General features: G+C 54.0%; 199 protein-coding genes, 3 tRNA genes, 3 rRNA genes, 9 pseudogenes and 1 riboswitch (2 of these 215 only partly in view). Of the genes and pseudogenes, 110 read left to right on the forward strand and 104 right to left on the reverse strand.

The window, feature by feature from the left end:
- Nucleotides 1–144, forward strand: the 3' end of a protein-coding gene (locus HC231_RS00240; protein WP_208229201.1) for a 5'-nucleotidase, lipoprotein e(P4) family. 687 nt of this gene lie to the left of the window's left edge; 144 of the gene's 831 nt are visible here — the last part of the coding sequence; its start codon lies off the left edge, out of view; the stop codon is at nt 142–144.
- 27 nt (nt 145–171) lie between these two features.
- Here the strand turns inward: HC231_RS00240 and HC231_RS24105 are convergent, their stop codons facing one another.
- Nucleotides 172–297: a hypothetical protein gene (locus HC231_RS24105; RefSeq protein ID WP_281397369.1), complete on the reverse strand. Its 126-nt coding sequence runs from the start codon at nt 295–297 to the stop codon at nt 172–174.
- A 332-nt stretch (nt 298–629) separates the two neighbouring features.
- On the opposite strand from HC231_RS24105, the gene HC231_RS00245 reads away from it, so the two are divergent.
- The 4 genes from HC231_RS00245 to HC231_RS00260 all read left to right on the forward strand — a co-directional run bounded on the left by HC231_RS00245 (nt 630) and on the right by HC231_RS00260 (nt 4713).
- A complete protein-coding gene (locus HC231_RS00245) occupies nt 630–1469 on the forward strand; it encodes an ABC transporter ATP-binding protein (protein WP_208229202.1) in 840 nt (279 codons plus the stop codon).
- Nucleotides 1459–2340, forward strand: coding sequence for an ABC transporter permease (locus HC231_RS00250; protein ID WP_208229203.1), 882 nt, complete (start codon nt 1459–1461; stop codon nt 2338–2340). Before HC231_RS00245 ends, HC231_RS00250 begins: the two co-directional genes overlap by 11 nt.
- Nucleotides 2340–3446 (forward strand): ABC transporter permease, encoded by a 1107-nt coding sequence (locus HC231_RS00255; RefSeq protein ID WP_208229204.1) that lies wholly within the window; start codon nt 2340–2342, stop codon nt 3444–3446. Before HC231_RS00250 ends, HC231_RS00255 begins: the two co-directional genes overlap by 1 nt.
- Before the next feature lie 253 nt (nt 3447–3699).
- The gene (locus tag HC231_RS00260; protein ID WP_208229205.1) at nt 3700–4713 is read left to right on the forward strand and encodes an ABC transporter substrate-binding protein; all 1014 of its coding nucleotides are present in this window, start codon (nt 3700–3702) and stop codon (nt 4711–4713) included.
- A 158-nt stretch (nt 4714–4871) separates the two neighbouring features.
- Here the strand turns inward: HC231_RS00260 and HC231_RS00265 are convergent, their stop codons facing one another.
- Nucleotides 4872–5459, reverse strand: coding sequence for a TetR/AcrR family transcriptional regulator (locus tag HC231_RS00265; protein WP_208229206.1), 588 nt, complete (start codon nt 5457–5459; stop codon nt 4872–4874).
- Nucleotides 5460–5554: 95 nt separating this feature from the next.
- On the opposite strand from HC231_RS00265, the gene HC231_RS00270 reads away from it, so the two are divergent.
- The 6 genes from HC231_RS00270 (at nt 5555) to HC231_RS00295 (ending at nt 13793) form a co-directional block, all read left to right on the forward strand.
- On the forward strand, nt 5555–6421 hold the full coding sequence (locus HC231_RS00270; RefSeq protein ID WP_208229207.1) for a nuclear transport factor 2 family protein: 867 nt from the start codon (nt 5555–5557) through the stop codon (nt 6419–6421).
- Nucleotides 6422–6655: 234 nt separating this feature from the next.
- A complete protein-coding gene (locus HC231_RS00275; protein ID WP_208229208.1) occupies nt 6656–7312 on the forward strand; it encodes a TetR/AcrR family transcriptional regulator in 657 nt (218 codons plus the stop codon).
- A 794-nt stretch (nt 7313–8106) separates the two neighbouring features.
- The gene (locus HC231_RS00280) at nt 8107–9525 is read left to right on the forward strand and encodes an NAD(P)-dependent oxidoreductase (RefSeq protein ID WP_208229209.1); all 1419 of its coding nucleotides are present in this window, start codon (nt 8107–8109) and stop codon (nt 9523–9525) included.
- Nucleotides 9518–10831, forward strand: a complete 1314-nt coding sequence (gene preA / locus HC231_RS00285; RefSeq protein WP_208229210.1) for an NAD-dependent dihydropyrimidine dehydrogenase subunit PreA — start codon at nt 9518–9520, stop codon at nt 10829–10831. The genes HC231_RS00280 and preA overlap by 8 nt, the downstream gene beginning before the upstream one ends.
- Nucleotides 10832–10991: 160 nt before the next feature.
- Nucleotides 10992–12446: a dihydropyrimidinase gene (gene hydA, locus HC231_RS00290; RefSeq protein ID WP_246494639.1), complete on the forward strand. Its 1455-nt coding sequence runs from the start codon at nt 10992–10994 to the stop codon at nt 12444–12446.
- A 57-nt stretch (nt 12447–12503) separates the two neighbouring features.
- Nucleotides 12504–13793: a Zn-dependent hydrolase gene (locus tag HC231_RS00295; RefSeq protein WP_208229211.1), complete on the forward strand. Its 1290-nt coding sequence runs from the start codon at nt 12504–12506 to the stop codon at nt 13791–13793.
- A gap of 115 nt (nt 13794–13908) precedes the next feature.
- On the opposite strand, the gene HC231_RS00300 is transcribed toward HC231_RS00295, so the two are convergent.
- Genes HC231_RS00300 through argG (HC231_RS00320) form a run of 5 tightly spaced genes read right to left on the reverse strand, consistent with a single transcriptional unit; the run spans nt 13909 to nt 18588 of the window.
- Entirely contained in the window at nt 13909–14559 is a 651-nt protein-coding gene (locus HC231_RS00300; protein ID WP_208229212.1) for a LysE/ArgO family amino acid transporter, read from the reverse strand.
- Nucleotides 14560–15279: a B3/B4 domain-containing protein gene (locus HC231_RS00305; RefSeq protein ID WP_208229213.1), complete on the reverse strand. Its 720-nt coding sequence runs from the start codon at nt 15277–15279 to the stop codon at nt 14560–14562.
- Nucleotides 15266–16750, reverse strand: a complete 1485-nt coding sequence (gene argH, locus HC231_RS00310) for an argininosuccinate lyase (protein ID WP_208229214.1) — start codon at nt 16748–16750, stop codon at nt 15266–15268. The genes HC231_RS00305 and argH (HC231_RS00310) overlap by 14 nt, the downstream gene beginning before the upstream one ends.
- Complete coding sequence (locus HC231_RS00315) at nt 16747–17343, reverse strand: formyltransferase family protein (RefSeq protein WP_208229215.1); 597 nt, start codon at nt 17341–17343, stop codon at nt 16747–16749. The genes argH (HC231_RS00310) and HC231_RS00315 overlap by 4 nt, the downstream gene beginning before the upstream one ends.
- 9 nt (nt 17344–17352) lie before the next feature.
- Nucleotides 17353–18588 (reverse strand): argininosuccinate synthase, encoded by a 1236-nt coding sequence (gene argG / locus HC231_RS00320; protein WP_208229216.1) that lies wholly within the window; start codon nt 18586–18588, stop codon nt 17353–17355.
- A gap of 251 nt (nt 18589–18839) precedes the next feature.
- On the opposite strand from argG (HC231_RS00320), the gene HC231_RS00325 reads away from it, so the two are divergent.
- Complete coding sequence (locus HC231_RS00325; protein ID WP_208229217.1) at nt 18840–19712, forward strand: LysR family transcriptional regulator ArgP; 873 nt, start codon at nt 18840–18842, stop codon at nt 19710–19712.
- Nucleotides 19713–19772: 60 nt separating this feature from the next.
- On the opposite strand, the gene HC231_RS00330 is transcribed toward HC231_RS00325, so the two are convergent.
- The gene (locus tag HC231_RS00330) at nt 19773–21029 is read right to left on the reverse strand and encodes a valine--pyruvate transaminase (protein ID WP_208229218.1); all 1257 of its coding nucleotides are present in this window, start codon (nt 21027–21029) and stop codon (nt 19773–19775) included.
- Nucleotides 21030–21448: 419 nt separating this feature from the next.
- On the opposite strand from HC231_RS00330, the gene HC231_RS00335 reads away from it, so the two are divergent.
- Nucleotides 21449–22657: an aldose 1-epimerase family protein gene (locus HC231_RS00335; protein ID WP_208229219.1), complete on the forward strand. Its 1209-nt coding sequence runs from the start codon at nt 21449–21451 to the stop codon at nt 22655–22657.
- Nucleotides 22658–22845: 188 nt separating this feature from the next.
- Complete coding sequence (locus HC231_RS00340) at nt 22846–23904, forward strand: LacI family DNA-binding transcriptional regulator (protein WP_246494642.1); 1059 nt, start codon at nt 22846–22848, stop codon at nt 23902–23904.
- A 165-nt stretch (nt 23905–24069) separates the two neighbouring features.
- On the opposite strand, the gene HC231_RS00345 is transcribed toward HC231_RS00340, so the two are convergent.
- The 9 genes from HC231_RS00345 to HC231_RS00385 form a co-directional block, all read right to left on the reverse strand.
- Nucleotides 24070–24657 carry a TetR/AcrR family transcriptional regulator gene (locus HC231_RS00345; RefSeq protein ID WP_208229221.1) on the reverse strand — a complete coding sequence of 196 codons (588 nt, stop codon included), beginning with the start codon at nt 24655–24657 and terminating at the stop codon, nt 24070–24072.
- A 116-nt stretch (nt 24658–24773) separates the two neighbouring features.
- Nucleotides 24774–24920, reverse strand: a complete 147-nt coding sequence (locus HC231_RS00350) for a hypothetical protein (protein ID WP_208229222.1) — start codon at nt 24918–24920, stop codon at nt 24774–24776.
- A 77-nt stretch (nt 24921–24997) separates the two neighbouring features.
- A complete protein-coding gene (locus tag HC231_RS00355; protein WP_208229223.1) occupies nt 24998–26284 on the reverse strand; it encodes an MFS transporter in 1287 nt (428 codons plus the stop codon).
- 460 nt (nt 26285–26744) lie between these two features.
- A complete protein-coding gene (locus HC231_RS00360; RefSeq protein WP_208229224.1) occupies nt 26745–29240 on the reverse strand; it encodes a hypothetical protein in 2496 nt (831 codons plus the stop codon).
- A gap of 102 nt (nt 29241–29342) precedes the next feature.
- Entirely contained in the window at nt 29343–30431 is a 1089-nt protein-coding gene (gene bglB / locus HC231_RS00365) for a beta-galactosidase BglB (protein WP_208229225.1), read from the reverse strand.
- Nucleotides 30432–30878: 447 nt separating this feature from the next.
- Complete coding sequence (ghrB, locus tag HC231_RS00370) at nt 30879–31838, reverse strand: glyoxylate/hydroxypyruvate reductase GhrB (RefSeq protein WP_208229226.1); 960 nt, start codon at nt 31836–31838, stop codon at nt 30879–30881.
- Nucleotides 31839–31976: 138 nt separating this feature from the next.
- Nucleotides 31977–33011 carry an ADP-ribosylglycohydrolase family protein gene (locus HC231_RS00375; protein ID WP_208229227.1) on the reverse strand — a complete coding sequence of 345 codons (1035 nt, stop codon included), beginning with the start codon at nt 33009–33011 and terminating at the stop codon, nt 31977–31979.
- A gap of 209 nt (nt 33012–33220) precedes the next feature.
- A complete protein-coding gene (locus HC231_RS00380) occupies nt 33221–33697 on the reverse strand; it encodes an N-acetyltransferase (protein WP_208229228.1) in 477 nt (158 codons plus the stop codon).
- Nucleotides 33694–34257: a DNA-3-methyladenine glycosylase I gene (locus tag HC231_RS00385; protein ID WP_208229229.1), complete on the reverse strand. Its 564-nt coding sequence runs from the start codon at nt 34255–34257 to the stop codon at nt 33694–33696. The genes HC231_RS00380 and HC231_RS00385 overlap by 4 nt, the downstream gene beginning before the upstream one ends.
- Nucleotides 34258–34481: 224 nt before the next feature.
- Between HC231_RS00385 and HC231_RS00390 the strand changes: the two genes are divergently transcribed.
- From HC231_RS00390 to HC231_RS00445, 12 genes are all read left to right on the forward strand, one after another.
- On the forward strand, nt 34482–35288 hold the full coding sequence (locus HC231_RS00390) for a sulfite exporter TauE/SafE family protein (RefSeq protein WP_208229230.1): 807 nt from the start codon (nt 34482–34484) through the stop codon (nt 35286–35288).
- A 289-nt stretch (nt 35289–35577) separates the two neighbouring features.
- Nucleotides 35578–36615 (forward strand): hypothetical protein, encoded by a 1038-nt coding sequence (locus HC231_RS00395; RefSeq protein WP_208229231.1) that lies wholly within the window; start codon nt 35578–35580, stop codon nt 36613–36615.
- Nucleotides 36616–36627: 12 nt separating this feature from the next.
- Nucleotides 36628–37038, forward strand: a complete 411-nt coding sequence (locus HC231_RS00400; RefSeq protein WP_208229232.1) for a hypothetical protein — start codon at nt 36628–36630, stop codon at nt 37036–37038.
- Between the two features lie 290 nt (nt 37039–37328).
- The gene (locus HC231_RS00405) at nt 37329–37739 is read left to right on the forward strand and encodes a hypothetical protein (protein ID WP_208229233.1); all 411 of its coding nucleotides are present in this window, start codon (nt 37329–37331) and stop codon (nt 37737–37739) included.
- 383 nt (nt 37740–38122) lie between these two features.
- A complete protein-coding gene (gene glyQ / locus HC231_RS00410) occupies nt 38123–39052 on the forward strand; it encodes a glycine--tRNA ligase subunit alpha (RefSeq protein WP_208229234.1) in 930 nt (309 codons plus the stop codon).
- Between the two features lie 9 nt (nt 39053–39061).
- Nucleotides 39062–41131 (forward strand): glycine--tRNA ligase subunit beta, encoded by a 2070-nt coding sequence (gene glyS, locus HC231_RS00415; protein ID WP_208229235.1) that lies wholly within the window; start codon nt 39062–39064, stop codon nt 41129–41131.
- A gap of 876 nt (nt 41132–42007) precedes the next feature.
- Nucleotides 42008–43153: an iron-containing alcohol dehydrogenase gene (locus HC231_RS00420; RefSeq protein ID WP_208229236.1), complete on the forward strand. Its 1146-nt coding sequence runs from the start codon at nt 42008–42010 to the stop codon at nt 43151–43153.
- A 258-nt stretch (nt 43154–43411) separates the two neighbouring features.
- Nucleotides 43412–44128, forward strand: a complete 717-nt coding sequence (locus HC231_RS00425) for a DUF3053 domain-containing protein (protein ID WP_208229237.1) — start codon at nt 43412–43414, stop codon at nt 44126–44128.
- A gap of 356 nt (nt 44129–44484) precedes the next feature.
- Entirely contained in the window at nt 44485–46401 is a 1917-nt protein-coding gene (locus tag HC231_RS00430; protein WP_208229238.1) for a PTS mannitol transporter subunit IICBA, read from the forward strand.
- 65 nt (nt 46402–46466) lie between these two features.
- On the forward strand, nt 46467–47615 hold the full coding sequence (locus tag HC231_RS00435) for a mannitol-1-phosphate 5-dehydrogenase (protein WP_208231172.1): 1149 nt from the start codon (nt 46467–46469) through the stop codon (nt 47613–47615).
- 161 nt (nt 47616–47776) lie between these two features.
- Nucleotides 47777–48307, forward strand: coding sequence for an MltR family transcriptional regulator (locus HC231_RS00440; RefSeq protein ID WP_208229239.1), 531 nt, complete (start codon nt 47777–47779; stop codon nt 48305–48307).
- 108 nt (nt 48308–48415) lie between these two features.
- Entirely contained in the window at nt 48416–48778 is a 363-nt protein-coding gene (locus tag HC231_RS00445) for a YibL family ribosome-associated protein (RefSeq protein ID WP_208229240.1), read from the forward strand.
- Nucleotides 48779–49034: 256 nt separating this feature from the next.
- On the opposite strand, the gene HC231_RS00450 is transcribed toward HC231_RS00445, so the two are convergent.
- Both HC231_RS00450 and HC231_RS24270 read right to left on the reverse strand, forming a co-directional pair.
- Nucleotides 49035–50933 (reverse strand): methyl-accepting chemotaxis protein, encoded by a 1899-nt coding sequence (locus HC231_RS00450; RefSeq protein ID WP_208229241.1) that lies wholly within the window; start codon nt 50931–50933, stop codon nt 49035–49037.
- 254 nt (nt 50934–51187) lie between these two features.
- A pseudogene (locus HC231_RS24270) lies at nt 51188–51488 on the reverse strand (hypothetical protein); the annotation flags it as partial.
- A 25-nt stretch (nt 51489–51513) separates the two neighbouring features.
- Here HC231_RS24270 and HC231_RS24275 point away from each other — a divergent pair.
- Together HC231_RS24275 and HC231_RS00460 are read left to right on the forward strand one after the other, a co-directional pair.
- Nucleotides 51514–51645: pseudogene (locus HC231_RS24275) on the forward strand (STM2901 family protein); the annotation flags it as partial.
- A complete protein-coding gene (locus HC231_RS00460) occupies nt 51645–51959 on the forward strand; it encodes a DUF1493 family protein (protein WP_208229242.1) in 315 nt (104 codons plus the stop codon). The pseudogene HC231_RS24275 and the gene HC231_RS00460, both read left to right, overlap by 1 nt.
- A 233-nt stretch (nt 51960–52192) precedes the next feature.
- Here HC231_RS00460 and sodA read toward each other — a convergent pair whose 3' ends face one another.
- Together sodA and fdhD are read right to left on the reverse strand one after the other, a co-directional pair.
- Nucleotides 52193–52819 (reverse strand): superoxide dismutase [Mn], encoded by a 627-nt coding sequence (gene sodA / locus HC231_RS00465; protein WP_208229243.1) that lies wholly within the window; start codon nt 52817–52819, stop codon nt 52193–52195.
- A 285-nt stretch (nt 52820–53104) separates the two neighbouring features.
- Nucleotides 53105–53923 (reverse strand): formate dehydrogenase accessory sulfurtransferase FdhD, encoded by an 819-nt coding sequence (gene fdhD / locus HC231_RS00470; RefSeq protein ID WP_208229244.1) that lies wholly within the window; start codon nt 53921–53923, stop codon nt 53105–53107.
- Between the two features lie 325 nt (nt 53924–54248).
- Between fdhD and exaC the strand changes: the two genes are divergently transcribed.
- Both exaC and HC231_RS00480 read left to right on the forward strand, forming a co-directional pair.
- Entirely contained in the window at nt 54249–55784 is a 1536-nt protein-coding gene (exaC, locus tag HC231_RS00475; RefSeq protein ID WP_208229245.1) for an acetaldehyde dehydrogenase ExaC, read from the forward strand.
- A 201-nt stretch (nt 55785–55985) separates the two neighbouring features.
- Nucleotides 55986–56978 (forward strand): acyltransferase, encoded by a 993-nt coding sequence (locus HC231_RS00480; RefSeq protein ID WP_208229246.1) that lies wholly within the window; start codon nt 55986–55988, stop codon nt 56976–56978.
- 20 nt (nt 56979–56998) lie between these two features.
- On the opposite strand, the gene HC231_RS00485 is transcribed toward HC231_RS00480, so the two are convergent.
- The 3 genes from HC231_RS00485 to HC231_RS00495 all read right to left on the reverse strand — a co-directional run bounded on the left by HC231_RS00485 (nt 56999) and on the right by HC231_RS00495 (nt 59248).
- A complete protein-coding gene (locus HC231_RS00485; protein WP_208229247.1) occupies nt 56999–57928 on the reverse strand; it encodes a GlxA family transcriptional regulator in 930 nt (309 codons plus the stop codon).
- Between the two features lie 3 nt (nt 57929–57931).
- Nucleotides 57932–58477, reverse strand: coding sequence for an isochorismatase family protein (locus HC231_RS00490; protein ID WP_208229248.1), 546 nt, complete (start codon nt 58475–58477; stop codon nt 57932–57934).
- A 195-nt stretch (nt 58478–58672) separates the two neighbouring features.
- A complete protein-coding gene (locus HC231_RS00495; protein ID WP_208229249.1) occupies nt 58673–59248 on the reverse strand; it encodes a DJ-1/PfpI family protein in 576 nt (191 codons plus the stop codon).
- 403 nt (nt 59249–59651) lie between these two features.
- Between HC231_RS00495 and argG (HC231_RS00500) the strand changes: the two genes are divergently transcribed.
- Nucleotides 59652–60995, forward strand: a complete 1344-nt coding sequence (gene argG / locus HC231_RS00500; protein WP_208229250.1) for an argininosuccinate synthase — start codon at nt 59652–59654, stop codon at nt 60993–60995.
- Between the two features lie 120 nt (nt 60996–61115).
- On the opposite strand, the gene HC231_RS00505 is transcribed toward argG (HC231_RS00500), so the two are convergent.
- From HC231_RS00505 to HC231_RS00530, 6 genes are all read right to left on the reverse strand, one after another.
- On the reverse strand, nt 61116–61655 hold the full coding sequence (locus HC231_RS00505; protein ID WP_208229251.1) for a GNAT family N-acetyltransferase: 540 nt from the start codon (nt 61653–61655) through the stop codon (nt 61116–61118).
- 117 nt (nt 61656–61772) lie between these two features.
- Nucleotides 61773–63260, reverse strand: coding sequence for an amidase (locus tag HC231_RS00510; RefSeq protein WP_208229252.1), 1488 nt, complete (start codon nt 63258–63260; stop codon nt 61773–61775).
- A gap of 251 nt (nt 63261–63511) precedes the next feature.
- Nucleotides 63512–65149 (reverse strand): dipeptide ABC transporter ATP-binding protein, encoded by a 1638-nt coding sequence (locus HC231_RS00515; RefSeq protein ID WP_208229253.1) that lies wholly within the window; start codon nt 65147–65149, stop codon nt 63512–63514.
- A gap of 11 nt (nt 65150–65160) precedes the next feature.
- The gene (locus HC231_RS00520; RefSeq protein WP_246494646.1) at nt 65161–66036 is read right to left on the reverse strand and encodes an ABC transporter permease; all 876 of its coding nucleotides are present in this window, start codon (nt 66034–66036) and stop codon (nt 65161–65163) included.
- The gene (locus HC231_RS00525; protein WP_208229254.1) at nt 66033–66977 is read right to left on the reverse strand and encodes an ABC transporter permease; all 945 of its coding nucleotides are present in this window, start codon (nt 66975–66977) and stop codon (nt 66033–66035) included. The genes HC231_RS00520 and HC231_RS00525 overlap by 4 nt, the downstream gene beginning before the upstream one ends.
- 57 nt (nt 66978–67034) lie before the next feature.
- Nucleotides 67035–68657 (reverse strand): ABC transporter substrate-binding protein, encoded by a 1623-nt coding sequence (locus tag HC231_RS00530; RefSeq protein ID WP_208229255.1) that lies wholly within the window; start codon nt 68655–68657, stop codon nt 67035–67037.
- 664 nt (nt 68658–69321) lie between these two features.
- Between HC231_RS00530 and HC231_RS00535 the strand changes: the two genes are divergently transcribed.
- Entirely contained in the window at nt 69322–70221 is a 900-nt protein-coding gene (locus HC231_RS00535; protein WP_208229256.1) for a LysR family transcriptional regulator, read from the forward strand.
- A gap of 19 nt (nt 70222–70240) precedes the next feature.
- Here HC231_RS00535 and HC231_RS00540 read toward each other — a convergent pair whose 3' ends face one another.
- The 9 genes from HC231_RS00540 to HC231_RS00580 are packed head-to-tail and all read right to left on the reverse strand — an operon-like array spanning nt 70241 to nt 79445.
- Nucleotides 70241–71074, reverse strand: a complete 834-nt coding sequence (locus HC231_RS00540; protein WP_208229257.1) for an IclR family transcriptional regulator — start codon at nt 71072–71074, stop codon at nt 70241–70243.
- 47 nt (nt 71075–71121) lie between these two features.
- Complete coding sequence (locus HC231_RS00545; protein ID WP_208229258.1) at nt 71122–72321, reverse strand: aminotransferase class V-fold PLP-dependent enzyme; 1200 nt, start codon at nt 72319–72321, stop codon at nt 71122–71124.
- 27 nt (nt 72322–72348) lie between these two features.
- Nucleotides 72349–72834 carry a RidA family protein gene (locus HC231_RS00550; RefSeq protein ID WP_208229259.1) on the reverse strand — a complete coding sequence of 162 codons (486 nt, stop codon included), beginning with the start codon at nt 72832–72834 and terminating at the stop codon, nt 72349–72351.
- The gene (locus HC231_RS00555) at nt 72831–73844 is read right to left on the reverse strand and encodes an ABC transporter ATP-binding protein (RefSeq protein WP_208229260.1); all 1014 of its coding nucleotides are present in this window, start codon (nt 73842–73844) and stop codon (nt 72831–72833) included. The genes HC231_RS00550 and HC231_RS00555 overlap by 4 nt, the downstream gene beginning before the upstream one ends.
- Nucleotides 73841–74854, reverse strand: a complete 1014-nt coding sequence (locus tag HC231_RS00560; protein WP_246494649.1) for an ABC transporter ATP-binding protein — start codon at nt 74852–74854, stop codon at nt 73841–73843. The genes HC231_RS00555 and HC231_RS00560 overlap by 4 nt, the downstream gene beginning before the upstream one ends.
- Nucleotides 74851–76062: an amidohydrolase/deacetylase family metallohydrolase gene (locus tag HC231_RS00565; RefSeq protein WP_208229262.1), complete on the reverse strand. Its 1212-nt coding sequence runs from the start codon at nt 76060–76062 to the stop codon at nt 74851–74853. The genes HC231_RS00560 and HC231_RS00565 overlap by 4 nt, the downstream gene beginning before the upstream one ends.
- Nucleotides 76062–76928 (reverse strand): ABC transporter permease, encoded by an 867-nt coding sequence (locus HC231_RS00570; protein WP_208229263.1) that lies wholly within the window; start codon nt 76926–76928, stop codon nt 76062–76064. Before HC231_RS00570 ends, HC231_RS00565 begins: the two co-directional genes overlap by 1 nt.
- Complete coding sequence (locus HC231_RS00575) at nt 76925–77869, reverse strand: ABC transporter permease (RefSeq protein ID WP_208229264.1); 945 nt, start codon at nt 77867–77869, stop codon at nt 76925–76927. The genes HC231_RS00570 and HC231_RS00575 overlap by 4 nt, the downstream gene beginning before the upstream one ends.
- A 40-nt stretch (nt 77870–77909) precedes the next feature.
- Nucleotides 77910–79445, reverse strand: a complete 1536-nt coding sequence (locus HC231_RS00580) for an ABC transporter substrate-binding protein (protein ID WP_208229265.1) — start codon at nt 79443–79445, stop codon at nt 77910–77912.
- 676 nt (nt 79446–80121) lie between these two features.
- Between HC231_RS00580 and HC231_RS00585 the strand changes: the two genes are divergently transcribed.
- A complete protein-coding gene (locus HC231_RS00585; protein WP_208229266.1) occupies nt 80122–81666 on the forward strand; it encodes an ABC transporter substrate-binding protein in 1545 nt (514 codons plus the stop codon).
- Between the two features lie 31 nt (nt 81667–81697).
- Nucleotides 81698–83032 carry a GH1 family beta-glucosidase gene (locus HC231_RS00590; protein ID WP_208229267.1) on the forward strand — a complete coding sequence of 445 codons (1335 nt, stop codon included), beginning with the start codon at nt 81698–81700 and terminating at the stop codon, nt 83030–83032.
- A gap of 34 nt (nt 83033–83066) precedes the next feature.
- Here HC231_RS00590 and HC231_RS00595 read toward each other — a convergent pair whose 3' ends face one another.
- The 5 genes from HC231_RS00595 to HC231_RS00615 form a co-directional block, all read right to left on the reverse strand.
- Entirely contained in the window at nt 83067–83816 is a 750-nt protein-coding gene (locus HC231_RS00595; RefSeq protein WP_246494651.1) for an amino acid ABC transporter ATP-binding protein, read from the reverse strand.
- A gap of 76 nt (nt 83817–83892) precedes the next feature.
- Nucleotides 83893–85410, reverse strand: coding sequence for an argininosuccinate lyase (gene argH / locus HC231_RS00600; RefSeq protein WP_208229268.1), 1518 nt, complete (start codon nt 85408–85410; stop codon nt 83893–83895).
- Between the two features lie 16 nt (nt 85411–85426).
- Nucleotides 85427–86098, reverse strand: a complete 672-nt coding sequence (locus HC231_RS00605; protein WP_208229269.1) for an amino acid ABC transporter permease — start codon at nt 86096–86098, stop codon at nt 85427–85429.
- Nucleotides 86098–86757: an amino acid ABC transporter permease gene (locus HC231_RS00610; protein WP_208229270.1), complete on the reverse strand. Its 660-nt coding sequence runs from the start codon at nt 86755–86757 to the stop codon at nt 86098–86100. The genes HC231_RS00605 and HC231_RS00610 overlap by 1 nt, the downstream gene beginning before the upstream one ends.
- A gap of 32 nt (nt 86758–86789) precedes the next feature.
- Nucleotides 86790–87626: a transporter substrate-binding domain-containing protein gene (locus HC231_RS00615; protein WP_208229271.1), complete on the reverse strand. Its 837-nt coding sequence runs from the start codon at nt 87624–87626 to the stop codon at nt 86790–86792.
- A gap of 258 nt (nt 87627–87884) precedes the next feature.
- Here HC231_RS00615 and HC231_RS00620 point away from each other — a divergent pair, with 258 nt between their 5' ends.
- Together HC231_RS00620 and HC231_RS00625 are read left to right on the forward strand one after the other, a co-directional pair.
- The gene (locus HC231_RS00620; protein WP_208229272.1) at nt 87885–88814 is read left to right on the forward strand and encodes a LysR substrate-binding domain-containing protein; all 930 of its coding nucleotides are present in this window, start codon (nt 87885–87887) and stop codon (nt 88812–88814) included.
- 111 nt (nt 88815–88925) lie between these two features.
- A riboswitch (FMN riboswitch) is annotated at nt 88926–89077 on the forward strand.
- A 69-nt stretch (nt 89078–89146) separates the two neighbouring features.
- The gene (locus HC231_RS00625) at nt 89147–89875 is read left to right on the forward strand and encodes a class I SAM-dependent methyltransferase (protein WP_208229273.1); all 729 of its coding nucleotides are present in this window, start codon (nt 89147–89149) and stop codon (nt 89873–89875) included.
- Nucleotides 89876–89988: 113 nt separating this feature from the next.
- On the opposite strand, the gene HC231_RS00630 is transcribed toward HC231_RS00625, so the two are convergent.
- Nucleotides 89989–90858, reverse strand: a complete 870-nt coding sequence (locus HC231_RS00630; protein ID WP_208229274.1) for a LysR family transcriptional regulator — start codon at nt 90856–90858, stop codon at nt 89989–89991.
- A gap of 109 nt (nt 90859–90967) precedes the next feature.
- Here HC231_RS00630 and HC231_RS00635 point away from each other — a divergent pair, with 109 nt between their 5' ends.
- Nucleotides 90968–92326: an MFS transporter gene (locus HC231_RS00635; protein ID WP_208229275.1), complete on the forward strand. Its 1359-nt coding sequence runs from the start codon at nt 90968–90970 to the stop codon at nt 92324–92326.
- Between the two features lie 91 nt (nt 92327–92417).
- Here HC231_RS00635 and HC231_RS00640 read toward each other — a convergent pair whose 3' ends face one another.
- Nucleotides 92418–93152, reverse strand: a complete 735-nt coding sequence (locus HC231_RS00640) for a GntR family transcriptional regulator (protein WP_208229276.1) — start codon at nt 93150–93152, stop codon at nt 92418–92420.
- 245 nt (nt 93153–93397) lie between these two features.
- Here HC231_RS00640 and HC231_RS00645 point away from each other — a divergent pair, with 245 nt between their 5' ends.
- The 4 genes from HC231_RS00645 to HC231_RS00660 all read left to right on the forward strand — a co-directional run bounded on the left by HC231_RS00645 (nt 93398) and on the right by HC231_RS00660 (nt 97794).
- Nucleotides 93398–94750, forward strand: coding sequence for a class-II fumarase/aspartase family protein (locus HC231_RS00645; RefSeq protein WP_208229277.1), 1353 nt, complete (start codon nt 93398–93400; stop codon nt 94748–94750).
- A gap of 40 nt (nt 94751–94790) precedes the next feature.
- Nucleotides 94791–96212, forward strand: coding sequence for a DASS family sodium-coupled anion symporter (locus HC231_RS00650; RefSeq protein ID WP_208229278.1), 1422 nt, complete (start codon nt 94791–94793; stop codon nt 96210–96212).
- 516 nt (nt 96213–96728) lie between these two features.
- On the forward strand, nt 96729–97268 hold the full coding sequence (locus tag HC231_RS00655) for a DUF2058 domain-containing protein (RefSeq protein ID WP_208229279.1): 540 nt from the start codon (nt 96729–96731) through the stop codon (nt 97266–97268).
- A gap of 61 nt (nt 97269–97329) precedes the next feature.
- On the forward strand, nt 97330–97794 hold the full coding sequence (locus tag HC231_RS00660) for a hypothetical protein (protein ID WP_208229280.1): 465 nt from the start codon (nt 97330–97332) through the stop codon (nt 97792–97794).
- Nucleotides 97795–98106: 312 nt separating this feature from the next.
- On the opposite strand, the gene HC231_RS00665 is transcribed toward HC231_RS00660, so the two are convergent.
- The 3 genes and pseudogenes from HC231_RS00665 to HC231_RS00675 all read right to left on the reverse strand — a co-directional run.
- Nucleotides 98107–98793, reverse strand: coding sequence for a hypothetical protein (locus HC231_RS00665; RefSeq protein ID WP_208229281.1), 687 nt, complete (start codon nt 98791–98793; stop codon nt 98107–98109).
- Nucleotides 98794–99216: 423 nt separating this feature from the next.
- Nucleotides 99217–99642 carry a putative T6SS immunity periplasmic lipoprotein gene (locus HC231_RS00670; RefSeq protein WP_208229282.1) on the reverse strand — a complete coding sequence of 142 codons (426 nt, stop codon included), beginning with the start codon at nt 99640–99642 and terminating at the stop codon, nt 99217–99219.
- A 358-nt stretch (nt 99643–100000) separates the two neighbouring features.
- A pseudogene (locus tag HC231_RS00675) lies at nt 100001–100371 on the reverse strand (transposase); the annotation flags it as partial.
- A 512-nt stretch (nt 100372–100883) separates the two neighbouring features.
- On the opposite strand from HC231_RS00675, the gene HC231_RS00680 reads away from it, so the two are divergent.
- Both HC231_RS00680 and HC231_RS00685 read left to right on the forward strand, forming a co-directional pair.
- Nucleotides 100884–101582 (forward strand): hypothetical protein, encoded by a 699-nt coding sequence (locus HC231_RS00680; RefSeq protein WP_208229283.1) that lies wholly within the window; start codon nt 100884–100886, stop codon nt 101580–101582.
- Nucleotides 101583–101584: 2 nt separating this feature from the next.
- On the forward strand, nt 101585–102010 hold the full coding sequence (locus HC231_RS00685) for a hypothetical protein (RefSeq protein WP_208229284.1): 426 nt from the start codon (nt 101585–101587) through the stop codon (nt 102008–102010).
- A gap of 444 nt (nt 102011–102454) precedes the next feature.
- On the opposite strand, the gene HC231_RS00690 is transcribed toward HC231_RS00685, so the two are convergent.
- Nucleotides 102455–102733, reverse strand: a complete 279-nt coding sequence (locus HC231_RS00690; protein WP_208229285.1) for a hypothetical protein — start codon at nt 102731–102733, stop codon at nt 102455–102457.
- A 697-nt stretch (nt 102734–103430) separates the two neighbouring features.
- Here HC231_RS00690 and HC231_RS00695 point away from each other — a divergent pair.
- Nucleotides 103431–103606 (forward strand): annotated as a pseudogene (locus HC231_RS00695) (IS481 family transposase); the annotation flags it as partial.
- A 160-nt stretch (nt 103607–103766) separates the two neighbouring features.
- Here the strand turns inward: HC231_RS00695 and HC231_RS00700 are convergent.
- Together HC231_RS00700 and HC231_RS00705 are read right to left on the reverse strand one after the other, a co-directional pair.
- Nucleotides 103767–104291: an RloB domain-containing protein gene (locus HC231_RS00700; protein ID WP_208229286.1), complete on the reverse strand. Its 525-nt coding sequence runs from the start codon at nt 104289–104291 to the stop codon at nt 103767–103769.
- 11 nt (nt 104292–104302) lie between these two features.
- Nucleotides 104303–105526 (reverse strand): AAA family ATPase, encoded by a 1224-nt coding sequence (locus HC231_RS00705; RefSeq protein WP_208229287.1) that lies wholly within the window; start codon nt 105524–105526, stop codon nt 104303–104305.
- A 237-nt stretch (nt 105527–105763) separates the two neighbouring features.
- On the opposite strand from HC231_RS00705, the pseudogene HC231_RS00710 reads away from it, so the two are divergent.
- A pseudogene (locus tag HC231_RS00710) lies at nt 105764–105873 on the forward strand (SOS response-associated peptidase); the annotation flags it as partial.
- Nucleotides 105874–106940: 1067 nt separating this feature from the next.
- Nucleotides 106941–107042, forward strand: a pseudogene (locus HC231_RS23805) (integrase domain-containing protein); the annotation flags it as partial.
- A gap of 285 nt (nt 107043–107327) precedes the next feature.
- Here the strand turns inward: HC231_RS23805 and HC231_RS00715 are convergent.
- Nucleotides 107328–107591, reverse strand: coding sequence for a helix-turn-helix domain-containing protein (locus HC231_RS00715; protein ID WP_208229288.1), 264 nt, complete (start codon nt 107589–107591; stop codon nt 107328–107330).
- A gap of 121 nt (nt 107592–107712) precedes the next feature.
- Between HC231_RS00715 and HC231_RS00720 the strand changes: the two genes are divergently transcribed.
- Both HC231_RS00720 and HC231_RS00725 read left to right on the forward strand, forming a co-directional pair.
- Nucleotides 107713–107976 (forward strand): helix-turn-helix domain-containing protein, encoded by a 264-nt coding sequence (locus HC231_RS00720; protein ID WP_208229289.1) that lies wholly within the window; start codon nt 107713–107715, stop codon nt 107974–107976.
- Nucleotides 107977–108105: 129 nt separating this feature from the next.
- On the forward strand, nt 108106–108357 hold the full coding sequence (locus HC231_RS00725; protein WP_034918379.1) for a helix-turn-helix transcriptional regulator: 252 nt from the start codon (nt 108106–108108) through the stop codon (nt 108355–108357).
- Here the strand turns inward: HC231_RS00725 and HC231_RS00730 are convergent.
- From HC231_RS00730 to HC231_RS00745, 4 genes are all read right to left on the reverse strand, one after another.
- The gene (locus tag HC231_RS00730) at nt 108339–109535 is read right to left on the reverse strand and encodes a tyrosine-type recombinase/integrase (RefSeq protein WP_208229290.1); all 1197 of its coding nucleotides are present in this window, start codon (nt 109533–109535) and stop codon (nt 108339–108341) included. The two genes, HC231_RS00725 and HC231_RS00730, sit on opposite strands and share 19 nt — an antisense overlap.
- Before the next feature lie 322 nt (nt 109536–109857).
- A complete protein-coding gene (locus tag HC231_RS00735) occupies nt 109858–110721 on the reverse strand; it encodes a YicC/YloC family endoribonuclease (RefSeq protein ID WP_208229291.1) in 864 nt (287 codons plus the stop codon).
- A 117-nt stretch (nt 110722–110838) separates the two neighbouring features.
- Nucleotides 110839–111747: a LysR family transcriptional regulator gene (locus HC231_RS00740; protein WP_208229292.1), complete on the reverse strand. Its 909-nt coding sequence runs from the start codon at nt 111745–111747 to the stop codon at nt 110839–110841.
- Between the two features lie 128 nt (nt 111748–111875).
- Nucleotides 111876–112952 carry a dipeptidase gene (locus tag HC231_RS00745; RefSeq protein ID WP_208229293.1) on the reverse strand — a complete coding sequence of 359 codons (1077 nt, stop codon included), beginning with the start codon at nt 112950–112952 and terminating at the stop codon, nt 111876–111878.
- Nucleotides 112953–113159: 207 nt separating this feature from the next.
- On the opposite strand from HC231_RS00745, the gene HC231_RS00750 reads away from it, so the two are divergent.
- From HC231_RS00750 to HC231_RS00775, 6 genes are read left to right on the forward strand one after another with little or no spacing between them, the layout of a single operon-like run.
- Complete coding sequence (locus HC231_RS00750) at nt 113160–114755, forward strand: ABC transporter substrate-binding protein (protein ID WP_208229294.1); 1596 nt, start codon at nt 113160–113162, stop codon at nt 114753–114755.
- Nucleotides 114755–115765: an ABC transporter permease gene (locus HC231_RS00755; protein WP_208229295.1), complete on the forward strand. Its 1011-nt coding sequence runs from the start codon at nt 114755–114757 to the stop codon at nt 115763–115765. The genes HC231_RS00750 and HC231_RS00755 overlap by 1 nt, the downstream gene beginning before the upstream one ends.
- Nucleotides 115762–116664, forward strand: coding sequence for an ABC transporter permease (locus HC231_RS00760; RefSeq protein ID WP_208229296.1), 903 nt, complete (start codon nt 115762–115764; stop codon nt 116662–116664). Before HC231_RS00755 ends, HC231_RS00760 begins: the two co-directional genes overlap by 4 nt.
- Nucleotides 116665–117492: an ABC transporter ATP-binding protein gene (locus HC231_RS00765; protein ID WP_208229297.1), complete on the forward strand. Its 828-nt coding sequence runs from the start codon at nt 116665–116667 to the stop codon at nt 117490–117492.
- Nucleotides 117492–118232, forward strand: a complete 741-nt coding sequence (locus tag HC231_RS00770) for an ABC transporter ATP-binding protein (protein ID WP_208229298.1) — start codon at nt 117492–117494, stop codon at nt 118230–118232. The genes HC231_RS00765 and HC231_RS00770 overlap by 1 nt, the downstream gene beginning before the upstream one ends.
- A complete protein-coding gene (locus HC231_RS00775) occupies nt 118229–119737 on the forward strand; it encodes a serine hydrolase domain-containing protein (protein ID WP_208231175.1) in 1509 nt (502 codons plus the stop codon). The genes HC231_RS00770 and HC231_RS00775 overlap by 4 nt, the downstream gene beginning before the upstream one ends.
- Nucleotides 119738–120310: 573 nt before the next feature.
- Here the strand turns inward: HC231_RS00775 and HC231_RS00780 are convergent.
- From HC231_RS00780 to HC231_RS00820, 9 genes are read right to left on the reverse strand one after another with little or no spacing between them, the layout of a single operon-like run.
- Nucleotides 120311–121261: an isoaspartyl peptidase/L-asparaginase family protein gene (locus tag HC231_RS00780; RefSeq protein WP_208229299.1), complete on the reverse strand. Its 951-nt coding sequence runs from the start codon at nt 121259–121261 to the stop codon at nt 120311–120313.
- 57 nt (nt 121262–121318) lie between these two features.
- Nucleotides 121319–122140 carry a M55 family metallopeptidase gene (locus HC231_RS00785; protein WP_208229300.1) on the reverse strand — a complete coding sequence of 274 codons (822 nt, stop codon included), beginning with the start codon at nt 122138–122140 and terminating at the stop codon, nt 121319–121321.
- 10 nt (nt 122141–122150) lie between these two features.
- Nucleotides 122151–123209 (reverse strand): DmpA family aminopeptidase, encoded by a 1059-nt coding sequence (locus HC231_RS00790; protein WP_208229301.1) that lies wholly within the window; start codon nt 123207–123209, stop codon nt 122151–122153.
- A gap of 9 nt (nt 123210–123218) precedes the next feature.
- On the reverse strand, nt 123219–124118 hold the full coding sequence (locus HC231_RS00795) for an ABC transporter permease subunit (protein ID WP_208229302.1): 900 nt from the start codon (nt 124116–124118) through the stop codon (nt 123219–123221).
- 8 nt (nt 124119–124126) lie between these two features.
- Nucleotides 124127–125047 (reverse strand): ABC transporter permease, encoded by a 921-nt coding sequence (locus HC231_RS00800; RefSeq protein WP_208229303.1) that lies wholly within the window; start codon nt 125045–125047, stop codon nt 124127–124129.
- A gap of 19 nt (nt 125048–125066) precedes the next feature.
- Entirely contained in the window at nt 125067–126608 is a 1542-nt protein-coding gene (locus tag HC231_RS00805; RefSeq protein ID WP_208229304.1) for a glutathione ABC transporter substrate-binding protein, read from the reverse strand.
- A gap of 40 nt (nt 126609–126648) precedes the next feature.
- Nucleotides 126649–128538 (reverse strand): ABC transporter ATP-binding protein, encoded by a 1890-nt coding sequence (locus HC231_RS00810; protein ID WP_208229305.1) that lies wholly within the window; start codon nt 128536–128538, stop codon nt 126649–126651.
- 20 nt (nt 128539–128558) lie between these two features.
- Nucleotides 128559–129524 (reverse strand): N-acetyl-D-Glu racemase DgcA, encoded by a 966-nt coding sequence (dgcA, locus tag HC231_RS00815; RefSeq protein ID WP_208229306.1) that lies wholly within the window; start codon nt 129522–129524, stop codon nt 128559–128561.
- 2 nt (nt 129525–129526) lie between these two features.
- Nucleotides 129527–129685 carry a hypothetical protein gene (locus tag HC231_RS00820; protein WP_208229307.1) on the reverse strand — a complete coding sequence of 53 codons (159 nt, stop codon included), beginning with the start codon at nt 129683–129685 and terminating at the stop codon, nt 129527–129529.
- A gap of 210 nt (nt 129686–129895) precedes the next feature.
- Here HC231_RS00820 and rph point away from each other — a divergent pair.
- Together rph and pyrE are read left to right on the forward strand one after the other, a co-directional pair.
- Nucleotides 129896–130611 (forward strand): annotated as a pseudogene (gene rph / locus HC231_RS00825) (ribonuclease PH).
- 144 nt (nt 130612–130755) lie between these two features.
- Entirely contained in the window at nt 130756–131397 is a 642-nt protein-coding gene (gene pyrE / locus HC231_RS00830) for an orotate phosphoribosyltransferase (RefSeq protein WP_208229308.1), read from the forward strand.
- Between the two features lie 256 nt (nt 131398–131653).
- Here the strand turns inward: pyrE and slmA are convergent, their stop codons facing one another.
- The 3 genes from slmA to coaBC all read right to left on the reverse strand — a co-directional run bounded on the left by slmA (nt 131654) and on the right by coaBC (nt 134071).
- Nucleotides 131654–132250 carry a nucleoid occlusion factor SlmA gene (gene slmA, locus HC231_RS00835; protein ID WP_208229309.1) on the reverse strand — a complete coding sequence of 199 codons (597 nt, stop codon included), beginning with the start codon at nt 132248–132250 and terminating at the stop codon, nt 131654–131656.
- A gap of 119 nt (nt 132251–132369) precedes the next feature.
- Nucleotides 132370–132828: a dUTP diphosphatase gene (gene dut / locus HC231_RS00840; RefSeq protein WP_208229310.1), complete on the reverse strand. Its 459-nt coding sequence runs from the start codon at nt 132826–132828 to the stop codon at nt 132370–132372.
- Nucleotides 132806–134071: a bifunctional phosphopantothenoylcysteine decarboxylase/phosphopantothenate--cysteine ligase CoaBC gene (gene coaBC, locus HC231_RS00845; protein WP_208231176.1), complete on the reverse strand. Its 1266-nt coding sequence runs from the start codon at nt 134069–134071 to the stop codon at nt 132806–132808. The genes dut and coaBC overlap by 23 nt, the downstream gene beginning before the upstream one ends.
- Nucleotides 134072–134257: 186 nt before the next feature.
- On the opposite strand from coaBC, the gene radC reads away from it, so the two are divergent.
- From radC to HC231_RS00870, 5 genes are all read left to right on the forward strand, one after another.
- Nucleotides 134258–134923 carry a RadC family protein gene (gene radC / locus HC231_RS00850; RefSeq protein WP_208229311.1) on the forward strand — a complete coding sequence of 222 codons (666 nt, stop codon included), beginning with the start codon at nt 134258–134260 and terminating at the stop codon, nt 134921–134923.
- A gap of 237 nt (nt 134924–135160) precedes the next feature.
- On the forward strand, nt 135161–135397 hold the full coding sequence (gene rpmB / locus HC231_RS00855; protein ID WP_208229312.1) for a 50S ribosomal protein L28: 237 nt from the start codon (nt 135161–135163) through the stop codon (nt 135395–135397).
- An 11-nt stretch (nt 135398–135408) separates the two neighbouring features.
- On the forward strand, nt 135409–135576 hold the full coding sequence (gene rpmG, locus HC231_RS00860) for a 50S ribosomal protein L33 (protein ID WP_004392084.1): 168 nt from the start codon (nt 135409–135411) through the stop codon (nt 135574–135576).
- A gap of 255 nt (nt 135577–135831) precedes the next feature.
- Nucleotides 135832–136641, forward strand: a complete 810-nt coding sequence (gene mutM / locus HC231_RS00865) for a bifunctional DNA-formamidopyrimidine glycosylase/DNA-(apurinic or apyrimidinic site) lyase (protein WP_208229313.1) — start codon at nt 135832–135834, stop codon at nt 136639–136641.
- Between the two features lie 102 nt (nt 136642–136743).
- Nucleotides 136744–137727, forward strand: coding sequence for a glycosyltransferase family 9 protein (locus HC231_RS00870; protein ID WP_208229314.1), 984 nt, complete (start codon nt 136744–136746; stop codon nt 137725–137727).
- A gap of 157 nt (nt 137728–137884) precedes the next feature.
- Here the strand turns inward: HC231_RS00870 and HC231_RS00875 are convergent, their stop codons facing one another.
- The 18 genes from HC231_RS00875 to envC form a co-directional block, all read right to left on the reverse strand.
- Nucleotides 137885–138361, reverse strand: coding sequence for an RES family NAD+ phosphorylase (locus HC231_RS00875; RefSeq protein WP_208229315.1), 477 nt, complete (start codon nt 138359–138361; stop codon nt 137885–137887).
- Nucleotides 138361–138816: a type II RES/Xre toxin-antitoxin system antitoxin gene (parS, locus tag HC231_RS00880; RefSeq protein ID WP_208229316.1), complete on the reverse strand. Its 456-nt coding sequence runs from the start codon at nt 138814–138816 to the stop codon at nt 138361–138363. The genes HC231_RS00875 and parS overlap by 1 nt, the downstream gene beginning before the upstream one ends.
- Before the next feature lie 199 nt (nt 138817–139015).
- Nucleotides 139016–139495 carry a pantetheine-phosphate adenylyltransferase gene (gene coaD, locus HC231_RS00885; protein WP_048637014.1) on the reverse strand — a complete coding sequence of 160 codons (480 nt, stop codon included), beginning with the start codon at nt 139493–139495 and terminating at the stop codon, nt 139016–139018.
- A gap of 37 nt (nt 139496–139532) precedes the next feature.
- Nucleotides 139533–140810 (reverse strand): lipid IV(A) 3-deoxy-D-manno-octulosonic acid transferase, encoded by a 1278-nt coding sequence (waaA, locus tag HC231_RS00890; protein ID WP_208229317.1) that lies wholly within the window; start codon nt 140808–140810, stop codon nt 139533–139535.
- 156 nt (nt 140811–140966) lie between these two features.
- Nucleotides 140967–141665 carry a glycosyltransferase family 2 protein gene (locus HC231_RS00895; protein ID WP_208229318.1) on the reverse strand — a complete coding sequence of 233 codons (699 nt, stop codon included), beginning with the start codon at nt 141663–141665 and terminating at the stop codon, nt 140967–140969.
- A 91-nt stretch (nt 141666–141756) separates the two neighbouring features.
- The gene (locus HC231_RS00900) at nt 141757–142689 is read right to left on the reverse strand and encodes a glycosyltransferase family protein (RefSeq protein WP_208229319.1); all 933 of its coding nucleotides are present in this window, start codon (nt 142687–142689) and stop codon (nt 141757–141759) included.
- Nucleotides 142690–142711: 22 nt separating this feature from the next.
- On the reverse strand, nt 142712–143713 hold the full coding sequence (locus tag HC231_RS00905; RefSeq protein WP_208229320.1) for a glycosyltransferase family 8 protein: 1002 nt from the start codon (nt 143711–143713) through the stop codon (nt 142712–142714).
- Between the two features lie 16 nt (nt 143714–143729).
- The gene (gene waaO / locus HC231_RS00910) at nt 143730–144752 is read right to left on the reverse strand and encodes a lipopolysaccharide 3-alpha-galactosyltransferase (protein ID WP_208229321.1); all 1023 of its coding nucleotides are present in this window, start codon (nt 144750–144752) and stop codon (nt 143730–143732) included.
- 18 nt (nt 144753–144770) lie between these two features.
- Nucleotides 144771–145865 (reverse strand): lipopolysaccharide 1,6-galactosyltransferase, encoded by a 1095-nt coding sequence (gene waaB / locus HC231_RS00915; protein ID WP_208229322.1) that lies wholly within the window; start codon nt 145863–145865, stop codon nt 144771–144773.
- Nucleotides 145866–145885: 20 nt separating this feature from the next.
- Nucleotides 145886–146686: a lipopolysaccharide core heptose(I) kinase RfaP gene (gene rfaP / locus HC231_RS00920; RefSeq protein WP_208229323.1), complete on the reverse strand. Its 801-nt coding sequence runs from the start codon at nt 146684–146686 to the stop codon at nt 145886–145888.
- Nucleotides 146683–147804, reverse strand: coding sequence for a glycosyltransferase family 4 protein (locus tag HC231_RS00925; RefSeq protein ID WP_208229324.1), 1122 nt, complete (start codon nt 147802–147804; stop codon nt 146683–146685). Before HC231_RS00925 ends, rfaP begins: the two co-directional genes overlap by 4 nt.
- Complete coding sequence (gene rfaQ / locus HC231_RS00930) at nt 147801–148832, reverse strand: lipopolysaccharide core heptosyltransferase RfaQ (RefSeq protein ID WP_246494780.1); 1032 nt, start codon at nt 148830–148832, stop codon at nt 147801–147803. The genes HC231_RS00925 and rfaQ overlap by 4 nt, the downstream gene beginning before the upstream one ends.
- Nucleotides 148833–148905: 73 nt before the next feature.
- Complete coding sequence (locus HC231_RS00935) at nt 148906–149916, reverse strand: O-antigen ligase family protein (protein WP_246494656.1); 1011 nt, start codon at nt 149914–149916, stop codon at nt 148906–148908.
- A gap of 689 nt (nt 149917–150605) precedes the next feature.
- Nucleotides 150606–151592 (reverse strand): lipopolysaccharide heptosyltransferase RfaC, encoded by a 987-nt coding sequence (rfaC, locus tag HC231_RS00940; protein WP_208229327.1) that lies wholly within the window; start codon nt 151590–151592, stop codon nt 150606–150608.
- A complete protein-coding gene (gene rfaF / locus HC231_RS00945; RefSeq protein WP_208229328.1) occupies nt 151589–152641 on the reverse strand; it encodes an ADP-heptose--LPS heptosyltransferase RfaF in 1053 nt (350 codons plus the stop codon). Before rfaF ends, rfaC begins: the two co-directional genes overlap by 4 nt.
- A gap of 146 nt (nt 152642–152787) precedes the next feature.
- Nucleotides 152788–153720 carry an ADP-glyceromanno-heptose 6-epimerase gene (rfaD, locus tag HC231_RS00950; RefSeq protein WP_208229329.1) on the reverse strand — a complete coding sequence of 311 codons (933 nt, stop codon included), beginning with the start codon at nt 153718–153720 and terminating at the stop codon, nt 152788–152790.
- A gap of 154 nt (nt 153721–153874) precedes the next feature.
- Complete coding sequence (locus HC231_RS00955; protein WP_208229330.1) at nt 153875–154840, reverse strand: divergent polysaccharide deacetylase family protein; 966 nt, start codon at nt 154838–154840, stop codon at nt 153875–153877.
- Nucleotides 154841–154842: 2 nt separating this feature from the next.
- On the reverse strand, nt 154843–156144 hold the full coding sequence (envC, locus tag HC231_RS00960) for a murein hydrolase activator EnvC (protein WP_208229331.1): 1302 nt from the start codon (nt 156142–156144) through the stop codon (nt 154843–154845).
- Between the two features lie 427 nt (nt 156145–156571).
- On the opposite strand from envC, the gene HC231_RS00965 reads away from it, so the two are divergent.
- The 6 genes from HC231_RS00965 (at nt 156572) to HC231_RS00990 (ending at nt 162150) form a co-directional block, all read left to right on the forward strand.
- Nucleotides 156572–157003, forward strand: coding sequence for a rhodanese-like domain-containing protein (locus HC231_RS00965; protein ID WP_208229332.1), 432 nt, complete (start codon nt 156572–156574; stop codon nt 157001–157003).
- A gap of 164 nt (nt 157004–157167) precedes the next feature.
- Nucleotides 157168–157632 carry a protein-export chaperone SecB gene (gene secB / locus HC231_RS00970; protein ID WP_208229333.1) on the forward strand — a complete coding sequence of 155 codons (465 nt, stop codon included), beginning with the start codon at nt 157168–157170 and terminating at the stop codon, nt 157630–157632.
- On the forward strand, nt 157632–158651 hold the full coding sequence (gene gpsA / locus HC231_RS00975; protein ID WP_208229334.1) for an NAD(P)H-dependent glycerol-3-phosphate dehydrogenase: 1020 nt from the start codon (nt 157632–157634) through the stop codon (nt 158649–158651). Before secB ends, gpsA begins: the two co-directional genes overlap by 1 nt.
- Nucleotides 158652–158942: 291 nt before the next feature.
- Nucleotides 158943–159764: a serine O-acetyltransferase gene (cysE, locus tag HC231_RS00980; protein WP_208229335.1), complete on the forward strand. Its 822-nt coding sequence runs from the start codon at nt 158943–158945 to the stop codon at nt 159762–159764.
- Between the two features lie 564 nt (nt 159765–160328).
- Nucleotides 160329–160955 (forward strand): lipid IV(A) palmitoyltransferase PagP, encoded by a 627-nt coding sequence (pagP, locus tag HC231_RS00985; protein ID WP_208229336.1) that lies wholly within the window; start codon nt 160329–160331, stop codon nt 160953–160955.
- A gap of 295 nt (nt 160956–161250) precedes the next feature.
- Nucleotides 161251–162150, forward strand: coding sequence for a carboxylate/amino acid/amine transporter (locus tag HC231_RS00990; RefSeq protein WP_208229337.1), 900 nt, complete (start codon nt 161251–161253; stop codon nt 162148–162150).
- Here the strand turns inward: HC231_RS00990 and metR are convergent.
- The gene (gene metR / locus HC231_RS00995) at nt 162056–162991 is read right to left on the reverse strand and encodes an HTH-type transcriptional regulator MetR (RefSeq protein WP_208229338.1); all 936 of its coding nucleotides are present in this window, start codon (nt 162989–162991) and stop codon (nt 162056–162058) included. The two genes, HC231_RS00990 and metR, sit on opposite strands and share 95 nt — an antisense overlap.
- Nucleotides 162992–163094: 103 nt before the next feature.
- Between metR and metE the strand changes: the two genes are divergently transcribed.
- The gene (metE, locus tag HC231_RS01000; protein WP_208229339.1) at nt 163095–165359 is read left to right on the forward strand and encodes a 5-methyltetrahydropteroyltriglutamate--homocysteine S-methyltransferase; all 2265 of its coding nucleotides are present in this window, start codon (nt 163095–163097) and stop codon (nt 165357–165359) included.
- A 41-nt stretch (nt 165360–165400) separates the two neighbouring features.
- Here the strand turns inward: metE and HC231_RS01005 are convergent, their stop codons facing one another.
- Nucleotides 165401–166228, reverse strand: a complete 828-nt coding sequence (locus HC231_RS01005) for a dienelactone hydrolase family protein (RefSeq protein ID WP_208229340.1) — start codon at nt 166226–166228, stop codon at nt 165401–165403.
- Nucleotides 166229–166636: 408 nt separating this feature from the next.
- On the opposite strand from HC231_RS01005, the gene udp reads away from it, so the two are divergent.
- Nucleotides 166637–167407: a uridine phosphorylase gene (gene udp, locus HC231_RS01010; RefSeq protein WP_208229341.1), complete on the forward strand. Its 771-nt coding sequence runs from the start codon at nt 166637–166639 to the stop codon at nt 167405–167407.
- 103 nt (nt 167408–167510) lie between these two features.
- On the forward strand, nt 167511–168293 hold the full coding sequence (locus HC231_RS01015; protein WP_208229342.1) for a tyrosine-protein phosphatase: 783 nt from the start codon (nt 167511–167513) through the stop codon (nt 168291–168293).
- Between the two features lie 85 nt (nt 168294–168378).
- On the opposite strand, the gene ppc is transcribed toward HC231_RS01015, so the two are convergent.
- Both ppc and argE read right to left on the reverse strand, forming a co-directional pair.
- Nucleotides 168379–171018, reverse strand: coding sequence for a phosphoenolpyruvate carboxylase (gene ppc / locus HC231_RS01020; protein ID WP_208229343.1), 2640 nt, complete (start codon nt 171016–171018; stop codon nt 168379–168381).
- Nucleotides 171019–171273: 255 nt separating this feature from the next.
- Nucleotides 171274–172425: an acetylornithine deacetylase gene (argE, locus tag HC231_RS01025; RefSeq protein WP_208229344.1), complete on the reverse strand. Its 1152-nt coding sequence runs from the start codon at nt 172423–172425 to the stop codon at nt 171274–171276.
- Nucleotides 172426–172627: 202 nt separating this feature from the next.
- Between argE and HC231_RS01030 the strand changes: the two are divergent.
- The 11 genes and pseudogenes from HC231_RS01030 to tatD all read left to right on the forward strand — a co-directional run.
- Nucleotides 172628–172816: pseudogene (locus tag HC231_RS01030) on the forward strand (N-acetyl-gamma-glutamyl-phosphate reductase); the annotation flags it as partial.
- 51 nt (nt 172817–172867) lie between these two features.
- Entirely contained in the window at nt 172868–173641 is a 774-nt protein-coding gene (gene argB / locus HC231_RS01035; protein WP_208229345.1) for an acetylglutamate kinase, read from the forward strand.
- A 243-nt stretch (nt 173642–173884) separates the two neighbouring features.
- Nucleotides 173885–175258 carry an argininosuccinate lyase gene (argH, locus tag HC231_RS01040; protein WP_208229346.1) on the forward strand — a complete coding sequence of 458 codons (1374 nt, stop codon included), beginning with the start codon at nt 173885–173887 and terminating at the stop codon, nt 175256–175258.
- Between the two features lie 277 nt (nt 175259–175535).
- Nucleotides 175536–177074: a DNA recombination protein RmuC gene (rmuC, locus tag HC231_RS01045; protein ID WP_208229347.1), complete on the forward strand. Its 1539-nt coding sequence runs from the start codon at nt 175536–175538 to the stop codon at nt 177072–177074.
- Nucleotides 177075–177213: 139 nt separating this feature from the next.
- Nucleotides 177214–177969 carry a bifunctional demethylmenaquinone methyltransferase/2-methoxy-6-polyprenyl-1,4-benzoquinol methylase UbiE gene (gene ubiE, locus HC231_RS01050; RefSeq protein ID WP_208229348.1) on the forward strand — a complete coding sequence of 252 codons (756 nt, stop codon included), beginning with the start codon at nt 177214–177216 and terminating at the stop codon, nt 177967–177969.
- 12 nt (nt 177970–177981) lie between these two features.
- Nucleotides 177982–178590: a ubiquinone biosynthesis protein UbiJ gene (gene ubiJ, locus HC231_RS01055; RefSeq protein WP_208229349.1), complete on the forward strand. Its 609-nt coding sequence runs from the start codon at nt 177982–177984 to the stop codon at nt 178588–178590.
- Nucleotides 178587–180227 (forward strand): ubiquinone biosynthesis regulatory protein kinase UbiB, encoded by a 1641-nt coding sequence (ubiB, locus tag HC231_RS01060; RefSeq protein WP_208229350.1) that lies wholly within the window; start codon nt 178587–178589, stop codon nt 180225–180227. The genes ubiJ and ubiB overlap by 4 nt, the downstream gene beginning before the upstream one ends.
- A gap of 81 nt (nt 180228–180308) precedes the next feature.
- The gene (gene tatA / locus HC231_RS01065; protein WP_208229351.1) at nt 180309–180566 is read left to right on the forward strand and encodes a Sec-independent protein translocase subunit TatA; all 258 of its coding nucleotides are present in this window, start codon (nt 180309–180311) and stop codon (nt 180564–180566) included.
- A 3-nt stretch (nt 180567–180569) separates the two neighbouring features.
- Nucleotides 180570–181109: a Sec-independent protein translocase protein TatB gene (tatB, locus tag HC231_RS01070; RefSeq protein WP_208229352.1), complete on the forward strand. Its 540-nt coding sequence runs from the start codon at nt 180570–180572 to the stop codon at nt 181107–181109.
- Between the two features lie 3 nt (nt 181110–181112).
- Complete coding sequence (tatC, locus tag HC231_RS01075) at nt 181113–181868, forward strand: Sec-independent protein translocase subunit TatC (protein WP_208229354.1); 756 nt, start codon at nt 181113–181115, stop codon at nt 181866–181868.
- A gap of 22 nt (nt 181869–181890) precedes the next feature.
- Nucleotides 181891–182673: a 3'-5' ssDNA/RNA exonuclease TatD gene (gene tatD, locus HC231_RS01080; RefSeq protein WP_208229355.1), complete on the forward strand. Its 783-nt coding sequence runs from the start codon at nt 181891–181893 to the stop codon at nt 182671–182673.
- A gap of 120 nt (nt 182674–182793) precedes the next feature.
- On the opposite strand, the gene rfaH is transcribed toward tatD, so the two are convergent.
- Nucleotides 182794–183282, reverse strand: a complete 489-nt coding sequence (gene rfaH / locus HC231_RS01085; RefSeq protein ID WP_208229356.1) for a transcription/translation regulatory transformer protein RfaH — start codon at nt 183280–183282, stop codon at nt 182794–182796.
- A gap of 271 nt (nt 183283–183553) precedes the next feature.
- Between rfaH and ubiD the strand changes: the two genes are divergently transcribed.
- Together ubiD and fre are read left to right on the forward strand one after the other, a co-directional pair.
- Nucleotides 183554–185050 (forward strand): 4-hydroxy-3-polyprenylbenzoate decarboxylase, encoded by a 1497-nt coding sequence (ubiD, locus tag HC231_RS01090; protein WP_208229357.1) that lies wholly within the window; start codon nt 183554–183556, stop codon nt 185048–185050.
- 53 nt (nt 185051–185103) lie between these two features.
- A complete protein-coding gene (gene fre, locus HC231_RS01095; RefSeq protein WP_208229358.1) occupies nt 185104–185805 on the forward strand; it encodes an NAD(P)H-flavin reductase in 702 nt (233 codons plus the stop codon).
- A gap of 17 nt (nt 185806–185822) precedes the next feature.
- Here fre and HC231_RS01100 read toward each other — a convergent pair whose 3' ends face one another.
- The 3 genes and pseudogenes from HC231_RS01100 to fadB all read right to left on the reverse strand — a co-directional run bounded on the left by HC231_RS01100 (nt 185823) and on the right by fadB (nt 189452).
- On the reverse strand, nt 185823–186002 hold the full coding sequence (locus HC231_RS01100; protein ID WP_208229359.1) for a hypothetical protein: 180 nt from the start codon (nt 186000–186002) through the stop codon (nt 185823–185825).
- A gap of 87 nt (nt 186003–186089) precedes the next feature.
- Nucleotides 186090–187253, reverse strand: coding sequence for an acetyl-CoA C-acyltransferase FadA (gene fadA, locus HC231_RS01105; RefSeq protein ID WP_208229360.1), 1164 nt, complete (start codon nt 187251–187253; stop codon nt 186090–186092).
- Between the two features lie 10 nt (nt 187254–187263).
- Nucleotides 187264–189452 (reverse strand): annotated as a pseudogene (fadB, locus tag HC231_RS01110) (fatty acid oxidation complex subunit alpha FadB).
- A 185-nt stretch (nt 189453–189637) separates the two neighbouring features.
- Between fadB and pepQ the strand changes: the two are divergent.
- The 10 genes from pepQ (at nt 189638) to HC231_RS01160 (ending at nt 199543) form a co-directional block, all read left to right on the forward strand.
- Nucleotides 189638–190969 (forward strand): Xaa-Pro dipeptidase, encoded by a 1332-nt coding sequence (pepQ, locus tag HC231_RS01115; protein ID WP_208229361.1) that lies wholly within the window; start codon nt 189638–189640, stop codon nt 190967–190969.
- Entirely contained in the window at nt 190969–191583 is a 615-nt protein-coding gene (locus HC231_RS01120; RefSeq protein ID WP_208229362.1) for an IMPACT family protein, read from the forward strand. Before pepQ ends, HC231_RS01120 begins: the two co-directional genes overlap by 1 nt.
- A 41-nt stretch (nt 191584–191624) precedes the next feature.
- Complete coding sequence (gene trkH, locus HC231_RS01125) at nt 191625–193076, forward strand: Trk system potassium transporter TrkH (protein WP_208229363.1); 1452 nt, start codon at nt 191625–191627, stop codon at nt 193074–193076.
- Between the two features lie 18 nt (nt 193077–193094).
- Nucleotides 193095–193634 carry a menaquinone-dependent protoporphyrinogen IX dehydrogenase gene (gene hemG, locus HC231_RS01130; RefSeq protein ID WP_208229364.1) on the forward strand — a complete coding sequence of 180 codons (540 nt, stop codon included), beginning with the start codon at nt 193095–193097 and terminating at the stop codon, nt 193632–193634.
- A 382-nt stretch (nt 193635–194016) separates the two neighbouring features.
- Nucleotides 194017–195558 (forward strand): 16S ribosomal RNA (locus HC231_RS01135).
- Nucleotides 195559–195732: 174 nt separating this feature from the next.
- Nucleotides 195733–195808, forward strand: a tRNA-Glu gene (locus HC231_RS01140).
- A gap of 249 nt (nt 195809–196057) precedes the next feature.
- A 23S ribosomal RNA gene (locus HC231_RS01145) occupies nt 196058–198966 on the forward strand.
- Between the two features lie 184 nt (nt 198967–199150).
- Nucleotides 199151–199266, forward strand: a 5S ribosomal RNA gene (gene rrf, locus HC231_RS01150).
- Together the 16S, 23S and 5S rRNA genes with 3 tRNA genes alongside form the textbook arrangement of a ribosomal RNA operon.
- A gap of 116 nt (nt 199267–199382) precedes the next feature.
- A tRNA-Asp gene (locus HC231_RS01155) sits at nt 199383–199459 on the forward strand.
- 8 nt (nt 199460–199467) lie between these two features.
- Nucleotides 199468–199543: transfer RNA gene (locus HC231_RS01160), tRNA-Trp, on the forward strand.
- A gap of 743 nt (nt 199544–200286) precedes the next feature.
- Here the strand turns inward: HC231_RS01160 and hdfR are convergent.
- A complete protein-coding gene (gene hdfR, locus HC231_RS01165; RefSeq protein WP_208229365.1) occupies nt 200287–201114 on the reverse strand; it encodes an HTH-type transcriptional regulator HdfR in 828 nt (275 codons plus the stop codon).
- 119 nt (nt 201115–201233) lie between these two features.
- Here hdfR and HC231_RS01170 point away from each other — a divergent pair, with 119 nt between their 5' ends.
- The gene (locus HC231_RS01170) at nt 201234–201572 is read left to right on the forward strand and encodes a MaoP family protein (protein ID WP_208229366.1); all 339 of its coding nucleotides are present in this window, start codon (nt 201234–201236) and stop codon (nt 201570–201572) included.
- A gap of 199 nt (nt 201573–201771) precedes the next feature.
- Here the strand turns inward: HC231_RS01170 and HC231_RS01175 are convergent, their stop codons facing one another.
- Nucleotides 201772–203298: a YifB family Mg chelatase-like AAA ATPase gene (locus HC231_RS01175; protein WP_208229367.1), complete on the reverse strand. Its 1527-nt coding sequence runs from the start codon at nt 203296–203298 to the stop codon at nt 201772–201774.
- Between the two features lie 516 nt (nt 203299–203814).
- Here HC231_RS01175 and ilvL point away from each other — a divergent pair.
- The 7 genes from ilvL (at nt 203815) to HC231_RS01210 (ending at nt 211256) form a co-directional block, all read left to right on the forward strand.
- Nucleotides 203815–203913: an ilv operon leader peptide gene (gene ilvL, locus HC231_RS01180; protein WP_071778504.1), complete on the forward strand. Its 99-nt coding sequence runs from the start codon at nt 203815–203817 to the stop codon at nt 203911–203913.
- A 141-nt stretch (nt 203914–204054) separates the two neighbouring features.
- The gene (ilvG, locus tag HC231_RS01185) at nt 204055–205701 is read left to right on the forward strand and encodes an acetolactate synthase 2 catalytic subunit (protein ID WP_208229368.1); all 1647 of its coding nucleotides are present in this window, start codon (nt 204055–204057) and stop codon (nt 205699–205701) included.
- 17 nt (nt 205702–205718) lie between these two features.
- The gene (ilvM, locus tag HC231_RS01190) at nt 205719–205982 is read left to right on the forward strand and encodes an acetolactate synthase 2 small subunit (RefSeq protein WP_208229369.1); all 264 of its coding nucleotides are present in this window, start codon (nt 205719–205721) and stop codon (nt 205980–205982) included.
- Between the two features lie 24 nt (nt 205983–206006).
- A complete protein-coding gene (locus HC231_RS01195; RefSeq protein WP_208229370.1) occupies nt 206007–206933 on the forward strand; it encodes a branched-chain amino acid transaminase in 927 nt (308 codons plus the stop codon).
- Between the two features lie 80 nt (nt 206934–207013).
- Nucleotides 207014–208864: a dihydroxy-acid dehydratase gene (gene ilvD, locus HC231_RS01200; protein WP_208229371.1), complete on the forward strand. Its 1851-nt coding sequence runs from the start codon at nt 207014–207016 to the stop codon at nt 208862–208864.
- Nucleotides 208865–208866: 2 nt separating this feature from the next.
- Nucleotides 208867–210411 (forward strand): threonine ammonia-lyase, biosynthetic, encoded by a 1545-nt coding sequence (gene ilvA / locus HC231_RS01205; protein WP_208229372.1) that lies wholly within the window; start codon nt 208867–208869, stop codon nt 210409–210411.
- A 98-nt stretch (nt 210412–210509) separates the two neighbouring features.
- Entirely contained in the window at nt 210510–211256 is a 747-nt protein-coding gene (locus HC231_RS01210; RefSeq protein WP_208229373.1) for a DUF2461 domain-containing protein, read from the forward strand.
- Nucleotides 211257–211330: 74 nt separating this feature from the next.
- Here the strand turns inward: HC231_RS01210 and HC231_RS01215 are convergent, their stop codons facing one another.
- Both HC231_RS01215 and ilvY read right to left on the reverse strand, forming a co-directional pair.
- Nucleotides 211331–211789, reverse strand: coding sequence for a thermonuclease family protein (locus HC231_RS01215; protein ID WP_208229374.1), 459 nt, complete (start codon nt 211787–211789; stop codon nt 211331–211333).
- 71 nt (nt 211790–211860) lie between these two features.
- Nucleotides 211861–212751: an HTH-type transcriptional activator IlvY gene (ilvY, locus tag HC231_RS01220; RefSeq protein WP_208229375.1), complete on the reverse strand. Its 891-nt coding sequence runs from the start codon at nt 212749–212751 to the stop codon at nt 211861–211863.
- A 166-nt stretch (nt 212752–212917) separates the two neighbouring features.
- Here ilvY and ilvC point away from each other — a divergent pair, with 166 nt between their 5' ends.
- Nucleotides 212918–214396: a ketol-acid reductoisomerase gene (gene ilvC / locus HC231_RS01225; RefSeq protein ID WP_208229376.1), complete on the forward strand. Its 1479-nt coding sequence runs from the start codon at nt 212918–212920 to the stop codon at nt 214394–214396.
- A 206-nt stretch (nt 214397–214602) separates the two neighbouring features.
- Here the strand turns inward: ilvC and putP are convergent, their stop codons facing one another.
- Nucleotides 214603–216087 (reverse strand): sodium/proline symporter PutP, encoded by a 1485-nt coding sequence (gene putP, locus HC231_RS01230; protein ID WP_208229377.1) that lies wholly within the window; start codon nt 216085–216087, stop codon nt 214603–214605.
- On the opposite strand from putP, the gene HC231_RS01235 reads away from it, so the two are divergent.
- Nucleotides 216068–216340, forward strand: coding sequence for a hypothetical protein (locus HC231_RS01235; protein WP_208229378.1), 273 nt, complete (start codon nt 216068–216070; stop codon nt 216338–216340). The two genes, putP and HC231_RS01235, sit on opposite strands and share 20 nt — an antisense overlap.
- Before the next feature lie 142 nt (nt 216341–216482).
- On the opposite strand, the gene ppiC is transcribed toward HC231_RS01235, so the two are convergent.
- Nucleotides 216483–216764: a peptidylprolyl isomerase PpiC gene (ppiC, locus tag HC231_RS01240; protein ID WP_208229379.1), complete on the reverse strand. Its 282-nt coding sequence runs from the start codon at nt 216762–216764 to the stop codon at nt 216483–216485.
- Between the two features lie 217 nt (nt 216765–216981).
- On the opposite strand from ppiC, the gene rep reads away from it, so the two are divergent.
- On the forward strand, nt 216982–219009 hold the full coding sequence (gene rep, locus HC231_RS01245; protein WP_208229380.1) for a DNA helicase Rep: 2028 nt from the start codon (nt 216982–216984) through the stop codon (nt 219007–219009).
- A gap of 42 nt (nt 219010–219051) precedes the next feature.
- Here rep and HC231_RS01250 read toward each other — a convergent pair whose 3' ends face one another.
- The 3 genes from HC231_RS01250 to rhlB form a co-directional block, all read right to left on the reverse strand.
- The gene (locus HC231_RS01250; RefSeq protein WP_208229381.1) at nt 219052–220869 is read right to left on the reverse strand and encodes a glycosyl hydrolase family 28 protein; all 1818 of its coding nucleotides are present in this window, start codon (nt 220867–220869) and stop codon (nt 219052–219054) included.
- Between the two features lie 204 nt (nt 220870–221073).
- Nucleotides 221074–222570 carry an exopolyphosphatase gene (ppx, locus tag HC231_RS01255; protein ID WP_208229382.1) on the reverse strand — a complete coding sequence of 499 codons (1497 nt, stop codon included), beginning with the start codon at nt 222568–222570 and terminating at the stop codon, nt 221074–221076.
- A 6-nt stretch (nt 222571–222576) separates the two neighbouring features.
- Nucleotides 222577–223866 carry an ATP-dependent RNA helicase RhlB gene (gene rhlB / locus HC231_RS01260; RefSeq protein ID WP_208229383.1) on the reverse strand — a complete coding sequence of 430 codons (1290 nt, stop codon included), beginning with the start codon at nt 223864–223866 and terminating at the stop codon, nt 222577–222579.
- 119 nt (nt 223867–223985) lie between these two features.
- Here rhlB and trxA point away from each other — a divergent pair, with 119 nt between their 5' ends.
- The 6 genes from trxA to wecC form a co-directional block, all read left to right on the forward strand.
- On the forward strand, nt 223986–224312 hold the full coding sequence (trxA, locus tag HC231_RS01265) for a thioredoxin TrxA (RefSeq protein WP_208229384.1): 327 nt from the start codon (nt 223986–223988) through the stop codon (nt 224310–224312).
- Nucleotides 224313–224726: 414 nt separating this feature from the next.
- On the forward strand, nt 224727–225986 hold the full coding sequence (gene rho, locus HC231_RS01270; RefSeq protein ID WP_208229385.1) for a transcription termination factor Rho: 1260 nt from the start codon (nt 224727–224729) through the stop codon (nt 225984–225986).
- A gap of 317 nt (nt 225987–226303) precedes the next feature.
- The gene (gene wecA, locus HC231_RS01275; protein ID WP_208229386.1) at nt 226304–227374 is read left to right on the forward strand and encodes a UDP-N-acetylglucosamine--undecaprenyl-phosphate N-acetylglucosaminephosphotransferase; all 1071 of its coding nucleotides are present in this window, start codon (nt 226304–226306) and stop codon (nt 227372–227374) included.
- Nucleotides 227375–227404: 30 nt separating this feature from the next.
- Nucleotides 227405–228463: an ECA polysaccharide chain length modulation protein gene (gene wzzE / locus HC231_RS01280; protein WP_208229387.1), complete on the forward strand. Its 1059-nt coding sequence runs from the start codon at nt 227405–227407 to the stop codon at nt 228461–228463.
- Between the two features lie 58 nt (nt 228464–228521).
- A complete protein-coding gene (wecB, locus tag HC231_RS01285; protein WP_208229388.1) occupies nt 228522–229664 on the forward strand; it encodes a non-hydrolyzing UDP-N-acetylglucosamine 2-epimerase in 1143 nt (380 codons plus the stop codon).
- A protein-coding gene (gene wecC, locus HC231_RS01290; RefSeq protein ID WP_208229389.1) for a UDP-N-acetyl-D-mannosamine dehydrogenase crosses the window boundary here: on the forward strand, nt 229661–230686 show its 5' portion. Its footprint extends 237 nt past the window's final position; only the first 1026 of its 1263 coding nucleotides appear in the window; its start codon is at nt 229661–229663; its stop codon lies beyond the right edge, outside the window. The genes wecB and wecC overlap by 4 nt, the downstream gene beginning before the upstream one ends.

Raw genomic sequence — 230686 nt, forward strand, 5'->3', positions numbered from 1 at the left:
AAATTCGGCACCGAATTTGTCGTGCTGCCCAACCCGCTTTATGGCGACTGGGAAAGCGCCCTGGCGCCGGATTACAACAAGCTGACGCCGCAGCAAAAATTGCAGGTACGCCAGCAGGCGGTTCATGCCTGGAGCGGCCGGTAAGCGCGATTCCCTAAAGGCGGATTATCCCTATGCATTCGTCGCCCGCGCCTGCTCCGAGCCGCAGCGCGGACGCGGACGCCAATGCAGACGCGGTCCGTAGGGCGCGCCGGTTTGCCGGAACAGAAAAATCCGCCTGACTATAGTTTTCGTCATGGCAATACCGGCGGCGTTCGCCCAATAAATATTCCCGCAGTCATCTTCACTTCTTCTTTTCCCCTCATCGCAGCGAAAACGGCCGAAGAAAGGTGTGCGCCGCTCAGCGCTTATTAAAAACAAAATATACGTTTTATGTATGGATATTGCTCCAAATCGAGGCAAAAAGCCGGGAGTTTGCACCAAGCGTGTTTTTCTTTGCTGCGAGCGAAAGCGTAATTCCCCTGTTATCCGTAGGGTTGGTGGAAAAGTAAACGTTGGCATGGAAATGGCATCAGTTTAGACAGAAACCTAACCAAACAGTCAGAAACCGCCAATATGGGATAACCGGTATGAGCCAACCAATGTATCTAGATGAGCCATCACTCATAACGACGACATCGGCCCGGAACACGGCCAGACCGGCAATCGTCGTACGCGACGCCAATGTGATTTACCCGGCCGCCGATAGGCCGGTACATGCGCTGAAAGATATTAATCTGACTATTCGTCAGGGAGAGTTTGTTTCCTTTATCGGGCCTTCCGGCTGCGGTAAAACCACGCTGTTGCGGGTTATCGCCGATCTGGAGCCGATCACCTCCGGCGAAGTGTGGGTCAATGACATGACGCCGTCGGAAGCCCGGCAGGCGCGCGCCTATGGATACGTTTTCCAGGCGCCGGTTTTGCTGCCGTGGCGTACCGTGCTGGCCAACGTCATGCTGCCCTTGCAGATTCAGGGCGTATTGCCGGCCCGATGCGAAGAAATAGCCCGTGAACAGCTGTCGCGGGTTGGTCTGAGCGGGTTCGAGAAAAAATACCCGTGGCAGCTTTCCGGTGGTATGCAGCAGCGCGCCTCCATCGCGCGGGCGCTGGGATTCGAACCTAAAATTCTGATGATGGACGAGCCTTTCGGCGCGCTGGATGAGCTAACCCGCGATAATCTGAACCAGCAGTTGCAGCAGCTGTGGTACAACGAGCAGCGCACGATGGCGTTCGTTACGCACTCCATTTCCGAAGCGGTCTATCTGTCTACCCGCATCGTCATTATGTCGCCCCGTCCCGGCCGCATCGTCAAAATCATCGACTCTCCCTTACCCCAGGCGCGGGATCTCTCCATGCGCGACTCGCCGGCGTTTATTCATCTGGCTCAGGAAGTGCGTGAAGCGCTAATCGAGGGTCATCATGAACATTGACGCTTTACGTTACCGGTTTTTTCCCGTTGCGGTGATTATCGCCGCGGCCGTGGCGTTCTGGTATCTGCTGGCCATCGGGCTGAATGCGCAGGGGGCGATTGAGCGCACCCTCTCTACAACCGAGGGCTGGGGCTGGCGCGAACTGGTGGATGTCACGCTGAATATGTCGCGGCCGGTGCTGCCCGCGCCGCACCAGATTGTGGCCGATATTTGGGCCAGCCTGACGAAATGGCCGGTCACTTCGCCGCGAAACCTGCTGTTGCACACCTGGGTGACGGCCAGCGCCGCGCTGACCGGGTTCGTCATGGGCGTGGCGCTGGGGCTGGCGCTGGCTATCTGCATTGTGCATTCCCGCACGCTGGATAAGGCTCTGCTGCCGTGGATTGTGGCGTCGCAGACGGTGCCGGTGCTGGCGATTGCGCCGATTGTGCTGATTATTCTGGGCAGCCTGGGGATCACCGGCCTGCTGCCCAAAGCCACGATCGCCATGTATCTCTGCTTCTTTCCGGTCACCATCGCCACCGTGCAAGGACTGCGTTCGCCGCAGAAAATGGAAATGGAGCTGGTGCACACTTATGCCGCCAGCCGAATCGATACCTTCTGGATGGTTCGGCTGCCATCCGCCCTGCCTTATCTGTTTCCGGCATTCCGGGTGGCGATCGCCAGCGGTTTGGTCGGCACCATGGTGGCGGAGCTGCCGACGGGGGCGCAGGCCGGTCTGGGCGCGCGCTTGCTGACCGGCTCTTATTACGGCAACACCATTCAGATTTGGTCCGCCCTGGTGATGGCTTCGCTGCTGGGGCTGTTTCTGACCGCGTTGGTCAGCCTGACGGAATACGCCGTTATGTCGCGCCGTAAGGGAGGTCAGTGATGCATAGATATGTTACCGGCGGTTTTGGCCTTGTCGTCGCGTTGATGGCGACGCTGATGGGACTGGTGCAGCGGCTCCCCGGCGGCGCGGCGGAAAGCGGCGTGATGCCGGTTCTGATTATCGAACTGTTGCTGCTGCTGTGCGCGGCGCTGCTGGCGCTGTATCCCTCTGCGTCGCCCTGGTTTCCGGCTGGAGCGATCGCGCTGACTGTCGCGGCGGCGGGAATGCTGATCCGGCCCGCCGCGATGGCGCATCCCGATGCCGCGTACTGGTTGGCGGTATCGGCATTGGCGCTGCTGGCGTGTCATAGCGTGCAGCGCCTGGCGAACGGCGGCGGTAAAAATCTGCCGCCCGGCGCGGTTGCCGCGTTATTCGGCGCCTGGGTGCTGTATTTCTGGCAGTTGCTGGTCACGGTGTTTGCGGTGCCCCAGGTATTGCTGCCGGCGCCGATTGATATTGTCCGGGCGCTGTATGACAACGCCGGGCTGCTGACGGGCGATTTTGTGCAAACGGTGCTGAAGTCGGTGCTGGTGGGCTATGCGCTGGGCAGCGGCATGGGGATCGTGGTGGGAATTCTGATCGATCGGCTGCCGTTCCTGCAGCGCGGCCTGCTGCCTCTGGCTAACCTGACCAGCACCATTCCGCTGGTGGGCGTGGCCCCGATTGCGGTGATGTGGTTTGGCTTTGACTGGCCGTCCAAGGCGGCGGTCATTGTGCTGGTTACCTTCTTTCCCGCTCTGGTCAGCACGCTGGCCGGGCTACAGGCCTCCGGCAAGCTGGAGCGAGAGTTGATGTATTGCTATGCCGCCACGCCGCGCACCACCCTGAGAGTGCTGCGTTTACCGGCGGCGCTGCCCTTTATTTTCGGCGCGCTTAAGGTCAATGCCACGCTGGCGATGATCAGTGCGATTGTCGCCGAGTATTTCGGCTCCCCCACGGCGGGGCTGGGTTTTCGTATCTCGACCGAGGCGGCCCGTATGCATATGTCCACCGTGTGGGCGGCGATCGTGGTCGCTTCCGTGGTGGGATCGCTGTTTTATGCGCTGTTGGTCTGGCTGGAAAGGAAGGTCAATTTCTGGCATCCCTCAGTGCGCGGCGAGTCGTAAGCAGTGAGCAATCATCGTTGTTATCAGACAGCCCGGCTGTCGAAAGGATCGTTGTTAAAAACTAATGTCGTTTACTTAAGCCTGATATTAGGGGAAACACGGCGATGAGGTTCCCGCAGGGATGCCTCTCGCCGTGGTCGCCCCGGGTATCTCGATCTTTAAATGAACAGCATTGGTTATTAAGAAATTTATTTAAAAAACATGGTGTTGTTAAGCAAAATGGTGTGTTCCACCCTAACCCGAGGATACTCATATGAGAGATCGTTCCGCCTTTCGCAAATGCCTTATCGCGGCCGCCGCTACGCTGGCATTGTCATTGACCGCCAGCGTTCATGCCGCCGAGAAAGTCACGCTTCAGCTTAAATGGTTGCCTCAGGCTCAGTTTGCCGGTTACTACGTGGCGCAGGCCAAAGGCTATTACAAAGATGCCGGGCTGGATGTCACCATCAAACCGGGTGGAACCGATATCTCTCCGGTACAGGTTATTGCCGGAAAATCGGCGGATGTGATTGTCAACTGGATGCCCGATGCGCTGGCGGCGCGCGAGTCCGGGGTGCCGCTGGTGAATATCGCGCAGATATTCGATCGTTCGGGCATGATGCTGACCTGCCGAAAATCCACCGGGATTAAGACCCCGGCGGACCTGAAAGGAAAAACGCTGGGCGTTTGGTTCGGCGGCAACGAGTACCCGTTCTTCAACTGGATGCACAAGCTGGGTTACAAACCGGATACCGACATCAAAGTGCTGAAACAGGGTTTTAACGTCGATCCGCTGTTGCAGAATCAGGCCGCCTGCATTTCCACTATGAACTACAACGAATACTGGCAGCTGATTGACGCCGGCATGAAGGCGGACGATCTGATTTCGTTCCCGTATGAAGACCAGGGCGTTTCCACTCTGGAAGACGGACTGTACGTACTGGAATCCAGCCTGCAGGATCCGGCTTTTGTGGCGAAAATGGCGAAGTTCCTGCAAGCGAGCTATAAGGGCTGGAACGAAGCGGTCAATAATCCGGCCGAAGCCGCGGAGATTGTGGTTAACGAAGATTCGTCCGGCTCCGCGACGCTGGAAGTACAGCAGCGGCAGATGGAAAACGTCGCCAAACTGATTACCAACGCCAATACGCCGAAAATCGGTTATCTGGATCCCGCCGCCTATCGCCGTACCGTGGACGTTTTGCTGAGCGGCGGCGGCGAGTCGGTGATTAAAAAAGACCCTGGCGATAGCGCCATGACCCACGTCGTCTGGGAGGCGGCGGCGAAGTAACGCCGTTCGATGTGGCTGCCGGGTGTTCCATAAACCGCCGTGTTGTGGGGCGTTGTCTGATGGAACAGGCGCTCCGGCGGCCGGATTCATTAACCGCGCCGGCTTCCGCTCCTCAGGCATGTGAGGGAGATGATCGCCAGCGGCCCATGTTTTCCGCATTACTTCAATGCCGCCATCGACGTTTCCACAATGCCGAGTAGCGTCTCGCGCCCGGCGCCATCCTGCGCCTGGAGCGAAATGCCCTGCATGATCGTGGCGAAGTAAGTGGCGAGGCGGTCGGCGTCGGTATCGGTTGGCAGTTCGCCATCGGCAATCCCGCGCTCCAGCCGCTGTCGGATCAGGCGTACGGTGCTGCGCCGCAGTTCACGCATGTGATCGCGCAGGGGCGCGTTCTGCGCCTGGCAGTTGAACAGGCCCAGGCTGACCATGCAGCCGCCGGAGGACGGGCTGGCCAGCGCGATGTCCAGGCTCGCAAGCAGCATGCCCTTGATTGCCTCGCGGACGCTTTGCGTCTCCGCCAGCGCCTGCATGCTGCCGGCGCCTGCCGTGGTGAGGTAGAGATCGACCGCTTCCCGGTACAGGGCTTCCTTGGAACCGAAGGCGGCGTAGAAACTGGGCGGGTTGATGCCGATCGCCTCCATCAGGTCGGCAAGCTGGGTGGCCTCAAAGCCTTTGGCCCAAAAGACTTTCATCGCGCGCTCAAGCGCGGCATCACGGTCAAAGCTGCGGGGGCGTCCTCGGGCCATGCGGTCTCCTATCTGTATTTTGGATTACATAATTCTTGACGATGCTCGTGTTCATGCAAATACTGTAATACAGTTTACATAAATGGAGCAAGCCCATGCCTGATTACGTTGTTGATACCCGCATCGAGACCGTACGTGACTACTTTCGCAAGGTTGATGCGAAGGATCCTGCTCTGCTGGATCTCTTCACCGAGGATGTCGAGTTCTTCTTCCCCAAGTTCGGCGCGGCCTGCGGCAAGGCCGCGCTGCAACGCTTCGCCGAGCGCATCGCCAGGGACGCGGCAAAGCTGACCCATGATATCGACGGGCTGCTCTTTACCGTGGATGGCGACCGCATCGTCGTGGAGGGCCGGGAATGGGGCGTGACTGCGGACGGGCGATCCTGGCCCGATGGCGAAATTTCGCAGGGACGCTTCGCCAACATCTTCGAGTTCGACGGGCCGTTGATCAAACGGACCTTCATCTACGTCGATCCCGATTTCACCAGCGAGGACCGCCGGCGAGTGGCTTTGTATCGCGGCGAGGCGCTTGCCGCAACGCCGCGTGACATTGCCTCGCGCTACTTCGAGCGGGTCGCGGCGTTCTGGGCGAAGCCGGATGATCCCCAGGCATTGGCGGCGATCCTTGAACTGTTCGCCGACGAGGTGGACTGGGACATTCCGGGCAACCTGGAGGCAGTGCCTTGGATCGGCCCGCGCCGAGATCGCGAGGCGGTAGGGGCGTTCTATCGTGAACTGACCGCGCGCCTGGCGCCGGAGCGGTTCGAGGTACAACGGATCCTGGCCGATGACGACACCGCCGTGGCGCTGGGCGAATTGGCTTCGCGGGTGCACGCCACCGGCGGATTGATCGAAACGCCCTTTGCCTTCGTGCTGACGGTCCGGGACGGCAGGATCGTCCGCTACCGCATGTTGGAGGACAGCCATGCCGTCGCGGTCGCGGCATTGGGGCAGAGCGCCTGAAGGGGCTTGCGCGGGTAAAACCTCGCGCCTTCAGCCGTTCGAGCGGCATCCGTGCCGGGGCAGGTTGTTTCGCCGCGGCAAACATCGGTATTCTTTGGTGATGTGGGTGAGCGGTTATGTTATTACTAATCGGGGTTCTGGTGCGGCGTTCGTCCGCTTGGACGTTGGACGACTATTCCACAACCCCGATCTTTAACCGGCCGATTTTGATACAAATAGTAGGACAGGAAATTGATGTTGAAACACATGTCGACTGACGAATCGTCAAAGGGCCGCATCCGGCTTGATAACGAGGCGGTGATCCTGCTGGCTGCGGAGCATGTGTTTGCCCGTTTTGGCTTTAAGGGCGCCACCATGGCGCTAATCGCCGAAGAGGCGAATCTGCCGAAACCAAATCTTCATTACTATTTCGGCAACAAGCAGAACCTGTATCTGCGCGTGCTGGGCGATATTCTGCATGACTGGCTGTCGCCGCTGGAGCATTTTCAACCCCAGGCCGATCCGCGCACCGTCATCGAACAGTATGTGCGGCAAAAAATGGTATTAACCTTCAAACGCCCTTACGCCTCTAAGCTGTTCGCCAACGAGCTGCTGCAAGGCGCGCCGATAGTGCATGAAATACTGAAAACCCAGCTTCATGATCTGGTCGCCAGCAAGGCCGCCGTCGTTGATAGCTGGATAGAGCAGGGATTGCTGTTGCCGCTGGACAGTAAACACTTCTTTTTTTCCATCTGGGCCATCACGCAAACCTATGCCGATTTTGATATCCAGATTGCCGCCGTGCTCGGCGAAGAGGCCAACTCGTCAGATATGCAGCAGCGGGCAATCAATCATGTTCTAACCAGCGTGTTTAGAATGTGCGGATTGGATAGGGATGGCGTCGCGGCATAACGGCTGATTGGGCAAAGATCCTGCGGCCTCAAACCAGATATGGAAGGAAGAGTGGTAATGGCGGCACTTTTTCCAAACGGCAAAAGCTGTTGGATTTGCCAGAGAGCCTATGGCTAACATTCCGACTGAATTTTCAGAGCGGGTTGATGCTGTCGCTGCAAATGTCAGAAAGCAACTGCCTATTGATTTTCCTACCCGCATCAGTGATTCGATCCTGGGAGGGCTGCAAGCCCGATCAAAACGACGGACAAGCGGATTGGACTAATATCCCAACCGCCGGCGTTTGTATTAAGGACGACGGTTTCTGTCCGGTGGCGGTCGAATTGCCTTCATATTTCTATTTCCGCTCTTAATAAACCGTTTTTATTGTCGCTATTTTTATCCGCTTGCCGCTCCACCAGCACATCCCTCAGTACAAGCCAGCGTTTACATTCCTTTTGGCGAAGACGACTCCCCCAAACAGCACAAAAATAGAGCAGCTTGCGCGATGTATGGCCGGGTTTGCACCGTAACTGGTCAAAATTTGTTCTTATGGCTCAGGGGTATATGTTGTTAATTGATTGTTTTTTACTTGATTTTTTTATTTTTATGAAAATGGCACATAAATCGCATGGTTAGTTCGGAAAACTTAACCATTTGGTCAAGATTGTTTGAAAGGTGTGGCGCCGCCGGACTTTTCCTTCATTCGACGTTAGCGGGAGAACCACTATGAGCCATCGAAAGCAAGGCGATACGGGCGGGCGGTTGAGCGGTTTTCGTGACCCGGAAGTTAACCAGCCAGAGGAGTGTGCCGAATGAAAACTTCATCACCGATCGGCGTTGATGCGCCGGGTATTAAGTCCGGGCGTTTGAGCGCGGCGGAATACGCCGATAACTTTAGCGACAGCGTGGCGCCGCTCACCAATATTCAGGCGGTGATCGAGGCGGAACGTTGCTACTACTGTTACGACGCGCCCTGCACCCGTTCATGCCCGGCGGATATTAATGTGCCGAGCTTTATCCATCGTATCGCCCAGCAAAACGTGCGCGGCGCGGCGCAAGCCATTCTGAGTGAAAACGTATTGGGCGGCATGTGCGCCAGAGTATGTCCTACCGAAACCCTGTGCGAACAGTCCTGCGTACGTCATCAGCAGGACGGCAAACCGGTAAAAATCGGCCGGCTGCAACGTTATGCCACCGACGCTTATCTCTCCAACCCTGGACAACCGCTGTTTACCCGCGCGACGTCAACCGGCAAAAAAGTGGCGGTGGTGGGAGCCGGTCCGGCGGGGTTAACGGCGGCGCATCGTCTGGCGCAGTGCGGACATCATGTGGTGGTGTTTGACGCCAGAGAGAAGCCGGGCGGCCTGAATGAATACGGTCTGGCGGCTTACAAAACAACCGACGATTTCGCCCAGCGGGAAATCGCCTGGCTGCTGTCGATTGGCGGCATCGAGCTACGCCTTAACCAGCGTCTGGGACGGGATATCAGTCTGGATATGCTGCGCGCGGACTATGACGCCGTTTTCCTCGCGATGGGGCTGGGCGGCGTCAATGCGCTGGGCATTGAAGAAGAATCGCTGCGGGGCGTGCGTGAGGCGGTTGATTTTATCGCCGAATTACGTCAGGCGTCCCATCCCGGCGAGGTGGCGATCGGCCGCAACGTGGTGGTGATCGGCGGCGGCATGACGGCCGTTGACGCCGCGGTTCAGGCTAAAAAACTGGGCGCGCGTGAAGTCACCATGGTGTATCGCCGTGGTGAGGCGGATATGAAGGCCTCGCCGCATGAACGGGAGTGGGCGAAGGCCAACGGCGTCGCCATTCGCCACTGGGCGGCTCCCCAGGCTATGCATGGTGAGAATAATCGCGTCACCGGCGTGTCGTTTATGGTGATGCAATGGCAGTCGGGGGCGCTGGCCGCAACCGGGGAAACCTTCACCTTAGCGGCCGATATGGTGCTTAAGGCCATTGGGCAGGCCTATGACGCCGGCCCGACGGAGAGCGCCGTTACCCTGAAAGACGGCCGTATCGCTACCGATGAGGAAGGCCGCACTTCGCTGCCCGGCGTCTGGGCCGGGGGCGATTGCTGCGCCGATGGCCTGGACTTAACGGTGGATGCGGTGCGGCAAGGCAAAGCGGCGGCGGCGTCGATAGACGCGGCGCTGCGCCCTTTTGCCGGCCATCCGGTTAACCATAAACCTTCAACCACCGATCGGGAGTACTCACATGGCTGATATCAGCAGTAACTTTTTAGGTATCAAAAGCCCGAACCCGTTTTGGCTGGCTTCCGCCCCGCCTACGGATAAGGAATACAACGTGGTGCGGGCATTTGAGGCGGGCTGGGGCGGCGTGGTGTGGAAAACGCTGGGCCAGGATCCGCACGTGGTCAACGTCAACGGGCCGCGTTACGGCACGCTGCGCACCAGCGACCGCCGCATTATCGGTTTGAACAATATCGAGTTGATTACCGACCGTTCGCTGGAAACCAATCTGGAAGAGATTGCCCGCGTGAAGCGCAACTGGCCTGACCGGGCGATGATTGTCTCGATTATGGTGCCCTGCGAAGAAGATGCCTGGAAAAGCATTCTGCCGCTGGTGGAACAGACCGGCGCGGACGGCATCGAGCTGAACTTCGGCTGTCCGCACGGCATGAGCGAACGCGGCATGGGCGCCGCGGTGGGGCAGGTGCCGGAATATATCGAAATGGTCACCCGCTGGTGCAAGCAGTATTGCAGCCTGCCGGTGATCGTCAAACTGACGCCGAATATCACGGATATCCGCTACCCGGCGCGTGCGGCGTTGCAGGGCGGCGCCGACGCCGTCTCGTTGATTAACACCATTAACTCGGTGATAGGCGTGGATCTGGACCAGATGGTCATGACGCCCAATACCGGCGGCAAAGGATCGCACGGCGGTTACTGCGGCCCGGCGGTGAAACCGATCGCCCTGAACATGGTGGCGGAAATCGCCCGCGATGAGCAAACGCGCGGGTTACCCATCTCCGGCATCGGCGGCGTGTCCACCTGGCGCGACGCCGCCGAGTTTATCTCCCTGGGTTGCGGCACGGTGCAGGTGTGCACCGCCGTGATGGTGCACGGTTTTCAGATTGTGAGCGACATGATAAGCGGCTTGACCAACTTTATGGACGAGCGGGGTTACCGCACGCTGGAGGATTTCCGCGGCCGCGCTATCGGTTCCGTCAGCGACTGGCGCTACCTGAATCTGAATCACATCGATAAAGCGGTCATCGATCAGGAGAAGTGCATCAAATGCGGGCGCTGCCATCTGGCCTGTGAGGATACCTCGCATCAGGCGATCACCAGCATGAAAGACGGCGAACGCCATTATGAAGTGAAGGAAGAGGAGTGCGTGGGCTGCAACCTGTGCGTATCCATTTGCCCGGTGGAAGACTGTATCTCTATGCGCAGCCTGCAACCGGGCGAGGTGGATTTGCGCACCGGGAAAACCGTGAGCGGCGAGTACGCCAACTGGACGACGCATCCGAATAACCCGATGGCGACTACGGCGGGTACGGTCTGAGCAAGCCCGCCCCACCCCGATCCTCCCCTTCGCAGGGTAGGGAGCGAGTTAACGCCTCCCCCTGGCAAGGGGGAGGTAGGGAGGGGGTGATTGGAACGGGTCATTAACGGCAAAGCGCCTAATTTTATTCGCAGCCAGAACCAGCAATAACGAGGGGAAAATGATGAGCCATAACCTGTTAATCAAAGGCGGTACGGTCGTCAATGCCGATCGGGAATTTCGCGCCGACGTACTCTGTGCAGACGGCGTTATCGTGGCGGTGGGCGAGGATGCCGCCCGAAGCGCGCCGGCGGGAACGGAAGAGATCGACGCTGGCGGCATGTATGTGATGCCGGGCGGCATCGATCCGCATACCCATATGAATTTCCCTTTTATGGGAACGGTCACGGTGGACGATTTTTACAGCGGGACGGCGGCGGGGCTGGCGGGCGGCACCACCACCATCATCGATTTCGTCATCCCCAATCCGCGGCAGCCGCTGATGGAAGCCTACCGCGAATGGCGCGGCTGGGCGGAGAAAGCGGCGTCCGACTACAGCTTCCATGTCGCCATCACCTGGTGGGATGACAGCGTACACCTGGATATGGGCACGCTGGTGAACGAAGAGGGCGTTAACAGCTTCAAGCACTTTATGGCCTATAAGAACGCTATTATGTGCGACGACGAAACGCTGATGAACAGTTTCCGCCGCGCTTTGGAGCTGGGCGCGATGCCGACCGTTCACGCCGAAAACGGCGAAATGGTCTTTCTGTTGCAGCAGGAGATGATGAAGCGCGGCATTACCGGGCCGGAGGGGCATCCGCTGTCGCGTCCGCCGGAAGTGGAAGGGGAAGCGGCCAGCCGCGCCATCTCCATCGCCAACGTGCTGGGCGTGCCGATTTATGTGGTGCACGTTTCCTGTCAGGAGTCGGCCGAGGCCATCGCTCGCGCCCGATCGCGCGGCCAGCGGGTTTACGGCGAAGTGCTGGCCGGTCATCTGGTGGTGGACGACAGCGTGTACCGCGATGCGGATTTCGCCAAGGCCGCCGCGCACGTCATGAGCCCGCCGTTCCGTCCTAAAGCGCATCAGGAGGCGTTGTGGCGCGGGTTGCAGTCCGGCCAGTTGCACACCACCGCCACCGATCACTGTACCTTTTGCGCCAGTCAGAAAGCCGCCGGCGACGGCGACTTCACCAAAATTCCCAACGGTTGCGGCGGCGTGGAGGAGCGTCTGGCGGTGATTTGGGACGCCGGCGTCAATACCGGACGTCTTACGCCCAGCGAATTCGTGGCGATTACCTCCGCCAATACCGCCCGTCTGTTCAATATCTACCCGCGCAAAGGGCGGGTTGCGGTAGGAGCCGACGCCGATCTGGTGGTCTGGGATCCCAACGGCAGCAAAACCCTGTCGGCCAAAACCCATCATTCCAGAAACGATTTCAACGTCTTTGAAGGCCGCACGGTGCGCGGAATACCGCGATATACGGTCAGCCAGGGGACGCTGGTGTGGGCCGACGGCGATCTGCGCGCGCAGGAAGGCGCGGGCCGTTATATCAAACGCCCCGCCTTTACCGCGGATTTTAGCGCCAATGCCCTGCGCGAGCGCCTGCGGGCGCCCACGGCGGTGCAGCGTTGAACCAAACATCGTTGCGAGCAAGAAGGTAACTTCACTCCACCCATGAGGAAATCTGTTATGAATAGCGAAGCGTTATCCACAACGAAAAATAAAATTGATATTACCGATCTGCGGATTGACGGCGATCGTCTATGGCAATCGCTGATGGATTTGGCGGTGATTGGCGCTACGCCGAAAGGCGGCGTATGCCGGCTGACGCTGACTGACCTGGATCGTCAGGGACGCGATCTGGTGGTTAGTTGGGGGAAGGCCGCCGGGTTATCGGTTGAGATCGACAAAATCGGCAACGTATTTATGTGCCGCCCCGGCCGTAATAATGACCTGCCGCCGATCGTGGCGGGCAGCCACATCGATACCCAGCCGACCGGCGGCAAGTTCGACGGTAACTTCGGCGTACTGTCGGCGTTGGAAGTGATCCGCACGCTGAACGACAACCACATCGAAACCGAAGCGCCGGTGGAAATGGTGTTCTGGACCAATGAAGAAGGGTCGCGCTTTGTGCCGGTGATGATGGGCTCCGGGGTGTTTGCCGGCATCTTCCCGATAGAACTCGCCTATGCCGCGCAGGACGTGGACGGTAAAACGGTGAAGGATGAGCTGGAGAAAATCGGCTATGCCGGGCCGAAAACGCCGGGCGATCATCCGATTGGCGCCTATTTTGAAGCGCATATCGAGCAAGGGCCGATTCTGGAAGATAAGAACATCGAAATCGGCGTGGTGCAGGCCGTATTGGGCATTCGCTGGTATGACTGCGTCGTCACCGGCATGGAGTCTCACGCCGGGCCGACGCCGATGGCGCTGCGTAAAGATGCGCTGCAGGTTTCCACCCGCATCATGCAGGAGGTGATTGCGATCGCCGACCGCTTTGCGCCGCACGGCCGCGGTACGGTAGGCATGGTGCAGGTGCACCCCAACAGCCGCAACGTGGTGTCGGGCAGCGTGAAGTTTTCTATCGATTTCCGTAATCTTACCGATGCGCTGGTGGATGAGATGGATGCGGCGCTGAAAACCTATCTCGCCGAACTGGGCGCGGAAACCGGGCTGGATATTCAGTTGACGCAGGTTTCCCAATATCCCGCCGCGCCGTTCCATGCGGACTGTAAGGATGCGGTGCGCCGGGCGGCCAATGCGCTGGGTTATTCGAACATGGATATCGTTTCCGGCGCCGGACACGACGCCGTTTATGTGGCGGATCTGGCGCCGACCGGGATGATTTTTATCCCGTGTAAAGACGGCATCAGCCATAACGAAATCGAGTATTCCTCGCCCGAACAGGTGACGGCCGGCGCGAACGTGTTGCTGCATGCGGTGATGGAAACCGCCGGCGTCGTGGGGCGGGGGGCGTAATTTCCGTCACGGGGCCGGGCGCGTTGCGGCATTATCGTATGGAAATCGGGCCGCTTTGGGATGAATGCCGATCCTGGCGCGATCGGCATTTGCGGGCGCCCGGCGCGCCGGACGTTTAAGGCATGGCGTTGAGGCGGCTCAGCCCGTACGCAATCACGAACATGGCGACGGCCACAACGAAGTCCAGCCCGCGAACCATGAGCGGATTAGCGAAAAAGCGCGAAACGCGGTAGGCCGCGTACCCTGTGGCGTAAAACCAGATATATGAGGCGGCGCTGGCGCCGATAATAAAACTGAGTCTGGTTTCCTCAGACTGGCGGGAGCCGATGTTGCCGAGAATAAAAAACGTGTCGAGATAAACGTGCGGGTTTAGCAGCGAAAACGCCAGCGCCGGGATCGCGACGCTGCGCTGTTTCAGATAGCGGGCTTTCTCTGACTGGCTGACATCGGATAAGACGGCTTCCCAACCTTTGGGGTGCTTGGAGAAAGCATTCATCAGAGAGAGCAGCCCGTAATAAAGCAAAAACAATACGCCAATCCATTTTGCGATGACCACCAAACCGGGCACCACCGTCATCAGCGCCGACATGGAGAAGGTTCCCAGGATAATGAGCGCGCAGTCACAGCTTGCCGCGATAGTCGCGGCAAGAAAAACGTTTTTATTTTGCAGGCCCGTTTTAATGATGTAGATATTTTGCGCGCCGATCGCAACAATCAAACTGAGTCCGAGCATAAAGGCTCTGGCGGTATGCAATAGGTCTATCACTTAACCTTCCTTGGCCGATATCGTATAGACGGTGAACTCACCGCCGCAGTTTCTGACAATGCGCCGGCACAGAGCGTTAAGCGCATGAATACGGTATGCGGCGGATGTCGCCGCGTTTCCCTGAACAACGATGAGAACGTTTTTCGTGGCGGGCGACACTTTCGCCAGATCGCTGTCTCTTGAATCAAGCCAGGCCAGCACCTTCTCGGCGTCGGCGTAGACGTAATCCGCTTTCGCCGTCGCCTTGTTTCCGCCGCCTATCGGGATAAACGCCTCTCCCCCAGGGGAGAAGCGAAAACAGATATCGCCTTTGATCATATCCATATCATGTACGCCGAAAGACAGGTAGTGCTCCAGCGCGGCGAGGTTGTAGATGTCGACCAGCGTATTGATATGGTGAAACCGTCCTTTCCGTTTGACGATACCGATCAACGCCTCCGCGCTGGGGGGGAATTTTTTATTACTCCTTCCCCGCTGGTGAATCATCTCCCGGTAGCTTTGCAGAATCGAGTTATCCCGGATGGCCTCATCCGGGGTGTTGCAGATTCTGCGCGCCGCGGCTTCGCAACTCTGCGCGATATCGGGAAGCAGGGGTTGCGTGTTGTCGATGTTATACAGTTCGGCCGCCGCCACCTCGTCGACGCCGATGGCGCCGAATGTAGAGGGAAGGTGGATATTGCAGCGGCGACCGCCGGATAAGATTTTTTTAGATGTCGGCATATTTTCGAGCATGGTTCAACGTATCCTGTTCGGCTTGTTTGATTCGTTTCTCCGTTTTCTCCAGCGCCTGTTCATGGGCGATAAGTTCGGAGCGAAACTGGTCGACCATTTGGCGCACGTTGTCAGGCCCGGTTGAACCGTCGCTGCGCTGCCGCCTGATGACATGCGAGGGGGAGACGTATTCAAGCATTTCTTGTTCATCAACCAGAATGCCCTGCGTTTCAAAGAAACGGCGGACCATTTCCGTGTTACGCAGATCGGTGCGGGCGTTTATCAGCGCTTTGGTCAGCATACCGGTAATCCGATGGGCCTCGCGGAAAGGGAAGCCTTTTTGACTGACGAGAAAGTTCGCCAGTTCGGTGACGGTCGAAAAGTTTTGCCAGCACAATTCTTCCGCTCTGTCCGAGTGATAAACACAGTTTTCAACGTGGTGGTGAAGGATGCTGGTGGTTTCTTTAATCGCATCGATAGCTCCCCACATCATGGGTTTATCTTCCTGAAGATCGCAGTTGTAGCCGAGCGTGACCCCTTTAACCATGGTCAGTAGTTGCATCAAGGTGCCGTATACGCGGCCGACTTTGCCTTTCACCAGCTCGGCGACCACCGGGTTTTTTTTCTGTGGCATGATGGAACTGCCGGTCGCGAATGAATCATCCACGCTAAGTAAACGGAATTCGTTGCTGCTCCAGATGACGATCTCTTCCGCCAGACGGGAGTAGTTGCCCATCAGCAGGGCGAATGCCGAGGCTGACTGAAGAATGAAATCACGGCTGCTGGTGGCATCAAGGCTATGCAGAAGAGGGCGGTTGAAGCCGAGCATTGCCGTCGTCATATGGCGATCGATCGGAAATGACGTGCCGGATAACGCGCAGGCGCCGAGCGGGTTTAAGTTCGTGACGTTCAGCGCCTGGTTTAGCCGCTCCAGATCGCGTAAAAACATGCTGGCATAGCAGCTATACCAGAACCCCAGGCTGATAGGCTGCGCCGGCTGGAGATGGGTATATCCCAGCGCGGATTGGTCGGCGTTTTTTTCCGACAGATCGAGCAGCGAGGAGACAAACGCGCACAGTGTTTTCTGCAACTGCAACAGTTCCGAACGCAAATACATACGGGTATCCAGAACAACCTGGTCGTTGCGCGAACGGGCGCTGTGCATCTGACCGCCGTATTCCAGCCCTATTTTTTGTATGACCAACTGCTCGATATTTAAATGAACGTCTTCATATTCTGGATTTAATTTCAACTCGCCGCGCTGGTGCTGTTCATATAAACCCAACAGCGCGCCAAGGATTTTGCCTGCGGTTTCCGCGGTGACGATCCGGCATTCCTTCAGCATTGAAACATGCGCCATGCTGCCGAGGATGTCGAAAGGCAGCAGCCGTTCGTCAATCACCGTGGTATAGGTGTATTGCAGCACTTCGCCAGTAATATCTTTACTAAAACAGCCGCCCCAAAGTTTCTCGCTCATCATTTTTCTCCTGTTTTGACGTGCTCCGCCGGCTTGCGGGACCGCGAGAGGTAACTCTTGAGTTTTTTATCGGTAAATAGCCGATCGCCCCAGCCTATCGGCGCGCGGGGAAGCGGTTCGTCATGATAGATTTTTATACAAATATCATAGAGTAACGTCAGGGAATGCACGGCGGTGCGGTAGCGCAGCATCTCAGGGGTTTCCGTCGGGGAGAGACGAAATTCCGCGGTTTGGATGATCTGCCCGTGATCGATGTATTTATCCATGTAATGACAGGTTGCGCCAAAGCAGGCGTCATGATTGTCAATCGCATAATGATACCCGCCGAGCCCGCGGTACTTGGGCGAGGAGGGGTGGAAATTGATGGCGCCTTTGCCGGCATGGCTCAGGACGTGTTCCGGCAGTATCAGATCGGATTTGAAAGAGATAATCCAGTCGCCCCGCCAGGTAGACACCTCCGGTCTTTTTTCCATACCGCTTTCCCAAAATACATGGGTAACCCGGCTAAAAAGCGAAGAAATAAATTCGCAGGCGGCCTCTGACCAGAAAGAGCAATCACCGATAAAAAGTACGTCGCAGCTTTTCTTTTTGTCCATGTTGATCTTCTATTCCTTAATCTGTCCGGCCAGTGCGCTGATCCGGGTATTCAACGTCAAAATATTCAGTAACCCCTCTGAATCCCGGTGGTCGAAGCTGCCTTCGTCTTCCATTGAGCCGTCTTTGCTGTACAGGCTATGTTTGACATCGCGGGTAGAAACGTAAGACAAATTGCCTTTATAGAGGGTGAAGGTGACTTCGCCGCTGATCAGCGCCGTGACTTGCCGCATTGCCGTGCGTGCCATGCGGGAGCCCAGATCGATCCAGTAGCCCTGATAGAGTTGCGTGCCGAGATAGTCGGCGGTGTTGCGGTAAAAGGTTAGCGCGCGCTTATCAAGAACCTGCTGTAACAGTTGCTGATAGGCGTAGGCGAGAATCGTCATCGCCGGGGCTTCGTACACGCCGCGCGATTTCACGCCGACGAAGCGGTTCTCCACCAGATTTTCGGCGATGCCGACGCCGTGCATGCCGCCGATGGTGTTGAGTATTTCGAAAAGATTCACCAGAGACAGGGCTTGACCGTTCAATTTTACCGGCCTGCCCTCCAGGAAGGTCAGACTCAGTTCCTCCGGCTGCGAGACGGCGTCGTACGGCCAATTGCCTAATCCCGGCTCCACGAATTCCATACGGCTCTCAAGACTCTCCAACGCGCCGCCCTCGTGGGTCAAACCGAGCAGATTGGCGTCGGTGGAGTAGGGTTTGTCCGCCGTGGCTTTGATAGGGATTTCATGACGTTGACAGTAGTCGATCATTTCCCGCCGTCCTTTGAAGGTCTGGAGGAAAGCGGCGTCACGCCAGGCGGCGTAGAACTGCATGGTTGGGTCAAGCATGGAGGCGATGACCTGGAATCGCACCTGATCGTTGCCGCGGCCTGTGGCGCCGTGACTGAAGATGGTAATGTTGCGTTCCTTGAGCTGCGGCAACAGCCCTTTAATGATCACCTGCCGTCCGGCGCCGGTGAGATTCCAGTAATTTCCTTCGTATTTCGCGCCGGTTTGGATAACTTCCAGACCTATTTCCGCCATTGGCCGCCTGAGGTCGACGGCGATGAACTCCTTCGCGCCGGACGCCAGCATCCTTTCTCCGATTTGGCCGAAATCATCCTCGTCCGGTTGTCCCAAATCCGCCGTTAGGCACACGACGTTTACCCCCTGACTGGCGAGCCAATGCGTGATCGTACAGCTATCCAGACCGCCGGAAGCGGCAAACGCCACCGTTTTACCCTTAAGTTCATTTATGTTCATGCTTTCACCTAATCTCCATATGATGTTGAGTCATTAACTGAACTTGTTTTTTTGACGCGATTGCTAATCTATAAAATATTTATTATTCAAAGATTTATTTATTTACTGGTTATCCTAAAGGCCGAAATTTGAAAGAGATTAATGAACTTGTGTTACACGAACAAGTCTGTTAAGAAACATTACGGTATGTTTAATTTTTCTTAAGCTAAAGGGCGCTTGTGAAGATAGACGTTCGTAAAACGGAAGCTTTAATGGCGGTGATTGAAACCGGCGGCTTTGAACTCGCGGCGAAGAGGCTCAACCTGACTACCTCGGCGATATCGCAGCGTATTAAAGCGTTGGAAAGCGCGATCGGCGCGCCGTTGGTGATTCGCGGCAAGCCTTGCGTCTCCACGGAGGAAGGGGCGAAGCTGATTCAATATCTGCGCAGGCAGAAATTCCTTTACGATGAATTTGAATCCGAGCTTTTTGGCACGGAGAATACCAAGGTCAAAATGCGCATCGCCATTAATCAGGATTCGCTGGACACCTGGTTTTTGCCCGCGGTTCAGCCCGTTGTGCTCAAGAAAAATATTTTACTGGATATCGTCGTAGACGATCAGGACTATACGCTGAGAGCGCTGGCGGAAGGCAACGTGGTTGCGGCCATCTCTTCCATTGCAAAGCCGATGCGCGGCTGCAGCGTGGTGCCGCTCGGCTCGATCCGTTATCGTCTTCTGTGCAGCCCCGATTTCCATCAACGCTGGTTTGCAAACGGCGTTACCCGCGACGCGTTGCAGCAGGCGCCGCTGCTCATTTTCGGTAATAAAGACAAACTACAGTCGGATTTTCTAAATCGGGTGTTTTCCGTTAATCAGGAAGCGTGCCGTTACCACTGCGTGCCCTCGACCGAGGCGTTTTATATCGCCGTACGGCGCGGTATCGGCTACGGCATGATTTCGGAGTTGCAGTATGCCGACAATCTGGCGACGGGGGCGCTGGTGGATATCTCGCCGGGGTTTTACAGCGATATCGAACTGTATTGGCACCATTGGCAGGCGCAATCCCCCAGCATTAACTGGCTCACCCGCTGCCTGACGGCGGAAGCCTGCCGATTTCTGGCGCGATCCCCCGTTACCAGTTGACCGCCGGCAGCCGATGTCCAGCGCGGATTTTTGACCTGCGCGCGAACGGCGCGGCGGGCGCTACAGCCCGCTTTCCTGTAACGCCTTGGTGACTTCTTGCGCCAGAATATCGATGCCGCGCTCAAGGCTTTGCGGATCCGGCACGTAGTTCATGCGTAGGCACTGATGCGCGTGCGGCCACTCCTGTTCCAGACCGGGGAAGAAATAGTGGCCCGGCACCATCAACACTCCGCGTTTTTTCAGCCGCTGATACAGCACTTCGGTGGTGATGGGGAGATCCTTAAACCATAACCACAGGAAAATCGCTCCCTCCGGCTTGTGGATAAGGCACTGTTCCTCCGACAGGTAGCGGCGGATCAGCGCGATGGTATCTGTGACCCGCTGCTGGTAGAAGGGGCGGATCACGTCATTGGACAGCCGCAGCAGATCGCCGCGCCGGATCATCTCATGCGCTATCGCCGGCCCCACCGCGCCCGGCGACAGGCTGATGATGCCGTTCATGTTGCCGACCGCGGAAATGACCTTTTCATCGGCAATAACAATGCCGCAGCGCGAGCCGGGGAGCCCCAGCTTGGACAGGCTCATGCACAGAATGATATTGGGGTTCCACAACGGCGTGGCTTCGCTAAAGATAATACCGGGGAAGGGAACGCCGTAAGCATTATCAATCAGCAACGGCACATTGTGCTGTTGCGCCAGAATGTCCAGCCGCATCAATTCTTCGTCGGTCAGTACGTTGCCGGTCGGGTTGGTCGGCCGGGACGCGCAAATCAGTCCGATATCATCGGTGATCGACAGGTGATCAAAGTCGACATGGTATTTGAATTGTCCTTCGGGCAGCAGTTCAATCTGCGGCCGAACGGACACAAACATGTTTTCATCCAGCCCCGAATCTTCGTAGCCTATATATTCCGGCGCCAGAGGAAACAACACCTTACGCTTGCTGCCATTGGCGTAGCGCCCGGCAAACAGGTTGAATAAGTAGAAAAACGCGCTCTGACTGCCATTTGTCAGTGCAATATTCTGTGGTCCAATTTGCCAGCCTAATTCATCGCGCAGCAGATCGGCCAGCGCGTTAAGCAGCGCGTTTTTTCCCAGAGGGCCATCGTAATTGCATAAGGCTTCAGTTAATTTTCCCTGTTCCAGCATTTCCTGACAGAGTTGTTGAAAATAGGTATCCATCGCGGGAATGTGCGCCGGATTACCGCCTCCCAACATGATTGCTCCCGGTGTGCGGAGCCCCTCGTTCATGTCATCCATTAGCTGCGTGATGCCTGCATGACGGGTGAATTTGTTGCCGAAAAGAGAGAAGTTCATAGTTTGTCGATTACTGGTCATACATAAATAGACGGCCACCATAGCGCTTGCGTTACCATGACGCAATGTGGCGAGAAATCAAACCAGCAAGGTATTGTCCTGCATTAATATAATTTTGCGGAACAACCTGCTAAAGAAGCAGTATACCCTATCCGGCATGATTGGCCGCGTTATCGTTATATCCTCATGCTGAAATTGACCGCAATCGTGCTGAATCGATGTCAGCAATAACCGATCTGCAAGCCATTATTTTGCAAAAAACATTAATATTTTTAACGTTATTGTGATCTGTGTGGAAAATATTTAGTGGAAAAAGTCTATTTCCGGGACTGGTGATTTGTATCACATTCTAAAGCGTTGCTGATTTGTAGCCTTGAATACGCATTAGCTAAATCAATTCAGCAAAAAGGAAGAATGAAATGAAAAAATTACTGGCTATCGGTGTTTCATTAGCCTTGATTTCCTGGCAATCATCCGCGCAGACGTTTGTGCTGACGGACGCTGAAAGCAGCGTGGAGAAAGGGAATTGGCAAATTAGCAGCGATGCGATGAAGATTAAGGATCAGCACTTCAGCATTGAACAAAGCGTACTGCACGGCGGGCGTCAGGAAGGCAGCAAAATCATTACTATCACCAGTCAAAACGGATTAAAAATCGTACTGAGTCCGAGCCGCGGCATGGATCTGCTGCACGTCACCGGTAAAGATATCCGTTTGGGCTGGCATTCGCCGGTCGATGAGGTCGTAAACCCGAATACCATCAACCTGGAAAGCCGCGGAGGAGTGGGCTGGCTGGAAGGTTTCAATGAAATGATGGTGCGCTGCGGCTACGAATGGACCGGCCACCCGGTGGTGGATAACGGCATGATTTATACCCTGCACGGTCGCGCCGGCAATACGCCCGCGTCGAAGGTGGTGGTCGACGTCAGCGAAAAAGCCCCCTATCAGATTACCGTGCGCGGTCTGCTGAAAGAGAACAGCTTCAAAAAATCGAACCTGGAAACCTGGACGGAGCTGCGCTACATCCCCGGCAGCGAATCGTTCACCGTTCATGACGTGTTGACCAATAAATCCGATTATGTACGCGATTATCAGATCATTTATCACAGCAACTTCAGCACGCCGATTCTGGAACAGGGCGCGCGCTTTGTCGCGCCGGTGAAAGAGATCTCTCCGTTTAACGATTACGCTAAAGCGGGCCTGAAAGAGTGGCAGACTTACCAGGGGCCGACAAAAGACTTTGATGAAATGGTCTTTAACCTGACGCCATATGCCGATGCGCAGGGCAAAACGCTGGCCGCGTTGTTCAATCGCGCGGGCGATAAAGGGGTATCGATCGAGTTTGATACTCGCCAACTGCCGGTGTTGACGCTGTGGAAAAATACCGATACTGAAAAACAGGGATACGTTACCGGTATTGAACCGGGCACCAGCTACGCCTATCCGGTGACCATCGAGCGCGAGCAAGGCCGGGTAAAACAGCTACAGCCTGGGCAGAGCACGGCGTTTGAACTGACCTATAGTCTGCTGAGCAGCGCCGATTCGGTGCAGAAAACGGAACAACGGGTGAAAGCGATTCAGGGAGAGAATCAAACCACGCTGACGGAAAAACCTATCGCGGTTGAATAATCGCCGAATGCCGCAGCGGCATTCCGATACCGCTTTGCCTGTTTTCGGGCAAGGCGGTTTTTTTCATTTGCGTCTGTCTGTCTTCGCATTATATGACAATAAATGAACATTCCCTTTCCTGAGCAAGGGAGTCAGGTTAGCATTCGAAGAACGTCGTTCCGTGCTTAATCTTTATTTATCCGATGATTATGAAAAAGAGACCCGCTTCAGCTGCAACCGATAACAATTCCAAAAGCGATGCGCCCTACCGCCGCGTGCGCCTTGAAGATATCGCGACAAGATGCGGCACTTCGCTGAGCACGGTTTCGCGCGCGCTGTCCGGCGATAAAGGGGTCAGCCCGGAACTGAGAAGCAAGATTCAGGAGATGGCGCGCGCGGTGCGCTACACGCCGGCGCAGGAAATCAGCGGCAGCAAAATCGTTCTGGCGGCTTCCCAGGTGGCGATGCTTGATTATCACCGCTATCAGTTTAGCTGGTATGTGCTGCAAGGGCTGAAAGAGCGCGCGAAAATGCTCGATATCGAGATTGTTACCCATCCTTTATCGGAAGCGGGGGCGTCTCAACTGGCGGCGTTAATGGCGGACCCTTCGATTGGCGGCCTGTTGGCGTTAACGGTGGACGATCTGGAGATCCTGAATACCGTTGTCAGCCTGAATAAACCGGCGGTGCTGGTGAATAGCGACGATCCGCTGATGCGCTTGTCCAGCGTACTGCCTTGTAACCGCTCAGCCATGCGGCTTGCCGCCGATTATCTGGTGCAGCAGGGGCATCGCAATATCGTCTTTCTTACGCACCCAGGGCGCAGAACCATCGAGCAGCGCTTAGAAGGATGGCGTGACGCTATGTCGTACCATCATTTGCCGTGCGATGCCGCCAGGGTGATTACCGTGTCCGATTGGTTGCCGGAGCTGGCCGAGCAGGCGGTGATGGATTATATGCGGCGTCATAAAACCTCGTTCAGCGCGATTTTATGCGCCAATGATAGCCTGGCGATTGGCGCGATCGGCGCGTTGAATAAGCTGGGGGTTAAGGTTCCTGAGGATATTTCCGTTATCGGGATGGACGATCTGCCGCAGGCGGAGTTTACTCAGCCGGAACTGACGACGGTGCATTTACCGGTTCAGGAGATCGGCGTGATCGCGCTGGAGCTATTGCAGGATATGATCGCCGGAACCGTACAGATCCCCCGCCGGGTCGAGCTGGCCTGCTCGCTGATTGAACGCCGGTCGGTAATGGCAAGACGCTAGATCTGAATATTATCTTATTGAAAATACGAATTATTTTTTATTGCCTAACGTTGACGCCGGGATTTGATAGCGCTGAGCTCCCGCCCGCCGGTTTATTTTCTCTATCAGGCATTGGCCAAAAAGTGTTCGGCTAGTCCGCCTTCCCGCCGCGCCGATCGGGCGGCGTCAAGGCGCGTTCGCCAGACGGCGGGCCGCCTCCACAACAGAGGCTCGGCGTCTGGCATGCTCATCCGGGCTTTCCGGGCCCGCGAACATGCGCGCCATCTGCGGAACCGCTGACCACCAGGCGGCAAGAGACAGAATCAGAAACGCCAGATGATCGGCGGCCAGCGTGTTGGTCAGTTTCCCTTCTTTTTGTCCGACGGCAACGGCCTGGATTTTGTAGCCGTAGTATTCCCGCCGTTGCTCTTCATCCGGCACTTTGTCCTCGAACGTCAAGCCTTCCCAACGCATGAGGCGGCTTAGTTCAGGGTGCTCAAGGTGATAGTCATAGGCTCGGCCGGCATATTCGCCGATGTCTTCGGCGGCAAAGGAGGCGACAGGCATCGCTTTCGCCATCTTTGCCAGCTCGCTGCGCAGGACGGCTGAGAATAGCGATCGTTTGTCGCCAAAGTAGTTGTAGACGCGCTCTTTGTTCACCCCGGCGGATTTGGCGATCCGTTCGACGGTGGTGCCGTCCGGCCCCTGTTTGGCGAACTCGATCACGGCTGCTGCAAGAATTTTGCGTTTCGTTCCTTCCGTATCCCAGGCCATCGTTTTCTCTTTTCTACCGATCGGTTGTGTTTACCCATAAAAAGTATACTAAAATAAACTCCAACGTTTTGGTTGTATTTGAGATTGTGATGAAATCAGCCGGTCTATTCAAAGCATTACCCGCGGAAGATCCCGAATCCTTGATCGATCGCGATCTCGCGGAGCCGATCGCCGGGCCGGACGATCTTCTGGTTCGGGTTGCGCTCGCGCCCGTTAATCCCCGCCCAGACCCTCCCCTGCGCAGGGGAGTTTTGATTAGTCATCTCCTCCCCCTGGCAAGGGGGCGGGTGGGGGTCACTAATGGCAATATTTCGAACTTTGTCGCCGGTTCGATATGGCGCTAGTCGAATTTGGCGCGATCCATTTTCGGCACCAGCAGCAGATACATTACACACCAGGCCAGCAGATACGCCACCGAACCAATCGCGAATAATCCCCAGTAGTTGCCGGACTGTTCCAGCACCGCGCCGATAATCGTTGAGAACACCACGCTGCCGACCATGCCGAAGGTGCTGCCGATACCGACAACCGAACCGACCGCCGCGTTCGGAAACAGATCGGACACGCTGGTCAGCAAATTGGCGGACCATCCCTGATGCGCCGCGGCGGCAAGCCCGACGATGGCGACGGCGGCCCATAGGCTCTCCACCTGTGTCGCGGCGATGATCGGGATAACGGCGCAGGCGCAAATCAACATGGTTATTTTGCGCGCGTTGGCGGCGCTGACCCCTTTTCTCATCAACATGCCGGGAAGCCATCCCGCCCCCAGACTCCCGACTATCGCGAACAGATAAATCGCAATGAGCGGCAGCCCCAGACCGGCCATATTGATATCGCGCGTTTCGTTCAGCCATTTAGGCAGCCAGAACAGGAAGAACCACCAGATCGGGTCGGTCAGCATTTTTCCCAGCGCGAACGCCCAGAGCTGTCGATATCCCAGCAGCTTTGACCACTTAATCGAACTGGCGGCGACCACCTCTTCCTTATCCTGACGGATCCAGGCCTGCTCCTGCGCGTTGGCCTTGTCCTCAGGTTTGCCGAAATATAAAAACCAGGGGATAAGCCAGATGAAACCGATGCCGCCGAGGATCAGGAAAGCCCCCTGCCAGCCGTAATGAATCGCCACCCAGGGAATAATGGCCGGAGAAATGACTACCGCGACGTTAACCGCAACGCCCAGAATGCCGGTCGCCAGCGTGCGTTCCTGCTTGGGATGCCAGGCGGAAATGGCTTTCATCGCGGCGGGGAAGTTCGCCGACTCCCCCAGCCCCAGCAGTACGCGCATAACGGCGAAACCCGCCACCGAACCAACGGCGGCGTGTAACATGGCGGCGCCGCTCCAGATAATCATGGCCGCGGCATAGCTGATTTTGGTGCCGATCTTGTCGATAATCCGGCCGCAGACCAGCGTGCCGATGCCATAGGCGATGGTAAATGCATTAACCAGCCAGCTATATTCTATCTGTGACCAGCCGATCTCTTTTTGCAGCAACGGAGCCAATAAACCGAGAACCTGTCTGTCCATGTAATTGACCGTCGTGGCGAATACCAGCATCGAACAGATAAACCAACGATAATTTCCCTTAGGTGCCGGACCGTTTATTTCTATATTATTTTTTGTTTCCATAAAATTCTCCTTATTGCTTGGGTACAAGCGGAGTATGAAAAAGCATTAAACGTTCGCTTTTGCGATGCGCAGGGCGAAGAACATCCCCCGAAATAAAAGTTCTTATTTCGAGAAGTTCGTCTTAAGTAAATTACTTTTTAATTTTGTGCGTTTTTATGCACAGTCATTAAATAAACGGGCGTTAATTATTATTGATTATTTTCATAATAATCTCCTGGCTGCAATCTCTGGTGAGATATACCTTCATCTTTCAAGTTACAGGCGCGTCGGCTGCGTTTAATGACTCGGCCCATGCCGCTGTAAGCCGCGTTGAAACCCGCCTGGAGCAGATTTGTCACCCGCATCGCCTACCTGAGTAAGCTCATCGGAATTCACTCCCTTGCCGCCTTCCTGTAACGCGAAATTTATTGGGTATAAGCAGTAAAAATGAATTATGAGTAATTAATCTTTACAGTTAAGTTTATTTTAATTCTTCGCTTTCACCCTGAATCGTCCAGGTTTGCGGATCGATAATTCGGTTTTCGGCCTGAACGCGTCCGTCGGCAAAGAAAATAACCTGACCATAAAGCGGATCGTTTATTAATAAATCGCCGTTATCTTTTTCACTGACGGATAACGAATGGAAATTACGGGTGAAATCGCTAAGCTGCGTTATTGCGCTATCGTCGCACAGGCGAATGACCCAGCGGTGTTGACGGCCCGTTAGCCGGACTTCGCAATTTTTCGTTGGCCCTTGCGTCACCAACTCGAACGCTTTATTACCGAGCAGCAAAGCCATTCCATTTCCGCCGCGTACCGCAATTCGGTTATCCGCTATTTCAACCTGATCAAAGTTTTCCAGCGGCAGCCAGGCGTGGGAAAAATCCGGCTGGCCGTCATGGATATTGAAATCCAGCACGGCAAGACCACGGTACTGTTGAACGCGGGGCAATGTTCCGCACCCGCCCCAGTAGGAGGGACGGCCGAATCCCGCCTGTATGGTTTCCCCCGGATGGTTGATCCAGATTTGCGCCTCTGGGCTATCGCCCAGTCGCAGATGCAGCGGCGACTCCTGATATCCCCATTCTCCCCAGCGATAGTTGGCGATGGAGCCCATGGCGATATGGCGGGTTTTGTAGTGATACAGTTTGGCGATGCGGTTCGCGCCCTGGGCAAAGCGCCATTCCAGCGCGCGATCGCCCTGATAGACCGCGATTTCCTGTAATGCCGGAGCAACGCTGATGCGCCGATCCCGCAGCAATAACGCCAACTGGGGCAGAACATGGAAGCGGCAGCCATAACCGCCTTTCCCCCACAGCAGCCGGGCGATGGCGGAAAGCTCCAGCGAGCGTCCGGCGCGTAACGTATGTTCGTAGGAGCGGCCTTGCGAGGCGGTAAGAATCCCCTGATGAGATGAACGGGCGATCTGTTCGATTAATCGTTCAATGGCGTGACGGGCGCGTTTTACGATAACCGGGTTATCCGCCAGCGCGGCCAGTGCGGTCAGCCCTTTCAGATCGATGGGGAAATAGGGGGCGGAGTTCCATTCGGCCATTTCATATTGTTCAAAATGATCGAGCCATGCGCTGATGCGCTGCTCTCCGGCCCGCGCTTGTTCCGCGCCGCTGCGGCCAGACCTGACGAATGTCGCATGCGGGAAGAAGCTGCCGGCGATATAAGCGGCGGTATGGAAAAGCAGGGCATGGTTTTCCGAGAAGTACCACTGAACGTCATTGCCCGGTTCATCCATCCAGTAGCGGAAATTCAAAATGGCGTCATCAATGCTCTGGCGGGTCGCGGGGTCGATCTCCTCAGCATACTTGATGCGGCACCACAGCAGGGGAACCAGCGTAAAGTCGGCGCAGTCGTGACAATCAACGACGGAAGGCAGCACCGCTTTCAGCATTGCGTCCGTTTCCCGGCCTGAAAGTCCGCATGCCAGGCGCGCCAGCGCTTTTACGCTGCTCATTTCGCCGGATTCCGCGACCGTCGTCAGCGCCTCTTCGATGCGTTCAGCCAGCGTGGCGGGCACCGCTTGTTGTTGATCCGCATGCCATATTTCCACGCCAATATTACGGCTTGCGCTGAATTCGCCGGATTGCAGGGTAATAATGAAGTTTCTGAAGTCCGCCGGAATTTGCCCGGTTTTCGCCAGCGTAAGGCGGCGTTCGCCTTTTTTGATCGCCGTTTCCAGCACGACCGGCTCATCAAGAGAAATGAAATCGCCGATGACCTTACACTTAACCTGTAAATCTTCTATCGCCGCCTCGGCGAACTCAATGGCGATATCACCGGAAAAGTAAGCGGAGCGGCTAAACGCCATGCCTTCAAGCATGTTTTCTATTTTTTCCACCCGTTCCGGCGCGATAGGGACGGGCAGCGCGACGGAGGCGCCGGCGCCGGACAGATAATCCAGTTGGAAAAAGAAACGAATATCGCGTTCGGCAAGATCGTCGAAATAGATGACGACTTCATTCAGCCCTTTATTTAATGGCACGGCGACATCGATACTGTTCTCAAGGTTGCGCTGATAGCGGGCGTTCCAGGCCGCTTCTTTGCCGTTGGCGAAGAGTATCGCGCCGCCGCAGGTGGTTAGCCGGAATAGCGCTTCGCCATGTTGATCGGCCTGAATAAAGGTTCTCGCCCATGCGCCGACGCGCGTCGGCCGGAACCAGAATCCTGATAGGTCGACGCGGTCTGAGCCAAACGGCAGCCACCATCGTTCCGGACGGCACTCGCTTAAAGGCGTCGGACGCTGCTCGGCGAATTTTTCCGAGAAGTCAGAGCGGCAAGGGTAAGTATGCGGGATAAAATTCTTGTGTTTACTCAGGAAGAAAAAGGGATCCATATCCCCCTGCATCGGGCGATCGGCAACGTCATAGCGTTGTTCCGTTATTTTGGATAACTGCCAGTAACGCACGGCGTCGCCATCGGCCAATCGATGCTCGCTGAAATAAGTTTCTGGTTTATTAATCATAATGATATATCCCTGGGTTACAGAGTGTTTAACTGTAGGATAAGTCAATGCCAACGGGTTTTATCGGTTTGGCATCGCGCTGTTTATCGTTGTCGCTATTGTCTACCTCCCGTCATGATGTTCACGAATGCCTTCCGTCAGACACAATATGGCTAACGCCTGGCCGTAACCGGTGGGCTGAATAGGAATATCTTTATAAAATTGCAACGTTTTCCCCATGCGGGTGCCGTAAGAAACGTTCCGTACCGTACCGTCTTGATCGATGTTGCCGCATACCGCCTGTAGCGCGCGTAATCCGGCTTGACGCCAGGATTCGCCGCCGATGCCCAAGCGCGCGCCCTTCAGCAGTCCGTAACCGAAACCGGCGGTGGCGGAGATCTCCTGGTAGGAGTCGGGATGATCCAGCAGGGTATGCCATGCGCCGCTGGATGCCTGTAGTTTGAGCAGCGTATCGACCTGGGTTTGCAAACAGCCCAGCAGGTATTGCTGTACTCCGGGATCCAGCTCCGCAAGTTCGATAAACTCAAGGATGCCCACCGTGATCCAGGAATTTCCCCTGGCCCAACGGGCGCGTGCAAAATTGCTTTTCTCTTTGAAGCTCCAGCCATGGAACCACAGCCCTGTTTCCGGATCGTTCAGATAACGAGCATGGAGTAAAAATTGCCGCACGGCCTCCGCGACTAATTCTTTACGGCCGGATACCGTACCGTAATGCGCCAGGAACAGGACGACCATAAATAATGTGTCATCCCATAGCTCCATGTCATTAACGCCATCGGAAACAATATGCTGGAATCCCATTTCCGGCGTTCTTGGCAATTCATTAATGACGCGATTGGCCCAGTTATCGAGAATTTCCTGATAGCGCGGGTTTTGGGTGTGCGCCCAGAAAAGGGAAAGCGGCAGCATCGGCGCCGTGGTATTAACGTTCAGTTTCGGCAATCCGGCTTTAAATTGTTTTTCGAACCAGCCCTCAATCAGTTGATAAAGATCGTCGCGCTTCGTGAATTCCCACAGCCTTACCAATCCGTAAATACCGACGCCCTGCGGCCATTCCCAACTATCAAATGAAATATAATCCCCTGGGGTGCCATCAAGGTTGGGCTCTTGGAAACGTCCCTGATTTTTTAATCCGGTCATCCCGGTTAAGAGAGAATTAAGCTGAGTCTGTAGATCTGCGTTATTAAGCATTAGTAACCCACCGTGTAGAGAAGTAATACAAACCGATGCTGAAATGTGCTGTCGATATAATCACCAATGATTTTTTTGCGCAATACGAAAAAATTTTGCGCTTTTATTTTGTGATGCAGTTAAAAAAACGCAGGGTGTTTTTCAACCTTACGCAGTAACGGCCCGAAAGACGGCAGGCGAGCCCGCGGTAAAAAAGCGCGGTTTATTTCGAAGAAGGCACAAGAAAGGTGTTGATATATAAGGTCTGACTGGCGGAGGAGGGGAATAGGGACAAGAGACAAACGAGGCCGTTATCGCCGCCTTCAGGCAGCCGGCCACGGCCGATTTTCGCAGCGCGCGGGGATGAGGTTCCCTCCGGGACGCCTCATCCCCGTGGCCGGCCGGGGTATCTTGATCGATCGTCAATTGCAAGGCCGCCTTGCAACCTTGCCGGCCCGGCGCTGAACTTTATAGCGCCTGCGGGTTAACGCAGTTTTCCTTTACCTGGCCGTTTAAGGCGGCAATCAGGTTGTCGACGGCGCAGGCCGCCATCGCGTAGCGGGTTTCGTGGGTGGCCGAACCGATATGGGGCAACGCCACCACGTTTGGCAGGCGTAACAGCGGGGAGTCAACGGACAGCGGTTCTTTGGCGAACACGTCCAGACCGGCGGCGTGGAGGGTTCCATCGGTCAGCGCGTCGATCAGCGCGTTTTCGTCTACCACGGCGCCGCGGCCGATATTAATCAGGATCGCGCCGGGCTTCATCTTCGCCAACTGCTCACGGCCAATCAGGTTCTTCGTTTCGGGCGTCAGCGGCAGGGTGATGCACAGGAAATCGGCTTCGGCCAGCAGGCTATCCAGATCGCAATAGCGGGCGCTAAAGCGCGTTTCAGCTTCCGAATGATGACGGCGCGCGTTGTACAGCACCGGCATGCTGAACCCCAAATGCGCGCGCTGCGCGACGGCCAGACCGATGCGTCCCATACCGAGAATACCGATGGTTTTGTGATGGACGTCCGTACCAAACCAGTCGCTGCCGATCCCCTCTTTCCACTCGCCGGCCTTGACTCTTTCCGCAACTTCCACCACCCGGCGGGCGCTTGCCAGCATCAAAGCCAGCACGGTATCCGCCACCGTTTCCGTTAATACCGTGGGCGTGTGCATAAGAATCACGCCTTTTTCATTCAGCGCCGGAACATCGAAATTATCATACCCGACGGAAATGGTGGAGGCCGCCCGCAGGCGCGGGCAGCGCTGCAGAAAGGCTTTATCCACCTTACCGCCTGCGCCTATGATGCCCTCAGCCTGAGCCAGCGCCGGATGATCCTCCGGGGGTAAATCGTCTAGTTCGGTGACGGTGAAGTGTTGATCTAAACGGGCACGTAAATCGTTGGGGATCTTTTTATACAGAATAACGCTAGGTTTCATCGTAAACTCCGGCAAATTAGGGAGATTAAAGCATCCACAGCTGATGGAATCATCGTGTGGCCGGCGGAGTGCCGACGGCCACACGATATAGTATGCATGATGAAATAATAAAGTTAGCAGGAAAAGTATAATTAAACATCAGGTGGCGGGCGTTCGGCGAATAGGTTCCCGTAGAGCGCGCAATCGCAGAAGTTCACGGCCATAGCGCTCAATATCAAGCTTGTTGACGTCATCCAACTGCTGTCTGAAGTGGGGCGCAATGCTGGTCGCGCCGTTTATCGCTCCGCAGATGGCCGTCGCCATCGCGCCGATGGTATCGGTATCCCCGCCCAGATTGGCGCACAGGATGGCGCAGCGGTTGGGATCGGTTTGCGCCAGCTCGACCATGGCGATCGCCGCCGGGACGGATTCGATCATTTCCGTACCGGTGCCAATCAAATCATAGATACGCGACATCGCGCACGTTGTGCCATTGGCGCGTTTTACCGTCTCCAATGCCAGTTCGATACGGCAAGCCATGGAGGCGCTATAGGTGGTAATCCGCTTATTTTGCGCCGCCTGAGCGACGGCGGGCAGTTCATCAATGATTCCTTTCCAGGTGGAAAAGCCGTCAATCGCTTTGGAGATGGCCCAAGCGATCACGGTTGCGCCGGCGACGGCGATATCGGATTTATGCGTTACGCTGGATGCCTGCTCCACGTTGCAGATGAAATCGCTTAAAGAGCAAGGGGGCAGCAGACAGCCCAACGGAGAGATCCGCATCGCGGCGCCGTTAGTCACGCCATTGTTTTCCAACTTGCGGATATCAACGCCCTGCTGTAGCGCGCTCAAGGCGGCTTTTGATGTCGGGCCGAGGATATTTTTCTCAAAGGCGCCGAAAGCTAACGCCCACTTTAGAATATTTCTTCCTATCACCGTCGGTTCGATCTGACCTTCACATTCGATCAGCGCGTCCGCCAGCGCAATAGCCATAGAGGTGTCGTCGGTATATTGCGCTGCTTGAAAATAACGGGCGGCAACATTTTCCGATGGACCGGGCAGGAAACGATCAATCCAGCCAAAATGATTTTTAATTCGTGTACGTGGCCACAATTCCGACGGCATTCCCATTGCATCTCCCAACATCTGACCATATAACGCTCCATTAATACGGTTTTGCTTATTTGATGGCATGGTACATCCTTAACAAGTCTGGGTAGTTTCTTTTTCAAAAGGGACTATCCATTTGGCAATGTCGTTATTATTAGTTGATTTTTTAAATGAAATAGTTTTATGCAATGATTAAATCGTAATTGAGCAATTAAGGCTAACGCATTAGTTCATAGCGTAACACCAAGAATAGAATGTTACGGATGTTATTTAAGGTAATTGTGAGGGTTTATTTAATTTAGCGGTGAAAAGAAATAATGTTGGATAATATTATCGATAAAAGGATTAGCCCACTGCATAATCAACAATGTCGCCTGAGTTTCCTGATTGAAGCTCTCGTCCACGACGACAAAGCCCTGCTTGCGGTAAAATCCGCAGGCTCGCGCATTCTGTTGATACACTTCCAGGTTAAGTAACAAAAATTGCTGTTGAACGTGCCTGATTAAGGCGGAGCCTATGCCTTGACCATAGTCGCGCTGTTGTACGAATAACGCGCCGACAAAGCGCTTTTCCAGTACGCTGATAAAACCGGCGAGCCGCCCTTGTTCTTCATACACCCAGGTTTGCGATTGCGGAAGGTAAACATCGCGCACCAGCGCGGCGCTTTCCCGCCAATAGCCGGCATGAATAAAGGGGTGGGCCAGCGTGGTGCTTTCCAGCCAGAGCGACATCAGCGGCTCCAGATCCTGCGCCTGATATTCGCGGATCATGGCGCGGGTTCTTGCTGGCAAAAACAGTCGATAACGTGGTCGTTCACCAACCCGCCGGCTTGCATGAAGGCGTAACAGATAGTGGAACCGATAAATTTAAAACCGCGCTTTTTCAACGCCTTTGACATGGCGTCTGAAATCTCGGTTTTGGCCGGTACGTTGGAAAGCGCCAGAGGACGATTAAGTTTCGGCTGATGGTCAACGAATGACCAGATGAAATGAGAGAAACTTTCGCCCCGGCTCTCCATCTCCAGCCAGGCGCGGGCGTTGGCAATAATGGCTTCGATTTTCCCACGGTGGCGAATGATGCCGCTATCCTGCATCAGTGCGTCTACGTCATCCTGGGTCATCCGGGCGATACGGCGCGGATCGAATTGATGAAAACAGCGGCGGTAGTTTTCGCGTTTCTTTAATACGGTAATCCAGGAAAGCCCGGCCTGTTGACCTTCAAGACACAGCAGCTCAAACAGCTTTTGGCTATCGGTGCAGGGTCTTCCCCATTCGTTATCGTGATAGTCTTGATATAACGCATCCTGGGTGACCCAACCACATCGTTTCATCGCTTTATCCTATCTTAAGCTCTGGATACGGATTGTTATTCAGTGAGGTTATTGATATTGATATTGATGCCGCTGAACATCGCGTCATCATGGCATTTAAATTGCTGTGTATGCAACCAGCTTTGGGCGCCGCATTCGCCGATATCCATAATGCAGGCCGAGCGCGGCCGACAATGACGCGGTTTCACAAAAACGATAACAAATGACAAATTGGGGTATGGAAAATGGCAGTCGAGTGGATTTTAGCCTACCTGGCTTTAGGCGCAGTCGTTGGTTTTATGGCGGGGTTACTGGGGATTGGCGGCGGCGGCATTATGGTGCCGATTTTGACGGCGTTGTTTGCCGCCCAGGGCGTGCAGAATGTTCACCTGGTGCATATGGCGCTGGGAACGTCGATGGCGGCCATCGTGATTACGGCCATTTCCAGTTTGCGCACTCATCATCAGCATCAGGCGGTGCTGTGGCCGGTGGTCTGGCGGATCACGCCCGCCATTCTGATCGGCACCTTCGCCGCCACCTGGCTGGCGACGTTGATGCCGACGCGGGCGCTGGCGATCTTCTTCTCCTGTTTTATGGCCTATGTCGCGCTGCAAATGGTGTTGAATATAAAGCCTAAACCACAGCGTCAACTGCCCGGCACCGCGGGGATTTCGCTGGCCGGGCTATGCATCGGCGGCATCTCCGCGCTGGTGGCGATCGGCGGCGGCTCATTAACCGTTCCTTTCCTGACGTGGTGTAACGTGCGCATTCAGCAGGCGATCGGCACCTCGGCGGCGGTCGGCCTGCCTATCGCGCTGGCGGGCGCGTTGGGATACATGATAAACGGCTGGTCGGCGGCAGGACTGCCCGACTACAGCATCGGCTATGTTTCCCTGCCGGCGGTGGTCCTGATTTCGGCGGTAAGCTATTTCACCGCGCCGGTCGGCGCGCGTTTGGCGCACCGTCTGCCGGTCGCCACGCTGAAAAAAGTCTTCGCCGGGCTATTGCTGCTGTTGAGCCTGAAGATGCTGCAGACGGTGTTTAGCGGCTAAAACTTTTTTCGTGATGGTGTTTATCCAATCCGATTTGTTATCTGAACCATTGCCGGCAGGTAGCCGATAAACCTGCCGGCGGCGGTATCTGTTTGCGTCATTGCCCGCGGTTTGGATCGCGTGGCAAACGCCGTCGTTTTCTGGTTAAAACAAACGTAACTGGTTCAATTTAAGAACATTCTTGAACACCACGCTGCATCGCAAAAGCTACTGTTTATCGTTGACAATTTAGCCGCTCGCTCTAAAAATGCGCACAGTCGTATGTCGTGTACTAACAGGGAGTGAGTATATGGTTGGTCGTTCGCAACACTATCTGGAGCCGGGATATTGCGTGGTTGATACCCCCGGCACGTTATCCACTCAAGCCGGCCTGCTGTTTCGCGGCAGGAATACGCCCGCCGCTCGTTACTTTATGCAGCTTAATGCGGATACGCCCTGGTTAAAGCCGGGACAAATTCTGCTGGTGGCCGATCCCGATAATCCTCGTCAAACTTACCCACTGAATCAGCTGCGTCAGGCCAAGCGGCAGGTGAATCAGTCGATGGCGTTTGTCTCGCCGGAGCAGGGCGGTTTTCTGCAACAGCATTACGATACGCTGGCCGCGGTACTGATTGGAACGGAGAAAGGGATAAGTTTTGGCAGCGATGCCGGTAAACAGTATTCCCAGCGTATCGACCAGTTGCTGCGTAAGATAGAGAGCACCTATCAAAATCAGTTTCGCACCCAGGGAACGCTGGTTGGGCAGCAGTTCTATGCTGAGCGGCGTCGGCTTTTCGGCGAACTTAATAGCCTGTTACAGCAACCGCTGGCGAAACGCATAGCCTACCGGGCGTTGAAACTTCGTCCGTATGAAAATCTGCGCCACGCGCTGGGGCTATCGAGCCGCTCGATAGTGCATCACTGGAGCAACGTCGGCGTGGGCGCCATTCCGGGGTACGCCGCGTATCTGGAGGCCTCGGCGCGAGCGGTAAAATACATGAAAACCGGGGGCTGGATAGGGTTGGGGGTGGCCGGACTCAGCGCCACCAACGATGTCTATCATGCCTGTACGGTAGGGCGGGAAAGCGAATGCCCGGCGGTGGCGATAAAAGGCTATACGGCTTTTGTCGGTGGGGCGTCAATGGGGATTTATGGCGGCTCGATGGGGGCAACGGCGGGCGGCGCCGTCTGCGTGGCTCTGGGGATTATTACGGCGCCAACTGCGGGAGCTGGCGGACTGGCTTGTGCTCTAGTGGGGGGGACAATTGGAGGAGCCGTTGGGGGCTATGTCGGCGAATTGGGGGGCGAGTTCACAGGTGAACTGCTTAACCGAATTTTGATTAATTAAAGGCCACCTGTTATGAAATTAACGATTCTGTATGTAGGTGCAGGAATGGGGGCTTTGTCTCCTTTAGTGTGGGTATTCAGCATGGTGTATTTCGGCCTGCACCGTAAAAAGTACGAGCAACTGATCTCGCTGTACCGGCAGGAGGGGTTGCCGTTAAGCGCGCAGAACAATCTGATGTCGTTTTTTGGTTACTGGGGCAGTCTTTTCCTTACCCTCTTTTTTAAACGCGTACTGGACGGCAAACCGGTCAATATCGCGCCGAAGCAGCCGCTGCCGCCGGAGGCTTACGCCTTTGTGGCGTCCCAGCCCAGGGAACTGACCGGCTGGATCCGAGTTTATTACTATATCCATGCGGCTTGTTTCTTGATGTTTTGGGTTGGGTGTGGCATCGCCTATTTAGGCAAATGGGTAGGATGGTACTGATGAAATTCTGGACCAATATCAGTCGATACTGTGAGACATAATCATCTGCTGATTGATGCATGAGGTTTGTGACTGGTGACCAGGGCATTCCCTCTATATTGCTGTCTACGGTAAATATCGCCAGCGATGCGAGTAAGCCGAGCCGCTTGATATGCATCACTGGCGCGACGTCGGCGTGGGCGACATTCTCTGGCAGAGACGCAATGGTCGGCGGACTGCGGGAGAAAAGGGTGGCGAAAAGCTGGGCGGTTACATCTCGCATTTGATTTTTAACTGAGTGAAGAAAAAGTATGGGCCCAGTAATCATGATGGTTGGCGTAGTAATGTTTATGCTGGGCCCTTTGGTATTGGCGTTCAGCATGGTGTATTTCGGCCTGCACCGTAAAAAATATGAGCAACTGATCTCGCTATATCGGCAGGAAGGTTTGCCGTTAAGCGCGCAGAACAATCTGATGTCATTTTTAGGTCACTGGGGGAGCTTTTTTCTTGCCGTCTTTTTTAAACGCCTACTGGACGGCAAACCGGTCAATATCGCGCCGAAGCAGCCGCTGCCGCCGGAGGCTTACGCCTTTGTGGCGTCCCAGCCGAGGGAACTGACCGGCTGGATCCGGATTTATTACTATATCCATGTGGCCTGGATGGTGATGTCTATGATTGGCTGTGGCATCGCCTTTTTAGGCGAATGGGTAGGATGGTACTGATGAAATTCTGGACCAATATCAGTCGATACCGTGAAACATAATCTTCTGCTGATTGATGCATGAGGTTTGTGACTGGCGACCAGGGCATTCTCTCTATGCATTGCTGTCTACGGTAAATATCGCCAGCGATGCGAGTAAGTCGAACCGCTTAATAGTGCATCACTGGCGCAGCGTCGGCGTGGATGGTGATGTTTGTGATTGGGTGCGTCATTGTCTTTTTGGGAACGGGTTGGAATGGATTGGCTGAGTGTCCGTTGTCGCCGTGTAATGCCGCAAATCACCGCCGATATGAACTTGTTGCCGCATTCTGGCTGTATATCTCGCACTCAGAGGGTATACTGACGCCTTTCTTGTCAATCCACTTGTATCGCGTGCGAATCCAAATGCAAAAGTTTGATACCAAGACCTTTCAGGGTCTGATCCTGACATTACAGGATTATTGGGCGCGCCAGGGCTGCACCATCGTTCAACCATTGGACATGGAAGTCGGCGCAGGCACCTCACATCCGATGACCTGCCTGCGGGCGCTTGGCCCGGAACCAATGGCGACGGCCTATGTTCAACCGTCCCGCCGTCCTACCGACGGCCGCTACGGCGAAAATCCCAACCGCCTGCAACACTACTATCAGTTCCAGGTCGTTATTAAGCCATCCCCCGATAATATTCAGGAACTGTACCTCGGCTCTTTGAAAGCGCTGGGGCTGGACCCGACGGTTCACGATATCCGTTTCGTGGAAGATAACTGGGAAAACCCGACGCTGGGCGCCTGGGGGCTGGGCTGGGAAGTGTGGCTGAACGGTATGGAAGTCACGCAGTTTACCTATTTCCAGCAGGTCGGCGGTCTGGAGTGCAAGCCGGTTACCGGCGAGGTGACTTACGGTCTGGAACGTCTGGCGATGTATATTCAGGGCGTGGACAGCGTTTACGATCTAGTCTGGAGCGACGGCCCGTTGGGCAAAACCACCTATGGCGACGTGTTCCATCAAAACGAAGTAGAACAATCGACCTACAATTTCGAACACGCCGACGTCGACTTCCTGTTTACCTGCTTCGAACAGTATGAAAAAGAAGCCCAGCATCTGCTGGCGCTGGAAAAACCGCTGCCATTGCCTGCCTACGAACGTATTTTGAAAGCGGCGCACAGCTTTAACCTGCTGGATGCGCGTAAAGCCATTTCCGTTACCGAACGTCAGCGTTACATCCTGCGCATTCGCACTCTGACCAAAGCGGTAGCAGAGGCCTACTACGCCTCCCGCGAGGCGCTGGGTTTCCCCTTGTGTACCAAGAACATATGCAATAAGAAAGAGAGCTAAGAGGCAGCCATGACAGATAAGACTTTTCTGGTGGAAATCGGCACGGAAGAGCTGCCGCCGAAGGCTCTCCGTAATCTGGCGGAATCTTTTGCCGCCAACTTTACCGCGGAGCTGGACGCCGCCGGCCTGACGCACGGCGACGTGAAATGGTTCGCCGCGCCGCGTCGTCTGGCGCTGAAAGTGGCGAATTTAAGCGCCGCTCAGCCGGATCGGGAAATAGAAAAACGCGGCCCGGCGGTAGCGCAGGCGTTTGACGCCGCAGGCCAGCCGACCAAAGCGGCGGAAGGCTGGGCGCGCGGCTGCGGCATTACGATCGATCAGGCTGAACGTCTGAAAACCGATAAAGGCGAATGGCTGTTGTACCGCGCGCAGGTTAAAGGCGAGCGGGCGCAGGCGTTGCTGACCGGTATGGTTAACAATGCGCTGGCCAAACTGCCGATCCCGAAACTGATGCGCTGGGGCGATAAAGACACCCAGTTCGTGCGTCCGGTACATACCGTTACCCTGCTGCTGGGCGATGAGCTGATCTCTGGCGCCGTGCTGGGCATTGATTCCGCCCGCACCATCCGCGGTCACCGCTTTATGGGCGAAGCGGAATTCACCATCGATAACGCCGATCAATATCCGCAAATTCTGCTGGAGCGCGGCAAAGTGATGGCGGATTACGAGGCGCGTAAAGCGAAAATCAAGCAGGACGCCGAGTCCGCCGCCCGCAAGATCGGCGGTAATGCCGATCTGAATGACAGCCTGTTGGAAGAAGTGGCTTCGCTGGTGGAGTGGCCGGTGGTGCTGACGGCGAAGTTTGAAGAAAAATTCCTCGCGGTGCCGGCAGAAGCGCTGGTGTATACCATGAAGGGCGACCAGAAATACTTCCCGGTGTACGACAACGGCGGCAAGCTGCTACCGAACTTTATTTTTGTCGCCAACATCGAATCCAGCGATCCGCAGCAGATTATTTCCGGTAACGAAAAAGTTGTGCGCCCGCGTTTGGCTGATGCGGAGTTCTTCTTCAATACCGACCGTAAAAAACGGCTGGAAGACCATCTGCCGCGTTTGGAAACCGTGCTGTTCCAGCAGCAGTTGGGTTCGCTGCGCGATAAAACCGACCGTATCCAGGCGCTGGCGGGCTGGGTGGCCGAGCAGATCGGCGCTGACGTGAACCACGCCACCCGCGCGGGGCTGCTGTCCAAGTGCGATCTGATGACCAACATGGTGTTTGAATTCACCGATACGCAGGGCGTGATGGGGATGCACTATGCGCGTCATGACGGTGAAGCGGAAGATGTCGCCGTCGCGTTGAACGAGCAGTATCAGCCGCGTTTCGCCGGTGACGACCTGCCTTCTTCCGCGGTGGCCTGCGCGCTGGCGATTGCCGATAAAATGGATTCGCTGGCGGGGATTTTCGGCATCGGCCAACATCCGAAAGGCGATAAAGACCCGTTTGCGCTGCGCCGTGCGGCGTTAGGGGTTTTGCGCATCATCGTCGAGAAACGTTTGCCGCTGGATCTGCAGACCCTGACGGAAGAAGCGGTGCGCCTGTATGGCGACAAGCTGACCAACGCCAAGGTGGTGGATGATGTGATTGAGTTTATGCTCGGCCGCTTCCGCGCCTGGTATCAGGAAGAAGGCCACAGCGTGGATACCATTCAGGCGGTGCTGGCGCGTCGTCCGACGCGTCCGGCGGATTTCGACGCCCGGGTGAAAGCGGTGAGCCACTTCCGTACGCTGGAGGCTTCCGCCGCACTGGCCGCCGCCAATAAACGCGTTTCCAATATTCTGGCGAAATCCAGCGATACGCTGAAAGAGAACGTCGATGCGGCCTTGCTGAAAGATCCCGCGGAAATTACGTTGGCGACGCATCTGGTGGTGCTGCGCGACAAGCTGGCGCCGTTATTTGCCGAGGGCAATTATCAGGATGCGTTGGTGGAGCTGGCCGCACTGCGCGAGCCGGTTGACGCCTTCTTCGATCAGGTTATGGTAATGGCCGATGACGCGGCCGTGCGCGTTAACCGCCTGACGTTGCTCAATGAGCTGCGTAATCTGTTCCTGAAAGTGGCGGATATTTCGCTGTTGCAGTAATGTTCCCGCGCTTCCTCTTCATGCCGGAGGGGGAGCGCGCGCTCCTGACGGTTTTGCCTGTTCTTAACGGCCCGATTGCTCCAATGCCATGCGATAACGGGGGTTAATACCGGCGCATTTCCAACGCCTGAAAATTTAAATTATTTATGGCTTAATTAGCCTGGCGCTGATTTTTATATTAATTCATTAACACATAAATATAAATTAAACATCATTCCATTAACGCAAGCCATTAATTAATATTTCATCTACTCAACATAGTGACAATTATTTTTTTACCTATATTAGGCATGCTGTTAACGTTAATTATAACCATATATATGATGTTGTTTTTATTATATTTCATTTTTTGTGAAATAGAATAAAGATCACAATTATCCTGTAATCCCAAGCCTATAATGGAAATAAATCTCAGTTTCGCCTGATAAGTTAAGAAGTATAAGTAAAATAAATAACACCATGATTTTATTTGTTTTAGTTATATCTGGTGGATTTAAAATCGTAATCAATAAGGGGGCGGCCGGGTAATTCAGGAAAACCGCGGCGCCTGCAATTGAAAGATGAAGGATATATTTAATCTCTTGATTACCAGACAGAGGAATAGTCCTGTTGTTGGTCAGGTAGGACAAAGAAAAATAATGAAATAATGCACTCGAAATAATTCGAGTTGCAGGAAGGCGGCGGCAAATCTGCCAGGAACGGATTTGAACGCTCCCGAAAGGGTAAGACTTATGGATGGGCCAAGTGACAAAGCCAACGCGTATGCAACTTGAAGTATGACGAGTATGACCGGGGTATTTTGAACCGATAGCGCCATGACTCTCTGTCTGCTGTAAAACTATTTACATAGCTTATTATTAATTACAGGAGTTCATTATGAGTGCGATTAACTTTTCTATCCCGCGTGATATCACCTACGGTGAAAATGCGATGGAGCGGCTTGCCACCTTAAGGGGAAGCCGGGCGGCGATTGTCACCGGCGGCAGCTCGATGAAGCGGCACGGCTTTCTGGCCCAGGCCGAAAAACTGCTCAATCAGGCGGGCATGGAGTGCCTGCTGATTGATAATGTCGAGCCCAACCCCTCCGTAGCGACGGTACAGCGCGGCGCTAAAGCGATGCTTGAATTTCAGCCGGACTGGATCGTGGCGATTGGCGGCGGATCCGCCATCGACGCGGCGAAAGTCATGTGGTGCTTCTATGAGCATCCGCATCTTACGCTGGAAGATATCCTGCCCGTCGGCTCCATGCCGCCGCTGCGCAACAAAGCCAAATTTGTGGCGATCCCCTCCACCAGCGGTTCGGCTTCGGAAATCACCGCATTTTCCGTGATTACCGATACGGAAAGCCATATTAAATATCCCATCGTTGCTTCTGATATGGTGCCGGACATCGCTATCCTCGATCCGGCCATTCCGGCAACCTGTCCGCCGCACATTACGGCGCATTCGGGCATGGACGTGCTGACCCACGCGCTGGAAGCCTACGTGTCCACCGCCGCCACCTCGTTTACCGACCCCTATGCGCTGGAGGCCATTCGGCTGGTATTTGAGAATCTGGAAACGGCCTACCTTTCACCGGATAACATGCAGGCGCGTTATCACATGCACAACGCTTCTGCGCTGGCGGGCATTGCGTTTACCAACGCCTCGCTGGGCATCATCCATTCGCTGGCGCACAAGATTGGCGGCGAGTTCGGCGTTACGCACGGTCTGGCCAACGCCATAATGCTGCCTTACGTGATCCAGTTTAATCGTCACTGGACCAATAAATATCAACAGATAGAAAAACGTTTCGGCATCATCAACCTGGCCGAAGCCATTCGGGATCTGAACCATCGGTTAAACATTCCCGATACGTTCCGCGAGTGCGATGAAGTGGATTTTTGCGAAGAGAAGTTTATGAAAGTTCTCGATCGTATGAGCCAGAACGCGCTGGACGATCCTTGTACGCTGACTAACCCCGGCAGCCCGAAAGTGGAAGACATGAAGGAGCTGTATACCGTTTCCTACTACGGAAATTAATCCCCGTTCGCGCTAACCGACAACGTCCGGGAGCGGTTTTCCGCTCGCGGACGTTTTAGTATTTATCTATCCTGCTGCTCAAAAGCGGTTTGCAGTGCTGATACCAGCAGATCGCAACCGCGCGGCCTTCGCCGCTTTTCCCTCTGCGGCATGAACTGATTGATTCAACTATGCTTACGGTTATCTGAAATACGCTTGCGGCGTGTTCTCTATGTGAAAACTTCAACGATCAACAAGCCTGTACAACAGGGGGATGGAATGAAAGGATTGATGGAATATCGCTCACGCTGGCTATTGCCGGTACTGATGTTTTTTATGGCGTTGCAGCTTACCGCATGCGGCGATTCTGAAGCCGACCAACGCAAAGCGTTTATTGATTTTCTGCAAACGGTCCATTTGCAGCAGGATGGGAAACTGCCAGCGCTGAGCGAAGAGCAAAAAACGAAATTCGGGCCTTTTGTTGACGATTACGCGATTTTAACCACATTTTCTCAACAGTTGAATCAAGCGGTGGCGGTAAGCCTGACGCCGATGCTCGAACAGGTTTCCCAGATTCGCGTACCGCAGGATTATCTGTTGCAGCGCGACAATTTACGCCAATCCATCGGGGCGATGAACCAACTGGGGCAGCAGATTCAAGGGGCGAAGGCGCAGGCGGACAACGCCCTGCGTACGCGCAAGCAGCCGGAGGAATTGCAGGTGGTTTACGGGCGGCTGTATGCACAAGTCGTTATGCAGCCGACCAATGTACTGCTGCCCATCATTCCCAGCGCCATTTCGTTTATACAAGCTCTGATACAGGTGGGCGATTACCTTGAAGCGCAGGGCAGTCAGGCGGTTTTTAACGGTAGTTCGGTACAGTTCCCGACGCAGCAGCAGGTTGCGCAATACAACAGCATGGTGTCAAGGCTGGCGAGCCAGCAGCAGGATCTGATGAATGCGATGAAATCTCTGAACGGTTCCGCCAACCGGTAGGGCGATGACGTTCCGTTCGCCCGAATCGACCTCGAATCAAAAATAAATTGTGATTCAACTCTCATAAATGGAATAAATGAATGTTAAGGATATGTGATGCGCGTCACATATCCATCTGATTCCATTGTCCGAATTTTGTTCAATTTTCCCCTTTTTGTGAACTCCATCACTCATTTGTGACCCTGATGTGGGTCGAATGTGTGATTTTTGTCACAAAAAAGGGGCTCAGTTGCTATGCGAAAACAGAGTGCTAGAGTCCGTACTGCATACGGGAATGCGGACGGATATTGGTCACTCCGCTCACGATAAAAATCACGCGCTCTCATCGTCAGCGCGCTCAATAGGAGTGTGTTTTTATGCTTTCACCAGATATCAAGATCAAAGTTCAGAACTTTGGTCGCTTTCTAAGCAACATGGTGATGCCCAACATCGGCGCATTTATCGCCTGGGGTATTATTACCGCGTTGTTTATTCCTACGGGTTGGCTCCCTAACGAGACGCTGGCGAAACTTGTCGGGCCAATGATCTCCTACCTGCTGCCGCTGCTGATCGGTTATACCGGCGGCCGCCTGGTGTTTGGCGAACGCGGCGGCGTCGTCGGCGCGATCACCACGATGGGGGTTATCGCCGGGACGGATATTCCCATGTTCATGGGCGCGATGATTGCCGGCCCGTTGGGCGGCTGGGCCATTAAGCGTTTCGATCGCCTGGTTGACGGCAAAATCAAAAGCGGTTTTGAAATGCTGGTCAACAACTTCTCCGCCGGTATTATCGGCATGCTGTTGGCGATCCTGTCGTTTCTGGCCATCGGCCCGCTGGTCGAACTCTTCTCACAGGCGCTGGCCGCCGGCGTAAACGTGATGGTGCGCAACGGCCTGTTGCCGTTAACCTCTATTTTCGTCGAACCCGCGAAAATTCTGTTCCTGAACAATGCGATTAACCACGGCATCTTCTCGCCGCTGGGTATTCAGCAGGCGACTGAAACCGGGAAATCCATCTTCTTCCTGATTGAAGCCAACCCCGGCCCCGGCCTCGGCGTGCTGGTCGCCTATATGATTTTTGGCCGCGGCAACGCCAAAGAGTCTGCGCCAGGGGCGGCGATTATCCACTTCTTAGGCGGGATCCACGAAATTTACTTCCCTTACGTGCTGATGAATCCGCGCCTGATCATTGCCGTTATCCTAGGCGGTATGACCGGCGTGTTTACCCTCGGCCTGCTGGGCGGCGGTTTGATTTCTCCGGCGTCTCCGGGATCGATTCTGGCCGTGCTGGCAATGACGCCGAAAGGCGCGTACTTCGCCAATATTGTGGCGATCACGGCGGCATTTGCCGTGTCCTTCGTGGTTTCCGTGATTCTGCTGAAAAGCACGAAAAACAAAACCGAGGAAGATCTTAGCGAAGCCACTCGCCGCATGCAGGATATGAAATCGTCCGCGAAAGGCGGCGATCGCGCCAACGCCGGCGTCAGCGGCGATCTGAGCACTGTGCGTAAAATCATCGTCGCCTGTGATGCCGGTATGGGTTCCAGCGCCATGGGGGCCGGCGTGCTGCGCAAGAAGGTGCAGGATGCCGGGCTGAAAAATGTCTCCGTCACCAACAGCGCCATCAATAACCTGCCGGAAGACGTCGATCTGGTCATTACCCATCGTGACCTGACCGAACGCGCGCTGCGCCATGCGCCGCAGGCTCAGCATATCTCGTTGACCAACTTCCTTGACAGCCAGCTATATAGCGATCTGGTCGCGCGTCTTGTCGCCGCACAGGGCGGCGCTTCTCAGGCGCCGGTTAGCGAAGCCGCTAAACCGGATGTTGCCGCTGAAGGATCGAAACTGTTCCAACTGAGCGCCGCCAATGTGTTCCTTAATCAACATGCGGACACCAAAGAGCAGGCGATCCGTTTTGCCGGCGAACAACTGGTGAAAGGCGGTTACGTCGAACCGGCCTACGTTGATGCCATGCTGGAGCGTGAAAAACTGACGACAACCTATCTGGGCGAATCCATCGCGGTGCCGCACGGGACGATCGAAGCGAAAGACCAGGTGCTGAAAACCGGCGTGGTCTTCTGCCAGTTCCCCGACGGCGTGCGCTTTGGCGAAAGCGATGATGACGTCGCTCGCCTGGTTATCGGTATTGCCGCCCGTAATAACGAACATATTCAGGTCATCGCCAGCCTGACGAACGCGCTGGATGATGAATCAGTGATTGAACGTCTGGCGCATACCCAGAACGTGCAGGATGTGCTCGATCTGCTGTCGGGCAAAAAGAGCGCCTGAGTTCACGGCGATGCCAACCGTGGACGGCCTCTTTTCTGAATGTTGTTTTAAAAGGGTAAAGCATGATGAAAGCATTACATTTTGGTGCCGGTAATATCGGCCGGGGATTCATAGGTAAATTGTTGGCCGACGCCAACGTCGAACTGACTTTCGCCGACGTCAATCAGACGCTGCTGGATGCGCTGAACAGCCGCAAAAGCTATCAGGTCCGCATCGTGGGAGAACAAACGCGCCTTGATACCGTTAGTAACGTCAGCGCCGTTCACAGCGGCAGTCCGGAGGCGATTGCGCTGATTGCCGAAGTCGATCTGGTCACCACGGCCGTCGGGCCGCAAATTCTGGAAAAGATCGCCGGCGCTATCGCGCAGGGGCTGGTGAAACGGCATGCCAACGGCAATTCGCGGCCGCTGAATATTATCGCCTGCGAAAATATGGTGCGCGGCACCAGTCAGCTCAAGCAGCATGTGCTGAAACTGCTGCCGGCGGCTCAGCAGCAGTGGGCGGCGGAACATGTGGGATTCGTCGATTCCGCCGTTGACCGTATCGTTCCGCCTTCCGAAGCCGGCAACAGCGATGTGCTGGCCGTGACGGTAGAAACCTTCAGCGAATGGATCGTCGATCAAACCCAGTTCAAGGGTACGCCTCCGGCTATTCCCGGTATGGAGTTGACCGATAATCTGATGGCATTTGTCGAACGCAAGCTGTTTACGCTCAACACCGGCCACGCCATTACCGCTTATCTGGGGCAGCAGGCCAAACACCAGACTATCCGTGACGCCATTCTCGACCCGAAAGTGCGCGCCGTGGTCAAAGGGGCGATGGAGGAGAGCGGCGCGGTATTGATTAAGCGCTACGGCTTCGATCCTGAGAAACATGCCGCTTACATCAATAAGATCCTCAGCCGTTTTGAAAACCCCTACCTGCACGACGACGTTGAGCGCGTGGGCCGTCAGCCATTGCGCAAACTGAGCGCCGGCGACCGGCTGATTAAGCCGCTGCTGGGGACGCTGGAGTACCAACTGCCGCATGATAATCTGATTATCGGCATTGCGGCGGCGATGCATTTCCGCAGTGAGCAGGATCCCCAGGCGCAGGAGTTGGCGGCGCTATTGGAAAAACTTGGGCCGCAAGCGACACTGGCGCAGATTTCCGGCCTGGATGCCGACAGCCAGGTTGTCGCCCAGGCGGTGAGCGCCTATAACGCCATGCCGTAATCGGCGCGTCTCGGCGCCAGGCAGATCATTTCCTCTTCTTGATCCTTGGGGGCGTTCAGTTCGGGTGATGTCGGGCATAACCGGCATCACCCTATCCGTCGGTAAATCCTATTGCCGGGGGATGAGGAATATATGTGCGGGTTAACGGTGCGAGAGGGACGATGGAAGAAACACAGGCGTTTGAAAACCGGGTGCTTGAATCGCTGAATTCAGCAATCACGGTGCGCGACTTCATGCTCCGGGCCGTTGAGTTGCTGGCTGAGGCGGTCAGTATTCTTATGTTGCAGGTGTTCCGCAAGGATGACTATGCCGTTAAATATGCGGTCGAACCGCTGATGATGGGAACCGGGCCGCTGGGGGATCTGTGCGTACGTCTCAAGCTGATTTACGGATTAGGGATGATCAGCCGTAAAGAGTATGAGGACGCCGAATTGCTGATGGCGCTGGGCGAAGAATTATTGATCGACGAGCATGATTATCACTTTACGGACGATGAAATTCTCGGCACGGTCGGCGAACTGCACTGCGTCAACATCCTACCTACCGAGCCGCCGCTTCCCGCCGGGGGCGATCCTGACGATACCTTGCTGATTGGCATGCAGCAGCAGCGTTATCAGCAGATGGTCCGCTCCACGTTGGTATTATCGCTTACGGAGCTGATTTCCCGGATTAGCTTGAAAAAAGCCTTTTAACCTGCGTTTTCGTTCTCTGTTCGCTGCACCTGGAACAGGGTTTAGTGTATGCTTGCCCCCGCATGGTTCTCCAACGTCAAGTCAAGAAGGGCATACGGGTTATAAGTTATGAAAGAGCAGGAAAAAGAAGAAATTAAACGTCTTAGCGATCAATTGGATAAGTTGAATCGTAAGCAAACCGTCCTGCTGGAGCAGGGAGATGCCGAAGCGATAGCCCTTAATTTGGCGGCATGCGAGAAGCTGGCGGCGGAAATTGAGCGTCTGCGTAATGTGCGCGAGCAAAAACTCAGCCAGGAAGCGAAAAAATTGACCCGCTTGCCTTTCAGCCGCGTGATTACCAAAAAAGAGCAGGCCAATCTGGGCGCATTGAAGAAAAGCGTTCGCGGATTGGTGGTGGTGCACCCGATGACGGCGTTGGGGCGTGAGATGGGTTTAAAAGAAATGACGGGCTACGCCCCTAAACCATTTTAAACCGGCGCCGCTTCTGATTAATATCGTATTCGCCATTCCCCTAGCCATGCAGACCTTGTTGTCCGCATGGATTAAATCCTCAGGGATGCCTGAAAGATAGATAAACAGGCTGTGTCATCCCCGAAGTCTAGAGCCGCGTCGCGGCTAGGCCGTTTATCCCTCAACCCAGCCAGCCTGATCAAGTGGGTACCGTATCTGCCGGCGCTACCCGTCAGCCTCGCGCTCATAGGCGGCACTGCTCCGGCGGTGGTAGACATTACCGTTTGTAGCCCAACTGCGGCGAGGCATGGGAAAGGGCGATGCCGGCGGGCGTTTCATCGTCCTGCGAGCTGACAAGACGAAATACGGAAACCGCCTGTTTGAGCAACGCGGCCTGTTCTTCCAGCGAATCCGCCGCCGCAGAGGATTGCTGGACCAGCGCGGCGTTCTGCTGGGTGGTGCTGTCCATTTCTACAATCGCCTGATTGATCTGCGTAATTCCCCGGCTTTGTTCATCTGAAGCCGTGGCGATCTCGCCCATAAGGCTATGCACCTTGGTCACAGAGGTAACGATATCATGCATCGTTTTACCCGCATTGCCGACCAGCGTTGCCCCGTGACTAACCTGCTCGACGGATTCGGCGATCAGGTCCGCGATTTCTTTTGCCGCCTGCGAACTGCGCTGCGCCAGATTGCGCACTTCGCTGGCGACCACGGCGAATCCCCGTCCTTGTTCGCCCGCGCGGGCGGCTTCAACGGCGGCGTTCAAAGCCAGAATATTGGTCTGAAAAGCGATGCCGTTGATAACAGAGGTGATCTCCGCAATGCGCCTGGAGCTGTTTTCAATATCAGTCATGGTTTTCACCACGTTGTTCACCTGCTCGCCGCCCTGCTGCGCCGTTTGCGACGCGCTGATAACCAGCGTATTGGCGTGGTGCGCATTGTCCGCATTCTGTTTTACCGTTGCGGTTAACTGTTCCATGCTGGCGGCGGTTTGCTCAACCGCGGCGGCCTGTTGTTCGGTACGTGAGGATAAATCGGTGTTGCCGGCGACGATCTCCCTTGAGGCGGTAAAGATCTGGCTAACGCCGACGCGGATCTCGTCGATCATGTTGTGCAGGTTGGCGTTCATCTTCGACATGGCGCGGATGAGCTGCCCCAGTTCATCGCGACGAGTGGCGTCGATGGTCATGGTGAGATCGCCGGTAGCTATGCGTTCGGCCATATTCAGCGTTTTATGCAGCGGCGTGGTAATTTGGCGCGAGATAAACCAGGAAACCAGTAATCCAAGAAGCAGCGTAACAAGCGCGGTGACGATCAACTGTATCTCGGATGAACGGATATCCTGCTGTGTGAGCTGTAGCTGTTCGTCAAGCAGGGATTTGACGATCGTATTGAGCCGATCCGCGATATCCTGCATCTGCCGCGCCTGGGCTATTTCTTCCTGATAGGCGGGGATATACGCCATGGCGCGCCCTTCATACACGTTAATGGTGTCGAGGACCGGCGTAAGTATCGCCTGCTGTTCCGTGGACAGATACGGATTTTGGTACAGCGCGTTCAGCGCGGTTTGCGCCTCCTTAATGGCCGCCGCGAGTTTGGTCTGCGCCGCCTCATCGCGCGACAGCAGCAAGCCGCGGACATGATAACGCACGGCCATCAATTTTTGATTCAACTCGGCAAGCTGTAATTGCAGCGTCATCGCGCTGTAGTCGGTAATAAATTGTTCGCCTAGCCTTTTTAATGGCTCTTCGGTTTCGGAAATATTCCAGCTTTCCCTGACATCGTCCTTTTTATGCACGGCATCGATGTAACTTTGCTGTTTCTGTTGGTATTCGGCGATCAGATTTTCCATCTGCGGGAATTTGGCGTTGATGCTTTCAGGCCAGTTCTGTTCTTTAGCCTGGGAGATGTAGGCATTGATTTTATCAATGCTGATATTGTTCTGTTTTATATCTTCAGGATCATAGGTTGTGCTGTAGCGCGCCCGGTAATATTTGGCCTGATTAATTTCGTCATTGATATTGTTGCTTAAATTCACCTTATCAATGCTTTCTTTCAATTCATCAATATGCATGACGCCGGCGCCAGCGATAACCACCGTCATCATTAAGACCAGGAAGAAACCTAAACCTAATTTTTTACCGACGTTGATGTCTTCGAATTTTATCGCCATATTTTTCTTCCGCTATCTCATGAACAGAACACGTCTTCCGGCGCACGCATCACTCGTCATACCGCTGACAGGGGAAGGCTGCGCCATAAGATGTCGTGTGAAGCACAGCGTATCGGTATATAAATCACACGATAGAGTCACGTATAAATTATCGGCAATAAGTAACAATACTTTAACCTTTCAGGGGGATTGGCGGCGCCAAAAATGACAAACGTTTCGTCACCCCTCGGCAAAATTACGTTTTCTGATAAAAGGTTCTGAACCGACATAATGCGATAGAAACCGAGTAAATCAGAAACCAGACCCTCGCCGCTGAATCCGCTATCTGTCTCGTAGTTGTTGGGAAAAGAACCCCGGAACGCTTCAAATCTCCGCGCCATTGTCATCATCAGCGCCAGTGCGATGCTTTTTTGTTCCCAGTATGGGCGGCTTCGCCTGAATATCTGCTTCTTGCGTGTGACCAAGATCAATCCAGCCAAGTATCTCCGTATAAACCAGTCCATATTTTTCAGTGGTGGCTTGCCTTTCATCAAGTATCTCTGAGTGCTTACTCATTCCGAATCTTCCTTGTTGTTCCATTGAAATGTTACGCGGCGAATGGTCCTATACAACCAGTGTTGGCGCTGTATTCACTGCTTATGATCTGGCGATAATAACCCGCAATGTAATACATCGTTACGAGCTCATGGTCGAATCAGGAGACAAACGATAATGAACAACGCAGACCATGTACGCGCACTGATAAAAAAGCACTTTTGGGATATGGCGGATGAAGATTCGCTGAGCACAGGCAAGAAAAGCGTTCTACCGGAAGATGCCAGCGGTTTTCTGGAGGAATATGCAGAAAGCCTAAATGTCGATATGAGTAATTTTAATTTCCGACGATATTTCCCTAATGAGGGGATCCGTTTCCTGCCGAACGCCATCCTTCCTGCTTACCTGCGAACCGATCATCACGAATCCGCACCATTGACAGTTAAAATGCTAATAGATTCGGCTAGCGCTGGCCGTTGGTTATACGACTAAATAACAGAGCTTAATATCGCTACGCCTTTGCCGTGCGATGTTTACCTTAGGGGGGATTTTATCCCAAGACGTTGGGGCGTAACTGCGGCGAATTTCCTTGCCGTCACCGTTCGTTCGGCAGGTTCAAGTTCATCTGAATACTGAATATCAAATAAGAAGCGGGAGCGATCCCGCTTCCTATTCGATCCCACCGGATGAGATCCGGCGGTACGGTCATCAATCAATAGCGCAGATTATTTTTTCGCTTCTGCGAAACGTTTGGCGGCTTCGTCCCAGTTTACGACGTTCCAGAACGCTTTGATGTAGTCTGGGCGGCGGTTCTGGTATTTCAGGTAGTAAGCGTGTTCCCATACGTCCAGCGCGATGATGGGGTAGCCGGATACGCCGGAAATGGCTTCGCCCATCAGCGGGCTATCCTGGTTGGCGGTGGAAACCACGGCCAGTTTGCCGTCATCTTTCAGCACCAGCCAAGCCCAGCCGGAACCAAAGCGAGTCGCGGCGGCCTGCTCGAATTTCTCTTTGAAAGCGTCAACGCTGCCGAAATCGCGTTCGATGGCGGCTTTCAGATCGCCGGTCAGCGTAGTGCCCAGTTTCAGACCTTTCCAGAACAGGCTATGGTTGGCGTGGCCGCCTGCGTTGTTACGCAAAGCGGTTTTTTTCTCCGCCGGCACTTTGTCCAACTGCGCGATCAGTTCTTCCGCAGACAGCTTGGCGAACTCAGGCAGGGATTCCAGCGCTGCATTAGCGTTATTGACGTAGGTCTGATGATGCTTGGAGTGATGGATTTCCATCGTTTGTTTGTCGAAATGTGGCTCCAGCGCGTCATAAGCATAAGGCAGGGATGGTAGTGAATAACTCATGTTTAGCATCTCCGTGGTTGTAGTACCGAACTGTTGTAGTACTGAAAATGGGTATCGTACACAATCATTCTAGTACACAAAATATTGCGGCACTGCTTTTGTTAGCACCGCGTAAGAATTAAGTTCATTATAGTTAATTAAATGATATTGAAAATGATTATTCGCGTTTGAAGGCGATAACGTTTGCCCGTGCAACCCCGTATATCAAGCGCTTATGTGGTTATGCTATGAGCTAAAACAAATCGGTCTAAAGTCGGGCGTCCGGTTTTTGTTTTGCCGCCGCCGCTACTCATACAACCGCTGCGGATGCGTATAGATGGTGGAACGGCCAGGCCGGCAGAATCCCACCAAGGTTAAATTGCATCGTTCGGCGACCTCAACGGCCAGTGAAGTCGCGGCGGAAACCGCAAACAGGATCTCTACGCCGCACATGGCGGACTTTTGCACCATCTCATAGCTGGCCCGGCTGGAAACCAGCACGGCGCCCTGCCGCCACGGATTTTTCGCGCGCATACCCAGCAGCTTATCCAGCGCGACGTGGCGTCCGACATCTTCACAGCCGCCGCTTAGCGAGCCATCCGGCGTAATCCAGGCGGCGGCATGAGTACAGCCCGTTAATTGGCCCACCTGTTGCACCGTCTTCAACTGCGTCAATGCAGACTCAAGGCGGCGTAGCGGGAAGGTTTGCGTAAACGGCAAAGGCGTAATGGGTTTGCCGATCTCTGCCAGTTGCTCCACGCCGCAAACGCCGCATCCGGTACGGCCATCCATCGCCCGCCGCCGCGCTTTTAAACCGGCAAAGCGGCGGCTGGAAAGTTCGATTTGCACTTCAATGCCATTGCATACGGGTTGAACATCAATGCCGTAGATGTCCTGCGGCGACTGGATAATGCCTTCCGACAGCGAAAAGCCCAGCGCAAACAGCTCAAGATCTTTCGGCGACGACATCATCACCACGTGTGAAATACCGTTATAGACCAGCGCCACCGGTACTTCTTCCGCCAGCCAGTCGTCCTGCGGCTGTGCCAGAGAGCCCTGATGGTTTACCGTGCGCCGGCAAGCTCCCGTAGGGAGCGGGACTGATTGTGGATTAACGCTTTTCACCTGCAAGACCTATGAGTGAGTGTCGCCGATTCATTCCGGTATTATTTCACCGCCTCCAGGCCGATGCGAACTTTTCTCTGCAGGCAGCGATCGTGCGCGGTTTTTGGTTGTTAATTTGTTTGTTTATGGTTGCGGAAATGTGATCTTCTTCGAAGAGTCAATATTCTTCTGCGCCGGAAGCTGTCATAAACCTCGATCCCTGCCTAGGATTTAACCATGTTCTCTATTTAATAACTTTTAATTAACGTCTGATGTTAATTTTTCACATTACCTCTTTTTTCACTGCGGCTCCGCCGCGCACCCAGACCGCGAGAAGGAGATTGAAATGGCATATGACATCTCTGAAAGCCGGACGACGACCGGTAAGTATGACGCGCTTAATCTGAAAAAACGCTATGACAACTTTATCGGGGGAGCTTGGGTTCCGCCTGAAAAAGGAGAGTATTTCGTTAATCTGACGCCGGTGACCGGCCAGTCTTTGTGCGAAGTCGCCAGTTCCTCCACGCGGGATGTCGATCACGCGCTGGACGCCGCCCATAAGGCGAAAGCCGAGTGGGGCGCCATGCCCGTGCAGCAGCGTTCTCTGCTGCTGAACCGCATCGCCGACAGAATGGAGCAGAATCTTGAACGGCTGGCTATGGTGGAAACCTGGGATAACGGTAAACCCATTCGGGAAACCAGCGGCGCGGATGTTCCGCTGGCAATTGACCACTTCCGCTATTTTGCCGCCTGCATTCGCTCTCAAGAGGGGGCGATTAGTGAAATCGACAGCGATACCGTCGCCTACCATTTTCATGAGCCGCTTGGCGTAGTCGGCCAGATCATCCCCTGGAACTTCCCGCTATTGATGGCCTGCTGGAAGATGGCGCCCGCGCTGGCGGCGGGGAACTGTATCGTGCTTAAACCCGCCAAGCTGACGCCGATGTCGGTACTTGTCCTGATGGAGCTGATTCAGGATATTCTGCCGCCGGGCGTGATTAACGTGGTGAACGGCTCTGGCAGTGAGATTGGCGAATATCTGGCGACCTCGAAACGCATCGCCAAAGTGGCGTTCACCGGTTCGACGGAGGTGGGGCAGCAAATCATGGGCTATGCGGCTCAGAACGTGACGCCGGTTACGCTGGAGCTGGGCGGCAAATCGCCGAATATCTTCTTTGCGGATGTGATGGATAAAGAAGACAGCTTCTTCGATAAGGCGCTGGAAGGGTTCACGCTGTTCGCCTTTAATCAGGGAGAGGTTTGTACCTGTCCGAGCCGGGCGCTGGTGCAAGAATCGATCTACGACCGATTTATGGAAAGGGCGCTCAAGCGCGTTGAGTCCATTCGCGTCGGCAATCCGCTGGATAGCAAGACCATGATGGGCGCTCAGGTATCCGCCGGACAGTTGGACACCATTCTCAATTACATCGATATCGGTAAGAAAGAAGGCGCCAGGGTACTGACGGGGGGACGGCGCAAAGCGATGCCGGATGATCTGGCAAAAGGATATTATCTGGAGCCTACGATTCTGTTCGGTAAAAACAGTATGCGCGTCTTCCAGGAAGAGATTTTCGGACCGGTGTTGGCGGTAACGACGTTTAAAACCATGGATGATGCGCTGGAAATCGCCAACGACACCGAATACGGTCTTGGCGCGGGCGTGTGGAGCCGTAACGGCAGCGTTGCCTACCGCATGGGGCGCGGCATTCAGGCCGGACGCGTCTGGACCAACTGTTACCACGCTTATCCGGCGCACGCCGCATTTGGTGGTTACAAACAGTCGGGCATCGGGCGTGAGAACCACAAGATGATGCTGGAGCATTACCAGCAAACCAAATGCCTGTTGGTGAGCTACTCGGAAAAACCAATGGGGCTGTTTTAATCAATATGACGCCTCCGTTATGTTTGCGGGGGCGCTCACCACCTCTGATAAATTCAATCGGCAATCAAGTCTCTTTTATCGTCATGCTCGCGAAGGCGGGCATCTCCGGCGACATTTCCGTATTCAGCCCATTCCCCATTGTGTGGTTTATCAACACGTCCTACCCTGTGCGATATCTTTTGTTTCTCCCAGAGGTTATGCATGACCGGGAAGATCGGCTGGATTGATAACTTGCGGGCCGTGGCCTGTATGATGGTCGTTCTGATCCACAGTACAACCTATTACATTACCGCCGGGGGAGAGCCGGGCGACGGTCACTGGGATGTGGCGAATGTCCTTAACTCGGCCTCCCGCGTTTGCGTGCCGCTGTTCTTTATGATCTCGGGATATCTGTTTTTCGGCGAACGCAGCGCGCGGAAGAAGCATTTCCTGCGTATTGGCTTATGTATTCTGTTTTACAGCGCCGTTACGCTGATTTATATCGCGACGTTGACGCCGATTAACCCGTTGAACGCCGCCAGACAATTCCTGCAAAAGCCGATTTTTTATCACCTGTGGTTTTTCTACGCGATCGTGGCGATCTACCTGTTTTCCCCCTTAATCAAAGTTAAGCCGGTGCCGGGCGAATATCTGGCTGTTTTCATCGTGCTGCTGGCGGTGATCGCCAACCCGAATATGAGTCAGGTTGAGTTTGCCGGCGTCAAACTGCTGCCGGTGAATCTCTATATCTACGGCGATACGTTTTATTATCTGCTGTATGCGGTGGTCGGGCGGGCGTTAGGGATGCTGGATATTCCCCGGCGTGTGGCGATGGCGGCCATTCCGGCATTTATTGTGTGCGTGGCGCTGGTGGCGATGGGCACCCGGCATCACTCGCTGCTGAGCGATAACTTTAACCAGACGTTCTATATCTATTGCGGCCCGCTGGTTTTTTTGGCCGCGGTCAGCCTGCTGGCGGTGTTTAAGCGCTATCTGAATCAGCCGGCGTTACCCGGACTCGCTCTGATATCGCGCCATTCGCTGGCGATTTACGGTTTCCATGCGTTGATTATTCATTACCTGCGTACCCACGATATGGATATCCCGTCGCAGCCGGTGCTGGATATCTTCTACATCTTTAGCGCCGCGCTGCTGGGCAGTCTGCTGTTGTCGATGGCGTTGCAGAAAATCGATAGCCGGCGTCTGGTTAGTTAAGGGACGGCGCGCGGGAACGGTTATCGTTCGTCATGCCCTATCTGGCGTAACTGCGCGCGGCGTAGTTGACGGCCGGAGGAAAATCCGGCCATCAGCGCGGACTTTTCCAGCCCGACGCCCTGGCGCAGACGCTGCTGCGCTATCGCAATGCGCAACTGTTCATGATATTCACGCACGCTGATCCCCAGGTGTTCACGGAAAAGACGCGTGAGGTGGCGGCGGCTGACATGAACCTTATCGGCAATGACGGACAGCGGCCACGCGGCTTCCGGCTCGGCGGACATGATGTCCTGCGCCCGGTGGATAACCGGATGGAGATGGTTACGGTGCTGTAGCCACGGGGAGAGCTGCGCGTCGCTGCCGGTACGGCGGAAATAGACCACCATCTCGCGGGCGATTTGCAATGCGCTGCGGGTATCAAGGAGTTGCCCGATTAGATGCAGGGAGAGATCGATACCGGCGGTAATGCCGGCGCTGGTGTAAATACCGCGGTCTTCGACGAAAATCCGGTTATCTTTAACCTGAGCCAGCGGCGCCAACTGAGACAACCGCTGGATGAGATTATGGTGGGTGGTGCACTGGTAACCATCCAATAATGCGGCTTGCGCCGCCAGCAGCGCGCCGGAGCAAACGCAGACCAGCGTCAGCGTTTGCGCGCTCAGCGCCGGCTTGAGCCGTTCCAGCCACCGGCGGGCGGTCGCCGCCTGCGGCAGGGTAAAATTATAACTGGAGTCAGCGACGCCGGGGATGATAAGAATACTGCCTTCCGGCAGCGCGTCGGGCAACGGCTCCAACCGGCTCAGCATCAGTCCGGTAGAACAACACACCTCGGTTTCCGGGCCGATATAGCGCAGGTCGAACTGTCCGGCAAGCCGCAACGTTTCGGCGGGGCCGGCTAAATCCAACGCCAGTACGCCGGGTAGGATAAGGAAGTAAACCTGTTTTCTCATCTGTCAGTTTGCCAGTTTTTTCAGGCATTCATCAACGCTGCAAATCTCCGCGAAGCGATCGATAAGTACCGTTTCCGTTCGGTGTTTCAACTGCTCGGCGCTTAGCGTCACGCCCCGATGGGTCATCGGAAACGTCATGGTCGCCTCGGTGACGAAGGTAACGCGATAGCCGAGATCGGACGCGACGCGGGCGGTGGTTTCGCAGCACTGCTCCGTGCGCATACCGGCGATAATCAGATGTTGGATATCGTTGTCGCGCAGCCACTGTTCAAGGCCCGACTCGGTGATCGCATTATGCACATGTTTGTGAAACTGCGCATCCGGCTTATGCGTTAAGAACGGCAGACGCTTCACATGGCCGGACGCCAAAGAGAACGGGCCTTCGGGCGCAACGTGAAAGATATCGACCAGCGCCGCGCCCTGTTGTTTGCACCCCTCAATCAGGCGCAGCACCGCCTGCCGGAAAGCCGGGAAATCCTGTTCCTGCCAGAAAGGGCGATGCTGAAATGATTCCTGTACGTCAATGATCAGTAGTGCGCTGTGAGACATGATGTTACCCCGCTAGTCAAATTTACGATGTATCGGTTCGGTAGCTATGATGGGTTAACTCTGTGCGTCAAAGAAGGCCAAATCGGGACATGATGGGGGCTAATCAGGACGACTTCACGGCGTTGTCCGTCAGGCGATGGGGACTTCGCCGGATAACGGGCAGCGCGACAGGTAATGCCGCGCTGAGGATGCGGTTTACTCTGGCGTGCGCCAGTAATCGTAATCGATATGGTCAACCTGAAAATTCGCGTCTTCTTTATCTCCCGTTAAGCGATAGGCGATAGTAAAGGCGAAATCAAAAGCGACGCCGAGTCCTTTACCGCTAATCAGGTTGCCGTCTTCGACGACTTTTTCGTTGACGTAAACGCCATCGGTAACGTTTTGCCACAGCGTGCCGGAACAGACGTAACGCCGTCCTTTCAGTAAGCTGTTGCCGCCCAGCACGCGCGCGGCGGCGGAACAAAGCGGGCAAATCAGCTTATTGGCTTCGTCATGGCGGCGGATGAATTCAGCCACCGAGGGGTTTGCTGCCAGATTAACCGTTCCTTGCGGACCGCCGGGAATGATCACCGCATCAAACAGCTCATCCTTATTTCTTTCCAGCAGGTCGTCGGCAAACATACGAATATTGTGATAACTACACAGCTCCAGCCTGTCGTGACAAGACAGCATGGCGACATCTATTTTCATGCGGTGCAGTACATCAATCACCATAATCGCTTCTGCTTCTTCAAAACCATCAGCCAGCAGAATGGCGACTTTCTTAGACATAGCATCTCCAGCAACATAATAGAGGGGAAAAGAGGATAGCAGAGAATAGTCATTAAAATGAAACGATGTTTTATTATTGTAATAGGCATCGCGTAACCTATCTTTAACGCTTAGCGTGTTGGTGAAATCGCGTTATACTCGCTCTCTTGGGCGCGAACCGGGTGCGAATTTTTTTGCATAAAACGCCACTCTCCTCTTCCTGCGCCGGCAAAAAGATGTTTAAATTATAACTCACTTATTTTGCATAAATATGCATTTGTTGCGAGCGCAGCGCTTACCGATTAAATCCAGCCTGACCTATCCGCAATGCGGTGAAGTCACGGCCTCTCAGTAGTGTATTGCGTAACATAATGGTGCGGCTGCTAAGCTTATAGCCATCGATCTTCGAGCAGGGATTTTATTTATGACAACGATTCTCAAACATCTTCCGGTTGGCCAGCGTATTGGTATTGCGTTTTCTGGTGGTCTGGATACCAGCGCCGCGCTGCTCTGGATGCGTCAAAAAGGCGCGGTTCCTTATGCTTACACCGCCAATCTGGGTCAGCCGGATGAGGATGATTACGATGCAATCCCACGCCGCGCGATGGAGTATGGCGCTGAAAACGCCCGCCTGATTGACTGCCGTAAGCAGCTGGTCGCCGAAGGCATCGCGGCGATTCAGTGCGGCGCTTTCCATAATACCACCGCCGGCGTCGCCTATTTCAACACCACGCCGCTGGGGCGCGCGGTAACCGGCACCATGCTGGTCGCGGCGATGAAAGAAGACGGCGTCAATATCTGGGGCGACGGCAGCACCTATAAAGGCAACGATATCGAACGCTTCTATCGTTACGGTTTGCTGACCAACGCCGAACTGCAAATCTACAAACCCTGGCTGGATACCGACTTTATCGATGAGCTGGGCGGCCGTCAGGAGATGTCCGAATTTATGGCGCAGGCCGGTTTTGACTATAAAATGTCGGCCGAAAAAGCCTATTCCACCGACTCCAACATGCTGGGCGCGACGCACGAAGCCAAAGATCTGGAGTTTCTGAATTCCAGCGTCAAAATCGTTAACCCGATCATGGGCGTTAAATTCTGGGATGAAAACGTTAAGATCGCGGCGGAAGAAGTCACCGTGCGTTTTGATCGCGGCCATCCGGTTGCGCTGAACGGCAAAACCTTCGCCGATGACGTGGAGCTGATGATGGAAGCCAACCGTATTGGCGGACGCCACGGTTTAGGCATGAGCGATCAGATTGAAAACCGCATCATTGAAGCGAAAAGCCGCGGTATCTACGAAGCGCCGGGAATGGCGTTACTGCATATCGCCTATGAGCGTCTGCTGACCGGTATCCATAACGAAGACACCATCGAACAGTATCATGCCAATGGCCGCCAACTGGGCCGTTTCCTGTATCAGGGCCGCTGGTTCGATTCCCAGGCGCTGATGCTGCGGGATTCTTCCCAGCGTTGGATCGCCAGCGCCATCACCGGCGAAGTCACGCTGGAGCTGCGCCGCGGCAACGATTATTCCATCATGAATACCGTTTCCGACAACCTGACCTATAAGCCGGAACGTTTGACGATGGAGAAAGGCGATTCTGTATTCTCGCCGGATGACCGTATCGGTCAGCTGACGATGCGTAACCTGGATATCACCGATACTCGTGAAAAACTGTTTAATTATGCGAATACCGGCCTGCTCTCTTCTTCCAAAGCCGGCGTACCGCAGGTAGAGCAGTTGCAGGATAAAAGCCAAAAGTGATTTAGCGCGGCTTAGTCGCGCCTAGCTAATGTAAAAACCCGGCCGCGTTTTTCGTCGCCGGGTTTTTTGATACGAAAAAGCCATTAAACATGTCGAAAAAAACAGCCGGTATGCCGCCTGTCATCGCCATTCATCGTCACGGTTGATGCCGTAGTCCACCAGCGTTATCCGACGGCCCTTGATTTCCTCAATCATTGGCGGCCTCTGTTCTTTGCGCATTCCGCAGCGCAGCATCACATGCTTTGAGGCGGCGTTATCATCATCGCAGCGGGCGCTGATGCGGCGTAGCCCAAGCTGCCGGAAGCCATAATGAATCATCGCCCGCACCGCTTCGGTACAGTATCCCTTTCCCCAGTTTTCCGCGCCCAGCCAGTAGCCCAAATGCGGCGTTGCATTTTCGGGCAAGCGTAAACTGACAACGCCAATTAAGGCTGCCGATGAGCGCAGGGTGATCGCCAGCGTGACGGCCTCACCCGCCTGCATGGCGCGTATCGCCCGGCTGATCCAATCCTCGCTTTGCTGGCGGCTGAAGGGCGAGGTAAAGCTGGCGGTCCATTGCGCTACGCGGGGATCGCCGCCCAGCAGCCGGACGGCTTCTGCGTCCTCCGGCGCCAGCGGACGCAGTATCAGCCTGTCTGTGGGTATGGTTGGTATGGTCATAACGATATCGATAGGTTTGTTATGTAACTATCGGATAGCTTGAAACCCACGGAGAGCGTCGTCAATACTTGCCGTCACGCATTACGTTAGGCGGATAGAGTCGGAGCGCGTTCAACCTTACGCCGGCGGCGCATTGGTCACATGTACGCCGGGCTTTCTGCCGCCGTTCCACTTGCCGCCGATGGCGCGTTCGATCTGCGCGGCAAGCTGCAACAGCAGCCCGTCGTCGCCCTGGCGCGTTTGCGCCTGAATGCCGAACGGCAATCCATTCTCCTGCGCCGCCAGCGGCAGGGAGATCGCCGGGATGCCGCAAAGATTGGCGAGCGGGGTATAGGCGAAGTTTTCCCACAGGCTGGCAAACCAGTCGGTCACCGACGGGTTATCGCTCAGCGTCAGGTATCTCATCGTGCCGATCTTCGGCGTGGGCAGCGCGGTGATCGGCGTCAGAATAATATCCCAGGATTCGAAGAAAGCGCCGAAGGCGCGCGAGGTGTTGTTGAATACGGTTTGCATCGCCGCGCGCTCGCTGAAGGAGATATCTTTGCCGGCTTCCCAGATCCTGATATTAACCGGTTCAATCTTATCCGCCGGGGGCCGCTCCAGCCCCAGATTTTTGAGCATTGCGGAAATCGTCTGGGCAAAATTACTGATATAGCAGGTGGTCTGCGCCGCAAAGGCGGCGCGAAAATCCACCTGCGGCGTCACCCATTCCACATGATGACCCAGATCGGCGAGAAAATTGCCGGCCTTTTCCAGTTCGGCGACGAAATGCGGCATGGCCCGGTAATCGCCCCATTCATGGGAAAGCGCGATGCGTAGCGGCGCGGGATCGCGCTGAATCAGTTCGCTGTAGCTTTCCGCCGCCGTCCAGTAGGGCATAAATTCCCCCGGCGCGCCGCCGCGGCAGTGATCTACAAAAGCCGCGGTATCGCGTACCGTGCGGGTATGGCATCCCTGAATCGAGACCAGACCGGTAAGATCGGAGGCGTAAGGCGCGAGGGAGAACACGCCGCGCGAGGGCTTAAGGCCGATATTGCCGTTGAATCCGGCGGGAATGCGGATGGAGCCGCCGCCATCGGTCGCGTGGGACATCGGCACGATGCCGGATGCGACCGAAGCCGCCGTACCGGCGGAGGAGCCGCAGGTGGTGTACTCCGGATCCCAGGGATTCCGCGTGATATAAACCGCCGGATTCTCCGCCGAGCTGCATACGCCGAATTCCGGCGTGGTGGTGCGGCCGATAAGATTGAGCCCGGCCCGGCGCATTTGGCCGACCAGAAAGCTGTCGGCCTGCGAGCGATTGCCGCGCATCAGCAGCGATCCCATCTCCTGTAACCGGCCTTTCAGGGTCGGCCCCAGATCTTTCATCAGAAAAGGCACGCCGGCGAAGGCGCCTTGCGGGTTCATGCCGTCTTTCAGCGGATCGGCGACCACATCGTCGAATACCTCGACCACCACGCTTAATGCGGGATTGAGCAGGGCGATGGCCTGCGCCGCCTGCGAGGCCAGTTCCGCGGCGCTCACGTCGCCCTTGCGTATCAGTTCCGCCAGACCTACGGCGTCATAGGCCGACCATTCATCCCACTCCATCACTCGTGACTTCATATACCGCTCCCGGTTGCAATATTAAGGACAGTGTCCGCTGCCCGAAAAATAAGCGAATTATCAGACTGTTGATAAAGCCTATTATTACTCGCCCCGCTAGCGGGACTCGCCCTTTGGGCCGCCGCAAGCGGCGTTCAAAAACGCACGCGTTTTTGTAGGGGAAACACGGGGGGAGGTTCCCGTAGGGACGCCTCACCCCCGTGGTCGCCCCGGGTATCTCGGCTTAGCAGACAGGTTTGTCAGCAAACTCATTATCTCATCGTCGCCAAACGCGGCGCGGCGGCCAGCAGCCGGCGCGTGTAGTCGTGTTCGGGCCGGCGGAACAACTCGGCGGTAACGCCCTGTTCGACCACCTGGCCCTGATGCATGACGATGACGCGATCGCAAAGCTGGGCGGCGACGCGCAAATCGTGGGTGATGAACAGCAGCCCCAGCCCCAGATCGCGCTGCAATTCGCGCAGCAGATCGAGGATTTGCGCCTGAACCGACACATCCAGCGCGGAAACCGCTTCATCCGCCACCAGCACCTGGGGATCGCAGGCGATGGCGCGGGCGATGGCCAGGCGCTGCCGCTGCCCGCCGGAAAACTGATGCGGATAGCGTTCGAGCGATGCGCGCGGCAGATTGATGCGATCCATTAACGCTTCCGCGGTTTGGCGCGCCTGCTGCCGGCTCTGACCAAAATTCATCGCTCCCTCCATGATCGACGATCCGATGGTGCGGCGCGGATTCAGCGATCGGTTGGGATCCTGAAACACCACCTGAACCCGCGATCGCAACGCTCTCACCTGCGATTCGGGCAAGGTTTGCACCTCCCGGTCGCCCCAGATGATCTTGCCGGAACTGGGCTCGATCATGCGGATCATGCAGCGCGCAAAGGTGGATTTTCCCGAACCCGATTCACCCACGACGCCGACGGTTTCACCGCGATGAACCGCGACGCTGGCCTGGCGCAAGGCGTCAAAACGTTTGCTACGCCCCAGCCAGTCGCGGCTGACATAAGTTTTGCTGACCGCCTGCCCCAGCAGCAGCGGCGGCAGCCGTTCGCCGGCGGGCCGGCGGGGAGGCGGCGGCGTAATATCCGGCACCGCCGCCAGCAGCGAGCGGGTATAGTCGGTGGCGGGGCGTTGCAGCACCTGTTCGCAGGAGCCCTGTTCAACCATCTCCCCGCGGTACATCACCAGAATGTGGTCGGCGATTTCCGATACCACGCCCATGTCATGGGTAATAAAGAGCACCGCGCTGCCTTGTTCCGCCTGGAGTTCGCGGATCAGCTTGAGAATTTCCGCCTGGGTGGTGACGTCCAGCGCGGTGGTCGGCTCATCGCAAATCAGCAGCCGCGGCTTGAGAACCAGCGCCATCGCGATAACGATGCGCTGGCGTTGGCCGCCCGATAGCTGATGCGGGTAGCTTTTGTAGATACGCGCGGGATCGGGCAGGCGAACCCGCTCAAACATCGCCAATATTCTGGCTTTGCGTTCGGCGGCCGGCCAGCGGGTATGCGCGCGCAGCAGCTCGTCCACCTGTTCGCCGCAGCTGTGAACCGGATTGAGCGCGGTCATCGGCTCCTGAAAAACCATCCCCATACAGGTAGCGCGCATCTGGCGCAGCTGCCGGTGGCTGACGTAGCGGCCGGAATCCATAAGCGTATTGCCCGCCAGCCTGATGTCGCCGCTGTCAATGCGCAGCTCTTTGGCGATTAATCCCATAATCGCGGTGGCCAACACCGATTTTCCCGAACCGGATTCGCCGACCACGCACAGCGTTTGCCCCGCCGCGATTTCCAGATCGAGATGTTGAATGGCGTAAGGACGGTCGGCGTCCGTCGGCAGAGCGACCTGTAGAGCGGAAACTTGCAATACCGGATCGTTATTCCTGAGTGTGTTCATCGGATTCCCTCCTAAAGCCGTTTTGAAAATTTGGGATCGAGAACATCGCGCAGGCCATCGCCGAGCAGGTTGATGGCCAGCACCGAGGGAACCAGAAACAGCGCGGGGAACAGCACATCCCCCGGGCTTTGCGAGAACATCACGCGTCCTTCGGCCATGATGTTGCCCCAGGTGGGGATATCGGAGGGCAGGCCCAGACCCAGAAAGCTGAGAATGGCTTCGGTCAGCACCGCCGAGGCCGCCACAAAGGTGCCTTGCACAATCAGCGGCGCCATGGCGTTAGGCAGGATATCGCGCCACAGAATCATGATATTGCTGGTCGCCAGCGCGCGCGCCGCCTCGACAAACGCCTCCTGGCGCAAACTAAGCACCAGCGAACGCACCAGCCGCGTCACCCTAGGCACTTCGGGCACCGCGATGGCGATAATCACCGTGGTCAGATTGCCGCCGAACATCGCCACCAGCGTAATGGCCACCAGCACTGAGGGGATCGCCATCAGGCCGTCCATAATGCGCATCAGCAGCATATCCAGCGCGCGGAAGTAGCCCGCCAGCATACCCAGCAGACAGCCGGCTAAAACAGCGGCCAGCGCGGTCAGCAGGCCGACGGTCAGAGAAATGCGCGTGCCGTAGAGTACGCGGCTCCAGATATCGCGCCCCAGACTGTCGCTGCCCATCCAAAAGGTATGCGGGATTTGCGTACCGTCCAGCAGCGTGACCTGCCCGCTGGTGCCGGCGCCGACGGAGATAAAATTCATGTCCATCACGCTGGGATCGAACGTGCCGAGCCACGGCGCGCCGATCCCCATCAGGGCCAGCGCCGTTAAGGTCAGCACGCCGATTTTTACTGAAGTATTACGCCAGAGTCGTTTCGCTGTATTCATCATTCATCCCGGATGCGCGGATCCAGCAACAAATAGCTCAGATCTATCAAAAAATTCAGCAGGATATAGGTCACGGCGAAGAACAGGACCACGCCCTGCAATACCGGAAAATCCCGGTTGAGCACGGCGTCCACCGTAAGCTGCCCCAGGCCGGGAATGGCAAAGACCGTCTCCGTCACCACCACGCCGCCAAGCAGCAGGGCGGCGCTGACGCCGATCACCGTCGCCACCGGCACCGCGGCCACCCTGAGCGCGTGATGCCGGAGCACCTGTAGTTCGGTGATGCCTTTGGCGCGCGCGGTGCGAATAAAGTCTTCGGTCAACGCTTCGCTGACCGCGGCGCGCGTGACGCGGGCGAGCAGCGCCACATAGGTCACCGACAGCGTGAGGCAGGGGAGAATCAGGTTGTTCAACCAGGGGAGAAAGCCCTTTGACAGCGGGTTATAGCCCTGCACCGGCAGCCATTGCAGCTTGAGCGCCAACACATAGATCAGCAGGTAGCCGATGACGAACACCGGTATGGAGAAGCCCACTACGGAGCATGACATCACGCAGCGATCCAGCCAGCCGCCCATGCGCCAGGCCGCCAGCGCCCCCAGCGGCAGGGCGATCAATACGGTAAACAGCAGCGTGCCGAACGTCAGCGACAGCGTGGGTTCCATCCGCTGCATCAGCAGCGTGGTCACCGGCTGATTCATGAAAAAGGAGTAACCGAAATCGCCATGCAGCACCCCTTGCGCCCAGATGGCGAACTGTTTCCACAGCGGCAGGGTCAGGCCCAGCTGTTCGCGGATGCGGTCGATATCCTCATTGGTCGCGCTGTTGCCGCCGATAACCGCCGCCGGATCGCCGGGAATCAGCCGGACTATCATAAAAATGGCGATCGCCACCACCAGCAAAACAGGCAGCGTCGCCAGCAGGCGCTTGCCGGTAAATGTCAACATGCTCGCTCCTCATTCCTGGTTGCAACTGGCCGATTGGCGCCCGCGCGCCCGTCGGATTCACTGTTTGCGAATATTCCAGTACACCTGCGCCCCTGAAGACACCAGGCCGGTTACGTTGGAACGGACGGCGGCCCGCAGCTCATACTGGCCCAGCGGCACATGGGTGACGGTTTCAAAGGCGCGCAGTTGAATCTGGGTAGCGATTTTTTTCTTCTCATTTTCGTCGATGGCGCGGGCGAAGCGGGCCTTCATCGCTTCCAGCTCTGGATCGTCCTGCCAGCCGAACCAGCCCTTTTCCCCACGGGCGTTCATCATCGCCATGGTGAGCGGGTTGAGCACGTCTTCCGCCGCCCAGGCGGTCATAAAGGCGTTCCAGCCGCCGGCCGAGGGCGCGTCTTTTTTGGCTCGCCTGGCCACCAGGGTCTGCCAGTCCATATTCTGCAAATCGACCTTGAAACCGGCTTGTTCAAGCTGCTGTTTGGCGACCAGCGGCAGCTTGGCGATGGTCGGGGAGTCGGTGGGGCGCATCAGGACAATCGGCTGGCCTTTGTAGCCCGCCTGTTGCAGCAGCGCCTTGGCTTTTTGCGGATCGGCTACGCCGGTAAACTCGCCGGTCTCGTCCGAAGCGAAAGATGTGCCGCAGGGATACATGCTTTTGCAGAATTTTTGCAGTTCCGGCACGCCGATTTGCACGCGCAGCATTTGCTGTTCGCCCAGCGCCAGCATGGCGGCGCGGCGGATACGCACATCGTTGAACGGCGGTTGCAGGAAATTAAAGCGGATGATTTGCAACATCCCTATCGGCTGCGCCTTAACCAGATTGATATTGGGCGTTTTGCCCAGCGCCGGGATCTGTTCAAACGCCGGCTGTTCCAGGATATCGGCTTCGCCGTTGACCAGCGCGTTAAACTGCGTTTGCGGATCGCGGATGATGAGCCACTCTACGCGGTCGATATAAACTTTTTTCCCGCCTGCGGTGCCGGAAGGCGGCTCATCGCGCGGAACGTAGTAAGGGTTTTTAACGTAGACCACCCGCTCGCCGGATTTATATTCGTCGCTCTTGAACATATAAGGGCCGGAACCGACGGTGCTGCGGATCTGAACGTCGCCGGAGGTCTGCGCAACCGCTTTCGGCATAATAAACGGCACGTTGGACGAGGGTTTGCCCAGCGCCTCCAGCATCATGCCGAAGGGCTCTTTCAGGGTGATGGTAAAGGTTTTCGCATCCACCGCCTGATAATGGTCGATGAACGACGCCAGCGCGCTGCCGAAGCTGTCGCGCGTTGACCAGCGTTGCAGCGAAGGGATCACGTCGTCGCTGGTCACCGGGGCGCCGTCGCTGAATTTCAGCCCGTCGCGCAGCACGAATGTCCAGGTCAGATTATCGTCCGATACCTTCCAGCTATCGACCATCTGCGGCTTGATGTTGCCGTCGATATCGGTGCCGAATAAGGTGTCGTAAATCATATAGCCATGATTGCGGGTGACGTTGGCCGTGGTCCATATTGGGTCGAGTGAGACCAGATTGCTGCTGGGGATGATTTTCAATACGTCGGCAGGCGTTGCGGCAAATGACGATATGCTGGAAAGCGCCGCCATCATGCTGAAAATAATTCGATGAAAGGTTATTTTAGTGGATATTTTATCGATGAATGCATTTTTAACCGTCATTAATTTCATGGTATCCCCGATTTTATCTAACAGCCTATTGGCTATAGCATTAAGTGGAACTGAAACTAAAAAGCATTATGGATTATCGTGGCGTTAATAAAATGAACGTTTTCTTATGATGTTAAAAACACTACAAAAGTATGACTCGCGAAGCTATCACAACATCAGCGACCCAGTGTCGATAAAAAGTATACGCTAACTTTTTCTTACCATCGTATGGTATGTATCATTTTATTTAACTATCAATTAATTATGGGTTTTCTCTGCGGGCGGGTGCTGGCAAAAGGTAATCAATAAGAGCGGCTTTGTCAGAGCCGCCGCATATTAGTGCAGTCTGAAAAGAGATATTGTTATTCATTATGAATAGTGTTTTTAGAGTAAATAGATGTTTTTAATTACTAATTGATAAGCAATGGCGGCCGCGTTAATAGTTTTATTCTCTATTTCTGAGAGGTGCACCCGTTTCCGGCGATATACTGCACTGGCATAGTGCACGTTAGCAAAAAAACGTCGGCGTAATCGGCCATAAGAAAATAGACTGCCTTAAATGAAAACAATAAAAAGCGCGCCGGATAACCCAATTAGCGCGAAAGGAAATAAACCGGAAATGGCACGTTTATTGCTGGTTTATTGGCCGACAGCCGGCATCAGGCCATTATTTTCAGGAGTCGCTATGCAACTCAGGGCATTAAGATATTTTAACGAAGTGGCGCAGTGCGTTTCGTTACGTAAGGCGGCCACCCGATTATATGTAACGCCCAGCGCGGTAAGCCGTCAGATTGAGCAACTGGAGCATTTTTATGGCGCTTCGCTGATTGAAAGAAATCCGCGCGGCATCCGGCTAACGCGGGAAGGCGAATTTCTGGCGCAGGCGATCAATGCCACATTGCGTGAGTTGGATCATGTGAAGGAGCATATCGCCAACAGCCAGGGAGTGGTGGCGGGAACCATTCGGATGTTCGTCAGCGAAGGCTTGATTTCCAGCATGCTGGCGCCGGTGCTGGCGAAATTTTCCCAGCAGTATCCCAAGGTGCAGTTTCAAATCGAAACCGGCAGCGCGCCCCGCATCGCGGATGCGTTTCGCGCCGGCGAAGCGGATATCGGGCTGACGTTCTACATGCCGCCCTGCGCCGAAATTGAAGTGACCCACCATTGCGATTTATGGCACCGCGTCCTGGTGCCGCAGGGACATCCGTTCACCGGGCGCCATTCCATTACGATCAAGGATCTTGCCGGGCAGCCGCTGGCCATTCCCAATTCCACCTTCTCCACCCGGCAGATCATCGAAGCCGCCGCCAGAAAAGAGGGGGTTCGGCTTAACGTCGCCTATACCACCAGCTCGGTGGAAGTTCAAAAGTGCCTTGCGCGAACCGGCATTGCCCTGTTGGTTTTGCCGCAGGCCGCGCGCCAGGACCGCGATCTGGGCGATGGCCTGGTTGCCGTACCGTTGCTCGATCCGCTGATTGAACGCGTGCGGGTCGATCTGTGTTTGCCCCGGCAAAGGACGGCATCCATCGCCATCAAAACCTGCCAAAGCATGCTGGCGCAAATCATGGCGGACTGCTCTATTTAATCTTTCCCGGCCCGGAATATTACCGGGAAGGGCCATGCGCCGTCAGCGGCGGCATGCGCCAACCCATGCGCATTTCCGCCTGCGCCGCGCTGCGTTGCACTTTCATCGATAAGTCCGCCTCGTCCTGCTCGGCTTTTATCGCCGGCACCACGATGGAAATGGTGGCCCGGCACACGCCGTCAGGATCGCAGATAGGCGCGGCGATGCAGGCGACGGCAAAATCCGATTCCCCCACCTGTATGGACAGGCGGTTGTTGAGAGCCTGCTGCGCCGCCGCGGATAACACCGCCGGGTCGGTTTCCGCGCTGCCGGTGGGCGACGCTTTAGCCGAGCGGGCGTATAGCGTCAGCCGTTCCTGTTCGGGCAGATGCCCGGCCAGCAGCCGGCCTGAAGCGGACCAGTTCAGCGGAATGCGGGTTCCCACCCTGGAACTGACCTGAAAATGATCCGGCCCGTCGGCCATGGCCAGCACCACCATTTTGTCGTCGTCGCGGCCGCAGATTTGCACCGTTTCACCGCATAGCGCGCTGAGAGACTGCATCTCCTCGCAGGCCACGGTCAGCAGGTCAAGGTTGCGGGCGTAGGTCAGCCCGTAATGGTACAGGCGGGCGCCCAGCCAAATCGCGCCGTTATCCTGACGCTGAAGGATGTTCTTGCCGACCAGATCGTCGACGATGGAATAGATGGTGGAGAGCGGCGCCGCCACGCCTTTGGCGACCTCATAGGCGCTTGCCGGATGCTGGCGCGCCTGCAACCAGTCGAGGATTTGCAGCGTGCGTTCGACGCCGCTGGTGCGGGTGCCCCGCTTGCCGCCGTTTACGGGGGCGGGGGAAGGCTGCGCTTTCAGGTTCATCTCATTCTCCTTATTCGCCGGGACCGGCGCGGCGATTCAAACCAGCGTTAATCCGGCCAGCGGACAATGGCTTCCTGCTGGCGCAGTATGCGTTGTCCGAAGTCGCTGATCAGCGGATCCGGAGCCTGGCGGGCCCGCTCCAGCTCCGCGAGCAGCCGCGCCAGCACGCGCCGATCTTCGCCGGCGTGTAAGTTACAGGGATCCAGTTCAAAAAAACCATGCTCGACCAGATGACCGCGCACGATCACCGGGGGATCGCCGGCGGCCAGCGCATCCGCCAAATCCCAGGCGGTGGTGCGCGCCAGCGCGGGATCGATCGTCACCTTGAGCCGGCACAGGGGATTATCCGTCGGATCGGGTTCGATCAGCGCGGCGACGCCGGGCTGGCTCGCCAGACCGGCCGACCACATCTCCAACGTTTGCTGCTCCCTGGCGCGAATGCCCGCGTGATCGCGCGTTTCCCAGGCCTGCAACGCGGCGCAAACGCCGGCGATGCTCTCTTTACCCACTTTCATGCCCCGGCCGATGCCGTGATTTTGCAGCCAAGCGCGGCGTACCAGCTCTCTGGCGCCGGCCACAATGCCGGAAGTGGGGCCGCCGAGAAATTTATGCCCGGAATACAATACGATATCCGCTCCCTGACGTAGAAATTTGCGTAAATCGTATTCCGAGGCGGCGTCGACAATCACCGGCACGCCGTGCTGATGCGCCACCTGGCAAAATAGCTCAAGGGGGATTTGACCATATTCTACGACATGGTGGGAGACGACATAAAGCGCCGCCGCGGTACGTTCCGTGATGGCGCCGGCGAGATGGTAGGGAGAGGCGCTGGTGGCCTGGCCGATGCTCACCACCCTGGCGCCGGTGAGCCGCACCGACTGCTCGACCGGCGCGCCGAAGTTCACCAGATGGCCCGCTTGAATGACCACTTCATTACGTTCGCCGCGTATTTCCGGCAGCCTTTCAATGGCGCTGAGGTCGTCGCCGGCGATGCATCCGGCCACCGCCAGAGAAATGCCGGAAGCGCAGGAGGCGGTGACGAATCCCGTCTCCGCGCCGGTGAGGCGCGCGATAACGCCGCTGGCATGGCGCTGCAGGTCCGCCATTTCGACAAACTGCGGCAGGATCCGGCGCATCGCCTCAATCGCCGGCTCCGCCACAATGGACGCGCCCAGAGATGTCATGGTGCCGGAGACGTTAATGACGGGCCGCAACCCCCAGTCCGCTCTGCTATCGATGTCGTTCACTGTTGACTCCTTGGTTAAGGAATAGGGTTATTCAAAGGCGACGATGGCCTCGATTTCCACGGTGATCTGGCCGGGCAGCGAGGCGAGGCCCACCGCCGATCGGGCGTGGACGCCGGGCTGCCCGAATATCTCCACCATCAGGTCGGAACAGCCGTTGATAACCTGGGGATGGCGGGTGAAATCGCTGTCGGCGTTAACCATGCCGAACAGCTTGACGATTTGGGTAATGCGGCAGAGATCGCCGAGCGCCTCATGCATCACCGCCAGCAGATTGATGCCGGTCAGCCTGGCGTGCTGGTAAGCGCTATCGACGCTGACCGTGCTGCCCACTTTGCCGGTATGCATAAAACCGCCCGCCTCCACCGGCCCCTGACCGGACAGAAACAGCAGGTTGCCCACCTGAACATGGGAGACGAAGTTGGCGATGGGCGGCGGCGAACCGGGCAGAATAATGCCGCTGGCGGCCAGCCGTTGGTAAGGCGTTTGCATCGTTGAGGAAAGTCCCTGACTCATAGAGTATGCTCCAGCGGATCATAAGGAGGAATGTCTGAATAACGGATACAGCTGACCCAATGATCGTCGCCCACGGCTTCCGGCGGCGGCACCGTTTCGGCGCAGGACGGCGCGGCGTGAGGACAACGGGTGCGGAACACGCAGCCGCTGGGGGGATTGGCCGGGCTGGGTATATCCCCTTGCAGCGCGATGTGCCGTTTCGGCCGATCGGGATCGGGCACCGGCGCCGCCTGCAACAGCGCCTGAGTATAGGGGTGGCGCGGCCGGGCGTAGACCTCGCGGCAGGGGCCGCTCTCCATAATGCGCCCCAGATACATGACGATCACCTCATCGCACAGATACTCCACCACGCTCAGATCGTGGGCGATGAACAGTACCGTCAGACCCAGCGAGCGTTGCAGATCGCTGAGCAAATTGAGCACCTGCGCCTGAATTGAGACATCCAGCGCCGATACCGGCTCGTCGGCGACGATAAATTTGGGTTCCACCGCCAGCGCGCGGGCGATGCCGATACGCTGCCGCTGGCCGCCGGAAAACTCGTGGGGATAGCGGCTGGCGTACTCCGGCTGTAGCCCGACCAGCGTCAGCAGCTCCGCTACCCGCGCCCGCCGGGGCGCGCCGCGGGCAAAGCCGCAGGTATCCAGGGCTTCGCCCAGAATATCGCGCACCCGCAGGCGGGGGTTAAGGCTGGAAAAGGGATCCTGAAAGATGATTTGCATCTGCCGCCGGTAGGGCCGCATCTGGCGCGGCGTCAGGCTCAGCAAATCCACTCCCTCGAACAGCACCCGGCCGCCGCTGGGCTCAATCAACCGCAGCAGGCTGCGCCCCGCGGTGGTTTTGCCGGAGCCCGATTCCCCCACCAGCCCAACGGTGGTGCCGCGGCGCAGTCTGAAAGAGAGCCCCTGCACCGCCCGCACGCTGCCGCCCTGGCGGGTGGGAAAGTTTTTATACAGCCCGTCCACTTGCAGCAGAATATCCTGTCGAGCAGGCGAGGTCGGTAAGTCGCTCATAGCTCCTCTCTCCTTAAACAACGGGACCAGGTATGTTCGTCTACCGGCAACAGCTGCGGCGACTGGCGGCGGCACTCCTCTATCGCCATCGGACAGCGCGGCGCAAAGGCGCAGCCGGCGGGCAGGTCGGTTAACGCGGGGACGCTGCCGGGAATGGTGTCCAGCCGCCGTCGCCGGCCGTCAAGACCGATGTCGCGCGCGGCGTTGGGCGTACAGGCCAACAGGCCGCGAGTATAAGGATGCCGCTGATGGCGGAATAACCGCGCCACCGGAGCCTGCTCCACCACCCGGCCGGCGTACATCACCACCACCTGATGGGCGATTTCCGCCACCACGCCCAGGTTATGGGTAATGAAAATAATGCCCATGCCCATCTCTTCCTGCAGCCGGCGCAGCAGCGCCAGGATCTGGGCCTGTACGGTAACGTCCAGCGCGGTGGTGGGCTCGTCGGCAATCAGCAACGCCGGCCGGCAGGCGAGCGCCATGGCGATCATCACCCGCTGGCGCATACCGCCTGACATATGGTGCGGATAGTCATCCAGCCGGGCGCGGGCGGCGGGGATCTCCACCCGTTCGAGCATCTCCAGCGCCTGCTGTCTGGCCTGGCTGCGTCCGATGGGCTGGTGCAGCCGCAGCATCTCCATGATCTGGTCGCCGACGGTAAACAGCGGGTTGAGGCTGGTCATCGGCTCCTGGAAAATCATGGCGATTTCCCGGCCGCGGATCCGGCGCCAGCCGCGCGCATCAAGGGTGCGCAGGTTAAGGGTCTGGCCGGAACGATCGCAATACCGCATCTCGCCGCCGGTTACCCGGCCGTTGCGCCCCAGCAATCCCATGATCGACAGGCTGGCGACCGATTTGCCGGACCCCGATTCCCCCACCACCGCCAGCGTCTCGCCGCGGCGGACATCGAAGGTCACCCCATCCACCGGCAGTACGCTGCCGCGCCGGCTGAAAAAGCCGGTGCGCAGATCTTTCACCGACAGCAGCGCTTGCGCTTCGGCATTCATAGCAGCCATCCGCAGTGAGGGCAGGCGTGGCGGTCGCTGTTCTGCGGCTGATAGCGGCTGGCGGGCCACGCGTTTGCTCCCAGTATTGAATAGACCGGGTCGAACACCTGCTCCAGCAGGCTCTCCGCCCCTTTGGAGTCGGTGACGCGCAGATTTTCGTCGCGCAGCCGGAACAGGGTGAAATTGGCGCGCGCACCGCCGCTCATCATGGGGCCGTAAGGGCGGTTGATGGCCTGACGAGGGGCGACCGTCGCGGCATGAATGACCTGTTCCAGCGGCATACCCAGCGACAGCAGTTTGGACAGGGTGGTGGCGAAATCCCATACCGAACCGTCAAGCGAGTGGCCGTGAACATCGGTAGAGATGGTTTGCGGCAGCAGCCGGCGGCCGATGGCGGCTTTGGCCACCTCGAAAGAGAACGAGGCGCCGCCGTGTCCCACATCCAGGATGATGCCGCGATCCCGCGCCTGTTCGACCAGGTGGAACAGATCCTCGTCTTCCAGGATGGAACCGCCGATTTTACCGTTGAAGCAGTGGGTAATGATGTCGCCGGGGCCCAACTGGGCCAGCACGTCGTCATACAGCGGCAGCGGCTCTCCCACATGCACCATCAGCGGCAGGCCCAGCACTTTGCCCAGCTTTTTGCCCAGCTTCACCGGCGCGATGTCCCAGCCCCGGCTAATCACGCCGCTGGCGCGCACCTTCAGACCGACGATGCGATCGCGGTTGGCCTCCACGGTGGCGGCGATGCGGTCCACGTCGATATCCCCCATGTGGGAGAGTTCGCTCACCCGGTTGCAGGCCACCAGACCGATGGAGCCGATGTTTAGAAAGGCGTAAATCTCTTCGTCGGCGCGCTCGATAATCCATTCGCGCAGGCCGTGGAAATTAGCTTCGCCGGCGGAGCCCGCATCCACCAGGGTGGTCACGCCGCGCGCCAGGCCGCAAACCTCCGGCCGGATGGAGATATCGGTGCCGCCGTACCAGATATGGGTGTGCAGATCGGTCCAGCCGGGACAAAGATAGGCGCCGGCGGCGTCGATAATCCGCGCGCCGTCCGGCGGCTCGGTCAGTTGGGCGGCGTAGGCGCTAACCCGGCCGGCGGAATCAATGAGCACATCCAGCAGTCCGTCCACGGGCAGGGGCAGATCCAGACCCAGCGGACGAACCGCGCGCAGCAGCAAAGAAGTAGTGGAGGAAACGGTCATCAGACACCTTTTGATAGTCGGGGATCGAGGAAATCGCGCAGCGCGTCACCCAGCAGCTGGAGCGAAAGAACGGTAATGACGATGGCGATGCCGGGAAACAGCATGATCCATGGGGCGTCGTCCATATACTGGCGGCCCTGGCTGATCATGGTTCCCCAGGTGGGAATATCCGGCGATATCCCCACGCCGAGGAACGACAAGCCCGCCTCGGCCAGGATGGCGTTGGCGAAAATAAAGGTGGCTTGCACCAGCAGCGGCGAGGCGATATTGCGCAGAATGTGGCGGGTAAGGATCACCGGAGTCGGTACGCCCAGCGCGCGGGCCGCCTCCACAAAGGGCAGCTCGCGCACCACCAGTGTGGAGGCGCGCACCACGCGCGCCAGCCTCGGCGTATAAACCGTACCCAGCGCCAGCGTCACGTTGATGGCGGTGGGGCCGAGGGCGGCCACCAGCGCGATGGCCAGCAAGATATCGGGAAAGGCCATCATCGCGTCGATCAGCCGGGAGACCGGCCCATCAACGCGGGGGAAGTAGCCGGCCGCCAGCCCCAGCACGATGCCGGCCAGCGAAGCGAAGATCACCACCGACAAGCCCACCAGCAACGAGGTTTGACCGGCATACAGGGTACGGGTAAAAACATCCCGCCCCAATTCATCGCTGCCGAACCAGTGGCTGGCGTTCGGCGCCGTCAGCCGGGTCATGATGGAAAGCTCGGCGGGCGCATAGGGCGCCAGCCAGGGAGCCGCCGCCGACGCGAGCAGGATAACGATCAGAACGCCGATCGCCGCCGCGCTGGCGGGGCGGCTGAGCAGTTGCCAGATAAAGCCTTCCCGTCTGGCGGCGGTAAGCATCGTCGCCGCCGTCATGAGAAACGCACCCGGGGATCGACCCACAAATAGAGCATATCGATGAGAAAATTCATCAGCACGTAGAGGCCGGAGATCACCAGCAGCGTGCCCTGAATCACCGGGTAGTCGCGGCGTAGCACCGCCGATACCGTCAGGCTGCCGACGCCGGGCAGGCCGAATACGGTTTCGGTCACGATGGCGCCGGAAACCAGCAGCGCGGCGGTAAGCCCCATCACCGTCAGCACCGGAATCAGCGCGTTTTTGAAGGCGTGGCGCAGCACCACCCGCCGTTCGCTCATGCCTTTTGAGCGGGCGGTGCGCACGTAATCGTCGTTGAGCACATCCAGCATGCTGGCGCGGGTAAAGCGCATAATCAGCGCTGAACTTACCGCGCCCAGCGAAATAGCCGGCAAAACCAGATGCTGAATTCGCGTGATGAAGCCGGCGTCCGGCCCCCCGTAGCCGGACGTATCAAACCAGCCCAGCCGCACGGCGAACAGCTGGATCAGCAGTAGCCCCAGCCAGAACGAGGGAATGCTGGCCGTAAACATGGACAGGCTGGTGGCCAACTGATCGAACCAGCCGCCGCGGTAGTAGGCGGAGAGGATCCCCACCGGCAGGGCGATAACGGCGGCGATCAGCAGGGAGAACAGGGTTAGAAAAAAAGTGGGTTCCGCCCGCTGCCACAGCGCCTCGCTGACCGGGATATTGAGGAAGATGGACTGGCCGAGATCCCCTTGCAGGATCCCGCCCACATACTGCATGAATTGCAGCGCGATCGGCGCGTTGAGGCCCAGCCGATCGCGCAGGGCGGCGATATCGGCCGCGCTGGCGTCGGGGCCCAACATGACCGCGGCGGGATCGCCCGGCGTAACGCGCACGATGATAAATACGATGGTCACAACCAGCGCCATCACCAGCAGCATTCCGGTAATTCGATTCAGGGCTGCACGTAACACGGCGTTTCCTCCTCTGGGCGCCACGGCGGGCGCGCAGGCGTTATGGATTCAGAGAGGCATTCCAGAAATAGGGCCAGGGGGAGGGCGCTATTCCCTGTAGCGCCGGCGCGCGCGCCGCCAGTGAATTGAAATCGCCCACCTTGAACACCGGCGCTTCCTGGTAAATGACGCGCTGCACATCCGCCCATAGGGCGACGCGGCGTGACGGATCCGTCTCGCTGTTGAAGGCGTCGAGGGCGGCGCGTTTGCCTGGGCTTTGCCACCAACCCGGCGAGTCATCGGAAAGGAAGCCGGTCAGCGAGGGTTCGGGCAGGAAAGGGCTATGGGTGATGTAGATATCCCACTTGGCGGGATCGGCGCGGTTTTGGGTCAGGGTGGCCCACTCCACCACGTCCAGTTGCACCTTGAAGCCCGCGGCCTGCAGATAGGCCTGGGCCACCTGGGCCATTTTATAGTGGAATTCGTACTGGCGGCTGGTGAGGATGCGCAGCGGCCTGCCGTCATAGCCGGCCTGCTTGAGCAACGCCGACGCCTTGGCGGTATCTCCCTGCGGCCGATAGGCTTCGGCGCCGGCGTCGGTGTGCCAGACATACCCTTCGGGATACATGGCGCCGTCTACGCTGAAGAAGTCGGCGCTGCCGAAGGCGGCCATCAGCATATCTTGCGGCGCCAGCGCTGCCTGCACCGAACGGCGCAGCGTCAGGTCGGTCATCAACCCCTGGCGGGTATTCATGACAAACACCGGCCAGCCGAAGGGGCGCAGAATTTCCGGCACGGTTTTGCCGCCGCGTAGACGAGATAACGCTTCCACCGGCAGAGAGTCCACGTATTGGAACTGGCCCGATACCGCCCCTTCAACGCGGGTATTGGGATCGGGAACCGGCACAAAGCGGATTTCATCCAGGTAGCGGTGGCGCGCGCCGCCAAAACCGTCGGGCGCTTCGCTGCGCGAACTGTAGTCGTCGAAACGCGTCAACTGGATATAGCGATCCGGCTGGTGCGACTGCAAGCGGTAGGGACCGGTGCCGATAAATTCGCGCAGCGGCGATTGATCGGCCAGACGGGATGGCAAAATCACCGCCGCGGAGTTGTTCAGCGCGAGTAGCGCCAGCAGCGGGGCAAACGGCCGTTTCAGGCGGATAATGATCGCATCCGGCCCGTCCGCGCTGACCGCGTCGATAGCCGCCGCCGCCTGCTTGCCGCGGTTGGCGAGCGTCATCCACCGCTGTAGGGACGCCGCTACGTCGGAAGAAGTCATGGTGGTGCCGTCATGGAAATGCACCCCTTGACGCAGCGTAATCCGGTAGGTTTTTCCGCCATCGCTGATAACCGGCATCGCCTGCGCCAGCAGCGGCACGACATTCCATTGCGAATCAAAGGTGAACAGGGTTTCGAAAATATGTTGGGAGATGGTTCCTACCAGATCGGCGCTGGAGATCATGGGATCCAGCGTTGGGGGTTCGCCGATGGTGGCGACGTTCACTATCCCCCCTTTAACCGGTTCGGCAAGCGCCGCGGTCGGTTGAACGGCTGCTGTCAGGCATGCCAGCAGCAGGATATGCAGCAACTTCGACATTATTTATCCTCATTTGCGTATTACACAATAATGGAATATATGACGCTGTAAGTGATGCTGTTTTTTAAATTACACCGCTAGCCCCTACCGTCAACCTTTCATTTCGCGACCGTCGGAAATTTGCCGGTTAAAACATATTAAACGCAGGTTTTGTGTGGAGATAAATACTGGAAATAAGCGGATATGGCGCTACTTCTATCGGGTATCTGAAAGATGTTGTTATTATTCATCTGTGTTTTTGCTCTCTTTCGTTTTTTATCTCTGAATTTTTAATATTGCCGCCGGATTTGGTATTTTCTGCAACAAATTTATGGGGGTGAATTAATTTCATTCCGTTTGTTTAGAATTAATTCCATATCATTTTTTTATAAGTAAAAAAGTATATCTATCGGAAGAAGCGCTTGAAAAAATAATGAAAATACGAAAGTGAAAAAATAGTCTGTTGACAATTTTGATTTTTACTGTCTAGGATTGATTAGCTGAAGATAAGGGATTTAACGTTGAAGGGGTTTGGTAATATACTGAATTTCATTGGATTATATTTCATTCTGCACTTGTGATAAGTTTTATTTATCTTATTTCCATAATTATGGAAATAAGGCGTTATTTAATTCGATAAACGGTGCGGCATCCAAATGGTTTGTTTGTTATTCCATAATTACAGACGGAACCCAATATGAAAAATGTAACTGCTTCACTGGTTTTTTTTATCGTAATGTCCCTGGCTTTAATTCAAATAAATACTGCGCGTGCGGCGCAGCCGGGTAACGGCGTGATTAATGTCGCCACTATCGGCGAACCGCCCACGCTGGATCCTATGGCCACCACCACCGATTTAGCGGCGGAAATTTCCCAGCATATTTTCGAAACCCTGTTCACCTTTGATTCGCAATGGAATGTCGTGCCGCTGCTGGCGGAAAAAATGCCGGAAATTTCTGCTGGCGGGAAACAATATGATATTACGCTACGCAAAAACGTGCATTTTCACGACGGCCGCATCATGACGCCGCAGGATGTGGCGGCCTCGCTGCAACGCTGGCTGCGGATCGCGTCCCGCGGCAAACAGGTTTCGTCCTCGGTGGTTGCGGTGACCGCTCAAGGGGATAATCAGATCAGGATTACCTTGAACCGTCCATATTCGCCGCTGTTGGCGCTGCTGGCTTTCAACAATTCCGCGGCGGTGATCATGCCGCAGGATGTCCTGGCGGATCCGCTGACGCGCTTTATCGGCACCGGTCCCTACCGCTTGCAGGCGCACCGGCCGGATCAATATATTCAGCTGACCCGGTTCGACGATTACCAGCCGCGCCAGGAAGCGCCGGACGGCTATGGCGGCGCGCGGCATGCGCTACTCAAAGAGATACGTTTTGTGCCGGTGGTTGATGAGAACACCCGTCTCAACGGCATGCTTTCCGGCCAGTTTGATTACGCCGATTCCTTGCCGCCGGAAAAACTGGCCGCCCTGAAGGGCAATGACCGGGTGGAGCCGCTATTGCTGAAACCTTTTGGCCTGGCGGTGATGGTGATGAATACCCGCGAAGGCGTGCTGGCCAATCAGTGGCTGCGTCAGGCGGTGCAGGCCGCGCTTAATCCGAATGATATGCTGCTGGCGGGGTTTGGCGATCCGAACTTTGTGCAGGCGGACGGCGCGCTTTATCCGGAGAATTTCGTCTGGCACAGCGAGCAGGGCGTCGCGCGTTACGGCAAAGCGTCGCCGCAGACCGCGGCGGCGCTGATGAAAAAGGGAAATTATCAGGGCCAGACCCTGCGTATTCTCACCAGCCGCCAATATGAGTTCCATTACAAGATGGCGCTGGTGGCTCAGGCCTATTTGCAGGCGGCCGGTTTCAAGGTATCGCTGGAGATATTCGACTGGGCGACGTTGACCACGCGGCGGGCCAATCCGGCGTTGTGGGATATTTTCATCACCCACGGCCCGTTCGCGCCCGAACCGATCCTGAACGGCTGGATGGCGGACGATTATCCCGGCTGGTGGGCGACGCCTGAGAAAAAGCAGGCCGTGGACGCCTTTATTACCGAAACCGATCCCCAGAAACGCAAGGCGCTGTTTGCCGCCATCCAGACGCTGTTTTATGAGCAAGCCCCGGTTTACAAGGTGGGAAACTTCAACACGCTTTCCGCCAAAGCGAGCACGCTGGCGAATTTTACGCCTTCCCCCTGGCCCTTTTTCTGGAATGTGGAAAGCCTGAAAAAACCCTGATGCCAACTTTAATGGCCGGAGAATATTCGTTATGAACAACGCTTTTCCCGATGATTTTCTGTGGGGCGTCGCCGCATCGGCGTTTCAGATTGAAGGGGCGGCAGATGAAGACGGCCGCGGCCGCAGCGTATGGGATGACTATAGCCATACGCCGGGCCGCATCGTCAATGGCGATACCGCGGATGTCGCCTGCGATCACTATCACCGCTATCCGGAAGATATCGCGCTGATGCGCCGCCTGGGCGTCGGCGCTTACCGGCTCTCCATCTCCTGGCCGCGCATCCTGCCGGAAGGCGCCGGGAAGGTTAATCCGCGCGGGCTGGCGTTTTACGATCGGCTGATCGATCTGCTGCTGCATGAAGGGATTCAGCCGTGGATCTGCCTGCATCACTGGGATATGCCGGTGGAAGTCGAGCGGCGGGGCGGCTGGCGCGCGCGTGAAAGCGCCGCCGTATTTGGCGATTACGCCGCCGTGGTCGCGCGTCATTTCGGCGATCGGGTCAAGCATTATGCGCCTATCAACGAGCCCAATGTTATCCCCTGGGTGGCCTATAATCTGGGACGGCACGCCCCAGGGCGACAAAGCAGGGAAGATTGCCTGCGAGCCATACACCATCTGAATCTGGCCCACGGCCTGTCGGTGTCGGCGCTACGCGCGGCGGTAAGCGGGGCGTGGATTGGCAATATCGTTTCGCTGGGGCCGGTTGAAGCGCAGCATGACGATGACGCCCACCGTCAGGCGCAGCGGCTGGGAGAGTGCCTGTGGCGCCGGGTTATGGTTGATCCGCTGTGGCTGGGCGAATATCCGCAGCCGCTGGCGGATGAGCTGGCGCCGCTGGTGCAGCCGGGCGATATGGCGATCATCGCCCAGAAGCTGGATTACTTTGGCCTGAACCATTACAACCGCGTCTACGTCGGCCCCAATCGTCATGCCAGTTGGGGCGTAGCCGAAACGCCGCCGCCGCCGGCGCTGGGATTGCCCCTCACCGACGTTAACTGGGCGGTTGATCCCGCCGCCTTTCTGGAGCAGATTCGCGATACCGCCGCCCGTTACGGTAACCCCCCGATCTATATCACCGAAAACGGCGCCGCCTTTCCCGACGCCCTGCGTGCGGATCGGCAGGTGGCGGATACGGCGCGCATTGACTATTTCCGCCGGTATCTGACGGCGCTGCAACAGGCCATTGCCGAAGGATGCGACGTGCGCGGCTATTTCGCCTGGTCGCTGTTGGACAATTTCGAATGGGGACGCGGCTACAGCAAGCGTTTCGGCCTGGTGTACATGGATTACCCCACGTTGCAACGTATTCCCAAGCAATCCTATTACTGGCTACAGCGGGTGATTGCCGGCAATGCGCTGCTCTGAATGCGCCGCCGTCATCTCGGTTTGCGGAATGGACTCATGGCATAACATGGCTCAGAAACGCTTTGATCCGCGGATGCGCGCCCGCGGAGAAAAACTCCTCCGGCGGCAGGTCCGCCGCGATTTGCCCCCGATCGATAAAAATCATCCGGTCGGCGACTCTCCTGGCGAAGCCCATTTCATGCGTGACGCACAGCATCGTCATACCGTTTCCCGCCAGATTCACCATGATGTCGAGGATTTCGTTGACCACTTCGGGATCCAGCGCCGAGGTGGGTTCATCGAATAACATGATGTCCGGCGCCATGCATAAGGCGCGGGCAATGGCGACGCGCTGCTGCTGCCCGCCGGAAAGCTGCCCGGCATATTTATCCGCGTGTGACTGTAGCTTTACCCGGCCCAGAAAATGGCGCGCCCGATCTTCCGCCTCGGCGTGCGATATGCCCAGAACCTTGACCGGCGCCAGCATGCAGTTCTGCAATGCCGTCATGTGCGGGAACAGGTTGAAACTCTGAAAAACCATACCTACGCGGCGCCGGACGTCGTGGATATTATCGATGCCCTTGCCGGTCAGCGTATCTATAACGGTTATCCGCCCGCCCTGATAATCCTCAAGACCGTTGATGCAGCGGATAAAGGTTGATTTCCCCGAGCCGGAAGGGCCGCAGATCACGATCTTCTCGCCCTTTCTGACGAAAAGATTGAGCCCCTTCAGCACCCTGGCGTCGCCGTAATGCTTTTCCAGACCGCTGATGCGGATAATGATGTCGGAACGATCGGGCGTCATGTGTTGATACCTTGGTTGATCATCTTATTGCTATTCGCGCGGAATAATGCCGTTCCGCGTTGCCGTGGGTTATCGCTTATGCGGACAGATGTTCCAGGGCGTTGCGGAGCGTATCGGCGATATCTTTATGGCGATCGATCCGTTGTTGATTGAGGCCGGCGGCGGCGGCGATCGCGGCGAGCGAATCCGCTGTCATCGCGTTTACCGACGCGGCGGAAGGCCCGCCGGAGAGACGCCCCTGAACGCATTTCACCGGATCGAGACTCGCCTGTATCTCTTGCGCGGACATCCCAAGCGCACGGCCGATCTCATCCTGGGCGGCCTTATCGATCATCTGCGTATTAATGCGATCGGCGGTAAGCCCCAGCGCCAATGCTTCATGGACCACGGCTCCCACGATATGGTGCGCTTCGCGGAAGGAGATATCGTAGTGTTTGACCATGGCGTCGGCCAGATCGGTGACGGTACAAAAATCCGCATTGGCTCTGGCGAGCATGGTCTGCCGGTTTGGTTTGCCGGTGCGCACCAGCAGGGTAAGGATTTCCACGGCGTCGGCGCACAGCGCGAGCATATCGGGGAATGAAGAGATGCTTTCCCGGTTGGCGTCGCCGGAGTGGCTGAAGTTGGTGATCCGCTGCGCGCTCATGGCGGCGGTATACATGCCGAGCACATGGGCGGCCCGGCCTTTCAGATACTCCAGCGCCACCGGATTTTTTTTCTGCGGCATGATGCTTGAGGTGCCGGCGACGCTATCCGGGAAATCAATAAAATTGAATTCATTGGTCACCCAGATGAAGTAATCCTGGGCGATGCGGCTCCAGGTGGCCGCCAACTGAGTCATGGCCGACATGATTTCGAACAGGCCATCGCGCGAGGCGACCGCGTCGAGGGTGTGCATGGCGACGGAGGAAAATCCCAGGGCATTGGCGGACGCGCGACGATCGATGGCGAAGGTGGTGCCGGCCAGCGCGCAGGCGCCCAGCGGACAGCTATCAATATGCGAGTAGGCCGCTTCCAGCCTTTCGGTATCGCGGGCCAGCGCCTGCTCTATGCCCGCCAGCCAGAATCCATAGGTAATGGGCTGCGCCGGCTGTAGATGCGTATATCCCGGCATAACGGCGTCCGCGTACTGTTTGGCCTGCTGAACGAGCAACCGGCGTAGCGTCAGCAATTGCGCGATCAGACCCGTCAGCCCTTCTCTGGCTTGAAGACGATCGATGGTCGCCAGAATATCATTACGGCTGCGCGCCATATGCAATCTGCCCGCATGGCCGATACCGATGCGCTCCACCAGACAGCTTTCATAATTTAAATAGGCGTCTTCCTTTAGGGGGTCTAATTTTACCGCTGAAGGTCCGTCATTAATTAAATCCAATAATCCGCGCGCCAGAATTTTCACCGATGCGGCGGGTAAAAGATGCTGTTGATTCAGCATGATTAAATGCGCCGCATTAATTTGCGTAATAAAGAAAAAGTTTTTCTCAAAACTTTTGGTTAAGCGCGGCAGATAAATAAGACGACATATTTCTTCCGCTGTGGGTTCCGATAGACGCGGGCTTACCGGCGATCCTGATGGTTGACGATCGATAGACATTATTTTACTCCAATGATTACTGATATTTTTTGCCGACTCTTTTCTCGTATAAACGACCAGCCTGGGTGAATAAGGAACAAATAACAAAATAGGTCGCCAGTATTCCGGCATAAACAAAAAACGAGGGATTATTGCCAGACATTAGCGTCGTCTGCTCGATATAGTTTTTCCCATTGAGAAATAGCTCATCCACGCCGACGAGCGCCCCCAGCGATGAGGCCTGAATAAGCAGCGTAATTTGCCCAAGATAGGCGGGAATGATGGCCCGCAGCGCCTGCGGCCAGATAATCAACAGATAAACTTTCCAGGGCGAAAGCCCCAGGGAGGCGGCGCTTTCACGCTGGCCTTTGGATACCGAGGCAATGCCGCCGCGCACGATTTCAATCCCGTTGGCGCTGGCCCAAAGGGTGAGTCCGACAGAGACGGACAGGAATGGCGGCAGGGTCAATCCCAATAACGGCAGGGTAAAATAGATGAAGAACACAATCACGACCAGCGGAATGGAACGAAAACACTCTACATAACAGCGAATGATAAAACGCAGCCAGGCCGACTCAATCGTTGAGAGCGAGCCGAACACTACGGATATCAGAGTGGTGGCGACCAGCGTGACGATAGAAATTTTAAAGGTGCCTAATAAGCCATAGCCAAATAATGCGAGCTCGGTGAGGAAAGTATAGGTATTCATTATCTGGCTCCCTTATTTAGACGCATTTCCAGACGCCGGCCAATAAATACCAGAATCAAAACCAGGGCGATGTAGATCACCGCGATGGCGGCGAACATCTCGAAGGCTTTAAAATCAAGAGAAATACGGTCCACCGCAACATAAGTCAGCTCGGCGAAGCCGATGGTTTGCAGATAAGACGAGTTTTTCAGCATGGATATCGCCGTATTCAATACCGCCGGCAGGCACGACTTTAAGGCAATGGGTAAGGCGATGTAGATAAAATAGTGTAATCTACCCAAATCTAACGCGATGGCGGCCTCTTTTATTCCATGATGAACCGTTAATAATCCGCCGCGAAAGTTTTCTACCTGATAAGCGCCGGCCCATAGCGAGAGGCATATTATTCCTGACCAGAATGATGATAACTGTATACCAATGCTTGGTAATCCATAATAGATAAAAAACAGTTGAGCCAGGATGGGCGTATTTCTGATAATTTCAATATACCATTTAAATATCCCGCTGATGATGGGAATATTTAATGTTCTGCATATTGCCCCCAGCATGCCGATAAATAATGAACAGAATAAGGAGATAACGGTAACGATAAACGTCATTCCCAGTCCGTTTATCAACATTGGAATATGCTGATAAATATAGATGAAATCAAAACCCATTCGGTGTCACCTGATTTATCAATACGAACGTTTTATTTTCCGTCAGGACGGGGATTCTGAAACATATTGATGTAATATCCGGTTATCTCTTGAGGGACCGATTTATTAATCCACTGCCTGAATAAATCATCGCTGCGCATTTTATCGATTGATGCATCGATAAAGGCTTTCCATTGCGGCTCATTCTTACGTAGTCCGATGCCGGTATTGGAATATTGATAGGCATCGTCAAGCATATAAACGGACGTGTCTTTGGTGGTCAGCATCTTTAATGTCGCGCCGTCATGGGCATAGGCGTCCGCCCGGCCCTGCTTTAGCGCCTGCAAAGAATCACTGGAACTATTGAGCCGTAACGTCTTGACGGTCGGCATATTTTCTTCGAACCACTGAGCCTGAACGGAGCCTTTCGGCGTGGCGACGGTATGTCCCGCCAGGTCGGCCACCTTTTTAAGCGGGCTTCCCTGCTTGACCAGCACGCCGCTCTCGCCCCAGCGGTAGGGCTTGGAAAAATCAATGACGCGCTCGCGTTCCGGGGTGATGCCCAGCGTCGCTATTAGTAAATCAACTCGGCCGGCGGCCAGTTGGGATACCCGGTTTTCCGCGGTCACGCAGGTTAAATCCAGCTTGGCGGCATCGCCGAACGCCCATTGCGCTATTTGCCGCGCCATATCGACCTCGACGCCCGCCGGGGAACGCGTTGCATCGATGAAGCCATAGGGCGGCTGGTCGCAGCGGACGCCGGCTTTTAACGCCCCTTTGGCTATGATGGACGGCGGAGCGGGGGGCAGTTCCGCCGAAAACGCCGGCAAGGAGGATAGGGCGATAGCCGTGAACAGGACGCAACGACTTGTCTTCAGGGGCAAATTCATACATTGACTCCTTACACCAAAGATGACTGACAGAGGCGGCGCCGCATCGATGGCGCGCGGCGGCCAAAACCGGATCCTGTGATGAAATTGAGTCTAAAAGGTTTGAATCCGCAAAGATAATTCCGATGTATGACCGCCCTATGCGTTTTTGATATACAGTGGCTTGGGCGTAAGACGGGAAGAAAAAAACGTTGGCGTTATAAAAACGGACGGGACTGCTCTTATATCAGGGACGGGCTCTGTTTTTATGAGGTAATAATGATTAATTTCAAACAAATAGAAGCCTTCCGCGCCGTTATGCTTTCGGGTTCGATGACCAAAGCGGCGAAACAGCTCCATACCTCGCAGCCGAATGTCAGCCGTATTATCGGTCAGTTGGAGCGTCGTATCGGTATCCGCTTGTTTGAACGGGTAAACGGCCGGCTGATACCCACGCAGGAGGGGAGCGGTTTTTTCAACGATGTGGAGTATGCCTTTTCGGCCTTACGCAGTCTGGAGGATTCGGCGGCGTCCATTCGTAATTATCTCACCGGCAGACTACGGATCGTCGCGGTTCCTTCGCTGGCGGCGATCCTGGTGCCGACGGCGATAGCCGATTTCACCCAGCGGTATCCCAATGTTTCCGTATCTCTGCACGTTAGCGACTCGCTGACCGTCTGCCAGTCGGTGGCTAATGGCAACTTTGATATCGGCATCGCTTCTGAAACCTATGACAATGTCGGCTCTGATTGCGTGGTGCTCTGCCAGTCCGAAGGGGTATGCATCTTACCGAAGAATCATCGGCTGGCACTGCGCAATACCTCGATTACCCCCGACGATTTGAATGGTGAGCGGTTTCTGTCTATGGCGCGGGGCGATAGCATGCGCCGGCGGATCGATCTTCTGTTTAATCAGGGCAAGGAAGACCGGCGCAAACTCATCTATGAAACGCATTACGCCACCGCCCGTAACAATATGGTCGGGCTGGGCATGGGGGTGAGTATCGTTGATCCATTGACCTTACACGACGTCGGCGGCAGCGACATTAAGGTGCTTCCTTTTGAGCCGACCATCCATTTTCAGACCTTCCTGGTGTTTTCGCAAAACCATCCGAATACCGTACTGGCAAAACAGTTCTCCAGCTATCTGACCTGCTGCATCGAAAAGAAATTGGAAAAGCACAAAGGTCAGGTGCGGCATCTTGCTTAGAGCGGAGCATTATTCATTCGCGTGGTAAATGCGGCGCGGCCCTTCAAAGGGACGCTTATTAAGCGTGTTTGTTGTAAATCATGAAAAATATTACTGAATCCTCTATTTTATAGCGGTCTTCAGGGCAGGGTGGAATTCCCTACCGGCGGTAATCAGAGAACTGTACTGAGAGCCCGCGAGCGCTTCAGATTGATTTCTGGAGGTCAGCAGATCTGGTGAAACTCCAGGGCCGACGGTGATAGTCCGGATGAAAGAAGATCGGCCAAAGATATTTGGCCGGCAGTTTGTGCCCTGAAACGCCGACAATAATTTTTATTTGAGGAGCGTTTCATATGAATAAGCCGCAAAATATTTATGATGATCCGGTGTTTTTTGCAAAATATAAGGATCTGCGCAGAAACGATACCGGCCTTAACGGCGATCTGGAAATTCCCGCGCTACGCGGGTTATTGCCCGATCTTAACGGGGCTAGCGTATTGGACCTGGGCTGCGGTTTTGGCGACTTTTCCCGCTATGCGAGGGAAAAAGGCGCGCAAGACGTTACTGGCGTTGAAATTTCCGGCAAAATGCTAGAAGAAGCCAATAGATTGACTAATGATGACCGTATTAATTATATCAATGCGGCCATAGAAGATTTTAAGTTTGAAAACGATCGCTATCACCTTGTCGCGTCATCGCTGGCGTTGCACTATATCAATGATTTTAATCGGATTTGCCGCAACGTTTTTTCCTGTTTAAAAAAAGGGGGATATTTTGTTTTCAGCGTTGAGCATCCTATGTGTACCGCCTGGCCCGTTGGTTGGTTAGGGAGCGATGAAAATTTATTTTGGCCCGTGCGTGATTACCATGACGAGTCAGTAAGGCACACTAAATGGTTTGTTGATGACGTGGTTAAATACCATCGGACTACGCAGACATACATCTCTGATTTAATTGGCTGTGGTTTTAACATATGCGCGCTTAAAGAGCCGCAGCCTCTGCCCGATGCGGTGAAAAAACGGCCGGAACTGGCGGTCCATAATATGAGGCCGCCATTTTTAATTATTAGCGCCAGAAAATAGCAATCTCTTTTATTTCTGCTCCAGCCCGACGGCGGAATATCGATGTTAAAAACGAGGTGACGTTTTGGGCTGGAGATTAGCGTGATGTAATAAATAGACTAAATCACGCTTATTTATTTTGTTTCAAAGGATGCCGTTATCGCCGCGATGGCCGCCTGAACGCGGCCCGCGGACCAGACATCCGGATTGACCACCAGCCAGATATCGGCGGATTCGCTGCGCGCGGGCATGACGTTTACCAGTTCAGGACAGCATCTTCGCATGATTTCCCTGGCCATCATGCCGATACCCTGGCCTTGGCGAAGGGCTTCGATGTACATCCACTGCGAGGGGGTTTCCAGCACGATACGTCCGTTGGTCAGGGGTTCGCCGCACAGCATTTGCCAGTATTGCGGCACCGCCTGCTGCGGAAACATCACCAGATCGTGACCGGAAAACGCATTGCCGGATATTGGCCGGCCTCGCCGGGAGACATACTCCTCGGATGCATACAGGCCAAGCTGAAAAGTCGCCAGACGGCGGATGATTAGGTTGCTATCCGTGGGACGCGCGCTGCGTACCGCCAGATCGGCCGCGCCGCGCCGGATATCCACCACGCCGGGGGAAGTGGAGAGCGTTACCGTAATATTGGGACTGGTTTGTTTGAGTTCACGCAGCGCCGGCAGCAAAAAACAGCGGGCCAGCGAGTCGGTGGAGGCGATATGTACTTTGCCCGCTAGAGACGCATTCATCCCCATGCTTTTTCGTTCAATGGTTGCCGCCGCCGCTTCCATTTGTTCGATATCGGGCAGTAGCTGTTTTCCGCTATCGGTCAGCCGGTATCCTTCCGGTGAACGGTTGAATAGCGGGGCGTTCAGCTCCTGTTCCAGCGAACGCAGCCGGCGGGCCACGGTGGCCTGATCGACGCCCAGACCGGCGGCGGCGGCGCGTAAACTGCCGGTGCGGGCGACCGCTAGTAAATAACGGGCATTATCCCAGTTCATGATCCCCTCTGTATTTTTGCCGCAGGTAAGCCTATTTCCGCTGCGTTTTAAACGCTCTCTTCCCTTTTTACACTCTTCGCTATGTTCCGCCAATCAATAGGGAAAAATCATGTCGCGGCTATGCTTGGCTACGAACAAATCGCGCCGGATTCATATCCTGCTGACGCTGTGCGTCGGGATGTTTATGGCGATCCTGGATGTTAATGTGATTAATATCGCCACGCTTAATATTCAGTCTGAGTTTCATTCATCGATTTCCGCGCTGACCTGGGCGGTGGACGCCTATAACCTGACGCTTTCCGGGCTGATGCTTTCGGCGGGTACTCTGGCCGATCGCTATGGCGCCCGGCGTATGTGGCTGCTGGGTTTGATGGTGTTTACCGGCGCGTCGGCCGGTTGCGGCATCAGCGGGTCAATGCCGCAATTAATTGTGCTGCGCCTGATTCAGGGGGTGGGCGCAGCGTTATTTATTCCGGCTTCATTCTCATTACTGTCGGCTATCTGGCCGGATAGTCTGTCGCGGCAGCGGGCGATCGGCCTGTTTGGCGGCATGGTGTCGGTTGCGGCGGCGGCGGGGCCGGTACTCGGCGGCGTTCTGGTCAGCTATTTCAGCTGGCGCAGTATCTTTCTGATTAATCTACCGATTGGCTTATACGGCGTACTGACCGGTTACCGTCTGCTGCCTTGTCCGCCGGGGAACCCGGGAAAAGGGCTGGATATGGCGGGACAGATTTTGGCGATCGTCACGCTAGGATGTATCAGCTATGTGCTGATACAGCTTCCGGCGCAGGGATGGTCGCATAGCCTGTTACCGCTTATTACGCTGGTTTCACTGATATGCGCAGCGGGATTTATCGTGGCGGAGCGGCGCGCCGTTTCCCCCATGCTGCCGCTACCCCTTTTTCGCCGCCGCGCGTTTAACCTCGCCAACCTCACCGGGTTTTCGATTAACGTCTGCTATTTCGGCAGCCTCTATGCCCTGAGCCTTATTCTGCAACAGCACCTGCGCTATACGCCTTTGCAGACCGGCCTCGCGTTGTTGCCGCTGGCGGTTTGCCTGATGATCGGCAATTTATCCGCTGGCCGGTTGATGTCGCGTTGGGGGGTAAAGAAACAGATGATCGCGGGGCTGCTGCTGAGTGGCATGGGCTATGCAGGGATGCTGGGGTTAGACGAACAGATAACGTTTTTTGTGGTGATGGCGATGGCGCTGCTTGCCGGCGGCGTGGCGTTTGTGGTGCCGCCAATGACGGCCACGGTCCTGTCTGGTGCGACGCCGGATACCGCCGGCACCGCATCGGCGGTCCATACCGCATTTCGTCAGATAGGGTCTTTAATGGGCATCGCTCTGGCCGGCCTGATATTTTCCCTGGCGGCCTCGCCGTTGACGCTGCTGATGGCGATATCGGCGCTGATCCACGTTCTGCTGGCGCTGGCGATTGCCTTTAGGCTGAGAGTCGATGGTTAAGCGGCGTTACTTGCGGCGGATTGAACGATCGCCATACTCCCGGAATAATCCGCCCTGTATATCGGAATGGAGTATGGCGTTCAGCGGTTTTTTAGCTATTACTCTGACGTTTGAGCACGATAGAGCAGGTGTAACGGTCCGCGGGATGGATGGATACCGTGGTTTCAAACGTTTCACCGTTGCGATCGATATAGCGCCGCACGATTTTCAAGGCCGGCGAGCCGTTTTCAACGCCAAGCGCTCTGGCTATCCTGGCGGGAATATTGACGGCCGAAATGGTCTGCCTGACCTCCTCGCTCTGCACGCCGTAGTGCGTTTCGATTAAATCGCTGATTAACGCAAACGGATCGCTTCTCACCAGTTGGCGAATCTTGCTGTATCTCGGACTCGCATAGCTGTCGGTCCAGCATATCGGCTCATCTTTTTTCTCGCTATCTTCACGGATACTGGCGATATGCAGCCAGCGCGATCCGGGCGCCCCGCCGATAACCTGGGAAAGCTCATAATCCGCGACGATTTCGTCGATCTTTTTAACTACCCGCAGATTGTTTTTAGCCAGGAAAAATAGATCTTCAAGACATGCCAGCGGGTGATTAAGCCCCTTGTTTGCCGTTCTATCGGCCACCATGGTGCCGATGCCTTTCCGCCGCAGAATCAAGCCCTGCTCGGTTAAGTCGCGCAATGCTTCGCGTACCGTATGGCGGCTAACCTGATACTGCTCGCACAATTCCAATTCGGACGGCAGAAGCGAGCCGGCCGGAAACTGGCCGGACGCGATGTTTTGCACCAGTTCACGTGAAATACGTTTATACAAAGACTCTTTCATAGGTAACGGCTTCGATAAATATTAATGATCCCCATCACAAAGGAATACAAAAAACCTTCCTTTTAAATGTCCGTACATTCTATCTTGTATGTACAATTTAAATGTCCGTACATTTGAATTTGTTCGGCCATTTAACCAGGCTGTGCATGTCTCATCATCATTTGGCATTCAGCAGATTGTAGCCGCGTTCTGGAATAAGGCATGCCGCATTTTATCACCCTTCATGATTTATCAAGGATTCTTTTATGGCCTCGAATGTACTTGATTCAATTTTATTTCGTGATTCTTTCGGCACACCGGAAATGCGCGCTATTTTTGACGACCACGAACTGATCCGCAAATACGTGGAAGTGGAAATCGCACTGGCCAAAGCTCAGGCGCGCTGCGGCGTTATCCCCGACGCTGCGGCCCAGGAAATCGCCGCCAAATGCGACGCCGACGCGCTTGATTTCGATCTGCTGCGTCACGAAACGGAAATCGTCGGTTATCCCATACTCCCGTTGGTTCATCAAATCTCTAAGCAGGCGGGTGAATCCGGTGGTTATGTCCATTGGGGCGCGACCACCCAAGACATCATGGATACCGCCGTGGTGCTGCAAATCCGCGACGCTTTTGAACTCATCAAGGCGGATATTAAAACGCTGCGCGGCACGTTAGCCGATCTGGCGCGGCGTTACCGGAATACGCCGATGGCGGGCCGCACCCATTTGCAGCAGGCATTGCCCGTGACATTCGGCTACAAGGCCGCGATCTGGCTCGATATGTTTGATCGTCATGAAGAGCGCCTGCAGCAAGCCAGCCCGCGTATTCTGGTCGGTGAATTCGCCGGAGCCGCCGGCACGCTGGCCTCCTTGGGCGATAAGGGGCTGGAAGTGCAAAAAGCCATGATGGAAGAACTCGGCCTGGGCGTACCGGTTTCAACCTGGCACGTTGCGCGCGACGGATTTGCCGAAGCGGTCAACTTATTGGCGTTAATCACCGGTTCTCTGGGCAAGATTGGGTATGACGTTATGCTGATGGCTTCCAACGAGTTTGGGGAGCTCTATGAGCCTTTCGTCAAAGGACGCGGCGCCAGCAGCACCATGCCGCAAAAGCGTAATCCTATTTCCAGCGAATTGATGCTGGCCTGCGCCAAAGGCGTGCGCCAACAGGCGGGCTTGATGCTGGATGCCATGGTGCAGGATTTGGAGCGCGCAACCGGCCCCTGGCATGCGGAATGGATCGCCATCCCTGAAAGTTTCGTGCTGACGGCCGGCGCGCTGCATCAGGCCAAGTTTATGTTGAGCGGACTGATCGTGGATGAAGAAGCGATGGCCAGAAACCTTGATATGACCAAGGGACTGATTGTCGCGGAAGCCGTGATGATGGGGCTGGCGCCTTATATCGGCCGTCAGGATGCGCACGATATCGTTTATGACGCTTGCCGCATTGTGAATGAGAAAGGCGGCCGCCTTGCCGATGTGCTGAATGCGATGCCCAGTGTTTCCAGCCGTCTTGATCCTGAATTAATTGAACAACTGACGAACCCGGCCAATTACCTCGGCATGGCGCCGGTCATGGTCGATCAGGTATTAAAAAGTTCGGCCAGCCGGAATTAATTCACGGCAATTAAATTACCTAACGATTGAGGAGATGATTATGTCATCTGGATCATCTACGGGGAAAAAGGTCATTGCCGCGATTATTCCTATCGCCATCGGCGGAATAATTTGGCTGTGTCCTATCCCGGAAGGTCTTACGCCTCAGGCATGGCATATGTTTGCTATTTTTGCCGCGACTATCGCGGCAATTCTGACACAGCCATTACCCTCCGGCGCGGTTATGTTAATTGCGCTTTGCGTGACGATTTTTACCAATACGCTAACGGAAGCGAAAGCATTATCCGGTTTTTCCAGCGGAACCGTGTGGTTGATATTTTGCGCCTATGTCCTTTCTCTTGGTTTCGTGACTTCCGGTTTGGGGAACCGAATCGCGTATAAGATGCTGTCGTTATTTGGCGGCAGTAGTCTTGGTATCGCCTATTCATTAGGCGTATCCGATTTGGTTATGGCGCCCGCCATGCCTTCGGTAACGGCGCGATCCGGCGGGATCATTTTTCCGATTGCGCGTTCGATTAATGGTGTTCTGGGATCCGCTCCGGGCGAAACCGGGAAGAAGATCGGTGATTTTCTTACCATGGTCTGCTTTCAGTTTACGCCGATCACCGGCGCCATCTTTCTGACGGGAATGGCGGCAAATCCGCTGGTCAGCAGTCTGGCAAAAAACGCTTTGGACGTGGAAATCACCTGGGGCGGCTGGTTTGTTGCTGCTGTCGTTCCCGCTATGGTTTGCTTCTGTCTGATGCCCCTGTTGTTGTATAAAATTCTCAATCCAGAGTTAAAGCATACTCCCGAAGCAAAAGAAATGGGCCGCCGTTCGCTGGAAGCGTTGGGGCCCATGACGCTGGTGGAGAAAAAAGTCGCATTCGGCTTTGTTCTCGCGTTGATTGGATGGGGAACCAGCCTGATAACCGGGTTATCCGCCACATCGGTTGGTCTGGGGCTTGCGGCCTATCTATTCGCGGTTCGCGCCGTTGACTGGAGAGCGTTGCTTAACGATCATGCCGCCTGGGATACCGTCATCTGGTTTAGCGTGATTATCAGTCTGGCCGGCGGCCTATCCGATCTGGGCTTTATTAAATGGATGGCCGCGATATTAGGCAACTCTGTTCATGGCTTCGGCGCGATACAAACGTTTGTGTTATTGGGGGTTTTGTATATTTATGTGCACTACCTTTTTGCCACCGCCTCCGGACATGTCGCGGCGCTGTATGTTCCTTTTGCCGCGACGGCAATCGCCGCAGGCGCTCCGCCGATGATGGTCGCCATCTGCTTCGGTATTTTTAGCAACCTGATGTGGAGTACGACGGAATACGGCGGAGGTCCGGGGCCGATTTATTTTGCTCAGGGATATTTTGAACGCGCGCGTTTCTATAAAATTAATTTTTTAATTGTCACCGTCAACGTCCTACTGATTTTCACCGTCGGCTTGGTATGGTGGAAATTACTCGGTTATTACTAAGCCGGACAATAAGGCCGTATTCCTTGTTTAAATTAATAAGCGAATATGGCCTTTTCTTATTTGGTGGATTTGGCGAGTACAGAGTGAATCCGAGTAGCAAAAAATATACCTTGAAAATAGGGCGTTGCGGCAACCAGTTGGCGCGTTGAATATAAAATAAAAGTATTAAAAATCAGTTTGTTGTTTTTTTATGTGATCCGTGAAGGTTTACTACCCGTATGAGCAGGCGATTGATACCGCGCGCAGTTTTCTAGCGGGCTTATAGAGCCGTTATCTGGCTTCATGGGTTAAGGAATGTAGCTGGCGGTCTGGCTCCAATTCGTCCTGATAGTCGGTTCAGCGCCAGGAGCCGGATTATTCACTGAGCGTTGTGTCTAACCCTGAGAGCAGGCCACGCCGGCCTCTGATAAACCCCGCCAAACTCAAGCCACACGGCGATCAGGTTCTGCGGCCTGGTACAGCCTCAAAAATTACAGGTATAATCCCACAAATTATTCAACTGGTTTAGAAACGAAGATGACAAAACTCACCTTACAAGAGCAGATGCTAAAAGCTGGATTAGTGACCAGCAAAAAAGTGGCCAAGGTCCAAAGAACGGCTAAAAAATCACGCGTTCAGGCCCGTGAGGCAAGAGCGGCCGTGGAAGAAAATAAAAAAGCACAAATTGAGCGTGATAAACAGCTAAACGAACAACAGAAACAAGCTGCTTTATCTAAAGAGTATAAAGCTCAGGTGAAGCAGCTCATTGAAATGAACAGAATCGACATATCAAAAGGCGATATTGGTTTTAACTTCACAGATAATAATCTAATAAAAAAAATAGTTGTGGATAAGCCTACTCAGGCTCAACTGATTAGTGGTCGTCTCGCTATCGCCCGTTTGGTTGTTGGTAATAGCGGCGAGAGTGAATACGTGATTATCCCTGCGAGCGTAGCCGATAAAATTGCGCAGCGCGATGCGAGCAGTATTGTATTAAATAGTGCGCTTAGCCAGGAAGAGCAAGATGAAGACGATCCGTATGCCGATTTTAAAGTGCCCGATGATTTGATGTGGTAATTAACGTTTTACAGATGCTTATGTATGAAAAGTCCCTCAGGGCTTTTCAACGCGCGGATGCATGATGAACAAAGTCGAAGCAATAAAAATGGCATTTGCGCGATTGATCGGAGCCCGACTGGCGGGCTACGCTACTGCCGAAGTGCTTTATGATGAATGGGAACCATGGAATGATTTGCCCATCAGATTGATGTTTGACAATGGCGGGATGGTCGCTGTTGCCTGGTCAGAATTCGATACGTTATGGCTGGCGAACGATTCCTCGTTACCCTTTGATATATACGATAGTCATATTCGCTGGACTGAAAATGGCCTAACTGAACTTAACCCGCTGCTCGGTGGCGCCATGCTATCGGTTTCTTTAGGGCAAAGCATTTTTACGATGGGAGATAAAGATATCCCTCTTGATACGCGTCTTTTAATTAACACCGATCGGGGCGTGCTGGATATCTTTAATGCGCTTGACGAAAATGGCTATGCATTTTTGCCCTCTCTTCCTGAAAAAACCAGATTATGCATGCCGTGATCTATCAATAAGCATCAATAACAAATCCGACATTTACCTTCCTTCAGTCAGACTATACGACAGGGTTTTGTTAACACAATGCATCGGCTCTTGAGTGGGTGATTGCTTTGCCGCCAACACGGTTTGTGAGTTTTCAGCTGAAAGGCATAACGGTCTGGCGATTTAATATTTTTCCCCAAAAAGATAAATTGGTTTTCCACTATAACAACAGGAACCCAATAAACTTTAGGTGCAGTAACGGCCTACCATAAGGTCTGAATCTACATAGCCGGCAAGCTTGATGCCGCTGCACCTTGAACTATAACGCGCATATCATTGTGGGAATTGCTTATTACACCATAAGCAAAATGGATCATTTGTATTTTCATCGCCTATTTGTGGCGTTTCTTTTATGATGCTGCCGGCATCATGAAGTCTTTTAATGCCAAATGAATTATCCAACCATTCAACAAACTCATGATTTATCTTTATTTCTTCTTCATCGTCTATTTCTTCAGGGGACAATGAGAAATCAAAAACATCGCCTAATTGACCATATCCGATTGAAAGCAAAGAAAGAAATTCTTTTGCACTATTTGCAATAATACAACAAAGCATTGAGCCAGAACCAGAACCCATGTGAACAAATTTGAGTTCATTATTATCATTCACCCAAAATGCGAGAAGCGACCCATCGTAACCACTGTCTGCGAATACAACGAGCCTGGATGATATTTCATTTGTTACTTCAGGAAGATTAAACCAATGTTTAAGCGCCCGCTGACCATTGGTGCTAAACGTTATATCTGGATTAAACTCGTAATCAGCGCTAATTCTGCCATAATGATAAATGTCAGGGTTGCCAAAAGTACCATTAGGCGTATTAATAAGGCCATCTGTCGCTTCAATAAGACCGTGTTTTTCGATCCATTGATAAAGCAGTTCTATTTCTTTCGGGATTTGTATATTTCCCTGTAAATGTTGAAATTCATTTTGCAACTCTTTTAACAATTTGTTCATAAAAATATTCCGTTAACTTAAGCCTGCGAGTTTGAGTATCTTCAAGTTACCGTTTATTCGTCAACCTAATTTCCCCGCTATCAGCGTATTTGCCGGGTTCTCTGGTTTTCAGCAGAGTTTGAAGGTTGTTAACCATTAATGCGCACATCACTTTAAAAGTGAGGTAACGCTGGTGCGGTAAGGTGTTACGTCCGTCGTGGGGAGTGCATGGTTATAATTCGGGCTTTTTGGTTCCAACTCGCCCTGATAGTCAGGTCAGTGCCAGCGGGCGTTTCTAACCTAATGCTGTATTAATCTATGGGGAGCCGGTCAGAAGGTCAATAAACTCGCGACATAGAACCAGTGTATTATGAATCGTATGTATAGAAATATTTGAAACTGTTCTAGATAAACTAACCCGCACATAGGAGTGCGGGTATTTTTTTATTTATGAACCGTTTGAATAATATTGAAGCTGTCGCCTTTTAGTACGACCTGGAAGGTTGAGACATATGCTTTTCGTGTGGATTTTTTATCCTCCCCATCTGCCCTTATATTCACTTCGATCTGAGTGAGATACTTCTGGCCCATTTTAAACTTAAATTCACTAGGCAGAATGCAAAAAAGACCAGATTTTGGTTGCTTATCAGAGGGGAAAATGACCTGTTCTAAGGGGTTTTCAATATTGTAAGTGATTGCTGATACCACAGTCTCATTGCTTTGTATTGGTAAGGAAAGACATACATCGCTATTTCTCATGTGAGCAGGAATTAATGTTTCTTTAGTATATCGATGCTCCAGGTTGTCACCCAGTGTGCAACCACTCAGAAGGATGATTAATGAGATTACGGATTTATTTAAAATGGTCATTTGAATGGAAACCCTTCAAGAACTTTTTGATAATTTGCATTAAGACTGGTTGTCTATAGGCTCCACATAGGAAACTTCACGATCTTTACCTCTTCTTGCCAACTAAACCTTAAGCCCGAATTTACGCAGTAAAAAGTAATCAGCTATGATCTGTGCTTGTTGTTCTAATCTATAGTCAAGTAGTTTTTTATTGTTCTCAAACGAATATTCGTAGCTAATAAAGCCACTGACAAGACCTCTCATTCTGACTCATACACCCCTTTGATACTGCCAGACTGTAATGGCTGCCCTGATCGCTGTGGAACATCACCCCGGCTGGTTTGCCGCGAACTTCCCACGCCATTTCCAGCGCTTTGATGGTCAGCCTGCTGTCCGGCTTATCAGGACGGCATTCCCAGTATTTATAGCTGCTGCGGTGAACCCCAAATACGTGGCAGAGTGTAGCCACGGGATAACGCGCCCTGAGCTTTCCGATTAACGAGAACTGTTCAGGGAGTCTGACATCAAGAGCGCGGTAGCCTTTTTTAATATTTCATTTTCCATTTCAATACGTTGTAGTTTTTTCTTCAACTCACGAATTTCAATTTGTTCCGGGGTAATGCGAGAGGCTTTCGGTGTTTTTCCCTGTCGTTCGTCCCGTAATTGTCTAACCCATCGGGTCATTGTTGAAAGGCCAATATCCGTGGCTTTTGCTGCTTCAGCAACGGTGTAGTTCTGATCGACAAGCAACTGAGCCGCTTCACGTTTGAACTCTGCACTAAAATTTCTTTTTTTTCATTGGGTGCACCTGTGTTGTTCTGAGGTGAGCATATCACCTCTGTTCAGGTGGACAAATTCAGTGTGCCGCTACAGCCTGACACTGACGCAATGCGAACGAAGCTGGTTGTGTGAGAGATTCGTTTCGCTAACTCTTCCATGAAGCGAACGCTTACCCGCGTTGATCTTATTAAAAGTATTATTTGCGACCATATGAACTCCTTTTCATATAATTAAATAAACGCATATTCCTTATGCTTAATTTATTTATATGACAGACGTGGATAATTTCAATGTATGGTATTTATTCTGATTTTAATAAATAGCTCGTCACCATAATAGTTTCATAATAAATAATGTCATTGTTATAAATTATGATAACACCTGTTGGGACAGGCTCTAAGTCGCTGAAATTGCCCCTTGTGTGGACGGGATTAAAAATTGGCGATAGCATTGGCAATACCAACCTGTAAGGAGATAAAAAGGTGAGCACCAGAGCGGATATAAAGGATGGAGCACAGTTTGACGTGCTACGTTCAGGGATTGTTTATACAGAGGTGCTGGGCTGGGTGGATATGGGGCATGCTCGCGGTAGTGATGTCGATTCGCTAAAAAGCCAGTTCACATTAGGGGAGCACAGCGATAAACCTTTCTACACGGTGATGTACAAGCAGGATATGCACCTCACCAAATTTAGCTCGCAGTTTGGTGTGGGAAAATTTTCCCGCTGGGAAATTAAGCGTGGTCGTAACTCCGAAGATATTAACAGGATCATGCTGGCTATGATGATAAATACCGCTTCCCAATTTGAGAGACTGCAAAGTTTACGGGGATTCTCTTGGTATACGGATAGCGGTTTTAGCGGTGAAGACCTGGTTTCTGATCTGTTCGGATTTTACCGGGCTATTATACCGGGCCGTTATGGTTATCGTCTCAAACCGGTAAGTTACGAGGCGGCGGTACGCAGATGGGACTATTACGGTGCTATTGGCGCATATAAAAATAAAGGTTTCCGGCCGATTATTTTTCCTGACCCTGATGATCCCTGTGTAATGCGCCAGCCATATACGGCTAATTTGCCTCACTTTATGACATGGTTACGTCCGTGGGATGACTTTGCCTCCGGGATTGTTAAAGTTATTACAAGCGATGGAACATCGCTCTCATACAAGGGAGTGGAGTAATCATGCTGAAAGTAGTGAAGTGGGTCGGACTGTCAATTGTCTCTGGGCTTATCCTTTGCTGGCTGTTTGTCTATCTTGTTGCGTCGGGTATCAATGAAACAACCACATACACAGAAAACGACTTTTTTAATTATCATACCCTGACGGAAAAAGAGATTGAAAAAGCTCCCCGTATATCCGGCGACTATCACTTTGAATCACATCCAGGCGACGGCTATGCGCCATCGAATACTATTATTTTCAGAGGGGTATCAGGTGTTGAGCCATTACGAGCGTATTTAAAAAATCTGGGCTACATCAAACAGAGAAATCATTCGAGTGAGGCAGAAATCTGGATAAAGCCGGAACAGGCAAATAGCGACCTTTTTTATCTTTACTTTAATCGCGCTACTGGTGAAGCTGAGTTAACCAAGGAGATAAATAACTAAATGCTCCTTATGATTTATTTATATGACAGAAGCGGATAATGTCAATTCATGGTGTTGATTTTGCTTTTGATTTTTTTCAACCGAATGGTGAAAAAACAAGGAGCAACTCAATGAAGCAGTGTAGCGCTTCGTTGTGTAAGTATCCCAGTAAACCGAACCATCTCTGCGCCAGCCTTTACGCCACAGCGCTTTCCGGCGCGACCTGTCATTTGACGCACATTTTCTGCGTCAATTCTCATCAACCCACTTATCAGAGGAGGACTGAACCGATATCTGAGGCAGGCTTTCAGCCTGAGGGGGATCCTAAAAGGAAAGTGGCGGCGATTAAAACAAGACGTTGCTTATCCTGAAGCCTTAATTACTACGATTAAACATCCTGATGTTCAATAATTAGATGTTTTTGTCATTATGAAAAATTGTCTTCCTAATTATGAAGGAAAATATCTAATTATCCTCACTTACTCTTTGAAATTCATTCGGTCGATTTCCTAGCGCAATACATTTCGCTTCTACCATACTGATATAATAATATGAAGGGCTTGGCATATGATCCATCATCCACGGAAGCTCGTCAGAATATGAAACGTCAGATGTAGAAACCATCCATACAGGTTCACCTTTCAAGGTGATAGGACTGGCTTCGTGGTAACGTTTATCCCACCCACGCCCGTGTTGTTCGGCATAATCCTTTGCTATTTGCAAGGCCTTCTCTTGCGTGATCATTTCTGCACTCCATACCAGACACTATACATGATACCCCCCACCGTTACTGGACCGAGAAGGATTCCCGCAGCTTCATATCGTAGGAGGGAAAAGGTTATCTCATAGGTATTACCCAAAGGAAATTTGAATCCCTGGATAATATATTCAGCACTCATTCTAGGGTTATAGCTTCTGCCAAATCTTTGGCAGCAGCATCAACCCACCTAGTAGTGGATTCGGGTAGTATGCAGTAGACGTTGATGGCAACAAAAACGCCCTGAAAACAGGGCGTTGTGGCAGTCGGTGGAACAGGGTGGAAATTATTCGATATTTTGGATCTGTTTATTGAATATGAATAAAAGATATTAGAAATTAGCTTGTTAGTATGATTTTGTCTGTGATTGCGGCGGTTTACTACCCGATGAACTACCCGTTTGGGTTAGGATATTTATAGGCCTGTAGAGTCGTTATCTGGCTTCATAGGTTAAGGAATGTAACTGGTTGTCTGGTTCCAATTCGCTTTGATAGTCGGCTCAGTGCTGGAAGCGGAAGTTCCTTATTTCGTCGAAATGATCTGTGATTGCATACATGTATGATATAAAGCTGGTTCACTTTGTGAGATGGAAGCTTACGGAATTGTTTCCGTAGTCGGAAGCGATTGTGCCTATAATTTATTAAGATAAAGCAAAAAGAGCATAATATTGTGTACACGCTAATTTACAGGAGAAAAATACTGAACGAGTTTTATCAGGTCACGTTCCGTAAGAATCTGTATGGCGATATAGACACATTACATCGGATTTTGATGAATGGCTGTCTCGCTATAATAATGAGCGAACTTATCAGGGGAAAATATGCTGTGGCAGAATGCCAATGGAAACATTACTTTATTGAAAGCGCATCTGTGCCGAGAAAAAATTAAACCAGATGTAATCTGACAGATACTTGTATAAATAACCGGTAATTGTTAGCTCAGTTCTAAGCTAATACAGTTTATTAGGTATGAGGCAGATAGCGCACTAGGAGAGAAATGCGCTATTTCGTTTGTTTTGAGTCATATCCTGAGTGATTTTTTCTCTTTCCCTTGCAATACCTCAATAATAAATTTAATTTTTTTAATTCTGGATTCGTTTAATACTTCTAAAGTAAATAATTCTGCGTAACTATCTCTTTCAGTACATGGCCCAGACAATAATGGATGTAGCAACTCTTTACAACCTTTATTGGAGTTAACTTTTCCCTGACCTAATATGTCCAAAAGTAAACCCTCCAAACACGGCTCGGAACCAATCAGATTTATTCCTGCATTTAATGCGTTTTGGATGTATTTGGGGGGCCAATGAAGATCAGTGTCAAGTAAAACAACGACAAAATCGTATCCATCACATTTTTTACATGATATTGCATGTGTGATTACATGCTCAGGACCTTTCCCGCCAGCGGTTACAATAGAAACTTTAAATGTACCATTCGAGAAAAGAGATTTCATATGAGAAAGAAAAGCTTTTTCGGCATATCCCTCCCCAACTAGTAATAAAGTTTTTCTGATAGAACGGCGTACTATTTTCTTCTTTGCCATTTTTAAATCCGTCAAATATTGATGTCTGGCACGCCACCTAATGCACCAGTAATATATTTAGAATAAAGATTGTCTTGGCTTCTCAAACCTTGTATATCATCCAGACGCCAAGCTTCACTGATGCCATTCACTTTTTCGACTAAATATACATTATGTTTTTTTAATGATTTTAAAACCTCTGCTGTATGGCAGCTAAAGATGAGTTGCGAAGATAACTTGTTAATTCCATCATTAGCAAACATATCCATTAATTCTCTAATCATGTACGGATGTAGATCGCTATCAAGTTCATCGATAACAGCCACACCGCCATAATGTAATGCCGAAATTAATTTATAAACGAAGTAATAGCATGCTTGAGTGCCAGTAGATTCCATGATAAATGGTATCTCGAATTTTTCACCCTCGTGAGTGTGAATTCCATATGGAAGCACCTTTTTTTCACTTTCGCCTGTTTTTTTATCAATTATGTCTTCTGTTTTTATTATTATGTCATCTAGACCAAAATCCATTCTCGTTAAGTACTTTTTTGCCTTTGCGAAAACTTCAGGGTCCTCATTATAACACTCTGTAGCTTTAAGGACTTTTCCATAGTTGAAATTGGATTTACCAAAAACGTTCAAGTTGTTTTCTATGCTATAAAAAATATAATGCATAGCATTAGCTATAATGTTGTTGCCTTTTCTTCTAAAGTAAGAAATAGCAGAGGCATTCTGCGGTACTGTTTTTAACTCACTGAGAGTGAAGTCGTTATCAGCACTTTTGACTTTATATGAATTAGTGGACTCATCGTATTTTCTATAGAAAACAGATGAAAACAGCCTGCTGCTTTTATATTTTAATTCTTCATGTAATATTCTTTTTTTATTGAATTTTAATAGATACTTAAATTCAACATAATGTATTTTATCTTCAACAGTCTTATTGTCAACAAAGCATATTTCAATCTCTGATGGTTCTTTTTTATTACAAATATGCGGATAAATCGGTAGAGAGTCTGAATTATCCATTGATTTGAATGATTCACTACAAAACCAGCTTAAGAACGCTAAAGGTTTAAGCATGTTTGATTTACCAGAGCCATTAGCACCCATTACAGCCAGTACTTTGGTTATGCGAGTATCGAGCCAAGGCTGGTCTAATGAGGATACAGAAGAGTTAGCCTTCAAAGTAAGGTCAACTAGCTGCTCATCCTTAAATGAGTAAAAATTTTTGAAACGATACCATTTAATCATACTCGACCCATTTAGACATTTTTTTGTTTAATATTGCTTACTATGGCATCTGTGGTTGATGTTGTCCATCACAAGCCTTATACGAATGTAAAAGTTAGTGATCTCTTGGCATTTTTTGTGCTTTGAGAGTCAAATTGCATAGGGACCAGCTATGCCGAAAGATAACTGCGTCGTCCTCCTTAACCTGGCAGAAGAAGCTGAACGCGATGAACAAGTACCTAGATTCTGTTCACTGAACTATATCGGAAGGGTGGTCAGCCAATTTTGATGGCAGCATAGGAAGTACGCCGTTTGCGCGTGGTGATGAAGCAGAAGGATTTCTGATCGTAACAACAGTAGCCGATCAGAGTGGCTTGCCCCTATTGATTAATGTTAGGTCCACCTCTCGCCTGAATCCGTTTGCAGTCCTATGTGCGGCCTTTAGTTACGCCTACTTCATGCCCTGAGCCGACGATGGTAGCAAGTATTACTAACACTACGGTGTGTTAAAACTGGGGTGCAGGTCATCTTGATACGGTGGTTTTATAAATTTATTCGTAAGCGCTAAGTTTAACTTGATGATTATTAAATAATTTACAAATTTTTTATCGTGCCTTGTGTGGACTCCCGCGCTCCCTAACGGATTTCTATGGAATGGAAATCCGTTCAGGAGCCAACAAGCGCAGCGCGTTAGCCGCTTGATATACGGATTTTGGCGCAGTAAATTGTCATTGTTACACCGCTGCTGCAAGCAGCACTCCCATGTTGCCACGACCTTCAAGGCAACGCGCAGGACACAATCTGTGTGGTCGACTCCCAACCCGCCACGCTATCAGTTTGCGGGTGATCGCTGCGGCGATGGTAGCTGACTTATCCCAACCGCCTTAGAGCGGCATCCCGTTTGTTTTTCGTGAAGCAACTACTTTTTGCATACGCACTGATGCGTACACAACCTTTATAGCTGGCGCAACCGTCTGCGGCCTTTTGCTGCCTCAGAGAATGCATCCATGAGGCAGCGGCGTCACTTCATACGGCGCAAAGCCGTTGCAAGTGACGCCGCTAACGATCTCTGCGCAACCCTCACGCCACAGTGCTTTCCGGCGTGCCCTGTCATCTGACGCACATTTTCTGCGTCAATTCTCATCAACCCACTTATCAGAGGAGGACTGAACCGATACCTGAGGCAGGCTTTCAGCCTGAGGGGATTACCCTGCTGATGCAGGCGGCTGCACCGAGTGCATAACCGATATCCCCGTCATACCTCAACCGCTGCCGCTCCGGCGCGCAGGTATTGTTCAGCGCGGCACGGTAAATCCGTGTCGTAAATCGCCGTGCGCCGGAGAACAGAGGTTATTGAGGATGAGGGGATAGCATATGTCACGATTAAGCCGGGAGATGCAAACGCTAGTCCGACAGGCTGGCGGCAGCCATACCCGGTTTCAGCAACCGGGAAGCCAGCTCGCTGGTGTCGATGGATTTAGGGCATGGAGACGGGCGCGGGCGGTATGTGCAGCAGGTCTACGGCAGAACGGCGTAGGCCCTTTCCCCTGGCTGGCCCATCAGTTCACGTTCTTCAGGTAACCCCGCCAGCCAGGGAAAAAGATCAGATTGGCGCTGAGGTGGGGAATTAAGTGTTACTTATGTGGTACTGGTGGGGGAACCCGGCCCAAAAAAACCGGGTTCCCCCACTATCCACGTATATAGCGGAGTCAGGTGGGGAGAATGACCAAAAACCGCATGCTGACGGGGTTGAATGCCAGATCGCCGTTTTCTGGTGGGGGAAAACACGATCCGTCTGCAAGTCGGGTGAAAATGGGGGAAGTCAGGCGGATCTTTTTCTGATCTGCTTGTGGCGTTCAATCAGGTTGCCTTCTTCATCGAAGTAGCGGCTCGGCCAGATCTCCGACGGATGAATACCTAATGCCTCCGCGATCAGAAATTCGCCTTTCGGCCACGGGCGGGTAAGCACGTTCGCCAGAGTTGAAGAGCTTAATCCTGCCTGTCGGGATACCGCTGCCATCGTTATCTTTTTCTTGTGTAACGAGGCAATTATGTCTGCCGGATGCATATCAATTTTGTTAGTCATGCTCCCTCCTTGCTCGTAGAGACAGAATAATTTTCCAACACCAATACTAAGTAATACTTAGTACATTTTCAACAGGCAGACATGAAAATCACCGCTGGTTATCCAGTCGGTCGGGATTCTCATGCTGCCATATCGTTTGAAGGAAGCCAGATTAAAAGCCGGTTTATCGCAGCAGCAGCTTGGTGTGCTCGCCGGTATCGATGAGGCGACGGCCAGCGCACGGATGAATCAATATGAGCGCGGCGTGCATACTCCTGATTTTGAACTGGTGTGCAGGTTAGCCGCTGTGTTGAATACCCCTGCCAGTTATTTTTACACTGTTGAAGATGATTTAGCGGAAATCATCCTTACTTACGCCAGCCAGAAAAATACCGACGCTTTTTAAATCTCCCTCTTTCTGGATTTAAGCAATAAAAACGCGTAGTTGAGAAAGCATCACTAAGTAATGCTTAGTATATTTTCAATAGGTTAGCGTGAAAACTACGGCTTACATATCGTGTAAGTCGGGATCCTCATGCTGCCACATCGTTTAAAAGAAGCCAGACTAAGAGCGGGCCTGTCGCAACAGCGGCTTGGGGTTCTGGCGGGTATTGATGAAGCCACGGCCAGCGCGCGGATGAACCAATATGAGCGCGGTGTGCATACGCCTGATTTTGATCTTGCCTGCCGACTGGCGGCGGTGCTTGATGTTCCTGCCTGCTATTTTTATACCGTCGAAGACGATCTTGCCGAAATTATTCTGAATTATCACCCTACGAAAAAATAGCGCTTGTCTACGTTATTGCTCTGTTCGTTCGAAACGCTGTGCAGCTCGTCGTTCTCAATAATCGGCTTAACGAGCTCTGCCAGTTTACAATGCGCTTCTCGCCGCTCCTCAAAGTAATCATACCGATCGTAAATGCCTTCAACGCCTTTCTGCTTATGATTAAGGCACCGTTCGGCGACATAACCCGGAACGCCTAACGCGGCCAGCAGGCTGCGGCAGGTGCGGCGCAGGTCGTGTACGGTGAACGGTTCAAGTTCACCCATGCGGTTGGGCGGTTGAATTTTTCTTCCCGGTTCGCGGCCGAAAAGTTTGGCGATCGCCCGGTTGAGGGTATCGCTGCCCATATGCGGCGAACCGCTGGCCCGGCGGTTGGGGAATACATATGCTGAACCGCAGGCGCGTATCTTCAATTCCCGCAGCCATTCCAGCGCCAGCGGGGGTAGGGGAATGACGATAGCGACGCCCGATTTGCTCCTTGTCGCAGGCAGTTCCCACGTTGCGTCTTCGAGGGAAAATTCATCCCATTGGGCTTCGGTCAGTTCGCTTTTGCGTACGCCAAGCACGATCAGTAATGCGCAAGCCAGATAGTTATCGCGAGTGAAGCTGTCGCTCTGGTTGCGGAATACCTGAAAAACCTGCGTCAACTCTTCCAGACTCAACGCCCGATCGCGGCTTTTTTCAATGCCGCCCGCATCATCCACCTTGAATGCCGCCGCCGGGTTATGGACAAGAAGCCCAAGTTTTATGCCGTGATTAAACAGTTGTTTCAGGTACATCAGCGCATCGTTGGCGGTGCAGGGCCTGCCGCTGGCGGTGATTTGCTGGATGATGGCGCGTATGTCCAGTGGTGTGACCTTGCCTAACGCCTGTTCTCCAATGTGTGGCGCGATCTCTCTGGCGAAGATCCGCTGTGGGATATGCGGGTGCTTAAGGCGTCGTACCAAATCCTGTTTCCAGTCGTTAAACAGATCGTTGACGGTATGGATTCTGGCGGGGCGATTGCGTTTACGTTCGGCGATGGGATCGTCGCCTTTCCTGACCTTCCTGCGGGCGTCTTCGGCCTGAGAGCGGGCTTCCGCCAGCGACAGATCGGACGGTTTGCCCAGCGTGAGCGAACGGCGTTTGGCGTTCAGGGTATAGCGCAGCATCCAGTAAGGTTCGCCGCGCTGCGGCAGCATCAGGTATAGCCCCTGACCGTCGTTGTATCGTCCGGGACGGCCCGCTTTCAGGATGGACTGTATGGTTTTAACGGCAGATTTCCCATGCCCTGCCTCCCTAAGGTCTTCCGCCAGCGCCCGTCAGTCGTGGCCTGCGCGAAAAAGTGGGTAGTACATAGGTTATAAAACGAACATTTTGGCTTGTAAAGCGATTGTACTACCCAATGTACTACCCACTTGGCAGTGGATTTCGATGGATTTGGGTAGTACGCGGTAGACGTTGATGGCAACAAAAACGCCCTGAAAACAGGGCGTTGTGGCAGTCGGTGGAACAGGGTGGAAATTATTCGATATTTTGGATCTGTTCCCGCATCTGTTCGATAAGAACTTTCAGTTCGATGGCGGAGGCGGTGACGTCGGCGTTGATGGATTTAGACGCCAGCGTGTTTGATTCGCGGTTGAACTCCTGCATCATAAAGTCCAGCCGGCGGCCTACGGCTTCCTCTTTCTTCAGGATTTTATAGGTTTCCGCCACGTGCGCTTCCAGGCGATCGAGCTCTTCCGCGACGTCGATGCGCTGAGCCATGATGACCAGTTCCTGCTCCAGCCGGTTATTCTCCAACTGAACCTGCGCCTCTTCCAGTTTGCTGAGCAGCCGTTCCCGTTGCCACTGCAGGATGTTCGGCATCTGCGTGCGGACTTTGGCGACTTCGGCGCTGACGCCGGCCAGCCGTTGTTCAATCAGCGTTTTTAAGGCATTGCCTTCGCTTTCCCGCGCGCTGATGAAATCATCCAGCGTGCGGTCCAATGCTTGTAACAACTCGGCGCTGATGGCATCCAGATCCTGTTCTTCCGCCGCCATCACTCCGGGCCAGCGCAGGATATCAACCGGATTGATTTCCCCTTCGTCGCTTTGCATTTTTACCCAGTTGGCGGCGTTAACCAGTTGTTTGGCCAGGTTTTCATTCAGAATCAGCGAGCTTTGCGCCCGCGGATCAAGATCAAAACGCAGGTTGCATTCAATTTTGCCGCGGGTCAAACGGGTGCGGATACGATCGCGGATAACCGGCTCCAGACTGCGAAACTGCTCTGGCAAACGGATGTAGGTTTCCAGATAGCGTTGGTTTACTGAACGCAGTTCCCAGGCTGCGCTGCCCCAGTCACCCTTGACTTCTCGTCGGGCGTAAGCGGTCATACTGCGAATCATTGGTGCATACCTGTAAAGCAAATGATGGAGGGATTATAACGTTGTGTCTCTGGGCAGGGTAGAACAAAATCGACGGGCCGCCAGAGCGGGACTCAATACCATCTGTGTAATTGCGGGCTATGCCGCATGCAATAGCGCTTCGTACTGCTTGGCGATCTCCCGGCATTTATTTTTCATCATCTGTTTTAGCTGCAATGTTGCCCGCGACTGCGGATTATCCCGCCGGCTAATCAGCGTCACTTCGAACGGTAACGGCTGGTCGATAGGGACGATTTTAAGCAGATCGGCATAACGGCAGGCGGTAAAAAGGTCGACCACGCCGACGCCGCCGCCGGCCAATACCATATCGGCAATCACCGAGTAGGTCTTGATGTACAGCGAGGACGCCGGTTTTAGATCCCGATCGCGCAACGCCCGGTGCAATACCTGTCCGAGCGGATCCTGATGTTGCATCATCAATAGATTGTTCGAACACAGCCATTCCAGCGATACGGGGCCGGTTACCGGGCTGTCTTTCGGCAGCAGCGCCACCATGGAAGACTGAAACAACGGTTCCGCCAGCAATGCCGTAGGCACCTGCTGACCGAAAACCAGGGCGAAATCCAGCTGATCTTGCAGGATATTCAGGCAAAGGGTGCTGAAGTGCTCCGTTACCAGCTCCACATCGATCCGCGTTTCCTGTTTATGAAACTCCACCAGAGCGGGGACGACAATCATCTGCCCAAACGCATGCGCGGCGCCAAGGCGGACGGATTGCTCTTTGCCGGTTTTGATCTGTTCAGTCAATGTGCTGATGGTTTGCAGATGCTTATACAACTCTTGAACTTGGGGGATCAGACGGCGGCCTTCTTTCGTGGCGATCATGCCTTGCGTATGCCGTTCAAACAGCGCGAAACCGAGCTGCTGTTCCGCGTGATTGAGCACCCGGCTGACGTTAGGTTGGGAAACATTCAACAAGCGAGCGGCGCCGCTGATGGTTCCCGCTTGCACGATAGCCTGAAAAATTTCAATGTGTCGTAAACGCATGGGAGTACGCCCCGTGTATCTTTTGGGTGGTTGTTGCACCGTCAGGCACAACGTTGTCGGCAATATATATGCAATATCCACGCCATACAGCAGGGGTCATACTCCCTTTGCGGTGCTGAATTTTTAAACTAGGCTCCCCAGGTGGTTTCCAGTACGCGCAGCCAGTTACCGTAGCAAATTTTTTCCAGCAATGGGCGCGCATAGCCTCGCCGGGCCAGCGCATCGACCAGTAGCGGCAGCCCGGCGACATCGGCCAGATCCGGCGGAACGGTGGTGCCGTCAAAGTCGGAACCCAGACCGACGCCGTCTTCGCCCAGTTTGGTCAGCAGATAATCAACATGGCGGACGATCTCTTCCACCGTCGCATTAGGATCTTTTTTCCCATCTTCGCGCAGGAACATGGTGCCGAAGTTTACGCCGACAAAGCCGCCGCTTTCCCGAATGGCGGCCAGTTGGCTGTCCGTCAGGTTACGCGATTGGGCGCAGAGCGCGTGCGCGTTGGAATGGCTGGCGACCAGCGGGGCGTCAGTAATATCAGCGGTTTGCCAGAAACCTTTTTCATCCATATGCGAGACGTCCACCATAATGCGTTTGGCGTTACAGGCCCGCACCAGGCGTTTACCGGCTTCCGTCAGCCCGTCTCCGGTATCCGGGGAGGAAGGGAAACGGAACGGAACGCCTTGGCCAAAAATATTCGGACGGCTCCACACCGGCCCCAGCGTGCGCAATCCGGCTGCGTGCAGAATATCCAGCAGTTCCAGATCGGGATCGATCGCTTCGGCGCCTTCAATATGCATCACCATGGCCAGCACGCCCTCGGTCATACACTGACGGATATCCGCCGCGCTACGGCAAATTTTGGCCCGCCCGGCGGATTCCGCCTCAATGCGCAGCAGGGTGGAAATTAATGAAAACGTTACCTCTCTGGCGTTTTCCATCGTCGGCGTGGCGTGGGGAACAAACAGCCCCCCACTTTCTGGTACAGATTTTGCTGCTGCCTTGGGCGAAGGAACATAGGCGGCAAACAAACCGCCGGCAAAACGGCCCTGCTGGATGCGTGGCAGGTCGATCTGGCCTGCCGCCGGCCCGTTTAGAAAGGCTTCCGCCGGGTTAGCCCGGTGAGAAGACCAAAGACGCAGGAGTACGTCATTATGTCCGTCGAAAACAGGGATTGGTTCACTGATGGGTAGCTGATTGTCTGGCATAGTCACAAGTACCGGCTCTGGATGCGATGTAATGGGGCGTTGGATTGCTCCATTTTGGTGCCGATGCACTAAAATGGAGAACCGCCGCTAAGGAAAAAAATCACGCCTTAGTTCATCCATTTTAAGCCCGCCTTGTTTGCCGATGTCAAGACGAAAATATGAAATAAAAAACAAAAAATTATTTAATATCAACATGTTGAGGTGTTTATGATTACCAGGAGACGTTTTCTTGCCGGATGCGGCGCCGTACCATTCCTTTCCTATCTGAATCTTCACTCCGCGTTTGCCGCCACTCCGCCCACCATGCTGGTGATGGCGATACAGTTGGACAACATGACCAGTCTCGATCCGCATGAAAGTTTTGAGTCTGTCGGTTCTGAAATCGCCGGTAACCTTTATCAGCGTTTGGTGATGCCGAATCCGGAGAAGCCGAGCGAAGTGAAAGGCGAGCTGGCGACAAGTTGGGAAGTGAGCAACGAGGGAAAAACCTTTACGTTCCACCTCGATCCCAATGCCAAATTCTCCGACGGCAGCGCGGTAACGGCGGAAGACGCGGCGTTTTCATTGCAGCGCGTGGTCAAACTGGACAAAAGCCCGGCGTTTATCATTAACCAGTTCGGTTTTACCAAAGATAACGTTGAGCAGCACGTTACCGCGCCGGACGCTCATACGCTGGTGATTAATCTGGACCAACCCGCGGCGGAAACCTTCCTGCTGTATTGTCTGTCGGCGCCGGTAGGCAGCGTGGTGCAGAAGAAAGCGGCGTTGGCCAATCAGCAAGGGGACGATCTGGGCAACGCCTGGGTGAAACAGCACAGCGCCGGTTCGGGGGCGTTTACCCTGCGCGCATGGAAAGCCAGCGAGAGCGTGATCCTGGAGAAAAATTCCCATTACCCGACGGACAGTAAAATTCAGCGCATCATCATGAAGCATATTGTCGATCCGTCCGCCCAGTTGCTGATGTTGCAGAAAGGGGACGTCGATATCGCCCGCGATCTGACCAGCGAGCAGCTGCGCCCGATTCTGAATGACGACAATTACCATGTTATTCGCAAGGATGTCTCCACCATTATGCTGATGTCCTGCAACACCACCAATGAACTGCTGAAAAAACCGCAGGTCTGGCAGGCGCTGAAGTGGGCGGTGGATTATGAAGGCATCCAGAAAAACATCATTCCGTTGACGCACCGCGTGCATCAAAGTTTTCTGCCCGGCGGATTCCCGGCCGCGCTGGACGATACCCCGTTCCATCAGGATATCGCCAAGGCTAAAGCCCTGCTGGCGGAAGCAGGCTACCCGGACGGCTTCGAGATCACCCTCGATCACTACTCCGCCCAGCCTTATCCCGATATCGCCCAGGCGATCCAGACGCAACTGGGGGCTATCGGCATCAAAGTCAGGCTGATTTCTTCGGAGAACCGTCAGGTATTGACCAAAATGCGCGCCCGTCAGCATCAGTTGGCCATTACCGCCTGGGGCGCGGACTATTTCGATCCCAACTCCAATACCGAAACCTTCTGCGTAAACACCGATAACGGCGAAAATGCCCGTAACCGCACGCTGGCATGGCGCTGCGGCTGGTCAGACGAGAAGTTCAATACGCTGACCGAGCAGGCGCTGCATGAAAGCGATGCGGATAAGCGTATTGCGCTGTACGAAACCATCCAGCGCGAACACCGGGAACACAGCCCGTTTATTATGCTGATGCAGAGTACGCTGCCGATTGCCTGCCGTAAGAATATCAGTGGCGTCAACATGACGGTACTGCGTGATAGTGCTTATGAGCAGGTGAAAAAAGCGTAATGTCGGTATTTAAACGTTTCCTCAGTACGCTGGGGAGTTTGATTCTGACGTTGTTCGGCCTGTCGGTGCTGACATTCTTCATCGGTCGGGTAATGCCGACCGATCCGGTGTTGGCGGTAGTCGGCGACAACGCGCCGGAATCGGTAGTGGCGCGCGTGCGTCAGGAAATGGGGCTGGATCAGCCGTTATGGGTACAGTTTATTCGCTACCTGCATCAACTGCTGCAAGGCGATCTGGGTAATTCGGTACTGACCTCCAACCCGGTGATAACGGATATCGCGCGCTTTTTCCCCGCCACGCTGGAACTGGCGACCGCGGCGATTATTATCGCCGCGCTGGTCGGCATTCCGCTCGGCGTATGGGCGGCGGTGCGTCAGGGCTCCTGGGTCGATCAAACCATCCGGGTGGTCTGTCTGGCCGGGCATTCACTGCCGGTGTTTGTGCTGGCGCTGCTCAGCCTGCTGATTTTCTACGCGGTGCTGGGCATCGCGCCGGGGCCGGGACGTCAGGACATTATCTTCCAGGACATGGTGCCGCAGGTGACCGGGCTGTTGACGGTGGATTCCCTGCTGGCCGGCGATTACGACGCCTTTAAGGACGCCGTCGCCCATATGGCGCAGCCGGTGTTGATACTGGCGTATTTCAGCATGGCCTATATCACGCGCATGACGCGCACCTTTATGCTCAATGCGTTGAGCGGTGAATTCGTCATTACCGCGCGGGCTAAAGGGTTGTCATCACGCCGGGTGATCTGGCGTCACGCCTTCCCGACGGTGGCGGTGCAACTGGTGACGGTGCTGGCGCTGACCTATGCCGGTCTGCTGGAAGGCGCGGTGGTGACGGAGAACGTCTTCTCCTGGCCTGGGCTGGGACAATACCTCACCACGGCGTTGATGAACGCCGATATGAACCCGGTGGTTGGCACCACGCTGTTAGTCGGCACCCTGTACGTCTTGCTGAATCTTTGTGCCGATATTCTCTACCGACTTTGGGATCCCCGCGTAAAATGATTTTTCCTGTATCACGAGCTTGGTTGCTCGACGAAACGCCCGTAACACGCCGCCAGGCCGTATGGGGCCGGCGCTACCGGCTATGGCTGGGATTACGGGCAAACCCGATGGCGATGATGGGGTTGGCGGTTATTCTGTCGGTGTTGCTGTTGTCGCTGGCGGCGCCGCTATTAACCTCTTTCAATCCTGGTTTTCAGGATCTGGCTAACCGGCTGGCGCCGCCTTCCGCCAAGCACTGGCTGGGCACGGATGAGCTGGGGCGCGATATCTACACCCGCATCCTGTACGGCGGCCGTACCACGCTGGGCATGGTGATTGCCGTTGTGGCGCTCACCGCGCCTATCGGTTTGCTGGTGGGCTGCGTCGCGGGTTACGCCGGCGGGCTGTTGGATAAGATTCTGATGCGCGTGACGGATATCTTCCTGTCGTTTCCGCGCCTGATTCTGGCGCTGGCCTTCGTGGCGGCGTTAAAGCCCGGCGTGGAAAGCGCCATTCTGGCGATCGCCCTTACTTCCTGGCCGCCGTATGCCCGGCTGGCGCGGGCGGAAACCATGCAGTTCCGCCACAGCGACTTTATTGCCGCCAATCGCCTGACCGGGGCGACGCCAATGCGCATTATTCTGCGCCATATCATGCCGCTGTGCGTACCCAGCCTGATTGTTCGCATCACGCTGGATATGAGTTCGATCATCATCACGGCGGCCAGCCTGGGCTTTCTGGGCATGGGGGCGCAGCCGCCTTCACCGGAATGGGGAACGATGATCGCCACCGCGCGGCGTTTCCTGTTTACCGAATGGTGGGTGCCGCTGATGCCCTGCGTGGCAATTTTCCTGACTTCGCTGGCGTTTAACTTTTTAGGTGACGGTTTGCGTGACGTACTGGATCCAAAGGAGCGTTAAATGCTGGTGGAAATTGAAAATCTTCGCATCACGTTTACCAACGGGAATGAAAAGTCCGAGGCGGTGCGCGGCGTATCCTTGAGCATTGGTAAAGAGAAGTTCGCCATTGTCGGGGAGAGTGGCTCCGGTAAATCGCTGACCGCCCGCAGTCTGATGCAGTTACTGCCGGGCAACGCGCAGATTCAGGCGGATAAACTCAGTTTTGACGATATCGATCTGCGCGGCGCTAATGAAAAAACCATGCGTCAGATCCGCGGCAAGCGCGTCGGGTTTATTTTACAGGATCCGAAATACTCGCTGAATCCGGTGATGACCATCGGCCAGCAGATTGCGGAAGCCTGGCGGGAGCACAAAGGCGGCAGTAAACGCGCGGCGATGGCGGCGGCGGTCGAACTGTTGGAGCAGGTGCGCATTCGGGAGCCGCGGCAGGTCGCCATCCGCTATCCGCATGAGGTGTCGGGCGGCATGGGGCAGCGGGCGATGATCGCCATGATGCTGGCGCCCGATCCGGAACTGCTGATTGCCGATGAGCCGACCAGCGCGCTGGATGCCACCGTGCAGGCCGATATTTTGAAGCTGATTGACGATCTGGTGTCGCAGCGGGGGATGGGGCTGATTCTAATCAGTCACGACCTGCCGCTGGTATCGCATTTCTGCGATCGGGTGGCGGTGATGTATGCCGGCCGGATTGTCGAAATGCTGGCCGCCAGCGATTTGCATCAGGCTCAGCACCCTTATACCCAGGGACTGCTGGCATGTCTTCCTTCTTTGAAACATCCCCGGGATCGTCTTCCGGTGATGAAACGTGATGCAGCCTGGAAAAACTGATGATTACACTTGATAATTTGCGTATTTCATTCGGCTCGACCGCCGTGGTGAAGGGGGTTTCTTTTCAGGTGGAAAGCGGCGCCAGCTTCGGCATCGTCGGAGAAAGCGGTTCGGGAAAATCGACGATTTTACGCGCGTTGGCCGGGCTTAACCATGATTGGCAGGGCAGCATACTGTTCGGCGGCATGGCGCTGTCGGCCCATCGCGGCCGCGATTTCTTCCGTCAGGTGCAGATGGTGTTTCAGGATCCTTACGGTTCCCTGCATCCCCGCCAGACGATCGATCGTATTTTGCAGGAACCCCTGCTGGTGCATCACATCGATCGCGCTGAACAACGTATCGCTCAGGCGCTTGATGACGTGGGGCTGCCGTCAACGGTGCGTTTTCGTTTCCCTCATCAATTATCCGGCGGGCAGCGTCAGCGCGTCGCCATCGCGCGGGCGCTGATCGCCGAGCCGGAAGTGCTGTTGCTGGATGAACCGACATCCGCGCTGGATGTGTCGGTACAGGCGGAAATTCTCAATCTATTGATGGATATCCGTCAGGAGCGGAAACTCACCTACCTGATGGTGAGCCACAATCTGGCGGTGGTCACCCATCTGTGCGAGCAGGTCGGCGTGATGCAGCACGGCGAAATGGTAGAGATACTGAGCGCCGAGGATTTACGTGCGGGGCGAATGCAACATCCGCACACGACAGAACTTTATACGTTAAGTATGGCGTTAGAGGAGCCGGCATAATGTTGAACTGGAAACGGGCGACGGAAGTCGCCCAATCAATGACAGAACGCTGGGATCACGACCATCAACCGGGCGGGGCCGTTGTGCTGTTCGATCGCGAGCAGATTCAGGCCGCCTGCTGCGGCGGGTTGGCGGATCTGGCTCAAGGCACGCCGTTCAGCACCAGCAGCGTGGTGCGTTTTGCTTCGGTCACCAAGCATCTGTTCGCGGCGATGGTCACCGGACCGATGGCAGACAAGGTATCGCTGACGGATACGCTGGCGCAGCATCTTCCGCAGTTGACCGGCGCGAACGGCCAGGTCGCCGTGGGGCAGGCGCTGGATATGACCGCGGGGCTGGACGATATTCGCGAAACCCTGTCTCTTTTGGGCTTATCGGTTTACAACGCGACGCAGGCCGCCGATTTGCTTCAGTTTGAAGCCGATATGGGGGAGCTGAACTATCCGGCAGGCAGTGAGATTTCCTATTCCAACACCGGCTACCGGCTGGTGGAGGAAGCGTTAAAAGCCAAAGGGATATTGTTTGCGGATTTGCTGCAACAGCACGTCTGCGATCCGCTGAATATTCGCCTGTACGCGCCGGAAACCTGGTTTGATATCGTTCCCGGCCTGGTGCCCGGCTATTGGCAAGGAGATCGCGGCTGGCAGTTGGCCAGCGCCGGTCTGCATCTATCCGCGTCCGGCAGCGTGGCCGGCAGCGTGCGCGATTTGAGCGTTTGGCTACAGGCGCTGCTGCGCGATGACGGACCGGGCGCCGGCGTGCTGGCCCGGCTTTCCGCGCCGCGCCGGTTGGCGGATGGCCGCACCACCGGATACGGGCTGGGCATTGCCCATACGCAGCTCGGCGAGGCGCATCTGGTCGGGCACGGCGGTTCCCATGCCGGATATAAGACCTATTTCCTGCTCGATCCGCGGCAGGGCGCCGGGGTGGCGTTGGTCGCCAACCGGGAAGACGTCGCCACCTACGACGGCGCGCTGCGCATTATGGCCGCTCTGCTGGAGCAGCCGTTGCCGCAGCCGGGACATGCGTTGACCAGCGGTCTGTATGCTTCCGACAGCGGCAGCGACTGGTTGGAGATTAGCGGCGATACCGCCTGCTGGCTGGGGGCGAGTGATACGCTGTACCGCAGCCGCGATCCGGCCGAGGCGGTATCGCTTTCCAGCCATATGCCGATGCGGTTGCGGCAAAACGGGATCGCGATAGAAGGGGAGATTGGTCATGTGCCCCGTCGGTTCCTTCCCGTAGAAGCGGATGACAGCATCGATCAGGCGCAAGGGCGCTGGTTCTATCCGCAATGGCGCAGCGAACTGGCGATTACGGGCGACCGGCTGGTGATGGGCATCGGTCCGGCGGCGATAACCGCATCGCTGATTTCTCTGGGTAAAGGCCGTCTGCTGGCGACGGCGCAGGATGGCCCGTGGGAAAAACGTTTTGCCATTCAGCTTGAGGGCGACGGTATGAGGCTATTGCTGAACCGCAGCCGGATCGTGAGATATCAGCGCTGAGGACGCCGACAGGATAGGCGAGTTTCAAGGATGAGACGGCTATTCCGCGTCGCTGGCGGCGCGGTAAGCGCGTTCCGATTGTGAAGGCATCGCGCAGCGGCAATCCCTCTTTATTTATGAGGATTCCTCTGCGCCTGCGCGGGGATAACGGTCAAGTCCACTACTGGAAAGGCTTTTACGTAGATTCGAAATATTGTCGTTGATTACCCCCTCCCTGCCTCCCCCTTGTCAGGGGAGGAGACAACCCGTTAACAGCGCTGAATCTACTCCCTCCCTTGTCAGGGGTAGGAGATAATTCGTTAAAACACTGGGTTTACTCCCTCCCCTGGGAAGGGGAGGGTTGGGGTGGGGTTGGAACCAGCAAACTCCCCCTCTTCAGAAGAGCCTACCCGAACCGCTTATTGCATATCACCGATAAATACTGGCTACCGGATCCCTCCCCTGTCAGGGGTAGGAGATAATTCGTTAAACACTGGGTTTACTCCCTCCCCTGGGAAGGGGAGGGTTGGGGTGGGGTTGGAACCAGCAAACTCCCGCTCTTCAGAGGAGCCTACCCGAACCGCTTATTGCACATCACCGATAAATACTGGCTACCGGATCTCCCCCGACATAACCGTAACCGCGATACATGCCTTCACTGTTGAACGGCAGCGCGATGTTGCCGTCGCCATCGACGGCGATCAGGCCGCCGCTGCCTTCCAGCCGCTTCAGCTTCTCCATCACCACGCGGTCGGCGGCCTGTTGCAGCGACAACCCGGCATACTCCATCAGCGCCGAGACATCGTAGGCGGCGACGGTGCGCATGAAAATTTCGCCGGTGCCGGTGCAGGAAACGGCGCAGGTCTGGTTATTGGCATAGCAGCCGGCGCCGATAATAGGGCTATCGCCTACGCGTCCGGCTTGTTTATTGGTCATGCCGCCGGTAGAGGTGGCCGCCGCCAGATTGCCGTTGCTATCCAGCGCCACAGCGCCGACGGTGCCGAACTTGCGATCGGGATCGATAGGATCCTGGGATTGACCGTCGTGATCCAGTATCACCTGCCCTGTTCCTGATTGGGCGTTGTGCAACTGGCGGCGGCGTTCTTCGGTGGAGAAAAAGTCCGGTTCCACCATGTCTAAATGGTGCTGACGGGCAAAATCCTCCGCGCCCGCGGCGGTAAACATCACGTGCTGACTGCTTTCCAACACGGTTCTGGCCGCCCGCACGGGATTACGGATATGGCTGACGCAACTGACCGCTCCCGCGTTCAACGTGCGTCCATCCATAATGCTGGCGTCCAGCTCGTGGGTTTCATTTTGGGTAAATACCGAACCGTGCCCGGCGTTAAACAGCGGACACTCTTCCAGCAGCCTAACGGCTTCGGTCACTGCATCCAGCGCGCTGCCGCGCTGCGCCAGAATCTGCTGTCCGCTGGCGACGATCGCGCGCAGTTCGGCGAGGTAGCGTTGCTCTTTCTCCGCGCTCATCGCCGCGCGGGTCAGCGCGCCGGCTCCGCCGTGGATCACAATTACTGCTTTTCCCATGCTGCAATTTCTCTTTTCAATAGGTTAGAACGGAGGAAGCGGAAATGACGGCGCATATCAATTTTGCGTCGTCGCCAGGTAAGAAAACGCGCTTAACAGGCTAATCAGTTCTGCCATGCTCTGGGCGGTATAACCGACGGTGACGGCATCCTGCCGCGCTATGCCGGGGAGCAGGCAAAACAGATCCGCCAGTACCGGTTTCGCCACCATCAGCTCAAGGCGATAGGGCGCTTGAATACGTGATGTCACGCGGTTGTGGGCGTTTCGCACCGCTTGCATGGCGGACTGCCGAATAAGCTGACGGGCGGATTCCGGGCTGAGCGACTCGGCCGCATTTTGCGAAATGGCGCGTTTTACGCAGGCATAAGCGGCGTCGGGATAATAACGGGCGATCCACTGTTGCAGCGTATCATCGCCGCTGACCAGCCAGAGCGGCGTGTTGTATTCGGCGCCCGCCGCGGCATAGATATCGCTTTCGCCCATGATCTCGCCGTTAATGCGCACCCGGTAAAACGCCCGTCCGTTGATGGTGTGGGCCAGCACGCCGAATTCGCCGGCGGCGCTGTGATAGCCGATAAACATCATGCCGTCGAACTGCTGCTGTTCCAGACCTTCGACCATGGACAGGCCGCGCGGCTTACCCTGAACCAGACGGGCGCGGGGATCGATGTTCTCCGCCCGCAGATTCACCATGGCGGCATGGCTGTCGGCGACCACCACTTCAGCGGCGCCGCCGGCGAATGCGCCGTCAATCGCGGCGTTGACTTCTTGCTCCATCAGTCCTCGGGCGAGCTGATATTCCGCCGCTCCAGGGCTGCACTGCTCCGGGCGCATTACGCCGGCAATACCCTCAATATCTGCCGAAATGAAAACCTTCATGACCAATTCCTTAATCAGATAACTCTTTTACCAGACGATCCAGCACCTGACGTAGCGCCGGGCGGTAGTGCCCGCGGAAACCCGTCACGGCATCCGCACTTAACAGGGCGTCCAGCACCGCGTGTTCGGTGGCGTCGGCTGCGGCGCTCAGCAGCGGCTCAAGCTGATTGTCCGCCGGCGGCTGCGGCTGCGGACAGGTGGAGAATGCGACGGAGATATCGCCGGAACCGTGGCCCCAGTAGCTGCCCAGTCGGCCTAACCCCGCGCCGGCGCGTTTGGCGATGCGCTTAAGCTGGCGGGCATCCAGCGGCGCGTCCGTCGCCATAATAATGATGATCGAACCGGCGTCCTGTTGCGGCGCCAGCTCAGGCAATAGCGGCGCGATGGCTTCGCCGATCTGTACGCCGTCCAGCGTTAGCGCGGAGAGCGCGCCGAAATTCGCCAGCACCAGCACGCCGAGCGTGGCGCCCAGTTCCGGGATGCGGCGCGACGCGGTGCCGATACCGCCTTTCAGACCGAAACAGCTCATGCCGCGGCCCGCGCCGACGCTGCCGCGTTCAAAGGTTTCTTCGGCGCATTCCAGCGCCTCGCGCGCCATATGCTCGGTCACGGCCAGCGCCTGAATATCGTTCAGCCAGCCGTCATTGCACTCCAGCGCCAGCGGGTTCACGGTGGGAAGGGTGCGGCCCAGTTCGGGGTTATGGGCAATCGCGTCGCGCGCCAGCGCGGTAAACAGCGTTCCCACGGCCAGCGTATTGCTAAGCAGAATCGGGGTCTGCAACAGGCCGAGCTCTTCAATCTGCACCAGTCCGACGGGCTTGGCGAAACCGTTCAATACCGCGGCGCCGCAGGGCAGGGGATGGGCGAACAGGTTGCTGCCGGCCGGCACAATCGCGGTGACGCCGGTCTGCGTTTCGCCTTTCGCCAGCGTAGCGTGCCCTACGCGCACGCCCGCTACGTCGCTGATGCTATTGCGCGGCCCGCTGGCGCCGCGGGGCGTGCCTAGCCGCCCCTGTTCCCGCCAGCGGCGTAACAGCAGCGCTATTTGTTCCTGTTGATAGGGTGCCATGTCGGTTCCTTAGCTTTTCAATTTGGGATCGAGCGTATCGCGCAGCGCATCGCCCAGCAGGTTGAAAGCCAGTACGGTGAAAAAAATAGCCAGACCGGGGAACACGCTGACGTGCCACTGGCCGGCCATCATCAGGCTGCGGCTCATGGCCAAAATATTACCCCATTCGGGAACGTCCGGCTCCGGGCCGAGGCCGATAAAACTGAGGCTGGCGGCGGTCAGAATGCTGGTGCCGATACGCATGGTGAAATAGACGATCACGCTGGGCAGCGTACCCGGCAGAACATGGCGCATCAGCACAATGCGGTCCGGCGCGCCGGCGCAGCGCACCGCCTCGACATAGGCCGCCTGTTTCAGCGACAGCGTGGAGGCGCGCACAATGCGGGCGAAGACCGGCACGCTGAAGATGGCGACGGCAATAATCACGTTATTCAATCCCGGACCGAGGATCGCCACCACGGCAATCGCCAGCAGCATGCCGGGAAAAGCGAACAGCACGTCGGAGCCGCGCATGATCAGCATATCGATCCAGCGGCCGTAATACCCGGCCAGCAGACCCAATACAATACCCACCAGCATACCCAGCGTGACGGAGAAAATGCCGATATACAATGAAATACGCGCGCCATAGATAATTCGGCTCATCACGTCGCGCCCCAGGTCATCGGTTCCCATCCAGTGGGCCGCCGAAGGGGGAGAAGATAGCGCCATCCAGTCTGGCTCCTGCGGGTTGTACGGTGCCAGCCAGGGCGCCAATAGGGCCACCAGGATCAACAGCAAAATAAATCCGCCGGAGGCCAGCGCCATCGGATTACGGATAAACACCTGGACGAAATCGCGCCAGGGCGAACGAATGGTATTTTCGTCAAGGGTCGCAGCCGCCACGGCGGGCTCGGAAGGAAGGTTCATCTTATCTCCTAACGTAAGCGAATCGCCGGATTGACCACCGCATACAGCAGGTCCACCAACAGGTTAATGACAATAAATTCGAAAACGAACAGCATGACCAGCGCCTGAATAACCGGCTGATCCTGCGTTTTGATGGATTCTATCAACAGCCAGCCCAGTCCCGGCCAACTGAATACGCTTTCCACCACGATGGAGCCGCCGAGCAGAAAGCCGAACTGTAGCCCCAGCATGGTGATTACCGGGATAAGCGCGTTACGCATCACATGTTTCCAGGTGATCAGCCGGTTGCGCAGCCCTTTGGAACGGGCGGTGCGCACATAGTCTTCCTGTGCGACTTCCAGAAAAGCGGAGCGGGTAAAACGCGCCATCACCGCCGCCACCGATGCGCCCAGCGTGAGCGCCGGCAGGATGATATCGCTAGGCTGATTAAAGCCGCTGACGGAGAATATCCCGAACGGCATGGCGACAAACTGGATCAACAGTAAACCCAGCCAGAACGGCGGCATGGAGATTCCGCCGATGGCGAAACTCATTAATGTCCAATCCTGCCATTTGCCCCGTTTTAGCGCGGAAACGACGCCGACCAGCAGGCCCAATACTACCGACCAGGCAAAACCGGCCAGCGCCAGCCACATGGTGGGCATAAAACTTTTGCCGATCACCTCGATAACCGGCTGCTGGGTGCGGTAAGTGACGCCCAAATCGCCTTTAAACAGGCCGCTGAGCCAGTTAACGTATTGCTGCGGCAGCGGATCGTTCAGCCCCAACTGCTGACGCGCCGCTTCCACCGCTTCAATCGGGGCGTCGGCCCCGGCGTAAATGCGCGCCGGATCGCCCGGCAGCAGTTTGATAAAGCCGAACACTAACAGGGAGACCACCAGCAGAACCGGGATCATTTCCAGCAAACGTCGAACGATATAGGCAAACATGGTGTGCTCCCCGAGTCTGTTACTTAAATTCCGCCTGATCGAAGATCAGCGAGCCATCCGCCAGCATATAAACGCCGGACAGGTTTTTCGCTTTCCCCACCAGGTTATCCGGCGAGCCGAGGAAGGCGACGGCCGCATCCTGCCAAATCAGCTTTTGCGCTTCGGCATACGCCGTGGAGCGCTTCGCCGGGTCGGCGGTTTGCAGACCGGCCATAATGGCTTTATCTACCGCAGGGTTGCTGTAGTAAGAGACGTTATAGGCGGTCGGCACCCAGGATTCGGTGGCGAACAGCGGACGCAGCGCCCAGTCGGCATCGCCGGTGGAGGTTGACCAGCCGCCGTAGTAGAGGTCATATTCCGCCTGTTTCGGATCCTGCACGCCCCACAGCTTGGCGTTGCGCGCGCCGGAGTCCATCGGGGTGACGGTGGCGCGGATGCCGACCTGAGCCAGTTGCTGTTTGAGGAACTGTGCGCTACGAACCGCCGCCGTTGCGTTGGTGGTCCACAGTTTCAGATCGAGCCCGTTGGCGTAACCGGCTTCTTTCAGCAGCGCCTTGGCTTTCTCCGGGTTGTAGCTGTAATCCGGCGTGGCTTGCTTCTGATAGAACTGAACGTTAGGCGGCATAGCCGAGGTGGCGGGTACGCCCATGCCGGCGAATCCGACTTTCAACCACATATCGCGGTTGATGGCGTAGTTGATCGCCTGACGCACGCGCACATCCTGCAACGGTTTGTGCTGGGTATTGAGCGACATGTAGTAGAGATAAATCCCTTCATCGCGCTGTACCGCCAGCTTGGCGTCGCTTTGCACCGCGTTCAGCAGATCGGACGGCAACGGATAGATGGCGTCGACCTGACCGGACTTCAGCGACGCCACGCGGGTGGAGTCTTCCGGCGCCGGGAAGAAGGTCACGCTGTCGACTTTCGGCCAGCCTTGCTGCCAGTAGTTGTCGTATTTCACCAGCTTCACGTCTTTACCCTGCTGCCAGGCGTCGAATTTGAACGGGCCGGTGCCGACCGGATGGAGACGCAGCTGGGCTTCGTCAGGATATTTTTTCAGCGCTTCCGGGCTGTGCATCACGGCGGAAGGGTGCGCCAGGGTATTAATAAAGGCGCCGAACGACTGGTTAAGATCGATTTTTACCTCGGTAGGGGAGACGACCGTAACCGTTTTGATCATTTTAAACAGACTGTTGCGTTTCAAACCTTTAGTCTGATCGGCCAGTCTGTCGAGGTTGGCTTTAACCGCGTCGGCGTTGAACGGGGTGCCGTCCTGGAAGGTGATCCCCTCGCGCAGGGTGATGACGAATTCGGTAGCGTCGTCATTGCTGGTGTAGCCGGTAGCCAGTCTGGGCTCCAGTTTCATTTTGTTATCAAACTGAAACAGGCGCTCAAAAATACCGCTCTGAATGGAATAGCTCAGCGTATCGGAAGTGTCGTGCGGATCCAACCCGGTAATATCGGCGTAGATGGAAATACGAAGATCCTGTGCCTGGGCAACGGCCGCCAGACACAATGAGAGCCCGAGGGCAACCGCGGTTTTGCGAACAAATAGCTTCATGGTGTCTCCTGGTTAGCGATAGATATACGATAAAAGAGTGTTAACTCATGGGTTGGGCATCGGGTCCACTGTCCGCCACCCAATGGTGCGGCGCCACCTGTCGATAGCGCGTTTTGGCAACGCTCTCGCCGGCTTTGCGCAGCGGAGAGGGAATTTCACTGTCGTCAAGCTGGCGCGTACCGCGCCGAGCGGGATCGGCGACAGGGACGGACGCCAGCAAACGGCGGGTGTAGGGATGCTGCGGCGCGTTGAACACCGACTGACGCGGGCCGATTTCCACAATCTGACCGAGGTACATCACGGCGACCCGGTTGGCGATACGCTCGACGACGGCCATATCGTGAGAGATGAAAATCCAGGAGACGCCGGTATTTTTTTGCAGATCCATCATCAGGTTGACCACCTGCGCCTGAATGGAAACGTCCAGCGCGGACACGGCTTCATCGGCAATAATGACCTTCGGTTTCAGCGCCATGGCGCGGGCTATCGCGATGCGCTGACGCTGGCCGCCGGAAAATTCATGCGGATAACGGCGCGCGTGTTCAGGCTGCAGGCCCACGCTTTTCAATAACGCCTGCACCTGCGGCGTGGCCTCTTCCAGCGATTTCACCAGCCCGTGCAGCATCAGCGGCTCGGCGATGGTAAAGCCCACGGTGAGGCGCGGGTTGAGCGAGGCATAGGGATCCTGGAATACCATCTGGATTTCACGGCGCAGCGGTTGAAACTCGCTGTCTTTCATCAGGGAAATCTCTTGCCCCTGAAAATAAATGCTCTCAGCTTCGCTCTGCACCAGGCGCAGCAACGCCCGTCCGGTGGTGGATTTGCCGCAGCCGCTTTCGCCGACAATGGCCAGCGTTTCGCCCGGCCAGACGTTGAAGTCGATTTGCTCTACGGCATGAACATGGTGGGTAACGGCGGAGAAGATCCCGCTGCGCACGGGGTAGTAGACGCGCAGGCCGCGGATATCCAGCAGCGGGTCGGCGTCGTAGCGGGCCGTGATCTGTTCGCTATTATCATCGTCGGACTGCTGGCCGAGCAGCGGGAAGCGTTTCGGCCAGCTACTTTCACGCATATCGCCCAGCTTGGGCACGGCGGCCAGCAGCGAGCGGGTATAAGGATGCTGCGGCCGGGCGAAAATCTGCTCAACGTCGCCTTGCTCCACCACTTCGCCCTGATACATCACCACCACGCGATCGGCGATTTCCGCCACCACGCCCATATCGTGCGTGATGAACAGCACGGCCATATCGCTTTGCTGTTGCAGATCGCGCAGAATTTGCAGAATACGCGCCTGCACGGTGACATCCAGCGCGGTGGTGGGTTCATCGGCGATCAGCAACTGCGGATCGCAGGCCAGCGCCTGGGCGATCATCACCCGCTGGCGCATGCCGCCGGAAAGCGAATGAGGATAGCTTTGCATCACCCGATCGACATCGGCGATGCGCACCTTGCGCAGCAGTTCGCGCGCTTTCTTATCCGCGCTGGCCCGATCGCAAATATGGTGGTCGCACAGCGCTTCCGTTAATTGATCGCCGACTTTAAGCACCGGATTCAGCGACGTCATCGGCTCCTGAAAGATCATCGCCATTTCAGGGCCGCGTAGCCGGCGGCGCTGGTCGGCTTTCATATTCAACAGGTTATGCCGCTTTCCGTCGCGGGCGGTAAAATTAATGCTGCCCCGTTCAATGTTGGCGGCATCGGCCAGCAGGCCCATTACGGTTAACGAGGTGACGGATTTACCCGAACCGCTCTCGCCCACCACGGCGACCACTTCCCCTTTATTCAGGGCGAATGAGATGTCTTTCAGCGCCAGATGTTTGCCGGAGCGTCCGCTGAAGCTGACGCTCAAATCGTCGATTTCCAGCACTGGCCGGGACGCGCCACCGGGTGCCGTGTCGGCTACCGCGCCCGTTTGCATGATATCCGTCATTGTCACTCCGGTTGGTTGAGTCATAGCCAGATGCGGCCGAGGTTATAGGTCAGGTAAGGCGAACTGTCCGCCGCCAGCCAGATGGGACCGTCGAGATCGACATATTCGGCCGCCGTGGCGATCGGCAACGCGGCTTCCATCGCCATCGATGAACCCAGCATGCAGCCGACCATCACCTGTAGGCCGTAAAGTTGCGCTTCTTCCACCATTTTCAGCGCTTCGCTTATGCCGCCGCATTTATCCAGCTTGATGTTGATCATGTCGTAACGGTTGCGCAGTCCGGCGACGTCGCCGCTGTGGTGGCAACTCTCATCCGCGCAAATGGGAATGGGATGGGTAAAACGCAGTAAATCATCATCTTTGCCGGCAGGCAGGGGTTGTTCCACCATGGCGATCCGGTGGCGGGTCAGCGCATTAAACAGGCTGCCGAGATCCAGGCCGCTCCAGGCTTCGTTGGCGTCGATAATCAGTTTGGTGTCGGGCGCCGCTGCGCGAATGGCGGCGACTTTTTCCAGAATCAAATCGCGATCCAGCTTAATTTTCAGCAGCAACGTATTGCGGGAAACCGCGTCTGCGGCGGCGGCGGCCATATTTTCCACGCTGTCGAGGGAAAGGGTTTCCGCGGTGATGACGGATTTCGGCGGCTGAATGTCGAGGCATTGCCACAGGGTCTGTTTTTTCAGCGCCGCCTTGAGTCGCCACAGCGCGCAGTTCAGCGCGTTTCTGGCGGCGCCCGGCGGTAAATGGGTTTGCAGTTGCTCGATACTGAGGCCGTTTTCCACCGCTTCGGTGATGCTGTTAAGCTGCTGGCAAACGCTCTGCGCCGATTCGCCATAGTGCGGCGTCGGCGTACATTCGCCCTGGCCGATGAATCCCTGTTCTTCCAACGTGACCCGAACGACGGTGACGGCGCTGCGGGTGCCGCGGGAAATGGTGAAAGGTCGCGCTAAAGGCAGGTTTACCGTTTCGATTTGCATATGGCGCATGATTAACCTTGCCCCCGGAACTGTTTGACGCTGCTACCGATGGCAATGCGTTGCGAAAAACCCATAAGACGCGGATGAGACGTGGCGGCGGCCGGCGTGGTTAACGCCGGAAATTGAGGCTCTTCACTGAAGAGCGGCAGGTAAGGTCGTAGGATCGACATGACGCTTTTCTCATCAATGGGTAGGTGATGATTAAGAATATTCCACGCGGTTTTGGCGTTGACGAATACTTGTTCATCGGTAGGGTATAACCTGAGGTTATACCCCCGGCTGGATATGCCTTTTGGTTATTGTCGAGGGGCAAGGTAGGCATTGCGCCGCTAAGGTCGTATAATGCGCGCCAGTCAACATTTACCCGCCGGAGATGATCCATGCGCCCTACAGGCCGAAGTGCACAGCAAATACGCCCCCTTAAATTAACCCGCCATTACACCAAACATGCCGAAGGGTCTGTTCTGGTTGAGTTCGGCGACACCAAAGTTTTATGTAACGCTACGGTTGAAGAGGGTGTGCCGCGCTTTCTGAAAGGGCAAGGCCAGGGTTGGGTTACCGCCGAATACGGTATGTTGCCGCGCGCTACTCACAGCCGTAACGCCCGTGAAGCGGCGAAAGGCAAACAGGGCGGACGGACGATGGAGATTCAGCGTCTGATTGCTCGTTCGCTGCGGGCGGCCATCGATCTGAAAGTGCTGGGCGAGTACACCATCACGCTGGATTGTGATGTGTTACAGGCGGATGGCGGTACGCGTACCGCGTCGATTACCGGCGCATGCGTGGCGCTTGCCGATGCGTTGAACAAGATGGTCGCCGACGGCAAGTTGAAAAAGAACCCGATGAAAGGCATGGTGGCGGCGGTATCGGTTGGCATCGTCAACGGCGAAGCGGTCTGCGATCTGGAATATATTGAGGATTCCGCCGCGGAAACCGACATGAATGTGGTGATGACCGAAGACGGCCGCATGATTGAAGTGCAGGGCACCGCAGAAGGCGAGCCTTTTACCCACGAAGAGTTGCTGTCTTTGCTGGCGCTGGCGCGAGGGGGATTGAGAACATCATCCAGGCGCAGAAAGCCGCGTTGGCCGATTGATTTTTTAAACCGACAGTCCCATTTGTTCCATCGGTCATCCCGCCCGCTGCCGCGCGGATGACGATGGCGCTATGCGCGGGGACGGCGGAAAACGGGCACAGACCAGCCACGATCAATTCACTCACGATCTCAGGAGATGCAGTAATGAAAGCCTATCAGCGCCAGTTTATTGAATTTGCGCTCAGCAAGCAGGTATTGAAATTCGGTGAATTTACGCTGAAATCAGGGCGCATCAGTCCCTATTTCTTTAATGCCGGATTGTTCAATACCGGGCGGGATCTGGCGTTGCTGGGACGCTTTTATGCAGAGGCGCTGGCGGATTCGGGCATTGCGTTTGATTTGCTGTTCGGGCCGGCTTACAAAGGCATCCCGATTGCCACGACCACCGCGGTGGCGTTGGCCGAGCACCACGATCGCGACCTGCCATACTGCTTTAACCGCAAGGAAGCCAAAGATCACGGCGAAGGCGGCAATCTGGTGGGAAGCCCGCTGCAGGGACGGGTGATGCTGGTTGACGACGTTATCACTGCGGGCACGGCGATCCGCGAATCAATGGAAATTATTGCCGCCCACGGCGCTCAACTCGCCGGCGTCATGATTGCGCTGGATCGCCAGGAGAAAGGCCGTGCCGACATTTCCGCGATTCAGGAAGTCGAACGGGACTACCAGTGCAAAGTCATTTCTATTATTACGCTGCGAGACTTAATCAGCTATCTGGCTGAAAAACCTGAATTGGCGAATCATCTTGCCGCGGTTGAAGCGTACCGCGATCGATATGGCGTGTGATCCGGTCTGAAAATCGTTACCGCGTTCTTTCAATAACTTCCCATCGTTCCCGTTATGGCTGCATAGGTTCCCGCCCATGCAGCCATAAGCCGCTGCGCAAGCGGCTCCCCGCCTGCTGACGCGAGGATGACGGAAATATATCCGATGGGCGTATGCCCACGTGGGACGAGGAAAGCGTAACGTTGCAGGAATAACGGATTGAGCAACATCGCCGCGGCGTGCGGCCAACTTGTGGCGTTCCGCCACAAGCGCGATGTTAATTCAGCTGTGCGGCCAGCAGCGGCCAACGGGTATCAAATTCCTGGGTTGGGCGATAGCGGAATTCAGAACGAATAAACCGCGAAAGCATGCCTTCGCAAAATGCCAGCAGCTGGCTGGCCAGCAGCGTTTCATCATGCTGAAAGCCTTTGCCGTCACGTAGCTTTTGCTCGCGCAGCACCTGGCGCAGTTGCGATTCGATACGCTCAAATAGCTGATTAATCCGGCCCTGCAACCGATCCTGTTCAAACATCAATGCGTGCCCGGTCAGAATACGGGTCAACCCCGGATTGCGCTCCGCAAACCCCAGGATAAGCAATAAAATCAGACGCAGACGGTTAAACGTTTCTTTTTCATCCTGCAGAATCAGGTTGATGCGGGTAGTCAGGCTATCCTCAATAAACTCGATCAGGCTGTCGAACATCCGCGTTTTGCTGGGAAAATGCCGATAAAGCGCGGCTTCTGATACCCCAACGTTCGCGGCCAGCTTTGCTGTGGTGATGCGTTGGCTGCCGTCGCTGGACTCCAGCATTTGCGCCAACGCCTGCAAAATTTCCTCGCGACGATTCCTTTTCGTATTTGCTTTTTCTGCCATGTATGAAAAGACCCTTGCTAAAAATTTGACGGACAAACACCCGCTAGCGCCATAGTCGCAATGATGCGCTATGGCTTATATGAATTTTTTACTATTGCCGGGTGATGGGCGAAGACGCGTCAGCTACGGCCCGAATGGCCGAAGCCGCCTTCTCCGCGTTCGCTGCTGACGAAATTGTCGACCAGATTAAACTCGACCTGAACGACCGGAACGATAACCATCTGAGCGATACGTTCGCCCGGTTCAATCGTGAAGTTCTGTTGACCGCGGTTCCAAACGGAAACCATTAATTGTCCCTGATAGTCCGAGTCGATCAACCCAACCAGGTTGCCTAACACGACGCCATGTTTGTGGCCCAGTCCGGAGCGCGGCAGAACCATGGCCGCCAGATTGGGGTCGGCGATATGGATCGCCAGACCAGTCGGGATCAATACGGTTGCTCCGGCTTTCAGCTCCATGGCCTGATCCATACAGGCTCGCAAATCCAGCCCGGCGGAACCCGGGGTAGCATAGGTCGGTAACGGGAATTGTTGTCCAATACGCGGGTCAACAATCTTAACGTCGATTTTTTTCATCATAACGGCTGACAATCTCGTCGATTAAGTTTTGGCCAAGAAGACGTTTATCGCATTGTGGTAACTGCTTGTCTCCGTTGCGCCAGAAAAGATGTAATGCATTGGTTTCACTATTAAAACCATGCCCGGAAAGGGAGACGTCGTTAGCGCAGATCAAATCCAGATTCTTACGCGCCAGCTTTTGCCGGGCGTATTCTTCCACATTCTGGGTTTCGGCGGCAAACCCGACGACATAAGGCCGATTTTCACTCATGGCGGCGACATCAGCGATAATATCCGGATTTTTTATCATGGCGACACTCATTTCATCACCCTGCTTTTTGATTTTTTCGCCGGCGATGTGTTTGGGACGGTAGTCCGCAACGGCCGCGCAGCCGATAACGATATGCTGTTGCGCCGCTTCCGCCATCACCGCCTGTTGCATCTCCAGCGCGCTGTCGACGTCGATACGCCTGACGTTGGCCGGGGTGGCGAGGTTAACCGGCCCGGCAACCAGCGTCACGTTCGCCCCTCTGTCGGCGGCGGCCTGAGCAATCGCAAATCCCATTTTCCCTGAGCTGTGATTGCTGATGAAGCGCACCGGATCCAACGCTTCCCGCGTCGGGCCGGCGGTAATCATAATATTCAGATGTTGCAGATCGTTGGCGGCGGTGAAATGGCGCCGGGCCAGTTCAATAATTTCCAGCGGATCAATCATTCTGCCGGGGCCGACGTCGCCGCACGCCTGGCTGCCGCTGTCCGGCCCCCAGATCGGTAAACCGCGCGCGGCGAGCGTGCGCAGATTATCCTGCGTTGGCGCGGCGCGGTACATCTGCTGGTTCATGGCCGGAACCACGGCGACGGGCGCGGATGTCGCCAGACAGAGGGTAGTCAGCAGGTCATTCGCCATGCCCGCGGCCAGACGCGCGATGAGATCGGCCGTCGCCGGAGCCAGAATAACCAAATCGGCCCATTTTCCCAGCTCGATATGACCCATGGAGGCTTCCGCCGCCGGATCGAACAAATCGTCTGATACCGGATGACCGGATACGGCTTGCAACGTCAGCGGCGTGATAAAGGACTTGGCGGCCTGAGTCATGACGACACGCACTTCGGCGCCGTTGTCGCGCAGGCGTCTCACCAGTTCGGGACATTTGTACGCGGCAATGCCTCCGCTGATGCCAAGCACGATGCGTTTGCCTGAAATACCTTTGCCGATAAGAGCTTTGTCAGAAGAGAGCCCGTTCGGGCTGGAAAGTGCCGTCATCATCATGGTCCGATAAAAACCCTAGAGAGGGCGTCATTTTATCATAACCTTGGCTCAGGAGATGAATCTTAAGAACGCTATCCGCTTCCCTGACAAAATTGCGAGCCGATTCGCAGCCTGTCGCGGCCGGCATCGCGCCTTGATTTGGGCCGTGTCATGATGTCGCTCTGCCGGAAAGGAGGCTTGATGGACTGGAGAGATAAGCAGGCGCCGCGGGAGAAATTGGTGAGTTTCGGGGCCGAAACGCTGACGGATACAGAGCTGTTGGCGATTTTCTTGCGTACCGGGATACGCGGCATGAACGTGATGCAGTTGGCGGAAAGTCTGCTGGCGCAGTTTGGCTCGCTCCATCAACTGATGTCCGCAGATCGGGAGGCGTTTTGCCGCGCGAAAGGCATCGGCATCTCAAAGTATGCGCAGTTAAAAGCGGTGGTGGAACTGTCGCGCCGGCTGTTTTCTTCCCGTCTGGCGGAAGAGAATGCGATGCTGAGCCCTGAAATCACCGGTCAGTACCTGCAATTATTGCTGTCCCGCCAGGAGCGGGAGATATTTTTAGTCATGTTTTTGGATAATCAGCATCGGGTTATTCGTCATCAGGAGATGTTTGCTGGTACTATTAACTGCGTAGAGGTATACCCGAGGGAAATTGTGCGTGAAGCACTGAAATCCAATGCCGCGGCATTGATTCTGGCGCACAATCATCCGTCCGGGAAAGCGGAACCCAGTCAGGCTGACCGTGCGATAACCGAACAAATTATTAAAGCTTGCCTGTTATTGGATATTCGAGTGCTCGATCATCTGGTTATTGGGCATGGTGAATACGTCTCCTTTGCCGAGCGTGGCTGGATTTAACAGATATTTCCGCGATCCAAAGGGATCTTTAGCTGTTCGGGACTTGAGCACTTACGCTTCAGAGCGTATACTACGCCACCTTTGAGAATCTTGGGTGTGGCGTTAAGAGCCTATCTCAGCAGGTTTACCCTGATGACGGAGTCTTTTCAGTGAAGTTGCTGAGATGGGCTCTAGAGCCTGACGAGGCGGCCATACCCTATACGAAGCTCGAGCTGATTTGATTTTTGGAGAATAGACATGTCCCGAGTCTGCCAAGTTACTGGCAAGCGCCCGGTGAGCGGTAACAACCGTTCCCACGCACTGAACGCGACTAAACGCCGTTTTCTGCCGAACCTGCACTCACACCGTTTTTGGGTTGAGGGTGAAAAGCGCTTTGTAACGCTGCGCGTATCCGCTAAAGGTATGCGTATTATCGATAAGAAGGGTATTGAGACGGTTCTGGCCGATCTGCGTGCCCGTGGTGAAAAGTATTAAGGAACTGAATCATGGCTAAGGGTGTTCGCGAGAAGATCAAGCTGGTTTCTTCTGCTGGTACTGGTCACTTTTATACCACCACGAAGAACAAGCGCACGAAGCCGGAAAAATTGGAATTGAAGAAATTCGATCCCGTTGTCCGTCAACATGTGATCTATAAAGAAGCTAAAATTAAATAATTTTAGCGGATTGCTAAAAACCCTGCTTCGGCAGGGTTTTTTTATGGCTGCCTGTCTCAATCATTATCTTTGCGCGGGCAGGTGCGGGTATGGTCGGCGCCGTATTCGCCGCTAAAGCCGTTCCCGGCTGCTGTTGCTTGTCCTGCGGGCCGCCGCTCCGCTCCGTTTAAAATCACTCCCGGTGATTTTTTACGGCGGCTCGATGCCATATATTGTTTTATGTTAATGTAATCAACGTGTTCCAGGAGCCGAGCCATGCCAGAATTACCAGAGGTTGAAACCAGCCGGCGGGGCATCTCGCCCTACCTTGTCGGCCATACCATTCTCTATGCCGAGGTTCGCAATTCCCGTCTGCGCTGGCCGGTTTCCAGCGAAATTTTATCCCTCAGCGATCAGGCTGTGCTGGGCGTTCATCGGCGCGCCAAATATTTGCTGATTGAACTGGCCGCCGGCTGGATAATTGTCCATCTGGGCATGTCCGGCAGTCTGCGTATCCTGCCTGAGTACATTGAACCGGGTAAGCACGATCACGTTGATTTGGTCCTGGATAGCGGCAAGGTTCTACGTTATACCGATCCGCGCCGTTTTGGCGCCTGGCTATGGACAGACAACCCGGAGGAAAGCTCCGTGCTTGCGCATCTGGGGCCGGAACCGCTAAGCGAGATATTTTCCGGCGATTATCTGTATCAGCGCTCGCGTGGGAAAAAAACGCTGGTTAAGCAGTGGATTATGGATAATAAAGTAGTGGTCGGCGTGGGGAATATCTATGCCAGCGAATCGTTGTTTACAGCCGGCATCCGGCCGGATAGGGCGGCGGGTTCGCTGCGTGAAGCCGAAGCGCATTTACTGGCCGAAACCATTAAACAGGTACTGTTGCGCTCCATTGAGCAAGGCGGCACGACCTTGCGCGATTTTCTCCAGTCCGATGGAAAACCGGGATATTTCGCTCAGGAACTTCAGGTCTACGGACGGGCGGGGGAGCGTTGCCGGGTGTGCGGAACGCCGATAGAAACGGCGAAGCACGGGCAGCGTAGTACGTTTTTTTGCCGGGTTTGCCAGCGTTAGCTAGTTCTCTATTGATGCTTATGGAATAAGCGGTTCTTTTTTGACTGCGATTTGCCGGATTGTTCCAAGTGATTAACTATAGATATTTGAAGGGTAGGTGATATGCGTCGTATATTGGTTATACGAATTGATTTTCTTGGCGATATGGTTTGTTCTACTTCACTTATTCATTCATTAAAACAGCGCTGGCCGATGGCCGAAATCCATGTTCTGGCGAATAAGTATAATGCGCCAATATTAGATCGAAACCCTGATGTTCAGGCTGTACATCACTATGTGTATAGTAAGAAATTTGAAAAGAACTGCCGGCCTGGAAGGCTAAACGCATTTATTGACCGTTTCAAACTGATTTGTAAGTTACGTAGCCTGAATTTTGACCTGCTTGTGATACCTAATGGCGGTATGAATAAAAGCTCTATTCAATTCGCCAAGTTTCTGAATGTCGGCGATTGCCGTTGGCATACGGAAGAAAGTGGATTTGATGATAGAATTGAATCGCATATTAAAGAACGTGTCATGCAGCATGAAGTTTTATCCGGCTATGAGTTAGTCCCGGAGTTAGGTTCGGTGGATATAAATGATTTGAAATTATATATCTATCCCGATAGCGCATTACAAAAAGAATGGACTGAAACTCTGGGGGAAAAGCGTAATCCCCGCGTCGGTTTATTCATATCGAATAAGTCGGATGCCCGACGCTGGTCATGGAGTAAATGGCATGATCTTTCATTAGAATATGGCGCGGCGGCTGATTTCGTTATTTTCCATGCTCCGGGGGATCGGCCCGCTAGCGAGCAATTGAAAGGCATCAACGCGCGTTGTGTATCAACGCATACCGTACCGGATTTAATCGCAGCAATGAGCCAATTGGATGTGATCGTATCAGCAGATAGCGCCCCGGTGCATATTGGCGCGGCCCTGCAGATACCTGTTGTCGCTTTATTTGAATCAAGGCCGGAAAAATATTTACGCTGGTATCCGTTAGGGGTTAAACATATTTTAATTCACGAAGGGCCTCGGGTTGAGGATATTCGCGTTGAGCCGGTAAAAGAGGCCATCGGCTTACTTCTAAAAGATATGCGCTAATCTACTTTTCCGGTTTGTTTCCGCGATAGCTAAGAATTTGGGGACAAATATGAGACGCCGGCGTGACTAACGGCTCCCTTAACCAGGGATGATGAAATAAATACCGCCCTTCCGAGGGCATAAGAAAACGCTTTCTGATGTCGGCATCAGATGGCGGTTATCCCTGCCGAATCAGGCGTGGATCGATAAAAAAGCTCTCTGTTGTAACGGAGTTAAGCGCAAGCGCCGCCGCAGGATGGGTTATATTAAGCAACGCATTCCACTCGCCGGTAATGGTGCTGGGAACCTGCAGCACAAGGCCATTCGCCGGATTGCCGAGCCATTCGTCGCCAATGCGTTGCGTGGAGTGGGGGGCGGGGTCGCTCTGCCAGTCATCCGGCAGCGCATTGCCATCCAGCGAAGAGACAAGCTCCTCGGGAACCAGAATTTTCAGCATACAGTATCCCTGGGCGATATCTTCGAGTTCGAGGTGTACCAGACTCTCCAAAACGCACAGTGCCTTAGTGCTGCCAAGATAAACGCAACTCCTTCCTGGGGAATTCCAGCGTCCGCCGTAAGTTCTTGCGCCATATCCATCAAAGGCCGTTGCCGCATACCGTTGTTTTACTAATCGATAGAAGCTTAGCTCGGCCATTAACTGATAACGCCGTACTCAATCTGACCGATAAGCGTCAGAACGGCTTCCGCCCCCGTTGGCGTGGAAAGCAGGTCGGCAGGTTTTTTCCCCCCAAGTCCCTTGGCTGGTTTATTCAGCCATTCCACCATTCGTTCCGAATTGCCGTTGAACAGCTGACTGGCTGCGGCAATCGTCCGGGCGAGCAGATAAATACGGGCGCTTTGCTCCGGAGAAAACCGTTTCTCCGGGCTTTTTACCCGCCGGTTGTATGTGGTCCGGTCGATACCCGCCATACGATAAAGCTGTTGCTCATCAAGGTGTATCAGATCCGCCATGTCTTTGAGCAGCGACACGTTCAACCCTTCCGTAATGCACTCATGAGCATCCACGGCCATTTCTGGTAGGTTCAGATAAACCATGAGCGATTTTGGCGCATGGTCTGGTGATTTGGGCGTGAAGATAGAAGTCGTCATATTGCCCTCCTGTTCATATGAACGAAATTATAGCGCATGTGAGCAGAAAATGCAGTGATGAATTTTTCTACTATTTTGACGGAAAGGAACTGATGGCTATTTATAGCGCGTTGCTAACGGGGGATTGCGCAGGGCAACGATGCTGGCTCGTTTACCAGCATACAACGGTGGGCATAATGGAAGCATTAAGGACTGGGATTCAGGCCAGTTTCTTTTTCAGCGCGGCAGCTATGGATTTGGGAAGAAAATGTGAGACATCGCCGCCGTGACGGGCAACTTCCTTAACCAGGGATGATGAAATAAAGGACCACTCTTCCGAGGGCATAAGAAACACGCTTTCTAATGTCGGCATCAGATGGTGGTTCATTTTCGCGAGTTGAAGCTCATACTCAAAATCAGAAACCGCGCGCAATCCGCGAACCAGAATGTTGGCTTTTTGGCGTTGCGCGAAATGCACCATCAGTTCGCTGAAGCCGATAACTTCCACGTTTGGCAAATGTTGAGTGACTCCTTTCGCCAGCGTCACTCGTTCATCAAGCGTAAATAACGTATTTTTGCTTGGGCTGGCGGCAATCGCCAGCACCAGATGGTCGAACATGCTTGATGCGCGGGTAAGCAGATCCAAATGACCGTTGGTTAGCGGATCAAAAGTACCGGGGTAAATGGCTTTAGTTGTCATGGCGTTCCTCTGCTTTTGCGCTCAATACCGCGGCTGATTAGTGAATCCGGGGCGGCAGATAAGGTTCCAGTAATGAAAGTAACTTCTGCAGAGCCCCTTGATTCTGATGTAATACCTCAACGGCGTGTCGGCCATAATAACGGCGGTAGTCTTCATCGGCGAGCAGATTTCCAACTTCTTTGGCCAGTGAGGCGGTATCGGTAACCGTAATCAGGCCGTCTGCTTGCTCAAGTTTGTTGCAGATATCTTTAAAGTTAAAAGTATGCGGCCCCATCAGCACGGGGATGGCGTGAGCGGCGGCCTCCAGCGGATTGTGCCCGCCGCGTTCGACCAGACTGCCGCCGACAAACGCCAGATCGGCGATGCCGTATAACAACATGAGTTCGCCCATGGTGTCGCCGACAATCACCTGCGTGTCGGCGGATGGCGGTTCGCCGCTGCTTCGCAAGATATAGTTGAACCCCAGGCTTTGCGTCAGCGCTTGCGTCGTGGCGAAACGCTCAGGATGGCGGGGAACCAGGATCAGCAGCAGATCGGGAAAGTTAGCCAGCAACTGGCGATGGGCCGCTAAAACAATGGCTTCCTCGCCTTCGTGAGTGCTGGTTGCGATCCAGACCGGCCGGTGCGGCGCCCATTGACGCCGAAGCGTCACGGCGCGGGCGGCCAGTTCCGGGGTAACGGAAATATCAAACTTGAGGCTGCCGGTGATCGCCAGGCTCGATCGCTTTAGACCGAGATCGATAAAACGTTCCCCGTCTTCCTGATTTTGCGCCGCCACCAAGGTGATACGCCGCAGCATCTGGCGGGTTAAGCCCCCTATTTTCTTGTAGCCGGCGGCGGAACGCGCCGACAGACGGGCGTTGGCAATCACCAAAGGAATTTTACGCTGGTGTAGTTCTGCAATCAGGTTCGGCCATAGTTCCGTTTCCATGATGATGACGACCTTGGGGCGAACCTGATTAAAGAAGCGCTTTAGGGCGCAGGGCAAATCATAGGGCAGATAAACATGATAAACCGAGTCGCCGAACGCCGAGCGTACGCGTTCGGATCCGGTTGGCGTCATGGTGGTTACGGTGATCGGCAGGTTAGGGTAACGATGCCGCAATGCCCTAACCAACGGGATAGCCGCCAGCGTTTCGCCCACGGAGACGGAATGCAGCATGATGCCGTCGGGTTTTACTTTCTCCGCGCAGAAACCGTAGCGCTCGCTCCAGCGTCTGCGGTATGCCGGAGCCTTACGTCCGCGCAACCACAGGCGAATCCATATCAATGGTTGGATTAGGTACAAAAGAACGGTGTAGAGGGCTTGTAGCATGGGTTTTTCAATTTTTGTTAGTGTTGAACGTAATATTATATAGTTGCGGTTATATTTTAACAATTCTATATGTTTTGACGTTTTTAAGTCGGCACTCAATAAAAACTGTTTTATGCTGTTACCGATAATGTTTTTCCACGGGCTATATCTGAGATGCTATAGGTATTCTTTATATTTATTGACATAGTCATTTAGTCCGGATTCTTTATATTTTAAGATGTCTCTGTTTAGCTGCTCAAATTTTTTTGAATAATAAGGGCCTGCGGCGTGGAAACATTTTATTTCTTTTATTATACCGAATTTTTTACCTCGTTTTTTCATTGTCTGACATAAAAAGTTATCTTCTCCTTTATTAAAATCAAATTTATTAAATATTTTAAATAAGAACGGTATTATCTTCACATCCTCTTTTTTGAAGCATGAGCACCATCCTCCAGTCGGACCATTTTCAATCACCATTCCGTCGCGCTCTATCTCGGTATAATATTCCGCGCCGGGTTTTGCTCCATCAGTATGCTCATTCTGGATAACGTCTAAAGCGAGATAGCCATATTCAGGGAATTTTTCCATGTAAGCGTCGAATATGGAATCTAAATCATCCGGAAATTCTAAAACATCATCATCAACTTCAACAATATATTTAGCATCGGCTTTTGAGAAAAGTGTTATATATCCATTTAGCCCAGTGTTTTTCTTATTAAATATGGTTTTGATAGAAATATCTCTTCTTTCTCTTTGAAATTCATTTATGATGTCTTTGGTGTTGTCAGTGGAAGCATTATCCAATATGAGTATTTCACACTCATCTTTATTTTTAATCGCCGCATGCAATTTATTAAGGCATAATTCTAACATTTTGGATCTATTCCATGTTAGGATCACGAATGATATTTTTTTCATTTTTCCCTCTATAGGAATATATGCTGTGGTTGCTGTTTTTGAGAAGTTAAAAATTATAATGCTCTACTGTATTTTTTAAATTGGAGTGCGTGGGGTTTATGTTGCTATGTATTTCTAACTCTGACCGAGGATGCATGTTTTTCAATGTGAACTTAATAAGGTTTTTAGTCCGATAGAAACTGTTTTTACCTCTAAGAAAGTCCCTAATGCAAACCCATAGGGTACTTGCTTTTGACTTTTTCTGATACTCATTGCGTATAAAAAATTTAAAGTAAAACATTTCCATTAGCCGGAATTTATTCTTTGCTTCTTCCGGATTGAATATAGCGAATGAGTGATAAATTGTATTAGCGCAATATATATCGAGTGGTTGCTGAACGCCTGACATCATATTAATGATTCTGAATAAATCACTGTCAATACCATAAAACGCCAGTTTTTCTTCAAATACATAGCCTCGGAATGCCTGAATTTTTCTGATAGCCTTTTGGGATATGATGAGACCGGACATAATCGAGTCGATACTTGTATCGACCTTACCTTCTTGGAGCATGATTTTTGAGTCCCCATATAGATGAGGATCTGTTTGCATCATTACCCCGTTTTTTTCGGCAATTATTTGAGGGGCTATAATTTCCGCATTGCTATGAATAGTTATATTTTTATAGTAATCGATAGGTAAGTGAGAGTCTTGATCCAGTATTGTGATAAAATCAAATGATTTATTTTTAATGAAAAAGTTATATATTTTGGATAATGATATGTTTCGTATGTCCTGATATATATTTACTTTTATTTTTTTGTCTTCGCATAAAGAAAAGAAATCTAAAATATCTTTTTCATTAAGAAAGTAGGGACCATTATTCCAAATGCAAATTTCCAAGTTCACCCCATCAAGATGGCAATTCCTGATGCTTTGTAATGTTTCAGAATCTTCTATTTTGGAGTTGTAAATAATTACAACAGATGTTATGTTCATGTCTTAATTACCGTAAAATGTATTAATTATTGTTGTTCTGCTTTTCAATAAGATATTTTATTCTGCTAGCGATCCCTTTTATATATTTTCTTTTTTTCATTTCATGTTTTGACTTTTTCTTCCATTGGAGTGGAGTTACAGGCTCGGCAAGGGGGATATCGCTCCATGTTGATTGGTGATAAGCCTGATTGAAAAATAACGTTGAAGGATATTGTCCCCATTCACTCCATGGCTTGGTTGTCCCGACGTAATGAATAAACACGCTTTCATCATTGATGATTTTTTTATAGGCTTGATGAGTCTTGTCTTTTAGTTCGCTTTTAATGCTATAGATACAGTTGAATTTACGGGGAAGAATAATGGTTTTCCCATGGAGAAGCACATTCAGCGCATCTTGATCGGGATATTTAAGCGCCGTATTTTCTTTAATAAATGATAATGTCTTTTGCGTTAGTTGATTAAGCTCCCAGTTTTTCAAATGGGTAAACATAACGCCTGAGTTGAAGTAATGCTCTTTAATATCTGGCCTTGCCAATCGGATCGCACATTGTTCCTGAGTCTCGGTAATATCAGGGACGATCGCGCAGATAGAAGACTTAAAGTCGAGTTGTTGCAATTCAGCAAGATTGCTTTTGCACATTACATCAGCATCTAAATATAGTAAGGTATCAACAGTGTCGCTTAAATAATCAAAAGCGATGAGCCTAAAATAAGCTGAACATGGCCATCTATTTTGAGGAAGATCGTCTAACAGTTTTGTATTGACTTTGTATATATGGATATTGACGTGGAATTTGCTGGCCATAGATTGGAATCTACGGATGATGTCGTCATCCACATAATCAGTGAAGAAATGAAAGAATAAAGGTATTTTATTGTTAATGATTATTGATGTTGCAGAAATCGCCGCGCCGAAAATGAAGTTTTTATCTATGCCATAGGCAATGTTTAAAAAAGCATCGTCGGTCTCGTCGCCTATAATTTTTATGGTTCTATCGATAATCATTTCTTTATTAAAATACATTTTTTTCTCTTAATTCTTACCGTAAAGATAGTTTCTTGATGAAATATTTAAGATAACTGATAAACGATGATAGGATTTTTTTCTTATGGAAGTAATGTTTGGCGCAATACCTGAGTTGATTTGCTGATGTCGCTTTTTCCAGCGGGATGCTTTCCCAGGGGGAATTATCCTTGGCGGTATAGAAATAACGCGAGCTAGGATATTCCGCCCATTCATGCCACGGCTTGGTTGGTCCTATATAATGAATAAATACGGTATCGTCATTTATGGGATGAGGATACGTCTCCCCAGCTTTACATTTTAATTCATAGTTGATACTGAACTGCGTATTATATTTTTTATCAAGAAATAAGATATGACCGGGGAGCAGGATGTTTAAAATGTCCTGATCGGGATAGGAAACCTTGCCGGCAATTTCCTTATCTGTCAGCATGAGCATCGTTTTCTTAGTGATATCGTTCCGGTGCCAGTTATCCACATTAATCAGCAAAAAACCGGAGTTAAAATAACCGTTTTTGATTGCGGGCGTTTCCAGCCGGCGAGCGCTTTTTTCCCACCAGGCGCTCTCACCCTCAGTCACCGCAGCGACGATATAATTATCTATATCCAGCTTGGCTAACTGTTGCAGCGAACCGTTGCAGACAATATCCGAATCCAGGTAGACGATTTTATTTAGCTGATTGTAAAAATAATCAACGGCAATAAAGCGAAAATAGATAGCATATGACCAGTTCTTGGTGCTGGGGAGACGCTTCAGCCAGCCGCAGTTGACGATATACAACGTTATAGACGTATTATATTGTTTTGCCAGAGCGTTGAACCGCGCGCGGTTTTCTTGATCAAGAGTATCTGTAAATACATGAAAAGAAAGAGGTTGGTTACTATTCTTCAGCAGAATGGAAGCAATCGAAACCGCACAGCCAAATAAAAAGTTTTTATCCGTGCCGAAAGTAATATTCAGGACATCATTGTCAGGATGTGAAGGAGAAAATGAGAAACTAACGGTTTCTGTAATCACATCATTTTTTTTGAAATACATAGCGAGTCCAGCTTACGATTAGCGGATAGTCCGATGGTGAATAACGGCTTCAATGTTTTCTTTCATCGTCTGGTAGTAAGTCTCGTCGTAAAAATGGTGTATGGAGGCTTTTATTTGTTCTGCTGTCGGCATGGGCTCCTGACTAATGATGGTTTGCAACGCATCGCGCAGAGAAACCGTCGAATTAGGCGGATAGAGTTGTCCGTTAATGCCATTCCTGATGATATCTCCGGGGCCGGACGGGCAGTCGCTGCTGATGCAATATATGCCGTACGACATGGCTTCAAGCAACGTCATCGGGAGCCCTTCGAAAGCGGAGCTCATGATGAAAGCGGAGACATTTTTAATATTCTTTTGAATATAGTCCCATGGCGCCGCCTGCCATCCATGCCAGTGAACACGATTATCTATCCCTTGTTCTCGGGCGTATTCTTTACAGATGGATGCATCAGAACCATCGCCGATAAAATGGCACTGCCAATTTCCCGTCAGGCCAGCAAGCGCATCAAGCATATTTTTAAGCCGTTTTTGCCCTTCAAACTTCAGGCGTCCCACATAGATAAAGACGGCGCTTTCCGTACTCGCGGGGCGGGGAATCACGCTATTTTGCGGCGTCACCGGGTTGAAAATCACGGAAATACGTTCGGCGGGCACGCCACGGTTTATTAGCTGCTGTTTTATGCCAGAGCTGATTGCAAAGTGATAGTCAGCGCAAAGCGCCTGCTCGGAGTGTTTTTTGTGATCGAGCGAATAATGCAGCCACGATATAATAGGAATGGTTTCCCGACTACGTTGGACGGCCTGCGACGCAATACGACAGGAGGGCGAGTCAAAGGCAATCACCACATCCGGCTTATTTTGCTTGATATAGCGGGCCAGCGCGAAAGCATGGCTGAGCCTCCGTAGGAAGGATATTTTGATCCCCGAGCGGTGACAGACGCTATGTTTTCCCTGTAACCAGGTTTTATCCATACGATCATCTCGGCACAGAAAGTACAGCGTGTAATCATTTTGTGTTTCGCTGTCGCTTGCTAAAAAACCGGTCACTTTTTTAAGTACGGTTTCAATGCCGCCAAACCCGGAAACGGCTTCCCCAACAAAAAGTATATTCATAAAGTTAATCTGGCCGTGAATTACAACGCCTTGCGTTCTGTTCGCTCGCGTATTTTCTCTGCTTTAATACGGGCTTCATGAAGCAAACGCTGTTCCTGCTTCAAAATGGTACGCAATGGCTGATGATCAAAGTAGATCTTCAGGAACCAAAGCAGATCTTTTGCTGTTAACCCGATATTAAGCGACGAATAGTACAAGCCGATAAGATCTTTATTGCGCCAGCGCGTAGGAACCTTTTCCCTTATTTGAGCACGGTGCAAATCAATCACCGATATTTTCAGCGCGTTACCGTCCGGGTTATATGGCAGATGCAGTAAGAAATGACAGATATAGCAGTCCCGGTGGTTGACGCCGCCCGCGTGCATCTTTCTGACCATTTCCGCGACCCGCTGGATGAGGCGTCGCTTTTCTCTCGCTGACGGCGGCTTTTCCAGCCAATTCGCGCAGTAATCTTCCAGACTGATCGCGGGATTAAGATCTTCCGTGATAATAAAAGAGTGACGGCGCAATGGGTTTAATCCGCGTTGACCAAAACCGACGCCTTTCATGGTATCGACGCCCAACTCAGCCAAACGGTGGATAGCATTCCATTCGCGATCGGCGCCCAATACCGGTAGCCTTAATGAAATCAGGTTCTTAAGCGCTTCTTTCAGCGAAGTGCCGCGGTGTATTTTTATAAAATAAGCGTTATCACCCACGGTAAAACGTAGGGTTCGGCGGCTTTCAAGCGCGCGAAATATGTCGCCGTCGAGTTTATCGATTTCTTTAAAGGGATCGCTGTTTTTCCACAGTGAAGCGAAGGGCTCTTTTAATTCAATCATTGCTGCTCACCTGTGATAAGCGCTGCCGCTTTTTCTGGCAAGCTGTATAAATCTTCGGTATCTGCAAAATGCCGGGCGTTGGCCGCCCACTGCGCGAGTACGTCGGGATGCGTCAGCGCGTGCTGCAATGCATTATTCAGATCCGCCTGGCGGTAGGGTTCTTTAATCACTACCCCGGCATTTGCCCGATTAATATAAAAGGCGTAACCGCAGACCTCGGTGACGATAACCGGCAGTCCGGCGGTGGTTGCCTCCAGTAATACGATGCCCGCCGCTTCCTGGTGAGCAGGATGGATCAGCACATCGGCCGCGGCCATAAAATCCGGGATATCGTTACGGCCGGAAAAGAAACGGACCTGTGAACCTATGCCTAACTGTGCGGCGATTTTTTGGTAGCGATCCGGCTTATCCTGTCCGACGACCAGAAAAACAGTCTGCTTTCTGTCCGCCGCCGGCAGGCTGGCGATGGCATGAAGGCTGCGTTCAACGCCTTTGCGGTTGAAATCGGAACCGACTTGCAGCACAACCCGGCTATCGTCAGGGATCTGTTGTTCAAGTCTGAATCTGCTTTTAACCTGACTCGCGTCCGGGCCATATTTACGATCGGGCGAAATACCCGGTGGTAAAATAATGAAGCGTTCGTCCTGAGTGCCGTAATGCTTTTTGAAATCGTCAATCTGACGGTGGGTTAACATCAGCATTTTGGTGCGGCTGTTACGCTCAAAAACGGCTTTTTCAAAAGCGGCGTAATGTTTATAACGCGCGGTTAAGCGGTATAAAAACCCTTTTTCCTGCGCAACCTTTTCGGCGTAGCAAACATCGGCCGCGTAGTAAAAGTCCAGCCCCGGCATTTTGTTAAAGCCAACAACCCGATCGACCGGGTTTTGCTGCATATGCTGCCGTACCCACTGGTAATACTCTTTATTACGCGAATGGTTGGTATGCTTGCGCACAGGAACCTTAATGAGTTCCAAGCCGTCAACCAGCGGACCTTCCCATGATTGGGTATATACGCGAATGTGATGCCCTCGCGCCTGACAGGCCGCTGCAATGCGTAAGAAATCCCGCTGTAATCCGCCGAACGGGAAGTATTTGTATAAACAAAATGCGAGGATCATAGTTTTGCCGAAAATTGAGATGTTTCTGTTTGGGATGCTAGCGTATTTCCAGATAGCATCTTCATCGCTGCTTCAGTAACATCTTTAGCTGGAATACAGGATAGATATTTATATTTTCTGTCCAGATCGTGGCGTTGCGGCATGGTTTGGTAATCTCCAGCCCAAATAATAATTTTATTATCACACCAGGGACGCCAGAACTGGTGATCCGTTGCGCCAAACAGACACACTATCGGCGTTTCCAGCGCGGCGGCCATATGCATCGGAGCGGAATCAACGCCAATAAATAGTTCCGCGTGATCTATTAATGCCGCCAACTGAGGGAAAGTGGTTTTTCCGGCGAATTCAGTTATGGGAGGGGGCTGGCATAAATCTGCAATAGATTTTATACATTGCCGATCTTCTTGACCGGGACCAGAAGTCAAAATAACGTTCCATCCGCAGGACTGGATGTTATTAATAACTTCAGCAAACTTATCATTATCCCAACATTTAAATATTTGGCGTGCCGTTGGTTGTATAACGACATATTTTTTATCAGCATTCAGCTGGATAAGTCGGTTATGTATTTCTTCCCAATGTTGAACATCATAAGCCATAACCGTTTTGGTTTTTAACGTTGTTATATTCAACGGTTTGAGTATGGAAAGCATCTGTTCAACCACATGAGAACCTTCAGGCTTTATGATTTCATCAAAACAGCTTGTCCATAAAAAAGATTGGCGATGAGGAAAATTTAGGCTTATTTTTCTGGATGATGTTACGAATCGCAGTAGTTGTGCGATAGGCCATTGATCCGTCAGGTTAATAATCAGGTCATAATGATTTTTTCTAAGAGTAAAAATTAGCTTTAAAATATTCCTAATAGCGCTAATTGTCGACTTTTCTTTCCTTTTTATGCCATATAAGTGATGAATATCTTTATTCTCGGATAAAATAGGAATGGTATCTTCATACAACAATACATCGATTTTCGCGTTCGGATAGTTGGCTTTCAGCGTGCTGAACAACGGTGTGGTGAGCAGCATATCGCCGTGGAATCTGAGCTTTGTAACCAAAATCCTTTGGTGATTTTGATAAAGATTATCCACAACAATTCCTTTATTTCGAGTCTTCGGTACTATTTACGGATCTTTCATTTTTACTTTTCGCTAGCACAATGCTAAGGCAATAGGTAAGAATCCATACTATAGATATATTTTTTTCATAAAAAATAACGTCACTTAAACCATAAATCATTAGTGATAATGATAGTGATATAACTGCATAATCTTTTATAAAAAATAAAGAAACATAAATCAATGAAACATAAAATATAAATAAGGCAACGCCACCAAAAATTCCTTTCAGCGAGAGTGTCTCAATGAGTTCATTATGTAAATGAACCTCGGTATATTGCGATGCCCCAGACAAGGAACGATTTTTTTCAGTCTGTTGTTGAATACTCATCGCTCTTGATTCGGCTGATTGTCCCCATGGCGCATCCAGAAAACTGACGATACCTGTTTTGTACATGGCGATACGTGCGCCAACGGATGAGTGGCTATCTGATGAATCATATCTTTTCAGATCTGAAAACATATTGTTTGCTCTGGTATTAATTGTGTTATGGCATAAAATCAGACAGGTAATACTGACTATTACGAATTTTTTGATTAGGTTGAAATCTATTTTTCTTTCATTCGTAATGCAGGGGTATAATAATATTATGTTTAACAAAGGAAATGCTAATATTGCCGCCCGGGTTTCCGTGAGGATTATTAAAATGAAAAAGATGGCATAATTTAGCAGGAAAAGGTTAACCCTTTTTACTGTTTTCTTTAAAAGAGTCGCTTGTGCAATCACAATTCCGATGAACGTCATCATATAACCAGACGTTGTCGGTATGCCATCAGATAGCGTGAATCTTCCATTGTCAGGGGTAAAATAAAAATACAGTAATAATATGCCAGGGATTATATGTATTGCAGTGAGCAATGGCTTGGTTATTTTATCTCTTGTAGGTAATTGAATTGCAAGGAGTATACACATTGAACCCAGAAGTAATATCTTATCTACATTGTGATAAGCGCGATATACTCCTGATACATCGCTGTTTTCTACCCGGTACATTAACTCCCAAGTAAAATTCACAGCGCACAATAATAACATGCTTAGTGTTATTATTGTGCTCTTTATGTTTATGTCATTTTTTTTGATGACAAAGAGTAAATATACTGTAACAATTACCCCAAGATTATTGAATATTTTCACGGATAGTCGTGAATTAAATATCATAAGGCTTAATGCAATAACGAATCCTATATATATGAGAGTGGGTAATATGTTTTTTGAAGTATTTGATTGAATGTTTATCATGTTTTTTTATGCTAATTTCGTTATCTTTAGTGAGATGTAAAAGAGAGACTCTGTATTTAGTCATGAGCAATTTATATGGATGAATAAAGCTATTATTTTAGTTGAGCGTTGTCGTATTCCTGATTAGCCACGCTACCGCCCCTGGCTCGACAGCTACCAGTGGACTGGAAGACATTATCATTAGACGGCATCGTACCTTGTTATATGCCATTCTTTCCTGTCATCGTACTAAAACAGACTCCTCTTTTATCCTGATAACTCATTCAATTTACTACTCTATATGTGGTTATTGCGCGGGTAATGTCCATGAGACCGACCGCTAACACATGGCGTCGGCAAACAACCACGGAAAGTGACCTTCGAGCGACCGCTAGACAAGGCGTAACTCAGATCATCGTCTAAAAAATTAGTCATGTGTTTTATTCAAATCGCCGGGGACAGAATTATTCATCACCTGATGCCGTAAATTCTAACATTTTCTCTAATTTCCGACCGACTTCCTCAGCAGTAATTGTGCTCATTTGATGGGTTTCAGACAGTTCCGCAATCTGATTTTTCCCATATCCGCCGATCAACCCCGGATCGGTTGGGCCATACAGCGTGATATTGGGGCGATCCAACGCCGCGGTTAAGTGGCTTAAACCGGTATCGACGGAAACGACGGCTTTAGCTCCGGCCAGCACTTCCGCTACCTGTTGCAGCGTAAGACGGGGCAATACCTCAACATGAGGAAATCCTTCAGCCAGACGCAGGGCGCGTTGATGTTCATGTTCCGCCCCCCAGGGGAGTTTGATTCGCAATCCGCTGGGTTGCAGCTGGGCGATCAATTCCCGCCAGTGCGCTTCCGGCCAGTGTTTTTCATCGCGGGTGGTGGCATGAAGAAATACCAGGTATTGATTGGCGTCGGCGGGTAACTGTGAAAGAAAACGTTGTGCAATCGCGTAATCGCCGCTATCTGCGGGTTTTCCATATTGCAGGCTGGCGGCAAAAAGCTCGCGTATGCGTTCAACCGCATGTTGCTGACGGCTAATGGGATGGCGGTAGTTGTAGAACCAGCTCGCCAGAGGTTCACGCGCGCTTTTACAGTCCAACCCGTGCTTTTTCCCTCGGGCAAGGCGGGTGATCAGCGCGGCGCTTTTTATCAGCCCCTGGGCGTCAATCACCGCATCATAATGCTTTTCCCGCAGTTGCTGCTTAAAGCGCGCGCGTTCCCGCCGTGTTTGAGCGCTGAACCAGCTTTTTCTCCAGCGGCGGATGGCAACGGGTATCACCCGGGATACTGCCGGGTGCCAACTGGGTATTTGCGCGAATCCTTCTTCCACCACCCAGTCAAATTGAACGCCGGACAACGCGTGCATGGCATCGGTTAATGCAGGTAACGTATGCAGAACATCTCCCATGGAAGATGTTTTGACGATCAACACCCTCATGCGTTTTCTCCCGGCGCTGTCAGGTATTTTTCCAGAGCATTGAAAACCTGTTCCGGCTGGATGTCGATCAGGCTTTGGTGGTATCCCTGCTCGGCATCGCCTTTGCGTACCCGTTGATAACCGGTAATTAAGCGAATAACCTCCGCCCGGCGTGACAACGGGGGGGTGAAATCGGGGCTGCTGGGACCGTAGAGTGCGATCAGCGGGCGGTCAAGCGCGGCGGCGACGTGCATTAATCCCGAATCATTACTCACTACCGCATGACAGGCGGCAATCAGCACGACGGCCTGCTCCAGCGACGTTTGTCCGGCCAGGTTGGCGCAATATTGTTGCGCATGTTCCGGCAGTGCCGAGCGGATATCATCGCCTGCCGGGCGGTCGTTGGCGGAACCGAACAAGGCGACTTGATAACCCCGTTCAATCAGCATTTGCGCCAGCGCGGCATAGTGATAATGCGGCCAGCGTTTGGCCGGGCCAAATTCTGCGCCGGGGCAGAAACCAATAACCGGGCGCGGAGTATTGAGCTTAAAACTCGCCGTCATCGCGGCGATTTCTTCATCGCCGACCTGTAGCTGAGGCCAAAGTATTGGCTGGGGAAGATCCTGCGCGCTGTGAATGCGGTTGCGATCGTAAGCCAGAGCAACGTAGCGCTGTACCATCAACGGGAACGCGGCTTTATCCAGCACGCGGATGTCATTCAGCACTCCGTAGCGCATTTCTCCACGCCAGCCGGTTCGCCGCGGGATGCGGGCGAAAAAAGGCACCAGCGCCGATTTAAATGAGTTGGGCAAAACATAGGCGCGATCATAGCGGCTATCGCGCAGCGAAATCCCGAGACGGCGGCGTTCTCCCAGCGCCAGCGCGCCGTGGCCCAATGGCATCGCCAACGCCTGGTTGACTTCCGGCATACGCGCCAAAAGAGGACGGCACCACGCAGGCGCCATCACGTCAATGATTGCTTCCGGATGCTCGGCTTTTAGCGTGCGATACAGGCTGTGCGACATCATCATATCGCCAACCCAGGAAGGACCGATGACTACGATCTTCATGATATTGATTTCATACCGTTTATCTATTCCTTACGGCGCACGCCAACAATATACCCGCCATCTTTCCAATTGCAGGCGTGTTGACTCTCTTCCTGCATCTTGAAATCTATTGGGCGTATAGGCTGCACGGGGATAACGATACCGGATTAAGCGGTACGGTTTAGCCAGGCCATATATTCCGCTACGCCTTCGGCGACGGTTTTAAACGGCTTGTCGTAACCTGCTGCGCGCAGTTTGGTCAGGTCCGCCTGTGTATATGCCTGATAACGGCCTTTTAGCTTTTCTGGGAATTCAATATATTCCACGCTGCCTTTTTTATGGAACGCCAGCGTGGCGTCGGCGACGGCCTGGAAAGATTCAGCCCGGCCGGTGCCGCAGTTGAAGATGCCGGACACGCCTTTTTGCCAGAACCACAGATTGACGGCGGCGACGTCGCCGACGTAAATAAAGTCCCGCTTGAAGTTTTCGCTGCCGGCAAACAGTTTCGGGTTTTCACCCTGGTTAATCTGTTTGTTCAGGTGGAAGGCTACGCTGGCCATGCTGCCTTTGTGCCCCTCACGCGGGCCGTAGACGTTGAAATAGCGGAAGCCGCAAATTTGCGATTCGGCCTGCGGCAGAATTTCGCGCACATATTGATCGAACAGGAATTTAGAGTAGCCATAGACGTTCAGCGGCTGCTCATATTGGCGCTCTTCAATGAAGTTATTGTCACGGCCGCCATAGGTCGCGGCGGAGGAGGCGTACAGGAACGGGATATTGCGATCGAGGCAATAGTGCAACACCTCTTTAGAGTATTGATAGTTGTTATCCATCATATACTTGCCATCCCACTCGGTAGTCGATGAGCAGGCGCCTTCATGGAAAATGGCATCGATATCGCCCAGATTGTCACCAGCTATGATATTGGCGATGAAATCTTCTTTATCCATGTAGTCTGTAATATCCAGATCCACCAGATTGACGAATTTCGTTCCATCTTTCAGGTTATCGACAACCAGGATATCCCGATAGCCAATGTCATTGAGCGCTTTCACAATATTGCTGCCGATGAAACCGGCGCCGCCAGTAACGATAATCATGGGATCTACCCTTGTTAATCTTGCCGGTGAGGCACCACGCCTCACGCTGTCTATGACCGCTATAATAGCATTTCATTTTACCGCAAGCAGCCCGGCGTTTATTTCTCCGGGATTTCTGCGATCGAGAAAGAAAAATAGCGCAACGATTTACCGTTTAATGTTGTTGTTCTGCGGGCGCGACCCAGGTTTGCCAGCGGCGTTTTATATAGATGACGGCGGCGCTGTCGTGGATGCTGTCTTTAATCAATTGGAATATCGTCTCGTTCGTCACCGGTTCAGGCGGATGTTTCACCGTACATTGTTTTATCCCAGGGAAGGGTTTAACGCCGTGGAATGGCGGCTGCGGTTTTGTCGCTTTCGGCGTTTCTGGCGCGGGCAATGGTTCGTAATGCTGCGTCGGTTCATTCAACAACTGGCTGGGGCGCACTAACACAATATCGGATCCCAGCGTGGGCAGCATTTGTTGCAAGACCTTGATGGTCGATGGGTGCGGGTGGCCGATAGCGATTGCGGAACCGCTGCGCCGCGCTATCTGCACGGCGCGGTTAAACTGCTGGCGGATATCGGCTTCATTCTGCGAGTCATCCAGAAACACTTTCCGCTTAATGACTTTTACGCCGGTTCCGGCGGCGGCCCGGCTGGCCTGACTGCTGCCGATCGTCATGCTGTCGAGAAAATAGAGGTGGTAGGCGCTCAGCGCCTGCATCACTTTTTGCATGCCGGGCAGGCTGGAAGTCATTGCGCTGCCCATATGGTTATTCAGCCCGCTGGCGTAAGGCACGTTGTTGACCGACTGGCGAATGATGCGCTGAATTTCTTCGCTGCTCATATCAGGATGTAGGGTATCGCGTTCCAGCGGCTGCTTGCTCAGCGGCGCCATCGGCAGGTGGATCAGCACTTCACGCCCTTGATTATGCGCTTTGGTCGCCATTTCCCGGGCATAAGGCGCGTTAGGCAACACCGCGACCGAAATGGCCGTGGGCATATTTAAAACCTGATTCTCATTATGAGGACGATAGCCAAAGTCATCAATTACGATGGATAGTTTACCGGCCGAGATAAACGGAGATAGCGACAATAGGCTGAAAAATAAAAATATTTTTTGTTTTATATGATACAAGACTATCTTCCCAACCAGGGTTGTGGGTTTACCGCCTGCCCTTGGCGACGAATTTCAAAATAGAGTGCCGACTGGCTTTGCCCGCCGCTGTTGCCTACCAGCGCAATGGGTTCGCCCGCTTTAACCTGTGCGCCAACGGAAACCAGCGCGCTTTGGTTGTAGCCGTATAAACTCATATCGCCTTTGCCGTGTTGAACGACCACCACCAGGCCGTAACCTTGCAGCCAGTCGGCCATTAGAACGGTGCCGTCGGCGATGGCCTTCACTTCGGTTCCTTCCGGCGCGGCGATCACCATTCCTTTCCAGCGTAACTCGCCTTGCAGCGATTCGCCAAAGCGATGCTCGATTCGACCGCGAACCGGCCAGAAAGCCTGCGCGGCAGGACGTCCCAAACCGCCGGTGCGGGCCATCAGCGATTGTTCGCTTTCCGTTGGCTTATAGCTGCCGCCGCTACGTTTGGCCTGCTGTTCTTTGGCCCGGACCTTGGCCGCTTCCCGCGCTTCGCGTTCAGCCCTGGCCCTGGCTTCGCGCTCCGCCCGGGCGATTTGATCGCGCAGCCGGGTTTCGTTTTGACGTAATTCCGTGAGCAAACGCTGATCTTTTTCCAGAGAACTTTCTAGCGTCGTCAGCGTTTTCTTTCGCTCGGACTGCGCCTGCTCCAGCGTTTGCTGCTGCTGTTGCTGGTTGTTCAACAGGGTTTTCTGCTGATTTTGTTTCTGCTCCAGCAACTGCTTCTGGCTGGCCAGTTCGGTGCGAGTTTGCTGTAATTCATTGATGGATTTCTGGCGCGCTTCGTTCAGATAGCCGAAATAGGCGAGAATACGTTCGCTGCGCTGGCTCTCTTCTCCGCTCAGAATCAGTTGCAGCGCGCTGTGTTGACCTTGCCGGAATGCGGCGTCGAGCTGGCGCGAAAGCATGTCCTGCTGCGCCTTTTGCTGTGACTGCAGCTTGGCGATGGAGGCGGCGAGCGCGCTCAACTCTTTATTTAAGCTCGATAGCGTATTACGCGTTTCACGCAGTTGGCGGCTCGATTGCGCGATCGACTGTTCCTGTTTTTTCAACTGCTGGAGCAACGCGCTGCGCTGCTGCTGCTGTTGCTGAACGCTTTTTTCTTTTGCTGCGATATCCTGCTGTAGGTTTTTGAGCTGTTGCTGATTATCAGCGGCCAGGCTGATATCGGACAATAGCCAGACGCCGACGCAAAACGCGCAGGCGCCCCGGGCGAACCGTTTGCGTAACGCCGGAAATCGAATATGGGCGCGGCAGGCGGTTCTCAACTGTACAGATAACGCTTTTTTACTCATAGCGAAGGATTATTCCACGATGAACAGCGGCTTACCAGTCGTCTAATTCCGGATTTCTATTTCTATCCGTGACAACGATGCGATGTCCCGGAATCTGCGATAAGGGACACCCAATAATAGATTAAAGAGGAGAATGCGCGCGTATTCCCCCTTCTCGCCATCTTGCAAATCGGCGTTTTGATGCGTTGCGTTCTTTGCCGCCGGTTTCCCTCGGCATTGGGGAGCTTGTTCGGTTTCACCTGACTGCATTTTGAAATCTATTGAGTATAGAATGGTTGCATTACACAATCTGTGTGGTGATTTTACGTATCGCGCCGCAGATTCAGTACGCTATGTTGGCTTACTGGCTGTATTTGCCGTATCGCGCAGGTATACTCAGGAACCTTATATTTTTGTCGCTTAACTGATTCGGGAGTCGTTATACCCCATGCAAGAGATTATACCATTCATTAGCAAGCACCCTATATTAAGTGTGGCCTGGGTTGCCCTGTTGGTTATCGTTATCGTGCTTACGGTGAAGAGTAAATTTTCGAAAGTGAAGGAAGTGGTTCGCGGCGAAGCGATCCAACTGATCAACAAAGAAGATGCCGTGATTGTCGATATTCGAAATCGTGATGATTATCGTCGCGGCCATATCGCCAACGCATTTAACCTATTGCCCAACGATATTAAAAACGGCAGCGTAGGCGAACTGGAAAAGCATAAAGCGCAGCCGGTGATCGTGGTGTGCGCCAACGGTATGTCTTCGCGCGATGCGGCGGCCGATCTGCTGAAAGCGGGTTTTGAACGTGTACTGGTTCTGAAGGACGGTCTGGCCGGCTGGAGCGGCGAAAACCTGCCTTTGGTCCGGGGTAAGTAAGGCAGTGGTTCCCGGTAAGTAACAGATTCACGGCGAACGGCTCTTGCGATAGCCTGATAGCCTCGCCGGGCCGATTGCAACGCTAAGATTACGTAATCTACTGGTGTCTACCTTCGCTGACGATGGAAGGCGTCAAAGAAATCCAACAAAAGGTATTATTTAACATGTCTGAACAAAACAACGTCGAAATGTCTTTCCAAATCCAGCGTATCTATACCAAAGATATCTCTTTTGAAGCGCCGAACGCGCCTCAGGTATTCCAGAAAGAGTGGCAGCCTGAAGTGAAGCTGGATCTGGACACGGCGTCCAGCCAACTGGCGGAAGACATTTATGAAGTCGTACTGCGCGTCACGGTAACCGCTTCACTGGGCGAAGAAACGGCATTTCTGTGCGAAGTTCAGCAAGGCGGGATTTTCACCGTCGGCGGCATCGAAGGTACGCAACTGGCTCACTGCCTGGGAGCCTATTGCCCGAACATCCTGTTCCCCTATGCGCGCGAGTGCATTACCAACCTGGTTTCCCGCGGCACTTTCCCGCAGTTGAACCTGGCTCCGGTCAACTTTGATGCGCTGTTCATGAACTACCTGCAACAGCAGGCGGAAGGCGCCGCGCCGAGTCAGGATGCCTGATGAACGCGTCTGACGCTTCAATGGCCGTAATCGGTGCCGGTTCATACGGCACCGCATTAGCGATTACGCTGGCGCGCAATGGTCATAAGGTCGTGCTCTGGGGGCACGATCCCGATCATATTCACGCCTTGCAGGCCGCCCGCTGCAACCAGGCATTTCTTCCCGACGTGCCTTTCCCCGATTCGTTGCAACTGGAAACCGATTTGGCGCAGGCATTGGCGGCCAGCCGCAATGTGCTGGTGGTTGTACCCAGCCATGTGTTCGGGGATGTATTACGTCAGATTAAACCGCATCTGCGCGCCGACGCGCGCGTGGTCTGGGCGACCAAAGGGCTGGAAGCCGAAACCGGGCGCCTGTTGCAGGATGTCGCGCGTGAAGCGTTGGGTGAGCGCATTCCGCTCGCGGTCGTATCCGGCCCTACCTTCGCCAAAGAGTTGGCCGCCGGCCTGCCAACGGCGATTGCTCTGGCGTCGACCGACGGCGAGTTCGCCGATGATCTTCAACGTTTGCTGCATTGCGGCAAAAGTTTCCGGGTATACAGCAATCCTGATTTTATCGGCGTACAGCTGGGCGGCGCGGTTAAGAACGTGATCGCGATTGGCGCCGGAATGTCTGACGGCATCGGCTTTGGCGCCAATGCCCGTACGGCGCTGATTACCCGGGGGCTGGCGGAGATGACCCGGCTGGGCGTGGCGCTGGGCGCGGATCCCACCACCTTCATGGGAATGGCCGGTTTGGGCGATCTTGTTTTGACCTGTACGGATAACCAATCCCGTAACCGGCGTTTCGGTATGATGCTGGGGCAGGGGATGGATGTTCAGAGCGCTCAGGATAAGATCGGTCAGGTGGTTGAAGGATACCGTAACACCAAAGAAGTGCTGGCGTTAGCGCAGCGTTACGGCGTTGAAATGCCGATCACCGAGCAAATCTGGCAGGTTCTGTACTGTGGAAAAGATGCCCGGGAAGCCGCGTTAAGTTTGTTGGGGCGTACACGCAAAGACGAAAGCGCCAATTTATAAAACACCCGTTTTTACTGCAATATCATTTCATGTCAGTCTGATTATCCGCTCTATACCTGGGGGCCTTGACGGGCCGCCGTGATGGCGTTGCAAAGCGTGAAGGAAAATGGGAATGCGGTTAACGTTTGCGGATGCCTCGCTGATGTAGACTTGGGTATCTTGAATTCTTGACGTAACAGTATTGCAATTTTTACCGGGCTCCGTTAATACGGATGGCTCGCGTACTTTTATGGCGCGCATGGGTTGATGACAGGTCGTATCTGGATGAGCGGTATTTCGGAGAGTAGAGCAATGTCGACAGAAGAACTGGAACTGGTCTGGACAAATATCAAGGCTGAAGCGCGTAGTTTGGCGGATAGCGAACCTATGCTGGCCAGTTTTTTTCATGCGACATTGCTGAAACACGAAAATTTGGGTAGCGCGCTGAGCTATATGCTGGCGAACAAACTGGCGAGTCCGATCATGCCGGCTATTGCTATCCGTGAAGTCGCCGAAGAGGCTTATCATGCCGATCCGCAGATGATCGTTTCCGCCGCGCGCGATATTCAGGCGGTTTGCCTGCGCGATCCCGCCGTTGATAAATATTCGACTCCGTTGCTTTACCTGAAAGGGTTCCATGCGTTACAGGCGTACCGCATCGGCCACTGGCTTTGGTCACAGGAGCGTAAAGCGCTGGCGATTTTCTTCCAGAACCAGATTTCCGTCTCCTTTGGCGTCGATATCCACCCGGCGGCGATGATTGGTTGCGGGATCATGCTCGATCATGCCACGGGCATTGTGATCGGGGAAACCGCAGTGGTTGAGAATGACGTCTCTATTCTGCAGTCCGTTACGCTAGGCGGTACGGGTAAAACCAGCGGCGATCGCCATCCTAAAATTCGTGAAGGGGTGATGATTGGCGCGGGCGCCAAGATACTGGGGAATATTGAGGTTGGACGCGGCGCTAAAATCGGCGCCGGATCCGTTGTTTTACAACCGATTCCGCCTCACACTACCGCTGCCGGCGTCCCCGCCCGCATCGTCGGCCGTCCTGAGACGGATAAACCATCCATGGATATGGATCAGTATTTCAACGGCGTTAATCGCGGCTTCGAATATGGGGATGGTATTTGACCGGGCTTGCCTATTTAATGGCGCTTCATCCGCTGCTATGGCGCTTGTTTAAGGCGCGGGATACTCAGGGCAACTGCGGCGCCATCGTCATGTTTCCCAAATATTGAGATTGGGTGAACGGTATTACTCTATGAGCCTCGGCGGATATTTCGCGCTTCGGCTATTCCCGCTTCTCTGATTTCCCTCATACCGACCCCGGGAATTAAATGCTCCCCGCCAGGGTAAATATGGCGATTTTTTGTTATCCGGGGTAGGAAGTGTCTGAAACACTTTTTCAAGTGATAATTTATTTAACAGTCATCGCCATTTATTCCTACATAATGATGACGAATTTTTTATTGTCGCGCTATCTGTGAAAACAGAATATATCCGCCATACTTCAAGTTGCGTGTGCGTGTGCTTTATTATTCGGCCCATTATCGTTGGCCGTTGCGCGCCGCGGTCAAATCCGTTCCGGCAGATTTGACGCTGTGCCGTCGCCTTTCGGCAATTCGAATTATTTAGGGTATTTATTCTGGTATCTGCTATAGATAGTGATGTTATGGTTGCAGAGAGTCTAACAAAATGTATTTAAAGCGTATCTTCGTCGTTCTGGGGTTTCTTGTTTCATCCGCTATGCCGATTTTGACTCATGCAACTGGCACAGAGAATAATGTCAGCGTGGTAAACGGCGGTACGGATAGCAGTAATGCCGCCGCCGCAGTACATGATGAAAGCTGGTGGCAGAGAAGCAAAAACAATCTGTCTAAAACGTGGTCGGAATCACCGAACCACGACATCTACATTCCGGCGATTACCTGGCATAACCGTTGGACGTACGATAAAGAAAAGACGGATGAATATAATGAACGTCCGTGGGGCGCGGGTTATGGCGTGTCGCGCCTGGACGAGGACGGCGACTGGCATTCGCTATACCTGATGGCGTTCAAGGATTCCCATAACAAGTGGGAACCGATTGGCGGCTACGGTTTTGAGAAGCGCTGGCGTCCGACCAGCGATCAGGATTTCCAACTGGGGCTGGGCTTTACCGCCGGCGTCACCATGCGCGACAACTGGAACTATATTCCGATTCCGGTATTGCTGCCTCTGGCCTCAATCAGTTACCAGAAGCTCTCTTTCCAGGCGACGTATATTCCCGGTACATACAATAACGGGAACGTCTTTTTTGCCTGGTTTAGATGGCAAATTTAGTGTAGCCGATAAATTTCAAGATTCGCTCCGGCGGCGGAAGAAGAGACTGCAAACCCCTTTTGAACGATTCGAAAGGGGTTTATTTTTTGGCCTCATATCCATAAGGATAATATATCGCTGATGGAATATTGCGATGAGCACTGTGCCGGCGCAATGGCATAAGAATGATTTTGGGCAATGCGGTACGCGGCGCTGTTCGTTCGCTATTTGTTCGCATGTAAACCATTTTGATTGAAATTTATTCGCTATCCTTCGTTACAATAACGGCACTTTTTTCTGTACGGTGGATATTGCAGTGCCATTACTTATTATCACCACAATATTGTGGGCTTTTTCATTTAGCCTGATTGGCGAATATCTTGCTGGCCATGTCGATAGCTGGTTTTCCGTATTGATGCGCGTCGGGCTGGCGGCTCTGGTCTTCTTGCCATTCTTACGCTGGCGGGGTTACGCGCCGCGCGTAATTTTCCTCTATCTGCTGGTTGGCGCCTGTCAGCTAGGCATTATGTATTTGTTTGTTTTTCAAGCATATCTGTATCTTACCGTACCGGAATTCTTGCTGTTTACGGTCATGACGCCGCTGTATGTCACGTTGATCTACGATCTGCTGCGCCGTGAGCGCCTGCGCTGGGGCTATATATTCAGCGCGCTGCTGGCCGTTCTGGGCGCGGCGGTGATTCGCTACGACGGGGTCAGCACGCATTTTCTGTGGGGACTGATGCTGGTACAGGCCGCGAACATCTTCTTCGCCATTGGTCAGGTCGGCTATAAACGGCTGATGGAAGTGCATCCGATGCCGCAGCACTGCGCCTTTTCATGGTTTTATCTGGGCGCGTTGGCGGTTTCGGTCGTGGCCTGGCTGCTATTTGGCAATGCCGGCCAACTGCCGACCACGTCGTTGCAGTGGGGGGTGTTGGTCTGGTTGGGGGTTGTGGCTTCCGGTTTAGGCTATTTTATGTGGAACTATGGCGCCACCCAGGTCGATGCCGGGACGCTGGGCATTATGAATAATTTCCACGTTCCCGCCGGTCTGCTGGTCAACCTGGCTATCTGGCAGGAAAAGGTACACTGGCCGAGTTTTATCATCGGGGCGATTATCATTATGTCCTCGCTGTGGGTACACCGGTATTGGGTCGCGAAGCGTCCCGCACAAACGGTAAGTGCTCACAAGCGTGCCGACGCGCCGAACGAATAAACGCTTCTATCACCGGTTGACGCTGTTCTCCGTCGCGCACGGCGGCGTACAACCGGCTCCACAGTCCCTCTCCCAGCGTTTTGGTTACGATCAGCCCCTGACGTTCGAAACTTTCCACCACCCAGTGCGGCAGGGCGGCGATCCCCATGCGCGCGCTGACCATCTGGATCAGCAGCAGCGTATTATCGACGTTTTTCAACGCCGGGCTGATCCCCGCGGGTTGCAGAAAGTGACGCCAGATATCCAGCCGCTGGCGCTGCACCGGGTAAATCATCAGCGTCTCCTCGCTTAAATCCTCTGGTTCAATGACCTCCTTTCCGACCAGCGGATGCTCTGGCGCCAGCACCAGCCTGACTTCAAAATCAAACAGCGGCGCGTAGTACAACCCGCTGCGCGGCAGGATATCCGAAGTCATCACCAGATCCAGCTCGCCCTGCTGCAAGGACGGTTGCGGATCAAAGGTAACGCCGGATTTAAAGTCCATCGACACCTGCGGCCAGTTTTGATGAAACTCATCCAGCGCCGGCGTTAGCCATTGAATACAGCTATGGCACTCAATCGCCAGCCGCAGCGTGGCCTGATGCGGTTCATTGCATGCCTGTAGCGCCTGCTGAATTTGCGGCAACACCTGTTCGGCCAACTGTAACAGGATCTCTCCCTGGGGCGTAAAGCGCAGCGGCTGGCTTTTCCGCACAAATAACCTGAACCCAAGGCGTTGTTCCAGATCGCTGAACTGGTGTGACAACGCCGACTGGGTTTGATGAAGCGCGGCGGCGGCGGCGGCTAACGATCCCGTGTTGCGCAGTGCTTGCAGCGTTCGCAGGTGTTTAAGTTCGATCATGAGAGTCCTTCACAGTGACGGTGAATAAATTGCGCTTGTGTCCAATACACTACCTGCGGATTATGGATGTGTAAACATCTGGACGGCTAAATGAGGGTTAACGATGACGATTTTAAATCACACGCTGGGTTTTCCACGTGTTGGGCTGCGACGCGAACTGAAAAAAGCGCAGGAAAGCTATTGGGCGGGCAACGCGACGCAGGAAGCGTTGCTGACCGTTGGACGCGAACTGCGTGCGCGGCACTGGCAGCAACAAAAGGATGCCGGCGTCGATCTGCTGCCGGTAGGCGATTTCGCCTGGTACGATCATGTGTTGACGACCAGCCTGCTGTTGGGGAACGTGCCGGCCCGTCATCAGAATGCCGATGGCTCCGTCGATCTGGATACGCTGTTTCGCATTGGCCGTGGCCGGGCGCCGACCGGAGAGCCGGCGGCGGCGGCCGAGATGACCAAGTGGTTCAATACCAACTACCATTACATGGTGCCGGAATTCACTAAGGGCCAGCAGTTCAAACTGGCCTGGACGCAACTGCTGGATGAAGTGGATGAGGCGCTGGCGCTGGGACATCGGGTAAAACCCGTGCTGCTGGGGCCGGTAACTTATCTGTGGTTGGGCAAGGTAAAAGGCGAGCCGTTTGATCGTCTATCGCTGTTGCAGGATATTTTGCCGGTTTATCGGCAGGTGCTGGCCGAACTGGCGAAACGCGGCATCGAATGGGTGCAGATCGATGAGCCGGCGCTGGCGCTGGAACTGCCGCAGGCGTGGCTGGCGGCATTCAAACCGGCATACGATGCGCTGCAAGGGCAGGTGAAAGTGTTGCTGACCACCTATTTCGATAGCATCGGCCATAATCTGGATACCATTAAAGCGCTGTCGGTGCAGGGGCTGCATGTCGATCTGGTGCACGGTAAAGATGATGCGGCGTCGTTAAATGAACAATTACCGGCGGAGTGGCTGTTGTCGCTGGGCGTCGTTAACGGGCGTAACGTATGGCGCGCCGATCTAAGCCAGTGGTTTGAACGTCTGCAACCGCTGGTCGGCAAACGCAGCCTTTGGCTGGGCAGTTCCTGTTCGCTGCTGCATAGTCCGATTGATTTAAACGCGGAAACGCGTCTGGATGATGAAGTAAAAAGCTGGTTTGCCTTCGCCATCCAGAAATGCGCGGAGCTCGCTTTGCTTTCTCAGGCATTGAACAGCGGCGATGGTCAGGCGCTGGCGGCGTATAGCGCGCCGATCCGCGCCCGCCGCACCTCCACCCGGGTGAACAACCCCGCGGTGGCTCAGCGTTTAGCCGCCATCACTGCGCAGGACAGTCAGCGTCAGCAGGCTTACCCGCTGCGCGCCGCCGCTCAGCGCCAGCGCTTCAAACTGCCCGCATGGCCGACCACCACCATCGGCTCTTTCCCGCAAACCACGGAAATCCGCGGTCTGCGTCTGGACTTCAAACAAGGGCGTCTGGACGGCAATCACTACCGCGCGGGTATCGCCGAACATATTAAACAGGCGGTGGCCGAGCAGGAACGTCTGGGATTGGATGTGCTGGTGCACGGCGAAGCGGAACGCAACGACATGGTGGAATACTTCGGCGAACATCTGGATGGCTTCGTCTTTACGCAGAATGGCTGGGTGCAAAGCTACGGTTCCCGCTGCGTGAAGCCGCCGGTGATCATCGGCGACGTCAGCCGGCCTGAAGCCATTACCGTTGAATGGGCGAAGTACGCGCAATCCCTGACCGACAAGCCGCTGAAAGGCATGTTGACCGGCCCGGTCACCATTCTGTGCTGGTCTTTCCCGCGTGAAGACGTTACCCGTGAAACCATCGCCAAACAAATCGCGCTGGCGCTGCGCGATGAAGTGGCCGATTTGGAAAAAGCCGGTATCGGAATTATTCAGATCGATGAGCCCGCCTTGCGCGAAGGCTTGCCGCTGCATCGCTCAGATTGGGACGCCTACCTGACCTGGGCGGTGGAAGCGTTTCGCCTGAATGCGGCGGTTGCCCGCGACGATACGCAGATCCACACCCATATGTGTTACTGCGAATTCAACGACATCATGGATTCCATCGCCGCGCTGGATGCGGACGTGATTACCATCGAAACCTCGCGTTCCGATATGGAATTGCTGGAGTCGTTTGAAGAGTTTGAGTATCCCAATGAGATCGGCCCAGGCGTGTATGACATTCACTCGCCAAACGTACCGAGCGTTGAGTGGATTGAAGCGTTGCTGCTCAAAGCGGCGCAGCGTATTCCGGCTGAGCGTCTGTGGGTTAACCCGGACTGCGGCCTGAAAACCCGCGGTTGGCCGGAAACCCGTCAGGCGCTGGCCAACATGGTCCAGGCGGCGCAGCGCCTGCGCGAAGCAAGTTAAGATCAACCACTCAGGGGGGCGCAAGCCTCCCTGACTCCATTTCAGCACACTTCATATTTTTTAAACCACGCCAGCATCCGCTGCCAGCCATCCTGCGCCGATTCGGCATGATAGCTGGGGCGATAGTCGGCATGGAAGGCGTGTCCCGCATCCGGGTAGACGACGATCTCCGCGTTGGCATTGGCGGCGCGCAACGCCTGACGCATCTTATCTATCTGTTCCAGCGGAATGCTGTCGTCCTGGGCGCCGTATAACCCCAGAACCGGCGCATTGAGTTCCGTGGCGATATCTAGCGGATGCTTGGGATTATTTATCGTTTTGGGCGCGGTGAATTTGCCGTACCAGGCCGCCGCCGCTTTCAACTGCGGATTATGGGCGGCGTAAAGCCAGCTGATCCGGCCTCCCCAGCAGAAGCCGGTAATGGCGAGTTTACTGGCATCCCCGCCGTGTTTAATGGCCCAGTTCGCGCTGTGATCAAGATCCGATAGTACCTGGGCATCGGGTACTTTGCTCACCAGTTCGGCGATAATCTGTTTAATATCATGATATTGATGAGGATCGCCCTGACGGAAATACAATTCGGGAGCGATAGCCATATAGCCTTGTTTAGCCAGCCTGCGGCACAGATCCTGAATATAATGGTGAACGCCGAAAATTTCCTGCACCACCAATACGATGGGAAACGGCTCGTTTTGATTGGCCGGTTTAGCAAAATAGGCCGGTAACTGTTCCCCCTGGGACAGTACGGTCGTTTCGCTGGCAATGATGCCGGTAGTATCCGTATTTATGGTTGAAGAGGCTTGCGCTGCTACCGCCGAAGTCAATCCCTGCGGTATGTGTCTGAGGATCGTTTGCTCATCAGTATTCATTGCGGTCTCCTCAATTGGATTTGCCAATGTCATAGTAATGTCAGGTTTCGCGCCTATGACAAATAGTATCAACGATTAAAGAATCTACAATAAAAAGGCTAAACAACCGTCAGGTAGAAGAAAGAAGGTCGTCGAGAATGTTTTTGTCATTAGACTATCGACGGGGGAAATGAATTTGGGGTGGCTTGATTTGTGACATGAGTCATATTTTTGATGTATCGATAATCTTTATTTCTTTTTTGCTGGTGATTGCATTCACAAAAATGACGGTTGTAATACGATAGAGTCTTGGCTATAGCGGATTTTCTCTACTCGTCATTCCCCGAGACCGCGGTTATACAGCGTTTAAAAATTCGCCCGATGTTTTTTTTCTTCCTCTGATTACTCATCATCGCCTGGGAGGCGTTTATGTCTAAATCTGATGTGTTCCATCTCGGTCTGACAAAAAATGATTTGCAGGGCGCCGCGTTGGCGATCGTGCCCGGCGATCCTGCGCGCGTCGAAAAAATAGCTCAACTGATGGATAACGCGGTACATCTGGCGTCGCACCGTGAATTCACCTCCTGGCGCGCCGAAGTGGACGGAAAGGCGGTGATAGTGTGCTCCACCGGCATTGGCGGGCCGTCAACCTCCATTGCGGTAGAGGAACTGGCCCAGCTTGGTATCCGTACCTTCCTGCGGGTGGGCACGACCGGCGCTATTCAGCCGGATATCAATGTGGGCGATGTGCTGGTCACCACGGCGGCGGTGCGTCTCGATGGCGCAAGCCTGCATTTCGCGCCGATGGAGTTCCCGGCGGTGGCTGATTTTACCTGCACTACCGCGCTGGTCGAAGCGGCGAAAGCCGCCGGCGTGGCGCTTCATGTCGGCGTGACCGCTTCATCCGACACCTTTTATCCCGGACAAGAGCGTTATGATACGTTTTCTGGCCGCGTAGTCCGTCGTTTCCAAGGCTCAATGGAAGAATGGCAGAGTATGGGGGTGTTGAACTATGAAATGGAATCGGCCACGTTGCTGACGATGTGCGCCAGCCAGGGATTGCGCGCGGGGATGATCGCGGGGGTGATTGTTAATCGCACCCAGCAGGAGATCCCCGATGTTGAGGCAATGAAGCAGGCTGAAACGACAGTCGTTAAGGTGTTGCTGGACGCCACGCGACGGTTGCTGGCCGCAGCATAAATTCCAGAACCGATTTGATGACGGCATTGCGGGCCGGCGGGCGGCGTTACCCGCCTATTTCCCCACTCGCCTTTTATAGAAGATGACAATCGCAAGGAGATTTATGACCGAACCAACGTTACTCCATCCTTCCCTGGTTCCACTGGATGGCGGGATTAATTTCCGCGATCTGGGCGGGAATCGCGCGGCGGACGGCAGGCTTATCCGCCACGGCAAATTGTTCCGCTCCGGTTCGTTGGATATGTTAAGCCCGGCGGACTGCGAACGCCTGGCCGGGGTTCCGGTTTCACAGATAGTCGATTTCCGGGATGATGACGAAATCGCGCTCAAACCCGATATCTTGTGGTCCGGCGCGAACTATCACGCCTTTCCGGCTAATCCTTTACGTCATGAAGTTACGGCGAACCTGGATTCTTTAGGCTCGGAAGTGCTGTCTGCTTTTGATTCACGGGCTTTCATGTTGAAGCTCTATAGCCTGCTGCCTTTCGATAATTCCGCTTACCGCCAATTGGTGGCGCTGCTGCTTCAGGAGGATGATGGCGCGCTGGTGCAGCACTGCGCCGTGGGGAAAGATCGCACGGGGATCGGCTCCGCGCTGGTAATGTTTGCGCTGGGGGCGGATGAGCAAACGGTCATTGAAGATTACCTGCTGACCGAAACCACGCTGACGCCATTCCGTCAGCAATTATTGGCCGACCTGTCAAAAACGCTGAATGAGAAAGCGTTGACGCAGTTTGCCTATGTGCTGTCGGTACAGGAGGAATTTATCGTCACGGCATTGCGGGCGATTAAGGCGCGTTATGGTTCGGTCGATGGCTGGCTGGACACGGAGTATGGACTGGACAATCGCGCTCGTCAGTTTCTGCAGGATAAGTATCTGGCGTGATGATAAACGCGCCGCCGGGAGAGGTAATGAGCAAGGCCGGTCATATTAACCGGCCTTTGTCGTTCCTTCGTCTGGCTTTTAGCGATTAGCCGGTGTTGCGCATACCGGCGGCCACGCCCGCGATAGTCACCATCAGCGCCAGTTCCACTTCCGGATCCGGCTCTTCCCGCTGGCGTGAACGGTGCAGCAGTTCAGCCTGCAGGACGTTCAACGGGTCAGTATAAACGTTACGCAATGCAATCGATTCTGCGATCCACGGCAGATCTTCCATCAAGTGATCGTCATTGGCGATCGTCAGCACCACATGGATATCGGCGGCTAGCTGTTCACGCAGCTGTTTTCCCAGCGGCCATAGCTTTTTGTCCACCAGGCGTTGATCATAGTATTCAGCCAGCCACAAATCCGCTTTGGAAAACACCATTTCCAGCATCCCGATACGAGTGGAGAAAAACGGCCAGTTGCGGCACATGGCTTCCAACTGCGTCTGCTTGCCGTCGTCCACGACTTTTTGCAGCGCGGCGCCAGCGCCAAGCCAGGCCGGCAGCATCAGACGGTTCTGCGTCCAGGCGAAAATCCACGGAATGGCGCGCAGGCTTTCTACGCCGCCGGTAGGACGACGTTTCGCCGGGCGCGAGCCTAACGGCAATTTACCCAGTTCCAGTTCCGGCGTGGCGGAGCGGAAATAGGGAACAAAGTCAGGATTTTCACGCACGTACCCGCGATACATATCGCAGGATACGCGAGATAATTCATCCATCACCTCTATCCATTCCTGCTCCGGCTCCGGCGGCGGCAGCAGATTGGCTTCCAGAATGGCGCCGGTGTAAAGCGCCAGACTGCTGATGGTGACTTCCGGCAGACCGAATTTAAAGCGGATCATCTCGCCCTGCTCGGTCACGCGTAGGCCGCCTTTCAGGCTGCCCGGCGGTTGTGACAATAGGGCGGCGTGGGCCGGCGCGCCGCCGCGGCCGATTGAGCCGCCGCGTCCGTGAAACAGCGTCAGCGCGATGCCGGCTTTTTCGCAGGTTTTAATCAGCGCGTCCTGCGCGCGGTACTGCGCCCAGGAAGCGGCCATCACGCCGGCGTCTTTCGCCGAGTCGGAATAGCCGATCATAACCATCTGCTTGCCCTGAATAACGCCGCGATACCAGTCGATGTTCAGCAACTGGGTCATCACATCGTCGGCATTGTTCAAGTCTTCCAGCGTTTCAAACAGCGGAACAACCGGTAATGTAAAGGGGCAGCCCGCTTCTTTCAGCAGCAAGTGCACCGCCAGCACGTCGGAAGGCGTACGCGCCATGGAAATGACATAGGTGGCGATCGAACCGGCGGGCGCTTTGGCTATCACTTTACAGGTGTCGATCACCTCTTTGGTTTCGGCGCTGGGTTCCCACTGGCGCGGCAGCAGCGGACGTTTGGAGCTTAATTCACGGATCAGGAAGGCCTGTTTGTCGGACTCGGACCAGCTTTCATAGTCGCCTAGACCCAGGTAACGGGTGATTTCCGCCAGCGCCTCGCTGTGATTGGTGCTTTCCTGACGAACGTCGATGCGCACCAGCGGTACGCCGAAGCAGCGCACGCGGCGCAGCGTATCCAGCAGTTGGCCGTCGGCGATGATGCCCATGCCGCAGGCATGCAGCGACTGGTAACATGCGAACAGCGGCTCCCACAATTGTTCATTGCTGACCAGCAGATCTTTCGGCGCCAGCAGTTCTCCGCCTTTGAGACGGGCATCCAGATAAGCCAGCGTGCTATTCAACTGCGCGCGTAATGATTTCATGATGGCGCGGTACGGTTCTTGAACCTCGTCGCCGCCGGCCAGTTTGCGTAATTCCGGCGTACATTCCGACATCGACAATTCCGATACCAGGAACTGAATATCTTGCAGGAACAGATCGGCCGCTTTCCAACGGCTGAGCAATAGCACCCGGCGAGTCACCTCGGCCGTCACGTTCGGGTTGCCGTCGCGGTCTCCGCCCATCCATGAGGTAAAACGCACCGGCACGGCTTCCACGGGCAGACGATAACCGAAAGACTTTTCAAGCAGTTCATCCAGCTCGCGCAAAAAGGCGGGCACGCCTTCCCAAAGGCTGTTCTCGACGACGGCAAAACCCCATTTGGCTTCTTCTATCGGCGTCGGACGGATTTTACGAATTTCGTCGGTATGCCAGGATTGTGCGATCAACTGGCGCAGGCGGCGCATAATCTGGTTACGTTCATAATCGGCCAGATCGTCATGGTCGAGCTGTTTCAGACAGGTGTTTACTTCAACCAGCTTGTGGATCAGGGTACGGCGGGTAATCTCGGTGGGGTGCGCGGTCAATACCAGCTCGATGGAAAGCGATTCGACGGCATTACGAATGTCTTTTTCCGTTAGACCTTTGGTTGTTTTTAAGCGGTCGAAAGTTTTGGAGAGTATCTCCGGGTTGCTGGCGGCTTCACCGTGCGGGGAGATCGTGTGATATTGCTCAGCGGTATTGGTTAAGTTAAGAAATTGACTAAATGCGCGGGCTACCGGCAGTAGCTCGTCATTGGACAGGTTTTGTAGTGTGTTCAGCAGTTCCTGTCGGTGCTTTTCACTGCCCGCTCGGGAGGACTTTGATAATTTACGAATCCTTTCTACCTTATCAAGTATGTTCTCACCCAGCGCTTCCTTGATAGTATCGCCAAGTAGCTTACCTAGCATGCTGACGTTACTTCGCATTGCTGAATATTGCTCTTTCATATATACCCTGACCCATCTCTAAAATTTTTTGTAAGTTTATTTCACCAGAAAGACGTACTACGCTCCTTTCATCTAGCCACGACGAGGTTGATTCGTCAATTGACGATTCTTTGCCCTCGTTGTTCTTTTATACCGCGGATCTTTTTACCCGCATTGATGTAGATTTGGCAATCGGTGAAATTTAATTACAGATGACCCGATATTAGATGTGCTTATTTGGCGGCGAAAGCGGGCGTGATGCCCGCGGCCATCTTTTTAAGGGAGACAGAAATGTTTAATCATCTGAGAAATCAGTTCTCTCGTCGGTTTGATAAAGGCGGTATCAAGAAATTCGTCTGGCTGATGCGCCTGATCGATCGATCCCGGCCCCAGAACCAGCGTCGGGCAGAGCCCCTGAATAAACGGCGCTTCGGTGCAGTAATTGACGACTTCGGTTTGCGCGCCCAGCAGTTTTTCCACTACCGAGACTAAATGATGATCCGCCGGACATTCGTAGCCGGGGATCGGCGGGTGCAGTTCGCCGATCGTCAGGCGGCCCGGCCAGCGCTGGCTGACCGGCGCCAGCGCTTGCGACAGCAAGCCGTTCAGATCGCTGAGCGTCAGTCCCGGCAGCGGGCGGATATCCATATGCAGCTCGCAGCAGGCGCAGATTCGGTTCGGCGCGTCGCCGCCGTGGATATGGCCCAGATTCATAGTCGGGTAGGGGATATCGAACGCCGCGTTGTGATAGCGCTCCTGCAGCGTTTTGCGCAGTACCAGCAGATGGGAGATCGCATCGTGCATCAGTTCAATCGCGTTCACGCCGCGCGACGGATCGCTGGAATGCCCGGACTGGCCCTGAATCCGGATCGCGCTGGACATATGGCCCTTATGGGCGCGCACCGGCCGCAGCGACGTCGGTTCGCCGATAATGGCGCAGTCCGGCCTGACCTGCGCGGATGCGGCAAAATATTTGGCGCCGGCCATGGTGGTCTCTTCATCCGCGGTGGCGAGAATATATAGCGGCTTGGTCAGTTTGCCTGGATCGATGTCGCGCAGCGTATCAAGAATAAACGCAAAGAATCCTTTCATATCGGCGGTTCCCAGACCATACAGCTTGTTATCGTGCTCGGTCAGCGTGAAGGGATCGCGCGTCCAGCGACCGTCGTCGAACGGTACGGTATCCGTATGTCCCGCCAGTAATAAGCCGCCTTTGCCTTCCCCGATTCTGGCCAGCATATTAAATTTGTTTCTGGTGCCGGGTACTGGCTGAACTTCAACATGAAAGCCCAAATCAGTGAACCAGCCGGACAGCAGATTGATTAACGCCTGATTACTTTGATCGAGCGTACTGTCGGTCGCGCTGATGGACGGCGTTGCGATTAGCGCCCGGTATAGCTCAAGAAAAGGGGGTAAATTCATCTTCACGGTTGACAGCCTCTGGTTAGGATAGTATCAATATTCATGCATTTATTTTGAATAAAAATACAATAACGCTAAGAGAAAGGAAACCATAAGATACTTTTGGTGATGAATTCATCACGTCGCTTAGCTTCGCGGGCGAACAGCGTTATGACGCTGGCGGACCCTGTTACCGATTTCGTTGATAAGTTAAGGTATAGAGTATCCCATATTGAATAGGTTGATTGTTGGCGCCTGCGGCCGTCTGGGCGCCGAGCTGACCCGCTATCTTGGCTGTCGCCCGCAAATGAACATAACCGCTTTAGCCGTTTCTACGCAAAGCGTAGATGCGGGAAAATTGATTTCCGATTTGCATCGGCAACTGAAGGATATCTCCGATTTGCCGGTTAAGCCGTTACATAGTCTTTACTTTGATTACCATTTACCATTCTGAGGCGCGAAGAGAACAATGAATCCGTTAATTATCAAGCTAGGTGGCGTTTTACTGGATAGCGAAGAAGCGTTGGAGCGCCTCTTTACGGCGCTGGTTACCTATCGCCAGCAACATCAGCGCCCGCTTGTGATTGTGCACGGCGGCGGATGCCTGGTTGACGATCTGATGAAAAAACTATCGTTGCCGGTGGTGAAGAAAAACGGCCTGCGCGTGACTCCCGCCGATCAGATCGACATTATTACCGGCGCGTTGGCCGGTTCGGCGAATAAAACGTTGCTGTCGTGGGCCAGGAAGCACGACATTAACGCGGTTGGCCTGTGCCTGGCGGACGGCGGCAGCACCAAGGTGACGCAGTTGGACGAAGCGCTGGGTTTTGTCGGTAAGGCGGAGGCGGGCTCGCCCGCATTGCTGAATACGCTGTTGTCTGCGGGATACCTGCCGGTTGTCAGCTCTATCGGGATGACCGATCGGGGCGATCTGATGAACGTGAACGCCGACCAGGCCGCAACGGCGCTGGCGGAAACGCTGGGGGCGGATTTAATCCTGCTTTCCGACGTTAGTGGTATTCTGGACGGCAAAGGCCAGCGTATTGCGGAAATGACGGCGGAAAAAGCCGAACAGCTGATCGCGCAGGGTATCATCACCGATGGGATGATTGTTAAGGTCAACGCGGCGCTGGACGCTGCGCGCACGCTGGGGCGTCCGGTGGATATCGCCAGCTGGCGTCATGCCGATCAGCTGCCTGCGCTATTCAACGGCGTGGCTATCGGTACGCGTATTTTAGCGTAGTCGGTTTTGAGGTATGGCGCGGCGTGGATCATCGGCGGCTCGCTGTCGGCGGTTCGGCTTACGGATGCGCCATTCCCGCGCAGGCGCCCATTTTCGTCATCTCCGCGCAGTAGGCGGGCCGGCATGACGAGAGTCGATTTAACGCCGTATCCGCGCAGGCGGACGACGGTATGGCGATGAGTTACGAGTCCGGGGATGAAGTGTTTCATGCCCGCATTTATTTGAATTTTGGGAGTAATGGTTATGGCTTTGTGGGGCGGTCGGTTCAGTCAGGCGGCAGATCAACGTTTTAAACAGTTTAATGACTCGCTGCGGTTTGATTACCGTCTGGCAGAGCAGGACATCATCGGCTCGATTGGCTGGTCAAAAGCGTTGGTTACCGTCAATGTGCTCAGCGAACAAGAGCAACAGCAGTTGGAGCAAGCGCTGAATGCGCTGTTGGCTGACGTTCAGGCCGATCCTGAAATCATCCTGCAAAGTGATGCCGAAGATATTCATAGCTGGGTTGAGCAGCGCCTGATTGAAAAAGTCGGCGATCTGGGTAAAAAGCTGCATACCGGGCGTAGTCGTAACGATCAGGTGGCCACCGACCTGAAACTGTGGTGCAAAGCGCAGATTGCCGAACTGCATCTGGCGGTGCGTCAACTGCGCCAGGCGTTGGTCGCCACGGCGGAAGCGAACCAGGATGCCGTCATGCCGGGCTATACCCACTTGCAGCGTGCCCAGCCGGTAACGTTTGCTCACTGGTGCCTGGCTTATCATGAAATGCTGGCGCGCGACGAAAGCCGGTTGGAAGATACGCTGAAACGTCTGGACGTCAGCCCGTTGGGCTGCGGGGCGCTGGCCGGTACGGCTTATCCTATTGACCGCGAGCAGTTGGCCGGATGGCTGGGTTTCGCTTCCGCCACGCGCAACAGTCTGGATACGGTATCCGATCGCGATCACGTGCTGGAACTGCTATCCGACGCCGCTATCGGCATGGTGCATCTGTCGCGTTTCGCTGAAGACCTGATTTTCTTTAACAGCGGCGAAGCGGCGTTTGTCGAGCTGTCCGATCGCGTGACCTCCGGTTCATCGTTAATGCCGCAGAAAAAGAATCCTGACGCGCTGGAGTTGATTCGCGGTAAATGCGGTCGCGTTCAGGGCGCGCTGGCCGGCATGATGGTGACGCTGAAAGGGTTGCCGCTGGCGTACAACAAGGATATGCAGGAAGACAAAGAAGGTCTGTTCGACGCGCTGGATACCTGGCACGACTGCCTGATGATGGCCGCGCTGGTGCTGGAAGGCATTCAGGTCAAGCGCCCCCGCTGTCAGGAAGCCGCCGAGCAGGGCTATGCCAACGCGACGGAACTGGCGGATTATCTGGTTGCTAAAGGCGTGCCGTTCCGGGAGGCGCACCATATCGTCGGCGAAGCGGTTGTCGAAGCCATTCGCCAGGGGAAAGCGCTGGAAGCGCTGCCGCTGCCGGAGCTACGGAAGTTTAGCGACGTTATCGCCGATGACGTTTACCCTATCCTGTCCTTGCAATCCTGTCTGGATAAACGCGCGGCGCAGGGCGGCGTGTCGCCTCAGCAGGTGGCGAAAGCCATCAGCGACGCTAAACAGCGTCTGAGCTGACAAATCCGCCTGGAGCGGATTTAAATGCCGCTCGCGGCGGCCGCGCAGAGGCGAGGCCCAAGGATGGGCCGAATCACAATATCAACGCATCGGCGGCTTAGCGTATAACGCGAGTTCCGGCTTTCATGATTTGCCTGTAAACCTGAATCACATCCGCATTTTCTGGTTTTTTTCACCGTATTTCCCCCAAATCCTTCTCCAGGCGGATTTTGCCTCTGGACATCCATACAGTATCAATTTAACGTGACGGACAGCAGTGGTGGCCAGTGGAGGCGCAGTGGATATCAGCATGGTTTATGGATTGGGCGGCGGCCTGGCCGGCTTATTGGCCGGTTGGCTTATCGTTAGCCTATCGCACCAGCGGCAGCAGTCGCGTCATGAAACGGAACAACGTTTACTTGAGCAATCGTTACAGCAAACCCGGCAGCTTTTGAGTGAATGCCAGCAGGCGAAAAAAGAGGCGGAACAGCGATTACGCGAGAACGAGTTGGAGTTGCGTAATGTTCACGGCCAGCTTGCCGCGGGCCTGGAGAAGCAGCAGCAACTGGCGCAACTGCGCGAGGAGTGCGTTCAGTTGAATCAGGAACTGCGCGCGTTGCGCGAGGTGAATACCGCGCAGGAGGCCGAACTGCGGGAAGTCACCATCCGGCTGGAAGAAACGCGCATGGCCGCCGAAGAGAAGCAACGCCTGCTGATAAACAGCGAGCAGCGATTGACCACGCAGTTTGAAAATCTGGCCAACCGGATTTTTGAGCACAGCGGCCGTAAAGTGGACGAGCAGAATAGGCAGAGCCTGGATCGCTTGTTGATGCCGCTGCGCGAACAGCTTGATGGATTCAGACGCCAGGTTCAGGATAGCTTCGGCGCCGAAGCCCGTGAACGTCATACGCTGACGCATGAAATTCGCAATCTGCAACAGCTCAATGCGCAGATGGCTCGGGAGGCGATCAACCTGACCAACGCCCTGAAGGGGGACAATAAGACGCAGGGAAACTGGGGCGAAGTGGTGCTGAGCCGCGTGTTGGAAGCTTCCGGGCTGCGTGAAGGGTATGAATATGAGACTCAGGTCAGCGTGCAGACCGGCGCAAATAATCGTATGCAGCCTGACGTGGTCGTTCGTTTGCCGCAAGGCAAGGATGTGGTGATTGACGCCAAGATGTCGCTGGTGGCCTATGAGCGCTATTTTAACAGCGATGATGAAGCCGAACGTTTAGCCGCCCTGAACGATCACTTGCTCTCGGTGCGGGGGCATATTCGCCTGCTGGGGAGCAAAGACTACCAGCAACTGCCGGGGCTGCGTTCACTGGATTATGTCCTGATGTTTATTCCCGTGGAGCCGGCGTTTCTGGTGGCGATCGATCGTCAGCCAGAGTTGATCAACGAAGCGTTGAAGCACAATATTATGCTGGTTAGTCCCACAACGTTGCTGGTGGCGTTGCGTACCATCAACAATCTGTGGCGTTATGAGCAGCAGAGCCGCAATGCTCAGCGGATCGCTGAACGGGCCGCGCGGCTGTACGATAAGATGCGGCTGTTCGTCGATGATATGGCGTCATTGGGCCAATGCCTTGATAAAGCCCAGGGCAGTTATCGTCAGGCGATGAACAAGCTCTCTTCCGGGCGTGGTAACCTGATTGGTCAGGCGGAAGGGTTTCGCGCATTGGGCGTAGAGGTAAAACGTCCAATCAGTCCCTCGTTGGCGGAGCAGGCGACCGAGCACGAAAAAAACGCCCCGGACGCGTTGAGCGAGTCCTCCCTATCGGCGGATGCCGGCGACGGCTCGCCAAGCCCGGCCTCGGAAAGAAAAAATAGCTAAGCGTTTTCGTTGCGCCAGAGAATAATCGCGTTGTCTGGAGGGTGTCGTCGCATTAGGCGGTGGGCTTTTTATACGGGTCTGTTACACTCATCCCATTAATAAAGAGACTCGATGTTTGACTAAATAGTAGGCGGATAAGATGGCAGATGAGCAGGAGAAAACAACCGACTTTGGTTTTCGCACTGTCGCCAAGAATGAAAAAGAAGTCATGGTGGCCGATGTTTTTCATTCTGTAGCAGCAAAATATGATCTGATGAATGACCTGATGTCTTTCGGCATCCACCGTATCTGGAAAAGATTCACCATTGAGTGCAGCGGCGTGCGGCGTGGACAACGCGTGCTGGATGTCGCGGGGGGAACCGGCGACCTGACGGCAAAATTCTCCCGCATTGTTGGCGATGAAGGAGAAGTGGTTTTAGCCGATATCAACGCCTCGATGCTGAAGGTCGGTCGTGAAAAATTACGCAACAAAGGCATTATCAATAATGTCAGCTATGTGCAGGCGAATGCCGAGGAACTGCCGTTCCCGGATGATTCCTTTGACTGCATCACCATCTCTTTTGGTTTACGCAACGTCACCGATAAAGAAAAAGCGTTGCGTTCCATGTACCGGGTATTGAAACCGGGCGGACGACTGCTGGTGCTGGAGTTCTCCAAACCGGTACTGAAGCCGTTAAGTAAAATTTACGACGTCTATTCGTTCCACGTTCTGCCGAGAATCGGGGAGATGGTGGCGAGAGACGCTGGAAGCTATCGCTATCTGGCGGAGTCAATCCGCATGCATCCCGATCAGGAAACGCTGAAAGGAATGATGGTTGATGCCGGTTTTGATAGCGTGAATTATTTCAATCTTACCGGTGGGATTGTCGCATTACATCGTGGTTTTAAATTCTGATTGGAAATGCCGATGCTGATAACGTCTGTGCTGACAGCCGCGCTGGAAACGGCGTTGAATCAGCTTCTGTTTCGTGACCGCAGTATGAAGGCAGCGCGTCAGCGCCTGCATGGAAAAACGCTGCAAATCGAACTGGCTGAACTGGATGTGCCGCTGGTGCTTGTCTTTAGCGAGCACCGTCTTGACGTGGTAAGCCAATGGGAAGACCGTGCCGATTGCCAGTTGAAAACGCGTTTAGCGGTGCTGATGAAGCTGCGCGACCGGCAGCATCTCTCTTCTCTGATGCGCAGCGGCGATTTGATCATCGAGGGCGATATCCAGGTCGCGCAGCAGTTCATCGGTCTGCTTGATCTGGCCGAGTTTGATCCTGCGGAGTGGCTGGCCCCTTATCTGGGGGACATTGTCGCGCAAGGAATAAGCCAAACGGCGCAAAAAACGCTGGGCGCTTTTCATCGCATATTGTGCCGACAGCAGCGCGTTTTGTCCGAAACGCTGACGGAAGAGTGGCGTTTGGCGCCGGGTAAACTGGAAAACGCCTGGTTCCAGGATGAGGTCGCCGCATTGGAGAAATCGACGGAGAACCTGGCTGAACGGCTGGCGAAGTTGGAGATCCCGCGATGACGCCCGGTGAACTGCTTCGTCTTTACAACATCGTGCGCGTTTTGCTGAGCTACGGCCTGGATGAGCTCATTCCCAAAATGCGTTTAACGATCCCGTTGCGTTTTGGCCGTCGTCTGCTGTTTTGGTTGCCGAATCGACATAGCGATATGCCGCTGGGCGTGCGTTTACGTTTGGCTTTGCAGGAGCTTGGCCCGGTATGGATTAAATTTGGCCAGATGATGTCGACGCGGCGAGATTTGTTCCCGCCGGCGATCGCCGATCAATTGGCGATGCTGCAAGATCGGGTCGATCCCTTCGACGGCATGCTGGCGCGCAAGCAAATCGAGCTCTCGATGGGCGGCGTTCCCCTGGAGGAGTGGTTTGACGATTTCGAGGTGAAGCCGCTTGCCTCGGCATCCATTGCTCAGGTTCATACCGCACGTCTGAAAACCACCGGCAAAGAGATCGTAATCAAGGTGATCCGGCCTGATATTCTGCCGGTGATCAAAGCCGATATCCGCCTGATGAAGCGTCTGGCCGGCTGGCTGCCGAGACTGTTGCCGGATGGGCGGCGCCTGCGTCCGCGGGAAGTCGTGCACGAATATGAGAAAACGCTGCTTGATGAACTGAACCTGCTGCGCGAGGCGGCAAATGCGATTCAGCTGCGCCGCAACTTTGAAAATAGCCGCATGCTGTACATCCCCGAGGTGTACCCGGATTACTGCAGCGAAAGAATGCTGGTGATGGAACGTATCTATGGCATCCCCGTTTCCGACGTGGAAACCTTGAAGGCCAACGGCACCAACATGCAGTTGCTGGCGGAGCGCGGGGTGCAGGTATTCTTTACTCAGGTGTTCCGCGACAGTTTCTTTCATGCCGATATGCATCCCGGCAATATCTTCATTAATGATGAACACCCGGAAGATCCGCAGTACATTGGCATCGACTGCGGAATTGTGGGGTCGCTGAATAAAGAAGATAAACGCTATCTGGCGGAAAACTTTATAGCGTTCTTCAACCGGGATTACCGCAAAGTGGCTGAGTTGCATGTGGATTCAGGCTGGGTGCCCGCAGATACCAACGTTGAAGATTTCGAGTTCGCCATCCGTACCGTGTGCGAGCCTATTTTTGAAAAGCCGTTAGCGGAAATTTCATTCGGTCATGTATTATTGAACCTCTTCAATACGGCTCGCCGTTTTAATATGGAAGTTCAGCCTCAGTTGGTTCTTTTACAAAAAACGCTGCTGTATATCGAAGGGATCGGACGCCAGCTGTATCCGCAGTTGGATCTCTGGAAAACGGCCAAACCATTTCTGGAGAATTGGCTGCAGGAACAGGTCGGCTTGCCGGCTATGATTCGGGCGCTGAAAGAAAAAGCGCCGTTCTGGGCGGAAAAACTGCCGGATATTCCCGAACTGTTTTATGACGGTTTACGCCAGCACAGAATATTGCGGCAGAGCGTGGATAAACTCGCGGATGAGTTGCGAACGCAGCATATCCGGCAAGGGCAATCCCGTTATTTGCTGGGAATTGGCGCAACGCTGCTGATTAGTGGTACGGTGTTACTGGTTAGTCACGTTGAGGCGGATATCATACCTTCTGGTCTGATGGCCGCAGGGATTGTCGCCTGGATTATCGGGTGGCGGCGAACTCGTTGAAGCAGATCATAATGCATAGCAAGATTATCTTCTATACTGGGGTAATCTTGCAGCCCCCCCTTTTTGAAAGAGGTAAACGTTATGGGTGGTATTAGTATTTGGAACTTGTTGATTATCGCAGTAATCGTCGTATTGCTGTTTGGTACCAACAAGCTGAGAACATTGGGCTCAGATCTGGGCGCATCCATCAAAGGCTTCAAAAAGGCGATGGGTGACGATCAACCGTCCGCCGCTGAGAAAGCTCAGCAGGACGCTGATTTTGCGACTAAGTCGATAGCAGAACAACAGCCTGAAGCGAAGAAGGATGAAACAAAGAACCAGCATAAAGAGCAGGTATAATCTGTGTTCGATATCGGGTTTAGTGAACTGTTATTAGTCTTGGTGATTGGTTTGGTGGTCCTTGGGCCAGAACGTTTGCCGGTAGCGGTAAGAACAGTGGCTGGATGGATTAGGACGCTGCGTTCGCTGGCTTCTACGGTTCAAAATGAGCTGTCGCAGGAACTGAAGCTGCAGGAATTGCAGGACAGCCTCAAAAAGGTGGAAAAAGCCGGCCTGCAAAACCTGTCGCCGGAGCTGAAAGCATCCATGGACGAGCTTAAAGACGCGGCCGAAGCGGTGAAGCGCAGCTATGCTGAAAAATCGGCGCTCAAGGACAAGGACGAGGGAAATACGGCGGAACAGCCGTCTTATCAACCGTTGAACGATCCTGAGGCTGTTCATGACGGCGTGATTGATGCGGAGAAAACGCCGCCGTCAACTACGGCTAATCCTGAACCGGAACCGAAGGATAACCGGATCGCGTCCGCACCGGTTTCCGATGACAAAACCAAACCTGAGCAGCCTGCTGTTGTTTCCGCCCGTCAACCAAGTGATGATCGTTAGTTTATGGCCGCTGAAGATAGTACCCAACCGCTGATTAGTCATCTGATCGAACTGCGTAAGCGGTTGTTGAACAGTATTATTTGTGTGCTGGTGGTGTTTGTGGCGCTGGTTTACTTTGCTAATGACATCTACCAGATGGTTTCCGCCCCGCTGATTGAAAAGCTTCCCGCAGGGGCCAGTATGATCGCTACTGATGTAGCGTCGCCGTTTTTCACGCCGATAAAACTCACCATGATTGTGTCGGTGTTCGTGTCAGCGCCGTTGGTGCTGTATCAAGTCTGGGCGTTTGTCGCGCCGGCGTTGTACAAACATGAACGCCGGTTGATGATGCCGCTGTTGATTTCCAGCAGCCTGCTGTTTTATGCCGGTATGGCGTTTGCCTATTTCGTCGTTTTCCCGCTGGCATTCGGCTTTTTTGCCAAAACAGCGCCCCAGGGCGTATTGATTGCGACCGATATCAATAACTATCTGGATTTCGTCATGGCGCTGTTTATGGCGTTCGGTATTTCGTTTGAAGTGCCCATCGCGATTGTCCTGCTGTGTTGGAGCGGGGTGGTAACGCCGGAAGATCTGAAAAAGAAACGCCCCTATATGCTGGTCGGCGCTTTTGTTGTCGGTATGCTGCTGACGCCGCCGGATGTATTCTCGCAGACGTTGCTGGCTCTCCCCATGTATATGTTGTTTGAGATCGGGGTATTTTTCTCTCGGTTTTATGTAGGTAAAGGCCGCCGTGCTGAAACGGAAGAGCCTTCACCGTAGTCATCTGCGGATACGTCATCAAATGTTCGATATCGGAGTCAACTTAACCAGCTCTCAGTTTGCGAAAGATCGGGAGCAGGTTGTCGCTCGCGCAAAACTGGCTGGCGTCAGCGGGATGTTGGTGACGGGAACCAATGTTGAGGAAAGCCGTCAGGCTTTGGCGCTGACGGCGGAATACCCAGATTATTGCTGGGCGACGGCGGGGGTTCACCCGCATGACGCCAGCCGCTGGGATGATTCAGCCGCCGAGCAGCTTCATCATCTGGCGCAATCGGATTCTGTGGTCGCTATTGGCGAGTGCGGGCTCGATTTCAACCGCAACTTTTCATCCCCTGAACAACAAGAGCGGGCATTCAACGCTCAGTTGGCGCTGGCGGCAGAGTTATCAATGCCCGTATTTCTGCACTGCCGTGATGCCCATGCCCGTTTTATCGCTCTCCTGGCCCCTTGGTTAGATAAGCTGCCGGCGGCGGTGGTGCACTGTTTTACCGGCGATCGGCGCGAGCTTGACGAATGCCTGGCCGCAGGGCTAATGATCGGTATTACCGGCTGGGTCTGCGATGAACGCCGTGGGCTTGCGTTGCGCTCGCTGTTGAAACATATTCCGTGCGATCGGCTGCTGCTGGAAACCGATGCCCCCTATTTACTCCCTCGGGATTTAATGCCTAAACCTGCATCCCGCCGTAATGAATCCTGTTTTCTCCCTCATATTGTCAGTCAGGTGGCTGCCTGGCGCGAGGAAGATGCCGCATGGCTGGGGCGGAAAACGGACGAAAATGCCCGCCGGGTTTTCCGGTTGGGGTGACGGGGGAAAAATCAACGGTACGAACGGTGCTGCTTCCAGGATGATTTTCGGCCGAAGAATGCGCCGCATCCGTCGCTATGATTTCAGCCTCGGCGTAACGGTTTTCGCCGTTACCGACGATTACATTTTCTGGAATTGGCGGTTATCAATGCTCTGGCGAACCTGCTTGTTCAGCAAATTCAGTAATAGCATTGAGCGGGTTTCACCATCCGGTTCCGTGTAGATAGCCTGCAAGCCGGTAAAAATTCCGTCCGTAATCATCACTTCATCGCCCGGCTGAGGCGTTTGCGGATCGGTAATGCCCTGCGGCGGATACTGTAACAGGTCATTGATCACCTGCTGGGGGATCGTGGCGGGGTAATTGCCGAAGCGCACAAAATTACTCACCCCGCGTGTGGCGCTGATGGTGGTTGTGTGGATTCGTTCAGGATCGAACTCTACGAACAGATAGTTCGGAAACAGCGGCTCACATACTTCGGTACGTTTGCCCCGTATGATTTTATCCAACGTAATCATAGGACTCAGGCAAGCGACATCCTGGCGTTCTAAATGCTCTTTCGCCCGCAGTAATTGACCACGTTTACAATATAGTAGATACCAAGCTTCCATAATTTCGCAGAGTGATGATTCTAGCCGATAAGAATAACAAAAGCGGGCCAAGATAAACAAAATTTCTTAAGAAATTTCCCGCATCGTTTTCGCCGTGCTAAAAAGAGCGGCTGATGAGTGTCATAAGGATCGGCGGGAACGATTTTAAACGCCGCTAGCGACGGCCTGACAAGGCGGCGGATATTCTGTCCGCCAGAGAATAAATAGCCAGACTAAGAAGCGACAGCCTGATGAAGAGACTTTATAATAACCAGTTCCACATACAGCCCCGATGATCAGCATGAAATATCGTGACTTACGCGAATTCCTCTCGCTGCTGGAAGAGAGGGGTGAATTAAAGCGTATTAGCCAGCCTATTGATCCCTATCTTGAAATGACGGAAATCGCCGACCGTACCTTGCGCGCCGAGGGGCCGGCTCTATTGTTTGAAAACCCGAAAGGTTACGGCATGCCGGTGCTGTGTAACTTGTTCGGCACGGCAAGACGTGTTGCGATGGGAATGGGGCAGGAAGACGTCGGCGCGTTGCGTGACGTCGGTAAACTGCTGGCGTTTCTTAAAGAGCCTGAACCGCCAAGAGGATTTCGCGATCTGGTGGATAAAATGCCTAAATTCCGCCAGGTGCTGAATATGCCGACGAAACGGCTGTCTTCGGCCCCTTGTCAGGAGCAGGTATGGCAGGGCGAGGACGTCGATTTAAGCCGGATACCGATAATGCACTGCTGGCCGGAAGACGCCGCGCCGCTGGTGACCTGGGGTCTGACTGTGAGCCGCGGGCCACATAAAGAGCGTCAGAATCTGGGAATTTATCGCCAGCAACTATTGGGCAAAAACAAACTGATTATGCGCTGGCTGTCGCATCGCGGCGGCGCGCTGGATTTTCAGGAGTGGTGCCAGGAGCATCCGGGGCAGCGCTTCCCGGTGTCCGTTGCGTTGGGGGCCGATCCCGCAACGATTTTGGCTGCGGTTACGCCGGTTCCCGATTCTTTGTCCGAATATGCATTTGCCGGCCTGCTGCGCGGGCATAAAACCGAAGTCGTGAAATGTCTGTCCAACGATCTGGAAGTCCCCGCCAGCGCGGAAATTGTGCTGGAGGGCTATATCGAACCGGGCGAAACGGCGCCGGAAGGGCCTTACGGAGATCACACCGGCTACTACAATGAAGTCGATAGTTTTCCGGTCTTCACGGTGACGCACATAACACAGCGGCGCGATGCGATTTATCACTCCACTTATACCGGCCGGCCGCCGGATGAGCCTGCCGTATTGGGCGTCGCGCTTAATGAGGTTTTCGTGCCAATTTTGCAAAAGCAATTCCCCGAAATTGTCGACTTTTATTTGCCGCCGGAGGGTTGCTCTTACCGTCTGGCGATCGTTACCATGAAGAAGCAATATCCCGGTCATGCTAAACGCGTCATGATGGGCGTTTGGTCTTTTTTACGGCAGTTTATGTACACCAAATTTGTTATTGTCTGTGACGATGACATTAATGCCCGTGACTGGAAAGATGTTATCTGGGCGATCACCACGCGCATGGATCCGGCGCGAGATACCGTATTAGTGGAAAATACGCCGATAGATTATCTGGATTTTGCCTCGCCGGTTTCCGGTTTAGGTTCCAAAATGGGGCTGGACGCCACCAATAAATGGCCAGGCGAAACACAACGCGAGTGGGGACATCCGATTAAAAAAGATCCTCAGGTGTGCGCGCGCGTTGATGCCATATGGGATGAACTCGCCATTTTCAGTGACAGAGAACCCCGGCGTTAACCTGCTGTTGCTCTGTTCCCAGTTTTGCTTTAATGACCCTACAGAGGGAATGCATGACGACATTGAGCTGTAAAGTGACTTTGGTAGAAGCAATAACCGATACGGTTTATCGGGTTCGTTTATTACCTGAGGCGCCTTTTTCTTTCCGTGCTGGTCAGTATCTGATGGTCGTGATGGATGAACGGGATAAGCGTCCTTTTTCTATGGCATCCACGCCGATGGATACGGGTTTTATTGAGCTGCATATTGGTGCTTCCGAGCTGAATCTTTACGCTATGGCGGTAATGGAACGCATACTGCAAGAGAGAGCGCTTACGGTGGATATCCCGTACGGCGAAGCGTGGCTGCGCGAAGAGAGCGATCGTCCGCTGGTGTTAATCGCCGGCGGTACGGGCTTCTCGTATGCGCGATCGATTTTGCTGACGGCGCTGGCCCAGCAACCGGAACGTGATGTCTCGATTTATTGGGGGGGCAGGGAAAACAAGCACCTTTACGATCTGCCGGAACTGGAATCCCTTGCCGGGCAGTACCCCAATTTGCGGGTCGTCCCGGTGGTGGAGCAGCCGGAAGAGGGCTGGCAGGGCAGGACGGGAACCGTACTGGGCGCTGTTTTGCAAGATTACGGCTCGCTGGCCGATTACGACATCTATATCGCCGGACGATTCGAGATGGCGAAGATCGCCCGCGAGCGATTCTGCAATGAACGGGGCGCCCGGCTGGATCGTCTGTTCGGCGATGCCTTTTCCTTTATCTGAGCCATCTGAGCCGCCCGTCAGGAACCCGGTAAGAACAGTGAATACGCCCAGGGACTGGGCGTCTGGCCGTGATAGCGTTCGCCCAGCGCGATACCGTCGATAGCCGTTTGACGAACCCCGTCGGACAGGGTGCGGCCGGCGCCGGTAAGTTTCTGCCTGCCGAACCGAATCGCCGCCGAGTAACACAACCAACGCACAGGCAACCTGAAGCATGACGAGAATCGACAGGTAAAAGCCGCGGCCATCGTTGGCGTTACCGCAGCCGCGTAACGCCGCGCTGAAAATCACCGGCGCTCAAATACGGTGGCGATCCCCTGGCCCATTCCAATACACATGGCCGCTACGCCAAACTGTACATCGCGGCTTTCCATCAGATTGATCAGCGTGGTGGAGATGCGGGCGCCGGAACAGCCTAACGGATGGCCGAGCGCGATGGCGCCACCGTTGAGATTGACCTTTTCATCCATATCTTCCAGCAGCCCTAAATCTTTAATGCAGGGCAGAGTCTGAGCCGCGAATGCCTCATTAAATTCAAACATGCCGATGTCTGAAAGACTCAACCCGGCGCGCTTTAGGGCTTTCTTCGTGGCGGGGACTGGCCCATATCCCATAACCGAAGGCTCGCAGCCGACAACGGCCATGGCGCGGATCCGCGCTCGTAGGGGCAACCCCAATGAAACCGCTCGCGATTCGCTCATGATTAGCATCGCTGCGGCGCCATCGGAGAGCGCGGAGGAACTGCCCGCCGTCACGGTGCCGTTAACGGGATCGAAAACAGGTGTTAAGGCGGCAAGCGCGGACTCGCTGGTTTCCGCACGGATAGTTTCATCGTCGTCGATGCGTTGTAACACGCCTTCGGAGTTATGGCCGTTCGTCGGGATAATTTCATGGCGGAACGCGCCAGACCGGGTTGCCCGATAGGCCCGTTGGTGAGAACGCACGGCAAACCGATCCTGCATTTCCCGGCTGATATCATGCATGCGAGCCAGCATCTCGGCGGTTAGTCCCATCATACTCGCCGCCTTCGCCGCCGTGCGGCCAAGCCCCGGATGAAAATCCACGCCATGGCTCATCGGCACATGTCCCATATGCTCTACACCGCCGATTAAACAGACCGCCGCATCGCCGACCATGATCGCACGGGCCGCATCGTGCAGCGCCTGCATGGATGAACCACACAATCGATTAACGGTAGTGGCGGGAACGGCGGCGGGAATTTCGGCTAATAACGCCGCATTGCGGGCGATATTGAAGCCTTGTTCGAGCGTTTGCTGCACGCAACCCCAGTAAATATCGTCAATTTCGCTGGCTTCCAGCGCAGGATTTCTGCTGAGAATGCCGCGCATCAGATGGGCGGACAACTCTTCGGCCCGAACCTGACGGAATACGCCGCCTTTGGAGCGGCCCATTGGCGTTCGCACGGCATCGACTATCACGACATTTTCCATACTGTTAACCTTATGCCGGTTGCCCTTGATAAATGCCCGCGTGCGGCGCAGCGGGGGGATAGTAACTTTCGTTGTGTCCGGCTTTTTGCTTCAGCCCGTCGGGAACCTGATAGATCGGCCCTAGATGGGCCAGGCTCCGCGCCGTTTCCACATAACGGGCGCAGCCTTGCGTATCCACATAGCGGCAGGCGCCGCCGCGGAATGGAGGAAAACCGAGGCCATACACCAGCGCGATATCCGCTTCCGCCGGGCTAGCGATAATCCCTTCTTCCAGACAGCGCGCCACTTCGTTAATCATCGGAACCATCAACCGCGCGATGATCTCCCCGGCGCTGAAATTTTTTCGCGGCTGGCTGATGGCGGCCAGCAGGCTATCGACTTGTTCGTCCTGTTCTTTGCGCGTTTTCCCATTGCCGTCAGTCTGGTAGCGATAGAAACCCTGTCCATTTTTCTGACCGAACCGCTGGTTTTCAAACAGGACGTCAATCGCATTGCGGTAGTCCTTTCCCATGCGCTGAGGGAATCCTTCGGTCATGATCGTCTGGGCATGGCGTGCGGTATCGATGCCGACCACATCCAGTAAATAGGCCGGTCCCATAGGCCAGCCGAACTGTTTCTCCATGATGTCGTCGATTTCACGAAAATCGGCGCCGTCCCGTATCAGCAAGTTAAACGCGGAAAAATAAGGAAACAGCACCCGGTTAACGAAAAACCCCGGGCAGTCATTGACTACAATCGGGGTTTTCCCCATTTTGCCGGCATAAGCCACGACATGGGCGATGGTTTTTTCGTCAGTTTGCGGCCCCCGGATGATTTCCACCAGCGGCATGCGGTGAACCGGATTAAAAAAGTGCATGCCGCAGAAGTTTTGCGGCCGCTGTAGCGATGATGCGAGGCGCGCAATGGGAATGGTCGAGGTATTTGATGCCAGCACGCTATGCTCGCTAACCTGAGATTCGCTCTCCGCCAGTACGCCGGCTTTCACTTGCGGATTTTCAACGACGGCTTCAATGACAATATCAATGCGCTCAAATCCGCTATAGTCCAGCGTTGGATGAATCCTGGACAGGATCTCCGCCATTTTCATGCCATCCAGCTTGCCGCGCGTCATCTGTTGGTTTAGCCGTTTCGCCGCTTCATTCATTCCCTGTGCGAGGGTGTGGGCCTCAATATCTTTCATGCGGATCGGCACGCCGCTGAATGCGGACTGATAGGCGATACCGCCGCCCATAATGCCGGCCCCAGTACGGCGGCTTGAGCAGGCGGCTGCATATTGCCGATGATTTTTTTGGCTTTTCCTTTGACATACTGTTCATTGAGGAAGACGCCAACCAGCGCGCGGGCGGAATCTGAACGAGCCAGCGGCACGAAGTTTTTCGTTTCCAGCGCCAGAGCGGCATCCCGCTTCATTGTCGCCGCGGCCTCGATGGTTTTCACCGCGGTCATGGGAGCCGGGTAATGTTTGCCCGCCGTTTGTAACACCATGGCCTTGGCGGCGGCAAAACTCATGGCGGCTTCGATATCGCTGAGTTTCAGCGCTTCGAGTTTGGCGCGCCGATAAGACAGCCATTCCAGCTCGCCGGCAATGGCTTGTTTCAATATCCGCATGGCGGCGGAGACTAATTTTTCATTGTCGACCACCGCCTGTACCAATCCGATTTTTAGCGCTTGCGCCGCGTCAATATTTTTACCGGCGGTAATGATTTCCATTGCGCTGTCTGCGCCCAGAAGACGCGGCAGCCGTACCGTTCCGCCAAATCCCGGCATGATGCCCAACCGGGTTTCCGGCAAGCCGATGCGGGCATCGGCCGTAGCGATGCGAAAATCGGTGGCCAACGCGCATTCGCAGCCGCCCCCCAGCGCATAGCCGTTAATAGCGGAAAGCGTGGGAACGGGCAGATCTTCCAGACGGTTAAAAATGCCGTTGGCGAAAGTTATCCATGCGCCAAGTTCGTCCGCCGGCGCGGCGAACAACGAGAGAAACTCGGTGATATCGGCGCCGACAATAAAGGCCGGCTTATCCGAACGCAATAACACGCCTTGCAGTTCCCGTTGCGCCGCCAGAATATCCAATGCCTTACTCAGACTGGCTAGCGTGCGGGTATCCAGTTTGTTGACGGAGCCCGGCGCCGCAAAAACCAACTCGGCAATGCCGTCGTCAAGCCAGTTGAGATACAGCGTTTCGCCCTGATATAGCATAGCTATCTCCGCATTTAGAAGGCGTTTCCTGGTACGACCAGATGGCTGAATTGTGGCTGAAATGTTAATTTCTTGCAAACCTGCGGTTAACTTCTTGCCGACGAGATCACAAAGTACCCGACGCTGCCGTTGAATCATGGCTGTGTTAAAATGGGGAAACAGTGTAGTGACAAACAGGGATATCTATGGAAAAGCTGGCTTCTTTATATCACCATCATTTGGCTACGTTACAACAACGCACACAGGCTATTCTGGCGCGCCACCAGCTTGACGCTTTATTGATCCACTCAGGTGAGTTATTAACGGTATTCCTGGACGATCACGACTACCCCTTTAAAGTTAATCCGCAGTTTAAGGCCTGGGTGCCGGTAACTCAGGTGCCGAATTGCTGGTTATGGGTTGACGGTATCAATCCGCCGAAACTCTGGTTCTATTCCCCGGTGGATTATTGGCATAACGTCGCGCCCGTTCCGGATAGTTTCTGGACCGATGAGGTAGAAATCTCGGTTTTGCGCAATGCCGATGATATCGGGCAACTACTTCCGTCGCCGCGTCAGCGGGTCGCCTATCTCGGCTACACTCCGCAGCGCGCCTTGGCTTTGGGTATCGCCGCCGAAAATATCAATCCCCAGGGCGTGTTGGATTATCTGCATTATCATCGTGCTTATAAAACCGACTATGAGTTGGCCTGCATGCGCGAAGCCCAGAAGACCGCGGTTGTCGGCCATCGTGCCGCGCATGAGGCTTTTCTGTCCGGCATGAGCGAATTCGATATCAATCTGGCTTACCTGACCGCCACCGGCCACCGGGACACCGATGTGCCTTATGACAACATCGTGGCGCTGAATGAGCATGCGGCGGTATTGCATTATACCCAGTTGGATCATCAGGTTCCGTCCGATGTGCGTAGTTTTTTGATTGATGCCGGCACGGAATATAATGGCTATGCGGCCGATCTGACCCGCACCTACTCCTCGCAGAGCGATAACGCATTTGCCGCACTGGTAAAAGATTTGAATCATGAACAACTGGCTCTTATCGATACGATCCAGGTCGGAGTGCGCTATACCGACTATCATGTCCAAATGCATCAGCGCGTCGCCAAACTGTTGAAGTCTCATCAGCTGGTTCACGGGATCAGCGAAGAAGGCATGGTGGAAAATGGCTTGACCGGGCCGTTCCTGCCGCATGGACTAGGGCATTTCCTTGGGTTACAGGTACATGATGTCGCCGGTTTTATGCAGGATGATCGGGGTACTCATCTGGCCGCGCCGTCCCAATATCCCTATTTGCGTTGTACCCGGATACTGGAGCCTGGGATGGTCTTGACCATTGAGCCGGGTATTTATTTTATCGACTCGCTGCTGGAGCCTTGGCGCGCCGGTCGGTTCAGCCAGCATTTTGACTGGACGAAAATTGATGCGCTAAAACCTTTTGGCGGTATTCGTATCGAAGATAATATCGTTATCCATGAGCAGCGGGTTGAAAATATGACGCGCGATCAGAAGCTATCCTGATGCAGTCCTATCCGATACCCGCGGCGCCGGTCAGCGTAAGTGAAGAGATTAAGAAAAGCCGTTTTATTACGCTGCTGGCGCCGACAAAGGGCATTGACGCGGCGAAAGCGTTTGTTCAACAGGCTAGAGAACAGCATCCCACTGCGAGGCATCACTGCTGGGCGTATGTCGCCGGCGCGCCGGACGATTCCCAACAACTTGGATTTTCTGATGACGGCGAACCATCGGGTACCGCCGGTAAACCTATGCTGTCGCAGTTGATGGGGAGCGGCATCGGCGAAATTACCGCGGTTGTTGTGCGCTATTATGGCGGGATCCAATTAGGTACCGGCGGGCTGGTAAAAGCCTATGGCGGCGGAGTTCAGCAGGCGCTGAAGCAGATATCGCTGCAAGAGAAAGTATTACAGAAAGCATATGGTTTGCGGTGTGATTACGCGCTATTACCTCAGGTTGAATCGCTGATATATCAGCTCGGCGGCCAGATACTGCATAGTGACTATGGCGCTGAAGTGACGTTGAGCCTGTCCATTCCCCTTAGAGGCGTGGATGAGGCGGCAATGAGATTGCGTGATATCAGCCGCGGTTCGTTGCATTTATTGCCAGTTTCACAATAATCCCAACGCTGTTTTATGAATCATTTAAGGAATTCTTTGCAATGCATTTGCGCGCCATAACCCGTATTGTGGGTCTGCTGGTTATCCTTTTTTCCGGGACAATGTTCATCCCGGGGCTGGTGGCCCTGATCTATCGTGATGGCGCCGGACGGGCTTTCACCCAAACTTTTCTGGTCGCGCTGGTTATCGGTATTGTGCTTTGGCTGCCGAACAGAAAGCAAAAGCATGAGTTGAAATCACGGGAAGGGTTCCTGATCGTCGTATTATTCTGGACGGTGCTGGGTAGCGTCGGTGCGCTGCCTTTTCTGTTCGCGGAACATCCCAACCTCGGCCTGACCGACGCTTTTTTTGAGTCCTTTTCCGGATTAACCACGACCGGCGCAACGACGCTGGTGGGGTTGGACTCGTTACCGAAAGCGATTCTGTTCTATCGGCAAATGCTGCAATGGTTCGGCGGGATGGGGATCATCGTTCTGGCCGTGGCTATCCTGCCTATCCTGGGCGTCGGCGGGATGCAGCTCTATCGTGCCGAAATGCCGGGGCCGTTGAAAGATAATAAAATGCGCCCCAGAATTGCCGATACGGCGAAAACCCTATGGCTGATTTATGTTCTGCTTACCGTGGCGTGCGCGGTTTCGCTTTGGTTGGCGGGAATGCCTGTTTTTGATGCTATCAGCCATAGTTTCTCAACCGTTGCGGTCGGCGGTTTTTCTACCCATGACGCCAGCATCGGCTATTTTAACAACCCGATGATTAACACCATCATCGCGATATTTCTGTTGATTTCCGGCTGTAACTTCGGCTTGCACTTCGCGGTGTTGAGCGGGCGCAGCATCAAGGTTTACTGGCGCGATCCCGAATTCCGCATGTTTATCTTCGTGCAGATGTCGCTGGTCGCGGTGTGTACCGTAATGCTGTGGTTTCACAACGTCTATGCCAGTGGTATGCAGACGCTGAATCAGGCCTTTTTCCAAGTAGTGTCGATGGCGACAACCGCTGGCTTCACCACGGATAGTATTGCCTCCTGGCCGCTTTTCTTACCGGTATTGCTGCTGTGTTCCGCATTTATTGGCGGGTGCGCCGGTTCAACCGGGGGCGGTTTGAAAGTGATCCGCATCCTGCTGCTTTTCCTGCAAGGCTCGCGTGAATTGAAAAGGCTGGTTCATCCTAATGCGGTCTACACCATTAAGTTAGGCAATCGCGCGTTGCCGGAGCGGATATTGGAAGCCGTTTGGGGCTTCTTCTCCGCCTATGCGCTAGTCTTCATTGTCAGTATGCTGGCCGTCATCGCGACAGGCGTGGATGATTTTTCCGCTTTTGCCGCTGTCGCGGCGACGCTGAATAATTTAGGGCCAGGGCTGGGCGTTGTGGCGGATAATTTTACCTCAATGAATGATGCGGCAAAGTGGATACTGATTTTGACGATGCTGTTCGGACGTTTAGAGGTATTTACTCTTTTAGTCTTGTTTACGCCAACGTTCTGGCGGGAATAAAACGGACGGAATAGCGCAATGAAAGCTTTGATATTATTTTCCAGTAGGGACGGCCAGACAAGAGAGATAGCCTCTTATATCGCCAACTTGCTGAAAGGCACGTTGGAGTGTGATGTCATCAGTTTATTAAGTGCGAATGACATTGATTTGGCTAAATACGATCGGATCCTGATTGGCGCATCAGTGCGGTATGGCCGCTTTAATCCGGCGGTAAATAAGTTTATCCGGCGGCATCTGACGCGCTTACGGCAGATACCCAGCGCGTTCTTCTCAGTAAATCTTACGGCGCGTAAGCCAGAGAAACGCTCGCTACAGACTAACGTTTATACGCGTAAATTTCTGTTGAACTCGCCGTGGGAACCAGACCTGTGCGGCGTATTCGCGGGAGCGTTGCGCTATCCTCGCTATCGGTGGTTCGATCGCATTATGATCCAGTTGATTATGCATATGACCGGTGGTGAAACGGATAGTAGTAAAGAAGTCGAATATACCGACTGGGAGCAGGTAACGCGTTTCGCTCATGACTTTGGGCAATTAACGCTTAAAAAGTCCGCATAACGTTGTCTTTCCGGGCGAGTTGCCGAAAAAAAACGCACTCAACCGCTTTTTTTCATTTAGCGCTTGTCAGCCGCCGAGAAGTCCCTATAATGCGCTCCCACTGACACGGCAACGGCGCTCGCGCTGTTGTGCGGCAAGTCGGAAGCCAGGCAATAATCGCTTGACTTCACTGCGGAAAAGCATAGTATATGCCGCCCGCGCCACAGGATATTGTGGCACTGCTCTTTAACAATTCAATCAGACAATCTGTGTGGGCACTCACAAGACCGTATCGGCAACGATGTAAAAAAGTCTTGAAGAGTGACAACAGTAAATTCATTACGAATAAACAGTTATTAATTCTTTGAGCATAGCTTTTAATTAAGCGAATCAAACAAATCTTAAATTGAAGAGTTTGATCATGGCTCAGATTGAACGCTGGCGGCAGGCCTAACACATGCAAGTCGAGCGGCAGCGGGAAGAAGCTTGCTTCTTTGCCGGCGAGCGGCGGACGGGTGAGTAACGTCTGGGGATCTGCCCGATGGAGGGGGATAACTACTGGAAACGGTAGCTAATACCGCATAACGTCGCAAGACCAAAGTGGGGGACCTTCGGGCCTCACACCATCGGATGAACCCAGATGGGATTAGCTAGTAGGCGGGGTAATGGCCCACCTAGGCGACGATCCCTAGCTGGTCTGAGAGGATGACCAGCCACACTGGAACTGAGACACGGTCCAGACTCCTACGGGAGGCAGCAGTGGGGAATATTGCACAATGGGGGAAACCCTGATGCAGCCATGCCGCGTGTGTGAAGAAGGCCTTCGGGTTGTAAAGCACTTTCAGCGGGGAGGAAGGGGATAAGGTTAATAGCCTTATTCATTGACGTTACCCGCAGAAGAAGCACCGGCTAACTCCGTGCCAGCAGCCGCGGTAATACGGAGGGTGCAAGCGTTAATCGGAATGACTGGGCGTAAAGCGCACGCAGGCGGTCTGTTAAGTTGGATGTGAAATCCCCGGGCTTAACCTGGGAACTGCATTCAAGACTGGCAGGCTAGAGTCTCGTAGAGGGGGGTAGAATTCCAGGTGTAGCGGTGAAATGCGTAGAGATCTGGAGGAATACCGGTGGCGAAGGCGGCCCCCTGGACGAAGACTGACGCTCAGGTGCGAAAGCGTGGGGAGCAAACAGGATTAGATACCCTGGTAGTCCACGCCGTAAACGATGTCGACTTGGAGGCTGTGGTCTTGAACCGTGGCTTCCGGAGCTAACGCGTTAAGTCGACCGCCTGGGGAGTACGGCCGCAAGGTTAAAACTCAAATGAATTGACGGGGGCCCGCACAAGCGGTGGAGCATGTGGTTTAATTCGATGCAACGCGAAGAACCTTACCTACTCTTGACATCCACGGAATTTGGCAGAGATGCCTTAGTGCCTTCGGGAACCGTGAGACAGGTGCTGCATGGCTGTCGTCAGCTCGTGTTGTGAAATGTTGGGTTAAGTCCCGCAACGAGCGCAACCCTTATCCTTTGTTGCCAGCGATTTGGTCGGGAACTCAAAGGAGACTGCCGGTGATAAACCGGAGGAAGGTGGGGATGACGTCAAGTCATCATGGCCCTTACGAGTAGGGCTACACACGTGCTACAATGGCGCATACAAAGAGAAGCGACCTCGCGAGAGCAAGCGGACCTCATAAAGTGCGTCGTAGTCCGGATTGGAGTCTGCAACTCGACTCCATGAAGTCGGAATCGCTAGTAATCGTAGATCAGAATGCTACGGTGAATACGTTCCCGGGCCTTGTACACACCGCCCGTCACACCATGGGAGTGGGTTGCAAAAGAAGTAGGTAGCTTAACCTTCGGGGGGGCGCTTACCACTTTGTGATTCATGACTGGGGTGAAGTCGTAACAAGGTAACCGTAGGGGAACCTGCGGTTGGATCACCTCCTTACCAAAAGCCTGATACAGGTAGTGCAGTGTCCACACAGATTGTCTGATGAACGTCATGAGCAAAAGCGTTATCCGGTAGAGTGCGGCGACAAACAACAATGTCGCTCGATTTTCTCTGGAAAATCTCGCCTCTACCCGAAATTATCGAATCGGTGATTCGACAGGCAAATTTCGGGTCCCCTTCGTCTAGAGGCCCAGGACACCGCCCTTTCACGGCGGTAACAGGGGTTCGAATCCCCTAGGGGACGCCAGTGCATCCGACCAGTCCGGTGAAAGCGGGGGTCATCCAGTAAGTCATGAAATGATTACTTACGTCATATCCTAAAGCTGATTAGCAATAGTCAGGTTTTATGATATTTGCTCTTTAACAATCTGGAACAAGCTGAAATTTGAAACGATGCGGCTGAACCTGTCTCGTAGCGGGATGTGGTTTGGTTGTATCAGAGTCTCTCAAATAATCGCAATGCGAATGTGTTTTACGAAACACCTTCGGGTTGTGAGGTTAAGCGACTAAGCGTACACGGTGGATGCCTAGGCAGTCAGAGGCGATGAAGGGCGTGCTAATCTGCGAAAAGCGTCGGTAAGGTGATATGAACCGTAACAGCCGACGATACCCGAATGGGGAAACCCAGTGTGTTTCGACACATTATCATCACATGAATACATAGTGTGATGAGGCGAACCGGGGGAACTGAAACATCTCAGTACCCCGAGGAAAAGAAATCAACCGAGATTCCCCCAGTAGCGGCGAGCGAACGGGGAAAAGCCCAGAACCTGAATCAGTTTGTGTGTTAGTGGAAGCGTCTGGAAAGTCGCACGACAGAGGGTGATAGTCCCGTACACAAAAATGCACAGATTGTGAGTTCGATGAGTAGGGCGGGACACGTGATATCCTGTCTGAAGATGGGGGGACCATCCTCCAAGGCTAAATACTCCTGACTGACCGATAGTGAACCAGTACCGTGAGGGAAAGGCGAAAAGAACCCCGGCGAGGGGAGTGAAATAGAACCTGAAACCGTGTACGTACAAGCAGTGGGAGCCTTGATTTATCAGGGTGACTGCGTACCTTTTGTATAATGGGTCAGCGACTTATATTCTGTAGCAAGGTTAACCGAATAGGGGAGCCGCAGGGAAACCGAGTCTTAACTGGGCGTTAAGTTGCAGAGTATAGACCCGAAACCCGGTGATCTAGCCATGGGCAGGTTGAAGGTTGGGTAACACTAACTGGAGGACCGAACCGACTAATGTTGAAAAATTAGCGGATGACCTGTGGCTGGGGGTGAAAGGCCAATCAAACCGGGAGATAGCTGGTTCTCCCCGAAAGCTATTTAGGTAGCGCCTCGTGAACTCATCTACGGGGGTAGAGCACTGTTTCGACTAGGGGGTCATCCCGACTTACCAACTCGATGCAAACTGCGAATACCGTAGAATGTTATCACGGGAGACACACGGCGGGTGCTAACGTCCGTCGTGAAGAGGGAAACAACCCAGACCGCCAGCTAAGGTCCCAAAGTCATGGTTAAGTGGGAAACGATGTGGGAAGGCCCAGACAGCCAGGATGTTGGCTTAGAAGCAGCCATCATTTAAAGAAAGCGTAATAGCTCACTGGTCGAGTCGGCCTGCGCGGAAGATGTAACGGGGCTAAACCATGCACCGAAGCTGCGGCAGCGACGCTTAGGCGTTGTTGGGTAGGGGAGCGTTCTGTAAGCCTGCGAAGGTGGCCCGTGAGGGTTGCTGGAGGTATCAGAAGTGCGAATGCTGACATAAGTAACGATAATGCGGGTGAAAAACCCGCACGCCGGAAGACCAAGGGTTCCTGTCCAACGTTAATCGGGGCAGGGTGAGTCGACCCCTAAGGCGAGGCTGAAAAGCGTAGTCGATGGGAAACAGGTTAATATTCCTGTACTGGGTGTTGCTGCGAAGGGGGGACGGAGAAAGCTAGGTTGGCCGGGCGACGGTTGTCCCGGTTTAAGCGTGCAGGTGGGTGTTTTTGGTAAATCCGGAACACTGTTAACACTGAGGCGTGATGACGAGTCACCACGGTGACGAAGTAACCGATGCTACGCTTCCAGGAAAAGCCTCTAAGCTCCAGGCAACACGCAATCGTACCCCAAACCGACACAGGTGGTCAGGTAGAGAATACTCAGGCGCTTGAGAGAACTCGGGTGAAGGAACTAGGCAAAATGGTGCCGTAACTTCGGGAGAAGGCACGCTGGATTTGGTGAAGTCCCTCGCGGATGGAGCTGAGACCAGTCGCAGATACCAGCTGGCTGCAACTGTTTAATAAAAACACAGCACTGTGCAAACACGAAAGTGGACGTATACGGTGTGACGCCTGCCCGGTGCCGGAAGGTTAATTGATGGGGTCAGCCTTTGGGCGAAGCTCTTGATCGAAGCCCCGGTAAACGGCGGCCGTAACTATAACGGTCCTAAGGTAGCGAAATTCCTTGTCGGGTAAGTTCCGACCTGCACGAATGGCGTAATGATGGCCAGGCTGTCTCCACCCGAGACTCAGTGAAATTGAACTCGCTGTGAAGATGCAGTGTACCCGCGGCAAGACGGAAAGACCCCGTGAACCTTTACTATAGCTTGACACTGAACCTTGAGCCTTGATGTGTAGGATAGGTGGGAGGCTTTGAAGCGTGGACGCCAGTCTGCGTGGAGCCAACCTTGAAATACCACCCTTTAATGTTCGATGTTCTAACGTGGGCCCCTGAGCGGGGTTGCGGACAGTGTCTGGTGGGTAGTTTGACTGGGGCGGTCTCCTCCCAAAGAGTAACGGAGGAGCACGAAGGTTAGCTAATCCTGGTCGGACATCAGGAGGTTAGTGCAAAGGCATAAGCTAGCTTGACTGCGAGAGTGACGGCTCGAGCAGGTGCGAAAGCAGGTCTTAGTGATCCGGTGGTTCTGAATGGAAGGGCCATCGCTCAACGGATAAAAGGTACTCCGGGGATAACAGGCTGATACCGCCCAAGAGTTCATATCGACGGCGGTGTTTGGCACCTCGATGTCGGCTCATCACATCCTGGGGCTGAAGTAGGTCCCAAGGGTATGGCTGTTCGCCATTTAAAGTGGTACGCGAGCTGGGTTTAGAACGTCGTGAGACAGTTCGGTCCCTATCTGCCGTGGGCGTTGGAAGATTGAGAGGGGTTGCTCCTAGTACGAGAGGACCGGAGTGAACGCACCACTGGTGTACGGGTTGTGATGCCAATTGCATTGCCCGGTAGCTACGTGCGGAAGAGATAACCGCTGAAAGCATCTAAGCGGGAAACTTGCCTCGAGATGAGTCTTCCCTGGGACTTTAAGTCCCCTGAAGGGCCGTTGAAGACGACGACGTAGATAGGCTGGGTGTGTAAGCGTTGCGAGACGTTGAGCTAACCAGTACTAATGACCCGAGAGGCTTAACCTTACAACACCGAAGGTGTTTTAGAGAGACAAAATCGTCGGTAACGATTTTGAACGGTGCGGAGCACTGGCCCCGTGGGGGTGAGTATCAGGATGATACGAATAGACTCAGAGAAGTTCAGCTTGTTCGAAGATTGGTTCCGATGGTTGCAGAGAAAACTGCGACGGTTGGGATAAAACAGAATTTGCCTGGCGGCGATAGCGCGGTGGTCCCACCTGACCCCATGCCGAACTCAGAAGTGAAACGCCGAAGCGCCGATGGTAGTGTGGGGTCTCCCCATGTGAGAGTAGGGAACTGCCAGGCATCAAATACGGATTATCGAATTGATCTTCGATAATCGAGGATCCTAAAGCGGATCCAAGCAGTGGAAAGCTGGCCCGGAAGGGCGGTATCAGGAAGATACGCGTAACAGAATCGGTGGAGCGGTAGTTCAGTTGGTTAGAATACCTGCCTGTCACGCAGGGGGTCGCGGGTTCGAGTCCCGTCCGTTCCGCCACCCTATTTAGGGGCGTAGTTCAATTGGTAGAGCACCGGTCTCCAAAACCGGGTGTTGGGAGTTCGAGTCTCTCCGCCCCTGCCAGATAAAAACCCTTCATTAATATATGAAGGGTTTTTTTTTCGTCTTAATTTTTCCTTTCACTTCTTTGTTTTCCTTTTACTTTTTCTCCTTCTCCTTCTCCTGTAGTTTCCTGGTCAATTATTCATTCATATTTATCCAATAACTCTATCTATTTCTATATTCTTTGAACCTAGATTTATGTTAGCTGAAAGCGGTTAAGTGTGAGTTTAAAATGGAGATTCGATCCTGGAGAGAAGATGAACTGAAAACCTTCCAGATGTGAATCATATTTATTATCTGATTTTATGAAACCGACTCGAACTTGAAGAAAATCGTTGTTGTTAATATGTTATATGGCTGGTTCCATACCATATCGATATAAGCATTTATTGAATCGAAGGGCGATCAGTTTGGCAGAAACGCTCGGTTGATGGGGCGTTGCACCAATAGGAGTGGGGTGATTGTATTTTTCAGATCATATCAGCTGGAGCTTTACGTGTATCGAAAGAAATACTTTTTAAGGCTTTTGGGCTAATCCTGTGAGTATTAGGGACGCGTTTACTTTTCGAGTTTTTCTACGGCATAACAGAACATCGAGCTATTATTAAAATTATCGGTTGAAATGAATTCATTTATTGATCCTATGCCAATCCGTTTCGGTATTTTTAAATAGTCTAATTTTAATTAGACGAGCTCCGGATTGAAAAAACATTAAGCACGTTCTGGTCAGCCAGGCGCGCTTAAGCTGATGTTAGCAACACAAACTATGCGGCGATCATAATCGGTGTTTTTAGCAATTGCCGGATCAGCGCCTGCTGATCGCTGTTTTCTAACCAAACGGCATAAAACGGACGAACGACAGGCTGTGTATCTTCCAAGATTTTCAACTGAGCGTATTGCTGCGCCCAATGGCTGGGTAAAAATGCGCAGCCGCCGGTTGTTTCGAGTAACTGGCGGGTCAGATGCGCTGAGGTTGTCGTCAGCACCGGGACCGTGTCGCTGACTAGCAGACGGCTTTCCTGCTGATGAAAGTCAGCTCCCCACTCCAGCTTAATGTAGGGCAATTTTTGATTGGCCTCGCTACTTCCCGAAGTAAACAGCGATAGTGAAAAATTGCCGAGTAGCTGGCTTGCCAGTTCGTCCATTTTGGGTTGTTCCGTGGTGATGAGCAGATCCAACTGACGTTCGTGAAGCTGTTTTACCAGTGAATGGCGTAGCGCGATGCGCGCTTCTAGTTGCAGCATTGGCCGTTGTTTATAAAGCGACTGCAACCACGGCGTCAGATACGCTTCCCATAGCGAGGCGGTCGCTCCGATTGAAAGCAGGCTATGCTGCTGCGAGCGAACAACTTCTTTTTTCGCCAGTTGCCAGGTGCCAATCAGATTTTCCGCATAGGGTAAAAGCCGCTCTCCTGCCGGCGTCAGGCGAATATTATTGCGATGGCGAGTGAATAAATTTGCACCTAGTTGGTTCTCTAACTGACGGATGCGAAAACTAACAGCAGACTGCGTCAGGTAGAGCGATTCCGCGGCCCGACCGAAGTGTCTTGTCCTGCTGACTTCCAGAAAGGTTTTCAGTAATTCGGTATCCACGTCTATCTCCAAAAATTTTTGTCGTAATGATTTAAATGTTTTGTTTTACACAATGTCAAGCCTATCTAATACTCCGCGCCATAAACAGCACGACCATAAGAGAATTAGGAGCGTGTAAGATGGCGGAAAGCTTCTCTACCAATAATCGTTTTTTCGATAACAAGTTTTACCCACGTGGTTTTTCCCGGCACGGCGACTTTACCATTAAAGAAGCACAACTGCTGGAGCGCCATGGTTATGCTTTTAACGAACTTGATCTGGGTAAGCGTCAACCTGTCACTGAGGAAGAAGTCCAGTTTGTTGCGATGTGTCGCGGTGAACGTAAGGCTGAAACGGATATGGAAAAAATATGGTCTAAGTATATGGATCGTATTCGTCGTCCTAAACGCTTCCACACATTGTCTGGCGGTAAGCCGCAAATGGACGCGGTGGAAGAGTACACCGAAAGTGACGATTAATTAAAGACCGGGGCGCAAGCCCCTTGAGATTACTGACAACCCCCTCTCTTCCATTGTCATCCCCGCGCAGGCGGGGATCTGCTTTCTGGCCGTGCGTTGTATCAGGAAGATTTCTGTTTACGCAGGAATGACGCAAGGCTGCCTTGCCAACAATCTACGGACGTAATCCCTTTCTTTTGGGCTTTTGCTCTGTCTGTTTTCATCCCAGGTTTTTATGGAGTTGTATAAGCAGCCGATCCATACACCGGTAGCTCAGCGCTTCTGCGAGATGTTTTCTGTGTATATCCGTTTGCCCGCCGAGATCGGCAATGGTGCGCGCCACTTTCAGTATCCGGTGCCAGGCTCGCACGGATAGCCCCAGTCTACCCATCACCTCTTCCAGGTAGGCGGCGTCATCCGCGGATAGCTGACAATATTTTTCTATCTCGTTAGGTCTTAGACGCGCGTTAATTTTATTGGCTCGTTCAAGTTGTCTCTGCCGGGCGGACAATACACGTTCTCTGACGACCGCGCTGCTTTCCCCTTGGCAGGTCTGCTGGCGTAGTATGCCCGGCGGCAGTAAGGGAACCTCGATGGAGATATCAAAGCGATCGAGAAATGGGCCGGAAAGTTTGCTGAGATAGCGTAGAATCTGCTGTGCTGGCAGCCGGTTATGGATACCCTGATAATGTCCGGAGGGGCTGGGGTTCATTGCTGCAACCAACTGGAATCTGGCGGGATAGCAAACTTTTGCCCGGGCGCGGGAAATAATGATTTCTCCTGATTCCAGCGGTTCGCGGAGTGAATCCAAAACGCGCCGCTCAAATTCGGGTAACTCATCAAGAAACAGCACGCCGTTGTGCGCCAGAGAAATTTCACCCGGTTTCGGCAGAGAGCCGCCGCCAACCAGCGCCGTCATGGATGCGCTGTGGTGCGGCGCTCTGAACGGCCGGGTGCGCCATCGCGTCATGGTGGCATCGATATTTATCAGGCTATTGATCGCCGCGCTTTCCAGTGCTTCCTCATCGCTCAGCGGCGGCATCAGGTTGCCAAGCCGGCTGGCCAACATGGTTTTCCCCGTTCCCGGCGGACCGAGCAGCAGCAGGTTATGTCCGCCGGCCGCGGTAATCTCCAATGCACGCTTTGCCTGTTCCTGGCCGATAATTTCTTTCAGATCGAGTATATCGTCGTCGACCTGTTCTTCCTGGCGATCGCCGCTGCAACGGCGCAGCTCTTCCTCACCTTGCAGAAATGCGCAAACCTGCAGCAGGTGATCGGCCATCAGGGCTTCTCCTTGAGGGATTAGCGTCATTTCCTGCTGGTTGCCTGCGGGCAGGATTAACTGGCGGCCTGATTTTATCGCTTCCAGCGCTGCGGGAATTGCGCCGTTGACGGCTCGTAGCGTGCCTGAAAGGCCTAGTTCGCCGAGAAACTCATAGTGGGTTAGCCTTTCCCCTTTTATCTGCTCTGAGGCGGCGAGAATGGCTAAGGCGATGGGGAGGTCATAACGACCTCCTTCTTTGGGAAGGTCGGCCGGAGCCAGATTGACCGTAATACGCTTGGCCGGAAATGAGAAACCGCAGTTGATGAGCGCGCTGCGTACACGATCGCGCGCCTCTTTGACGGTAGTTTCGGGCAATCCTACCAGCGTGAGGGCGGGTAATCCATTGCTGATATGTACCTCGATGGATACATCCGGCGCCTGCACGCCTATCATCGCCCGAGTATAGGTAACTGCCAGTGACATACTGTTCCCCTTTTGCTTAGGGGGGCATGATGCGTAATAACGGGCAAACAGTGGAATGAGGGGATAATGTTTTTGTGTGGCTGTTTTGAATAAATATTTTATTTATCAATTTATTGCTTGATGAGTGCGCGGCTTATCGCAAAACAGGGATCATCGCGTTGCGCCGTTTTATCAACCAGGCCGCGCGGCTCCCTATGGCGCGATCCTGATATTGACGTCTACATCTTACAGAGCAAACTGATATAATCGTCGCCAGCACCACCCCGGTTGGGTCATGGCACAAGCTTACAGCGTAACCGTGTTATCATTAGTATGCTAATCAATCGCCGAACCGTTCAGATTCCCGATTGCAACGAAATTCATCAGAGCATCCGCTACCTGATGATTATATTCTGCTTTTTGGTCGTTCTTATTCTGTTCGACAGAAAAACACCGAAAAAATTGTTGTCATATCATGCCTGATTGTGATAACTCTGTAGGCATTCGTTCGACAGTAGATTAATGAACACTCAATTTATGAAAGCCTTCTCCCTAGTGATTAGCCTAGTCGTGATTAGCGTGGTGGTGATTATTATCCCACCGTGCGGGGCAGCACTTGGACGACGAATGGCTTAGTAATCAAGCCCGAATTCAAGAAAACCCCCGCACCGAAAGGTCGGGGGTTTTTTGTTGGGCGTAAATACATAACGTAAGGGAACAGATGATGGTTAGTAGTGCAATATTCTGTTATTCCCGCAAGAAGTTGGGGAAATAACGATGACAGGGGCTCAATGGGTGGTACAAGCGCTGCGGGCGCAGGGAGTGGAAACCGTTTTTGGTTATCCTGGAGGCGCGATTATGCCGGTCTATGATGCACTGTATGACGGCGGCGTAGAGCATCTATTGTGTCGTCACGAGCAAGGCGCGGCAATGGCGGCGATCGGCTATGCCCGCGCAACCGGTAAAACCGGCGTATGCATTGCGACTTCCGGCCCCGGAGCGACAAACCTGATCACCGGATTGGCCGACGCATTGCTGGATTCGGTTCCCATTGTGGCTATTACCGGTCAGGTCGGCTCAGGGTTTATCGGTACGGATGCCTTTCAGGAAATCGACGTGTTAGGTCTTTCTCTGGCCTGCACCAAGCACAGTTTTCTGGTTGAGTCGTTGGAATCGCTGCCAGAGGTGATGGCCGAAGCGTTCGCGATCGCCGGCAGCGGTCGGCCGGGGCCGGTTCTGGTTGATATTCCCAAAGACATTCAGTTGGCCGAGGGCGATTTCACGCCGAATTTTGCGCCTGTCGATACCCACTTCGATTTTCCCGGACACGCGATGGAACAGGCCAGAAAAATGCTGGCACAAGCGCAGAAGCCGGTATTGTATATCGGCGGCGGGGTTGGTATGGCGCGGGCGGTTCCGGCGCTGCGTGAGTTTATTTCCACGACCGACATGCCATCCGTTGTGACGTTGAAAGGACTGGGGAGCGTGGATGCCAATCATCCCTATTATCTAGGTATGATTGGAATGCACGGTACGAAAGCCGCAAATCTGATGGTGCAGCAATGCGACCTGCTGATTGCCGTAGGCGCCCGTTTTGACGACAGGGTGACCGGTAAGCTGAATACGTTTGCGCCGCATGCCGGCGTTATCCATATGGATATCGACCCCGCCGAGATGAGTAAGCTGCGTCAGGCTAATGTTGAGCTGCAGGGCGATCTGAACGCGTTGTTGCCTGCGTTGCAACAACCGCTGAACATCGACCAATGGCGGCGGCAGGCGGTGATGATGAAAGCCGAGTATCCATGGCGTTATGATCATCCCGGCCAGGCAATTTATGCGCCTGCCTTACTGAAGGCCATCTCCGATCGCAAAACGGCGAATACGGTGGTGACGACGGATGTCGGCCAGCACCAAATGTGGACGGCTCAGCATATGACGTTCACCCGCCCTGAGAACTTCATCACTTCCAGTGGTCTGGGCACTATGGGATTCGGCGTACCCGCCGCCGTAGGAGCCCAGGTAGCCCGGCCTGACGATATGGTGATCTGTATTTCGGGTGACGGCTCTTTTATGATGAACATTCAAGAGTTGGGCACCATCAAGCGAAAACGGTTGCCGCTGAAGATTGTTCTGCTGGATAACCAACGATTAGGCATGGTTCGACAGTGGCAACAGCTGTTTTTTGATGAACGTTATAGTGAAACCAACCTTTCTGATAATCCCGATTTCCTCACGCTGGCAAGCGCCTTTGATATCCCAGGCCAGCGTATCAGCCGTAAAGACCAGATCGATGACGCGCTAGATGCCCTGTTTAACAGCGACGGGCCATACCTGCTGCATGTTTCCATTGATGAATACGAGAATGTCTGGCCGTTGGTGCCGCCCGGCGCCGGAAATGAAACGATGTTAGATAAAACAGAATAATAGCTGGAGAAAATAGAATGACACACCATCAGCTTTCGATTCAGGCCCGCTTTCGCCCAGAGATTCTGGAACGTGTATTGCGCATCGCCCGCCACCGTGGTTTCCGTGTCTGCGCCATGAACATGGCGCAGAGCGCCAATACCAACGATCACATCAATATTGAACTGACCGTTGCCAGTCATCGTCCGATAGATTTATTGTCGGCGCAGTTGAGTAAACTGCTGGATATTGCTTATGTTGAAATTCAGCCAATGACAACATCTCAGCAGTTCAGCGCCTAACATACAGAGTAAGGAAAATAAAGAATGACCAAGAAAGCTGACTACATTTGGTTTAACGGGGAGATGGTTCCGTGGGCGGACGCCAAAGTTCACGTTATGTCACACGCCTTGCATTACGGCACTTCCGTCTTTGAAGGCATTCGTTGTTATAACACGAATAACGGGCCGGCGGTGTTCCGCCACCGTGAACATATGCAGCGCCTGCATGACTCGGCGAAGATTTACCGTATGCCGTTGCAGCAGAGCGTTGATGAGCTGATGGAAGCCTGCCGCGAGACGATCCGTAAAAACAATCTGACCGGCGCCTATATCCGTCCGCTGGTATTCGTCGGCGATGTCGGCATGGGCGTTAACCCGCCGGACGGCTACAAACCGGATGTGATCATCGCGGCGTTCCCATGGGGCGCTTATTTGGGCGAAGACGCGTTGGATCAGGGGATTGACGCCATGGTGTCGTCGTGGCACCGCGCCGCCGCGAATACCATTCCTACCGCCGCTAAAGCGGGCGGGAACTATCTGTCCTCTCTGCTGGTCGGCAGTGAAGCCCGCCGTCATGGCTATCAGGAAGGGATTGCGCTGGATGTGCATGGCTACGTGTCCGAAGGCGCGGGCGAAAACCTGTTTGAAGTGAAAGACGGCATTCTTTTCACGCCGCCGTTTACCTCTTCCGCGCTACCGGGTATTACGCGCGATGCCATCATCAAGCTGGCGAAAACATTAGGTCTTGAGATCCGTGAACAGGTGTTGTCGCGTGAATCGCTGTATCTGGCCGACGAAGTCTTTATGTCCGGCACCGCGGCTGAAATCACGCCGGTTCGCAGCGTCGACGGCATTCAGGTCGGTATCGGCAAATGCGGCCCGGTAACCAAAAAACTGCAACAGGCGTTTTTCGGCCTGTTTACCGGCGAAACAGAAGATAAATGGGGCTGGCTGGATCCGGTTAACCGTTAATCGGCCCATTATGACAGACAGATTCTGGTGATGGCGCGCTTTGTCATCACCCATTAAGTTAATACTGGAGTAACAAGAGTATGCCTAAGTACCGTTCAGCCACGACCACGCACGGCCGTAATATGGCCGGCGCCCGAGCCTTGTGGCGAGCCACCGGAATGACCGACAACGATTTTGGCAAGCCGATTATCGCGGTGGTTAACTCATTCACCCAGTTCGTACCGGGTCATGTGCATTTGCGCGATATGGGCAAACTGGTTGCCGAGCAAATCGAAGCCTCCGGCGGCGTGGCGAAAGAGTTCAATACTATTGCGGTTGATGACGGTATCGCTATGGGGCATGGCGGCATGCTCTATTCTCTGCCTTCACGTGAACTGATTGCCGATTCGGTTGAATACATGGTGAATGCGCACTGCGCCGATGCCATGGTGTGCATTTCCAACTGCGACAAAATCACCCCGGGAATGATGATGGCCGCGCTGCGGCTGAATATTCCGGTGATTTTCGTATCCGGCGGTCCGATGGAAGCGGGCAAAACCAAGCTTTCCGATCAACTGATCAAGCTGGATCTGGTCGATGCCATGATCCAGGGGGCGAACCCGAAAGTCAGCGATGCCGATAGCGAACAGATTGAACGTTCCGCCTGCCCGACCTGCGGCTCCTGTTCCGGTATGTTTACCGCCAACTCCATGAACTGCCTGACCGAGGCGCTGGGCCTGTCGCTGCCGGGCAACGGTTCCCTGCTGGCGACCCACGCCGATCGTAAAAATCTGTTTCTGGAAGCCGGTACGCGCATCGTCGAATTGACCAAACGCTACTACGAACAAGATGATGAAAGCGTGTTGCCGCGCAGCATTGCCACCAAGGCGGCGTTTGAGAATGCCATGACGCTGGATATCGCCATGGGCGGTTCGACGAATACCGTTCTGCATCTGCTGGCTTCGGCGCAGGAAGGGGAGGTCGATTTCGCCATGGAAGATATCGATCGTCTGTCGCGTAAAGTTCCCCACCTGTGCAAAGTGGCGCCGAGCACGCAGAAATATCATATGGAAGACGTGCACCGCGCCGGCGGGGTGATCGGCATTCTGGGCGAACTGGATCGCGCCGGCCTGCTGCATCGCGACGTGCGCAACGTGCTGGGCAAGAGCCTGCCGGAAACCATCGAAGCATATGATGTGATGGTGACGAAAGACGACGGCGTGAAACGCATGTACTCCGCCGGTCCTGCCGGTATCCGCACCACGCAGGCGTTCTCGCAGAGCTGCCGTTGGGATTCGCTGGATGTCGACCGTAAGGATGGCTGTATTCGCTCCCGCGAGTTTGCCTATAGTCAGGACGGCGGTTTGGCCGTGCTGTACGGCAATCTGGCGGAAGACGGCTGTATCGTGAAAACGGCGGGTGTGGACAAAGGCAGCCTGGTTTTCCGCGGTCCGGCGAAAGTTTATGAAAGCCAGGATGACGCGGTCGAAGCGATTCTGGGCGGCAAGGTCGTGGCCGGCGACGTGGTGGTCATTCGCTACGAAGGGCCGAAAGGCGGTCCGGGCATGCAGGAAATGTTGTATCCCACCAGCTTCCTGAAGTCGATGGGATTGGGCAAGGCCTGTGCGTTGATCACCGACGGTCGGTTCTCCGGCGGGACATCCGGTTTGTCCATCGGCCATGCTTCTCCCGAAGCCGCCAGCGGCGGACTCATCGGGCTGGTGGAAGACGGGGATATGATTGCTATTGATATTCCTGGCCGCAGCATCGCATTGGACGTGCCGGAAAATGAACTGGCAAGCCGTCGTGAAGCCGAACTGGCGCGGGGCGATGCGGCCTGGACGCCGCGTAATCGCGATCGTCAGGTCTCTTTTGCGCTGCGCGCTTATGCCAGCCTGGCAACCAGCGCCGATAAAGGCGCCGTCCGTGACAAGAGTAAGCTGGGAGGCTAACCATGGCTGTGTCGCAACCACTTCCCTCCGCTCCCTGCGGGGCGGAGTATCTGCGGGCGATCCTGCGTTCGCCGGTTTATGAAGTCACGCAGGTTACGCCGCTGGAGAAAATGGACAAACTTTCTTCACGGCTGGGTAATGTCATTTTGGTGAAGCGCGAGGATCGGCATGCGGTGCACAGCTTTAAGCTGCGCGGCGCGTACGCGATGATGGCCGGGCTGAGCGACGAACAGAAATCCCACGGCGTGATAACCGCTTCCGCCGGCAACCACGCGCAAGGCGTGGCGCTTTCCGCCAGTAAACTGGGCATTAACTCACTGATCGTCATGCCGGTGGCAACGGCCGATATCAAAGTCGACGCGGTGCGCGGCTTTGGCGGCGAGGTGCTGCTGCATGGCGCGAACTTCGACGAGGCGAAAGCCAAAGCCATTGAACTGTCGCAGCAGCAGAAAATGACGTTTTTACCGCCGTTCGATCACCCGGCGGTTATCGCCGGTCAGGGTACGCTGGCGATGGAACTGCTACAGCAGGATGCGCATCTGGACCGGGTATTTGTGCCGGTCGGCGGCGGCGGGCTGGCGGCAGGGGTCGCCGTGCTGATCAAACAGCTGATGCCGCAGATTAAAGTTATCGGGGTAGAGGCGGAAGACTCCGCCTGCCTGCGCGCCGCGCTGGATGCCGGTCATCCGGTCGATCTGGCGCGTGTGGGGCTGTTTGCCGAAGGCGTGGCGGTTAAGCGCGTCGGCGACGAAACGTTCCGCCTGTGCCGGGAATATCTGGACGACGTGATCACCGTCGACAGCGATGCCATCTGTGCGGCGGTCAAAGACCTGTTTGAAGATGTGCGCGCGATTGCCGAGCCTTCCGGCGCGCTGGCGCTGGCGGGAATGAAGAAATACATCCAGCAGCATCAGATTCAGGGCGAACGCCTGGCGCATGTGCTGTCCGGCGCCAACGTCAATTTCCACGGTCTGCGCTATGTTTCCGAGCGTTGTGAACTTGGCGAACAGCGGGAAGCGCTGCTGGCGGTGACGATCCCGGAGAAAAAAGGCAGTTTTCTTAAGTTTTGCCAACTGCTGGGCGGCCGCTCCGTTACCGAATTCAACTATCGCTATGCGAACGAGAAAGACGCCTGCATCTTTGCCGGTGTGCGTCTGACGCGCGGTCATGCCGAACGCGACGAGATCATCGCCGAGCTGTCTGCGGGCGGCTATGAGGTCGTGGACTTGTCCGATGACGAAATGGCCAAGCTGCATGTGCGTTATATGGTGGGGGGACGGCCTTCGAAACCGCTGCAGGAAAGGCTGTATAGCTTTGAATTTCCTGAATCGCCGGGCGCGCTGCTGAAATTCCTGAATACGCTGGGTACGCATTGGAATATTTCACTATTCCACTACCGCAGCCACGGTACGGATTTTGGCCGGGTGCTGGCGGCGTTCGAACTGGAAGCGGGCGATCCGGAGTTTGAGAAACATCTGCACGATCTGGGTTATGAATGCCACGACGAAACCAATAACCCGTCATTTCGTTTCTTTCTGGCAGGGTAGTGTTTGATGCGTTGCCGAATAGCGTTCCCGGTGGTGTTTCACCGGCGGGGGCGCTATCTTTAATGTCATTCTATGCGCAACACTGATGATGTAAAACGATGGCAACGCATTTCAAGGGCTTTTCCCAGCAGGGATTGACGTTTCTCCAGCAGGTACGTCAGCAGAATGATAAGGCATGGTTTGACGAACACCGCCAGGTTTATGAAGAGCAACTGCTATCGCCATTTCGCGCGCTGGTGGATGCGCTTAGTCTGACCATGTTGCCGATCGACGATCGGTTTGAAACCCGCCCGGCTATCGGCAAAACGCTCTCCCGTATTCACCGCGATACCCGTTTTTCCCACGATAAATCACGCTATCGCAGTCAGATGTGGCTGACATTCAAACGTACGCGTAAAGACTGGACGGATGCGCCATCCTATTTTTTTGAGATCGCTCCGGATTTTTGGCGTTATGGTTTGGGCTATTACTGCGCAACGCGTAACACGATGGAACTGTTCCGCCAAACGGTGCGCGGCAACCCGCAGCAATTCCTTGCAGTCGCCAACTGCTTAAAGGATAGGTTCGCACTGGAAGGGGAAAGTTACAAACGCCCGCTGATTAAAGAGCTGCCGGCGGAGTTGGCCAACTGGTATAACCGTAAATCATTCGCCGCTATTCATACCAGCCAGGATATGGAGCCGCTTTTCTCCGCTGATTTGGTTACGACGCTGGCGCGGGGATTTACCCAGCTTGAGCCGCTTTATCACTACCTGATGAATATCGAAACCATGAAAAAAGCCGCACAGGAAACGGAGGCGTCAGGCGCGCGCGTCTTCTCCGCGGACAAATGGTTTGAACGGTAGACGGGGAGCCATGCCGGTCGTTTACCCGGCGAACACGCCATCTCAACCGCAAGAGACGGGAGCGCGGCATAACGTCAGTGCGTTTGGCGGTACGCCCAGGGAGACTGGGGATAGGGATGACGCCACAGGCCCAGCCGCTGCCGGCGAGCCGCGTTTTCATGGCGCATTAATGCATAGTCGTTCCGGTGGTATTTGTATACCCATGCCTGGCCGTTGCGCAGCAGGCTTACGTTGATATTGCGGTTCCGGTAATAGACCGTGCCCAGGTAGCGATCGTACCGATCTTTGTCATCATACTGTACCGTCACCCATCTCCCGCCGACTTGCCTGTCCAGCGCCCGGCGGGACTCTTTACCGTAGGGCTGGTGATATTCCGGCGCATCGACGCCCAGCATGCGGATACGGTAGTTGACGCCGTTCCGGCGCACCACGATAGTGTCGCCATCAACGACTTTCACCACCTTGCCGCCGATGGTAGCCGCCAGCGCGGGGACGGAGAGCAGCAGCATCGCCGCCAATAAATACGATTTCATCCATACTTCCCTGTAAAACGAGCCGCCGGCGTGTGCGGCCGGAGCGATCTAGACGTGGCGTAAGGAAAATATCACGATTTATCCTGCAACGTTTCCCAGAATGCCGCGATAAGCGGTTCGCTGAGGCGTTTTTTCTGCACGCAGACGCCCAGTTCAAAGGGCTCCATGCCCTGTTCGGCAAACACGGAAACGCGGTTGCGTACCGGCTCCGGGCTGTTTTCCAGCACTACGTCCGGGATAAGCGCGATGCCGCAGCCCAGCGCCACCATCGACACCATCGCCTCATGGCCCGATACGGTGGCGTAGATTTGCGGGTTGGTGAGATGCTGGCGGCGAAACCACAGGTCGATACGCTTACGCACCGGGCCGTGTTCCGGCAGGACGAAAGGGATCTGCGTCCAGTCCGGATTAGGCTGTCTGACCTGCGTCTGAACCGGGCAAGGCAAGGCCGGGACAATCAGCACCAGCGGAATTTGGCCTATCGGCATGAAATCGACGCTGGCGGGCAGCGTTTCCGGGTGCCCGGCGATACCCAGATCGGCGTCGTTGGACTGTACCTTATCGACGGCATCGGCGGCATCGCCGGTCGTCAGTTTGATTTCCACCAGCGGGTGCTCGGCGCGGAAACGATCCAGAATCGGCGGCAGGTGGCTGTAAGCGGCAGTGACGGAACAGAAAATCCGCAGTTCGCCGCTTAACGACGGTCCGCGCTGGCCAATGGCATGTCTTAGTTGTTGATATTGCAGCAGCGTTTTTTGGGCGAACTGTTTTAGATGTTCCCCCGTATCGGTGAGCTGCACGGTACGGTTGTCCCGCAGGAATAGCGCTTGGCCGATTTCGTCCTCCAGCCGTTGAATTTGGCGCGATAGCGTGGAGGGGCTGATGTGCATCGCTTTGGCCGTGCGTCCGAAATGGCGGCCTTCCGCCAAATGCAGAAATAATTTGAGATCACGTAAATCCATGCGATGCGGGCCTCATTTTTACCTTGCAGATCTTGCAACATGACGTTGTTAATATATCAATTTAAGCAACGCATTTCCTGTCATATCATAGCGTCATTATGGTTTCCCATCAGTGGGAAGCCTTCCTCTGAATAACAGACAAACAAAACAGCATACGGAGTAGCACATGGCTAACTATTTCAACACATTGAACCTGCGTCAGCAGCTGGCGCAATTAGGTCAGTGTCGTTTTATGGGTCGCGACGAATTCGCCGATGAAGCGAGCTACCTGAAAGGTAAAAAAGTGGTGATCGTCGGCTGTGGCGCGCAGGGCCTGAACCAGGGACTGAACATGCGTGATTCCGGTCTGGATATCGCTTATGCGCTGCGTCAGGAAGCGATTAGCGAAAAACGCGCGTCATGGCGTAAAGCAACCGAAAATGGTTTTACTGTCGGCACCTATGAGGAGCTGATCCCGCAGGCGGATTTGGTGGTTAACCTAACGCCGGACAAACAGCACTCCGCCGTTGTCAAAGCCGTTCAGCCGCTGATGAAACAGGGCGCCGCGCTGGGCTACTCCCACGGTTTCAACATCGTTGAAGTGGGCGAACAAATCCGTAAAGACATCACCGTTGTTATGGTGGCGCCGAAATGTCCGGGCACGGAAGTGCGTGAAGAATACAAACGTGGATTCGGCGTGCCGACGCTGATCGCGGTTCACCCGGAAAACGATCCGAAAGGCGAAGGCATGGCGATTGCCAAAGCCTGGGCCGCGGCGACCGGCGGCCATCGCGCCGGCGTTCTGCAATCCTCTTTCGTCGCCGAAGTGAAGTCCGACCTGATGGGCGAACAGACCATCCTGTGCGGTATGCTGCAGGCCGGTTCCCTGCTGTGCTTTGACAAACTGGTCGCTGACGGCGCCGATGCCGCCTATGCGGAAAAACTGGTTCAGTTCGGTTGGGAAACCGTTACCGAAGCGCTGAAGCAGGGCGGCATCACCCTGATGATGGACCGTCTGTCCAATCCGGCGAAACTGCGCGCCTATGCGCTGTCTGAACAGCTGAAATCCATTATGGCGCCGCTGTTCCAGAAACACATGGATGACATTATTTCCGGCGAGTTCTCCAGCGGTATGATGGCCGACTGGGCGAACGACGATGTCAAATTGCTGACCTGGCGTGAAGAAACCGGCAAAACCGCTTTTGAAAATGCGCCGCAGTTTGACGGTAAGATCGATGAACAAGAATACTTTGATAACGGCGTACTGATGATCGCTATGGTGAAAGCCGGGGTTGAACTGGCGTTCGAAACCATGGTTAGTTCCGGCATCATCGAAGAATCCGCGTACTATGAATCTCTGCATGAGCTGCCGCTGATTGCGAACACCATCGCGCGTAAGCGTCTGTATGAAATGAACGTGGTTATCTCCGACACCGCTGAATACGGCAACTATCTGTTTGCCAACGCGGCGGTGCCGTTGCTGAAAGAGAAATTCATGTCTTCGCTGCAGCCGGGCGATTTAGGCAAAGCGGTTGCGGTAACCGCGGTGGATAACACGCTGCTGCGTGATATCAATGAAGCCATCCGCAACCATCCGATCGAAGCCGTCGGCCGCAAACTGCGCGGCTACATGACGGATATGAAGCGTATCGCCGTCGCGGGTTAATCCGCCCGTCAGGCAATAGCGAAAGAAAAAAGCACAGCTTCCGCTGTGCTTTTTTTATGGCGTCATCTCGAAGCCTCTCTTCCATCGTCATCCCCGCGCTGGCGGGGAGCTACTTGATACCAGAAAGATCCCTGCTGAGACGGGAATGACGGATTAGTCGGTTGCGACTTTATCGTCAAACCCCTTTTTTATCCCCCGGTTTGAGGTCAAACCGATCTGAATTCCGCTTCCGCCTTATGGAAACGCGTGGTAATCGCGTTGGACGGCGCTTTTCCCATCAGGCTGACGACAACGATAGTCAGGCAGTTAAACAGGAAACCGGGAATAATTTCATATAGCCCCAGCCAGCCATAATGTTTCCAGATAAGCACGGTGGCCGCGCCGACGATCATCCCGAACAAAGCGCCGTTGCGCGTCATGCGCGGCCAGAGCAGCGAAATCAGGATCACCGGACCAAAAGCGGCGCCGAATCCCGCCCAGGCATAGCTGACCAGCCCCAGCACCCGGTTTTCCGGATCGGCGGACAAGGCGATGGCGATAGCGGACACCAGCAGCACCATGGCTCTGCCAACCCAGACCAGCTCTTTCTGGCTGGCATTTTTACGCAGAAAGGGTTTGTATAAATCTTCGGTGATCGCGCTTGAACACACCAGCAACTGGCAGCTCAGGGTACTCATTACCGCCGCCAGAATCGCAGACAGCAGCACGCCGGCAATCCACGGGTTGAATAACAGCATCGACAGTTCGATAAATACCCGTTCGCTGTTGTGCGAAACGTTGCCGGCCTGTTCCGGGTGGTTGGTAAAATAGGCGATGCCGAAGAAGCCGACGGTTACGGCGCCAGCCAGGCACAGGATCATCCAGGTCATGCTGATGCGGCGCGCGCTGCGGATGGTTTTGTGAGAATCCGCGGCCATAAAACGGGCAAGAATATGCGGCTGGCCGAAATAGCCCAGGCCCCAGCCCATCAGCGAGATGATGGCGACAAAGTTTAACTCTTTGAACATATCCAGATTGGCCGGGTTTTTCGCTTCAATCACCATGAGCGAGCTATCAATCCCGCCCAGCGACAAGATCACCATCACCGGGGTCAGGATCAGGGCGAAAATCATCAGGCTGGCCTGAACGGTATCCGTCCAGCTTACGGCCAGAAAACCGCCGATAAAGGTATAGGCGATGGTTGCGGCGGCCCCCGCCCATAATGCGGTGTCGTAGCTCATATCGAAGGTGCTTTCAAACAGGCGGGCGCCGGCGACCACGCCGGAAGCGCAGTAAATGGTGAAAAAGATCAGAATGACCAGCGCGGAAATGACGCGCAGCAGCTTGCTTTTGTCTTCAAAACGATGGGTAAAGTAATCCGGCAGCGTCAGCGCGTTGTGATTGACTTCAGTGTGAACGCGCAGGCGGCCGGCAACCCAGCGCCAGTTCAGGTAAGCGCCGATTGTCAGGCCGATGGCGATCCAGCTTTCGGAAATACCGGAAATGAAAACGGCGCCGGGCAATCCCATCAATAACCAGCCGCTCATGTCCGATGCGCCGGCGGATAGCGCGGTGACCAGACTCCCCATCCTTCTTCCGCCCAGAATGTAATCGCCGAAATTGTTGGTCGCCCGGTAAGCAAACAGGCCGATGAGTACCATCCCGAAGATGTACACCAAGAAAGTCACCAGCATGGGTGTGCTCATTGTCATTCAACTCTCCACTTTCATTATTATTTTGCGCACCCTCTATGGTGCGGTAAGCCCTGGATCCCGTCTCTGGCCGGAACGGGGCGCAGAGGGGGATATCGACGCGCCTGGAATACCTCGGTCGAGCTCCTGCCAAATTGAAGCGGAAGAGATTATGCCGCAATCTCAGAAAGAAGAAAGCCATCAACCATTTCTGATGTTCACGCAACCGGATTTTCCGCCGTCGTTTATTCGGGCGGCGATAACTGCGGCCTGAAACCGAACTTGCGCCGATATCGCGTGAACAGGCGAGAGAGCATCTGACGCCGGGCCGAAGGCGGGAGGAAATAGCAGCCTGATGACCATCGGGTAAGCGGCGATATCGGCCTTCCCTGCTGCCGGGGAAGGCCGGGAGCGTCTTAATTACGGTATAACACTTTAATCAGGTGATAACCGAACTGGGTTTTTACCGGACCCACGGGTTTTAGCAGCTCGCAGGAAAAAACCGCTTTATCAAAGGCGGGGACCATATCGCCTTTACGGAATTCGCCTAAATCGCCGCCGTTGCGCTTTGACGGGCAGGTTGAGTATTTCTGCGCCATTTGCTGAAAATCTGCGCCTTGTTCCAATTGAGCCAGGATGTCGTTGGCCTGTTGCTCGGTATCCACCAGAATGTGGAGGGCTGCTGCGGTATTTGCCATTTGATTACCTTTTTACGATGTTCCCTCTATCTTCCACATGCCGGCGTATTAATTCTGCAACGTGAAATCTATCGGGAGGAAGATGACCGCGTGCAATGTAACACCTGCAACGCCGGATGTGGACTGCGGCGTGCGTTTCAGAAGCTAATTCCCCGATAAAGATCGTCATGGCTTTCTGCTACAATCGCCTCCTGTTTGATGATCGAGCCTTACCGTTATGCGTCTAAACTCCAGCCAACAACATGCCGTCGAATTTGTTACTGGTCCCTGTCTGGTACTGGCGGGCGCCGGTTCAGGCAAGACGCGCGTCATTACCAATAAGATCGCCCATCTGATTCGCCAGTGCGGCTATCAACCACGGCATATCGCCGCGGTGACCTTTACCAATAAAGCCGCGCGTGAGATGAAAGAGCGCGTCGCGCACACGCTGGGACGGAAAGAAACCCGTGGACTGACGATAGCGACCTTCCATACGCTGGGGCTGGAGATCATCAAGCGTGAATATGCCGCGCTGGGGATGAAAGCGAATTTCTCGCTCTTTGACGATCAGGATCAGATGGCGCTATTGAAGGAGTTAACCGAACAGTGGCTGGAGAATGATAAAACGCTGTTGCAGCAGTTAACCTCAACGATCTCGAACTGGAAAAACGATCTTATCGACCCTTCCGGCGCGGCGGCGGCGGCGCGTTCCGAGCGTGACCGGCTGTTTGCGCACTGCTACGCGCTGTATCACGATCATCTGCGCGCCTGCAACGTGCTGGACTTCGACGATCTTATTCTGCTGCCGACGCTGCTATTGAAACATAACGATGAAGTGCGCGAACGCTGGCAGAACCGCCTGCGCTATCTGCTGGTGGATGAGTATCAGGACACCAATACCAGCCAGTATGAACTGGTGAAATCGCTGGTGGGCAGCCGCGCGCGCTTCACCGTGGTAGGGGATGACGATCAGTCGATTTATTCCTGGCGCGGCGCGCGGCCGCAAAATCTGGTGCTGTTGCAGCAGGACTTTCCGGCGCTGGAAGTGATTAAGCTGGAGCAGAACTATCGATCTTCAGGACGAATTCTGAAAGCCGCCAATATCCTGATCGCCAATAACCCGCACGTGTTTGAAAAGCGCCTTTTCTCTGAGCTGGGCTATGGCGACGAATTAAAAATCATCACCGCCAACAATGAAGACCATGAGGCCGAACGCGTGGTCGGCGAACTGATCGCCCACCATTTTATCAATAAGACCCAGTATGGCGATTACGCCATTCTGTACCGGGGTAATCATCAGTCGCGCCTGTTTGAAAAAATGCTGATGCAAAACCGCATTCCCTATCGGATTTCTGGCGGCACTTCATTTTTCTCCCGCCCGGAAATCAAGGATCTGCTGGCCTATCTGCGCGTGTTGACCAACCCGGATGACGACAGCGCCTTTTTGCGGATCGTCAACACGCCCAAGCGTGAAATCGGCCCGGCGACGTTAAAGAAACTGGGGGAATGGGCCAATCAGCGCAATAAAAGCCTGTTCAACGCCAGCTTTGATTTGGGATTGAGCCAGTCCCTGACCGGGCGCGGGCTGGAGTCTTTGCAGCGTTTTACTCAGTGGGTGGCCGATGTCGCCCGGTTGGCCGAACGGGAGCCGGTTGCGGCGGTGCGGGATCTGATCCACGGGCTGGATTACGAGAGCTGGCTATATGAAACCTCCCCCAGCCCGAAAGCCGCCGAAATGCGGATGAAAAACGTCAATCAGCTTTTTAGCTGGATGACGGAAATGCTGGAAGGATCGGATCTGGATGAGCCGATGACGCTGACTCAGGTGGTTACGCGCTTTACCCTGCGGGATATGATGGAACGGGGCGAGAATGAAGAAGAGCTGGATCAGGTGCAGCTTATGACGCTGCATGCGTCAAAAGGTCTGGAATTTCCTTATGTTTTTCTGGTGGGCATGGAAGAAGGGCTGTTGCCGCATCAGAGCAGCATTGATGAAGATAATGTCGATGAGGAACGGCGCCTGGCGTATGTCGGCATTACCCGCGCGCAGCGTGAGCTTACCTTTACCCTGTGTAAAGAGCGGCGTCAGTACGGCGAGCTGGTGCGACCTGAGCCCAGCCGCTTCCTGCTTGAACTGCCGCAGGATGACGTGCAGTGGGAGAGCGAGCGTAAAGTGGTCAGCGCGCAGGAACGGATGCAAAAAGGGCAAAGCCATCTGGCGAATATCCGCGCGCAGCTGGCCAAGGCGAAGGACGCCGGCAAGTAGCCCGGCGGTTTTATTCAGGGCGGTAGGCCCGCCCTGAACGCATCATTGATTCACTACTTTTCCATCCACGCTTACATTGTCCGTCGCGCTGAAATTCCACGGCGTTTCTCCGCCGCGCAACCGGCTGAATATGACGTTGTCGAACTGGCTGTCGCGTAAATCGCCGATCGCCGCAGGCGGAACGTTATCCAGCCTGACGTTATCGAAGCGGATTTTATCGTGCCAGGCGTTTTTCGCGCTATCGCCTTTAATTTCAAGCGACGGTGATGAGCCGGTTGTTCCCTGTACCGTGACATTTTTAATGAGAAAATCATGAAACTTAGCGGGCGTCTTTGACGGGGGGTAGTCGATCTTGGCATTAGGATCGGAGTAGCTCAGGGTAATCACCACCGCCTGTTTGGCTATGTCTTTCATCGCATTGTTTCGAAAAAGAACATGGCGCGCGCCGCCGCCGATGTCGGTGGCGCTTTTCGCCCGTAAGCCAATATCCGTCAGATACATGACATTGTTTTCCGCCACGATATGCTCGATCCAGGCGCCGGTGTGGCTGCCCGTCACGATCGCGCCATGTCCCATGCGGAAGTAGTTATTGAAGAGCCAGGCGCCGCGCATGGGATCTTGTCGCTTGGCTTCCTCCCCCGTTCCGGCGGCAAAGTTGATGCAGTCGTCGCCGGTATCAAAAAAGTTATTGAATACCATCACGTTTTTACTGTTGCCGAATTCGATGCCGTCGCCGTTGTTGGCATCATAGGTTTGGTGGATCAAACCGTTGGCTACGACGTTATGGTTCTCCAGATTCATGATGCCGTGAAAAGCCGGGTTACGCACCGTAAAGTCAGCCAGGTAGACATTTTCGACTCCGCGTAAGGTGATCAGGCTGGAACGTCGTTGCCCATAGGCGGTTTTAAGATCCATTCCGCCGGCGACAGCCTGCGCGACCTGATTTTTAGCCAGGATGCCGTCTTCATGTACCTTGCTGTTTTTACTGGCGATATATTGCGGCAATAGATTACCCGACTCGTCTTTGATTTCGCCTTTTTCGCTGCGCTTCCAGCCATTGCCGTCGATCACCCCTTTGCCGATGATACGAATATTGCGAAAAGCGCCGGGGTGCGAACTTTTGGCGTCAATGGCATTGATTAACGACGCCGGGCGTTCGATGGTGGAGTAAGGGTAGAGGCGATAGCCGGCCGGGTAGTCGGCTGGGTTGTCCGATCCCAGCAAAACGGCGCCCTCTTGCAAATTCAGCGTCATATCGCTTTTTAACCAGAGCGCGCCGGTTTTATAGGTTCCGGCGGGGATATCGATCCGGCAGCCTGCTTTACAGGAGTCAATGGCCTGCTGGATAACGGCGGTGTTCAATGTTTTGCCATCCGGCTTCGCTCCCAGATCGTTGATATTAATAATTTGGGAGTATGCCGCGGTTTTGGCGCTTACCGGGTTGCTGTCGGCGGACAGCGAGCCATCCGTCCGCACCGCCCGGACGGTGAAATGGTATGCCGTGTCGGGCCGCAGATTTTCAACCTTAAAGCTGTGTATCGCTATTTTATGGTGGAAATCGGCTTTATCGTCGGCGTAAAACGCATTGATATATGGTTTGGCCGGTGAGTGCCGATCGTTATTTTGACTGGCAAGCCCCAGGGATTTTCCATCCTGATAAACGCGGTAATCCGCGATATCGCGGGAGTCTTCGGGGGATTCCCATACCAGAACAATACTGCGATCGTCATAGGCCAGGGTCGGCACCTGGAGATTTTGCGGCGCGGGTAGCGCAGGGGCGGCGAAAAGGCTCAATGGCGCGATTGTCAGGCTTAACATTACTGCAAATACACCGGTACGATAACGGGTAGAAGGTCGCATGTTTATCCTTGATTATTAAGTTTGCCGGGTTAATTGACGCTACCGGACAAGTCGTTCTCAGAAGGGGGATTTTTACAATAGAAACAATGTTTCATAAAAATACATCCATTGTTTCTTTTTTGACGGGAAGAGGATCACAGAACCGCGAATGGTCTTAAAAACGGAAGGCGAGGGCGAGCAGCCGAGAACGCTGCCCGCAGAATATCACAAAGTATTTTCTTTCAGGATCAACGGCCAGTGAACATAGCTTTGCCAGCGGCTTTCCTGTTCCAGATTTTCCGCCCTCAACGGATGCCGGGCCAGCCAGCCGGCGGGCAGAATAACGTTCAGGTTTTCTCCTTCGGCCTGCAGACGAACATCGGGAAGGGTGTCGTCGCGACGGCGGCTGGCAAAGATAATCGCCAGACGCAGCAAGCGGCATAAACGTTGCGCCTGTATCGCCGGCAGCGCGTTTTGCTGGTTTAGCAACATCAGATCGACGGGGTTGCTCTGGTTTTGCAGCAACGTCGCCAACAGCTTCTGTTGTGCGGGGGTAAAGCCGGGAAGGTCGCTGTTGCGGATCAGGTACGCGGCATGTTGAGATGACTGGCGAAAATTGATGCTCAAACCAATTTCATGAACTTGACAGGCATTGTGCAGCAGCTCGCGACATCGCTCGTCCAACTGCCAATCTCCGGCTACTTGCCGTAGAAAATTATCGGCCAGCGAGCTTACCCGCTCGGCCTGTTCGATATCCAGCAGATAGCGGCGCTGCAAATTGTGCAGCGTGCGGTGGCGGATATCCCGCTCAATCGGCAAATGCAGCATGCCGTACACCAAACCCTCGCGCAGCGCGCCGCCGGCCAGCGTCATGGTTTTGATGTCGAGCTCCTGAAAAACCGCTAACAGGATAGCCAGCCCGCTGGGAAAAACCAGCGCGCGTTCCAGAGTAAGCCCTTCGATTTCAAGCTCTTCCAGCTTGCTGCACTGGATTGCGTGCTGTTTCAACTGCTGGAGTTTCTCCAGGGTAATGTATTCATCCATCCCCTGGGCGACCATGATTTCCTGCAGCGCCTGAACGGTGCCCGATGCGCCGACACAGATCTGCCACCCTTGTTCATGCAGCGCCTTCGCGACCGAGCGCACCATTTTGCGGGCGGCCTGTTCGGCGCGCTCAAAATTTCCGGCTTCCAGATTGCGATCGCTGAAGTAGCGTTCCAGCCAGGTTACGCATCCCATCGGTAAGCTGAAAAGCCGAGTAGCCTGAGCGCCGACGCCGGTAGCCAGTTCGGTGCTGCCTCCGCCGATATCGACCACCAGACGTTTCTCCGGGCCGCCGGTAGTATGGGCGACGCCCTGATAGATCAGTCTGGCTTCTTCTTCACCGCTGATGACCTGCACCGGTAAGCCCAGTATCTGACGGGCCTGTTGCAGAAATTCGTCGGCATTGGCGGCGAGCCGTAAGGTCGCCGTGGCCACTACGCGCACCTGTTCCAGGGGAATATCCTGCAACCGCTCCGAAAAAAGCTGCAGGCATTGCCAGCCTCGTTGCATCGCTTCCTGCGATAACCGGTTTTGCTTATCCAGCCCGGCGGCAAGACGGACTTTCCGTTTTATTTTCGCCAAGGTCTGAATACTTCCGGCGGTTTCCCGGACCACCAGCATATGGAAACTGTTGGAGCCGAGGTCGATGGCCGCATAAAGTGAAGAAGAACTTAGCATTCCGAATCAACCCTGCCGTTTACGATTAGTGCGAGGCGCTCCGCTGCGGCGCGGCGTATTGTGCCTGCGCGCGCTGTTGTTGGCGCGAGGCGGGCGCGTTAAACGTTTGGGGGCCGGTAAATCGTTAAGCAGGGCGTCGCTATTGTATTTACTGACCGGAATATGGTGGCCGATATAGGTTTCAATCGCCGGCAAATTCAGCGCATATTCTTCGCAGGCAAGACTGATGGAGAAACCGCTTTCGCCCGCGCGGCCGGTGCGGCCGATACGGTGAACATAGTCTTCGCAATCGTCCGGCAGATCGTAGTTGAATACGTGAGTGACGGACGGAATATGCAGGCCGCGCGCCGCGACGTCCGTCGCCACCAGAATATCCAGATTGCCGTGAGTGAAATCATCCAGAATTCGCAGGCGTTTCTTTTGCGCCACGTCGCCGGTCAACAGACCGACACGATGGCCGTCGGCGGCTAAATGACCCCAGATATCCTCACAACGGTGTTTGGTATTGGCGAAAATAATGCAGCGATCGGGCCACTCTTCCTCAAGAAGTGTCTGCAACAGGCGCATTTTTTCTTCATTAGACGGATAAAACAGCTCTTCTTTAATGCGATGTCCGGTTTTTTGCTCCGGTTCGACTTCCACGTATTCCGCATTATTCATTTGTTCAAAGGCAAGTTCACGCACGCGGTAGGAGAGCGTCGCGGAAAAGAGCATATTCAGGCGCTGGGTCACCGGCGGCATGCGGCGGAACAGCCAGCGAATATCTTTGATAAAGCCGAGATCGTACATGCGATCGGCTTCATCCAGCACAACAACCTGGATCGCTCCCAGATTAATGTGGTTTTGTTTGGTGTAGTCGATCAGGCGGCCCGTGGTGCCAACCAGAATATCGACGCCGCTTTCCAGCACCTTGAGCTGTTTATCATAACCGTCGCCGCCATAGGCAAGACCGAGTTTCAGGCCTGTCAGACGGGAAAGCGCCTCTGCGTCGGAGTGAATCTGCACGGCTAATTCACGGGTCGGCGCCATGATTAACGCGCGCGGCTGATTGACCTGACGCTCCGCGCTAGCGGGGTGTGAAAGCAAATAATGGAAAGTAGACGCGAGAAAAGCCAGCGTCTTGCCAGTACCGGTTTGCGCCTGACCTGCGACATCACGCCCTGACAAAGTCAGCGGCAATGCTAACGCCTGGATCGGTGTGCAGTTATGAAACCCTTTACTTTCAAGGGCTTCGATAACCTGCGGGTGCAGGGCGAAGTCGGAAAACTTCTGTTCAGTTAAGTGTGTTTTGCTCATAGTGTGGTAGAATATCAGCTAACTATTGCTTTACGAAAGCGTATCCGGTGAAATAAAGTCAACCTTATTGTTGGTTAATGCTACACCAACAAGGTAGACATAATCCTGTGGAGTAAAACATGAGCGATAAAATTATTCACCTGACTGACGGCAGTTTCGATACGCAAGTGTTGCAAGCTGAGGGCGCAACCCTGGTTGATTTCTGGGCTGAGTGGTGTGGTCCTTGTAAAATGATCGCTCCTATTCTGGATGAAATCGCTGAAGAGTTTGCCGGTAAGCTGACCATTGCCAAACTCAACATTGATGAAAACCCGGCAACCGCGCCGAAATACGGCATTCGCGGCATTCCAACCTTGCTGTTGTTCAAAAACGGCGAAGTTGCGGCAACCAAAGTGGGCGCATTGTCCAAAGGCCAACTGAAAGAGTTCCTGAGCGCCAATCTGTAAATTTCCGGGGGCGGGCAAGCGGACAATGAGTAATTCTCATATTCACTGCTTGCCGCCCGTCAGGAAGCGTGCTAGATTCTTCAACACTGCATATCGTACTTACCTATGTTTAAGCTTAGCTTTTAAGCTTAAGCCTGAAAGTTTGAGTCTAAAGCATTACTCTGTGTCAAAATCGGAAAGTCATTGATTTATAAAAATGTTCGTCATCTGGTTTGGGCAATCTAATAGTTTTAAAATAATTTGTTTTATGTGCTTTCGATCCCTTGCCATCGTTTTGTGCAGAGTCTGCACGCCTTAAGCGCGAAGCAAAACGAACACCTGGTGATTGGAGGTTGTTATAGAGGCATGGATGACCCTGCCATACCATTCACGTTAATAGTTCGAGATTTACCCCGAGTTTAAGAACCCACCACTATGAATCTTACCGAATTAAAGAATACGCCAGTTTCTGAGTTAATTACTCTTGGCGAAAATATGGGGCTGGAAAACCTGGCCCGCATGCGCAAACAGGATATTATTTTCGCGATCCTGAAGCAGCACGCGAAGAGCGGCGAAGACATTTTCGGCGATGGCGTGCTGGAAATATTGCAGGATGGATTTGGTTTCCTCCGTTCTGCAGACAGTTCCTACCTCGCCGGTCCCGATGATATCTACGTTTCTCCCAGCCAAATCCGCCGTTTTAACCTTCGTACCGGTGACACCATTTCCGGCAAAATTCGTCCGCCGAAAGAGGGTGAACGTTATTTCGCGCTGCTGAAAGTCAATGAAGTCAACTACGACAAACCTGAGAACGCCCGCAGCAAGATCCTGTTTGAAAACCTGACGCCGCTGCACGCGAACTCCCGTCTGCGTATGGAACGCGGCAATGGTTCGACGGAAGATTTGACCGCGCGCGTGCTGGATCTGGCGTCGCCGATCGGCCGCGGTCAGCGTGGTCTGATCGTCGCGCCGCCGAAAGCGGGTAAAACCATGCTGCTGCAGAACATTGCGCAGAGCATTGCGTACAATCATCCCGATTGCGTGCTGATGGTGCTGCTGATTGACGAACGTCCTGAAGAAGTTACCGAGATGCAGCGTCTGGTTAAAGGCGAAGTGGTCGCGTCTACCTTTGACGAGCCGGCTTCCCGCCATGTTCAGGTCGCTGAAATGGTAATCGAAAAGGCAAAACGCCTGGTTGAGCATAAAAAAGACGTGATCATTCTGCTGGACTCCATCACACGTCTGGCACGTGCCTATAACACCGTCGTGCCATCATCCGGTAAAGTGCTGACGGGCGGCGTGGATGCCAACGCCCTGCATCGTCCAAAACGCTTCTTCGGCGCCGCGCGTAACGTTGAAGAGGGCGGCAGTTTGACTATCATCGCCACCGCGTTGGTGGATACCGGCTCCAAGATGGATGAAGTTATTTACGAAGAGTTCAAGGGCACCGGTAATATGGAACTGCATCTCGCGCGTAAGATCGCAGAGAAGCGCGTGTTCCCTGCTATCGACTACAACCGTTCCGGCACGCGTAAAGAAGAGCTGCTGACGACGTCCGAAGAGCTGCAGAAGATGTGGATTTTGCGTAAAATCATCCACCCGATGGGCGAAATTGACGCGATGGAGTTCCTGATTAATAAGTTGGCGATGACCAAAACCAACGATGAATTCTTCGATATGATGAAGCGTTCATAAATCACGGATGAACTCGGGGAACGCCACGCTGGGTCGTGGCGTTTTTTTTATACCTATAATTTCTCTATCCAATAAATATCAAGGCGGGGTTAACTCTGCTGCAACTTGAGAGATGATGGGGATAAAATGATTAGCTGAAACGTTAATCGTATAAACAGCGTTCCTCATGCTATTGCCCGCTTGATGGATGGGGGCGCCGGTGGCTCGATGGTGAGCCGGCGCATACCGATGCGGCAGATAGGATTGAAGGCGTAAACCGAGCGTATATTAAGCAGCCACAGCGAGGCCAGAAGCTGTGAACGGTGAATTTACTCACGATGAGTTCCGAATTATTAATTATTTTTTTGTTTTCTCTAGGCTTCCTGTTTTTTGCTCGTCAGGTTGCAAGAATAATAGGGCTTGTTGATCGCCCCAATTATCGCAAGCGGCATCGCGGACTAATCCCCCTGGTCGGCGGTATCTCCGTGTACGCCGGAATCTGCTTTACTTACCTGATCACCGATCAATACATTCCCAATTTCCGGCTTTATCTGTTTTGCGCCGGCGTGTTGGTTCTTGTCGGCGCGCTGGACGATCGCTTTGATATCAGCGTAAAAATCCGCGCCGTCGTGCAGGCATGCGTCGCCATTATCATGATGGCCTTCGCCGGCCTCACATTGCATAGTTTCGGGCATATTCTGGGGCCGTGGCAGATGCAGCTTGGCCCGTTTGGTTATCTGGTGACGTTGTTTGCCGTCTGGGCCGCTATCAATGCGTTCAATATGGTGGATGGCATTGATGGGCTGCTGGGCGGATTGTCCTGCGTTTCCTTTGGCGCGATGGGCATATTGCTGTATCTGAGCGGCCACGCCAATCTGGCGCTTTGGTGCTTTGCCATGATCGCCGCTATCATTCCTTACATCCTGCTCAATCTCGGCGTTTTCGGTAAACGTTATAAAGTTTTTATGGGGGATGCGGGCAGCACCATGATAGGGTTTACCGCGATCTGGATCCTGATTCAAACCACGCAGGGACAGCAGCATCCGATCAATCCGGTGACGGCATTGTGGATCATTGCTATTCCTCTGATTGATATGATTGCGATCATGTATCGTCGTTTGCGTAAAGGATTGAGTCCGTTTTCTCCCGATCGCCAGCACATTCACCATTTAATGATGCGGGCCGGTTTTACTTCTCGACAGGCTTTTGTTCTTATTACGCTGGCGGCGGCGCTGCTGGCCGCGTTCGGCGTCTTAGGGGAATATCTCTCATTTGTTCCCGAATGGGCTATGTTGGCATTATTTTTGCTGGCATTCTTGCTATATGGCTACTGCCTTAAGCGCGCGTGGCGGGTGGCGCGTTTTATTAAGCGAATCAAGCGTCGCGTACGTGCCGACGAGCGAAAGTAGTGGTCTTGACCAAATAATTTTGGGGAAGTAATGAAATCAGAGAACCAATCCACCGGGAGTGCGTCAGTTGACAATGAGCTGGATATTCGCGGTTTGTTTTGCACACTGTGGCGCGGCAAGATCTGGATCCTGTCTATGGCCTGTTTGTTTGGCCTGGCCGCGCTGCTCTATTCTTATCTGGTGAAACAGGAGTGGAGCGCGACGGCCATCACCGATCGGCCGACGGTAAACATGCTGGGCGGATACTATTCGCAGCAGCAGTTCCTGCGCAATCTGGATGCCAAATCCTTTTCTACGCCGCAGCCTGAACAGCCGGCTATCGCCGCGGTGGCGTATGAGGAGTTCGTCATGCAACTGGCGGCTTACGACACGCGCCGCGATTTCTGGCTGCAAACCGACTATTATAAACAGCGTCAGGAAGGGGATGCCAAAGCGGACTCCGCCTTGCTGGATGAACTGGTGAATAATATTCAGTTTACGCCGCATGATGATGTCAAGAAGACCAATGACGGCGTAAAACTGGTGGCGGAAACGCCGGCGGACGCCAATACGTTGCTGCGTCAGTATGTTCAATTCGCCAGCCGGCGCGCCGCCAGCCATCTTAACGAAGAGATTAGCGGCGCATGGGCGGCCAGAACCATCTTCATCAAATCGCAGATTAAGCGCCAGGAAGCGGTGGCGAAAGCGGTTTATGAGCGCGATCTCCGCAGCGTCGAGCTGGCGTTGAAAATTGCGCAGCAGCAGGATATCAAACGTAGTCAAACGGACACGCCTGCGGATGAATTGCCGGCGTCCGAAATGTTTTTGCTGGGCAGGCCGATGCTCAAGGCGCGTCTGGAGTCATTAGAGTCCAGCGGCCCACACTATGATCTTGATTACGATCAGAATCGCGCCATGTTGGCCACCTTGAATGTAGGACCGACACTCGACGTCAATTTTCAGACCTACCGTTATTTGCGTACGCCGGAAGAGCCGGTCAGGCGTGATAGCCCGCGCCGGGCCTTCCTAATGGTAATGTGGGGCGCTATCGGTATGTTGGTGGGCGCGGGTGTCGCTTTGGTTCGTCGTCCTCGCTTATCCGTTAGTTGATTAGCGTCCGATCCGCAGTAAGTAAAGTCTGCGTCTAACTTGATTAAAGAGATTCACTGTGAAAGTGTTGACTGTTTTCGGCACCCGACCGGAGGCCATTAAAATGGCTCCGCTGGTTCGTGTTCTGGCTCAGGATGAAGCCTTTGAATCAAGAATTTGCGTGACGGCCCAGCATCGAGAAATGCTCGATCAGGTGTTGCGTTTGTTCGATATTACCCCTGATTATGATCTAAACATCATGCAGCCAGGCCAATCGCTCAGCGAGATATCCAGCCGGATCCTGAGGGGGCTTGAGCCCGTGATGGCGGAGTTTAAGCCCGATTTGGTACTGGTTCACGGCGATACCACCACGACATTGACGACCAGCCTGGCCGCGTTTTATCAACGTATTCCGGTTGGGCATGTCGAGGCCGGGCTGCGTACCGGCAATCTGTACTCGCCCTGGCCGGAGGAGGCCAACCGTAAGCTGACCGGGCATCTGGCGATGTTCCATTTCGCGCCGACGGAGAATTCCCGCCTGAATCTGCTGCGCGAACATTTATCGGACCGGCATATTTTCGTGACCGGGAATACGGTGATAGATGCGCTGTTCTGGGTTCGGGATCGCATCGTCAACGATGCGCAACTGCGCCGCAGTCTGGATGAAAAGTACGCCTTCCTGGATACCAGCAAAAAACTGATTCTGGTTACCGGACACCGGCGTGAAAGTTTTGGCGGGGGCTTTGAGCGCATATGCAGCGCGCTGGCGGATATCGCCCTGCGTCACCCGGAGGTTCAGATTGTTTATCCCGTCCATCTTAACCCGAACGTCAGCGAGCCGGTGAACCGCATCTTGAGTGGTATTGATAATGTGATGCTTATCGCGCCGCAGGATTACCTGCCGTTTGTTTATCTGATGAATCGTTCCTATATGATCCTGACGGATTCGGGAGGGATTCAGGAAGAGGCGCCGTCGTTGGGTAAGCCGGTACTGGTTATGCGCGATACCACCGAACGCCCCGAGGCGGTGGAAGCGGGTACGGTCAGGCTGGTGGGAACGGATGTGGTAAAAATTGTCGATACCGTTTCTCAATTACTGACGGATGAAAATGAATATCAGGCCATGAGCCGGGCGCATAATCCTTATGGTGACGGCCATGCTTGCCAACGCATTGTCGATGCGATTAAAAATTATCAAAAGAATCATCAGGTGACGCCATGAGTTTTGACACGATTTCGGTTATCGGGCTGGGTTACATCGGTTTACCGACCGCGGCCGCATTTGCTTCGCGTAAGAAGAACGTGATCGGCATTGATGTGAATAAACAGACGGTAGAAACCATTAACCGGGGCGAAATTCACATTATTGAGCCGGATCTGGATACTTTAGTCAAAGTCGCGGTTGAAAACGGCTATTTACAGGCGCTGAACAAACCGGTGGCGGCGGATGCTTTTTTGATTGCCGTTCCGACGCCGTTCAAGGGCGACCACGAACCGGACATGGCCTATGTGCAGGCGGCGGCGGAGTCTATCGCGCCGGTCCTGAAAAAAGGCGATCTGATTATTCTGGAATCGACGTCGCCCGTCGGCACGACAGAGCAAATGGCCGAGTGGCTGGCGCAGGCTCGGACGGATTTAACCTTCCCGCAGCAGGCCGGGGAAGCCGCCGATATCAATATCGCTTACTGCCCGGAGCGGGTGCTGCCTGGAAAGGTCGTGGTTGAACTGATTAAAAACGATCGGGTGATCGGCGGAATGACCGCGGCGTGTTCGGCCCGCGCGAGCGAACTGTACAAAATCTTTCTTGAAGGTGAGTGTGTGATTACTAACTCGCGCACTGCCGAAATGTGTAAGCTGACGGAAAATAGCTTTCGTGACGTAAATATCGCGTTCGCCAATGAGCTGTCGCTGATCTGCGCGGAACAAAATATTAACGTATGGGAGCTTATCCGATTGGCAAACCGCCATCCTCGCGTCAATATTCTGCAACCGGGTCCTGGCGTCGGCGGACACTGCATTGCGGTTGACCCCTGGTTTATCGTTGCGCAGAATCCGCAGCAGGCGCGGTTGATCCATACGGCCAGGCTAGTCAATGATGGCAAGCCGCTATGGGTCGTCGATCGGGTAAAAACGGCCGTCGCGGATTATCTGGCCCAAACGGATAAACGCGCCAGCGAAGTGACGGTTGCCTGCTTTGGTCTGGCGTTTAAGCCGGACATTGATGATTTACGTGAAAGCCCGGCA

The organism is Brenneria izadpanahii (assembly GCF_017569925.1).
Lineage (GTDB): Bacteria > Pseudomonadota > Gammaproteobacteria > Enterobacterales > Enterobacteriaceae > Brenneria > Brenneria izadpanahii.

What these genes read in the sequence shown, in the direction of transcription:
- HC231_RS24105 (WP_281397369.1), bottom strand. Translation starts at nt 297, where the DNA reads ATGACGAAAACTATAGTCAGGCGGATTTTTCTGTTCCGGCAAACCGGC.
- HC231_RS00245 (WP_208229202.1), top strand. Translation starts at nt 630, where the DNA reads ATGAGCCAACCAATGTATCTAGATGAGCCATCACTCATAACGACGACA.
- HC231_RS00250 (WP_208229203.1), top strand. Translation starts at nt 1,459, where the DNA reads ATGAACATTGACGCTTTACGTTACCGGTTTTTTCCCGTTGCGGTGATT.
- HC231_RS00255 (WP_208229204.1), top strand. Translation starts at nt 2,340, where the DNA reads ATGCATAGATATGTTACCGGCGGTTTTGGCCTTGTCGTCGCGTTGATG.
- HC231_RS00260 (WP_208229205.1), top strand. Translation starts at nt 3,700, where the DNA reads ATGAGAGATCGTTCCGCCTTTCGCAAATGCCTTATCGCGGCCGCCGCT.
- HC231_RS00265 (WP_208229206.1), bottom strand. Translation starts at nt 5,459, where the DNA reads ATGGCCCGAGGACGCCCCCGCAGCTTTGACCGTGATGCCGCGCTTGAG.
- HC231_RS00270 (WP_208229207.1), top strand. Translation starts at nt 5,555, where the DNA reads ATGCCTGATTACGTTGTTGATACCCGCATCGAGACCGTACGTGACTAC.
- HC231_RS00275 (WP_208229208.1), top strand. Translation starts at nt 6,656, where the DNA reads ATGTTGAAACACATGTCGACTGACGAATCGTCAAAGGGCCGCATCCGG.
- HC231_RS00280 (WP_208229209.1), top strand. Translation starts at nt 8,107, where the DNA reads ATGAAAACTTCATCACCGATCGGCGTTGATGCGCCGGGTATTAAGTCC.
- preA (WP_208229210.1), top strand. Translation starts at nt 9,518, where the DNA reads ATGGCTGATATCAGCAGTAACTTTTTAGGTATCAAAAGCCCGAACCCG.
- hydA (WP_246494639.1), top strand. Translation starts at nt 10,992, where the DNA reads ATGATGAGCCATAACCTGTTAATCAAAGGCGGTACGGTCGTCAATGCC.
- HC231_RS00295 (WP_208229211.1), top strand. Translation starts at nt 12,504, where the DNA reads ATGAATAGCGAAGCGTTATCCACAACGAAAAATAAAATTGATATTACC.
- HC231_RS00305 (WP_208229213.1), bottom strand. Translation starts at nt 15,279, where the DNA reads ATGCCGACATCTAAAAAAATCTTATCCGGCGGTCGCCGCTGCAATATC.
- argH (WP_208229214.1), bottom strand. Translation starts at nt 16,750, where the DNA reads ATGATGAGCGAGAAACTTTGGGGCGGCTGTTTTAGTAAAGATATTACT.
- HC231_RS00315 (WP_208229215.1), bottom strand. Translation starts at nt 17,343, where the DNA reads ATGGACAAAAAGAAAAGCTGCGACGTACTTTTTATCGGTGATTGCTCT.
- argG (WP_208229216.1), bottom strand. Translation starts at nt 18,588, where the DNA reads ATGAACATAAATGAACTTAAGGGTAAAACGGTGGCGTTTGCCGCTTCC.
- HC231_RS00325 (WP_208229217.1), top strand. Translation starts at nt 18,840, where the DNA reads ATGGCGGTGATTGAAACCGGCGGCTTTGAACTCGCGGCGAAGAGGCTC.
- HC231_RS00330 (WP_208229218.1), bottom strand. Translation starts at nt 21,029, where the DNA reads ATGAACTTCTCTCTTTTCGGCAACAAATTCACCCGTCATGCAGGCATC.
- HC231_RS00335 (WP_208229219.1), top strand. Translation starts at nt 21,449, where the DNA reads ATGAAAAAATTACTGGCTATCGGTGTTTCATTAGCCTTGATTTCCTGG.
- HC231_RS00340 (WP_246494642.1), top strand. Translation starts at nt 22,846, where the DNA reads ATGAAAAAGAGACCCGCTTCAGCTGCAACCGATAACAATTCCAAAAGC.
- HC231_RS00345 (WP_208229221.1), bottom strand. Translation starts at nt 24,657, where the DNA reads ATGGCCTGGGATACGGAAGGAACGAAACGCAAAATTCTTGCAGCAGCC.
- HC231_RS00350 (WP_208229222.1), bottom strand. Translation starts at nt 24,920, where the DNA reads ATGACTAATCAAAACTCCCCTGCGCAGGGGAGGGTCTGGGCGGGGATT.
- HC231_RS00355 (WP_208229223.1), bottom strand. Translation starts at nt 26,284, where the DNA reads ATGGAAACAAAAAATAATATAGAAATAAACGGTCCGGCACCTAAGGGA.
- HC231_RS00360 (WP_208229224.1), bottom strand. Translation starts at nt 29,240, where the DNA reads ATGATTAATAAACCAGAAACTTATTTCAGCGAGCATCGATTGGCCGAT.
- bglB (WP_208229225.1), bottom strand. Translation starts at nt 30,431, where the DNA reads ATGCTTAATAACGCAGATCTACAGACTCAGCTTAATTCTCTCTTAACC.
- ghrB (WP_208229226.1), bottom strand. Translation starts at nt 31,838, where the DNA reads ATGAAACCTAGCGTTATTCTGTATAAAAAGATCCCCAACGATTTACGT.
- HC231_RS00375 (WP_208229227.1), bottom strand. Translation starts at nt 33,011, where the DNA reads ATGCCATCAAATAAGCAAAACCGTATTAATGGAGCGTTATATGGTCAG.
- HC231_RS00380 (WP_208229228.1), bottom strand. Translation starts at nt 33,697, where the DNA reads ATGATCCGCGAATATCAGGCGCAGGATCTGGAGCCGCTGATGTCGCTC.
- HC231_RS00385 (WP_208229229.1), bottom strand. Translation starts at nt 34,257, where the DNA reads ATGAAACGATGTGGTTGGGTCACCCAGGATGCGTTATATCAAGACTAT.
- HC231_RS00390 (WP_208229230.1), top strand. Translation starts at nt 34,482, where the DNA reads ATGGCAGTCGAGTGGATTTTAGCCTACCTGGCTTTAGGCGCAGTCGTT.
- HC231_RS00395 (WP_208229231.1), top strand. Translation starts at nt 35,578, where the DNA reads ATGGTTGGTCGTTCGCAACACTATCTGGAGCCGGGATATTGCGTGGTT.
- HC231_RS00400 (WP_208229232.1), top strand. Translation starts at nt 36,628, where the DNA reads ATGAAATTAACGATTCTGTATGTAGGTGCAGGAATGGGGGCTTTGTCT.
- HC231_RS00405 (WP_208229233.1), top strand. Translation starts at nt 37,329, where the DNA reads ATGGGCCCAGTAATCATGATGGTTGGCGTAGTAATGTTTATGCTGGGC.
- glyQ (WP_208229234.1), top strand. Translation starts at nt 38,123, where the DNA reads ATGCAAAAGTTTGATACCAAGACCTTTCAGGGTCTGATCCTGACATTA.
- glyS (WP_208229235.1), top strand. Translation starts at nt 39,062, where the DNA reads ATGACAGATAAGACTTTTCTGGTGGAAATCGGCACGGAAGAGCTGCCG.
- HC231_RS00420 (WP_208229236.1), top strand. Translation starts at nt 42,008, where the DNA reads ATGAGTGCGATTAACTTTTCTATCCCGCGTGATATCACCTACGGTGAA.
- HC231_RS00425 (WP_208229237.1), top strand. Translation starts at nt 43,412, where the DNA reads ATGAAAGGATTGATGGAATATCGCTCACGCTGGCTATTGCCGGTACTG.
- HC231_RS00430 (WP_208229238.1), top strand. Translation starts at nt 44,485, where the DNA reads ATGCTTTCACCAGATATCAAGATCAAAGTTCAGAACTTTGGTCGCTTT.
- HC231_RS00435 (WP_208231172.1), top strand. Translation starts at nt 46,467, where the DNA reads ATGAAAGCATTACATTTTGGTGCCGGTAATATCGGCCGGGGATTCATA.
- HC231_RS00440 (WP_208229239.1), top strand. Translation starts at nt 47,777, where the DNA reads ATGGAAGAAACACAGGCGTTTGAAAACCGGGTGCTTGAATCGCTGAAT.
- HC231_RS00445 (WP_208229240.1), top strand. Translation starts at nt 48,416, where the DNA reads ATGAAAGAGCAGGAAAAAGAAGAAATTAAACGTCTTAGCGATCAATTG.
- HC231_RS00450 (WP_208229241.1), bottom strand. Translation starts at nt 50,933, where the DNA reads ATGGCGATAAAATTCGAAGACATCAACGTCGGTAAAAAATTAGGTTTA.
- HC231_RS00460 (WP_208229242.1), top strand. Translation starts at nt 51,645, where the DNA reads ATGAACAACGCAGACCATGTACGCGCACTGATAAAAAAGCACTTTTGG.
- sodA (WP_208229243.1), bottom strand. Translation starts at nt 52,819, where the DNA reads ATGAGTTATTCACTACCATCCCTGCCTTATGCTTATGACGCGCTGGAG.
- exaC (WP_208229245.1), top strand. Translation starts at nt 54,249, where the DNA reads ATGGCATATGACATCTCTGAAAGCCGGACGACGACCGGTAAGTATGAC.
- HC231_RS00480 (WP_208229246.1), top strand. Translation starts at nt 55,986, where the DNA reads ATGACCGGGAAGATCGGCTGGATTGATAACTTGCGGGCCGTGGCCTGT.
- HC231_RS00485 (WP_208229247.1), bottom strand. Translation starts at nt 57,928, where the DNA reads ATGAGAAAACAGGTTTACTTCCTTATCCTACCCGGCGTACTGGCGTTG.
- HC231_RS00490 (WP_208229248.1), bottom strand. Translation starts at nt 58,477, where the DNA reads ATGTCTCACAGCGCACTACTGATCATTGACGTACAGGAATCATTTCAG.
- HC231_RS00495 (WP_208229249.1), bottom strand. Translation starts at nt 59,248, where the DNA reads ATGTCTAAGAAAGTCGCCATTCTGCTGGCTGATGGTTTTGAAGAAGCA.
- argG (WP_208229250.1), top strand. Translation starts at nt 59,652, where the DNA reads ATGACAACGATTCTCAAACATCTTCCGGTTGGCCAGCGTATTGGTATT.
- HC231_RS00505 (WP_208229251.1), bottom strand. Translation starts at nt 61,655, where the DNA reads ATGACCATACCAACCATACCCACAGACAGGCTGATACTGCGTCCGCTG.
- HC231_RS00510 (WP_208229252.1), bottom strand. Translation starts at nt 63,260, where the DNA reads ATGAAGTCACGAGTGATGGAGTGGGATGAATGGTCGGCCTATGACGCC.
- HC231_RS00515 (WP_208229253.1), bottom strand. Translation starts at nt 65,149, where the DNA reads ATGAACACACTCAGGAATAACGATCCGGTATTGCAAGTTTCCGCTCTA.
- HC231_RS00520 (WP_246494646.1), bottom strand. Translation starts at nt 66,036, where the DNA reads ATGATGAATACAGCGAAACGACTCTGGCGTAATACTTCAGTAAAAATC.
- HC231_RS00525 (WP_208229254.1), bottom strand. Translation starts at nt 66,977, where the DNA reads ATGTTGACATTTACCGGCAAGCGCCTGCTGGCGACGCTGCCTGTTTTG.
- HC231_RS00530 (WP_208229255.1), bottom strand. Translation starts at nt 68,657, where the DNA reads ATGAAATTAATGACGGTTAAAAATGCATTCATCGATAAAATATCCACT.
- HC231_RS00535 (WP_208229256.1), top strand. Translation starts at nt 69,322, where the DNA reads ATGCAACTCAGGGCATTAAGATATTTTAACGAAGTGGCGCAGTGCGTT.
- HC231_RS00540 (WP_208229257.1), bottom strand. Translation starts at nt 71,074, where the DNA reads ATGAACCTGAAAGCGCAGCCTTCCCCCGCCCCCGTAAACGGCGGCAAG.
- HC231_RS00550 (WP_208229259.1), bottom strand. Translation starts at nt 72,834, where the DNA reads ATGAGTCAGGGACTTTCCTCAACGATGCAAACGCCTTACCAACGGCTG.
- HC231_RS00555 (WP_208229260.1), bottom strand. Translation starts at nt 73,844, where the DNA reads ATGAGCGACTTACCGACCTCGCCTGCTCGACAGGATATTCTGCTGCAA.
- HC231_RS00560 (WP_246494649.1), bottom strand. Translation starts at nt 74,854, where the DNA reads ATGAATGCCGAAGCGCAAGCGCTGCTGTCGGTGAAAGATCTGCGCACC.
- HC231_RS00565 (WP_208229262.1), bottom strand. Translation starts at nt 76,062, where the DNA reads ATGACCGTTTCCTCCACTACTTCTTTGCTGCTGCGCGCGGTTCGTCCG.
- HC231_RS00570 (WP_208229263.1), bottom strand. Translation starts at nt 76,928, where the DNA reads ATGACGGCGGCGACGATGCTTACCGCCGCCAGACGGGAAGGCTTTATC.
- HC231_RS00580 (WP_208229265.1), bottom strand. Translation starts at nt 79,445, where the DNA reads ATGTCGAAGTTGCTGCATATCCTGCTGCTGGCATGCCTGACAGCAGCC.
- HC231_RS00585 (WP_208229266.1), top strand. Translation starts at nt 80,122, where the DNA reads ATGAAAAATGTAACTGCTTCACTGGTTTTTTTTATCGTAATGTCCCTG.
- HC231_RS00590 (WP_208229267.1), top strand. Translation starts at nt 81,698, where the DNA reads ATGAACAACGCTTTTCCCGATGATTTTCTGTGGGGCGTCGCCGCATCG.
- HC231_RS00595 (WP_246494651.1), bottom strand. Translation starts at nt 83,816, where the DNA reads ATGACGCCCGATCGTTCCGACATCATTATCCGCATCAGCGGTCTGGAA.
- argH (WP_208229268.1), bottom strand. Translation starts at nt 85,410, where the DNA reads ATGTCTATCGATCGTCAACCATCAGGATCGCCGGTAAGCCCGCGTCTA.
- HC231_RS00605 (WP_208229269.1), bottom strand. Translation starts at nt 86,098, where the DNA reads ATGAATACCTATACTTTCCTCACCGAGCTCGCATTATTTGGCTATGGC.
- HC231_RS00610 (WP_208229270.1), bottom strand. Translation starts at nt 86,757, where the DNA reads ATGGGTTTTGATTTCATCTATATTTATCAGCATATTCCAATGTTGATA.
- HC231_RS00615 (WP_208229271.1), bottom strand. Translation starts at nt 87,626, where the DNA reads ATGAATTTGCCCCTGAAGACAAGTCGTTGCGTCCTGTTCACGGCTATC.
- HC231_RS00620 (WP_208229272.1), top strand. Translation starts at nt 87,885, where the DNA reads ATGATTAATTTCAAACAAATAGAAGCCTTCCGCGCCGTTATGCTTTCG.
- HC231_RS00625 (WP_208229273.1), top strand. Translation starts at nt 89,147, where the DNA reads ATGAATAAGCCGCAAAATATTTATGATGATCCGGTGTTTTTTGCAAAA.
- HC231_RS00630 (WP_208229274.1), bottom strand. Translation starts at nt 90,858, where the DNA reads ATGAACTGGGATAATGCCCGTTATTTACTAGCGGTCGCCCGCACCGGC.
- HC231_RS00635 (WP_208229275.1), top strand. Translation starts at nt 90,968, where the DNA reads ATGTCGCGGCTATGCTTGGCTACGAACAAATCGCGCCGGATTCATATC.
- HC231_RS00640 (WP_208229276.1), bottom strand. Translation starts at nt 93,152, where the DNA reads ATGAAAGAGTCTTTGTATAAACGTATTTCACGTGAACTGGTGCAAAAC.
- HC231_RS00645 (WP_208229277.1), top strand. Translation starts at nt 93,398, where the DNA reads ATGGCCTCGAATGTACTTGATTCAATTTTATTTCGTGATTCTTTCGGC.
- HC231_RS00650 (WP_208229278.1), top strand. Translation starts at nt 94,791, where the DNA reads ATGTCATCTGGATCATCTACGGGGAAAAAGGTCATTGCCGCGATTATT.
- HC231_RS00655 (WP_208229279.1), top strand. Translation starts at nt 96,729, where the DNA reads ATGACAAAACTCACCTTACAAGAGCAGATGCTAAAAGCTGGATTAGTG.
- HC231_RS00660 (WP_208229280.1), top strand. Translation starts at nt 97,330, where the DNA reads ATGATGAACAAAGTCGAAGCAATAAAAATGGCATTTGCGCGATTGATC.
- HC231_RS00665 (WP_208229281.1), bottom strand. Translation starts at nt 98,793, where the DNA reads ATGAACAAATTGTTAAAAGAGTTGCAAAATGAATTTCAACATTTACAG.
- HC231_RS00670 (WP_208229282.1), bottom strand. Translation starts at nt 99,642, where the DNA reads ATGACCATTTTAAATAAATCCGTAATCTCATTAATCATCCTTCTGAGT.
- HC231_RS00685 (WP_208229284.1), top strand. Translation starts at nt 101,585, where the DNA reads ATGCTGAAAGTAGTGAAGTGGGTCGGACTGTCAATTGTCTCTGGGCTT.
- HC231_RS00690 (WP_208229285.1), bottom strand. Translation starts at nt 102,733, where the DNA reads ATGATCACGCAAGAGAAGGCCTTGCAAATAGCAAAGGATTATGCCGAA.
- HC231_RS00700 (WP_208229286.1), bottom strand. Translation starts at nt 104,291, where the DNA reads ATGGCAAAGAAGAAAATAGTACGCCGTTCTATCAGAAAAACTTTATTA.
- HC231_RS00705 (WP_208229287.1), bottom strand. Translation starts at nt 105,526, where the DNA reads ATGATTAAATGGTATCGTTTCAAAAATTTTTACTCATTTAAGGATGAG.
- HC231_RS00715 (WP_208229288.1), bottom strand. Translation starts at nt 107,591, where the DNA reads ATGACTAACAAAATTGATATGCATCCGGCAGACATAATTGCCTCGTTA.
- HC231_RS00720 (WP_208229289.1), top strand. Translation starts at nt 107,713, where the DNA reads ATGCTGCCATATCGTTTGAAGGAAGCCAGATTAAAAGCCGGTTTATCG.
- HC231_RS00725 (WP_034918379.1), top strand. Translation starts at nt 108,106, where the DNA reads ATGCTGCCACATCGTTTAAAAGAAGCCAGACTAAGAGCGGGCCTGTCG.
- HC231_RS00730 (WP_208229290.1), bottom strand. Translation starts at nt 109,535, where the DNA reads ATGCTGCCGCAGCGCGGCGAACCTTACTGGATGCTGCGCTATACCCTG.
- HC231_RS00735 (WP_208229291.1), bottom strand. Translation starts at nt 110,721, where the DNA reads ATGATTCGCAGTATGACCGCTTACGCCCGACGAGAAGTCAAGGGTGAC.
- HC231_RS00740 (WP_208229292.1), bottom strand. Translation starts at nt 111,747, where the DNA reads ATGCGTTTACGACACATTGAAATTTTTCAGGCTATCGTGCAAGCGGGA.
- HC231_RS00745 (WP_208229293.1), bottom strand. Translation starts at nt 112,952, where the DNA reads ATGCCAGACAATCAGCTACCCATCAGTGAACCAATCCCTGTTTTCGAC.
- HC231_RS00750 (WP_208229294.1), top strand. Translation starts at nt 113,160, where the DNA reads ATGATTACCAGGAGACGTTTTCTTGCCGGATGCGGCGCCGTACCATTC.
- HC231_RS00755 (WP_208229295.1), top strand. Translation starts at nt 114,755, where the DNA reads ATGTCGGTATTTAAACGTTTCCTCAGTACGCTGGGGAGTTTGATTCTG.
- HC231_RS00760 (WP_208229296.1), top strand. Translation starts at nt 115,762, where the DNA reads ATGATTTTTCCTGTATCACGAGCTTGGTTGCTCGACGAAACGCCCGTA.
- HC231_RS00765 (WP_208229297.1), top strand. Translation starts at nt 116,665, where the DNA reads ATGCTGGTGGAAATTGAAAATCTTCGCATCACGTTTACCAACGGGAAT.
- HC231_RS00770 (WP_208229298.1), top strand. Translation starts at nt 117,492, where the DNA reads ATGATTACACTTGATAATTTGCGTATTTCATTCGGCTCGACCGCCGTG.
- HC231_RS00780 (WP_208229299.1), bottom strand. Translation starts at nt 121,261, where the DNA reads ATGGGAAAAGCAGTAATTGTGATCCACGGCGGAGCCGGCGCGCTGACC.
- HC231_RS00785 (WP_208229300.1), bottom strand. Translation starts at nt 122,140, where the DNA reads ATGAAGGTTTTCATTTCGGCAGATATTGAGGGTATTGCCGGCGTAATG.
- HC231_RS00790 (WP_208229301.1), bottom strand. Translation starts at nt 123,209, where the DNA reads ATGGCACCCTATCAACAGGAACAAATAGCGCTGCTGTTACGCCGCTGG.
- HC231_RS00795 (WP_208229302.1), bottom strand. Translation starts at nt 124,118, where the DNA reads ATGAACCTTCCTTCCGAGCCCGCCGTGGCGGCTGCGACCCTTGACGAA.
- HC231_RS00800 (WP_208229303.1), bottom strand. Translation starts at nt 125,047, where the DNA reads ATGTTTGCCTATATCGTTCGACGTTTGCTGGAAATGATCCCGGTTCTG.
- HC231_RS00805 (WP_208229304.1), bottom strand. Translation starts at nt 126,608, where the DNA reads ATGAAGCTATTTGTTCGCAAAACCGCGGTTGCCCTCGGGCTCTCATTG.
- HC231_RS00810 (WP_208229305.1), bottom strand. Translation starts at nt 128,538, where the DNA reads ATGACGGATATCATGCAAACGGGCGCGGTAGCCGACACGGCACCCGGT.
- dgcA (WP_208229306.1), bottom strand. Translation starts at nt 129,524, where the DNA reads ATGCGCCATATGCAAATCGAAACGGTAAACCTGCCTTTAGCGCGACCT.
- HC231_RS00820 (WP_208229307.1), bottom strand. Translation starts at nt 129,685, where the DNA reads ATGTCGATCCTACGACCTTACCTGCCGCTCTTCAGTGAAGAGCCTCAA.
- pyrE (WP_208229308.1), top strand. Translation starts at nt 130,756, where the DNA reads ATGAAAGCCTATCAGCGCCAGTTTATTGAATTTGCGCTCAGCAAGCAG.
- slmA (WP_208229309.1), bottom strand. Translation starts at nt 132,250, where the DNA reads ATGGCAGAAAAAGCAAATACGAAAAGGAATCGTCGCGAGGAAATTTTG.
- dut (WP_208229310.1), bottom strand. Translation starts at nt 132,828, where the DNA reads ATGATGAAAAAAATCGACGTTAAGATTGTTGACCCGCGTATTGGACAA.
- coaBC (WP_208231176.1), bottom strand. Translation starts at nt 134,071, where the DNA reads ATGACGGCACTTTCCAGCCCGAACGGGCTCTCTTCTGACAAAGCTCTT.
- radC (WP_208229311.1), top strand. Translation starts at nt 134,258, where the DNA reads ATGGACTGGAGAGATAAGCAGGCGCCGCGGGAGAAATTGGTGAGTTTC.
- rpmB (WP_208229312.1), top strand. Translation starts at nt 135,161, where the DNA reads ATGTCCCGAGTCTGCCAAGTTACTGGCAAGCGCCCGGTGAGCGGTAAC.
- rpmG (WP_004392084.1), top strand. Translation starts at nt 135,409, where the DNA reads ATGGCTAAGGGTGTTCGCGAGAAGATCAAGCTGGTTTCTTCTGCTGGT.
- mutM (WP_208229313.1), top strand. Translation starts at nt 135,832, where the DNA reads ATGCCAGAATTACCAGAGGTTGAAACCAGCCGGCGGGGCATCTCGCCC.
- HC231_RS00870 (WP_208229314.1), top strand. Translation starts at nt 136,744, where the DNA reads ATGCGTCGTATATTGGTTATACGAATTGATTTTCTTGGCGATATGGTT.
- HC231_RS00875 (WP_208229315.1), bottom strand. Translation starts at nt 138,361, where the DNA reads ATGGCCGAGCTAAGCTTCTATCGATTAGTAAAACAACGGTATGCGGCA.
- parS (WP_208229316.1), bottom strand. Translation starts at nt 138,816, where the DNA reads ATGACGACTTCTATCTTCACGCCCAAATCACCAGACCATGCGCCAAAA.
- coaD (WP_048637014.1), bottom strand. Translation starts at nt 139,495, where the DNA reads ATGACAACTAAAGCCATTTACCCCGGTACTTTTGATCCGCTAACCAAC.
- waaA (WP_208229317.1), bottom strand. Translation starts at nt 140,810, where the DNA reads ATGCTACAAGCCCTCTACACCGTTCTTTTGTACCTAATCCAACCATTG.
- HC231_RS00895 (WP_208229318.1), bottom strand. Translation starts at nt 141,665, where the DNA reads ATGTTAGAATTATGCCTTAATAAATTGCATGCGGCGATTAAAAATAAA.
- HC231_RS00900 (WP_208229319.1), bottom strand. Translation starts at nt 142,689, where the DNA reads ATGAACATAACATCTGTTGTAATTATTTACAACTCCAAAATAGAAGAT.
- HC231_RS00905 (WP_208229320.1), bottom strand. Translation starts at nt 143,713, where the DNA reads ATGTATTTTAATAAAGAAATGATTATCGATAGAACCATAAAAATTATA.
- waaO (WP_208229321.1), bottom strand. Translation starts at nt 144,752, where the DNA reads ATGTATTTCAAAAAAAATGATGTGATTACAGAAACCGTTAGTTTCTCA.
- waaB (WP_208229322.1), bottom strand. Translation starts at nt 145,865, where the DNA reads ATGAATATACTTTTTGTTGGGGAAGCCGTTTCCGGGTTTGGCGGCATT.
- rfaP (WP_208229323.1), bottom strand. Translation starts at nt 146,686, where the DNA reads ATGATTGAATTAAAAGAGCCCTTCGCTTCACTGTGGAAAAACAGCGAT.
- HC231_RS00925 (WP_208229324.1), bottom strand. Translation starts at nt 147,804, where the DNA reads ATGATCCTCGCATTTTGTTTATACAAATACTTCCCGTTCGGCGGATTA.
- rfaQ (WP_246494780.1), bottom strand. Translation starts at nt 148,832, where the DNA reads ATGCTGCTCACCACACCGTTGTTCAGCACGCTGAAAGCCAACTATCCG.
- HC231_RS00935 (WP_246494656.1), bottom strand. Translation starts at nt 149,916, where the DNA reads ATGTACCGGGTAGAAAACAGCGATGTATCAGGAGTATATCGCGCTTAT.
- rfaC (WP_208229327.1), bottom strand. Translation starts at nt 151,592, where the DNA reads ATGAGGGTGTTGATCGTCAAAACATCTTCCATGGGAGATGTTCTGCAT.
- rfaF (WP_208229328.1), bottom strand. Translation starts at nt 152,641, where the DNA reads ATGAAGATCGTAGTCATCGGTCCTTCCTGGGTTGGCGATATGATGATG.
- rfaD (WP_208229329.1), bottom strand. Translation starts at nt 153,720, where the DNA reads ATGATTATCGTTACTGGCGGCGCCGGTTTCATCGGCAGCAATATTGTG.
- envC (WP_208229331.1), bottom strand. Translation starts at nt 156,144, where the DNA reads ATGAGTAAAAAAGCGTTATCTGTACAGTTGAGAACCGCCTGCCGCGCC.
- HC231_RS00965 (WP_208229332.1), top strand. Translation starts at nt 156,572, where the DNA reads ATGCAAGAGATTATACCATTCATTAGCAAGCACCCTATATTAAGTGTG.
- secB (WP_208229333.1), top strand. Translation starts at nt 157,168, where the DNA reads ATGTCTGAACAAAACAACGTCGAAATGTCTTTCCAAATCCAGCGTATC.
- gpsA (WP_208229334.1), top strand. Translation starts at nt 157,632, where the DNA reads ATGAACGCGTCTGACGCTTCAATGGCCGTAATCGGTGCCGGTTCATAC.
- cysE (WP_208229335.1), top strand. Translation starts at nt 158,943, where the DNA reads ATGTCGACAGAAGAACTGGAACTGGTCTGGACAAATATCAAGGCTGAA.
- pagP (WP_208229336.1), top strand. Translation starts at nt 160,329, where the DNA reads ATGTATTTAAAGCGTATCTTCGTCGTTCTGGGGTTTCTTGTTTCATCC.
- metR (WP_208229338.1), bottom strand. Translation starts at nt 162,991, where the DNA reads ATGATCGAACTTAAACACCTGCGAACGCTGCAAGCACTGCGCAACACG.
- metE (WP_208229339.1), top strand. Translation starts at nt 163,095, where the DNA reads ATGACGATTTTAAATCACACGCTGGGTTTTCCACGTGTTGGGCTGCGA.
- HC231_RS01005 (WP_208229340.1), bottom strand. Translation starts at nt 166,228, where the DNA reads ATGAATACTGATGAGCAAACGATCCTCAGACACATACCGCAGGGATTG.
- udp (WP_208229341.1), top strand. Translation starts at nt 166,637, where the DNA reads ATGTCTAAATCTGATGTGTTCCATCTCGGTCTGACAAAAAATGATTTG.
- HC231_RS01015 (WP_208229342.1), top strand. Translation starts at nt 167,511, where the DNA reads ATGACCGAACCAACGTTACTCCATCCTTCCCTGGTTCCACTGGATGGC.
- ppc (WP_208229343.1), bottom strand. Translation starts at nt 171,018, where the DNA reads ATGAAAGAGCAATATTCAGCAATGCGAAGTAACGTCAGCATGCTAGGT.
- argB (WP_208229345.1), top strand. Translation starts at nt 172,868, where the DNA reads ATGAATCCGTTAATTATCAAGCTAGGTGGCGTTTTACTGGATAGCGAA.
- argH (WP_208229346.1), top strand. Translation starts at nt 173,885, where the DNA reads ATGGCTTTGTGGGGCGGTCGGTTCAGTCAGGCGGCAGATCAACGTTTT.
- ubiE (WP_208229348.1), top strand. Translation starts at nt 177,214, where the DNA reads ATGGCAGATGAGCAGGAGAAAACAACCGACTTTGGTTTTCGCACTGTC.
- ubiJ (WP_208229349.1), top strand. Translation starts at nt 177,982, where the DNA reads ATGCTGATAACGTCTGTGCTGACAGCCGCGCTGGAAACGGCGTTGAAT.
- ubiB (WP_208229350.1), top strand. Translation starts at nt 178,587, where the DNA reads ATGACGCCCGGTGAACTGCTTCGTCTTTACAACATCGTGCGCGTTTTG.
- tatA (WP_208229351.1), top strand. Translation starts at nt 180,309, where the DNA reads ATGGGTGGTATTAGTATTTGGAACTTGTTGATTATCGCAGTAATCGTC.
- tatC (WP_208229354.1), top strand. Translation starts at nt 181,113, where the DNA reads ATGGCCGCTGAAGATAGTACCCAACCGCTGATTAGTCATCTGATCGAA.
- tatD (WP_208229355.1), top strand. Translation starts at nt 181,891, where the DNA reads ATGTTCGATATCGGAGTCAACTTAACCAGCTCTCAGTTTGCGAAAGAT.
- rfaH (WP_208229356.1), bottom strand. Translation starts at nt 183,282, where the DNA reads ATGGAAGCTTGGTATCTACTATATTGTAAACGTGGTCAATTACTGCGG.
- ubiD (WP_208229357.1), top strand. Translation starts at nt 183,554, where the DNA reads ATGATCAGCATGAAATATCGTGACTTACGCGAATTCCTCTCGCTGCTG.
- fre (WP_208229358.1), top strand. Translation starts at nt 185,104, where the DNA reads ATGACGACATTGAGCTGTAAAGTGACTTTGGTAGAAGCAATAACCGAT.
- fadA (WP_208229360.1), bottom strand. Translation starts at nt 187,253, where the DNA reads ATGGAAAATGTCGTGATAGTCGATGCCGTGCGAACGCCAATGGGCCGC.
- pepQ (WP_208229361.1), top strand. Translation starts at nt 189,638, where the DNA reads ATGGAAAAGCTGGCTTCTTTATATCACCATCATTTGGCTACGTTACAA.
- HC231_RS01120 (WP_208229362.1), top strand. Translation starts at nt 190,969, where the DNA reads ATGCAGTCCTATCCGATACCCGCGGCGCCGGTCAGCGTAAGTGAAGAG.
- trkH (WP_208229363.1), top strand. Translation starts at nt 191,625, where the DNA reads ATGCATTTGCGCGCCATAACCCGTATTGTGGGTCTGCTGGTTATCCTT.
- hemG (WP_208229364.1), top strand. Translation starts at nt 193,095, where the DNA reads ATGAAAGCTTTGATATTATTTTCCAGTAGGGACGGCCAGACAAGAGAG.
- HC231_RS01170 (WP_208229366.1), top strand. Translation starts at nt 201,234, where the DNA reads ATGGCGGAAAGCTTCTCTACCAATAATCGTTTTTTCGATAACAAGTTT.
- HC231_RS01175 (WP_208229367.1), bottom strand. Translation starts at nt 203,298, where the DNA reads ATGTCACTGGCAGTTACCTATACTCGGGCGATGATAGGCGTGCAGGCG.
- ilvL (WP_071778504.1), top strand. Translation starts at nt 203,815, where the DNA reads ATGAAAGCCTTCTCCCTAGTGATTAGCCTAGTCGTGATTAGCGTGGTG.
- ilvG (WP_208229368.1), top strand. Translation starts at nt 204,055, where the DNA reads ATGACAGGGGCTCAATGGGTGGTACAAGCGCTGCGGGCGCAGGGAGTG.
- ilvM (WP_208229369.1), top strand. Translation starts at nt 205,719, where the DNA reads ATGACACACCATCAGCTTTCGATTCAGGCCCGCTTTCGCCCAGAGATT.
- HC231_RS01195 (WP_208229370.1), top strand. Translation starts at nt 206,007, where the DNA reads ATGACCAAGAAAGCTGACTACATTTGGTTTAACGGGGAGATGGTTCCG.
- ilvD (WP_208229371.1), top strand. Translation starts at nt 207,014, where the DNA reads ATGCCTAAGTACCGTTCAGCCACGACCACGCACGGCCGTAATATGGCC.
- ilvA (WP_208229372.1), top strand. Translation starts at nt 208,867, where the DNA reads ATGGCTGTGTCGCAACCACTTCCCTCCGCTCCCTGCGGGGCGGAGTAT.
- HC231_RS01210 (WP_208229373.1), top strand. Translation starts at nt 210,510, where the DNA reads ATGGCAACGCATTTCAAGGGCTTTTCCCAGCAGGGATTGACGTTTCTC.
- HC231_RS01215 (WP_208229374.1), bottom strand. Translation starts at nt 211,789, where the DNA reads ATGAAATCGTATTTATTGGCGGCGATGCTGCTGCTCTCCGTCCCCGCG.
- ilvY (WP_208229375.1), bottom strand. Translation starts at nt 212,751, where the DNA reads ATGGATTTACGTGATCTCAAATTATTTCTGCATTTGGCGGAAGGCCGC.
- ilvC (WP_208229376.1), top strand. Translation starts at nt 212,918, where the DNA reads ATGGCTAACTATTTCAACACATTGAACCTGCGTCAGCAGCTGGCGCAA.
- HC231_RS01235 (WP_208229378.1), top strand. Translation starts at nt 216,068, where the DNA reads ATGGGTGTGCTCATTGTCATTCAACTCTCCACTTTCATTATTATTTTG.
- putP (WP_208229377.1), bottom strand. Translation starts at nt 216,087, where the DNA reads ATGACAATGAGCACACCCATGCTGGTGACTTTCTTGGTGTACATCTTC.
- ppiC (WP_208229379.1), bottom strand. Translation starts at nt 216,764, where the DNA reads ATGGCAAATACCGCAGCAGCCCTCCACATTCTGGTGGATACCGAGCAA.
- rep (WP_208229380.1), top strand. Translation starts at nt 216,982, where the DNA reads ATGCGTCTAAACTCCAGCCAACAACATGCCGTCGAATTTGTTACTGGT.
- HC231_RS01250 (WP_208229381.1), bottom strand. Translation starts at nt 220,869, where the DNA reads ATGCGACCTTCTACCCGTTATCGTACCGGTGTATTTGCAGTAATGTTA.
- ppx (WP_208229382.1), bottom strand. Translation starts at nt 222,570, where the DNA reads ATGCTAAGTTCTTCTTCACTTTATGCGGCCATCGACCTCGGCTCCAAC.
- rhlB (WP_208229383.1), bottom strand. Translation starts at nt 223,866, where the DNA reads ATGAGCAAAACACACTTAACTGAACAGAAGTTTTCCGACTTCGCCCTG.
- trxA (WP_208229384.1), top strand. Translation starts at nt 223,986, where the DNA reads ATGAGCGATAAAATTATTCACCTGACTGACGGCAGTTTCGATACGCAA.
- rho (WP_208229385.1), top strand. Translation starts at nt 224,727, where the DNA reads ATGAATCTTACCGAATTAAAGAATACGCCAGTTTCTGAGTTAATTACT.
- wecA (WP_208229386.1), top strand. Translation starts at nt 226,304, where the DNA reads ATGAGTTCCGAATTATTAATTATTTTTTTGTTTTCTCTAGGCTTCCTG.
- wzzE (WP_208229387.1), top strand. Translation starts at nt 227,405, where the DNA reads ATGAAATCAGAGAACCAATCCACCGGGAGTGCGTCAGTTGACAATGAG.